Genomic DNA, 168009 nt, shown 5'->3' on the forward strand with positions numbered 1-168009 from the left:
TGCGTTTCAGGAGGGGCCGCTCCGCGAACTCGTGCGCGAATACAACGCAACACACGCGCACGCCATGCCGTGGCTGGCCGCGCTGGTGTGTTGTTCCGCCTTCGATATCGCTGTTCACGACGCGTACGGCAACGCACTGAACCTGCCTGTATACGCGACGTACAACGCGGATTTCATGAATCGCAGTCTGGGCGCGTTTCTGGAAGGCGACGGGCCGGTGTCGTTTACGGGCCGGTATCCGCAGGACTACTTCGCGGATGTCGACGCGCCCTGTCTGCCAGCGTGGCACCTGGTCGGGGGAAAGGACCCGATCGATGCGACTGAGTTGGACGGGTCGGAGCCAAACGACGGGTATCCGGTATTGTTGCAGGACTGGATTCTGCGCGACGGGCTAACGTGTTTGAAAGTGAAATTGCGCGGCAATGACGCCGCGTGGGACTACGCGCGCCTGACCGGCGTCGGGAAGATCGCGGGCGAGTGCGGCGCGCAATGGTTGTCCGCGGACTTCAATTGCACGGTGACCGATGTGTCGTATGTGAACGAGATTCTCGATCGGTTGAAATCGGATGCGCCGCGCGTTTTCGACATGCTGCTGTATGTCGAGCAACCGTTTCCGTATGAAATCGAAGAGCACCGCATCGACGTGCACAGTGTGTCCCTGCGGAAGCCGCTGTTCATGGACGAATCGGCGCACGATTGGCGGCTGGTGCGGTTGGGGCGCGAATTGGGTTGGACGGGCGTTGCGTTGAAGACATGCAAGACGCAGACGGGCGCGCTGCTCAGTTTGTGCTGGGCAAAAGCGCACGGCATGGCGCTGATGGTGCAGGACCTGACGAACCCCATGCTTGCGCAGATACCCCACGTGCTGCTCGCCGCGCATGCCGGAACAATCATGGGCGTCGAGACCAACGCGATGCAGTTTTATCCCGACGCTTCGGCAGCGGAAGCGAAGGTGCATCCGGGCCTCTACGTGCGGCGTGACGGGCGTGTCGATTTTTCCACCGTGAGCGGCCCAGGTTTCGGATACCGACTTGACCGTATCGAACGGGAGTTGCCTGCGCCGGCGGTTGCGGTATAAACGAAGCGGGGGGCGGACTCGCGTCCACCCCCCGCGCGTTCCATATTCGATGCGCGCCGGTTGCGCGATCGAACTGTCCGATTGGGTCTAGCCCTGGAACCAGTACACGGCGTTTGCCCAGAATTCGTTAATCGGCCCTTGGCCGTTTCTCTCATACTTCGCGAACGCGACGTGGCCATCCATGAAGAGGACGTTCGAACCGCCCGGGACGTGGTTGAATTCTCCGCCGCCCGTCGGATTCAAATTGATGTGGTCCCACATGATCGCCACTTCGCTCTGTGCCTGGGCCGAGCCGCCGGGGTTGTTGATGTCGGTGATCAGGAAGCGCTCGACACCTTCGCGAAGCCGGAAGATGGTGCTGCCATAGGCATTGCCGTCGGGTGCGCCAACGTTCGCGTCGTTATCTAGCGTCTGCACGATTGACGCGGCAACCGCCGGGGTGACGGCGGCCTGGGTCGTGAGCCCCGCGGCAAGCGCGATGATGATCTCGGAAATCTGCCTGCTGATGGTCGGAGTTCCGTTGCCCAAATCGATTGGCGCCGTAATGACCGGATCGTCGCCATCCCACAGATCGAGAATGAAACCGGTGTACACGTAGCTTTCCTGGTGGTCGGACGCCAAGCCCGTGTATTGTCCGCAAATGACGCCGGGGTCGGGCGAAATATCGTCGTCGAAGTCACCAACGATACCCATGGTGTTATCCGGGTCGGACGGACAGATCATGACCTTCCAGTCGGTGAGGTATTCCGGATAGACAGCGCGAACGTCCGGCGCGACTTCCGGAATGTCGTTCTCGTCGCACGAGCCGTCCGATGCGCCCGGGAAATTGAGGCCATCGAGGAACCAGGGCTGTGGTCCCTGGATGCGCGGGAACTTCTGGCCCGCGCTCTCGTTCGAGTACATCTTGAAGATGATACCCATCTGCTTGAGGTTGTTTTGGCAACTCGCGCGGCGCGCCGCTTCGCGCGCACGGGCGAGCGCAGGCAACAGGATTGCCGCGAGGATCGCGATGATGGCGATAACCACCAACAACTCGATCAATGTGAAACCACGTTTCCGCATGATGCACTCCTTCAATTCATTCGCGGTGTGAAACCATTCGCAGGCGATCGGATCGCCCGCTCCCCTCTCACACCTCAACTTCGGTAGCGTTACTACCAAACTTGTCACCTATACGAAACACCGGTCTGACGAACTGCGCCAGACGGATACATCAAAAGAACTAAGTGGCCACCGCCCCCCTTTCTGCGTTCTTAAACGGTCGAATCCCCCGTCCAAGATGATGCTACACACCGAGACACCGACGGATCAGGCATGCAACGACGCCCAACCGGCGTTTTACGCAACGAGGGTGAGGATGGCACCGAGACTGCCATTTTCCCGAAATGGCAAACCCCTCACTCCGGCGTTAGTCTAAACGAGCGAATCCCAATTGTCTAGTGCCCTTGTGCGTGGTATGAGGCGACATTGGGGCCGGCAGCGGATTCGCAACGGAGCCGACTGAGCCGGTACGTTTGCTCCAGAATCCGGAAATGATTAGTCTCAGCCAGCCGCATTAGCGAGGCGGACCATCAACCGTGCGGGGAAGCACTATGCCAGCGAGACTTACTAAAGCCGGGATTTCGCCCGGGAGCACCGAGTGTCCGCTGACTGGCGCCCGGATGGGCCGCAGGCGGTTTCTCCGGGCGGCCGCCGCGTCGTTCGTCCTGCCCAATATCATTACAGGCCGGGCGCTGGGAGCTGATGCGACGACCCCCGCGAGCGAGCGCCTGACCATCGGGTTCATTGGCATGGGCAAACAGATGGGCGGGCACATAGGCACCTTTCTGGGCCGCGATCAGTGCCAGGTGGTGGCGGTCTGCGACGTGGAATCACTCCGGCTCGAGAAGTCGAAGGCGCGCGTCGAGGAACATTACGGCAAGAAGTCCGGTGAGGCCTACTCGGGTTGTGCGGCGTACGGCGACTACCGGGAACTGCTGGCGCGGAATGACATCGACGCGGTCGTTATTGCGACGCCGGAGCATTGGCATGCGCTCAATGTGATTGACGCGGCGAACGCGGGCAAGGACATCTATTGCGAGAAGCCGCTATCGCACACGATTCACGAGGCGCGCGCGATGGCGAACGCGGTGCGGCGGAATGGCGTTGTTTTTCAGACGGGGAGCCAGCAGCGCTCCGAGCGCGTGTTTCGCGTCGCGTGCGAGTTGGTGCGCAACGGCCGAATCGGAAAACTGAACACAGTCCACGTAAACGTCGGCGGCCCGCCTGTGGACTGCTATCTGCCCGCGCAGGCGGCGCCGGAGACGCTGAACTGGGACATGTGGCTGGGGCCCGCGCCGTACCGGCCATACAACGAGGACATCGCGCCGCCGATGGAGTATGAGGGTTGGCCAAATTGGCGATCGTATCGCGATTACGCGGGCGGGATGATGACGGACTGGGGCGCGCACCATTTCGATATCGCGCAGTGGGGCCTCGGCATGGACGAATCGGGACCGGTTGAGGTCTATCCACCAGACGACACGCACGAACGGTTAACGTACGTGTACGCCAACGGCGTTATCGTGCAACACGGGGGAGGCAGCGGTGGAAAGGCCGGTGTCGAATTCATCGGCGATGCGGGGCGCGTGATGGTCAACCGCGGGTACCTTGAAACGGACCCGGCGCACCTGATCAATGAACTGGCGGGGCCGAACGAGATTCGGTTGTATGAGAGCAACAGCCACGCGGACAACTGGCTGGAGTGCATTCGCACGCGCCGCAAGCCCATCTGCGACGTGGAGGTCGGCGCACGGACGATTACGGTCTGCCATCTCGGTAATATTGCGTATCACCTCGAGCGGCCGCTGAAGTGGGACCCTGTAGTGGAACGGTTCGTGGGGGATGAGGAGGCAAACCGCAATCTCGCGAAGGCCATGCGGAGTCCCTGGACACTGCACGCATAGGGGGACCACATGGGTAAGAAGATTGGTGGGGGCATCCTGATCGTATGGGGCCTCTTCATTGTATTTCGTTGGTTGTTTACCGGCATGCCATTGCCGACCGAAGGCGGTTATCAAGCGGGCAGCTTCTTCGCCTTCCTGGTCGGATGCGTGTTTCTTGCGGGCGGGTGGAGCCTGCTGACAAGGGGCGATTGATGACCGGCAACAGTACCTATTGGCGCGTTGCGCACTTGCGGCGGTACGCGTCGTTTCTCTTGGTTTGGTTTTTTTTGGCAATAGCGCTGCAATCGGCCAATGGACAACCGCCCGAAGAAGTGGCGAGAGTGGAAGCGGCGTTACCCGCGCTCGCGCGCGTTGCGCCGGCAGCGCCGCGGAAGCTGCTCGTGTTCACATTGTGCAAGGGGTTTGTCCATAGCTCGATTCCGCTGGGAGCGAAGGCGGTCGAGTCCATGGGCGCAAAGACGGGCGCGTACGCAGCGACGATATCCGACGATCCGAGTGTGTTTACGCCGGAGAGCCTCGCACAGTTCGATGCCGTGTGCATGCTGAACACGACGGGCGAGTTGTTCGACGACGACGCGCTGAAGAAGTCGTTCGCGGACTTTGTGAGGGGTGGCAAGGGTCTTGTCGGCATTCACGCCGCGACGGACTGCTTCTACAAATGGTCCGAGTACGGCGAGATGATGGGCGGTTACTTCGACGGGCACCCGTGGGGGGCCGGGGATACCGTCACATGCGCGTTGGACGATCCCGCGCATGGGTTGAACGCGGCGTTCAAGGGCCGCGGTTTCGACATCACCGACGAGATTTACCAGTTCCAGTCGAAACCGTATTCGCGCGAAAAACTGCGCGTGCTGGTTTCGCTCGATATCGCCAAGACGAACATGAACAAGGACGGGCTAAAGCGCGCGGACAACGACTATGCGATTTCGTGGGCGCGCGCGTACGGGCAGGGGCGCGTTTTCTATTGTTCGCTCGGGCACAACGAGAGTACGTACTGGAACCCGGCGGTACTGCAGCATTATCTCGACGGGATTCAGTTTGCGTTGGGCGATCTCGCCGTGGACGTGACACCGAGCGCGGCGCTCACGCCGGAGCAGGTGGAGCAGTCCAAGTCGGCGGGCGCACAGATTATGTTGGACGAGGGATTCAAGGACCTGGCGCGGTACGAGCTGGGACGGGATGCGGCACTACCGAAGCAATTCTCCGAACTCATCATCGCGGGCCTGGGCGACGAACCGAAGCGCGCGGATTTTGAGAAGCGATTGACCGGGCTGCTGGAAAGTAACCCGACAAACGATGGACGCCAGTTCGCGGTGAAGCATCTACGGCTTGTCGCGGGCGAGGCGTCGATCCCGGTATTGGCGACAATGTTGCGTCAGGCGGAGACCGCGAATGACGCGCGATACGCTTTGGAGGCCATGCCCGCGGCCGGTGCGAGCGCCGCGCTACGAGAGGCGCTGCGCGCCGATGGAGTGGTCGACGCGATTGGACTCATCAACTCGCTGGGCGAACGCCGCGACCTTGAATGCGTCACGCTGGTCGCGCCATACCTGAAGTCGGTGGACGCATCCGAGACGGCGGCGGCCGCAGTTGCATTGGGAAAGATTGGCGGCGAGGACGCGGAAAAGGCGTTGTTTACATCGCTGCTGACCGCGAGACCGGAGCGAGCGGGGCCTTATCTCGACGCATTGTTGACTGCGGCCGACATGCGTATGGCAAAGGGCGAACCTGAGCGGGCCGCGGAAATCTACGAGAAACTTGCCGCACCGGACCATTCGGTCCGCGCCCGCGTTGCCGGTGTGCAAGGACTCGCGCGGACCCATTCGCCCAAGACGGTCTCGGCAATCCTGCGCACGTTGACGGAATCGGACGAAGCGTTGCAACGCGGCGCCGCGCTGGCCGCGCGTTACGTCGCCGGACCGGATGCGACGCGCGAGTTTGCGACGCAACTCGACAAACTCCCCGTGAGCGCGCAGGCCCTGCTCATCGAAGCGTTGGCGGACCGTGGCGACGCGGTCGCGCTGGGCGCGGTGACAAACGCGATCTCCAGTTCCGATGCCGGCGTATCGCTTGCGGCAGTGTCCGCATTGGCGGCGTTGGGTAACGCGGCCAGTGTTGTTCAACTCGCCGAACTGGCGGGCAAGACGGAAGGCTGTACGCAGACCGCTGCGCGCGCGAGTCTTGTGCGGCTTCGCGGCCCGGATGTCAATAACGCGATAGTCGCGGCGGTCGAGAAGGCCGAGCCCGCAGTGCGGCGCGAGTTGTTGCGCGCATTGGGCGATCGCGGCGCAAAGGAGAGCGTGCCCGCGCTGCTGCTGGCTGCGAAGGATTCCGATGAAACCGTGCGCGCGCAGGCGTACGCGGCGCTGGGCCAACTCGCGCCCGCGGACCAGCTAAAGGCGGTGGTCGAGTTGCTTGCGGTCGAACAAAGCGAAACCGCGCGCGCGGAAAGCGAGAAGGCGGCGCTCGCGGTGCTCGCGCGCAACAGCGATCCGGCTGCGTCGGCCGCTACGGTTCTATCCGCCTTGCCGGACGTGAAGCAGGGCATTCCGGCGTACTGCTCGATTCTTCGCGTGCTGGGAAAGATAAACGATCCGACCGCTATGGAAGCGCTGCTCTCCGCGACGGAACTGAAGAACGCCGACGTGCGGATGACGGCAGTCCGCGCATTGGCGGAATGGCCAACCGCCGGGCCGAAGGAAAACCTGTTGGCGTTGGCCCAGTCGGCGGAAGAGGCCCCGCTGCGCGACGCCTCGCTGCGCGGGTATCTGCGCATGGTGGAATTGCCGGATAACGTAGAGGAGTTGTCGCCTCAGTATGACGCGGCGTTCAAGGCGTCGCGCTCGGCGGAGGACCGCAAACTCGTGCTGGCGAGCATAGGAAGACAACACGATCCGAAATTGATGGAACTCGTCGCGCCCCTGCAAGAAGACGCGGAGGTAAAGCAGGAAGCGGCGCTGGCGCTGGAGCAATTGAAGAAGGTTTCGTACGCGTTGAATGCATCACGCGGCAACGGGGATTTGTACAAGGCGATTGACGGGGACCCGGCGACACGGTGGTCTACCGGCGAACCTCAACAGCCGGGACAGTGGTTTCAGATCGATATGGGGTATATCGCCAATGTGCGCAAGGTGGCGTTGGATACGACGGGGTCGGCGGGCGATTATCCGCGGGAGTATTCGGTGTTCGTTTCAAACGACGGGAAGTCTTGGGGAGATGCTGTTTTGAAAGGTACGGGAAATGGGCCCGTGACGGAGATTCCGCTTCCGCATCAACGGGCCCGGTTCGTGAAGATCGAGCAAACGGGCAAAGCGGACGGCATGTTTTGGTCGATTCATGAGCTGAAGGTAGAGGTCGAGTAGGGAAGATTGGGAGCAATTGCAGGGAGGACAACGTGGGAGCGGCAATGAACCGGTTGCTGGAAGGGCAGGTCGCGATCGTTACGGGCGCGGGACGCGGCATTGGCGCGGCTACGGCGAAGTTGTTCGCCGCTCATGGCGCGCACCTTGTCGTGTCGGACTTAGACCAGGGGCCTTCGGAGAATACCGCGGCGGAAATCCGGCGCGATGGCGGCGACGCGATTTCGGTGCACGGCGATGTCACCGATCCGGCGTTTCCCGGCGCAATCATGAAGGCGGCGATCGAGAAGTATGAAAAGCTGCATATTCTCGTGAACAACGCGGGCTACACATGGGATGGCGTGATCCAGAAGACCAGCGACGAGCAGTGGAACGCGATCGTCGATGTTCATCTCGGCGCCCCGTTTCGGATGATTCGCGCGGCAGTGCCGTACATGCGCGAAGCGGCGAAGGCGGAAATGGCCGCGGGTGCGGCGCCGGAGCCGCGATGCATTATCAATGTGTCGTCAACCTCGGGACTGCACGGAAACGCGGGCCAGATCAATTACGCTTCCGCGAAGATGGGCGTCGTGGGCATGACCAAGACGGTGGCGAAGGAGTGGGGACAGTTCAACATCCGGTGCAATGCGGTCGCGTTCGGGACCATCGAGACGCGCCTCATCAAGGCGAAGGAGGAGGCTGAACAGATCAACGTGAAGGGGCAGGTGATCCAACTGGGGATACCGCAGCACATGCGCGACATGATGACCATGATGATCCCCTTGGGGCGCACGGGCACGCCGGAGGAGGCGGCTGGCGGCATCTTGCTGCTGGCGTCGCCGTTCGCATCCTACATCACGGGCCATGTGCTCGAAGTGACGGGGGGATTCGGCATTTAGCGAAAGTGCGTGGTACCATACATGGGGCGGATCTCTAACCAAGAGAGGATGTGGCGGCCATGGATATGGACGAGGTACGCACCAAGATCAAGGGGCTGCGCATTATGCACGGCCTGGACGACGCCCTTCAGGAAAAGCTCACCGACCTGCTTCAATCGATCAGTGCGCCGCGCGTGGTGCCCGCGGGCGGAGTGTTCATCCACGAACACGAGCACGTCGACAACAAGGGATATATCTTGCTCGAAGGCCGGGTACTGGTGCGCAAGGAAGGGTTTCCGGACGTCGTCTGCAAGGCGCCGGAACTCATCGGGGAGATCATGCAGTTCAATCCCGCGGGTGTGCGGACGGCTACGTGCGCGGGGGCGGTCGAGAGCATCGTATTGCGGTTTATGTGGGACGAGTTCTGGACCCGCGCAGAGAAGATTCTCTCCGAGGAGGAGTTGAAGCAGGTCAAAGAGACACTCGAAACGCAGGCATGGGAACACTTCCTGCGCTAGGCGGCGGCCGCGGAGAGGGGACCACGATGGGCCCGCAAGAAATTCACAATACGATTGTGCAGGTGCCGATCCTCGAGGAATTTGCGCCGGCGGAGCGCGAGACGTTGTCGGCCTTGTTGCAGGAGGTATCGGAGGTGCGGCGCCTGCGCAAGGGGCACCGCATGACGCGGGAAGGCAGCCGCGGGCGCAACCGCGGATTCATACTGCTTTCCGGTTCGGTGCGCGTTCAGAAGTCGGACATGCCGGATACGAAAGTGACCGCGCCGGAACTGCTCGGCGAAGTAATGCAGTTCAATCCGAAAAGGATGCGCGTTGCGACGGTCTTGGCGCATGAGGACTGTCTCGTGTTGCGGTTTATGTGGGACGACTTTTGGGACGCGGTCACGCGCTACTTCGAGCCTGACGAACAAAAGAAGGTGCGCGAGGTGCTCGAGCGGCGCGCGTGGGAACATTTCACGGCGTAGCTGGCGGAATGCCCGCGCGCGGTGCAGAGGGGGAAGTCATGGAACGACGTCAATTCTTGAAAACCGCCGCGGCTGGGGCCGTGGCTGCGCAGGCCACGGTGTTCAACGTGTCCGCGGCGGAGGCATCGAAGCCAGCATTGCTGGGCGGAACACCCGTACGCGCCGAACCGTTCCCGTCGTGGCCGGTACATGACCCGGCAGAGGAAGAGCGGTGGTTGGACGTAGCGCGCAAGAAAGGGTGGTACCGGTTCGCGGGGCAGACGACATACGTCGCCGAGTTCGAGAAGATGTTCGCCGAGATGATGGGCGCGCCATATTGCCTCGCCGTGAACAGCGGCACGAGTTCGCTCATTGCGTCCATGAACATGCTCGACGTCGGGCCGGGCGACGAGGTGATCGTGCCGCCGTACACGTTCAGCGCGACGATTAACGTCGTGCTGCTGCAACATGCACTGCCGGTGTTTGTCGACACGGACATCGACACCTTCCAGATCGACGCGACGAAGATCGAGGCGGCGATCACGGAGAACACGCGCTGCATCTTGCCGGTGCATTTGGGCGGCGCGGCGTATGACGTGGATGCGGTTACGAAGATTGCGGACGCGAAAGCGATTGCCGTCGTGGAGGATGCTTGCCAGTCGCATCTTGCGGAGTGGCGCGGGAAGAAAGTCGGCACTCTGGGCAAGACGGGCTGTTTCAGTTTTCAGGTGACGAAGAACATCAGTGCGGGCGATGGCGGCGCGATGTTGACGAACGACGAGGAACTGTACCATCAGGCGTACGCGTTCCACTCGAACGGCCGCGCCTTTCCGGGCAAGCCGTCGCCGGGCGTATATTTCCGCAACGGCGCGAACCTGCGTATGACGGAATTCCAGGGCGCGATTCTGTTGGGGCAACTGGAGCGCGTCGAGGCGCAGAGTAAGGTACGTGAGACGAACGCGCAACGCCTTACCGCGCGGCTGGAAAGAGTGCCCGGGCTGGCGCCCGCGAAGATGTACGGGGGATGCACGAGGAACGCTTACCACCTGTACATGTTCCGCTACGATGGCGAAAAGTTCGGCGGACTTTCCCGGGAAGGATTCATCAAGGCGCTTCGCGCGGAAGGGATTCCCTGTTCGGGCGGATATTCAAAGCTGAACAAGGAACAGTATATCCGCGACCGCGTCACGTCGCGCACGTACATCAAGACTTACGGCCAGCAGCGCATCGACGATTACCTCGCGCGCATCGAGTGTCCGCAAAATGACAAGCTGACGGAACAGGCGGTGTGGTTCACGCAGAACATGCTGCTCGGGCCGGAATCGGACATGGACCAAATCGCCGACGCGATCGAGAAAATTCACGCGAATGCGAAGGAATTGGCGAGCGCGTAGGGACACATTCATGCTCACGGTGCTGTCGCTGCTGTTGCTATCCGCGCTCGATGACAGCACGATTTGCTGTTCGTGTCAGGCAGGCACAAATTCGGAGAGGTGTGCGATCGTTGTGTTGGTCGCCGAGAGCTTGCGGACCAGTCTGGCATCCGCAGTGACGAGTGTGCCGTCGAATTGGTGGGCAACCACGGCGTAGCTTGCGTCGTACACGGATGTGCCCGTCGCAAGGGCGAGTTTAAGCGCTGGCGTTGCGGTCTCATCTGACGGAACTGTTTGAAAGTCAAGTTCCACAATCTCTCTTACATATTGTTCCGCGCCCTTGCTCTCCAAATTTCTAAGACGGACATATTTCCATGCGACGTTCGCACACTCCACGTAAAGGAGGTCAGGGACGACTACCTGCTTGTCCAATTCGACCAACGATATCAAGACGTGACGCGCTGCATCCGAGAGGTCCATGTCGATAAACGCCCGCATCAATGCGCTAGCGTCAAGGACGCACACATCGGGAATGTCTCTCACCGGTCCCGGTCTTTTCGCAGAATAGCCTCTGGCGTCGGCGCGCCTTTAGGCAGCCTCACGCGCCGGTGCACGATTCGATGTACGAGCGCTTTGCGTTTCGCGTTACGCTTTTCCTGCTCCAGTGCGCGTTCGATCATCGACACGACTTCTGCGCCGATGGAGATACTCTTTTGGGCCGCGACGGATTTCAATCCGTCATATAATTCTTCGGGGACATTGCGTACGTGTAAGGTTGGCATCTGGGAACTCTCCGATTGACGACATTGTGTGCGATTTGGTTGCAGTATGCAACCACCCGGTAACTGCCTCATTCTGGGTTGTGGACAAGCTCCGGGCGGTATTCGAAGTGCATGATGTCGTAGTGGTACCACTTGCCGCCCCAGATGAAGCCGTGGCGTTCGAAGGTTTCGACGATTTGGCGGAGGGCAGGGTCGGCGAGGATGGCTATGGGGTACTGCGGTTCGGAAGCACGGTTCTTCGTCTCGTCCCAGCGCCAGTATCGAGCGGCGAGGTCGGGGAATTCGAAGTCGATGGCGATGCCGTAGCTGTGGGGGCTGAGGCGCTCGGTACCTTCGATGGCGCGCCAATTGAAGGTTCCATTGGGGCGCACGACGTAGCGTTGAACATCCTTCGGTAGTTTCGCGATTTCCGCGCCGACGGCTTCCAGCGCTTTGTTTGCGCCGTTCACCGAGGTGAAGGACACGGATTTCGTTGCTCCGGCGTGCGGCCACGGCACGCGGACGAGAGTGGCTTCAACCGCTTCCTTCGTCCCGCCATAGAGCTTCTTGAAGAAAGCGTCGCACCGGAGCCGTCCGGGATCGCTATCAACCGACGGTGGCGCGGTGGGCCATTCGCGCGGGTAGGGAATGGAGAGTTGATCGAAGAGCGTGGCGGATTCAAGGCGTTGATCGAAGGTCAACCCGGGACGGTCAGCTCCGAACGACATGCGTCCTCCATCCCTCCAGACGATCTCCATGTTGACTACGTCAAGAGTGAGATACCCTGGGTACGCGTCGAGCAGTTGTCGCGCCGGTGTGGGCGGACCTTCCGTAATGGCTGATGCGGCGCAAAAGAGGATCAAGGCGATTGCGCGCGCGGGTGTCGAGTGCATTCGTATGATCATCATGGAATTATCGCGATCGGGGGAAGTGTAGTGCATTTGGCGTGACGGACGAAACGGACGCGATGGATCCAATGGACAGGAATTGGGTCCGGAAGGAATTGGGGTTGCCCCGTGCGCGTGGGAGCTGCGCACGGGGCGGGGTTGGGGTTTGGGTTTGAGGGAAGACTCTTATGTCCACGCCCGAACGGCCGGGCGGATAGGCTTGTTTAGTTCACGTTGATCTTGCGCGGCTTCACGCGGTCGGTCTTGTGCAACGTCACCGTGAGCAGGCCGTCCTTCATCTCGGCCTCGATACGAGTGGGGTCGATGGCATTGCTCAGCGCAAAGACGCGGCGGTAGTCCGCGAACGCGCGTTCGCGCATGATGTAGTGGCCTTCGCGCGTGGCATTCGCACGCTTGCCGACCAGCGTGAGCTCGCCATCTTTCACTTCCAGCGACAGGTCGGCCTTCGCAACGCCCGGCAACTCGGCTTCGATGACGACGCGTTCGGCTTCGTCAACAACGTTGACGCGGGGGATCAGGTAACGCGTCGCGACTTGGGGGGCACATGCTGTCATGATTCGATTCTCCTCCATAAGCGGGGGGGCAAGTGCGCCCCCCGCGATGGGTTTCGGTTTAGCTGACCTTGACTTCGATCTGCTTCGGCTTGGACTCTTCGCGCTTCGGCAGCGTGACCTTGAGCACACCGTTATCGAAGTGCGCCGCGATCTTGTCGGCGTCGAACCCGCCGGGGATTTCGAAGGTGCGCTCGAACGCGCCGTAGCGGCGTTCGACGCGGTGGTAGTCCTTCTCCTTCGTTTCGGATTCGTGTTTGCGCTCACCCTTGAGCGTGACCACGTTGTCGACTACCGTAATGTCGATCTCTTCTTTCTTCATCCCGGGAAGGTCGGCTTCGATGGTGTACTCCTGCTCGTTTTCCTTGACGTCGACGGCCGGCGCCCAACCTCTATCGAAGAGGTCGTAGTCGCGGGCCAGCTCGCCGAACAGCCGGTTGAATTGGCCTTCGATGTCCCGCAACGGGGCCCACGGGCTCAGTTCACCGCGATCTCTCCAACGTACTAGCGACATAACCACTCACTCCTTTCGTTGAGATTTCCAGTTGCGTGCGTACTTCCGCCGCACATACGAAAGGAGAGCAATGTCGATGCCAATTCTTTCTACTCCCGCAAACCGTTTGAGGAGAGAGGCTTAAGGAACTACATTTCGGGATTCGCTCGCCACTTCGTTCCGTAATGAAGTTTTGTTGTTTCAAAATGAATCGGTGCATCGAGGCGAGAGACCGCTTGACAGACACCCAAAGTGCGCGTACGCTATAGGAAGCATTGTCTTGAGCAGTATTCTCACTGTTGATTTCGGGCTGTCCAATGGGGAGGGTTCGGCGATGCGTTTCCCAATTCCTCGCGCTGTCTTTTCGGTCACCTTCTTCGTCTTCGGAAGCCTTTCGCCGCTCGATGCCGTTGCCGGGACGGTGTTCGACGGTGGAAACCCCAAAATCATTATCGTCACGAAGGATGGCAGCCCATTGGGTGGGGCAAGCGTCGCGTTGCCCATCGAGGAAAATCTCGGCGCGCCCGCGGAGTTCGACGTATTCATCGACGTGAATCGTGACGGCACTTTCGACCCGGACGAGCAAGCAGTGGACAGCGAGCTGTCGTTCTCGGAGGGAAGCGTACTGACGGTGTTCCCGGTGTTGTTCGAGGACAAGCGCAAACTGAAGAAACTGCTTCGGGATACGCACAAGCGCATTGGGGTGCGTGTCATTGTGTCGAACTTCGGCGGCATGAAAGTCGGTGACGAGAATGACTACCGCGGCAGGCGCATCGAGTGGGACATTACGGATGCATACAGCTTCGAGCCGGGATTCATAGGCGGGGCGCCCTTGGAGTTTGTGGCGGCGGAATTGTGCCTTGCTTCGACAGGACAGAAGGGCGACGAGAAAGTATTCAACGACAAAGTACCGGACCTTGGGCCACGGGCGGGCAAGAAGAACGAGTGCGTTCCAATCGCGTCTGCCAATTCACTGCTCTGGCTGGCGGAAAAACACGGCTTTACCGACGATATGCCCGACACAACAACGGACCTGCTGAACGAACTCGATCAGGACATGCAGCATACCGCCGCGGGCGTTGCGCCGGACAATTTCCTCCCTGGAAAAATTGCATTCACGAACCGCCACATGCTGTACCTGGACAACAAAAAGATCGATGCGGTTGTGACGGAAGGACGAAGCGACATGTGGGACAAGATCGTCGCCGAGCTCAAAGCGGGGGAGGACGTCGAGCTCGTGATCGATTTCAAGGACAGCCCGAGCGGGGCCGTCAAAGCGAGTCATGCCGTGACCGTGGTAGGCGCGCATAGCAAAGGGACAAAGCAGTGGATCACGGTCCACGATCCCTTGACGCCAAAGGGGAACGACACCTACAGGGTCGAACGCAACGGGCAGGTTACGGGACATCCACTTGGAAAGGGCTTCTGCAAGTTCATCATCTCGGAGTCGTACGTGCGTACATAACGAGGGCGCCTAACAGCGCGTGGCAAAAGTCCTGTAGCGCCCGGTCTCCGCGCCGGGCGAAACGCGGAGAGGCCAAGTTCGACCCAAATTCGCACCCGCCACAGAGAGCGGGACGCTACAAATTGCGGTATTTGGACTTTTGCCACGGGCTGCTAGCGCAAGAGCTTGCGCGCCGCTTCGAGATCCTTGCGCTGGGCCGCGCCAACCTCGGGAAACGAGAGATTCAGAGTCTCCAGCGCCTCGATGATCACCTGAGAAACTACGACGCGGCTGAACCACTTGTGGTCGGCGGGCACGACGTACCACGGGGCGTGTTTTGTCGCGGTGTGTTGAATCATTTCTTCGTACGCGCGCATGTAGCCGTTCCAATGATCGCGCTCCTGGACGTCCTTCATGGAGAATTTCCAGTTCTTCGTGGGGTCGTTCAAGCGATCAAGGAATCGCCGCTTCTGTTCGTCCTTGGAAACATGCAGGAAAAACTTGCGGATGACCGTGCCGTTGCGCGAGAGGTAGCGCTCCATCGCGTTGATGTCCGCGAAGCGTTCCTTCCAAATATGTTTGGTGACGACTTCGGGCGGCAGGCGCTGTGCCTTCAGGAAATCCTGGTGGACACGAACGACGAGCACCTCCTCGTAGTACGAGCGGTTGAAGATGCCAATGCGGCCGCGCTCCGGAAGCGCCTTGTTCGTGCGCCAGAGGAAGTCGTGATCGAGTTCTTCCGCTGACGGCGCTTTGAACGAGTGCACCTGGCAGCCTTGCGGATTGACGCCGGACATGACGTGCTTGATCGTGCCGTCCTTCCCGGCGGCGTCCATGGCTTGGAAGATGAGGAGCAGAGACCAGCGGTCTTGGGCATAGAGCTTCTCCTGAAGCGCGGCGAGCTTCTCGGCGCCCTTCGCAAGCAATTCGGCGCTGGCATCTTTGTCGTCGGACTCGAAGGGGCCGGTATCGTCCGGGTCAACATCGCTCAGTTTGAAGCGTTTGCCGTTCGACACGCGGAACTTTGCGATTAGTTTGCGGAGAACCTTGCTCTTACCCATCGTACTTTCCTTGCGAGCCACACGAATGAATTAACTGTATCGTTCCACGACGGAAAGTGCGAATCGGCCGGCTCGCGTCCACCTGCTTTTGGGCCTTGCAAATGAGGAATGGGCCTGCAAGGATAGAGCGTCAACCTCCACTGCAAGGGAGCCATGTCATGGAACACGCACAGGACACTTTTGATCGGCGGGGATTCATCACGACAACGCTGGGCGCGGCGACGGTTTCGGCGCTGGCTGCGAAATCCGCGGGTGCTGTGCCGGTAACAAAGAAATCGATCTCCTACAGCGGCCCCATTCCCGTGCGCAAGTTCGGCAAGACGGGCTACTCGTTTCCAATCATCGGGCACGGCGGTTCGGCGATGATGGCGAAGGAATACGGGTACTACGGGCTGGACAATCCGCCGTCGCCCGAGGACCGCATCAAGATGGTGCGCGATGCCTACGATCTCGGTGTTCGTTACTTCGATACGGCACGCATCTATCAAGAGAGCGAAGAGTTGATGGGCAAGGCGCTGAAAGACATCCGCGACAAGGTCTTCATCGCGTCGAAGGTGATGGTGCCATCGCCAGACAAAGTGCGCGCGAGCGTCGAGGAGTCGCTGAAACAGTTGCAGACCGGCCACATCGACCTGATGCAGATTCACGGGCCGATGATCGAGCGGTTCGGATACGAGGGGTGCATGCCGCAGTACGACGAACTCGCGAAGTTGCGCGACGAGGGCCTGATTCATTTCATCGGAATCACGGGCCACAACAAGTTCGAAGAAATGTACAAGATGATCGCCACCGGCAATTTCGATTCGGTGCTGATCGAGTACGGTTACTTCAAAAAGGGATACAACACGCGGCATTCGGAGACGATGTTGGAATGGCGGGAGAGCTGTGTCGCCAAGGCGCACGAACTTGACATGGCCATCGTGGCGATGAAAATCCTCGGCGCGTGGATTTTCAATCACAATGCGAAAAACGTGCTGCCGGACTACGACAAGGAAGCCGTCAAGCGCTTGCCCGCGGCGGCGATTCGGTGGGTAATTAACGATCCGCGCATCAGCATGTTGAATATTGGCGTGTCGTATCCCGGTGACGTGGCGGAAAACATTCGCATCGCGACGGGCGATCTGGCATTGACCAATGAAGACCGGGTCTTGCTCGCGGATTTCTCCGCGAAGGCATACATGACGGAGCGCGTGCAGGGCTTTCCCGTTGTGTGATGGGGCGCTCTGTCGTGGACCAAAGGGAGTGAGTGGACGGCGCGTTAGGCAATAGGCGAGAATGCGACGGGGAGCGGCGGTCAGCACAACACTTTTTAGAGTGCTGTGACTCATTGGGGGACAAATGAGCGATCGCACGAAACGAATCTTGGGTGGGGCTGGAATTGCGGTTGTCGTGTATTTTGTCGTTTTGCCCATGTTGTGGCCGGAACCTACGGTCAGCGCAGTCATCCCTCCCGAAGTAGGCATGCACGAATCGTTGCCGATTCGAGTTTCGTTGAACGCATGGCACCGGAACATCGACGTGGGGAACGTCCGCTTCTATGTCGACTACACGGCGACGACGGCAGTCGGCCCGAAGGGCACATTCTATCCGGAACTGATTGTCGAGCGCAGACCGCGCTCGTTTGCGGGCGCATTTGTGCGCAATCCGATCACGTGGCCATACGCACAGCGTTTCGACGCCGAAGTGAACTTGGGAAAATATGTCGAACAGGGTTTGATCGGGCCGGGGAATTTGATCGGCAAAATCGACGTAACGTTCAATTACTGCTCGGGACGCGGCGGGAAACGAATTGGCCGCGACGTAACACGCACGACGACGAAGAGTGTGCCGTTTCGGATTGCGATCCATGAATGATGCTATTTGACCGATTGGGGGCTGAGCGTTACCCTTCCATCATGCTGTTTCAGGTTTGCGCTGCATGTTGCAGGCGGTTTCGCCCCGACAAGGCTTGGCGGTTGTTGGTGATTCGGGACGCCCCGGGGCACACATCCCAGGCTGGAAACCGGGCCGCGACTTCCACGCTAAACACACGTATTACTCCTCGAATATCGGCTGGCCTTCCGTCAATCGTCGCGTGTCTGCAGTCGACTCTTGCCGGCGTTTTCTCCTGGCGCTCCGCCGCGATCGCGCGCGACTTGCCCGCGAATCAGTTGAACGAGATCGAACCCGCGCCGCCGGCATCAGACCGCTGCCGTATTCAATCCAAAATCCAAAATCCAAAATCCAGAATCACGTTTCGCGTATTGCGCCTGCTTGCTCTTGTTGCTTTCGCTATTTCTCCCGCAGTTTACGCGCACGCCGAATCCATGCCGGTGTGCCGCGTGCTCTCCGGCCCCAAGGGCGGGCCGGGATTAGTGATCAATGGCGACGTCGTATCGCCCCTGTTTTTCTGCGCGAACAATCAGTTTGGACGAGACGATGTGCTGCTCGATGAGTTGAAACTCGCGGCGGACGCGGGCCTCCCGTTGTTTGCGTTTAACGTGCCACTGGCGTGGGATGGCGATACGAATATCGAGTCGGTGCTGGATACTTTCTGTCCTGCGCATCCCACCGGATACTTCTATGTTCGCGTGTGGATCGGCGGAAGTGGCGCGTGGCTCGCAGCGCACCCTGACGAGGCGATCCGTCGACCGGACGGAACGGCCCTTTCATGGGTGTCGCCGGCAAGCGCGGTGTGGCGCGCCGACGCGTCACGCTTGCTCGCGGACTGCCTGCGCCGCATTCAGGAGAGCCCGTATGCGAATCGGTTCGTCGGGGTCCATATCACATCCCAAATGTGCGGCGAGTGGTTCTATCCCGATACAAACGAGTTCATCGACTACAGCAATGCCAATGCGGTCGCGTTTCGCGCGTGGCTGAAGGGGAAATACATCAACGACAAAGGCCTCAGGCGCGCGTGGGGAGACGAACACGCGTCGCTGAGCGGCGCAACAATCCCAATGCCGGAACAGCGCGATGCGGCGGCGTGGGGACCGTTTCGCGACGCGTTGAAACACCGGCCCGCGATGGATTATCAGCAGTATTCAAACGAACTGATCGCCGACTGCATCGCGGATTTCGCGGGCGTCGCGAAAAAAGCTATGAAAGGGCGGGGGCTGGTCGGCGCGTTTTACGGATATACGATGGAAGTGGGGGGGATCGCACCACGATCGCTCGCGCACTCTGGTCATCTCGCCCTCACGAAGCTGTTGGATTGCCGCGACATCGATCTGATTCACGCGCCCTATTCCTACCTCGATCGACAATTGGGAAACCCGGCCCATATGCATCTGCCCCTGGATTCGGTGGCGTTGCATGGCAAACTGGTGGTCATCGAGGAAGATTCCCGCACGCATACCGCGAAACCCGTGCCGGAGGAGGCGCTCGCAACGGGAAACGTCTCGCTCTCGACAAACGCGGATGAATTGCTTTCAGTTAACCGCAGAAATATCGCGAATGCGCTCACGCACCGCGCAGGCATGTGGTACTTCGACGTGCTCGCGGATGGACGGTGGATCGACAAGGAGTTTTGGACGACGGCGCCGTTGACGCGGCGGTTGTTCGCCGAGGCCCGCACGCCGGTCCTCTTTCAACCGCAGATCGCGTTCGTTGCCGACGAGGACAGTATCCATACCATGCGCGCGACGACCTACCCGTATCTGATGGAGTCGTTGTCGTTTTGGCGGAGGGAATTGGATCGTCTCGGGACCCCCGTGGGCTATTACCTGCAGTCGGACCTGCCTCGATTACCGGATTCAATCCATGTCCTGATCCTCGCGAACGCGTATTCGATATCAACCGAGGAACGCCGCGCTATCGACAAATTCCTGAGCAAAGGCGGGACTGTCGTGTGGACGTTTGCGCCGGACGTCTCGGGTGAGAACGGGGTGGACGTGGCGCGAATCCGCGCCGCAACGGGATTCAACGTTTCCGCGCGCGACGCAGCGGGCCCTATTCACGTGCAATCAGAGGTTACGCAGGAAACCTGGACACTCGAAGGAAACTGGAATCTCAAATTTGAAATCTCAAATAGGGACGATATGCACGTCATCGCACGTTTCAAAGACAGTAATGCGATTGCGGTCGCTGCAACTCCGCTAAAGGGCGGCGTAAGCGTCTATGCAGCCGTACCCCGCTTGCCAGTCGGAGTGCTGCGCTGGATTGGCGCGAATACCTTCGTTCATTTCTGCCGCGATACGCCGGGAATGGTCGGATTGTTCGGACCCTATTTTGTCGTGCACACGAGCGACGCGCGGCGACACACGTTCGCACTGCCGGACAAAGTCCGCGCGGTCGAGCGCTTGGTGCCGTTCCAGTCGATCCCCTGCGCAACCGACACGAACACCTGGCAGGATGACTTACCTGCGAATACGACGGCGATTTACCGAATCACGAGATAATGCGCTTCCGCGGCACTGCAGATGAAATGGACTGCCCAAACCAATCAGATGTTGAACACGTCAGGGTTAAGTCGCACGTACTTTCGTGCTCGTGCTCGTAATCGTGCTCGTAATCGTAATCGATCCTATCGATCTTCCTGTCCATCCCGTCCAGCTCCAAAGCTCAAATCGTCCACGGCGCCCGCATCGCGCGCTGCAAATATGTGTTCGCCTCGGCGTCGTTCACAAACTGCTCCTTCACGTGGTCCCACTGCAGTTTGCGCTTCGTCCAGCGCGCGATATTTCCCAAATGACAGATCGTCGCCGCGAAATGTCCCGTCTCCACATCAGCGCGCGGTTTCTCGCGCGACCGGATGCAGTCTACCCAATTCTGGATGTGTTCCTTCGTCGCGTCGGGACCGCGCAGTTTCTCGTCCTGCTCCCCGGGTGTTGGATTCAGCGAGTGAAGTCCCCGATCAACGACAATTGATCCGCCATCGCCTTCGAATACCGCGCCTCCGCCGGGACCCTTGCCGTCGAGGTGCAGCACCGCGCCGCCCGCGAACTTGAACGACACCGGACAGAGAAGGTCTTTGCCTTCCGGCCACGCATTCGCCTCCGTGAACTTCAGCGGCTTGCCAAAAAAGATCGGCGGACCCGACGCCGCGTCCGGTTCGATCCACACCTCGACCGGCCCATTCTCTTTCGATGCCCATAGCACCACGTCGAGACCATGCGCGCCCCAACCGGTCATCTCCCCGCCGGAATACGGCGTGTACGAAATCCAACCCAGCGGCCGGCCATCCGGATACTCGCCCGCCCGAGGAATGTACAAATTCTTGTGATATCCCCGCGGCTGCGTCTGCCCGCACCACATGTCCCAATCGATTTCCGCGGGCGCCGGCTCCTCCGGCAAGTCGCAATCCCAAGGGCTGGGATAATTCGCCCCGTGGATGGTATGCACCTTGCCAATCTTTCCCTCGTGGAGTAGTTCGATACCGTCCTGCGTGTTCTTCATCGACCGTTGCTGACTGCCCGTCTGCACCACGCGCCCGTGCGTGCGCGCGGCATCCACCATCGCGCGGCCCTCGCGCACCGTCAGCGACAACGGTTTCTCGCAGTACGCGTCCTTGCCTGCCGCGCACGCATGAATCACGTGCAACGCGTGCCAATGGTCCGGTGACGCGACGATTACTCCGTCGATATCCGGCGACGCAAGCATTTCGCGGTAGTCTTGGTAGACCTTTGCTTCCTTGTTGCGCTGCTTCATCTCGTCCAACCGCGCCCGATTGACGTCCGCGTACGCGACAACCCGCGAATCCTCCGGCACCTGCATCAACTGCCGCGCGCGCCGCCCCACGGCGATATACGCGATGTTCACCCGATCGTTCGCCCCCTTGCGCCCCGCCCCCGCCAGCGCGCCAGTGGTGATAATGTTCGGCGCGGCAATGGCGCCCAAGGCCGCGGTCGATCGTTTTAGAAATGATCGACGAGACGCTTTTCTGCTGTTCATTGTAGTCTCCCCCAAGTGAAAGCTTTAACGTCCCACCATCATAACAGGTCGAAAGTGTGAGAGAACCCCCTCTGCATTCGATAGGTCCCTGGCGTAACGCAGAAAGGCGGTCGCTGGCATTCCGGCACAATGGGCGCCCGGTGGGGAGATACTCTACGGCGCCGGGGATTGGTTCCTCTCCGTACCAAGGATGATCGGCTATTCCTAAGCGCCGATGAGGTCTCCTCTGCCAATCTACGATTTGCCCAAGTAGGTTCAGAGGTTTCCAACAGCTATCCGCCAGGGGGAATTGATGCGATTAGGTGTTCGTTCAAAAATGCTAGAACATGGTCAAACAAAGTCTTGCCGTTGAATGTAGTTTCGAGCGGAGGTACGTGATCGGAACCGGGTAGCGCAAGAAACCGGCAAGTACCGCCAGCTTTAGTAATTCGATCGCGAAGGTGTTCGGCACAAGAAAACGGTGATTTGGAGTCCCCGATTGCGTGCATGATAAGTATGGGGGGGTCCTCTGAATCGGCAGTTCCGCTGGCGGCGCACCCACCAGAATGATCGATACACGCTTGAATGGAAGAATCCACGCTAGGGTTGTTTTCAGGAACATCTAGATCGGGTCTGTATTCGCTCGCTTCGGATAACGCCAATGTGTCCGCGATCGAAGCACCGGCGGACGAGCCCATTGCAGCGATGCGCTTCGGGTCTACTCCGTATTTCGTTTGGTGTGCACGAATCCAGCGTACAGCCGTCTTCGCGTCCTCAAATGTACTGGCAATTCCATTTGGGGGTTTATTCCCTGTCAACCTGTAATTGATTGAAAAGCAGACGAATCCCTGTGCCGCGAACTGACGCGCGACTTTCTCGTAATTGCTTTTGTCTCCTCCGCTGAATCCTCCCCCGTGTATTAGGATTAGAGTTGGTTTCAACTCCGCACCCTGTCCGACGCGATAGATATCCAAGAACAAGGGTTGTCTCGAAGCACCGTTTTCAATAAGCCCAACGCCGTACTGAACGTCTTTCGTCACTACGACATTCGCATTCGACTCCGCATGACCGTTGTCGATGAAGACAAGTAACACAAACAAGGTCGCCGTCCCCATCGCATGGGGCACCACTTCGCTTTTCTTCACCATGTGGCATCGACCGGTAGACCGGCTGCGTAGTTTACGCTCCGACCGTAGAATTCAAACGGTTGTATAGTGCCGTTGGTCACCGTGATTTGTTGCCACTGCACGTTAACAACCCTGCCATTGCCAACCTCGTGCACATACAATGGGCAAAACGATGGCGACGCGCCATCCGGCGGCCCAAGCAAACGCGTACCCCGAACCGACCCTTGGCAACCATTTCGCCATTTGATGGTAAAAACGTCACCCCTCATGAGACCTGCAAGAATCGGATGTTCTTCCAACACAGAACACGTCAGGTATCGAAACTCGAAACTGTAACTCGGGTTGTCGATGCCCGTTAGTTCCGCAAGTGCCGCAGTATTACCGGGAACGCGGTTGCCGAACACCGACGTGTTAACAAAGCCTGTGCCCTCCTTCACCGCGGCCAAGATCGCCTCGATGACAGCGTCCTGCAGCATGGGGCTATGCCCACTGACGATTACGTCCAATTGCGAAAGCGCTCCGGAGTCAGTGTCATCGACGATCCGATCTTCTACTCCCAGCCACTCGATTACACTTGGCATATACCCTTCGGTTGTCGTGCCCGGATCGACTACTGCGTATAGGTCGTACCCAAGGTCGATCAAAATCTGTGCAATTCCGATTACGTGACGCTGCGTATATTCGTACGGCATCGAGTGCTTGTGCGCCCCGCTGAATTCTGTAAGAAGTATTCCAACTCTTGGTTTGGAGACAATGCCATACTTTTCGGCACCCGTGGCGTGACCGATGCGCATCTCTGTTTCAGGGGACATTGCCGTGTGCCATGCGTGAAACGTTCGTAGAGACTCGATTGTACGCAATGGGCCGGCACCCTCGTTCGTCACCAACGAGAAGTTTACTGACAACCTGCGGAGGTTCTTGAGATTTGCGAGGTATCTCACGCCCACGTCCGTTACCGCGGTACGGTCCAGCGTCAAGTCTTCGAGTGAGGTAACAGACGATAGCCGGGCGACGCCCGCGTCGGTTATCGCTGTGTTCGTTAAGTCCAGCCGTCGGATTCCCGGCATCTCGGAAATGTAGCCGAGCGCCACATCGGAAATCTCCGTTCCAACGAGGCTCAAGACCTCTAGCCCGTCAAGTTGCGCAAGTTGACGAATACCCTCGTCGCCCAAGTGGGAGTGGTCCAGATAGAGTTCGCGCAGGCCGGTGAAATGAACCATATGCTTGACGTGGTCATCGTACAACGGCATCCGCGTGCGTTTCTCGGTCTGCAGCGCGTCCGCGTATGCCCTCTCCGGCGGTTCGTTTCCAGCGCGGTAGACATAGAAACTGCCCAACAACAGCGCGCTGATGTCGTCGCTCGGCGCCGATGCAAGCGAGGCCAAATCGAATTGCGCATCAGGCCGCATCATAAGTGCGAAGTCATACTCGGCAGGGACCTGGATTGTTCCCGCTGCAGGAACGGTCTCGACCCAATCGAAGAAGGTCGTTGTGCCTTGGGGGCGCTGGCACAAAACACCAGCAGGCCGCAAAAATGTGAGTACTTTCAGACCCGGGGCCGCCTCGGCCGGTCCACGCAGGAACGGGGTCGTTGCGCACGCCGCAATCAGCAGAGCAAGAAGTCCCAATGGCAGCATGCCACCGTAGATGCGTTCGGCCTTGGATGCGCTGTTCGAGCCGGCGAGTAAGCGGCGAACTCGTCGGTAGAGCGAACCGCCGGTTGCGCCCAATGCATAGGCAGGCTCCTTACGATGGGTCTCGGCCAGCAATAACAAGGCGCGGACGTAGACATCGTTGTTGTGGAAAAGACGGGATACACAATCGTCGCAGCAATGCTCGCGTTCTTCCCGCAGCATCTTGGAGACCCACCATACTGCGGGATGGTAAAAGTAGACCGCTTCGACGAACGACTGGATTAGAATGATAAATTGGTCGCGCCGCGCAAGGTGCGCCAGTTCATGTGCGATGATCATTTCGAGCTGCTGCGGAGTCAGGCCGGTTATAGCACTCGGCGGAATGAGGATCAGTGGACGCAGCCAACCGAGCACAGTAGGCACCTCGACGAGCAACGATATCGCAACCCGAACCGGGTAACTCACCCCGAGTTCCTTGCGAATACGATCTGTGGTTTGCATCAGTTCTGCGCAATACCGTGCGGTTTGCGTCGTGGTTATCCGCAGGACCCAAACGCTTCCCATTGCGAGCCGGAGCACGCATACGGAAGCGCCTAGGGCCCATATCAGGACTAGCCAGGGCAACATCGGCTCACACGCGCGAATCGCGCGACGGTACGCGTCCGGGACTGGCCAGGCGAGCGCAGTCGCGTCGACGCCGGTTTCCACTGAAGCGGCCGACGTATCCGTCGTGAGTGATTCCTCGCACTCTGGACATGGCGAATTCGCCGAGTCATTGACGTTGCGCGAAGATTTCGTCGAACTGATCGTTGACCCCTGTGGGGCGACGAAAGATGCCCACACATCCGAAAAAGCGTTCGCGGGTGTCAGTGAAAGGAAAGTGACCGCGGGCGATGCCGCCATAAGGATTAGCACCGCGAATAAGATTCCGTGTCTCAGACCGGCGCGCTCCCGTTTCACCAAGGTCAATAGCAACGCCGCCAAGCCGCCAAGTATGGCGAGTTGCCAAATACTGTGTATGAGGGCCCAGCCCCAGTTCTGCAACAAAGCGAGAAATGGCGAATAAGTGTCCATCATGATGCCTTTCCTCCGCGATTGTTCAGCAGCTTCTTAATCGCCTCGATTTCCTCGTCCGACACGGACTGGACCGAAAGCGCTTGCATCACCAGCTTATGTGCGGAACCGCGAAATGCGCGCCGGACCAAGTCCGAGGCAAGGTGCCGCTGCATCTCCTGTTCGCTGAAGGTGGGGGAGTAAATCTGAGGTCGTACGTCGTCTCGCTTAGTTACGAGGCCTTTGGCAGTCATAATCTGAATCAGCTTGAGGACAGTCGTGTAGCCCACGCTTTTGGTCCGCGCGAGTACCCTGTGCAACTCGCGAACCGACGCTTCGCGCAGTTCCCAAAGCACGCCAAGAATCTCAAGTTCGGCGTCGGTTGGCCGCACGATGGCGCGTCGTTTCATTTGTCCCCCTTTTCAATCTAAACAAAAGTATACACGAAGACCTTCGTCAAGTCAACGAAGAGTTTCGTCAAATAGACCGATGCGGGCGTGTACGCATAATGTGGCATAATACGTGTTGGACATAGCCACGGTCTGTGGCTCCCGGAGTAATTGCCCGGCCCACCCTACGCAGTGGGGGCGACCAGGTTTCGACGGGGGTGAAGAATCGTGGGTTGCGTGCCGAGGTTGATCGGTTGGCCTCGTTAAAAGCCGATCATGTTTCAACTGCCAATCAACCATTGGCCCTCGCCGCTTAATTAACGGCGACGTCGTACCTCTGACCGCCTGCTAGGGGGATACGGCGCCGACAGCGGGCCTCGAAGCGGAAGTCCGGCGGGGACTTCCGCGGAGAGTACCGACCCCGCCTAGCGGCCTTGGGCAGCGCGCCTGACGCGGCCCCGGGTGGCGAATCCTAATCGATAGGCTACGCACGTAGACGCCCACGTGGACGCACTTTCGGACGCGGGTTCGATTCCCGCCGCCTCCACCAACCTTCGCTCGACCCGAACGGGACGACGAAGGGTTTCGCCCATATTTCCATTCTTCCCATAGGTCCCATTGCTCTCATTGCTCCCATTTCTCCCAACTGCACTTTCTTGTCTGCGGCTCCGCGTTGTATAGTCCATCGACAGGTATTGAATCTCGGGCATTCAACACATCGAGCAGTGGGAGGGAAAAGACATGTACAAATCTCGATACGCAATTGGCATCGCCGCCATAACCGTCATCTTCGCTGCACATCAGACCACCCTAACTTCCGCCGCGGCGGCGAAGGACAAGGGCTGGGCCCCACTGATAACGGGAAACACACTCGACGGGTGGACGGTCCGCGGCAGCGCCAAGTGGCACATCGAGGAGGGCGTTATCATCGGAGAATCGCCGGGAGGACAAGGACACATCTACGCCGCGCCCGAACTCACGGACCTCGAAGTCAAAGGCACCTTTCGCGTCACCAGCCAGGGAAAGACCGCGAACAGCGGTCTCTACTTCCGCGCCAATCCGCCCGAAGGCAAGCCGGACGACTACCCCCGCGGCTACGAAGCGCAAATCTGCAACAGTGGCGACGCATTCACCGGCTGGCTATGGAAGCCCGGCACGCCAACGGGCAAGGCTTCCAAACTCCTCACCAAAGACGGCGAATGGTTCACCATGCGCATCAAGGCCGTTGGTAGCGATATTTCGATTTGGGTGAACGACGTCGAGGTGACCCATTACCACGACGACGAATACAAGAAGGGCCGCTTCGCCATCCAATGCCACAACGACAAGATGACCGTCGAAGCCAAGGAACTCTACTATCGCGATTTGAGCAAGTCATAATTCAGATATTGGCGATCGCATAAAGTAGATCGATTAGAGTGAACACTATGCCCGCCAGTACCCCTAAGAAGTCGGCGAAGACAGACAAGCCGCGCAAGACTGCACCAAAAAAGCATTCTGGCAAACCGAAGCTGCTCTCCGGCGGTAACCCCCAGATCGCCAAGGCCGATGGCGACGCTCCCGTGCAGGCCTACATCGCAGCGATGCCCGGGTGGAAACGCGACATCGGACGCCGTCTCGACGCGCTCATTACGCGCACCGTCCCCGGCGTGAAGAAGGCTGTCAAATGGAACTCGCCCTTCTACGGCATCGAAGGCCAAGGCTGGTTCCTCAGCTACCACTGCTTCACGAAATATGTCAAAGTGACATTCTTCCGCGGCACCTCGCTGCGCCCCGTCCCTCCCGGCGAGTCCAAACACAAAGAAGTGCGCTACCTCGACATCCACGAGCACGACCCACTCGACGAGGCGCAATTCATTTCGTGGGTGAAGCAGGCCAGTGACCTGCCCGGCTGGGGCGCGGCGTGAAATCCTACCGTTTTACCCGATCTTTACATCGCGACTTTGGGCAAAAGCCACATACAGAGTAATCATGTCTGTCAGCATCTTGGAGCTTCAGCGAAGGATTGTAACGTTGCATTTCATCGTTCGATCAGCCGACAATTTCTTCGCTATGGAACTGTCGTTAGTCTAACGCGGGAGCCCAAGTATGACGTTCTCACGAATCACCGTGAATCCGAAACAAATGGATGGGATGCCGTGCATCCGGGGGCTGCGTATCCCGGTAGCTACCGTCGTCGCCATGATTGCAGACCAGATGACAGAGTCCGAGATCCTCGAAGCCTACCCGGACCTCGATGCTGACGATATCCATGAGGCCCTCAGATATGCCGCTGAAGCCGTCCGCGCGCGAGAACTTCCGCTGGCGATTCCGTGAAGTTTCTTGTAGACAATGCGCTCTCGCCCGCCGTGGCAGTCGGACTGCGAGACTTGGGCCATGACGCAATTCATGTACGCGACTTGGGTCTGGCCGCAGCGGAAGACGAGGTTATTTTCGCGGAAGCAGCGAAGACGGATCGAATTCTACTATCCGCCGACACGGATTTTGGTACGTTGCTAGCGCTAAGGGGTGAGAGAAAACCGTCGGTAATTTTGTTTCGCCGAGGTCCGAATCGCAGACCGGCGCAACAAGTCGCGTTGCTACAAGTGAACCTCCCCACAATCGAGGAATCGTTAGTACTTGGATGTGTTGTCGTATTTAACGAAGCACGAGTGCGTATACGCATGTTGCCTATCGCCGAAAGAGCAGGGTAATGTTGGCCGCTGCCTGGACGCGCTCATTACGCGCACCGTCCCCGGCGTGAAGAAGGCTGTCAAATGGAACTCGCCCTTCTACGGCATCGAAGGCCAAGGCTGGTTCCTCAGTTACCACTGCTTCACGAAATACGTCAAAGTGACGTTCTTCCAGGGCGCGTCACTGCACCCCATTCCGCCCGGCGAGTCCAAACACAAGGACGTGCGCTACCTAGACATTCGCGAGCACGACCCACTCGACGAAGCCCAATTCATTTCGTGGGTGAAGCAGGCCAGTGACCTGCCCGGCTGGGACAAGGCTTGACAAATGTGAATCTCAAGTGGCCAAAGATCAAAGGCCAGAAGAGGGCAGGGGAAGATCGCCTTCTCAATTGATCGATCCAAGAATCAGGGAGCCAAGCGATTGCTGGGGGAGACGCTTGCGCGCATCCGAAGGCTCGTCAAGCAGGCTGACCCGGATGTAATCGAGGAGGCGGCGAGTTGTGGTATCCTTGTCTCACCATGGTCAAGTTGAACGCACATTTTGACGGCAAGGTGATTGTGCCGGATGAGCCCCTGGCGCTGAAGCCCAACCAGCGGGTGCGCATTCAGGTCGAGCCAATCGACCAGCCGACTCCGCCATCCGAGTCGAAACGGCGCCTCGGACTTCAGCGCGGCGCGGTTGTCTACATCGCCCCCGACTTCGACGCAGAGCTTGTTGACGATTTCTGGTTGGGCGAAGGCCAATGAAGCTTCTGCCCGACACCCACAGCTTCATATTCTATGTGGACCGCCCGGACGCGCTTCCGTCAGCCGCTCGCGCCGCAATGGAAGACCCATCCAACGATCTTTTCCTGAGCCTAGTCTCGCCTTGGGAAATGCAGATCAAGGCAACGCTTGGCAAGGTGCAACTCAGCAAGCCCGCCGCCGAACTCGTCCAATCGGAGCTGGACCGCGCCGCGATTCAACTTCTTCCCATTACGCTCCATCACATCGCTGCGCTCTCGCGGTTGCCTAACCACCATCGCGATCCGTTCGACCGCCTGCTAGTCGCCCAAGCGATCTACGAAGGCCTGACAATTGTCAGTTCAGATCAGATCATCGCGACATACGCCGCGCCAGTATTGTGGGAAGAGCTGCCCACGACAGAGTGATTTCGCCAACGGCTCAAGGAGATTGGAGGTGGCATATGAGCGATCCCACCTTCAGTTCATCGGGCAACGTTTTTGCGGACCTTGGTTATTCACCCGAAGAAGCCGCGATACTTCAAATGCGCGTGATGCTCAGGACAGCGGCATAGAAAGGGGTGTAACAACCTGTCGGCTGAAGGATGCGAGAATGAAGGAACCAATCGATTGGCGCGTCGAGATGCTTGCGCGGATTCGAGCTCTCATCAAGCAGGCCGACCCCGATGCGATCGAAGAGGTGAAATGGAGGAAGCCATCGAACCCGGCGGGGGTTCCGGTGTGGTCGCACGATGGAATCATTTGCACGGGCGAGACGTACAAGGACAAGGTGAAACTCACGTTCGCCAGGGGTGCGTCGCTTCCGGACCCTGAAGGCCTCTTTAATTCCAGCCTCGAGGGCAACACTCGGCGCGCCATCGATATTCACGAGGGCGACACGATCGATGAGAAGGCCTTCAAGGAACTCATTCGCGCGGCAGTAGTGCTGAACACCGCGGTACGAATGGCCGCTCGTCCTGCCCGCTCTCGCAAGAAACTTTGATCGGAAGGACCTGCCCGGAGGCCACTCCGAGCAGGTCCGTTATCTCACTTATCAAGATCGACGACTCGTGTCCGCTTCATCGGAAACGGGCGCTGCGACTACGCATGCAGATCGAAACGATCAAGGTTCATGACCTTGTCCCACGCGGCGACGAAGTCGCGCACGAACTTATCTTTCGCGTCGTCGCATGCATACACTTCCGCGACTGCGCGAAGTTCGGAGTTCGAACCGAAGACGAGATCAACGGCCGTGCCGGTCCACTTGACCGCGCCTGTGCCGATGTCGCGACCCTCGAAGAAATGCTCGCATTGGCTGGACTTCTGCCACGCGAGGTTCATATCGAGCAGATTCACAAAGAAATCGTTGGTCAACGTCTCGGGCCGGTCGGTGAACACGCCAAGTTTGGACTGGCCGGTGTTCGCGTTGAGCACGCGCATGCCGCCAACGAGGACCGTCATTTCCGGCGCGGTGAGCGTCAGCAGGTGCGCGCGATCCACGAGCAACTCTTCGGCCGATCGTGTGTTTGCGTTTCCGTAGTAGTTGCGGAACCCGTCGGCCTTCGGTTCAAGCACGGCGAACGACTCTACGTCGGTCTGATCCTGCGACGCGTCCGTTCGGCCCGGCGAGAAGGGAACCTGCACGTCGTATCCCGCCTTTTTCGCGGCCTGCTCGACGGCGGCGCACCCGCCCAGAACGATTACGTCCGCGAGCGAAACTTTCTTTCCGCCGGACAGCGAGCTGTTGAAGTCCTTCTGTACCTTCTCCAGCGTCTGCAGCACCTTCGCCAGTTCGGCGGGGTTGTTGACTGCCCAGTCCTTCTGCGGCGCGAGGCGAATGCGCGCGCCGTTCGCGCCACCGCGCTTGTCGGTACCGCGGAACGTCGCTGCCGCCGCCCACGCTGTCGAAACGAGCTGCGATATCGACAGTCCCGACCCGAGGATTTTCGCTTTGAGCGCCGCGATGTCCTGCGCATCGATCAGTTTGTGATCGACCGCGGGGATGGGGTCCTGCCACAACTGCGCCTCGGGTACCCAAGGTCCAAGCAATCGTGTAACCGGCCCCATATCACGATGCGTCAGCTTGTACCATGCCTTCGCGAAGGCCTCCGCAAACTCGTCCGGGTTCTTGTGGAAACGCCGGGAAATCGGTTCATAGATCGGATCCAACCGGAGCGCGAGGTCCGTCGTGAACATCATGGGCGCATGCCGCTTTGATGGATCGTGCGCATCTACGACCGCAGTCGCCGCCTTTGGATCGGTCGGCGTCCACTGCGAGGCGCCGGCGGGGCTCTTTGTCAGGTCCCACTCGTAACCGAACAGGGTGTCGAAATAGCCGTTGTCCCACTTTGTTGGGTTCGGGGTCCATGCGCCTTCCAACCCGCTGGTGATAGTGTCTCCGGCGTTACCTTTTCCAAACGTGTTCTTCCATCCGAGACCTTGCTCCTCGATGCTGGCGCCCTCGGGTTCCGGGCCAACGTACTTGACCGGATCGGCGGCGCCGTGCGCCTTGCCGAACGTGTGCCCGCCGGCGATAAGCGCAACCGTCTCCTCGTCATTCATGGCCATGCGGCCGAAGGTTTCGCGAATATCTCTGGCTGCGGCAAGTGCGCTCGGCTGACCGTTTGGCCCCTCCGGATTTACGTAGATCAGGCCCATCTGAACGGCCGCGAGCGGATTCTCGAGGTCCCTGTCGCCGCTGTAGCGCTCGTCCGCAAGCCACTCGCCCTCAGGCCCCCAATAAATGTCCTCTTCGGGTTCCCAGACGTCCTCGCGCCCGCCGGCAAAACCGAAGGTCTTGAACCCCATCGACTCGAGCGCGCAGTTGCCCGCGAAGACCATCAGATCGGCCCACGAGATTTGCTTGCCGTACTTCTTCTTGATCGGCCAGAGCAACCGGCGCGCCTTGTCGAGGTTGGCGTTGTCCGGCCAACTGTTGAGCGGCGCGAAGCGTTGGGTACCCGATGATGCGCCGCCGCGGCCATCGCTAATGCGATAGGTGCCCGCGCTGTGCCACGCCATGCGAATGAACAGCGGACCGTAATGGCCGTAGTCGGCGGGCCACCACGCCTGCGACGATGTCATGAGCTCCATCATGTCTTTTTTCAGGGCGTCCAGGTCGAGTTTCTTGAACTCCTCGGCGTAGTTGAACGATTTGTCCATCGGATTGGACTCGGGCGAGTTCTGGCGGAGCATCTTCAGGTTCAACTGATTCGGCCACCAGTGTTGGTTCGCCAGAGACCCAGTCAACGCGTGCTTGTGCGCTCCCCCCGTCACGGGGCACTTGTTTCCATTACCGTTGCCTGACATATGCGTTCTCCTTATCTTTAGAATTGAAAGTTGTTCGTTCTGACTTCAGCACCGTGCACCTAATTCCCGCTGTCGTCGCGCGCGATCACCGGCGCGTTCGACAGGCCCAGTTCAGCTTCCTTTGACAGCCGCATCCGCAGTTGCGGCCAGACATTCGGGACAAATGCCCCAGTAGATCACTTCGGCTTCATCGATCAGATAACCCGAATCGTCGGCTGCGGTCAGGCACGGCGTGTCGCCGACAGCGCAGTCAACGTCGACCGTCTTTCCACAGGAACGACAGATCAAATGATGGTGATTGTCACCGACGCGATCCTCGTATCGGGCCGGCGACCCGGAGGGCTGAATACGACGGATAAGTCCCTTTTCGGTCAGGAGGCCGAGCGCGTCGTACACCGCTTGCCGCGAGATGGCCCCAATCTCGGCGCGAACGTCCTCGGCGATGTCGTCCGCCGTACCGTGGGGCCTGGCAGATACCGCGCGAATCACGGCCAAGCGCTGGGCCGTGACGTGTACTCCATGTTCGCGAAGGAGGCTGGTTGGATTCGGCATGGAGAGAGGATACATGAAATTGTGGACTTTGTCAAGAAGTTGATTGAGTCTATTTTTTGAGCGTCCGGCGAGGATTTGGATTTGGGGTACTGGGTGCCGATGATCGGGTCTACTGACGGCATAGCAACGGGAATTGGTTATCGGAATACGGGTATCGGGCGGCACGAATAGATCACGAGCAAGAGGCTTGGTGGCGTGCGGCATTTATGAGTACTCCTTGGATTGCTTTTTCTCCGCGGGTTGCTCGGAGTGGGACGGACACGGTGTTTCGCTTCGCGGAGCCTGCGCGAAAGTCGGTGTCGGTCCCCCGGTGTAGATGCTTTCGGCGTAGGCGCGGATGGGATTCGACGATGGCGAGGGCGTCGGTGAGGACGGTGTTGTATTCGGCGAGTTGGTAAGGGCAGGTGGGCCGGGTTTCGGGTTCCGGGTGCCGGGTTCCGCAAACAATCCGGGCCGGGTCTGTCGGGTCTATCCGGTGGATGGACGATATGGACGGGATGGACGGGATGGACGGGTGGGAAGTATGGGAAGTATGGGACGAATGGGACGGATAGGACGGATGGGACGGATAGGACGGATAGGACGGATGGGGCGGTCGGGTGGAAGTCGTGCGGGTGTTGGGTTCCGTGGAGGGGTGGGGGTAAATGGGAGCTATGCGAGCAATGGGAGCTATGGGAGGTGGCGGCAGCTATGGGAGGTGGCGGGAGCTATGAGAGGGGTGGCAGTTGGACGGGACGTTCCCCCGGGGTCGGATGCGGTCGGGTTGGAAGGACGGATGGCCGGGGATGGATGCAGGTGAGTTCGAGGGAGGTGGCCGGGGATGGATGCAGTTGGATTGGAAGATGAGGTGGCCGGGGGGCTTTTCAAGTGTGCGTTACCAAACTTGGTAACGTGAGCCATGTCTCAGGTTGGACAAACAAAGGCAGGACTGGGAAGTTGAACTTGGCGATTGGTCTGAGTTTGGATGGATGGCAACGATGCGGGGGTGCGTGTGGTTTTTTTGAAGCAACGGTGGGTCCGGCCTTTCTTGACGCTGGCCGCGGTGGTGGCGTTGGCGACGGTGTTTTCGCCGACGCGAGACGGGTTTCCGGTGTTTTGGAACCTGGATAACCAGTTGAACGTTTTGCGGCAGGTGTCGGAGACGGGGATTCTCGCGACGGCGATGACGCTGGTAATCATCAGCGGGGGGATCGATCTTTCGGTGGGTTCGTTGTTGGCGCTGTCGGGGACGGTGTTCGCGTACACGTTCGCGCGCAAGGATTGGCCGCTGGCGATGGCGGTCTCGGCGGCGTTATTCGCGACGACGTCGTTTGGGCTGGCGAGCGGCGCGATTGTCGCGCGAATGCGCATGCAGCCGTTCATCGTAACGCTTGCTGCGATGATCGGGAGCCGCGGGTTTGCGCGGTGGGTGGTGGATAATGCGACGATTGACATCGGGTTCGGCAGCGGGTACGTGGACCGGGTAATCGCTTTTCTCGCGTTGAAGCGGGTCGTTGTGCCAACGTTTTTGGCGGTAGCGTTCGCCGGTTACGTGTTGCTGCGATTCACGCGCTTTGGACGATACCTGGTTGCCGTCGGCGGCAGCGAAGTGGCCGCGCGCTTGTCGGGCATGAATGTGGGTTGGGTCAAGGTGCGCGTGTATGCGCTGTCGGGGTTTCTCGCCGGGATTGCGGGAATTATCCATGCGTGCCAGAACCATCAGGGTAGCCCGAACGCGGGTGTGGCGTATGAACTGGATGCGATCGCGGCGGCGGTGATCGGCGGCACGAGCCTGGCCGGTGGCAAGGGCGGGATTGCCGGGACCGTTGTGGGGACGCTTGCGCTGGGCGTTCTGTCGAATCTTCTCGGGCTGAACAACGTGGACGAGAACATGCAGTGGATGTTGAAAGCGGCGATTATCGTCGGGGCGGTGTGGTTGCAATCGGTGGGTGCGAGGAAGGAAACTCTGGCGTGACGCAGGGGAAAAGGACCTGAAGGACGTAAGGGACCTAAGGGACACGAAAAGTGCTGGTGCGACTATCCTGTAATTTGCGTCGGCGCAGGTAAGTACGGGTAGCGCCTACTTGTGGCACGGTTTGAAATCACCGTTGGAGTCGAGGGGAGAACAATGAAAAAGACGGCTGTAGTTCTGCTGTTTGCGTTTGTGCTGATTTTGGGATGCGGACCGGAGCAGTCGAGCGCGCCGGTGACGGCCACCGAGAAAGCGGGTAGTGGCGAAGCGCCGACTGCGAAGAAGGTTTTCAAGATCGCGTTTTCGCAGTGTAACAGCGCGGAGCCGTACCGGACGGTGCAGAACAACATATTCAAACAGAACGTGAAGAAATATGAGGGGGAGATTGAGTTCGCGATTCACGATGCGCAGCAGGACAATGCCCGGCAGGTGAGCCAGATCGAGAATATCATTCAGCAGGGCGTGGATTTGCTGATCGTTGCGCCAAACGAGGCGGCGCCACTCACGCCCGTTGTGAAGAAGGCGCATGACGCGGGCATCAAGGTGATCTGTCTCGAACGCGATTTGGTTGAGCCGGTGTACGACCAATTTGTCGGCGCGGACAATGTGAAGATAGGGGAGATGGCAGGTCAGTTCGTGAAGGAATATTTGGAATCCAAGAAGGTTGAAGCGCCGGTCGTGGTTGAGATCAAGGGACTGCTTGGAACGAAACCGCAGGAGGAGCGTCATGACGGCGCGCGGAAATTCATTGATACCGTACCCAACGTCAAGGTGATTGAAGAAGTGGGCAACTGGTTGCAGGACGAGGGCCGCAAGCGCATGGAGACGCTGCTGCAGGCCAATTCGAAGATCGACGTGGTGTACGCGCACAACGATCCGATGGCGATTGGCGCGTATATCGCGGCGCGCGATGCCGGGCGCGATAAGGAGATGATCTTCGTCGGTGTGGATGGCCTTGGCGGGCCGGACGGGGGGATCAAGAAAGTCATGGATGGCGTGCTGGCGTGCACGTTCATCTATCCGCCGTGCGCGGCGGAGGCGCTGGATTTTGCCGTGAAGCTGTTGCGGGGAGAAGAGGCGCCCGCGCGCGTGATTCTCGATCCTACGAAAGTCGCGCCGGAGAATGCCGGTGAACTGTACGAGAAGGCGACGGTTGAGTAGGTGCGACCGTGCGAAGGAGTGAAGGTGGGGAAGACGGAGATTCGCTGTGGCGTGGTGCGGCCGGGTTGCGAGGCGGATTCGTAACGGCACTGCTAGCGATTTGGCTTTCGGGATGCCAGCAGTCCATTCATGATGCGGGGCTGAAGGGTGACGTTGCGCTGGCGCGACGAATGCTCGATGCGAAGCCCGAGTTGCTCCACGCGCGCAATACGTTGGGCAAGACCGCACTCCACCAATCGCTCACCGGCGGGAATGACGAGATTGTCACACTGCTAGTTGAGCGCGGCGCTGACGTGAACTCGAAGGACAATACGGGACTCACCCCGCTTCACGTCGCGGCGTGGTGGTCGGTTACCGGACGAGCGGGCATTCTGCTGGACCACGGCGCGGACCTCGCCGCGACGGACGCGTTTGGTGACACGCCGCTGCACCTTGCCGCGATGCACGGCCGCGGGCTGATGTGCAAATTCCTTATTGAACGCGGCGCGGCTATCGATGCCAAGAACCTCGATGGCCGCACGCCGCTCGACCTGGCCAAACTCCATCGTCAGGAAGAACCGATCCGCGTAATCGAGTATTTTCTGGCCCATCCGCCTACCCGCTAAGTTTCTACCGCGCTGTACCGGCGCCGCCGCGGTTATTGATATGCTTAGGCTCGAAAGGCAAACAATGCGTGCAAAGGTCGAAATCTATACCGACGGCGGTTGCCAGCCTAACCCGGGGACGGGCGGTTGGGGAGCTATCCTGCGATATCGCGACAAGGAGCGCGAGTTGTCCGGCGCGGAACCGAATACGACGAACAATCGAATGGAACTGACGGCGGCGGTGCGGGCGCTCGAGGCGTTGACGCGTCCGTGCGAGGTCATCATGCACACGGATTCCGAATACTTGCGAAACGGTATCACGTCGTGGCTGCCGTCGTGGAAACGCAACGGTTGGAAGCGCAAGGAGGGCGCGTTGAAAAACGTGGACCTTTGGCAGCGGCTCGATGAACTTGCATCGCAGCACCATATCGACTGGCGCTGGGTGAAGGGCCACGCGGGTCACGAGTTCAACGAACGTTGCGACGAATTGGCTACGGCGGCAATTGCTACGCTTCGGGGATAGTGTCATGAATCCGCGATTCGTTCGAAGAGTCGAACGCCTATAGAACTTGTGCAGGAGTTCGAAAGCGGTGCGCTTTCAGCGCGCGGTGATAGGGGCTTGGACGATTTCCAGGGGCGATGCCCCTGGCTAGGGTTGCGTTGCGCCTTTGGCGCGCGGGACGACTTGCGCATTTTCGGAGTCGCACGATTTAGAGCACGATTACGAGTACGAGCACGATTACGAGCTAGAACAACGATTACGAGTACGAGCACGATTTAGAGCACGATTACGAGCACGAACGCGATTACGAGCACGAGCACGATTTAGAGCAAGAACACGATTACGAGCAAGAACACGATTACGAGTACGAGCACGAGCACGAGCACGAGCACGATTTCGAACAAGAACACGATTACGAGCACGAGCACGATTTAGAGCACGATTACGAGCACGAACGCGATTACGAGTAAGAACACGATTACGAGTACGAGCACGATTACGAGCACGGGCACGATTTCAAACACAAGCAGATTTTCGAGCACGATTACGAGCACGGGCACGATTTCAAACACAAGGCAGGTTTTCGAGCACGATTACGAGCACGAGAAACGGTGCGAATTTCAAACTCATGACAAGAGGAGGGCATCATGTCGACACGCCACCGAATTCGTCTACCGCTCTATCTCGTCCCGATCATGTTCGGACTGTGCGGGATTTTGATTTCGTCGCAATTCGTGGATGATCCCGTAGTCCGGAGTCTGGTTATCTTGTTTTCGGTGAGTGTGCCGTTATTCGCGGTCGGCATGCTTGTCGCGCGGCTGAATGTATCGGGGGCGCAGCGCGCGGCGCTGTTCGTGGGGGTCCTTCTGCTCGCGGTGGGCGCGCTGGTCTCCGTCGCGTTGTTGGGCGATCAGGTGATTCAGCCCCCGCTCGATTCGCCGATGCCGCCGTGGGCCAAACAGGTGGGGCGGTGGCTTGGTATTTCCAGCCTCATCGTGGGTTTGTTCGCGATCGTGTTCATACTCTCGCGCCGCGAAGAGCAGATCGAGGTGATCGGCGAACAGTTCCGATACCTCGCCGATCACATGACGGAAGGTTTCATCCTCACCGGGGCCGACGGCACGATCACGTTGGTAAACGACGCGCTGCTGAAGATGACCGGGTTGCCGGCGGACGAGTTGATCGGCAAGAGCGAGGGGGAGTTGGCGGAGCGCTATAAGCTCGATCCGTTGCTTTCGCGGGTTGCCCACCGCTCGCAGGGAGTGGCGTCGGAATACCGTCTCCCGTGGGTGCGCGACGGAAAGGAGTTGCAGTTGTGGATCAACGGGACTCCGTTGTTCGATTCGCGGGGCCGATTCGCGGGCAGTCTCGCGACGATCCGTGACGTAACGGAACAGCACCAGATGTCCAAGCGGCTTGAGCGTTATGCGCAAGGGTTGCAGGACCTCGTGGAGGACCGCACGGAAAAGCTGTATCAGTCAAGGCAACGGTTACAGGACCTTCTCTTTCACATGAACGAGGCGTTCGTTACGCTTGATCGCGAATATCGAATAACGTTCGCGAACGAACGTTTTTGCGATCTTGTCGGGATCGCCGACGCGGATTCGGTCCTGCGCCGGGACTTGTTTGAGTTTGTGGAATCTTCGGATCGGGGCCGGATGCTCGAACTTTTTCCGCCGCGCGGATCGAGCGAAGTGAAACGTCCCCCGCACGAATTGACATTACGCACGGTGGCGGGCGCGCCGCTTCACGTAGTAGCGTCGACAGCCGCGGTCGAACCGGCGCCGGACGCGGAGGACCGTTATTCGCTGGTGATGACGGACATTGGGGAGTTGAAGCGTATGCAGCGGCAACTCGAGGCGCGCGCGGCGGAGTTGGAGGAAGCGAACGCCGAGTTGCGCATGCTCGATCGCGCGAAGGACAACTTCCTGAGCACGGTCAGCCATGAGTTGCGAACTCCCTTGAGCACGGTCCGCGGATATACGGAGATGCTGGAAAGCGGCACGCTTGGGGAGTTGCAGGCGCAACAGGCGAATTCGCTGAAGGTGATGTCGCGCAATCTCGAGCGGCTGGGCGGACTGATCGACGAAATCATCGAGTTCAGCCGGATGCAGGTCCGGGGCGTCGTTCTCCATCAGACGCTTTTCTCCGGCGAGAAGTTCCTGGCGGAGTGTGCCGCGTCGCTTGCGCCTCAGGCGCAGCTCCGCGATCTGCACATTCGCGTGCATGCGTCGCCCGACGCGGCGCTGCTTTGGGGGGATCGTCACCGCCTGATCCAGGCGATGACGATCCTGCTCTCGAACTCCGTCAAGTTCTGCAATCCCGGCGACATTATTACGCTGACTTCCGAACGCAGGGCGGGGGGCATTATCGCAATTGGGGTGTCGGATACCGGGATCGGGATCGATCCGTCGGTCCAACGCCGGGTCTTCGACAAGTTCTACCAGGCGGACAACTCGCGATCGCGGCGGTACGAGGGCGCGGGTATTGGCTTGGCGATCGCCAAGGCCATCGCCGAGGCGCACGGCGGTCACATCGACCTCCAGAGCGCGCCGGGAAAGGGGAGCACCTTCACCATCATTCTGACGCAGGCGAGTTTCGCCGCGGCCGATCCGGGAGATTTGCCGACTGTCGCTTCGGAAAAACGGATTCTGCTGGCGGTCGCGGACGGCGAGTTTGCTGCTGGTCTGCGTGGCGTCCTTGAGTCGGCCGGCTTGTCAGTGAGCGTGGTGACAACGGGCATGGCGTGTATTCGCGCGGCAAACCAGGATGCGCCGGGGATCATCCTGATGGACGATCTTCTGCCGGATATCGGTGGCGTCGAGGCGATCGCGCGGCTGCAAGACGGAGGCAGCCTGGAGAATGTATCGGTGCTGCTGATGGCAGGTGACGACCTGTTGCCTGGGCGGGACGATCCGAATATACAGAGCGTTGCGTCATACTTAATGAAGCCGTTTACGGCCGAAGAACTGTTGGTTGCGCTGTCGCACACGCTGAACATTCCGGTTCAGCAGCCGTCGCGGACCCTTCGGAAGAAGCTCCGCAAGGCGTCGACCCCGACCGCGCTGGTATTGAGCACGGATCGTGAACTCCTGGATTGGGCGGGCTCGGCGCTGCGTGCGCGGCAGATGCGCTGCGTGGCGGTCCAGTCGCCTGAGGAGGCGCGCGACGCTGCGACGAAACATAATATACAAGCCGTTGCTGTTGAAGCGGATACGGCGGAGTCGGCCACCCTGGATTTCCTGCATTGTGCGCGGGAGATTGCGTCGGAGCATGGCGCGCAGTTGACGATCTTGAAGTCCGACGAGGACTCGGGTAGCCGGGTGGACGGGGAGCGGGTCATCGGGTTACCTTGCACGGCGCGAGAGTTGGCGGAGGCCCTTTCCATTTCGGGAGAAGTTGTGGCATAATCCGCGGCATTGACCACAACCTGTAGAGGCTAGGCCATGCGAAGAATACAAGTTGTTGCGTGTCTGTCACTAATTTTCTGTTCTACTGCGGCGTTTTCGCAGGACGGCGCCCTGTCGTGCACCAATTACATTACGGTTATCGCGGAGAACGGATTGGTCGTCGATGAATTAAACCCCGACGAACGCCGCGCGCCGGCCAGCATGGTCAAGCTCATGCTGATCTTGATGGTCGCGGAGGGTCTCGATCAGGGGTTGTGGACATTGGAAACTCCGATCAATGTCAGCTTGAACGCGCAGGGGATGGGCGGAACACAAGTTCAAGTCAAGGCGGGCGATGTATTCACGTTGGAGGCGATGATGCGGGCGGTTTGCGTGGCCTCCGCCAACGATGCGGCGTACGCGATCGCAGAGGAATTGTGGGGCAGCGAGGCGAACTATTTGCTTGCGGCGAACGCGCGCGCGAAGGAATTGGGCATGAAAGACACGACCGTCCGAAGCGTGCATGGTTTGCCGCCGTCGGATGGCGAGTTGCCGGACGAGACGACGGCGCGCGACCTTGCCATTTTGTCGTGTGCATGCGTCTCACATCCGCAGATCATGACGTGGGTCGGAATGAAGGAGCTTGTGTTTCGTCCGGGAGAGAGCCCGAAGGCGAACACGAACAAGCTGCTGTTGCGCACGGCCGGGTGCGACGGATTGAAGACGGGGTACACGCGGGCGGCGGGATTCTGCCTTACGGCCACGGCGGTGCGGAATGACGTCCGGCTGATTACGGTCGTGATGGGATGCCCGCGGCTGAAGGACCGATTCGACGTTGCGAGCAAGTTGATGGAAGACGGGTTCAGCAAAGTTCGGCGCGTCAGGCTGCTTGCGGCGGACACGCTCGTCGACCCGGCGATAACGGTCCGAAACGCCAAACAAACTACGCTTCGGCTTGCGCCGGATCATGACGTGTGGATTACGGCGAAGGAGACGGATTTCCCGCAGATGACGTTTGAGACGACCACGCCGAAGCTGTTGCAGGCGCCGCTCACGGAAGGACAGCATGCGGGATCGGTTAAGGTCAAACTCGCGGGCCAGGTGCTGGGCGAGACGCCCCTGCGGGTGCCGATGGCGATCGAGGAGCCGTCGTTGCTTTGGAAATTGACCCATCGCGTGCAGGAGAAGGCGGAAGAAATCCAGCCCGCGATCGGCGGCTGAGCGGAACGCTACGCGCCGGCGTTGCGAAGCGTATCAATTGCATTCATGTATGAGGCGCTTCGATAGACGTAGGAGCCGGCGACCAACACGTTTGCGCCGGCATCGATGACCGTCTTCGCGGTTTTGTCGTCGATTCCGCCGTCCACTTCGAGATCGCGGTCGCCGATCATCGCGCGGACGTATTGAATCTTGCGCACCATTTCGGGGATGAACTTCTGTCCGCCAAACCCCGGGTTGACGGTCATCACGAGGACCATGTCCACGGCATTGACGACAAACTCGATGTCGTCGTGCGGCGTTCCTGGGTTGAGCACGATCCCGGCTTTGCAGCCTGCGTCCTTGATTTGCGTGATGACGCGATGGGGATGTTTTGCCGCTTCGATATGAAACGAGATGATGTCGGCTCCGGCATCGGCGAACGCGCCAATGTATTCCTCCGGATTTGCGATCATTAGGTGGACATCCATCGGCACGGAACAGTGCGCGCGGAGCGCAGCGACCACCGGCGGACCGATGGTGATGTTCGGCGTGAAATGTCCGTCCATAACATCGATATGGATCATGTCCGCGCCGCCGGCGACGACGGACTTTATTTCTTCGCCGAGGCGGCTGAAGTCCGATGCGAGAATCGAGGGGGCAATCTTTATCGTGGGTTGCAGGGTGCTGGCCCTTTCTAAAAATCGGTGATGGACGGCGGTTTGTTGCCATCGTACACGTATCGCCTGACGAGGGTGCCGTCGACGAAAACTTCCGCCGTCACGGTATTGGCGTAGACGAGGTCTACCAGCGCGCTGTACTGAGCAGGGACCTTCCCTTCGAAGGCGAGCCGGACTTCGCCGAATTCGTCCTTTGTCGTGATACGCACGTTCTGCGTTCCGGCATCCTTTGGCACGGTGTATCTCAATTTGATGCGGTACCCGGTGTTTGGTTCTTCTTTCTCCTGACGTACGTCGACGACGACGGTGCCGCCTTCCGGGATTTCCTTGCCATATTCGGGGTTTTGCTTGAGGACGACACCAAACTCGGCATTGGTGTCGGTGCTGTTCACGGGCACCATCTTGAGCCCGAGCTCCGTCAGGCGCGTTCGTGCGTCTTCAATTTTGAGACCGACGAGGTTCGGAGCGAACAGGCCCGGCGCGGCGGCCGCTGTCTGGGTCTCGCTGAGCATTAGCGACACGGGTGAGCTTCGCGCGACTTTCTTTCCGGGGATGGGGTCCTGCCCGATGACGGTTCCGGGCGCACCTGCGCTGGGGACGTGCGCGACGATCGGCGCGAGGGTCAGCGTGGCACCCTCGATTGCGGCGCGGGCCTGCTCTTCCGTCTTGCCGCGTACATCGGGGACCACTACCGAATCCTGTCCCTCGCTGAGAGTCACAAAGACGCGGCGTCCCGCGCGGACGACGCTGCCGGGTTCCGGGCGTTGCAGCATGACGTAGTCGCGTTGAATCTTGTTGCTCGGCATCGGCTTGGATTCGCCGTAGGAAAGGCCGGCTTCGTCAATCTTTCGGCGGGCTGTGTCCTTGTGGTTGCCTTGAACTTCGGGAACGGTGACGTATTCCTGGCCGACACGTTCCGCCGCGTCGTTTGCGACGGCTTCATTGAAAACGTAGAAGCCCGCGACGCCCATGATCGCGAGGAAGATGATGACGGCGACGCTCCATTTCAGGCTCCACCACGCGAAGCCGAAAATGAAGGTGGTCAGGCGGAGGACGATTTCCGCAATCGCATCAAGAAGAACCCGTCCATACTGCCGCTTTCGGGTAGGGTCCGATACGTTCCCGGACTTATTTTCCATTCGTTCAGCCATTTGGCTCCATCTTCAAACGCGAACCCGCGGAGGGATTCGGCGAATTCGCGCATGCCCAGCGTTTCTTCGCGCGTGAGCGTACACACGGAATACACAATACGGCCGCCATTTTCGCAGAGTTGGGCGGCGGCCCGCAATAACTCGCGCTGAACGGCGGCAAGGCGAGTTGCGTCGTCCGGCCTGGCGCGCCACTTCAAATCGGGGTGGCGGCGCAATGTGCCGAGACCCGTGCAGGGGGCGTCCAGCAGTACGGCATCGAACCTGCGTCGAAAGCACGGGCGCGAGCCGTCCGCACAGATGGCGCGAACGCTTGAGGCGCCGAGGCGTTCGACGTTCTCGACAATGTGCGTAATTCGGTCAAGCTGCGCATCCGCGGCGACGATTGTCGCTTTGTTCTCCGCAATCTGTGCGAGGTGCGTGCTCTTACCGCCGGGCGCCGCGCACATGTCCAATACCCATTCGCCGGGCCGGGGTTCCACGAGATGGGCCGGTAGCATGGAAGCGGGGTCTTGAAGCATATACAGACCTTGATGAAAGAGCTTGGAGCGTAGGACGGGCCCTTCCAGAACGGTAAGTTCATCCGGGATCGGCGTTGTTTTGGTTAGAAGGCATTGGGCCTGCTCGAGGCGGGTCTTCAAATCTTCCGGCGAGGTATTGAGAGTATTTGCACGGATTGTGGTAGGCGCCTGTTCGGTCGAGGCCGCGCACATGGCGGTGGCCGTTTCGATGCCGACGAGATCGATCCATTGTTGCACGAGCCAATCCGGCAAGGAATAGCGCACACCGAGATGCCGCACGATGTTGTTCGCCGCATCCGGGAGCGGCACATCTTCGACGCGTTGCGGAACACGCTTCAAGACGGCGTTGGTCAGGCGTGCGGTGCCGGGGTGTCCACGTTTCTTTGCGAGGTCGACGCTGGTGTGGACCATGGCGGGGAATGTGACCTGGCTGCAGAAGAGCGCCTGAAACACGCCCATGCGCAAGATGAGGTGGATAGGACGGGGTAGTTCCGTGATCGGTTGTTGAAGCAGCCGGCCGAGAATGTGATCGGCCAGGCGCTGGTGACGGACCGTGCCGTAGACCAGTTGTGTCAGGAAGCGATTGCCGCGGTCGCCGAGCGATTTGCGGCGCAGCGTCTTGTCGAGCGCGTCGGTGAGGAATGCGTTCTTTTCGGAAACGCGCAGCAGTACTTCGATGGCGGCGTCGCGAACGGGATCGACGCTCACGTAATCGTCTCGAAGCGTTGGCCGGGTTGAACGGGATGGCCGCGCAGGAAGTCGGCTACTGGCATCGCGCGTTTGCCGGGCGCCTGGATGGTGAGTATCGCAATAACGCCGCTGCCGGTGGATACGTGGACGCGATCCTTCAGAACTTCCAGGACCGTCCCGGGGGCATTGCTTGACGAATCGGACGAATCGGACGCAATAGCGGTCCGCAGGATTTTTACGGTCTCGTTTTCGAGCACACAGTGCGCCGTTGGCCAGGGTTGCGCGGCGCGGACGAGGCTGTGAATTTCGCGCGCGGATTTCGACCAATCGATCTGGCCGTCGCGCTTTTCAATCAGACGGCAGTAGGTTGCGCGCGAATGATCTTGCGGCGTGAATGTTGCGGTGCCTGCCGCGACGCGATCGACGGCTTCGCGCAGCATTCGGCCACCGAGTTCCGCGAGACGGTTTGTAAGAGTCTCGCCGGTATCCGCGGGATCGATTGCGACGCGCTGTTGGAGCACGATATCGCCAGCGTCCATGTCCATGGTAAGGCGCATGATCGTTACGCCGGTTTCGACTTCAGCATTCATGAGCGCGGACTGAATGGGAGAGGGCCCGCGATAGAGCGGCAGCAGACTTGGGTGCATATTCAGAATGCCGTGCGGCGGGACGTCGATAATGGGTTGTTTGAGGATGCGCCCGTAAGCCGTTAATGCGCAGATGTCCGGGCGCTGGCCGCGCAACCATGCCTCGAAAGAGCCGTCGTTTAACTTTACCGGTTGATTCACGGCGATGCCGCGATCGACGGCCCAGACTTTCGTTGGGGGCGGAGTAAGGCCCTTGCCGCGTCCCGAGGGACGGTCGGGTTGGCAGACGACCGCAGCGATATCGTGCTCCTCCGCAAGCGCCGCGAGGGAGGGTACTGCGAGTTCGGGTGTACCGAAGAATACGATGCGCACGGGCGCTCCGATTCAAGGGCGGGTGCTAGGACGTGATGCCGGGAATGTCGATGCCCTTGGTCAATTCGCTCATCCGCTCGCGGATGAGTTCCTGCACGCGGTCAACGCCTTCATTCACGGCGGCGCGAATCAATGTCTCGAGCATTTCGGCTTCTTCGCGGTTCACGATCTCGGGATCGATGGTAATGGACTCGACCTTGCACTTGCCGTTGATTACGACTTTCACCATGCCGCCGCCCGCGGACGCTTCGACGGTCTCGTTGGCAAGGGAGTCCTTCATTTCCTCCATCTTGTTTTTCATTTCCATGGCCTGCTTCATCATGCCGGCCAGGTTTCCCAGGTTGCCCAGTCCTTTGGGTAGCACGTTCAACATCTCCGAATGGTTAGAGAAAAATCCGTTTGAATGAGGCAGATCATATACTTTCGCCGATGGCGACGGCAACGCGACGCCGGCGCTAATCGAGCGGCGCGTGGTCTTGTGTCCAGATTGTGAGGTTGGTCAGGTTGCGCTTGCGCGCTGGCAGGATGCGGGCGAGCAGGTAGCCGACGGTGAACATGACGACATTGCCGACGATACCGGTGTAGTAGCCGTCGAAGTTGCGGTTTATTGACGCTGAGAGGCCTGCCGGTAGCCAGCCGAGGCCGTTGAGTGAAATGAGGAGCGAAAAGGCGACGGCGAAGGCAATTCCAATTCCAACGGCGCGACCGTCGCCGCGCGTGGTGAAGAAGCCGAGCATGTAGAGTCCGAGCAGGCCGCCGGCGGCGATGGACTGGAGTTCGGTCCAGACGTCCTGCAATGTCTTTTGTTCCGATGCGAGCAGCCAGAATGCGCCGGAAACCATGATGAGTGAACTTGCCAAGGTGACCCATTTTGCCGCGAGCACGTAGTGTTTGTCGTCTCTGTCACGCGCCCAGAGGCGTTTGTAGAAGTCGGTGATTGCGACGGCGGAGATCGAATTCATTGCGCTGGACATGCTGGACATGGCGGCGGCGAGCACGGCGGCGACGACAATTCCCGAGAACCCGGCGGGCAGTTGGGTGGTGATGAAGTAGGGTAGGATTTCCTCTCCCTTGCGTGCGCCGGTTAGCATCTCGCTGGCCGCGTCGTCGGGGAACACGTGGTAGAAGGCAAAGAGACCCGTCCCGACGAACATGAAGTACAGCCAGGTCGGCACACACATCCAGCAGCAGACCCACATCGCGTGGCGCGCGTCTTTGGCCGTTTTTGAGGCGCAGTACTTCTGAATGCTCTCTTGGTTTGTACTGTATTCCGCGAGCCATTGGAAGAGGCCGACGAGCAGGAGCATGAGGATGGTCTTGTGACTCAAGGCGAATCCCCAGTCAATGGGGTGCAGCGTCTGCGTGTCCGCGCGGTATTCGCTGAGGCCGAACTTGCCGTGTTCCGCGCCGATGGAGAAGATCTGGCCGACGCCGTCGGGCAGCCTCCAAATAATTGTGACGAGAATGAGCAGGCCGCCGACGGTAAGAATGACGGACTGGACGAAATCGGTCCAGATTACGGCCTCGATTCCGCCGACGACGGTGTAATACGCGGTGACGGCGCTGCCGACGAGAATGCACGTAGCCGGCGACCAGCCGGTCACCTTGTTCATCAGCAGCGCGGTCAAGTACTGGATCATCGCGAGGCGGATGCACTGGGCGAGGACGAATACGGTTGCGCCATAGGTGCGCGTGCGCGGGCCGAAGCGCCCTTCGAGATATTCGAAGACGGAGGTGATCTTGCCGCGGCGGAAGAAGGGAACGAACCATCGCGTGGCGATGAACACGCCCACGGGCAGCATGATGCAGATGAGGTAGCGGAGATAGGCCGTTTTGTACGCATCCGCGGGATAGGCCACGAACGTAATTGAGCTGATGGTCGCGCCAAACAGCGATACGCCGATCAGCCAGCCCGGGTAGGAGCGGCCGCCGACGAAGTAGTTCTCCGTTGTGATCGCACGACGGGAAAAGTAGGCGCCCATGAGGGTCATCGCGGCGAAGTACGCGACGATTACGGCGAGATCGATGAAGTTCATCCGAGGGCGTCCAGCATCCGCGCCCGGCTGAGTGGACGCACTTCGCGGACGATCCACTCGCGCATGGCTTTGCCTTGTTCGGTTTGCTGCGGGTAGGACATGAACTGCAGGTCGAGTTTCAATTTGTCCGCAACGCGCGCCGCGATGAGCGGCCACACCACGCCGAGATCGGCGATGATCGCGGTGCTGCCTTCATGCCGCGCAAATCCGGACATTTCCATACGGAAGGGCACCTTGAACATTTTTGTTTTGGGCAGGCCGTCGGCGATTGCGTCCTGCACGGCGCCGCCTTCTTTCTCGATGCGGCAGATTTCGGCGAGCGCGGGATCGAGATCGATGCGTACCAGTTTCTTCCCTTCGAGGCTGTAGGCGAAGTGCCCCTGCCACGCGGACCAGAGTCCGTGGCCGGTGTAGAGTTCGAATGGCCCGTCGTGAATTTCCTGTGTGAGCGCGACGGCGGACTCGATAATGATGTCGGCGGAATCAAGCACGCGGGCGAGGCGCGCGGCGCGCTGCGACAGGGGCACGCTGTCGCCGATGCATAGGCCGGTCATTCCACCGCCGACGAGTTGCGGAATGGTCACAATCACCGGCAATCCCTTGCGCGCGCCGATCCCAATCATGGTCCTTTCGTCCGCACCAAGCCCGGCGACTTCTTCGAACGTTTTGCCGTGAGACCGCGCCAGGGCGAGAATCTCGACGGAGAGCTTTTCCATCCACAGGCCCATCGGGTAGCCGAGATTTCCGGCGGCTTTTATGATGGTTTTTCCCGTGGCCTGTTCGAGTTTCGCTATAAGGTCCGTGTCGACCGGGATGTTTTCCAGAATCTCGGCGAAGGTTTCCGGCGCCATTTCCGTCAGTTCGAATTCGCCGCCGCGCGGCAACCAGGCAGGGTCCACACCGAGCGGTACGCCCGCGCAGCGCTTCACTTTATCCAACGTGCCGCCCATTTCGTGTGCTATGACCGCACTGCTTGTGGACACGCCGTCGATCACGCCAAGGCGCATCAACTCTGCGATGAGGGTCGTGACGCCTTCGTGGACGTTTGGCCCGCTGCCCGTGACGACGGCGACCTTTCCTCCCCGCTCCTTTGTGGAGACGATCGCATCCGCGGTGAAATGGACGCGTTCGCGGGTTACCGGGTCGAGACCGCTCTCGAGCGCGGCGAGGGCGTTGCGGTCAAGCGCGATGCTCATTCGAGACCCCGTTCGCGCAGCATGGTTTCGGCGCGCAAGAGGTCGTCCTCCGTATCCACGCTGAACCCGCTGAAGGCATTGTCGTGGACCTTTGTCTGGATGACCCTGATCACGTAGCCGTGTTCCAGCACGCGCAGTTGTTCGAGCGATTCGATTCGTTCAAGCAGTGTGGGGGGGAGCAGGGAGAGTTTGAGCAGGAAGTCTTTACGATAGACGTAGAGACCGACGTGTTCGAAGACGTTGTGATCGACGTTTTGCCGCGGGTACGGAATGAGCGAGCGCGAGAAGTACAGCGCGTCGCCCTTGCGGTTGGTAACGACTTTTACCACCGCGGGATCGTTCAGGTCTTCTTCCCGCGCGATTGGGTGCATGAGCGTGGACATCTGTAGTTCCGGCTCATCGAGCAGGGGCTGCACGGCTTCGTCAATCATCAGGGGATCGAGGAAGGGCTGATCGCCCTGTACGTTTACGACGATATCGGCGTCGATGTCGAGCACCGCCTCCGCGAGGCGGTCAGTGCCGCTGGGGTGATCCGGCGACGTCATGACGTAACGCCCTCCGAACGCTTCGACCACGCGCGCGATGCGCTCGTCGTCGGTCGCAACGGTCAATGAGGCGAGATGTTTCGCCAACTTCGCGCGCTCGTACACACGCTGAATCATCGGTTTAGCGCCGATGGGCTTGAGCGCTTTTCCTGGCAGGCGCGTTGATCCGTAGCGTGATGGAATTATCGCCGCCACTTTGGGTACGGTCATGGACAGATTCCTTCGGTCAAGGTAATGGGCACGGATGCCGCAAGATACTGGGTGGTAATTGCTCCCCACAAGGACCCGAGCGATTCGGCGTCCCCTCATCCACAGGAATCGTATAACGCAAGGCGCTGCGAGATCGAATGATTGATATACTGGGATTTCCATTAACCTACCGTGCATAAGGGCTTGGCAAGAATATGAGTGCAGTTCGTTTCGCGTCGTTAGTGGCGCTCCTGGTCTTCACAATTGTGAGCGGTCCTGCCTTGGCACAGGATATGTATCAGAAAACGAAGCCCGATATTGTCATTTATGATGGGAGCTATCCGGGGTGGCCATGGATTACGGCTGGGGCCAGCGGCACGCTGTACTGCGTGTGGCGCGAGGGAACGGTTCACGACTACTCCGCCGAAGGGCGGATCATGCTGGCACAAAGCTCAGACAAGGGCCGCACGTGGACGGAGGCGAAGGTCATCATCGATGAGCCGAACGTTGACGATCGCAATGTCGCGATTGTCGAGCTTCCCAATGGCGAGTTGCTGGTGACGTACAACACGTACACCGAAGCGAGAGAGTCGTTGGCGATGATGTCCAGGTCGAGCGACGGCGGCAAGACATGGGCGAAGGCGGAGTCGATTGGAGTTCCAAACTCGCGCACGCGCGCGGCGGCAGTCGTCCTTTCGAACGGCGATTTGTTGCTGCCGCTTTACACTGCGCCGGGTAACGGCGCGATCGCGGCGCTATCGTACAACAACGGCAGGAACTGGGAATCGATCGCGATTCCAAATGCGGACGGCTTCCTGGGCGACGAATGGACGGCACTCGAGGTCGAGCCGAAACGAATCATCGGAATTTCTCGAAATAACGTTCCGCAGTCCGACGGCTTTTTCTGGTTGGCGGAGAGCAAGGACCGGGGAAAAACCTGGTCCGCGCCGGTGAAAACGAATGTGCAGAGCGAGCGCCACCCGTCGCCGGCGCAGCTTTGCATGCACAATTCGACGCCGACGCTCGTATTCAGCGACCGGCGTATGGTCTCGGTAGCGGCCGTGAAGTCGAGCGATCCCGGGTTCGCGGCCTGGGATGTTGGGCAACGGTTCAAGGCGTACCAGTACAAACCCGATGCCGCCCCAATTCCGGACGGAAGCTATCCGTGTTCGGTACAGGTGACCAGCAAGATTCGTCTAATTGTCGACTACGAGATAGGGGAATCCGGCGGGAAGATTACGGGGTATTACTGCACCTTTCCGGAGAATTGGTGATAGCTGGTGTCCCGTGGCAACAGTCCAAATTCGGCAATTTGTAGCGTCCCGCTCTCTGTGGCGGGCGCGATTTTGGGCCGAACTTCGCCTCTTTGCGTTTCGCCCGGCGCGGAGACCGGGCGCTACAGAACTTTCGCCACCGGCTGATAGCCAACTGCTTGCTGTTTAATCGCCTCTCCGCGTTTCGCCCGGCGCGGAGACCGGGCGCTACAGAACTTTCGCCACGGGCTGATAGCCAACTGCTTGCTGTTTAGTCGCCTCTCCGCGTGTCGCCCGGCGCGGAGACCGGGCGCTACAGAACTTTCGCCACGGGCTGATAGCCAACTGCTTGCTGTTTAGTCGCCTCTCCGCGTTTCGCCCGGCGCGGAGACCGGGCGCTACAGGACTTTCGCCACGGGCTGATAGCCAACTGCTTGCTGTTTGGCCATTTATAATGATTCGAGCCTTTCGTGATTTGTAATAGGACCGCGATCATCCGGTACACTATGTAGAGCGATGCAAGCGAGGAATGGTACCCTGTTTGCGCTCGTCGCACCGACGACCGGGAAGGGCCAAGGGCAGTCCATATGCCGCGGCCGGAGGATGGAAGTAATGCGTCTCTATCTCGTGGCGGCATGCGCCATTCTGGCCGTAATTTCCGCCGCGAACGCTGCTGACGAATGTTCCGGTTGTTCCAAGGAGCCCCAGTTTCCCGAAGCGCAATCCCTTCTCGAATCTCATGGCTATTCGCGTTCGGAGTATTCCGTTCTCATGTCGTGGAGCGAGCGCACGCACGACGGCAGCGACCGCTTTGTTACAGGATTTCACGTCAAGGGGCCGGATGGGGCGACCTTCGATTTATACAGCGACGGCGACGACAGGGTCTTTTCGAAAGAGGACGTTAAGGCGCTCGGTATCCGGGAAAAGAAGTGGGACCTGCCGCCCGTAGAAAAATTTGGGGAGGCGCCGCCTGCGGTGGCGCGGCTACTACCTGAGAAGCCTGTCCCGACCGGTGTCAGCAAATCGATTGAGCCGCGTGGAGGCGCGGTCCTGCCGGAAATCGATTGGGCGCGTGTATCGCGTGAGGACGCGGAGAGCGAAAGCTTGGGGAAACCGACGCGCATCGGCGTACTGCTTGATCTGGCCGCGCCCGCAGTCGTGCTTGGGGACAATGTCTCGACAGGCGAGTGGTCCCCGGTTGACGGCGGCGGCTCGTTGTGGTCTATCGAGATACTGTCGCCCGACGCGCTCGGCATGCGGGTGCATTTCTCCGAGATCGAGTTGCCGTTGGGAGCGCGCGTGGTGGTCTACAACGGGTACGACGCGAACGAAGCGTACGGCCCGTATTTCGGCCCGCCACCCGGCGAGACCGACCTGTGGAGCGCAACCGTATTCACGGAACTGGTCGTTGTGGAATGCTTTGTGCCGGCAAGCGCGGATCGCAACGCGGTGCGACTCACGATAGATCGCGCGACGCACAACTACGTCCCGTTCGGCAAACTGGCGATGGCGAAAGGCGCGGGTGCGTGCGAGTTGGACGTTTCGTGTTATTCGTCGTGGGCGTCTACTTCCGCGGGAGTGGGAGGAATCGGGAGCGTCGGCCAATCCGGCAGCCTATGGTGTACCGGAAGCCTTCTTGCCGACACCGATTCGTCGACGACAATTCCTTATTTCCTCACTGCGAACCACTGCGTTGGTTCGCAGAGTTCCGCTTCCAGCATAGAAGTGTATTGGCTTTACCAGACGAGTTCGTGCAACGGGTCGGCGCCCAATCCATCGAGCGTGCCACGTACGACCGGCGGCGCGCAATTGCTCGCGACGACAAATGTTAATAGCGGTACCGACTTTGTGTTGCTCCGCCTGAACAACAATGCATCGAGCGGCGCAAGTTATCTGGGTTGGGCGAGCGCGGAGGCGGGGATTGGAACACCGACGGTGTGCATTCATCATCCGAGCGGCGACTATAAGCGGATTTCGTTTGGGGACATTACGAATGTGGCCGAATCGCTCCTGGACTCGCACCCGCGAAGCAGGTTCCACCAAAGTACGTGGCGCGTCAACCTGGGCGTGACGGAGCCCGGGTCGTCGGGTAGCCCGCTCTTCATCGAGAGCACGCAACAAGTGATTGGCCAACTGTGGGGCGGGCCGTCGTACTGCGGCGTCCCAGCAAGCGGGCGGCTCGACTACTACGGACGGTTCGACGTCAGCTTCCCGTTGATCGAGCAGTATCTCGATCCGGATACCACCATCAGCGGCGGCATCGAGGTCACTCGGCCGGAAGCGGGCATCTCGTGGGCGAAAGGACGGGAACGAAAGATCAAGTGGACGTCGACGGGCAATATCGGGGCGAAGGTGCGTATCGACCTCTATCAGGGCGGCGCGTTCGTTATGAACCTGAAAGGCCAGACCAATAACGACGGGCGTTGGAAATGGGCCATACCGCTCTCACTGTCGCCCGCAGCGAATTACTTCGTGCGCGTGTCGTCGGTGGCAGACGATACGATTTTCGACAATAGCGACAACTTTGAGATTCGGAATTAGGGGTGCTTGACGGGCGGGGGCCAAGGGACCTAAGGGACGCAAGTGCCGGGGGGGGCGCGATCGGTTGTTTTGAGAGCAGGACGATCACGAATACGATCGAGAGTCCGAGATTATGGCCTCGTAGTTGCTGTAATTGCCCTGACACCGGTATCGATTTTTGAATATGGAAACGGGTAGGTCGTCACGTCGAATGAGATGAAATCGCCTACTTACGCGACGCAGAATGAGTCCGGTCGACCCATCACGCTGCTGGTGCGTGGGAAAGCGCAGCCTGCCAAGACGTTCGCAATCCTTTTGATTCTTGCGGTGGGCGTTTTGGGTTGCCCACCGGGAACGCTTCCAGGCAACACGGTTGCGGTGACCCATGACGTGGAGTACGGATTGGGTTATGTCGATGAGGCGGGCAAGGGTTCCCCGTCGCTCGAGCCGCTTCTTATGGATGTATATACGCCGGAGAATGCTGAAGGACTGCGGCCGGCCGCAATCATCATGCACGGCGGCGGGTTCGTCGAGGGTGACAAAGCGGACGAGCGCATCGTCGATTTCGCGACGTACTTTGCGGCGCGCGGCTTTGTTTGTTTCGCAATCAATTACCGGCTCATTCAAGACAACCCACCGGCCTCGGACCTTTGGGGTGCGCTGTTGTTTCCCTCGGCGGTGCACGCCGCGATTGTAGACGCCAAGGCGGCGGTACGGCATGTGCGCAAGCATGCGGGCGAGTACGGTGTGGATGCGAACCGGATCGCGTTCATCGGCGAATCGGCGGGGGCGATTGCCGGCGCGGCCGTGGCAGTGACGGATGCCGGCGATTACGCGGCGGATGGAGAGGGCTATCCTATTCCATCGGAGAATGCGCCGAACGCATCGCCGCGCGTGCAGGCGTATGTGCACTTGTGGGGCAATGCGGATCACGTGTTGGGCGAAATTACGCGTGACGATCCGCCAACCATGATTGTGCATGGGGAAGAGGACGATGTGTTTTTGACGCCGTTTGCAGTAGCGGAGCGGTTTCACCTTTTCCTCGAATTGCAGGGGGTGCCGCACGAGTTTTACGCGGCGGAGAATTTTGGGCACGCGGCGTGGAACTATCGGCTGCGTGGAAAGTCGCTCGAGCGGCTGACGCTGGATTTCTTGAACGAACACCTATTTGGAGTCAAGACATCTCACTTGATGGAAAGCAGTCCGAATACCGGGAAGTGGTCCGACGGATAACGCCCCTTTTGATTGAACGTGACCGTTTCGCATCGCGTCACGTCAATTGGCCCTCGCGCCAGAATCCAGTCGATCCGGCGGTCTTGACCCTCCTCGGGCGCCTTGAATCCGCTCCACGTAATTGCGGGGCCGGCGCGTTCCACGGCGGAAGTCCACGCGTCGTTGAGACCGGCTGCAGTCAGAATTGTATATGCCTCGCTGTTACCGGCCACCGAATTGAAGTCGCCGGTTAGAATGATCGGCGCATCGGCGGGGAGGGCCGCGATCCAGTCGCGGAGGACCTTTGCGCCGCCCTGACGGGCGGGTTCGCTCTTGTGATCAAGGTGCGTGTTGAGGAAGTAGAACGACTGCTTCGATTCCAGGTGCTGAAACTTCGCCCAGGTCACCATGCGGCGGCAGGCCGAATCCCACGAAACGCTACCGACGACGCCGGGAGTATCCGATAGCCAAAAATTGCCGGACTCGATCGGCGCCAGCGATTTGTGTTTGTACAGCACTGCCATGTGCTCGCCGCCGCAGTTGATTTCGCGACCCACGCCGAACCATCGATACTCGGGCAGTTCATCGACGATGTATTCCGCCTGGAAATCGAGGCATTCCTGCGTGCCGACTACGTCGGGGTCGTATGCCTTAATTGCGCCGGTCACGATTCCTTTGCGTTTGTCCCAGTGGTTCGGCCCGTCGTTCGCAGTGCCGTAGCGCACATTGAAACTCATGATTTTGAGCGGTGTCGCCGCGCCGGCGAGGATGGGGAGGAGGAGGAACGAGAGTAGTAGGCGGAGCATTGCGTCACCTTTTTTGCATCATAGTGAGGTCCGACCGCCGCGGCGTACGCAGCAGACCACTTCCGGCGTTGAAAACAATTCGTTCGCGGCGGCGCGCGCGGACTTGTCGAGCAACTGCGGTGCGCGTTTCGCGAAATCATCCAGGTGCTGCTTGGCGGTTTCGTCGCAGCGGGCCTCGATGTTAGCGAATTCCGCGGCCATGCCCGGATTGGCTTTCGCGCAGGCCACAAGGTAGTCGCGGAGTACCCGAACGTCATTCCAATCGCCCAGTGTTTCCTGGGCGCCCTTTATTTTTTCGATGAGTGCATCCATGCGCTCGCCGTACAGGTCACGGGCGATCTCGCAACTGTACCGAAGTTTCTTGAACGCAATCCGGACCTGGTGCAGCGAGTCATCCGAGGGACTGGCTATCCACTCGCGATAGGCCGAGGCCAGGCGAGTGTATCGTTTGCGTAACGTCAACGCGGTTTCCTTCCGGTAGCAGGTCTCGGACCTTCTGTCCGCGTCGATCAAGTCTCCGATCTCGGTGCGGAAGGCATGATCGCGCACGAACGCGCAGCTTGCATCGACGGAACTCGACTGTTCGTCCCGCATGGCGCGCAGCATTCGCGACGCGCGGGCGATTGCCGGGTGCAGTTCCTTGGGCGCGTCGCGGCGCATGGCGCGCAGAAGGCCCAGCGTGACGTCGAGTTCGCGCGCCTTGCCCAAACCGCGGGTGACGTCGCGCGCGCGCTTGCGCAACGGTTTCAGGGCGCGCTTCTTGAAACGGCCGGCGAAATCGCCCAACGCCGCGCGCAGTCGCCGCGACGCGACACGCAGATCGTGAATGCCGTCGACATCGTGCGCGGCGGCGGCCTTGACGTGACCGCGCAGCACGTGCACACGCTGTTTCAGGGCGTGGCGCGCGGACTTTTGCGCCAGTACGCAGGGGCCCTTCATGGCGCTGGACTTCCGGGCCACCCCGCTGGTTGGCCGTAAGCGTGCACAATGCGCACGAAAGCCGCGCGCGACATGCCGCCGGGGTTCAGCCCCGGTTTCCCTTCGGGAATGGCGATACCCAATTCCGCGTAGTACGACGTCCAGGCGGGAAACGTCGCGGATGTCGCCGGGTCCTTAAAAGTCATTGGGGCCAACTCGAAGATTGGCGTTCCATTGTTGGCTTCCCGAAACGACTCGTAAATGAGTTCGGAGCAGTAAAACGAAGAATTGTCCATGACGAAGATCGAGTCGTAAGGGCGGCCAAGGTAGCTTCGCGACACGTCGATCGCCCGGGGAACAAGCCGCGCGGGTTCGCCGACGATGCGTCCGACGAGGACTTTTGGACGGCCTGCTTCATCGTTGCTTCGTGACAGGAAGTCTTCAAGGGGCGTTTCGACGACGCCCGCGCCGACGGCTTCGATGACGAAAGGCTGGCCATTTTCGACGCGCGCGACCATGCCGACGTGACTGAACTTCGCGCCGTCGACGCCGTGGGTAACCGTTTCGATTGCGTCGCACAGCGGCCCTGCGTCGAGGTCTTGAAACAGCAAGTCGCCGGGCTCGAGCGCAAAGGGGACCGGCGCGCGCGTGCTTGCGCACCCTGCGCACAAGAGAAGGATAAGTACAACCGTTGATTGTTTCATGCCGAGGCTTTCGTCTTTGGCACTGACTGCCGTTTGTCCGGGATCGCTTGAATAATGACGCGCACCTTGAACACTTCCTCGAAGAGCGACTGCTTCCGTTGCGCTCCCCAGATATCGGTTGGCGTGGGGCGGCGCTGTTCGATATTAATCGTCACCGAGTCTTTCGCGGCTTCGACGGCAATTCGCTTGCACGACGCCACGTGACTCCGGTCCAATCCGTCGGCGATGCGCAGGATAGCGGCGAGCTTCTGGACGCGGCGCCGATCCGGCTTATCGAGATCGCAGAATACTGCGTGGGTCCCAGCGGGGTGCGCCTTACGATGATACCGTGCGACGCATGCGACGATACGTTTTCTGCGCGCCGAAAGGCCCGGGAGGCGCATGTCCATAATGATGTCGCGGGAATGTTTGTGATGCGCGACAACGTCAATCGTATGCCCAATGTCGTGGAGCAGCGCCGCCGCCTCGAGCAGCCTGCGGTCGGGCGCGCCAAGTTTGTGAATGCGCCGGGTCGCATCGAAGAGGGCCAGGGCATTCTTGCAGACTTGGAAGACGTGACCGGGTTCCGGATCGAGCTTGCGCGCCATGCGGCGAATCTCGATGAGACCCTTTTTCGAGTGCTTCACGCGTGGCATCGGGACGGCCTCCGGGCGCGGACGGGCGCACTAGTCCCCAAGGGTTGACAGGCCGAAATCGACATACTGGCCGCCGCCCGTCTGGTGGCAGTGTATCGCAACCGCGTTCTTCTTGCCGGGTTCGAAGAGGGATAGCTGACCCGAGGAGAGCGCGATTCGCTGGTATTCCGTGACGTGGTCCTTGCGGTTCAGCAGGATTTTACCGTTCACGAAGACTTCGACACCTTCATCGTGATGGAGGTCAACCCACGCGCCGCCGCGCCCGAAATCCTTGGGAAGGTTGATTGATGTGCGGAGCCAGATGTCGGAACTGTTCCATTCAGTACTCAGCCGTTCTCCTGGCGTTCCTTTCGAGCCAAATCCAGCTTTTCCCTTCTTCCATGCGGAGTCTTTGAAGTCCGATTCCATCCAATTATCGCCCGGGTCCTCAGTGGTGTACCGCCACGGGTGTCCGTCACGCCCAGTTTGTATAACGGTCACCAGACGCTCGGTGACGGCATCTATCGGCTCTATGGCGCCCGTTGGCTTGGCGGCACCGTCCGCAAGTTCGACGAGGAAGAGCGGGTCGGATGGCCAGGCGCCCATAGTCTTCCCGTAGATTGCCAGACCGCCTTTGGCCTTGGCGTCGGGCTTGACCTCGAACCGGACCCGTACGGGCTTTCCCGTCTTGGCGGCCAGCTTGAAGAGCGCGAGGGCATCGTCCTTTAACGGCAGGTCATATGCGCCGCCGTACGAGCCGTGATGGTACTGGGCGACGTGGGAGAGCACGCCGCGCGCGTCTGCGGTGTCCATCGGATAGCGGATGGCGCCGAGCTCGATTCCCTCGAGGGAGACTGTAACCACGGTTGGCCATTGCTTGCCGTCCGACTGCGGGTAGTCCTGCGGATTCTTTCGTGCAGGCCAATCGAGGCGCTCCTGGTCCGCCTTGCCGCCGACTTCCGCGTACAGCTTAACGCCCTTCACGGAGCCGGGATCGAGGTCCTTCGGAAGTTTCAGGCGATACTCGATATAGCCCGCGCCATGCCGGTACACCTTGCCTTCGCGTGGGAAGATAGTTGGCGCGGTTTCGGAGGGGCTCGCTTCCGCGAACGCCTCGACGGGGAACGATAACGCGACCTGATTTGGCGCGCTCCACGCGGCGCCGCCGGTGACGTGGACGACGCAATAGTTCGCGCCAATGCGTTTGCCGTCCTTACGGACTTCCGCGATCACGTTCACCAGACCCTCGGCGTCGGGCGCGGCGAAGGAGAATGGGGCTTGCGGTGTGACGCGATACGCAGGGCACTCGATGGCGCGCTCCTCGGGCTGTATCCACGTCGACCACGGTTTACTATCGACTGTGTTCCCGTCGACGGACAGGCGCAGGGTGAGTCCGGTTTGCTCCGACCAACGGCTTATCGAGACCGGAATCGTCACCGTTTCGCCTGCTTTGACCACCTGATATGGAGGGCAATCGAGCACAGGGAAATCCGGCGACTGCAATTGCGCGACGGTGATATTTGCGGGATAGTTGTACATCTTGTCGGAACGGTCGTAGTTCATGAACCCATTGTGTTCCCACTCGATGTCGCTCAGTTCGGTGTACACGTATCCGACGCACTTGTCGTATTTCCGAAGCAGGTTGGTCAGGAACAGGAAGACCCACGAGATGTCTCGGTCGCCGGAACCCGCGCTGACGCCGCCGTATTCGGAATTGATGAGGGGTGCGGCGCCCTGCTTCCATCCTTCGGCGCAATTGAATGTGCTTCCGGGTTGGGTCTTGTCGATGACTTCCTGAATGTGATCGCGGGCGCGCGCGAAATCGTCGATATAGAAGTGCCATGAATTGATGTCGGTTACGGTGTGGTCGTAGTAGCAGGGGGAGTTGTCTTCGACCAGGCGTGTTGGGTCGAGCGACTTGGCCTTGAGGTACATGTCGCGCACCCATTCCTGGGTGTTTCGGTCATAGCCCTGATCGCCGATGCCCCATGTCTCGTTGAACAGCACCCAAGCGAAGATGCTGGGATGATTGAAATCGCGCGCGATCTGCGCGGTCATCGTGTCCTCCCACGCCTTGCGCGACCGGTCCGATTTTTTCCACCAGTTCGGTGTGTCGGTCATCAAGAGCACGCCCAACTTGTCCGCCCAATACAGCGCGCGCGGTTCCTCGACCTTGATGTGGATGCGCAGCATGTTCAGGCCGTAGGCTTTCGCCTTCTCGTAATCGCGGCGGATGTAGTCGTCGTCGGGGTGCGTGTGGATTCCGTCGGGGTTGAATGACTGATGCAAGGCGCCGCGCAGGTAAATGGGTTTGTTGTTGAGCAGGATGTACTCGTAGTCGCTGCCCATATACTTCCCGCGCGAAATCTTTCGCATGCCGAAATACGTCTTCACGGAATCGACTGTCATGCCATCCTGCAAAAGTTCGATCGTCGCGTCGTACAGGTTCGGATCGTCTGGCGACCATAATTCAGGATTTGGAATGGGCAGCGTCACCGAGAGTTCGTTATAGCCCTTGCCCCCAAGATTCGAATCCTTGACAGCGAAAGTTTGGCTGGCGTGGGCCGCCTTCACCTTAATCGTGTATTCGCCGTCCTTTGCCAACCAGAGCGCAATGTCGAACTGTGCAGTTCCATTGTCGATGTTTGGATAGATGCGCGCGCTGCGAATCTCGGACTTGGGACGCGATTCGAGGTAGACGGTTTGCCAGATGCCGCCGGTTTGTGTGTACCAGCCGATTTGTTTACCCGTCGGGAGGTCGGGGTCCGTGTTGTCAACTGCGCGTACCGTGAGGCGGACTGTTTCGCCGGGCTTCGCAACATCCGTGATATCAACGGAGAATGGAACATAGCCGCCCTCGTGGGCGCCTACCTGTGTGCCATTCGCCCATACGGTCGCCGACCAATCAATCGCGCCGAACGTTACGACGATGCGCGGGCCTGCATCCGCGGGAATCGCGACATCGCGTTCGTACCACGCCACGCCGTTGTACTGCGTGTCCTGGATCCCCGACAGTTTGCTCTGCCATGGAAACGGGACGTTGATCTTTTTTGAGTAGGTGTGCTGTTTATACCACTCCTCTTTGATCCCGACGTCCTGCGGATCAAAGTCGAAACGCCACTCACCGTTCAAATTCATCCATGGCCGCGCCCAGTCGGGCCGCGGATGGGCTTCGATGGGTTGCCATTCGCTGCCGACTGCAGCAAGAGAGGAGACTAATCCGAAAACGAGAAGACGAGCGGTCATGCGAGTGCTCCGGCTGTTGCGGGAAGACAAGGATCGTTATCCTAGTGCGCGTATGGCAAACATTCAACCGAGCGTGCAGGCGAAGAAAACGGACGATGGACGCGTCCGGACCCTGATAGTCACAGCCACGGTCGCGTCGACGGCGTTGCTGTACTCGACGCAATTGGCCTCGTTCCTCCACATCAAGCTATTCGCCCTGACCTTTGGCCTGGCGTTGCTTGGCGTTGTCAGCGCGTTCTCGCGCACGTATCCAGCACGGAGCGCTTCGAGCGTTGTCGGCATCACCTTGACCACGTTTTTTGTGGCTGGATTCGTCAGTCAACTTACCGATCAACAGAATTCCGGGCCAACCCAGGGCGATAGCGGTTTCGTTGCGATGATTGGACTCGTGTTGCCGCTGTTCGGTCTTTTCGCATCCGTACCACTAACGAATGAGAGACACCGCCGCACGGTACTGAACGCGATAATCGCAACTGCGACCGTAGCCGCCGTTTTGGGGATTGGACAATTCGCAGGGCTCGCGCCGTTCCTCTTCCCGGCGTACCCGGGTTCATCACCCATTTACTCTGTGTTCGGCAATTCTGGACTGCTTGGTGGCTACATTGCCGCCGCGATGCCGCTTCTCCTGGGAAAGTATCTGCAGGGACGATCCTGGCAACCGTTGACGCTCGCGGTGTTAGGCGTGCTCGGTTGCGCTCTGCTGCTGACCGGTGCGCGAACTGCGTGGCTTGCGTGCGCGATTGGCTGCGCCGTCGCCGTGTGGAAATTTCCAAACGTGCGCGGGGCGGGGGGGGCGGCGCTGATCCTAACGAGTGTCGCGACTCTATGCGTCCTATTTGCACCAGCCGCGACCGTATCGCGCGTGGCGATGACGTTTTCGTCCGTCGATGATGGAGCGAACCTACGGTGGTGGTTTTGGGCGGGTGCGTGGGAAATGGTCAAAGCCCACCCGATCGCGGGAATTGGCATGGGGCGGTTTGCCGTGGAGAGTCCGCTGGCACTCGGCAGCGTACTTTGGGCGCCGGGGGGCGAGCGGTTCATGCACAACACGTTACTGACTGAGCATCCGCACAATGACCTGTTGCTGCTCTGGGCCGAGCTTGGAGTGTTTGGCGTCGCGCTGGCAGTGTTTCTGTTTCTCAAGGTGATACGGTGTAGCGGGCCGGAGTGGGGCGGTCTCGCCGCGCTGTTCGTGTTTGCATTGTTCAATTCGCCGCTTCACAGCCCACCGCATGCGCTTGCAGGCGTATTGCTTGCCGTCAGCTTGTTGTCTCGCGTACCGCCGGGCATCGAAAAACGAACGCTCCTCGACGCCGCAGGGTTTCGTTTCATTGGACTGTTGGTCGTATTTGCGCCTGTCCTGTATTGGAATGCTCTAATGCTTCCGAGTCACGCGTTACAGAAGGCCCAGACTGCGCACATTCGGGGTGATTCTGTGATCGCCCTGTACAAGGAAGCGGCACGATCGCCCGGGATTCTCGCTGCGGAAATTGACGAGAAATACGCCATTGCGTTGCTCGACGCGGGGGACTACACGAATGCGCGGGACCATTTTGCGAAGGCCTTGCAGAACGGCGACAGCGGCGCGCTGTATTTGGGTCTCGGCACTGCTGAGTACCTCTTGAACAACCGTCTACCTGCGTACGTCGCCCTTGAACAAGCGATCCGCCGTTGGCCGTCGCACGTTGACGCGTGGCGATTGTTGCTGCGCGTATCTCCGGACGGTCAGCGGGGCGAGTGGCTCGCGCAGTCAAAGCGTTTCCTGCGCGCGGAAGAGTTTTCCTCGCTCGAGTCCGAGTCCCAGCGCCTCGCAGGCAGCGCAGGCCCTCGAGCTATTCTTTTAACAGGTCTGCCTGGAACGGAACTGCCTGCAGGACGCTACGGCTGCGGACAGTGAACCCCTCATTCTCGCCGGCGACGACATTTAACTGATAGTAGGTGTCCGTGTTGACGGTTGCGACGATCGCGTTGGGTATAGGGGCCGGTTGGCTGACTGAGACACCTTCGATTTGCAGGTCGAGCGCGATCGCGAGATCGGGCTTTTCGGATTGGGCTTCGATGATTACGTTCCTGCCGTGCCGGTCCAGCCAGCTTGATCCGGTCGTCAGCCAGCGGACAGAACACGTACCCTCCTTTACGCCGGACATAACCGGAATTCTGTACCGGTCGGGAAGGGACCTCATAACCGCGCTGTGGCTCACGATCGCCTGCAGTTCGACGATGGGCTGCAAACCCGAGACAGCGCCAAACGAGCCGAGGCCGACAGCGGCGACGAACGCACCCTGCACAATCCACGCCTCGATGGATTGAGGAATGCGCGCGGCGCCGAACGATAGAATGACAATGAGCGAGAGGACGGCAGGTATTAAGGGCGCGTAGGGCAGCCACGGCGCCAGCATCCACATCGCGAGGTAGGTGAAGGAGGACAGGAGAACGCCCGGGCCGATCAGTCGGGACCATGAAACGTTACGCACGCCGGCGGCGCGGAACCCTATCCAGAGGCCGATTGGCCACGCCAGCAACAGACTGCCGGCACATACGAGGCGCGCGGCGAAAAGTTGGCGCGCAAGCAGATCGTAAACCGGACCGAAGCCCGTGGGAACGTCGCGGCCTACTTGCCGCATCACCATCAGGGAAATATACATTCCCGCGGTCGCTGCGGCGACGGTGGCCATTCCTCCGACCAGCGTCAGCAGCCACGCCCGGCTTTTTGGGCTACGCACCGCGTGCATGCTGTCAATTGCCGGTTCGTCGTCGCGCAGGACGGCATGGCATTGCCAACATCGGTCGAACTCGTCACTATTCTGCGCGCCGCACGACTTGCAGATGCGATACGGGCTGAGATCGATTCCGCTGTCGCTGTCTCGAAGCCGCAAATCCTCCCGTTTCACATCCGTCGACGGCGAGCGCAGGCGCTGGACGGAGCGCGCCGCGGTGGGGTGCGCGGGATTGATTCGGACCACCTGCTCCCAGGTATGGGCGGCTTCCGCGGCGCGGCCGGCCACCTCGTACACGCGGGCAAGCTGTTCCCAGACCGCGATTTCATTCGGCCACACGAGCGTAATCGCATGAAGTTCCGCGATCGCTTCATCGTACAGGCCGAGCCGGTAGTAGGTCGCGGCGAGATAGCGCAATACGTTGAGTTTTTTGTTCCAGTTCTTTTTGAGAATGAGCAGGTGTTTGAGCGCGTCGTTGTATTCCCACGCCATGTAAAGTTTCTTGGCGAGGCTCCAACGCCGCCCGTTGTCGTCCGGGTTAACGGCAACGTATTGGGACAACTGTTCGAGGTCCGATTTGCTTTCGGTTTTCATGCGCCGGCCCGGCCCCGTAGTTAGCGCTTCTTCTGCTTCTTCGCTTGCTTGGCTTCGGCGGAACGCCGCCGCTCGTTGTTGCGTTGGATGATCAGGTTTGCGATATAGGTGACGAAAGCCGACACAAAAGCGGCGACGACGATGCCCATTGCGAATGGGATTTCGCGTGACAGGTGCTCTTGCGTCACCTGGTACGCAATGTAGACGCTCGGCCCGGCGAGGACAAGCGACGTGACGAGCCAGAATCCCCAACCCGCGGCCTCGAGTCGAAACGATTTCGGATTACCCATGCCTCACTCCTGCCCATCCACTTCTTGCGGTATTACGACGCGGAACAGCGCGCCGCCGTCCGGCGCGCGCGATACGGTGATTTGGCCGCCGTGCTCGACCACGATCTTCTGGGTTACCGCAAGCCCCAGCCCGGTGCCACGCGACCCCTTGGTGGAGAAGAAGGGATCGAAAATCTGCCGCGCGATTTCGTCGGGTACGCCGGGGCCGTTGTCCGCGACTTCAATGATCAGCGCGCCCGAATCCGCGGTTTCCGCGTGGAGGCGAATCACACCGTTCGTTCGCGGCACGGCGTCCGCCGCGTTCGACACGAGATTCAACAAGACACGGTATAGGCCGCGTTGATCGGCGCGCACCGTGGGCGCCGCACGGGCACAATCGATGTGCAGCCCGATTTCCTTCTTTGCCACTGTGCCGGAGACGGTGTCGCTCACGTCTTTCACGACGGTGCGAACGTCGAAGGGTTCGATGAGCGGTTTTCGCGGCTTCGAGAACGACAGCATGTCCTCGACGAAGTCGGAAATCTTTTGCGTGCTTCGCTTGAAAATTGGCCAACTTCGCAGGATGAATTCCGAGTTGTTCTGGCTCAATCCCTGATCGATAAGATCGACGCTCCCGCTGAGGCCGGTGATGATGTTCTTGGTATAGTGCGAAAGACCGGCGACGGCCTGGCCGATTGCGGCCAGGCGTTCCGCGCGTAAGTTCTGTTCGATCAGCCGCGCATTCGCGATTGACGTAGCGACCAGACTCCCGAACATCTCCATTACGTGCAGGTCAGCGTTGGTGAACGGTCCGCCGCCGACTTTATTCACGACCTCGAGTACGCCGATCAGGGCGTCACGGTCCACGAGTGGTACAGCCAGAAGCGAACGTGTTTCAAAGCCGCTTGTCTCGTCGGCCTGTTTGAAGAAGCGGTCGTCCGTGCGCGCGTCTGCCACGCTAACGGACTGGCGGGTGAGTGCCGCGCTGCCCGCAATGCCCTGGCCCAGCTTGAGTCGCACTTCGCGCTTCAGGGCGCTTTGGTCTCCCGATTCTCCCAAGGCCACCTCGAAGTAGAGGTCCTCGGTGATCGCGTCGTACAGCATGAGCGCACACGCTTCAGCCTGTGCGACCTGTTTGCTTTCTTCCATGATGGAGAGGAGGAGAGTCGGGAGGTCGGTGACGAGGACTACGAGGCGGTGGACGCGGTACAGCACGTCGACCGTGCGTCGCAGGTCGTCGGGCGCGATTTCGTGCAGCCAGGCGGCCGTGTCGAGAGTGTGCTGTGTCACGTTAATCCAGGCGCGCCTGCGCGTCCAGAAACGACTCTATCGCAGGCAATGCATGGTAGATCACGTCTCCGACAGCCTGCAAACTTGCGGGGCAAACGCGATCGATTGTATCGCGCTCGGTATGCCAATTCGCGCCGTGCTCGAGCGGCGAGCCGCCGTACTCGTAGTCGATTAGATTCATGCAGGGCACGCCGGCGAGTCGAAACGGCATATGGTCGTCTTCAATCACGCGTGGATCGGCGAGAAAGTGGCGCTCGTGGCCGTGTTCCGCCGCCGTTTTCCACACTGCGTTTTGCAGCCACGATGGGGCGCCCGCGTCGCGGAAGACTCCCAGATAACAATCGCCGATCATATCGAGGTTGATGAGGACTTTCAGGTGGGCCAGTTCCTTCGTGCGCCGTAGCCGCCGAACCATATCGCGGCTGCCGTAGAGGCTGTCGGCACTGGACCATTCTTTCAGCGCTTCTTCGCCGTCGAACCAAACCAGCCAGATTGTGCGGCCGTCGCGCGTGGGGCCTAGTGCGCGCGCCATCTCAATCATCCAGGCGGTGGTCGAGCCGCCGTCGTTCGCGCCGACAAAGCGAATATCTTCAAAATACTTGGTATCGTAATGATTGCTCAGGGCGATGACGCCGTCCCTATTGCCTTTCACGACGGCTACGAGGTTCACCATCGCCCGTTTACCCAAGGGAGTGTCAGCGTCGAATGGGAAGGTCCTGAACTCAAGACCGGCAGCTTCAACCTCAGTCCGGATCAATTGACGTACGGTTTCGGCCTCGGGAGAACCGGGAGGGCGCGGCCCGATGGCCACGATCCGTTTCAGCGTATCGTATGCTCGCTCGCCCTGAAAGGTGCCCGTGCCGGTTGCCGCGGAGGCGCGTTGGTTCTCGTCCTTGTATGCGACGCGTTTTATGCCGAACGCAACGAGCAGCAAGAGCGCGAACGCGCCAATACCAGCGATGGCGATGAAACGCATGGGGCCACGGCCAATTTTTTTGTCAGACGACATCAGTCCTTACGCCAAGGCCGCCGCTATGTTCGAGTCTGCTTCCGCAATGCCGCACGAACGCGGACAAGAGCCAATCGGGTTGTAGTGGATCGCGTTCGGGGTGCCACTGGACACCAATGACGAAATTCTTGTCCGGACGCTCGATTGCTTCGATCAGACCATCTGGGCTCGTCGCCGCGAGGTTATAGTTGGCGGGAACATCCCGGATTGCCTGGTGGTGTGAGGACGTAATTTCGAGCGTCATTGCCGGAGCGACCTCGGCCAGCCGTGTACCCGCCACGAAGTTGACCTGATGCCGGTGGAGCCGGCTGGGGGTGCCGTGAACGAGTGATCCGGGCCGTTGATCGGGTATGTCCTGAATCATTCTTCCTCCGGATGCGACGTTCATAATCTGCATGCCGAGGCAGATACCGAGCAGGGGCTTATCTACTTCCAAGGCCGTTGTTAACCAAAGTAGTTCGCTCTCCCAACGCGGCATGGGGAGCGGCGAGACTTTGGGGTGCGGGGGCTCGCCCAAGACTTCGGGGGGAATATCGTCGCCACCGGACAGGATGATGCCATCGATCCGCTCGAGCATGGACTCGCAGATCGCGGCCGACGCCAGCGGTAGAATCACAGGTAGGGCACCGGCGGCAGTGATGGCGTCGCCGTAGCTTGTCAAGAGTCTACTGCTGTTCCAGGGGCGACCGTCATTCGTGTTTACGACGAGTTCGCTTGTCACGCCGATCAAAGGTTTCATCGAACAACCTCTAACACATTGGATGCTCTTGCTTTGCGAATGCCGCCCCAGACGCCGCGGCGACCGGTTCGCGAGTGCGCCTCCGAACTTGTCCATGACGACGCAACTCGAAGCGGGAGTATAGCATCACCTTCGTGTGAGCCGTAAAGGCGCAACACACGGTGTGCGGCGAATGGTGCGAAACCTGAGCAAGCCAAGGCGAGTCAAACCCATGAGTTGGAGTGTATCCGTGCGCCTGCCATACGGTATGCGCGGTACAGTTCGGCGAACGTAAAGTGCGCGGGTATGGAGGACATATGGCAACGTGGTCTCGAATCATCGGGCTGGCGGCGGTGATAGGCGTGTTGGTGGGCTGCACCGGCGCTGCGCCGACGCCAAATAAGAACGAGGCCCTGGCCAAGCGTGCGGAACAAAAGCCGGCGCCGATTCCCGTCGAGGCGCAACTGCCCACGCGCGGCTCGCTCTCCGAGTTTTTCGAAACGACCACCCGTGTCGAAGCCGATCGCAGTGTCCAGGTGACCTCCGAGGGCGTCGGGAAGTGCTTGCGAATACTTGTCGATGAAGGCGATTCCGTCAGCAAGGGCGACGTGCTTGCCGAACTGGATACATCGGAGCTCAACACACAACTTGCATCCGCGAGGACCCAGCTCGCGAAGGCCAAGGCCGATTATAACCGCGCCCGGGAGAGTGTGAAGGAGGGTCTGGTTGCGCCGCTCGAGTTCGAGAACGCCAAGTACGCGCTCGAACAGCAGCAGGCGAGCGTGGATCAGCTCAACGTCCAGTTGGGCAATATGACAGTGCGCGCGCCATTGTCGGGAATCGTAACGCAGAAGATGGCGCAAGTCGGCCAAATCATATCGTCCGGTTCGCCGTGCTTCGAGATCATCGACCCGCAATCGTATGTTCTGAACATAAACGTGCCGGAAAAGGGCTATCTGTCGCGCATCGAGGTGGGTCAGGCGGCCGCGGTGAAGCTCGATTCGCTGGATGAAGAGGTCACGGCGAAGGTGAGGAGAATCAACCCGGCCGTGGACCCGACGAGCGGCACGGTCAAGGTCACGCTCGGCGTGGAGAAATCGGCGCTGTCCAAATTGCGCAATCACGCATTTGCGCGGGTGAACGTTGTTCTCGCCACGCATGAGAATGCGCTGCTGGTGCCGAAGAATGCCGTGGTGGAGGAGAACACCCGGAAGTATATTTACGTGGTGGAACTGCCGGCGGTAGAGGATGCCGAGACCGCTGCCGACGAGGCAACGAAGGCAGATGAAACGATTCTGATCGCGTCGCGCCGCGAAGTCATGACGGGGCTCGAGGACAGCACGAACGTCGAAATCCTTGAAGGCATAGCTGACAGCGATCGCGTCGTTACGGTTGGTCAGCAGACGCTGAAGTCCGGCGCGGAGGTGAAGCTTACTTCGGTGCAGGGCGAGTTGCTTGCCAATGCCCGCCTGAGCGCCGAGGAGGCGCTCCAGGCCGCGAAGGACGAGCACGCAGAAGACAAGTCCGAATCGCCGGCTCCATAAGCCTGCGTAAACCATAAAGCGCATTGCATGGGCCACCCAATCCCCGATCTGCCGGAGAAACATTACAGCCTGCCTGTACGCCGTCCAGTGACCATTGCGATGGTGTTCGTCACATTGTGCGTGTTCGGTTGGAAGTCGTATCAAGAGCTTCCGATCAATTTGATGCCGGACATTTCGTACCCGACGCTGACTGTGCGGACCGAATACGAGGCCGCAGCGCCCGAGGACGTCGAGAAGCTGGTTACGCGCCCGCTTGAAGAGCAACTCAGCATCGTAAGCGGCTTGATCCAGTGCAGCAGTACGTCGTCCGCCGGTCTTTCGGAAATCGTTCTTGAATTCACGTGGGGCACGGACATGGGCGCGGCGCAGCAGGACGTTCGTGACCGGCTCGATCTTTTCGAGCCGCCCAAGGAAGTCACCGAGAAGCCGGTGATACTGCGCTTCGATCCGACGTTGGATCCGGTATTCCGAATTGCGATCACCGGCAAGGACCTCTCGAATATCGAGGATCCCAAGCGACGCGCGGAGGAGAACGAGCGCCAGTTGACGGAACTGCGCGAGGCATGCGAACGCTTCATCAAGGGCGACCTTGAGTCCGAGCAGGGCATCGCGCAAGCGGACGTTCGTGGAGGCCGTGAAGCCGAGGTGCAGGTGCTCGTCGACTCCGAGCGCATTAAGACGCTTGGGTTGACGCTCGAAAACGTCGTGCAGGCCCTGGCGCAGCAGAATATCAATCTCAGCGGCGGCAGCCTGCGCGAAGGCAAGACCGAGTATCTTGTCCGTACGGTGAACGAGTGGGAACGCGTTGAGGAAATCGAGGACTCGATAATCTCGAAGGGAACGCGGTTGCGCGACGTCGCGGATGTGACGCTCGGCGAGAAGGACCGCGAATCGGTTGTCCGCGTGAACGGGCGCGAGGCGGTCGAGCTTCAGATTTACAAGTGGGGTGACGCGAACACCGTGCAGGTCTGCAATACGGTCCGCGACCTGTTTGGTCTGGAGCGCGAGAAGTCCAGTCTCGAAAAACTGACGGCTTGGCTGGGCGCGAACTCGACGCCCCCGGCGGACGCACGCGTTCCCGCCGTGGTGGCGTTGTATCAGCTTCAGAAGGAACTGGAAGAGGGGCTTACCCTGCGCAATCGCCTGCCGGACGGCGTGGAACTTCACGTCGTCGCCGATCAATCGCGGTTCATCAAAGCGGCGATCGCGGAAGTGCAGAGTGCGGCAATTTGGGGTGGCGTGCTCGCGGTGCTTGTTCTATACGTTTTCTTGCAGGAAATTCGCGCGACGATCATCATGAACATCGCGCTGCCGATCTCGATTCTTACCACATTCATCCCGATGTTCCTGCAAGACCTCAGCCTCAATATCATGTCGCTGGGCGGTCTCGCGGTGGGCGTTGGCATGCTGACAGACAACTCGATTGTCGTTATGGAAAGCATTCAGCGGTGCCGCGACGAAGGCGACGACACGAAGGACGCGGTGGAGCGTGGAACGAGCGAAGTGTACGGCCCCGTCATGGCGTCTACGCTTACGACGACATGCGTATTCCTGCCGATGGCGTTTGTGCAGGGCGTCGCGGGTCAACTCTTCAAGGACCATGCGCTGGTTGTCACTTACTCGTTGCTGGCGTCTTTGCTCGTTGCGCTATACCTGAATCCGATGATTGCCGCGCGCGAGAAGATGAAGTTCACCGCGGGCAGCGACGCAATATGGGTGATATCCGCGTACCGCCGCGGACGGAAGGAGGGGGGCGGCAGGCTCACTTCGCTGTTGCTGATTCCGGTGAACGCGCTGTTTTTGACGGCCGAATGGCTGCTTGACGAGTTCTGGCAAGATGTTCATCCCATCGTGCAATGGGTCAAGAACGCCGCGGCAAACGTCGGAGCGAAAGGCGCGGGAGCCGTTCCCGCATTGATACTTGCCGTGGTTTTCGCGCCGATAGCGTTGTTGTGCATGCTTCTTCTGTTTTGCACGCACTGCCTTCTTCGATCGGTCATTCAATTCCTTGTAACGGTATTCTTCTTCTTAAGCCTCGTAATCGGCGCGGTCTTTGGCCTGATCGGATGGGTGTTCAACTTCATTTTTTACGTTCCGCTCAAGATGTTTGACAGAGGGTTCGAGTGGTTTCGCAGCACCTATGCGATCGTGCTCGCGAAGTCACTCAAATTCAGCCCCGCGGTTTTGGCGCTCACAATTGTGTTCTTCATTCACTCGATTACGTTGATTCCCAATCTTGGCGGCGAACTCATTCCGCCTATGAACCAGGGTGAATTCACGATCCGCATGGAAGCGCCTCCGGGTACGCGTCTCGAAGAAACGGAACGGCGCGCGTCCGCGTTGGAGCGTATTGCGCTCGGGGACCCGGAGGTTGGTTCCGTTGCCGTGGAAATCGGCCAGGAGAGAGAGCAAGCCAATACCGAGCGTGGGGAAAACGTCGCCGAGTTCGTGGTCCAATTGAAGAACCCGAACGAACAAGTCGCGCGCCAGACGGAAATCATGGACTCGTTGCGCCGGAAAATCGCCGCGTTGAGTTCGGACCAGGTTACGTTCTCCGTGCCGTCCCTGTTCAGCTTCAAGACGGCCGTGGAGCTCCATATTAAGGGAGACGATTACGCGGTGTTGCGGGATGTCGGCAATCGCACGATAGACGCAATTCGCGACGTCCCGGGAATCAAGGACCCGGAACTGAACATGCGGCAGGGCTATCCGGAAATCATTGTCGAACTCGACCGCGACTTGCTTGCCGCGAAGGGGATCGCGCCGGAGCAGGTTGCGCAACGCCTGCGCACGGAAGTGCAGGGCGAACTGCCGACGACGCTGAGCCGGCAGGGGGACAAGGTGGACATCCGCGTGCGGGCGGATCGATCAGTGTTGAACAGTGTGGCTGACTTGCGGCGGCTGTCGGTGACGGATTCGAACCCGCCGATTCCGCTCGAGTCGGTTGCGAAGATTACCATTCAGGACGGACCGAGCGAAGTGCGCCGTATTGATCAACGTCAGGTCGCCGTAGTTTCCGCGAACGTCGAAGGCCGCGATCTCGCCGCCGTCATGGATGACATTACTGCGCTCCTGCCGAACGTGGAACGTCCGACGGGGTGTACGATTGAACCGGGCGGCCAGGACCGCGAATTCCGGGCTGCGTATTCGAGTCTGAAATTCGCGCTGCTGTTAGCCGTGTTTCTGGTCTACGTTGTGATGGCGTGCCAATTCGAGTCGCTGCTGCATCCCGCGCTGGTGATGACCACGATTCCCATGGCGGCTATCGGCGTTGTGTATACGCTGGACGCCCTGAACATTCCGCTCAGCATTCTCGTCTACATCGGCGTTATCTCGTTGGCCGGTATCGTGACGAACAACGCGATCGTGTTGGTGGACTACACCAATCTGCTGATAGATCGCGGTATGCGTCGCGCGCAGGCGGTGGTGGAGGCGGGCCGCGTACGTATGCGTCCGGTGTTTATGACGACCATCACAACGATTCTTGGTTTATTGCCGATGTCGTTGGCTTCGGGCGAGGGTGACGAGATTCGCCGGCCGATGGCAATCACGCTGATCGCGGGGCTTTGCTCGTCCACGGTCTTAACCCTCGTTGTGATTCCCATGGTCTACTACCTCTTCGGAGGCCGTGATGCGAAGCCGCAAGAGGATTAGCCCTCCGGGAATCGCGCTGGCACGGCCCGTGACCATCTTCATGCTGCTTGTGACGGCGTTGTGCCTCGGCGTGATTTCGATCAATCGTCTCCCGATCGAGTTTCTGCCGCCGATGGACCTGCCGTTCATCATCTGCCAAATCCCGTACATCGGCGCGACGCCGGAGCAGGTCGAAAAAGAGGTGGCGATTCCCGCGGAAGGCGAGTTCCGCACGTTATCGAGTCTTGAACGGGTCTTGACAACGTGCGACTCGAATGGCGCCACGATACGGCTGATTTTCGAAATGGGTACGGACATGGCGAACGCGACGGCCGACGTGCGCGATCGCATGGAGCGGCTCAAGCTGCAACTGCCGGACGAGATCGAGAACATCTTCCTTCGGCGCTTCAATTTGAACTCGATGCCGGTCATGGCGTTCAGCATCTATGGGCCCGGCGACGAAGAAGAGCTGGCGTATCTGGTGCGGACCATTCTAAAGCCGCGCATCATGCGCCTTGACGGCGTCGCGGACATCACGATATTCGGCAAGCCCGAGAAGGAAGTGTTGATCGAGTTCGACCAGGACGCCCTGCGCAACCGGGGCGCCGGACTGTTCCAAGTGGTATCCGCGCTCCGTCAGAGCAGCATTAACGTCTCGGCCGGCGACATTGCGGACGGCGGTAGAAAATTCTACGTCCGCACGCTTGGCGAGTTTACAACTCCTGAAGACATCGGCCGCCTCATCGTTGGAAGCAATGCGCTGCGGCTGCGAGACGTGGCGACAGTGGGGTACCGCACGCGCGAGGTTTCAACCGATTTTTCCATCGATGGGCGCTCCGGCACGTTTATGCTGGTCCGCAAGGAGGCCGAGGCGAATGCGATCCAGACGTGCAGGAACGTTCACGCGGAACTTGAGAAGTTGGCTTCGGACCCGATCTTTCGCGACACCAAGACGTTCATGTTCTTCGATCAGTCCGATCTGATCCTTTCCACCCTGGGAAGCCTCAAGAGTTCCGCGGGAATGGGCGCGGTCCTCGCCGTGATCGTCCTGTTTCTGTTTCTGTTGCGCATGCGCCCGACGATCGTCGTAGCGACCGCGATTCCGACGTCCGCGGTATTCGCCTTTATTTATATGTACTTTTTCGGGATCACCCTGAACCTGATCACGATGATCTCGTTTATTCTTGCGATCGGCATGCTCATTGACGACTCGATCGTGGTGATCGAGAATATTTACCGTCACCGGCAACTCGGCCTCGACCGGAAGCAAAGCGCGCTGATTGGCACCGAGGAAGTCATTCTGCCGAATTTTGCATCGGCGCTGACCACGCTTGCGCCGTTCGTCCCGGTGTTCTACCTGGACGCGGGGATTTTTTCGACGTACCTGCGCCAGTTTGCCGTGCCTATCGTGATTTGTCAGTTCTCCAGTTTGTTAATCGGAATTACCTTCATTCCGCTGGCAGTGAGCCGAATTAAGCCGCGCCGCGAAATGCAGATTATGCAATTCCTCCGGCGTCATGGCTTTGCCCGACTCCTTTCGACCGACGACGTAATCGGCGGGCAAGGAGGCACGCGCCGGTGGAACCCGTTCCGCCGATTGGCATGGTGGTACCTTGTTGTGCTCGGTTGGTCGCTGCGCAACCGGATGCTGGTGCTGGGCATCATCATCGTCGTGCTCGGACTTACCTGGTTTGTCCCATACAGCAACATGCAGATGCAGAACGAACCCGCGGTAGATACGCGGCAAGTCGAGATCAACGTTCGCCTCGATCAAGGGTACGACCTCGACAAGGCCCGGGCGCTGTTCGCGGACATTCGTGGACTGGTGGACGAGCAACGTGCCGAGTTGGGTATCAAAAACGTGTTTACACGCTGCGATCAGTATGGCGGCGACATCAACATCTACCTTTACACGGATGACGACAAAGACGAAGCCAATGGCCTTCCCGAACGCCCGGAGGGTATGGATTCCCCGTATTCGACCGAGGAAGCGATGGACATTCTGTGGCAGCGGCTTCCGAGAAAGATTCCCGGCGGCGAGCTTCGCTTTCGCGTCGCCGAAGCAACGGAGCAGTCTACGCGATCGTTTGCGTTGCAGCTTCGCGGTGACGACGCGGCGATGCTGCGGGTGTATGCCGATCAACTCGAAAAACGCATGGTCGAAACGATACCGGACATCACCGAAGTCACGACAGATGTTGAGCGCAGGCGCAGCGAGATTCAGCTTGGCGTTCGGGAGAACATGGCGGACCTACACGGATTGACGCCGTTGGGCATCGCGCAAACCGTCGATTTTGCCCTGCGCGGCGTGCGTCTTTCGTATCTCAAGCAGGGCGGGCGCGAGATTCCGGTGTGGGCGCAATTTCAGGAGGAAGACCGCAAGTCGAAGGCGAACCTCGAGAACGTGGCGCTAATCGGTCAGGGCGGCGGCCAGGTCTCGCTGAATCAGCTCGTCGAATTCGGAAAGGCCGACAGCCCCCAGGTCATCAACCGCGTGAACGGCAAGAATGTCATCTCGGTCACGTCCAAATTCAAAGGTCAGGATCTGGGCGGAATCATGGCGAAGCTCAAGGAAATCCTGACGACATTTGGCATGGCGCCGGGTTACACCGTCGAGTTTGGCGACGAGCTGATGAATCTGGAAGAGAACAGCGCGAACTTTACGGCGATGATGGTGCTCGCGGTCATACTAATTTACGTAGTACTCGGCGCAACGTTCGAGTCGTTTATTCTTCCCGTCTCGATACTCGCGACGTTGCCCCTTGCCGCTATCGGGTCGTTTTGGTATCTGTATATCAGCGATACGCCGTTTGACGTGCTGTGCATGATCGGGTTTCTGTTGCTTGTGGGCATTATTGTCAAGAATGGTATCGTTCTCATCGACTTTATCAAGATGGAGCGCGAGAGGGGCGTCGATCGGTATACGGCGGTGCTCTGCGCGGGCCGAGACCGCCTGCGCCCCGTGCTCATGACCGCTTCGACGACGATTCTCGGCTCGCTGCCCATTGGCATTGGCAGCGAGCTTGGCGGTGAGGTTTCGTTTGACGGGGTCGGCAAGATTCTCATCGGCGGTATGGTGACGGGCACGCTACTTACGATGGTGATTGTCCCGGTCGTCTACACGGTCATCGACGATCTCCGAGTCTGGTTTTCAAGTTACTTCGCCAACCTCGGGAACCTGCTGCGCATTCGCCGCGCGTATGGCGCCCGGCCCAAGGAATCGCTGCACCCGACGATTCACTAATCCCTCTGGCATTTTTTTGAATTCGCTGATATACTCCGTTCGTTCCGTGCCAAGTCAGGACACTGGGGAGTTGGCCCTGACACCTTGTCGCTAAGGGGACGCCGATTGCGTCTAGGTCTGAGGCACGGAGTTTCTTTATGCGGTACCTTCGAGCGCTCCCCGCCCGGTTTAGATTTCCCTCCTCGTCCAGACTGCAAAATCACGCACGGCGGCGCGCGATGACGTGTCGCGTTCTGTCTTCCCTTGTCGTGGTCTCTGTAATTGGGACGTTGCAGGTGAGCGCTATGACGCTGTACGTCGCCCCGGACGGCAACGATGCGTGGTCCGGCACGTTAGACGCACCGAACGCGGGTAACACGGACGGGCCACTGGCGACACTTACGGGCGCGAGGGACACGCTGCGCGTGTTGCGGGGGCTGGGCATGCTCACGGGACCGGCCGAAGTGCAAATTCGCGGCGGCGAGTATCCACTGACCGCTCCCGTGGATTTCGCGCCGCAGGACAGCGGGACTTCCGCCGCGCCCATTACGTTTATGGCGTACCCGAACGAGAAGCCTGTTTTCGTCGGCGGTGTCAGAATCACCAACTGGACGCAGTCCGGTCCGATATGGACGGCGCAAGCGCCGGCGGCGTGGGGCGCAAGCTATGATTTTATGTCGCTGTGGGTGAATGGGAAGCGCGCCATTCCCGCGCGCACTCCCAACGCGACGAACGAGGCGGGTGACTATCCGACAGACAACGATTTCTACTTTCAAGCGGGGCAACTGTTCGAAGACGACGGGATGGGTGGCCAGGTCCCGAGTGCAACGAGATTTCAGTATCGCAACGGCGACTTGCAGAATTGGGCGACGCTGAATGACGCGCACGTGGTCGTTTTTCATGCGTGGGCGACGTCGCTTCTTCGCGTGGCGAACTTGGACCAGGCAAATCACATCGTCGAGTTTACCGGCCCTGCGGGGTGGGAATTCGGACGCTGGCGCTCGGACCAGTGGTATTACGTCGAGCACTTACTCGAGGGTCTCGACCAACCCGGAGAATGGCACGTCGACCGCGCCAACGGGCTTGTGTCCTACATGCCACGCGACGGGGAAGACATGACTACGGCGGAGGTCATTGCGCCTGTCGCCAGTCAACTCCTGCGATTGCAGGGTAATCCCGCCGCGGGACAGTTCGTGTCGTGGCTCACGTTTCGCGGCATCGCCTTCAAATACACGCACCTGGCTCTGCCAGCGGGTGGCATGACGGACGGGCAGGCGGCGTCCGGAACGAATGCAGCCATAGAAGCGATGGGCGCGCGAAACTGCACCATCGATCGCTGCGAAGTCATGCACACCGGCGGTTACGGCGTGTGGTGGCGGCGCGGAAGCCAGGACAACACGCTGTCGCACAGCGAGATTTACGACCTCGGAGCGGGCGGCGTGCGCGTGGGGGAGACCACGACAGCCCCCACGGCAGACGATGAAGTACTGCGCAATGTCGTCGACAACAACTATATTCATGATGGCGGGCGCATACTGCGGTCGGGGGTTGGCGTTTGGATCGGGCGCAGTTCATACAATACGGTTTCTCACAACGACATCTCCGATTTTAGATTTACCGGCGTTTCTGCTGGATGGCAGTGGAACTATCTGGCTTCTTCGGCGCACGATAACATTGTGGAATACAACCACATTTACGAATGCGGAAAGCAGCAGTTGAACGACGTTGGCGGCGTGTACACACTTGGTGTGTCGCCGGGCACGATTGTACGCAACAACCGCATTCACGACATCTTCAGCAATCCGAAGCTGTACGGAGGATGGGGCCTCTATACGGACGAAGGAAGTTCGGACATTACGTTCGAGAACAATGTTGTTTACAACACGGAAACCGGCGGGTTCCATCAGCACTACGGCCAGTACAACATTGTTCGCAACAACATTCTCGCGTTCTCGCGAAACGCGCAGGTGATGCGCACGGTTGCCGAACCGGGATTGTCGTTCACATTTGAGCGCAATATCGTCTACTTCAACGGCGGCACGCTCCTGGGCGACGAGTGGAGCGACGATCATTTCGCGTTTGACTACAACGTGTACTGGGACGCGGCGGGGCGTCCGCTCGATTTTGGCGGCCGCGATTGGACGCAGTGGCGCACTGCAGGAATGGACCTGCATTCCATGATCGCCAATCCGTTATTCGCAGACCCGGATACGGCCGACTTTGACGTTGGCTCGGGTTCGCCCGCGATTTCGCTAGGATTTGTCCCGATCGACGATTCGACCGTAGGACTCTACGGCGAGCAGGCGTGGGTCGATAAGCCGAAGGACATTGTTCGCGATCCGTTTGAACCGCCTGACCTGTCGCAAATCCACGAAGACTTCGAGACCACGGCGCTCGACAGTGTGGCGCTGAATGCGGGCACGCACGGCGAAACGGAAACTGCGCGCGTACGGGTCACCGACGAACTGGCGCATGCCGGCGTGCGGTCGCTGAAGTTCGTGGACGAGCCGGGGCTGCCGCAGACTTTCTATCCCTATGTGGATTACACGCCCATCACGACTGAAGGGATCGCGCACGGGACCTTCGCATTGCGATTTAGTCCGGGCACATTGATGTACCACGAGTGGCGCGACAACCATGTGCCGTATCGCCTAGGCCCCAACGTCTGGATCGACGCGGCGGGTAACGTCAAAGTAAATGGCGTCGCGATCATGTCCGTACCGGCGGACACTTGGATCGTCTTCGAGATAACGTGCGGACTCGGCTACGACGCCGATGGCACGTTTGACCTCGATATTACCGTGGAAGGCCAAGAGGCGGTGCACTTCGATGGCCTCGCCTGCGGTACGCCGGACTTCAATCGGATCAACTGGTTCGGATTTGTCTCCGACGCCACGTGGGCCCAAACGTTTTACATTGACGACATCCATCTTCAAGCCACGACAACCGGGTCCGGCCCGAGCTTGCCGATCGGTTGGGAGGCATCGGCCGCGCTAAGCGCGATCGTATGCGCCATAAGCGTGTGGCGCATCGTACGGCACTAGCGGTGTGTTTAGCGATCATACAGCATCGCGCGATTCTCCTTCCACGCGGATACGCTCATCGTGTTGCAATGATTTAGGCGGTGCCGCAACAATGACACGCGCAGTTGCGCATTGTCGCAAGCAAGGGGACGTGACGCATGAGGCCATTTCGATTCGAATTCGTGGTGCTTTGTGCTTTTGCGGTAAGCGCTTTCCCGGGTCCGTTTTCCGCGCTTTGGGGAGAAGCGGGGGAGAATTGGACGCCGGACAGCCGCCTGCCGGATTTTTCATTCGCGGGATATCACCGTGGCGAGGCGCCGTTGCCGGCGCGGGCCGTTACACACAATGTTCGCGATTTCGGCGCCGTAGGCGATGGGATTCAGGACGACAGCGACGCGTTTCTCAAGGCAATCGTGGAAGTAGAAGGGGGTGTCATCGTCGTCCCGGCGGGACGATATCTCGTCACGAAGATTCTCGAGATCGACAAGCCGAATCTCGTAATCCGCGGCGAGGACCCTGCGAAGTCAGTACTCTATTTTCCAAAGCCATTGAATGACATCAAACCGAACATGGGCGAGACCACCAGCGGTCGGCCGACATCGAACTATTCGTGGTCGGGCGGCTTCATCTGGATCAAAGGGAAGTTGCAGCGAAATCGGTTGGCGAACGTGGCCACGCCAGCGAAGCGTGGGGAGAGGACCGTCGCGGTGGACGACACGTCCCAGTTCGCAGTGGGACAGGAAGTGGAATTGCGCCAGACCGATCTGGAAGACAACAGTCTGGCCGATCACCTGTACTCGGGCGATCCGCGCATCAGCATGGAGGAGATCAAGGGGCGGACACAGGCTTGGATCGTCGCACGGATCACGAAGGTAGAGGGGAATAACGTCACTCTTGACCGCGCGCTGCGGTGGGACATCGAGTTACGGTGGAAACCGGTGATTCATCAGTTCGCGCCGACCGTGACTGAAAGCGGCATCGAGAACTTGCGCTTTGAGTTTCCGAATACACCCTACGCGGGGCACTTCACCGAACTGGGCTTTAACGCGTTCGCGATGTCCGAGACGGCGCACTGCTGGGTCAAGAACATTCAAGTGCACAATTCGGACAGCGGCGGATTTGTCTCGGGATGCTTTAACACGATTGACGGCGTCGTGTTCACATCGGAGCGCGAGGTGGACAAGAGCCGGAAGTCCACGGGACACCACGGCGTGACGCTCGGTGGGACGGACAATCTTTTCACCCGATTCGATTTTCAGACGCCATTCATTCACGACCTGACCGTGAGCAATTGCGGGGGTAACGTCTTTTCGAACGGGCGCGGTGTGGATATGTCGTTCGATCATCACCGCCGCGCGCCGCACGAGAACCTGTTCACCAACGTCGACGTAGGGAAGGGGACGCGTGTGTGGTTGTGCGGCGGTGGCGCGGACTTGGGCGCGCACTGCGGCGCGCGGGGCACGTTCTGGAACATTCGCGCGGCGAAAAGCATCGAAGCGCCGAACGATAAATTCGGCCCGTGGTCGATGAACTTCGTCGGGGTCGCGATGGGTAGGAAACTCGAAACCAATCCGGAAGGCCGCTGGTTCGAGCACACCGACACGGGCGCTGTCCTGCCTGCGAACCTGCACGAAGCACAACTGGCTCGGCGGTTGGGTGCAGCGCGCCGTCCTTAAGGGCACGGCCTTGAATGAATCGTAGCGCCGATGACCAAACCGAACATAACGTTTCGCTACTTCTTCGATCTGGGCGCGGGCACGTGCCTGTGGAGCGCAGACGACGAGACCCGCAATCGGTTTGGGTATGCGGTCGATATCGACATGCTGCCGGTATCGGCGGAAACCAAAGAACAGTATGCGCGCCTGCTGGCATGGCACGATCGTGCGTTCAATTGGAGCGACCCCACGGGCGATCCGGTTCTCGGGCAGGAGGAACGCGCGCGCTTCAACGACGCTGCCAATCGATTGTTTCTCCAGCTTCGCCACGAATTGCCTGAACAGTTCGGGCTTTTGGACGAACATGACCCCTTGTAGGTCCATTTACGCGGTCCGGTGAGCGATCCGATCAAAGCGGCTGCAATTCCCAGGTGAAGGTGTACTCGTGTTCAAATGTCGTGGTCGAGGATGTACCCGTACCCAGACTGGACGTGAAACTGCCATCCGACGCGAGAATGACCTTTCCATGGGCGGCGCCCATCCATTCTCCCATGAGCTCGATCCCCTCGTTCGATTGCAGACTCATGCGGCGCGTGCGCGCACGGTCGCCCGCCGGGACGACTCGCACGCCGGTCTGGAACGCCCTTTCCGGATCGACCGCCTTGTTCATGATTTGCTCGTCCGTCAACACCAAGACGTAGTAGGGTTTGATGTTCGCAATCAGATCGGAAATCCCCAGTTTTCCGAGCGCGGTTTCCTCGGTAACCTGAACGGGATAACACGATCCTTTTGCCTTGCTACTTTGCGTCTCGGGCGCGCGCCTGCCTCCGCCTGTTCTTGTGACGGTTACGTCCCAATCGAGCGGCATCCAATTGAAGGGGCGCGGGTTGATTGTGATCGCATACATCCCCCCGGCGATACCGATGGCGGTTGCGGCGCGCGACGCGTCGCTGGAAATAGACGCGATGAGATTTCGCATTTGGTCTTGCGCTGCTCCGATCTGGAGTTTGAAGTCGCGATCGGCGTCATCGCGATCGAATTCGATATGCTCGATATCGGCGCCAAGCCGCTCGATTTCCCGCTGGTCGCGGTCCGAGGTCTGCACCAGAATAATGTATGGGGCGTATTGCGATTCGGGCCATTCCGAGGCCGACGTCTCGTACGTGAACGCGGACGCGCGGATGCGCGCCGCGATGCGCGTCGGCGGGACATCCTTCTCCGCGCTGGGTTCGACGGCGGACCAAGACGTCAGGTCGGTCCCTTCAAATCTTGCACTTGGGGGAACACTATCGTCTCTGCGGATCATTAGTGCGCTCTCGGCGACGCGTCGCATGGCTTCCAGAACTTGGACGGCCTTTTCGTAGTACTCGATGAGGTACTTGCCCGCGCCGTTTGCCGACTTGGCGGTCTCCAATCGCTTGCGCGCTGTGCTTTCGAGATAAAGGATTCCGCCTTTTCCATCCAATACCGTCCCCATTTCCGGCCATCGGAACGCTCGCATCGTCCAGGTTATCGTGGCGGGCCGGTACCGCACCTCGATAGCGGATTGCTGTTTGTTCGTCGTCTCATGAAAGATGTCCGCGGCGGCTGACACCTGGAGACGGAACCGTGTGCCAGCGGGCAGCGGCGAGGCGGAATCGAGCCCGGCCAAAAATGCTTCGCCATCCAAAGTGCGCGCCTCGTCACGCAGCAAATCGGCGCGCATCCGCTGTATTGCCTCGACGGAATCACGGCGCTCGTCAATCAGTTGCTGGGCGTCTTCCGGCTTCAGATCGTTGCGCTTCGCCAGGGCCTCACGCAGCGGCGCGATTTCCGCCTCGATAGTCGATTCCGCGAGGGCCGATTCGGCTTGCTTGCGCAACGCTTCCGCGCGCGCGCGCAGTTCCTCGATTCTGGTTTTCGCGTCTCCGCCGAACTCGACGGCAGGCGGCGCCGGCGGTGGAGCGGGCGGGAGCGGAGGTTCGGTGTCCGGATCGAAGGCCACTGTCTCGCCGGCTTCGATGCGACGCTTGAGTTCCTCGGTGGCCTTAATCTGATCGCGCAACGCAGCTTGGCGTGCGGCGCGTTCGTCCGGGGTCAGGCGCGGACCCGCGGCGATTTCGTCCTCGATGCGCTTGGCCTGTTCGCGCAGCGCCGACAACTCCGTGTTGCGCTCGGCGTGTTCCTCCGCCCGGCGCTTCTCCAACTCGTAGATTTCGCGGCGCAGCTTGCTCTCCGCCTCTTTGCTGTCCAACGGTGTTCGCGACAGGACTTCAAGGTGTTCGTCGATTGCCGCGTCGCGCCGGGCGGACTTCTCCTCGGCTTCGCGGATGCGCGACCGCGTTTGCTCGAGGTCCGGCGTCCGGTCCGGGCGGCTGACAAAGTCGAGTTCCTCTTGGAGCCGCCGCTGACGCTCCTCGAGCGCGCGTATTTGTCGTAATTGGCGCTGAAGTTCCGGCGGAAGTCCCGCGCCTTCCACAGGTTTTTCAGCCGGCCGCTTCGGCATCGGGGGCAGTCCGGTCGGCGGTGGCGCGGGAGGGGGGGTGTCCTCCTTGTCGTCAACGTCGTCCGCCTCCAGAAGGCTCTTTCCCAGCCCTGCGCCGGATTCGGCCGCGACCACGAGGAACGCGATCGCGAGTACAAGACCGATAATTGTGGCGAGGCGCGTACGCGACAGTGCGTCGATCATGGCGATCCTCCAAAGACAGGTTGACACGGTGTGCGCGTGTGGAGCATGGCGCGCCACTCTACGCGTGGAAAAGTATGGCGTGCCGCGCGGGACGCGTGGAACATCGTTGCTGCATCGTGTCGTACGGTCATGAGGGTAACCCCCGTGAGTAGACAGTTGCCGGGTGAAGCTTGCAGCCGATTGGCGCCTACGGTTGTAGCACGGGGGCGACGGGGTTGTCTACGTGAAAACCGCGACCGCGGATCAAAGCTTCGGGGTCCGCGCACATCTGCGAACTCCACCCCGCGGCGTCCGTTCCGAAGCGTACTGGATGTGAGAAATGGTCAATTGCTACTCTGGTGCAATAGCTCCATTGGGGCCACCGAGGGATCGAAGAATGGCGGCGAAGAAATCAAAGCCTGCGCCTTTCGTAAAATACCACCGCGACGGCACTGTCTGGGCCAAAGGGCAGACGGTCGATGGTGCGCCTGTCGGCTACTGGGAATGGTTCCGCAAAGACGGCGTCATCATGCGTTCGGGATACTTCGATGAAAACGGGGCGCAAACCGGCGAGTGGACCACGTACAACAGAAATGGCGACGTGTATAAGGTTACTTCAGTGAAATCCAAGCCGCCGAGGCCGAAGAGGAAGTAGTCAATATCGGGAGACAATCGGCGGCATGATCATCTGGCGGTGGAACGCATGAGAATTCGGCGAGGATTTACACTGGTCGAGGTCATCGTAGTAATTGCCATCATCGTAATCCTTGCCGCCCTGATTCTGCCCGTGCTGGCGCGTGCACGAGAGAGCGCCCGCCGTTCGGTGTGTGTCAATAACCTCCGCCAACTCGGGCTCACCTTTCAGATGTTCTCCTCCGAATCGGACGGATTGCTGCCGCCGCGGCATGTACCTTACCGCCGGCCCTATGAACCCGACCGTGGATGCTTCAGCAGTTTTGATGGGACATTCCTGTACCCCGAGTATCTGACTGACTTGATGATCATTAAGTGCCCGTCGGATTCGGGCGACGACGCGGCGGAGGAGTACGTGGACACGGCCTCGTTCATGAAGCCTGTGCACCCGTCATGGCAGACCTCCGGGCTGGACTTGCCGATTATCGGACAGGACACGTATGTAACGACCCCGGACCTCGCCTACGTATATTGGGGCTATCTCATCAAACCGGAATGGGTGGCGGCCCCTGCCGATTCGCGGCATCTTGGCAACGTGCTGGACAGCCTCGACGGTCCTCCTCGCACTCTTAATGTCGTGTCCCGGTTTAACGACTTGGAGACGACCCTGCCCGTCTTGGGCGAAACGATTCGATTGATTCGGACACGCGAAGGCGCCGAACGGTTCCTGATAACCGACATCAATAATCCTGCGGCGGCCACGGCTTCCGCGTCGACACTTCCAGTGTTGTGGGATACGTTCCGCACCGATAACGGGAGGCCGATGATCGGCAACCTGAATCACACCGATGGTGCAAATGTGCTGTTTCTGGATGGACACGTAGAGTTCGGGAAGTACCCGCAACCGCTGTCGGGCAAATTCTGGATGCTGTCGGAATCCGCGGCAAACGACGGTATGGAGAATTGGCCGTAGCGGCGGGTGGGTTGACGGATTTTACTGGCGCATTTTCGACGTTTGGAGCAGAATAGCATTCGCAGTCGTTACTCCGGCATGCCAACTTTGGAGCGAGCAGGAGGGCGTCAACTATGCATCGAATAGGCGCTTTACCTTTCACCGCGTGGGTCGCGTTGGTTGCGCTTGCTGTTACGGGGTGTCCGCGCCCTAGGACCATCGAGGGAGAATGGGTGAACGACGACCCGGATTCAATCAGCGTCACGCGGCTTATCGTCGACCAGGTGGCCGAGGATCAAACCACGCTCCACGCGTACGCGGCCTGCAAGGGCAATGAGTGCGATTGGGGCACCCAATTCGCGGTTTCCGACGCGAATCCGAACACGTGGTGGGTAATGTACACCATCTACCATCTCGACGACGTTACAGTAACACTGCAAATTGACCTGGATCGCGACACACTCTGGGTCTTGGCGGATTACAGGTACACGTCGACGGAGGACCAGGATTTCTTCACGCTGGAATCGTTTCACCGCGAAGACTAGCGCAATTCAAGTTTGAGCACACCATCTGTTTCGTGCTGGTGCTCGTGAGTCGTACTCGCACTCGATATTCGAAAAGATCGAGTACGATGACGAGCAGGGGCACGAGCACGCGGTGCAGGCGATCCTTAAACGCTCTAATTCCCTCGAAGACGCAGACCAGCGTGTCACGTGGCCGCTTCGACGATGTAGCCCCAGAGGTTGAGGTAGGCGTAGGGGAATAGAAAGCGGGAGAATGCGATGCGGGGGAATCCGGCGTCGGTGAATGCGGCGCGGAGCTCGCCGGCGGTGTAGAGGTTCGATTGCCACCAATGCCCGATGAGCGGGCGTGTGAGGGCGTTGCGGCGGGTGATGAAAAGGACGAGGGCGCCGTTCTGACGCAGACGCGCGCGTAGAGTGCGTAGCACGCCGCTGAACGCGTCGCGGGGAAGATACTCCATCATCGATGCGGAAATGATGAGGTCGTAGTCGAGCCACGTTTCGGGCAGGCCTTCCAAATGAAGCGCGTCGCACTGCGCCAACTCGATTCCGTCGATGCCGCGCTGCTTCATGATTTCCGTGAACCGATCGAGCATCGCGGGGGTGAGGTCAAATGCGTTGATCGCAGCGGGGGAGAGGTCGCGTCGCAATGACGCTTCCCGGAAGGCGACGCTGAGAACTCCCGTGCCGCATCCCGCATCGAGAACGCGCATCGCAGGCCGCAATAGGTGTGAGCGGGTGAAGTATGCGCGAAGTCCGTGCTGATACCCTACGGTGCGAATGAATCGCTCGTAGGCGCCGGTTTTTTCGGAGAACAAGCGATGGGGATCGGATGTGACGGTCATGGTGGTACAACTGTATTGCGTGCGACAGCGTTTTCACAACGGTCGCCGAGGTGGTTCCCGCTGCGGCAATTAACAGGTCGTTGTGCCTGTTTATCCAAATGGCGCTCGTGTTCGGGGCCGCGCTCGTAATCGAGAATTCAAGACTCTGGTGTCGTGCGGAGTCAAGCGCAAAGCAGAGCTTTTCAAGAGTGCGTTCCCAAGCCGGAGCTTGGGAACGAGGTGCTAATCGCGGTGACCTGCGCGCGCACCTTCCTGCACAGGGGCGAGGGGAACCCAATGAAGTCGGCGCTGCAAATGGCGACGCGGGTGCCGCCGTTTTCGAGCACGAGCGCGCGCACGGTCAGGTCGCCGCGCGTTTCGTTCGCGGGGCTGGCGGGTCCCACACCGCCGACCATTGGAAGAAGCGGCTTGGGCGTGACGACGCGGTACGCAATCGCAGCGTGAAATTCGGCAATGGCGGCTTGCGGTATGATGAGTATGGCGAGGAAAACTGCGGCGTGTTTCATGGTGCGGTGGCCTTTCCGGTGGGTGTATGGTTTTCTGGGCGGCTGACGAATCGAGTTTTCTTGGGGCGGGACGGCGATTAGAAACGTTCATGCACCTCTTACCTGTTGGCTATCGTAATATAAATACTTGCCGCAGCGCATCGCGACGGTTCATACGCGTGAGGGGTAAACGTGCCTGATTGAGTCCGAGGAGGATATGCGAATGGATCGTGTAAAGGTCGCCACGAAAAGCTGGTGATGTCCCTTTTCGACTCATATTTATCGCGCTCGCTTGTTTGACTGGCGACTCAAACGGCCACGATGTGTTATATTATTAGCCTTGCGCTACAACTAAAATGGGTAGGGGAATTCTGTACGGGGCATGTCACGCAACGTCAGTAACATATATCAACGAGCGATCCAAAGAACATTTTCTGTACTTGAGGGAGATCCAGCTGCGTCTCGTCTCGCACGTGCGGTCAATGCGCTATTCCTTATACTCATTTTCGCAAACCTCGCAGGTATCGTGATTGGTTCTGTCAAGTCAATTCAGACTTCATATGGGCCTTGGTTTGACAGGTTCGAGTTAGTGTCCGTCGTGATTTTCACGGTTGAATACGGAGCGCGTTTGTGGTGCTGCGTTGTTTCGCGGCGTTATTGGCACCCAATCACGGGTCGCGCCAGATTCGCGCTAACGCCGATGCTGGTTGTTGACCTCGCTGCTATTGCGCCGTTCTATCTTTCGTTTGTTTCTGTGGACCTGATCTTCCTTCGTGTCCTACGAGTATTGCGCCTTCTCAGGATCGCGCGACTTCATCGATACGCTTCGGCCTTCAAACTACTGGTGCGGGTAATTCGGACGAAACGCGAAGAACTAGTATTGACCATGAGTATTACGATTGTACTGCTGCTTGTTTCTTCATGCGTAATGTACGAAGTGGAAACCGCTGTGCAGCCGGAGAAGTTTGCTGACATCCCAACGACAATGTGGTGGGCGATATGCACCCTCACAACGGTCGGCTATGGTGACGTTTACCCCATCACTGGCCTCGGGCGCCTTGTAGGTGCCATTGTTTCCGTTCTCGGTATAGGCATTTTTGCACTACCTACTGGCATCATTGGAGCGGGTTTGGTAGAGCAACTTGACAAGCGCAGTCGATCACTGACTTGTCCGCATTGCGGGGCAAGGATTGAAAATCTGCATAAAGTGACCGATGGAACAAAGGAAGGAAGCGAATATGGCTAAGAAGCGAGGCTATCTGCAGACGCTCGAAATCAATCGCTTACTGAAACGTGATCACACGCTTTACGGTGGAGTGTTGATAGGACTTGAGGGGAGGACCATCGAGCTGCAGTCGCGTGCTTTGGAAGCGTTTCGAGAGCCTCAGTCTTGGGTAAGTGCTGTAAGTGTGACAGGTATGGCGAATCGTGCCGTTGAGGAGTCTATCGATCGCATTAGCGGTGCATTTGCGAAGTATGAAATCCCGAAACCCGAGGTACGGGTCGTCGTGAACCTCGCGCCCGCTGATCTTCCGAAAGATGGCACGCTTCTCGATTTGCCTCTGGCCATTGTCATGTTGCAAGCGGCCGGGTATCTGCCGGATCTTCATGAAACGCACGAGGGCAACTATGTGTTGCTCGGCGAAGTCGGCCTGCATGGCGAAATTCGTCGAGTTCCTGGTGTTCTATCTATGGCATACATTTCAAAACCAGGACAAACTCTGATTGTGCCAGCCGGGAACGAAAAGGAGTGTGCCCTGATTATGACGGCACCCGGACATGAAGGGTGCAAGATTTCGGCTGTTAGTTCGCTTTCTGACGTGATCGAGTTCTTTAAGGGAAAAGCTAAACTGAAAAATGCGTTAAGCGATGGAGTCAAGTTCGAGGAATTTGTACCGGAGTGCATTGATTTCGGCAGGATAAAGGGTCAGGAGCGGGCGAAAGAGGCAGCGCTTATCGCTGCTGCAGGCGGACACAATTTGCTGCTTATCGGCCCACCCGGGGAAGGTAAATCCCTGATTGCGAGTGCAATTCCAGGCATCCAGCCACGACTGGCGCGCGAAGAGATGATAGAGCTCACCAGAATCTATTCGTGTTGTGGTTTGTTGGAGCGAGACGGGCAGGTTATTACGAGGCGGCCGATGAGACAGGTGCACCACACGACGTCAAAGCAGGCACTTGTCGGTGGAGGAAGTAAGGTTGCAAGTCCAGGAGAGATCACGCTGTCGCACTTGGGAATACTGTTTCTCGACGAGCTCCCAGAATTCAGCCGCTCGACGTTGGAAGCGCTTAGACAGCCTATGGAGCAAGGTGTGGTGAACATCTCCAGAGTTGGCGTTTCGGTGGAGTATCCTTCACGCTTTACTCTGGTGGCCGCGATGAACCCGTGTCCGTGTGGATATTTTGGCAGCGACCGATGCCGGTGCAAGGAATCGGAAGTTAAGAAGTATCAAGGAAAGATAAGCGGTCCGATATTGGACCGCATAGATTTGCACGTGGAAGTTGGAACCTTGAGTGCTGATGAGAGGTTTCAAGAAGCGGCGACCCCTCTCACGCCCGACTATCGCAAAAGAGTTGCGCATGCGCGGGGTAGGCAAGACAAGAGATTCTCCGGTTCAAAGGTTCCGTTCAATGCGGCGATTCCGGGTGGACACGTGAAGGAGCTGTGTGCATTTTCTGAGGAGGGTTTCGTGGCGTACAGGTCTTGCATCGAAGGCAATGCATTATCCACGCGCTCAATGGATAGACTTGCAAAGGTTTCCCGCACCGTTGCGGATTTGTACAACGAGGAACGGGTACAGCCGCCGCATGTGGCGAAGGCGGCAGAGTACGTGGTGGGCGGGATGCTGCGCACAAACTTCTAATCCCGCGACATACTCCGCGATGCCTGGTCCATTATCGAGGTCAGGCGAAGTGATGAGCAACGTCGTCTTGCGTGCCCCAGTGCAAAGGAGTGTCTTCTTGATTTCGATAGCCTTGGTGCAACGTGTTTGGTTGGCGAAAGTGTTGGCGGAAGTGCGGGGAGTTGGGAATTGAACCATTTGACGGCGCAGGCGGGGGGAGGCGATTGCCGGGCGGGCGAATGAGTTGAAAAGCGGCGGGTTGGAAGAAACACGACCTCCGGGGTATTTACAATCCAGCGCGCTGGACGGCGTCGGATAGCGTGTGAGTGATGAATGAATTGACGCTGGTGCCTTGCATTTTTGCGGCGAGGGCGACTTTTCGGTGTATGTCCGGTTCGAGGCGCAGGCTTAGTTTGCCGGAGTAAGGCTTTTCGGGTTCTTCGCCACGTTTTTTGCAGAACGCGAGATAGTAATCGACGGCTTCTTTGAAGGCGCGTTTGAGTTCATTCACCGATTTGCCTTCAAAGTGCACGGAGTCCGAGACGTTGATCACGGTGCCGTGAAACACGTCGTCGTCTGGCCGAAAGCGGATGACGGCAGTATAGCCCTTGTATTCCATTGCGCTGTTCATGGTTTTATCCCCATCGAGTCGAGGAACCCGCGCACTTCCTCGACGACGTATTTTTTCGCGGTCGATTGCGGGTGAGGTCGCGGCAGAACCATGCGCCGGTTGTTCATCGCGATACCGACGTGCGATCCGCCGCCGCTGTCTACAACCGCACCGAGCGCGATCAGCAACGAAACGATCTCATTCCAGCGAACGTCGGCGCGGGTAGGTTTTTCAAATATGGCCCGAAGTGTTTTTCGTTGCCTTGAATTCACTGTCTAATGGTATCGTAAAACGATACCAAACCACAAGCCGCGGGTTTCCCATTACGGCAATAGGTTTGTGCGGTGGCCGGTACGTGTGCTATCTTTTCGTGATTTTTGGCTCTTTTCAAAATTGGCCTTTTTATGAATTCGTAACGCGGAAGTGCGGGGAATTATGGCTCGTAAACCTTTGATAGCGGGGAACTGGAAGCTGAACCATTTGATGGCGGCGGCGGTGGATACCGCCTCGGCGTTGAAGGGGTTGGTTGCGGGGGTGGATGGCGCGGAAATCGTGATTTGCCCGGTGTTTACGGTGTTGCAAGCGGTGGGGAAGGCGATTGCCGGGTCGAACGTGGAGTTGGGCGGGCAAAATTGTTATACGAAGGAGTCGGGGGCGTTCACGGGCGAGGTGAGCCCGCAGATGTTGAAGGACGTGGGCTGTGCGTGGGTGATTATCGGGCACAGCGAGCGTCGGCAGTATTTTGGCGAGACTGACGCGCTGCTGAACGAGAAGGTGAAGTTTGCGCGGGCGTCGGGGTTGAAGGTGATGTTTTGCATCGGGGAGACGCTCGAGGAGCGGAACGGCGGGAGCATGAACGCGGTGCTGGAGCGGCAGGTGTCGAAGGGGCTGGACGGGCTCTTGGAGGCGGATTTTGCCGGGTTGGCGATTGCGTATGAGCCGGTGTGGGCCATCGGGACGGGGGTGGTGGCGTCGCCGGAGCAGGCGCAGGAGGCGCACGCGTTTGTACGGGGGCTGGTGAGGAAGCAGTTTTCAGCGGCCATCGCGGACGCGGTGCGGATTCAGTACGGTGGCAGTGTGAAGCCGGACAATGCGGCGGAGTTGATGGCGAAGCCGGATGTGGATGGTTTTTTGGTGGGCGGAGCGGCGTTGAAGGCGGATAGTTTTGCGGCGATTGTGAAGGCGGCGGTGTGAAGACAGGGTGTAGGGTATGGGGTATAGGTTTTAGCAGAGAGTAGGGCGGGTTGGTTTTGGGTTGGAAGGGATCAAAGCGGAGCTTTTCAAGACTGCGTTGCCAAGCGGAGCTTGGTAACGAGCTACCCATGTCTCAGGTTGGGCATTGGATACCGTCAAGACGAGACGGGAAGACGAGAACTGTACTCGGGTCGTTTATTTTTAGTACTATAGGCTGTCTGCATTTGGCGGGCGTGTGAGGTAGGTATCGAGATGTTTGACGTCATTTTTTCGCTGAACACGTTTTGGTGGATTTGCACCTTAATCTGGTTCCCGGCGTGTGTGAGTTTGATTGTGATCGTGCTGTTGCAGAAGGGCAAGGGCGCGGGGTTCGCAGGCGCGTTCGGCATGGGCGGCGGGTCGGACGCGGTGTTTGGTCCGAGGTCGCGCAAGAGCCTGCCCGTGCGGTTGACGTATATCATGGCGGGGACATTTATGGTCCTGTCGCTGTTGTTGTCGCTGATTGTCGGGCGGATCAGCGCGGGTGTCGCGCCGGCAGAGGTCGATGAAGATGCGGCCAAGGCGGCGGTGAACAGCGCGATGGACGACCTGTTCGGCGCGGAATCGCCCGCTTCCACGACGGCGCCGGGCGTGACGATTGCGACACCGGAGGCCGAGCCGGCCACGGCGGAAGCGCCTGCAGCCGCGACTACGGAAGCGGCGCCGGCGCCCGTAGAGTCGGCGCCGGCAGCGGATGCGGCGAAACCGGCGGAGCCTGCGCCTGCCGCGCAGTAAGTGCGGCGCATTTGACGCGGACGAGATATTGCTTCGGCCCAGGGCTGTGATAGGCTTTGGGCCGTTTTTACATCCCCCGTCCGCCGTAGCGGACACCCCCTTCAAAGGGGGACGGGGCGGTGGGTGACGCGTGGGGAAGTGGAGCAAAGCAGAGCTTTTCCAGAGTGCGTTAAGAAGACCAAAGCAGAGCTTTTCAAGAGCGCGTTACCAAGCGGGAGCTTGGTAACGAGGAGCGGGGCAAGCGCGTGGTAACGAGGCACAAAGAGGGCTACCAGGCGGAGCTTGGTAACGAGGGGTTAGGCGGCGCTTGGTAACGAGGGGCCGACGGGCCGGGCTCGCGGGTGAGGATTGGCGACGCAACTTTGCTTCCCCGGTGTCGATTAAGAGTGCGTGGACGATTACGATGTGATGGCGGTGGGCTAACGGCGAGGGAATTGGGTTGGACAAGATTCTGATTCGAGGCGGGAAACCGTTGCATGGGTCGGTGCAGGTGCGGGGGGCGAAAAATGCCGCGTTGCCGTTGATGGCGGCGACGATTCTCGCGGAGCAGGCGTGCACGCTGCACAACATTCCCTGCCTGCACGACGTGTTCACGATGGACAAGCTGCTGTCGTCGTTCGGGGCTAAGGTGGAGTTCACCGGGCGTTACATGACGATCGATCCGTCGTCGATCGACAACCACGTGGCGTCCTACGACCTCGTGCGGAAGATGCGCGCGTCGTTCTTCGTGCTGGGGCCGATGCTGGCGCGGTTCGGCAAGGCGAAGGTGTCGCTGCCGGGCGGTTGCGCGATTGGCACGCGTCCGGTCGATATCCACCTGAAAGGGCTGGAGGCGCTCGGCGCGAAGATCGCGATCGAGGACGGGTATGTTCTCGCGAGCGGCGAGCTGACGGGCGCGAATTATTCGCTGGATTTTCCGAGCGTGGGCGCAACGGAAAACATCATGATGGCGGCGACTCGCGCGAAGGGCCTGACACGGATCAGCAACGCCGCGCGCGAACCGGAGATCGTGGACCTCGCGCAGTTCCTGAACGCGATGGGCGCGCAGATTTCGGGCGCGGGCACGGACATGATCACGGTGCTGGGCGTGGACGCGCTCGCGGGCACGGAGCACACGGTGATGCCGGACCGCATTGAGGCGGGGACATTTTTGGTGGCAGCGTTGGCCACGTGCGGCGACGTGACGGCGCTGGACGCGAATCCCGACCATTTGCCGAATTTTTTGGACAAGCTGCGCGATGCGGGCGCGGAAGTCGAGATTCTTAGTTCCGGCATTCGTGTGAAGGCGAAGAACGGGATCAAGGCGGTGGATTTCACGACACAACCGTTCCCTGGGTTCCCGACGGACCTTCAGGCGCAGATGATGTCGATGTTGTGCGTGGCGGAAGGGACCAGCGTGATTCGCGAGTCGGTGTTCGAGAACCGGTTCATGCAGGTGGCGGAGTTGGTGCGCATGGGCGCGAGTATCGCGTTGGATGGGAATTCGGCGATCGTGAAGGGCGTGCCCGTGATGTCCGGCGCACCGGTGATGGCGTCGGACCTGCGGGCGAGCGCGGCGCTTGTCGTTGCGGGGTTGGCGGCCACGAAGGGCGAGACGTCGATCGCGCGCGTGTACCACATCGACCGCGGCTATGAGCGTATCGAGGAGCGGTTGGCGAGCCTGGGCGCGGATATCGAGCGCGTGCGGGAGTAGGCGGCGGAGATGCGCATGAGCGTGGGAAAGAGGGGCTGGAATAGCCACGAAAGAGCACAAAGAACGCAAAGAGAATCTCAGATTTGAGATTTGAGATTTCAGGATTTTAAGGTGGAATCGGCGGGCCTGGGACGTTAGGAATTAGGCTTCTACAACACGGAATGGCCACGAAAGAACACAAAGAACGCAAAGAGAATCTCGGATGCGAAATTTGAGATTTCAGAATTTTAGGGTGAAATCGGCGGGCCTGGGACGTTAGGAATTAGGCTTCTACAACACGGAATGGCCACGAAGGAACACAAAGTACGCAAAGAGAATCTCAGATTTGAGATTTGAGATTTCAGAATTTTAGGGTGGAATCGGCGGGCCTGGGACGTTAGGAATTAGGCTTCTACAACACGGAATGGCCACGAAGGAACACAAAGAACGCAAAGAGAATCTCAGATTTGAGATTTGAGATTTGAGATTTCTGAGGTCGAGATCGGAATGCACACATCCTGAAAGTTAGATTCTAGTTTCTTGCGACACTTGGCTGACTTCATTCTTTCTGTAGAGCGCAACAAAAAAATCACATCACATACCCATGAAAAAGTATCTAATTGCATCTGACTCCGACTTCAACGCTGTCTCGCGGCGCATTACGGGAATGGCAGACGATTCTGCGGGCGAGGCTGGAATGGCCGACAAACTTGCGGCGACGCGCGCGGTGGTCGACGCGGTGCGCGATCGGGGCGATGTGGCGGTGGCGGAATTCACCGAAAAGTTTGACAGGGTGAAGTTCGCGCCCGATCGGTTTGAAGTTACAGCATCCGAGATTGACGCCGCCATCGGGCGCGTGGATCGGGGGCTGTTGCAGGCCCTCGAACGCGCGCACGCAAACATCTCGGAATTTCATCAAAAGAACCTGCGCCAATCGTGGGAAGAAACAACTCCGGACGGTTCCGTCCTGGGGCAGCGCTTGACGCCGATCGAGAGCGTGGGGCTCTATGTGCCCGGCGGTACGGCGTTCTATCCGTCGTCGGTGCTGATGAATATCGTGCCGGCGCGCGTGGCGGGGGTGCGCGATATCGTGATGGTCTCGCCGCCGTCGTTCGAGGGAAGCATTCATCCGCTGGTGTTGGCGGGGGCGAAGATTGCGGGGGCTTCGCGCGTGTTTCGCGTGGGCGGCGCGCAGGCAATTGCGGCGTTAGCGTACGGGACCGCCACGATTCCGGGCGTGCTGAAAATCGCGGGGCCGGGCAATATCTATGTCACGCTGGCCAAGCGCCTTGTGTCCGGCATCTGCGACATCGACAAGGAGGCCGGGCCGTCGGAGGTGGTCGTCATCGCAGATGACAATGCGAATCCGCGCGAAGTGGCACTCGAACTCATGGCGCAGGCGGAACACGACGAAGACGCGCGCGCGATGCTGGTCGTTCTTTCAGAGTCGTTCGCAAAACGCGTCTTGGATACCATTGAAGAAGAGGCACGACAGTTGCCGCGCGCCACGATTATTCGCAAGGCGTTGGACAGCCAGGGCGAGATGTATGTCGTCCGTACTATCGATGAGGCGGCGCGCCTGACCAACCTTATCGCTCCGGAGCATCTGAGCATTCAGACGGAAAATCCGAGAGCGGTATTCGATCAAATCCCAAACGCCGGTTGCGCGGTGTTGGGTGGTGGAACGTCGGTGGCTGTGGGCGATTATTACGCGGGCCCGAACCACATCTTGCCGACCGGCCGCCGCGCGCGGTTTTCATCGCCATTGACGGCCGAAGATTTTCGCAAAGTGACGAGCGTCATTTCGTTCTCGAAAGAGCGCATGGCAGACGTCGCGGATGACATCATGGCGCTGGCGAACGCAGAGCAACTGCAGGCGCACGCGCGCGCCATCGAGATTCGCCGATGAAGTACGGCCGCGAAATCCTCCGGAACGTCGAGGGCTATGTGCCCGGTGAACAGCCGAAGATGAAGAACATCGTCAAGCTGAACACCAACGAGAACCCGTATCCGCCGTCGCCGCGCGTGCTTCAGGCGATACAGGAAATTTCGACGGAGATGGTGCGCAAATACCCCGATCCGGTATCGCTGCGTTTGCGGGAAGTCATCGCCGAGACGTATGGCGTCGATGGGCCAGAATGGGTCATCGCCGGGAACGGCATGGACGACATACTCGCGATGGCGGTTCGCGCATTCGTCGATCCGGGCGATGCGATACTTTCGCCGTATCCGACGTACACGTTGTACGAAACGCTCGCGTTGTTGCACGGTGCGCGGATGCAGTACGTCGAACTCGACGGCGAGTTCCAACTCACCGAGCAGTTCTACGAGACGAAAGCGCGCGTATGTTTCATTCCGCGGCCGAATGCGCCGAGCGGCGTTTCGGCAGGTCAGAAGGCTATGGAGCGGCTGTGCAAAGAATTCGACGGGCTTGTTTTTATCGACGAGGCATACGCCGATTTCGCGGAAGACAACTGCCTGAGTTTTCCAAAGACTTTCGAGAACGCGATTGTAGGACGGACTTTTTCGAAGTCCTATGCATTGTGCGGCTTGCGCCTGGGATTTGCGATCGCGCGTCCCGAGATTGTCCGTGAGTTGATGAAGGTCAAGGACTCATACAACGTAAATGTGGTTGCCCAGTTGGCCGGCGTTGCGGCGCTGGGCGATACGGAGCACTTTCGCGGTTGCACATCCAAGATTCGACGGAACCGCGATTGGCTGACCCAAGCGCTCACGGATATGGGGTTCCGCGTGCCGCCGTCGCAGGCGAACTTCGTGCTCGCAGAATGGACGGGCACGCCGTCAGCCCGGGAGATTTTCGAGGCGTTGCGGGCGCGCGCCATTATTGTTCGCTACTTCGATGCGCCGCGCCTGCGGGATGCGCTGCGCATCACGATTGGCAGCGAGCGTGAGATCGAGGCCCTTATCGACGCGCTGCGGGCGATACTGGCGGGCGAGCCGGCCCCGCCGCCTGCTGGTATAATCGCCTGAGAACGTCTTGACTGCACCGGTACGGACCCTTCGTGCCTCCGAAGAAGGTTAATGGTTGTATGAAACGATATCTTGTCCTCAGTGCAGCCGTCTTGCCCGTCATAGTCCTCTCCCTGGCATCGGGCTGCGTGACACCGGACCCCGAGCATCGCCTCAATCTGCTTTCGACGGAAGAAGAAATCCAACTCGGCGAAAAGATGTCGGCCGAGGTTGAGAAATCGGAGAAGACGCTCAATAACGCGGCGATTCAGACGTACGTCAGAAAGATCGGCGAGCGGCTTGCGGACCAATCGCCGCGCCAGGATGTCCCCTACGCTTTCACCGTCATCGACAATCCGGAGGTTGTGAACGCGTTCGCACTGCCGGGCGGACACATGTACATTTACACGGGCCTCATGAAAATCTGCGACAACGAGGCGCAATTGGCGTCCGTCATGGCGCACGAGATTGGCCACGTCGCCGCAAAGCACCACGGTGAGACGCTGACCCGGCAGATGGGGTATCAGGTGCTCGCAGACCTAATTCTCGGTCCGAGTTCGCCGCAACGGCAACGGGCGCTTGCACAATTGGCTACCAACGCCGTCGCCATGCACTTCAGCCGGGACCAGGAACATGAATCCGATCGGATTGGAATGGATATCCTGTTTCGCGCGGGGTACAAACCGGAGGCGATGGTCGATTTCATGCGCAAGATGGCGCAGTACGAGCAGGAGAACGGGGGCGGGCGGCAACCCCGCTTCCTACAGTTCTTCGCCTCGCACCCCGCCACGACCGATCGGATCGCCAATTTGGACGCGCTGGTCCAACGCTACCCGCTCGACCTGCGCAACCAAAGCCCGACGTATTTCGATCGGTACAAGGCGAATGTGCTGGACGTTTTGAGATAGAAGTCAGAATTCAGGAGTCAGAATCCAGAATTCAGGAGTCAGAATGTGGAACCGGGCCACGGGTTGAAGCCCGGCGTCTCATCGCGGGTTTCTGGCTACTGAATTCTGACTTCTGTATTCTCATTTCATGCCCCGGGAACGGCTATCACCGCTGGATGCGTCCTTTCTGTATCTGGATGGGGAAGTCGCGTGCAATCAGGGCGTCGGATACAACCTCGTCGATGGTCCGATCAGTTTTGACCGTGTCATCGAAGACATGCGGCGCAAGGTGCGCTACGTCGACCGGCTGCGGCAGTGCGCCGTGTTTTCGCCATTCAATCTTTTTCATCCCACGTGGGAATTCGATCCCGAGTTCGATATCCGCAATCACGTGACGCATACGGTCATTGAGCCGGCAGGGGACGCGGCGCAGTTCCGGGACACGATCGCGCGGATTTTCCGAACGAAGCTGGATCGCGCACACCCGTTGTGGGCCGTACACGTTATCAACGGCGCACCAGGCGGGCGGGCGGCGTATATCGTCGTAATCCATCATTGCGTATCCGACGGCATTGGATTCGCGAAATTGGCGATGGCGTTCTATGACGCGGACAGGGAGCTTCGCCTGGCCCCCTATGATCCACCGAGGGAGAAGCATTGGCCAACCCCGGTAATGCGCATCGCGCATGGCCTCATCGATGCGATAAAAGCCGCGCCTGCTGCGATTGTGGAATTGTGCCGGGGCGTATCGATGTTGTTGCATGGCCTCCTGCGCGAGCAGGGCGCGGCGGCGCGGACGATGCTGCGTCAATACAGGGAAGCGTCGAGTATTCGCTTCGCGTTCAATGCCCCGCTCTCCGGCGAAGCCGGGTTCTCATTTGCGAAATTCCGGCTCGAAGATATTTCATGCATTCGAGCGATGCTGGGCGGGACCTTGAATGACGTGCTGCTGGCCGTGGTTGGCGCGGCGCTGCACCGGTACGCCGTTCGGCACGCGATCAATTGCGAGGGCCGCTATCTGCGCGTCCTGGTTCCGAGCAACGTTCGCACGCCGGAGACGCAGAACAATTTCGGCAACTTCGTGTCGATGGCGCCGGTGCTCGTCCCGCTGGGCAGTATGCCGGCGCGCGAGCGTCTTGCAGCGGTGAGTGCGTACACCAAGGACATGAAGGACTGTGGACTTGCGCGACAGGTGAGCCTGGGCATTGCCTTGTCGCAACGCCTTCTCACACCGCCCGTTTCGTACCTCGCCCACCGATTATTTTCGTCGCTCTGGATGCAGCGGCGGCGGGCGAAGTCAACGCGCATGCCGCGGTTTAATTTGGTGGTGACTAACGTCCCGGGATCGCCGGAACCCAGCTATGTCGCCGGGCACGAGTTACGGGACGTCTTTGTCTTGGTGCCCTTGTTGGCGTCAGTCGGACTGTGCTGCGGGGCGTTGTCGCACAATGGCACGCTGTACGTTTCGTTTTCGGGCGACAAGTCGACCGCGCCGGATGTCGACGTGCTCTCCGAATATATGGTAGAGGCCTTTGCCGAGCTGATGGCGGAGGGGCCTGTGGCTGGCGCGGAGAAGATTGTTATCGCGCAAGCGCGGTGAGGGGGATTTGCCAAACGCGGACGCGTTCGCGCTTCCAGGTGTACGAGACCGCGATACCATTCTTGGTGCGGACAACGGCGGGGTACGAAAACTCCATTTCCGGCTCGTCCTCGAGGGCGGCGAGGTCGGTCCAAGTCGCGCCATTGTCCGACGACAGTGCGAGGTTCAGTGGCGAGCGGCTACCCCAGCTCTTACCGACGGGATTGTAGATGAGCACCAGTTTCCCGTCGTCCAGCTTCAGGACGTCGATTCCGCTATTATTGTTCGGAAGATCGGTCTTGTGAACCGGCGACCATGTGCGGCCGCCATCCGCCGAATCGACTCGCCCGATAAACCCTGCCGCTGTGCGCACGAATGCATGCACGTGGCCCGGCGAAGATTCCCACAGCGTCGGCTGTATCGCGCCGTCGCCGGCGATAACGGTTTTGTCTATCTGCCAATCGGCGCTGCGCACCCACGTGCGCCCGCCGTCCTGCGACCGGTCGGCGAACGCGTTCCAACCCTTGTACTCGGTCGAGGCGCCGGCAAGCCAACTCTTATCGTGCAGAATGATCGGCTTGCTGCGTACCGGCCCGCGCCCGCCTTGGTCATGCGCGACGAGTTCCCGGGCCTCGCTCCACGTGTGGCCGTCGTCTTTCGTTTGCATCCAGTTGGTTTCCCAGAACGGAATCTCACGGCCAACCTTGAAGAACAGGTACGTGCCGTTCGCCGGGTCGCGAAAAAGGACCGGGTTCCAATGGGCGGTTTCGTTCACCTTGGCAACCTTGACCGGCATAGCCCACGTCTTGTTCTTGAAGCGCGACATCCAGATTGCCACGTTGTCGGCTTTTTCCTTGTCCCCACCGAACCACGCGCAAAGCAACGCGCCGTCGCCCGCTTCCACCAAGGTCGACGCATGACATTCCTTGAACGGGCGTTCATCGGCAAAGACGAAGTCCACACGTCCGCCGGCGGCCTCTACCGTGCGTAGAAACTCCCCGGGTGAACGGTCCGCCCGGCGGGTGGGGATATTCTCCGGTTTGGCCGGTTTAACGTCGGTTTCCCGCGACTTGGCGTCCTCTTTCCCCGCTGATTCGGCCTGTTTCTGAACCGGTGCGACGACTACCGTCGGGCGGCCCTTGGATCTGCCAACAGGTTTGGGAGATGTGGACGACTGCTGGGCTGACGCCGCGAGAACAGTCACAGAAAAGACGGCGAGAAGCCGGAGGTAAGACCCGGACACTGTTGCCTCCCAGACCCCGCGAGACAAGGGGAATGATAGCGCATAAAACTCGAAAAACGCAACTGGGCATGGAGAATCGAGTAGCGGAAGGGAAGGATGGGTGGTAGAATTCCTTGCGGAGTATTCGGGTTGACGAAACAATTAAGTCGAACGAGTTCTCGGGTGATTCTTGTGGACGATGGACACAAGATGCAGTATAATTCGCGCGAGAGGCTCCCGTATATAGGGTAGTCCTGCAAGGGGTACGAGCCTGTCCTAACGAATGCTAGTGGCCGAAGATAGCAAACTGATTGACATCCAACGACCGCCTGTCTCCGAGGCGGCGGTTTTGGTGCGCCTTGTGCTGCCGGGTGATGACCCCGCGGAGGTGGACGAATCGCTGGAGGAGATGCGCCGGTTGGCGTGGACGGCCGGCGCGGAAGTCGCATGCACCATCGTACAGCGGCGGGCGGTTCCCTGTCCGGCCACGCTGATTGGCGCGGGAAAAGTAGAGCAGATTCGCGCGGCCGTGGGCGAGCTGGAAGCGGACTTGGTGATATTCGATTCGGAGCTGTCGCCAACGCAGGGTTCAAAGCTACAGAAGTCCTTGGGCGTGAAGGTGGTGGACCGCACTCAACTCATCCTCGACATCTTCGCGCAGCGCGCGCGTACGAACGAAGGCAAGCACCAAGTCGAACTTGCGCAGCTTCAATACATCCTGCCGCGGCTGACCGGGCGCGGCGTCGAAATGGCACGGCTCGGCGGCGGTATTGGAACGCGGGGTCCCGGTGAACAGAAGTTGGAAGTGGATCGCCGCGTCATTCGCAAGCGGATAGATCGGCTTCGTGCCGAACTGGGCGAGATCCGCAAGCACCGGCAGGTGCAGCGCAAACGTCGAACCGAGGGGGCCATCGGCACGGTCGCGTTGGTTGGTTACACGAATGCCGGAAAGTCGTCGCTCCTCAACGCGCTGACGCAGGCGGGCGTATTCGTCGAAGACAAGTTGTTCGCTACGCTCGACCCGACGAGCAGGCGCTGTTCGTTGCCTGGCGGCGGGCAGATAGTCATTACCGATACTGTCGGGTTTATTCGAAAACTGCCGCACGGACTCGTAGCAGCGTTTCGCGCGACATTGGAAGAAGTGAACGAAGCCGATCTGATTCTGCTGGTCGCGGACGTATCCCACGAAGGTGTTGACGATCAGGTCAGCGCGGTGAGGAGTGTGCTGGAAGAAATCGATGCGCACGGCAAGCCCATGATTCGGGTCTACAACAAGGTTGACGCGGCGGGCGAAGACACTGTTCGCGAGAAGCTGAACCTGCCGGGCGAATCGTGCGCAGTTTCTGCGTTGACGCGCGAGGGGCTGGGCGACCTGCTCAATCGGATCGAGCGCTACTTTGCCACCGCGCGGACGCGAGTTACTTTGCGCATCCCACAGAACGAGGCTAACGTGGCCGCGCGGGTGTACGAATGGGGACGGGTATTCGAGCGCTCGTACGAGGAAAACTTCATCTTGATCGATGCCGAGCTTGGAGCGCCGCAGTTGGGCGCGTTGAAGGCCTACGTGGTCGATGACGACCCGGAACGCGGGAATTGAGCGCATGCTGGCGCGGAAGGTGGCATTAATGGAGAACGCGCAGCCCGCGCAGGCGAGTCCGAAGCCGCGCATCCGCGTTGCGGCGATTATCCTGCGCGGTGACGAACTGTTGCTCGTGCGCCACGTGAAGGGTGGCAGGTCCTACTGGCTGCTGCCGGGCGGCGGCATCGAATTTGGCGAACCGCTGGCGGAAGCGCTCAAACGCGAATTGCGGGAAGAGGCGACGATTGAGATTGCAGTGGGGGACCTGGTGATAGTGAACGATACAATTCCGCCGGATCGTTCGCGTCACACGATAAATCTTTGTTTTACGGCGCACGTGACGCGCGGGGAAATAGCGTGCGGGGTCGATCCGCGCGTCGTGGAAGTGCGCTACGTGCCGGTCGATGAACTGTCGTCGCTGACGTTCTATCCCGACATTCGCGCCGAACTCATTCCCGCGATTCGCGCGGGATTTCCGCGCAAGGCGATGTACCTGGGCAATTTCTGGAAGGACTGAGGAAGAGACACACAATGCGGGTCGCATTCCTGAATCCGATGTTCGGCAAGGACTTCACGAAGTCCGCGCGGTGGTTCGCGCGGTCGCGCGGGCGCGTGCAGCGCCATCCTGACTATTTCTGTACGGCCGCGGGCGTCGTCGAAGCAGCGGGACACGACATCCATTTTCTCGATGCGCAGGCTAAGAACATGCCGACGGACACCGCAATCCAGAGGTTGAAATCGTTCGCCCCGGACATGGTTGTGTACCAGGCGACGACGCCTTCGATCGACGCAGACATCGAGTCCGCACGGGCGTGCAAGGAAGCGCTGGGCGGACTGCACGTGATGATCGGCCCGCACGTAACCGCCGAACCGGAAGACACGTTGCGGCTCGCGAACGGGGCGTTGGACGCGGTGGCCATCGCCGAGTATGACTATACGATTCGCGATCTGGCCGACGGGGCCGCGATAAGGGACTGCGCGGGCCTCGCGTGGATGGACGGCTCGCAGTACATCTGTAACCCAAGCCGGCCGTATATCGAGAACTTGGATGAACTCGCGTTTCCGGCGTGGAAGCACATCGACATCCATGACTACCGCGACTTCGGCAAGCTCTTCCCGTTTCTGACGCTTATCAGCGGGCGCGGGTGCCGCGCGAAGTGCACATTCTGCCAATTGCCGCAGGTAATGAACGGGCACAGCTATCGTACGCGAAGCGTTGACAATGTGTGCGACGAGATCGAGTACGACATGAAACTGTTCCCGAACCTGAAGGAGATCATGTTCGAGGACGATACGTTGACGATGCGCAGTTCGCAGGACCGTCTGGTGGAGTTGTGCGAGGCGATGATTCGGCGCAATCTCGGCATCTCGTGGAGCGCGAACGCGCGCGTGGACGTAAACGACCTTGAAGTCTTGAAGTTGATGAAACGATCCGGTTGCCGCTGGCTGTGCGTCGGTTTCGAGTTCGGCGATCAGCAGGTCCTGAACAACGTGAAGAAAGGCGCGACCATCGCGCAGATGCACCGGTTCGCGCACAACGCGCACAAGGCGGGCATTCGCGTGCACGGCTGCTTCATGTTCGGCGGGCCGGGCGAGACCATCGAGACCGCGCGCAAGACGCTCGATTTGTCGCGGCAGTTGCCGATCGATACGGCGCAATTCACCGCGGTCGTCGCGTATCCCGGGACCACGTATTACAGATGGGCGCAGGAAAACGGATACCTCAAGCAGACGCGCTGGCGCGACTGGGTGGACGACAACTTCGAGCAGCGCTCGACGCAGGAACTGCCGGGACTGACCGCCGAACAAATCAATGCGTTCATTGACGAGGGATTGCGCAGCTTCTATTTACGGCCCGGGCAAATGTGGCGAATGCTGCGCAACATTCAGAACATGGCCGATCTCCGTGCGAAACTGCACGGTGTGAGGAGTTTTGTGGACTATTTTGGGAACAAGGAAAAAGCCTACGTGGGGTTTGTGGGGAACAACTGATGAAGAAACTAGCTGCAACAATCGTAATTATGAGTGTCCTTGGTTTGGCCGGATGCGCGAACATGCCCATCACCGATCCGGCGCCGTTCGAGGACCCGAACGGAAATTTCCATTTGCGAATCTACGCGGACCAGATGGGGTTCGATGGCGTGCCGTTGGATATTAAAGTCTGGATTGACGGGGACCTCGCGGTAAACAAGACGTTCAGTAGCCAGCGTGGAAACTACGACGACCGTTTCCGTTTTAATCTGCCGCAGGGCACGCACGAAATCCGGGCAAAGTCGGTCAAGGCGAACAGCGAGATTGCGCGCACATTCGAGATCAGCGGCACCTTGTTCGGAGCGCTCTACTTCTCCCCGAAACAGAAGGGCTTGCCGCCGGAGTTCAGTTTCCGCGTGTCGAACGAGCCGATATACGTTGCGCCGGGACAGGGAGGCGTGTAGTGTGCGCTGCTTACTGCGCACAACCTTGCTGGCTTTTGCAGCACTCGCGATTGGTTGTCAGTCCAACGGCGATTCGCGCGGCGGCGCGAAGATTCGCCTGCCGGAGAGTGGGACGCTTTTCATGAAAGTGTTCAACGAAGACCCGGGCGCAACCGGCCCAACGCAGGTCGCCGTTACGGTTGACGGCCAGAAGGTACTGGATCGGAACTTTTCCATGGACGAGAAAAGTTATGACGGCCAGTATCAGATTCGCTTGCCGCAAGGTAAGCACGTGATTGAAGCCGCGACGGCGGAGGGCAAGGCGTTTACGAGCCGCGCAATCAATTTGAAGGACGAAGCGTTCCTCCAAATCTACGTCACCGAAGACCGGAAGTTCGGACTGACGCACGGGTCGCGCCGAAGCCTGGCGCGGCTCGTCATCAAGCGCACACGCGCGGCGGCCGGCGTCAATTCGAACCCGGCATTGTGGATGATCATCCCCGCGCCGCAGCCATCGCCGTCGACGCGAGAGTACGTAAAGAACGATTTCAAGGCCAAAGCCGCCGAAAAGCTCGGCGTCGAACCCGGCACAACCAGACAGAAGGGCAAACCATGACGCCACGCGCAGGTCTCGCTCCCCAGGACGAAGCAGCGCCTCCGCTGCCCGTGCACGACAAGGGCGGCGCGCCGATTGTGCAACCGCGCTTCGGGACGAGTCCGGCCCAGGAGGCCGGCATTTTCGATACGCTCCAGACGCGCATTATGACGCACTGGACGGAGGCGCGCATGATTCTCGAGCGCAAAATGCCCGCGCCTCGCACTGCTATTGTCTACCCGACCTACGTGTGCAACCAAGATTGTCTGTGGTGCGAGTACAACGCCGAAAACACGAACAAAGACCTGACGCGCGTGATGTCGAAGGACCAGTTATTCACGCTGTGTGACGACCTGCGCGCTCTGGGCGTGCGCGGCGTCGAATTCTGCGGCGGAGGCGAGCCGACACTGCACCCGCACCTCGCGGAACTCGTGCGCAAGATGAAATCAGAAGGCACCAGCATTGGGCTGCTTACGAACGGCACCAAGCTGAAGGGCGAGTTGGCGTCCGCGCTCGTGGATTGCGCGAGTTACGTGCGCGTGGGGTTTGACGGCGCGACCCCGGAAACAGCGAACCGTGTGAAGCGCCCGAAAACGCCGGAGGCCCGTTTCGAGGCGGTCTGCGAAAATATCGTCGGCATGCTGGCGCTGCGGCGCGAACGCAGCACGGGAGTACGCATCAGCGTCAAGGTTGTGCTCGACTCCAATAACTATCACGAAGTCGAGGAGTGCGTGCGGCTGGCGATTCGACTCGGTGTCGATTCGGTTCAGTTCAAGGCCGCGCGTCTGGTCGCGTCCGAATTGAATCAAGAACAAAGCGAATCGGTGAACAGTCAAATGGCCGAATTGCGCCGGAAATACCCTCAGATGCCCATCGTCGGTGGAACCGATAAGATCAACATGACGACCAAGTGCTGGCTAACGCCCTTGCAGCTTACCGTCGATCCCATGGGCGAGGTATACCTGTGCTGCTACTACCGGCACCGTAAGGAGAAGCACTCGATCGGCAATTGTTTCACGACGCCGCTGGACGAGCTTTGGTACAGCCAGGATCATTGGGATGCGATTGACGGAATCGAGCCGCACGAGTGCAACAATCTCGATTGCCGATTTGTGAAATACAATCAAATCCTGGACGAGGCAATGCTGCACAACGACATGCAGTACGAATTCATTTGAGGATTGGCGCGTGCGCGTACTACTGCTAAATCCGCCCGGGCCATTCTGCCGCGCTGGTTCACGCTGGCCGCATGGGCGCAAGCCGAAGAAGACGGGGATTGATTATCACCCGTTTCCGTTCCAGCTTGCATACGCAACGTCGCACTTGACCGCGGACGGCCACGAAGCGCGCCTGATCGACTGCATCGCGCTCGGCATGTCGCTCGATGAGTTGTCCGCCGAGGCGCATTCCTTCCAGCCGGACATTGTATTCATGGAGACGAGTGCGCCGAGCTGGCAATTCGACCTTGAAACAATGCGGCGTATAGGCCGGCCGACAATCGCGGGCGGCGCACATGCAACAGCGACGCCATCGGATCACCTCGATGCAGGCTTCGCGGCAGTTATTCGCGGAGAATACGACCAGGTAGTCTCGGATGCGCTGTTGATCGAACCGCGCCCCTGGTTGGCGACCGTGACTCAGCCCAACGCCGAATACGCGCCGTTGATCCGCGATCTCGACGACATCCCGCTTCCGCCGTGGGAATCGATGGCAATGGAAAAATACAACGACCCATTTTGCATGGGCCGCTCGGTGACGGTGCTTACGTCGCGCGGCTGCCCACTCGAGTGCGGGTTCTGCACCATCGCACCCTTCGAAGGCAAGCGCAATTACCGCCGCCGCGACCCGAAACGCGTGTGCGACGAGATTCAACTGCTGATCGAGCGCTACCGGCCGGACGAAGTCTACTTTGACGACGATACAATTACGATAAATCGCAGGCATATCCTGGCTTTGTGCGAGGAGTATGCATCCCGCAAGTTTGGCATTCCCTTTAGTTGCATGGGGAATGCGGTCATCGAGCGCGACGTAATCGAAGCGATGGCGCGCGCCGGATGCCGCGCAATCAAGTTCGGCGTGGAAAGCGGCGACCCGGAGGTACTTCGTCAAATCCCCAAGGACCAGAAACCGGAAGACGTTGCGCGCACTGTGCGCGACTGCCGGACATTCGGTATACAGACACACGCCAATTTCTTGGTAGGTCTACCCGGGGAAACGCGTGAAAGCGCCGTGCGAAGCATCGAATTTGCGCTGCGCCTCAACACGCACACACTGCAATTCGCCATCGCCACTCCGTATCCCGGCACGGCGTTCTACGATAATGCCAAGCGCAATGGATGGTTGACCAAAGATAGCTGGATGCAGTTCGACCCCTCCGGCGAAGCCGTGGTGTCGTATCCCGGATACTCGGCCGACGACATCGCCGCGATGTACGACTTCGCGTGGCGGCGGTGGCAGTGGCACATGATGACGCGGCGCCCGCGCACCTTGCTGCACCATTTTGGCAATGCGTTCCGCCGCGAGGGTTTGGGAGGCATGTTGCGGCTGGGCCGCTACAGCGCGGAGCGGTTTCTCAAAGTGGTAGGTTCGCACTGATGAAGATCGCGCTCATCAACCCAAGTGTGCCGAAATCGCTCAAGAAGGAGAACTTGGGCCTCGCCTACCTTTCCGCAACGCTCCAGGCCGACGGACATCAGACACGCATCATAGACGAAATCGCGGGCGACGACGTGTGGCAGGGTCTCGACGAATTTCGGCCTGACATTGCCGGCATATCGTTCATGACCATGTATGCGCTGCGCGCGTATGAGATCGCTGATCGCATCAAAAAGGAACGCGGGCTGACGGTCGTCATGGGCGGCGCGCACCCGACGGCGATGCCCGAGGAGGCGATTCAGCACGGCGACTGTGTGATCCGCGGCGAGGCGGAATGGACATTTCCACGGGCGATCACCAGCGGCAAGCTCGAGGGAATCATCGAGCCTGAGGTGCCGGCGGAACTCGACACGCTACCCGAACCGCGCCGCGATCAACTCAACCTCGATTTGTACGCGGCAGCGGGGGAGGAGATAGCGGGATTTTCCTATCGTACGCTGGGCATTATCACGAGCCGCGGGTGTCCGTTCGTCTGCAATTACTGCATCAACTCGAAGCGCGAAACGCAATTGCGCTTTCACAGCGCGGACCGCGTGGTGGAAGAAATCAAATACCTCGTCGATCGTCACCACATTGAGAGCATCGCGTTCTACGATGAGTTAATGGCCACCGACATCGACCGCTTCCGCGACATTTGCGAGGCGATGATCGCTCACAATCTGCACAACCTCAAATGGGAGTGCCAAATCCACGCCCGGCGCATTCGCCCGGACGTACTTCGCCTGATGAAGCGCGCGGGGTGCATTCAAATCACGATCGGCTTCGAGAGCGGCAGCCAGCGCATGCTCGACCGGATGGTGAAGCACGCGACCGTCGAACAAAACCTGCAGGCGGCCCGATATATTCACGAGGCGGGATTGCGCGTGCGCGGGTGCTTCATCATCGGCACACCGGGCGAAACGGAGGAAGACGTCGAACTGACGCGCCAGTTCATCAAGCAGGCCGAAATCGATTTTGCATCGATTCACTACCTGACGCCGTACCCGGGGACCGCCCTATTCGACGAGTTCAAGGACCGGATCATGGGCTCTGGCGTAACGTGGGACAAGTTTACGGCCGGCGATCCCGATACGTTCAACTGCAACGAAAACATGCCGCCCGCGCTTCAAAAGCGATTGTTCTTGCAACTCAGCGCGCGCCAGGCGTTCCGCAATTACAGTTGGTCGGAGATGGCGAAACGCGCGATCAAGAATCCGCGTCACGCCCTCCATGTGGTCTCGAATATGATCTGAGGGTCCGGCCGCCGGCGTTTCGAAACAATTCGGCCCGCTCATTCATTCACATGAGCGGGCCGATAGAATTCCAGGCAGAATCTATAGCGAGTCGAACTTCTTCTGAAGGTCCGTCTTGTCGTCAACGACCAACTGCTGCTTCGCAAGCAGTTCGAGCTTCTCTTCATAGCCCGGGGTGCGCGCCGCAAAGATTTCGGCCTCGAGCTGCTGAGCGGACGCCGACTCCCCCTTCATGTCGGAGAACTCGTATTTTGCGGGTCCTTCGGACGCCGTGTTGTGATATACGCCGATGTGCTGGCCGTCCAGCGTACGGTAATAGACGCCGTGGTTGCCGTTCATCACGCATTCCGCCCAGCTATTGGACCTCGTACCGAATCGGTCGACCACCGGCAGTTTCGCGAAGAAATACTCGCGCGACTGCGAGATTTCGAGTTCAGCGAGGTACAACGATGTGTACTCGTCGAGCAGGGCCGGGTCAACCCAATTCGCCGCGCTTGCCTTTTCCTTGAGCGCCTGGACGCGCGCGATGCGCTCCGACCGTGAATACTTGTCCGGAGTAAGCGGCGAACCCTCCTGGACCGTAATCATTAAGCGGCTGATGTTGCTCTCCAAGGTCTCTTTCGTCATCATCCGCCGCGTATCGGCATCCTCAAGCTTGCCGACCATGCCCTCGAGGCGCTCCGTTTCAGCAGCCAGACCGTCGCGCCGCGCCTGCATCACTGCTGTCTGGTTTTGCAGCGAATCGAAATCCGCCTGCGCCTTCACGAACTCGGCGTTCTTTTGCTCAAGTTCCGCCGACACTGTATCGCGCTGCGCGCTCGCCGTCTGGATTTCGGTATCAAGCGTGGTCTTCTGCGTCGTCAGCTCCTGGACCGAAGTCTGCAGGACTTTCTGTTGCTCGGCAAGCCTCGCAATCTCCTCCGTAGATACCGGTGTGCCGGTTGGTCCGCCTGCCGCCTTAAGGTCGCTAATTACCTTGTTCAGTTGTGTCTTTTCCTGCTCAAGCGATGCGACTTGAGATTTCAGCGGATTCGGTACTCCAGGGATGTACGGATTCGCGAGCAGCCCGACTACGAACAACACAGCAGCCGCAATCCAACCGATCATTCCGCCGATTCCTTTCTTCGCCGGCGCTGCGCCACCCATGGCGACACCGGCCATGGACGGCGGCGGAGTCATCGCAGTGGGTGCTGTTGTATCCGGACCAAAATCGGGAACGGGAGTACCCTCGAACCCGCCGCGGCTCTGCGCGGAAGGCCGCGAACTCGGCGCGAACGCGTCGGCGTCGAAGCCGCCTGCGTCCGCAGTGAACATCGGCGTCTGCATCGCCTGTGTGGGAGCGGACGTATCGGCCGCGCTGAACGCCGCGGAACCGCCGCCGAAGGCGCTGTCGAAGAGCGGCGTATCGATATCCGACTCCGGTCCGGGCGGCGCCACTTCCGGCGTCTCCGGCGTGAAGTCGCTGTCCGCGGACAAATCCTGGAACCCGGAACCGGACGGCGTATCCAGCCCACTGTCGGATGACGGGGTACCGAAAACCGGTGTGCTGCCGTAGCCTGCGGGTGCAGGCTTTACCGCGCCACCCGTGGGAATCGGCGTCTCGACCGGGATGTCGCTGATAGGGGGGAGTCCGCCTATCGAAATGCGATCCTTGTCACTCGATGGATCGATTGCGCTAAGCGGCGGGAGCCCGCTATCGAATCCGCCGCCACCGGCAGAAGACTCGAAGTCGCTTAACGGCGGCAGGTTACCTAGTCCGCTATCACCACCGGTCAGCGCGCCGAAATCGCTGTCTTCGGAACCGCGTGTTCCGAACCCATCGCTCGCGCCCGACCCCTTGTTTTCATTCGCCATGGAACCCACCTCCGTTAATGGGAAGATCGATCACCGCTGCTTACATTTCGATTCTAGCACGGCCCCTACAGGGTGTCAACAATACCCCACAAATTCCCCGCGCGTAAGACTACGCCACAATGCGCCTTACGTCAACACTTAAAATGGCCATCGTGAACCGTTACCTTGGGCCGGGCCCGACTGATCATCATGCGAATTCTGCGAAAGGAAAACCAACCGAAAAGCGATTTATCCCGCGACGACTCCGATAGTCAGGAGAAGGTTCGCGTAGAGGCGCTGGTCTCCAGTCACAATTTGCAGGCACGTATCAGGGCCCGAGGCCTCCTCGTAGAATTCAAAACGCCCGAATCGGGTCAGTTCCAAGCCGGGGAGCATGTGGGCGAACTCCCGAAAAATAGGGGGCTCCGGTCCGTCTTCCGGTTCCATAACGGCCGCGTCCTCGATTGGAATCGAGGAAACGAGCACCGACAACACATCGGTCACGCGCAATATCCCCGGCGCGAGGTTCAAATAGACCAGCGAGGCATTCTCGCCCAGGCGGGTGCTCGCGGGGTAGTTGCCGTCCGTGATAAGTACGCGCGCGCCGTGGCCTGCGGCGGCCAGCGCCTCGACAATGTCCGGGTGCAGTAAACGTTGCATCAGCATGGGGTGCGCAAATTCTCCTGTGAGTACTTCACGCTACGACGGGGGCCCCGCCGGCGCGGGTCCGGTCTGCGTGGCTGCCTGGCGCGCGCGTTCCAGTTGTTCCTGTTGTTGCTTCAGCGCGGGAATGCGGCCGGCGCCTTCCTCGAACAGTTGTTGGGCTTCCGTGAGCTGGCCGACTGCTGCCAGCAACTTCACGTATTCGATGTACGCACTCGCAATGATCATCGAATTGGAGTCGTTCACGGCGACACGACGCAACGTTTCAAAGTGCGACGCGGCCTGCGCCGGAAGTTCCTTTGCAGCGAAGATTCGCCCGAGCGACAGGTGGGCTTCCAATTCGTCGTCGTAATAGCGCGCCTTGTCGCCAACTTCGCCGGTTGCTTCTTTGCGCGCTTGATACAGTTCCAGGACGCGCTCGAAATGCCGCCGCGCGCCGCTCGAGTTTTCGATCAAATCTTCGTACGTGACGCCGAGGTTGTAGTTGACGCGAATCGAATTCGGGTTTTCCTTCAAGGTCGCAACGTAAAGCGACTCGTTGCTTCGCCAGTCGTAGTTCCGTTGCGCGGTGGCGGTAATCAGCGCGATAACGGCGATGTAGGCCGCGGCGTACACGGGATAGCGAAGGGGAGTTGCGCCGCAGAACATCCACGCTACTTCCACCAGCGCCCATGCGAAGCCCATAAGCGGGAGGTACATCCAGTGTTCCGCCATCGGCGCATTGAGCGGAAATATCCCTGAAATGGGGAGCCAGGCGATCAGAAAAAAGCCGAGCGCAAACGCGAGCCGATGGCGCTTGCCGGCGTGGGCCCAAACCGTGGCCAAGACAAAAACGGGTATAAGCAGCCAGCCCGCAACCGCCGTCCAACCGGGAACGCCCTCGAGCGTCCGTTCCATGTGCAGGCCGGCCGGCGCAAATATCAATTTCACATACATGGCAAAGGCCTGGCCCGCTTCCGCGATCCGTTGGGTGAGCGGGGGACTGACGCTCTCCTGCGCATCGGCGAACTTGAGCACCGTAAACCGGAGCGCCGCATACACGCCCAGCACCACACCGGCGACCGCGAGTGGGGCGAGCAACGGCCTCCTCTCCGGGGCGGCATCGTCTTTCGGCTTCGGGACTCGCCCTACTACAAGCGCCGCGAGCAGGAGGAGGAACGGAAATATTGTCGCGGACTCCTTGCACAGCAAGGCCGCCGCAAAGAGTAGTCCGGACCATATGGCGTTCTTGCCCTTTGGGAGCGAAAGGGCACACGCCAGCGCGAGGGCGACAAACGCGCCCGCCATCGGATCGGCGCGTCCGCTGATGTAAGTGACCGCTTCGGTGTGCAGCGGGTGTACAACATAGAGCAGGGAGGCAAGCAGGCGAACGGGCCGTGGCGTACCCAAAGCCGTCATCAGCGCGAAGACGCCGATGCCCGCAAGCGCGTGCCACAGGGCATTGCCAATATGGAACACGAACGGACTCAAGACTTGCTGGGTTTGCCCGGCGGCCGGAGCCGGGGCGGCGGCTCGAGCGAGAATCGATTCCGCCATGAACGACAGCGATACGAAGGGGCGATAGAAGTTGCCCTGGCCACGACCATACGCGTGCTGATCCTTCGTGAAGAGTTGCAGCACATGTGACGGCTGCTGGACGTCCTCGTGAAGCAAGATCGATGAGGCATCGTCCCACACGAACTCGTTCGGGTACGTGTTGGCGTAGGCGAGCAGCGTGACGAAGACGATGAAGGCGGCGGCCAGAATGCGGAACTGCTTTTCGGTCATTGTTTTTGCAGCCAGGATTTGCTGAACACTTTGAACCGGTCCCGTGTCTTTAAGTACTCGAACAAAATGCCGCTCTTGTTTCCGATCATCTCGACGAACCGCAAACCGAAAAACTCCTCGCCCTCGCGGACCTGCAGGTGGTGCGTCTGACCGTCCTCGGGGGTATACACTTCAATAAACGCGTAGATGGTGCGTACGGGGGCGTCCCGCGGCTCGTACCATCCATTTATCGTTGCGACAGGCCGGTTCTTGACGGTCTCCCCCCACTTTTCGTAACGGACGACGCGCGAGTTTTCAGGATCGAAGAACCGAATCAGCGTGCACAGATAGAGCGCCAGGACGCCGTTCTGTTTGTCGCGAACGACACGCAACTTGTTTTCGAGCGTATCGATCACGCCGCCGATCGCCTCTTTGTAGGCAGGCTCCGCTGCGTATTTACTTTTGCGCTCGGCCAATTGTGTCTGTACCTGCGCGGCAAGCTCTTCCGGCACGCGCGTGTCCGCGGTGGAATCGTCGACGATATCGAATATTGGCTGAAGCACGCTCTCGAACTGCCGGCGGATGTCCGCGGCCGAAGGCGGGCGTTCGCCGGGAGGCGTTGGTTTGGGGGGCGGCTCGGATTCGCATCCGAGAAGGAGCGCCGCAACGACACACGGCACCAGCGCGCACCTTGTCCAATGCATGCGCATCACTTCCGTATACCTGTTATCGGCATCCCGGGACCCGGCGATCCGGCGCCGCTATTGCTGCGCCACACCTTTCACGGTAAAGCTCTGTTCGGTTTTCAGATATTTGAGCTGCGCGCCTTCCTTGTCGCCGAGAATCTTCTCGAGAATCAACCCGTGAAATTCCTCGCCTTCGCGGACCTTCGCGTCGGTCGTGACGCCGGTTTCGGGTAGATACACATCGAAGAACACGGTCGGCGTGCCTTCGATTTGGAAGATACCTTTCATCGTCACCTGGGGCTTATTCTTTTCGGCGATCGCGCGCTCACGGTAACGGACAACACGAACGTTGCCGGGGTCCATCGCATCGACCCCTTCACACACGTTCAACACTTCCTGCCAGCGCTCGCCGTCATACGCCGCTTTCAACGCGTCTTTCACCTCGGTTTCCACGAGCGAGCGCGCCGCTTCGCCATTGACTTCCGTCCGGAGCTTTCCCAACTCCGATGTCAACGACGACTTTAGCAGCGCTCCGCTTTCGGGTGCGCCGTTAATGAGCGGGCGCACGGCGCTCATGACCTGGCCGTGCAGTTGCTGCGCCGTCTTGGGAGGCGGAGGCGGCGGCGTAGGTGGGGGAGGAGGCTCCCTCTCACACGAAGAAAGAAAGACCAACCCGATCCAGCACAATGCAAGCAACGCGCGTTTCATCGATGAAGTCCTTATGGGATTCGGCACCCCCCGGCGCATGTTCCGCGCCGGGCCTGTCTAGCGACAATCAAAGTATACGCAGCACACGCTATCACACACAACTGTTTTGTTGACAACTTGCCGATCCGGCGAACTTCCGACTATGATATAGGTGTGGGCGCGCAATGCGGCCGCGGGTTGGGCCGGTGGCGGACCCGACACCAATATCGTTTGGGGGTTTGATGAGCAAAATTCTCCTTGTGGACGACGATGCTGATCTGGCGGAGCTGATAAAGACCAAACTCAGCGCCGAGGGCCACGAAGTCCATACCATTCACACCGGGGACGGGGCCTTCGAGAAGGCCAAAGACGTGCGCCCGGACTTGGCGATTCTCGATATCATGCTGCCGGGTGTCACGGGGTACCAAATTTGCCGAAGGCTCCGCAAGGACCCCGAACTGTATCGAATTGGTATCCTCATCCTCACCGCGCTCGGCGAGGAACCCGAGGTCATGCACGGCCTCGAGCAGGGTGCGGACGATTTTCTGGCCAAGCCGTTCAAGCTGGACCATTTAACCGAGAAGCTCGGCGCGCTCACGACGCTGCAGGAATCCATATCCAAACACAATCCGCTGACCAACCTTCCGGGTACTGAGGCCATCAAACGCGAGATCAACCACCGGCTCGCGCGCGGAATGGCGATCGCCTGTTGCTATATCGACATCGTCGGGTTCAAGGCGTACTGCGCGGCTTACGGGCAGCAGGGCCAGAAGCGCGCCCTCGAATTCACGTCCCAACTGCTGACCAAACTCTCGCATAACATTGGGTTATACGAAAGCTTCATCGCGCACTTGGGGGGCGAACATTTTGTGGTGTTGGTGAATTTGGAGGATTACGAACGGTTCTGCAGTTCGTTGATGCAGATGTTTGACCAGAGCATCACCCAGATTTATTCGCCCCAGGAAGTCCAGCGCGGCTACATCGTCGCGACCGACAAGCACAACCGTGAAGTGAAGTATCCGCTTATGGCCTTGTCGATCGGCGTGGCCCATACGCAATACCGACACTACAAAAGCGCAAAGAAGCTGTTCGAGGTACTGGCCCAGACGCGGCAGATGGCCCAGCCCAAGGGCAAAAGTTCCGTCTTCGTCGACCGCCGTCAGACGGATCGCTAGTCCGGAGCGGCGCTTTTAGCGGCCCTGCGTTAACCAGGCCCGTTCAACAGCGGCGAGTATTTCTTTCAGCGCGGATTCTTCCTTGACGGAATCGAGAGCGTTGGGCGCTTCGACGAACATCAATCCGTATTTTCCGGGGCGTGTGTGCCGCACTTCCGCGAGATAGTTCGCGATTTGTTCGTCGAGCTGCAACTGGACCTTTAGCGCCGACTTGACGTCGAGTCGCGGATCGGCTTTCACCGGAAACTCGATCAACATGCCGCCGACGCTGATGTCGACCAGTTGCGGCTCGTAGACGGCGTACCCCTGGTCTTCCATTCGCACCTGGACCCTGCCGGGGTCAATCAGGGGTACACGGAAGAAGCGGCGCATGTCCGGCTGAATCACAAACGGCGGAAGGGTCATCGTAAGATAGCCCGTGCTCGTGGAAGGAACGAATCCCGTTACCGATCCAACAAAGACGTGTAACGTGCCTTCCAGCAGATACGACACGACCGCGGGCGCCAGGTCTTTGAACACCGCGCCGGCCTGCCCGCGGACCTCGAAGCGCACCGCGTTATCCTGAAGCAGCGAGAACGCGGCCTTCACGGAAGTTTCGGTTTCCGGTTGCGCCACGATGGCCGGCAGGTGGCGTGCACAGCATTCCTTCAATTCAACGATGACTTCAGCGCGCACAATTTTCGATTCGCTTGCCCCGAGATTCATGGATTGACCCCGCTCCATAGCAGTAACGCGGCCCCACCGCGCCCCTGCGTCCAAGCCTAGCCAAAAAACGCATGAAGGATATGCGGCTTTCCATTTCAATTCAATGTTATTGACCCCGCAATTGCGTACAGCCCGAGGGCGAACGCGCTCCGCCGAATTGCGGGGTTGGCCATTGCGATTACGAAGCAGTGCGAGTATAGTCGTCGCACCATGCCGCTCCCGCCATTGCGCTTCCTCGACGCCGCTCACATCGAACTCGATGGCGCGCCCGCCGTCGTCTTGCGCGATATCGAGGGTTTCGTCGAGGACCCGCTTGTACTAACCCCGCTTGCGTTCTTCATCGCCGCGCACCTGAATGGGGAGAACGAAATCTCGGACATTCAATACCTATTCAGTAACGCATCCGGTGGGCGGATCATTCGGGGCGAAGACATCGAACGCGTCGTCGAGACCTTGGACGAGCACGGGTTCCTGCTCACGGAAAAGTATCTTGGGCTTCGAAACAGCCTCATCGAATCGTTTCAAAACGCGCCCGCGCGGGCGGCCTATCTTGCGGGCAAATCGTATCCCGGCGATGGAGCGGAATTGCGCGCGTACCTCGACGCAATGTATTCGCGCGAAGGCGCTCCCGGCATATTGCCCGGTTCGGGCCCGGCGTCCGGCGATCACCTGCCGTGCCTGATTGTCCCGCATATCGATTTCGAGCGCGGCGGGCATTCGTATGCACACGGTTATTTGCGCATGGCCGAGTCGGAAAAACCAGACACCGTATTCGTGTTTGGCGTGGCGCACGCGGGCGCGCCGACGCCGTTCGCCATGACGCGCAAACATTTCGAAACGCCGCTCGGAACGGTCGAATCTGACCTGGACCTTGTCGATCAGATTGCGGCGCAATGCGATTGGGACCCCTACGAAGCGGAGATTGTGCATCGCACAGAGCATTCGATCGAGTTCCAGGCGGTGATGCTTGCGCATCTCTACGGGAGCGGCGTGAAGATTGTCCCCGTACTCTGCGGGCCTTTTATGTCCGAGGAGGGGCTTGCGACTGGCACGCTCGCGCGCGAGGTGGACGAGTACCTTCGCGTGTGCCGTGAGGTCGCGTGCCGGTCGGGGCGGCGCGTTACTATTATCGCAGGCGCGGACCTTGCGCACGTGGGCAAGAGGTTCGGCGATCCCTTCGATATCGACGACGCCGTGCTCGCCGATGTGCGCAAGCGCGACAATGAGGACATCGCCCACCTGGTCGCGCCCAATCCGGAATCCTGGTACGCGTCGGTCACGAAGGACGAGAACGCGCGCAGGGTCTGCGGGCTCAATTGCATCTATGCGGCGTTGAAGTGTGTGGATGGCGATGTGTCTACCGGAAAACTACTTCACTACGACTACGCGCACGATCCCGCCGGCGGTATCGTCTCGTTCGCAAACGTCGCTTTCACGCGATAACCCGTGTTGAATCCTCTGAATCGGCCTTACATACTGGGTATGGGGGTGGGAGCGTCGTTACGCTCGCGAAGACGAGCCGGAGCGGTCCATGCCGGGAGAACCAAACCCAAATACGATTCCGACACATTCGGAAGTTGCGGAGTTGCGCGCACGAGTCGCCGAACTCGAGGCGCGCATACAGGTGCTCGAACGCAAGGAGCAGGTGTTGCACGCGACGCTGAATTCCGCCGATGACGGAATTCTCGCGGTCGGCGAGTGCGGACAGGTCATCTTCGCCAACCGCCGATTCGAGAAGATGTGGCATATCCCGCCCGATTTGATGGAAGCCGCCGACGATAACGAACTGCTCAGTTTTGTGCTCGATCAATTGGAGCAGCCCGACGACTTCATCGCGAAGGTGCGTGAACTGTACAAGTCGTTCCGGACATCGACGGATACGCTTCGGTTTCGCGACGGCCGTATCTTCGTCCGGACTTCGCAACCACTCGTCGTAAACGACGCGCTATGCGGACGCGTCTGGACCTTCCGCGACGAAACACCCGCTGATGCCATAAAGCATGGCGCACATGCCTGACAGGCCTACGCCTATCTACTCGTAGCCCGGGGGTGGCGTGAAGCCACCGAACACTTCGCCCAAATGTCCCGCCAATGCGATCGGGGTCGCGTCTTCCATGTATGGGCCCATAATTTGAATGCCAACCGGCAGGCTGTTTCCTGCCACGCCCAGCGGTGCGACCGTTGCGGGACACCCCGTCATCGTCGCGAAGGAAATGTAATACAGAAGGTCCGTATATGCGCGCCTGCCCAACGAGGTGTCGATCGCGCGCATTTCCAACGGTTCGGTCTGGACGTGTTCGAATGCAGTGGTGAACGCAGTCGGCAATAGAAACGCATCGTGCGTCTTGAAATAGTGGTGCCAGGCCGCACGATGAATGAGCTGGTCGCGGCACGCGTTGACGAATTCAACGTGCGGGTCCGTGAATGCCTTCGCGCGCATGACAAGCAGGTTGGGGTTGTTGCTCTTGGCCAACGGACGCATCTTTTGAAAATCTTCCTCCGGCAACCGTTCCGCGTAGCTGCACAACAACAAATACGCGTAGGTGACATACTGCGCCTGCGGATCGATGCCCTCCGGCCATCCCTCCTCGAGTTGAACGCCCGCGCCGCGCAGGGCGTCAATCGCCTCTTGCAGTTTCACAACTACTTCAGGGCAAACGGGGCAACGCGGGTCGTCGAGCACATACCCTACGCGGTAGTCTTTCAAGCGTGCGCCGCGCGGCGCCGCCAACTTCCACGAATAGGCCGTGGAATCCGGCCCGTCCGGTCCACCCATTACCTGCATCATCGCCATCAGGTCTGCCGCACTTCGCGCCAATGGCCCCGCTACCGAAAGTTGATCCGGTGGATACGGCTGCCCGCCCGGTAACGACGCCAATTCGCCGCGCGTGGGCACGACGCCATACGTCGGCTTATGGCCGTATACACCGCAGAAGTTGGCGGGATTGCGTATCGAACCGCCGATGTCGCTGCCCAATGCGGCGTAACACAAACCCGCGGCTAACGCCGCGGCGCCACCGCCCGTTGATCCCCCGGGTGAGCGCGATGTGTCCCAAGGATTGTTCGTCGTTCCGAAGACTTTGTTGAACGTTTGCATGTCCGCCGCGTACAACGGCACATTCGACTTTCCGAGGCACACCGCGCCGGCGTGGTGCATTCGCGTGACGGTGACCGCGTCGATGGCGGAGATGTAGTTCGCGAGTTCGACCGCGCCCGCCGTGGTTTTCAGACCCTTCACTTCGAATGTGTCCTTTACCAACCACGGCACGCCGTGAAACGGGCCCCACCATTCGCCCCGCGCAACTGCTTCATCGGCGGCTTTGGCCATTGTGCGCGCCATGTCCCCCGATACCGTCACGACAGCGTTGATCGTTCCATTCAGCGTTTCGATGCGCTCGAGCATATGGTCGGTAAGTTCAAGGGAAGATACGTCTCCCCTACGAATGGCTCGTGCCGCGTCCAACGCCGAGGCAAACGTAAGATCGCCCATTGTTTGCTTCGGGACAGGCTCCGCACCGGCCATCGTGGCAAATGCGGACTCCATAGCCGCCGCTGCGCCCACTCCAAGAAACTGCCTGCGATTGAGATTGAATGGCATTTCGTCACCCCACGTCAGAAATTATGCAGCCGAAGACCCTCGGCTGCGGATAATATCCCCATACATAGAAGCCTTCAAGCGCGTGTTGACGCTTCGATTCTTGTGTATACTGGCGAAACTGCCTGTAACGTCCTAGAGTCAAATTCGTATAGTTCCTGGAGTAACTCCATGCTGCCGCTAGCTGTCCTTGGCATGGCACTGTTCGCAGCCGATGCCCCCAAGATTTATGCGCTCGATGCGGGCGCGAGCGTCTGGGACGTCGTGGCCCTCGATGTGAACAACGACGGCAAGGGCGATATCGTCGCCGTGTGCTGCGATGAGAATTCCGAGCCGCTGAATAAATACCTCGCGCTCTTTTTCGCGGACGAGAATGGGGCCTATCCGAGCGCACCGTCGAGCATCGTCCCGATCGATTCCTCGCTCAGCGTGTTGTTTCCGGTCGAGATCGACGGTAAACCTCCCAAGGAAATCGCGGCCGCAAGCGCGGAAGGCCTTGTCGCGTTCGGGTTCGTCGATGGGACTCTCGCGCCGGTGTTCGAGGCCGCGTTCATGTCATTGTTTCCCAGTGGCGCCCGCGAACCCAACTTCATCAAGGACACGGCGCAGGACATCGACGGCGACGGCATTGACGAATGGTTTGTGCCAATGCCCACCGGATTCGCGTTGCGCAATCCGCAAGGCGAACTTGCGCAGATTCGCTGCGACGTATCGAGCGGCGTTCGCACCGGCAGCGGAATGTACGTAAGCAACAAGTTTCCCGCGTATCACCCGTTCACAATTGAAGGCGAGAAATCGAAGGCGATCGCATTCCTCAGCGACGAATACGCGGATTTCGCATACGGTGCGAACTGGAAGCAGAAGGAGCGATTCAAAATTCCGGTGAAACTGGGCGACAAGTGGGACACGAGCTCCAGCATGGAAGATTTCAACGGCGACGGCCTGCCTGACCTCATTGTCACGCAGACGCAGGGCACCATCAACATGAAGGCGCTGACGCAGGTCTATTTCGCGCAGGGGCCGATGAAATACGGTGACCAACCGACTGCCAAGTTCGAATCGAACGGTTCCTTCGCCGCGCCCGTCGTCAAGGACGTGAACGGCGACAAGAAGCTCGACATCATTTTCGTGAACATTCCGCTTGGCGTGCGATCGATCGTCAATTTCTTCATGTGGCGCAAGTTGGGCGTGGACCTGCAAATCTACGTGAACAACGGCGCCGGCTTCGGAACACAACCGGACTTCACCACCAGTGTGACCATCGAAGCGCCCGACGGTAAGGAACAATCCGCTTATTGCATGGGGGACTTCACCGGCGACGGCAAGACGGACGCGGCGTTCGGCGCGGGCAAACAGAAGCTCATGCTGCACGCGGGCGGCGACGCGAAGTTCATTTCATCGAAGCCCTATCTCACGCTCGATGTTCCCGCCTTCGGCATCGCGCGCGCGTACAAGCTGAACGATAACGCCGCCGAAGATATCGTCATCCATCATCCCGGCATTTCGCGCAAGGAAATGATCGAAGTCTTGGTCTTCTGATTCAGCCGCTGGCAACGCCGGCCTGCGCGCGGGTATAGTGCCTGTTATCCAGAGGAGTGTTGCCGAATCGCGCGGATCACGATCGCCCTAGCGCGAGAGCGCAATGCAGGTATCGTTACTTCGGACATTACTCCGCAGAAACCCATGCCCATGTGGGGCTACGGCGCGGACGCGACCGCTCCAACGCGCGCCCTTTGGGTCGGTCGAGGAAACCGACATCAAGGCGTTGATTAATAGCGGCTGAACTCGGGGAAGACTTGATGAAATCTGCACGCGTGTTTCTGGGTATGCTGTGCGCCATCTCGGCTGGCGCCGATGAGTATCGCGACGCCGCAATCAAGAAAGCGACCGAAAGCGTCCAGGCCGCAACCGAAAAGGCGTCCAAGGACCGCTCGCGGCCCGTTTACCATTTCCGCCCGCCCGCGCAGTGGATGAACGATCCGAACGGCACCATATTCCACAACGGCTATTACCACGTCTTCTATCAACACAACCCGTTCGCGGACACGTGGGGGCATATGCACTGGGGCCACGCGCGCAGCAAGGACCTCGTCCATTGGGAACATTTGCCCATCGCACTATGGCCGTCAGAGGACAAGGGGGAGGCGCACGTCTTCTCCGGGTGCGCGGCGATCAACGGAGACGGCGTGCCGATGCTCTTCTATACCAGCGTCGCAGGCGGCGAGAACAAGCGCCCCAACGAGCAGTGGGCCGCTGTCGGTGACGCAGACCTTATTAAATGGGAGAAACACCCGAAGAACCCAATTCTGGATGTAAAATCGATCCCCTTCGAAATCGGCCCGGACTGGCGCGATCCCTTCGTCTTCAAGTCCAACAACCGCACCTTCATGGTCCTCGGCGCGGACACAAAGGACGAAGCGATTATCCCGATTTTCGAAGCCGAAACGCCGCAACTCGATAAGTGGTCGTACAAAGGAATCCTCTACCGCAAACCCAAATCCGAACAACAGTTCTTCGAGTGCCCGAACTTCTTCCCGCTCGACGGCAAATGGGTGCTGATTTATTCGCCGTACAAGCCGTTGCAGTACATCGTCGGTTCGTTCGATATCGATAAGTTCGCGTTCACACCGGAGAAAGAGTCCACGCTCGATTATGGCTCGTTCTACGCTTCCAACATCTACTTCGGGACGGACGGCCCGCGCGACGCGAAGGACTACCGCCCCACGGTGCTTGTGGGTTGGATGCGCGGCTTCAAGGAAGGCCTCGGCTGGAACGGCTGCATGTCGCTGCCGCGCACACTGGCAATCGGATCTGACGGCTACCTGCGCCAGAAACCGATCAAAGGGTTGGAAGCAATCAAAGATAGCAGCAGTCCGCGAATGGGCAAATCATTGGACCACGTCACCGAAATCGCGACGATATCGATGTCGACACAAGTGATGGCCCTTCGCATACCGAGTGGAGGCTCGGTTGTCGTCACAATGACGCCCCGCACGCCGGGCGTGGCACCGGTGCAATACAGAATCCGGTACGACGGGATACAGGTGGACGATATCGAAGCGAAATGGAACGACCCGTCGAACGCCAAGAGCGTTGCGACAACATGCTATATCGACAAAACCGTATTCGAGTTGGCGTGCTCGACATATACCGATGACGCGGCGAACATGAGCGGGACGCTCAACATCTCGAAGGTCATCGAATTTTCGCCTGAAGGTTACGATGTGCGCGTCGAGGATTTCGGCGAGAGTGTGATCGCGCACGCGGCCTTCGGCCACATGAAACCGATCTGGAACGACTAGCGCGACGGCCTGTCCAGCGTATATGTGATCGGCTCTGCAGTGTCCGATGCCCACTGGCCGCCGGGGGCGAGTTCGCCGCTGGCTTCGAGGGAGAACGACACGCGAATCGTCTTGCCGAGTTTCATGATCTTGCTGCCGTTTGCCTTGGCCATAAACCCGCGAAACGGGGCCTTCATCTCCGCCTCATGTCCGTCCTCCGAAAGCGCGATTTCGATGATGCCCTGGTAAACAGGCCCCCTGTCCGCGACCCAGATGATGGTGCTATGGCCGTCCGGCAGGACAATTTCGCCCGAGTTCCCCTGCGGTTCGTCCCACCAGACCCATTGCGAATAGTAGTCGTAGCTGCCCTTGCGCGGCATCACGATGCCGAACGACTGTTCGAGCATCGCCTGGTCGAGTTCTTCCTGGTTCCGGCAGCCGTGGTTTAGGTAGTGGCCGGTGTTAAACGCGCCGTTGTAATACTCGACCTCCATGTTCATGTCATAACCCTTGGAGGTCGGGAAATAGCCGCCCTCGTGCAGCCAGTAGCCGGTCTTCAACTTGTTGTCCACGTCGATGGTGATAATCACGTAATACCGGCCCGCCGTACCCTGACTGTCGTTCTGCGTCCGGCCGATAATGCCCTTCGCGCGCCAATAGCCGTAGAGGTTCTTTTTGTCGTGGGTAAACTTGTATTCGAGAATGTCTACATCCGGATGGTCCACCAGCATCGGAGTATCGTCCTGCTGATCATGATCGGTGTCATGCGGATCGCCTTCGGGATCGAAGTGGGAGGGAACATCCTTCCAATCGCCGAACTTCCCGTTGATAGTGATCTTGCTAATCGGGTCGGCCATCGCGCAAACCGCGGCCGTCAGAAACAGCGCACACACCCGCACGCACATGGCGATTCCCTCCCAAAAAGCGAAGGCCGCGCACGGTCGCGCGGCCTTCAACTCGAAAATACTTGGTGCCGGAGAAGGGATTTGAACCCCCACGGACTTGCGCCCACACGGACCTGAACCGTGCGTGTCTGCCAATTTCACCACTCCGGCACGAAATTGCACCCGTAGGCAAGGCGGTATTTTAATCGATAACGGGCGAACAAGGCAAAATCGCCCGCGCCCGCGTGTCCACCTTGCACCGTCAATGACGGCAAATCAACGGAGTACAACCGCGTCGCCGGAGCTAGTGGCGGTGAATGTTCGCGGCCTTGCCATGGCGGCCAATGCGGTCCTCGGGATTACTCGCCTGTCGATCTATCTCCTCCTCGACAAGCGTCAAGATGGCAAGTCTCTCTTCATCCGTGATGTCGAGGTCTTCCTTGAACGCGACAACGGTAACGAGGGGCCGCTCCTTGTGATTTCGGCACTGTTGCGGGCAAAGCTTCCACAATTTTGGGTAACAGTGACATTGGATGCCGCCAACGGTGTATGGACCATAGTGCAGGTCCCAAATCGCCACGGCTTCGGAAAAATGCTCGCAGAACCGCTCGAGCACCGGCACCATATGCATGCACTCGGTCACGTGCGTGCGCGCCCGCTTGTGGCCCTTAAGGTAGGACGTAACGAGCACCTTGTCGTCCGCGCCTTGATGGCGCATCGCTTCGCACAGGTACGCGATTGCCCGAGTGGGATCGTGGAAACGCTCGATCATGATGAGGTCCCCGTCTCAAAATGATCCCCGCTGTGCGCCGTAAGTTCCCGGCTCGGAAACTCACACTTTCCGCGATTAGTCTAACATCTGCATAAGCTGTTGTCAGTGCAAATTTGCCTCAATGCTATATCGATTCCGCATCAATTGGGTACGCCGCGAGACGGAACCTACTCCCGGGTGCTACTTCTCCACGATAAATCCGTGGTATAGGCCCATGTAGTACGGCAAGAGAAACGATTGCGGGTCCATCAACGTGCCGCCGCCGCCGGAGTAGTCCAAGGCCCAGGGATCGACGTTCCAGTGCTCGACTTCACGCTCGTCTATAGGTAGCACGTATCCCGAAAGGCGATGTCCGCGGCCGCGCGCCTCTTTTCCTTCGCGCGTGTGGGTCCGCAGCGGTACGATGTCCTTTCGATGACTGTTCTTCACGCCCCACTCGATGCGGTCAAGCGGATACCGTTTCAGCGTGTCGATCGAATGCTCCAACCAGGGACCTTCCGGAGTCAGTTCCGTCGTGCCGAAGGGGTTGACGTGGCGCAGGCCCCAGCACTGCGCCGCGTACATGAAATTAAACAGCGGATTCAATTCCGGTTCCTCGATCATCCAATAGTTGAAGAACGCGAATGCGAAGTCCTGTTTCCGTTGCGGGTCCGTCTCGTATTTCATGAGGTTGTAAAAACTCATGAAACCCATTTCGTCGTCGGACTGGTTGCCGCAACCCGGGCACAACTGCCACTTCGGGACCATGATATTCGTCGCATACTGGTGTTCGTTCACGAGGTATTCGTATGCATCGGCATATTTTCTGTCACCGCCGCTGATATGTTGCGCCACCCGCAAATAGGAAATGATGCTCAACGAATTCAGGCCGCGGCCCGCCCACCACGATGCAACGTCGTCCCAATTCTTCGGACTGTACCGCGCCCAGCGCGTGGGTTTTCCGTCGTAGTCGACGAGATCGAAATCGTGCTCGATCAAATGGTCCGTCAGCGCGAGGACGTGTTCGCGCACGCGCGCTTTCTCTTCCGCGGTATCGGCCACAAGATCGTAATAAGCCGCATAGAAGAAATAATGTCCGTCGAGTTCGTCCGAACTGGTGTCGGACTTCCAATACCACTTCCCGTCCTTGCTCTTCGGCCACCACGGCGCGTGCGTCTTCCAGAGTTTGTCTTGTTCGCGCTGTTTCTTAACGTCGTCGCGCCCGGCATTCGGATCCGGTCCGTCCGTGGGCATGATGCTGCGCGCCACGAACCCCTTGGGTGGAGATAGTTCCCCGCCTTGCGTGACTTGACCAAGGAAGTGCATGGCGTCAAAGGCCTTTTTCGCGCGCGCTTTAGCCTTGGGATCGCCGGTCGCAGCGTACGCGAAGCATTCGCCCGCGCCGTACATGCTGGTCCACAAACCGTCGTTGTCGCTGTCGTGTTGTTTGAATCCGCCTTCGAGATCGCCCGGCTTGTCGAGGGACACTGACAACACGAATTCGTACGGCGTTCGCCGGTGGTACTTGTCGATCTGGTCCTCGAACCGCTTTGCCTTGTCTTTCAAGGTCATCGGCACGCGTTCGATCACACCGACGCCTTTGTCCGTCGCGAACCATGCCGCGCCTTTCGCGTCAACGGCGATCGCGCGAACGTCGTTCCCAGGCAACCAGCGACCGGCCTGGCGGTAGCCCCAGGTATGTCCGTCAAACGATATCGCGCCCATCTTCGTACCGAACCACACTACGTCGCCCACCCGCGGGGCGACACACGTAAAGTCGTCATAAGGCAATCCATCGCAAATCGTGAACAAACGGGAACCGCTGCCGGATGTCACTCCGATGCCTTGGGGCGAGGCAAACCACAACGCGTTGTCGCGTCCGCCACCTGCGCCTCGCACGTCTACCAGGTCCCAACTCTTGACGCCGTCGCGCGGTACGACGCGTGCCCAACTCCTACCCAAATTCGCGCCGATAAACAATCCGCCGTCTGTTGCGACGGCCAGGTCCATCGCGGGCGCTGTCACCGCGATCGATCGGATCGCCGGGCGATCGCCGATAAGCGGGGACAGGTTCTCGATCGGTTCGCACACTGAATTCTCGAATCGCAAGAGGCCAGTCGTCGTTCCAACGAAACCAGTGCCGACTTCTGGCCCGCCCAAGAGGCAGGTGATCTTTCCGACATCGGCCGGGACGCTTAGCAGCTTCGTGACTCCGTCCGCGGATATCCGATAAATCGTCGCTTCCGTCGCTGCGAGCGAGTGAGAAGCGGCTACAAACGCGAGTCCTTCAACTTCTTTCGCCGGTTTCCAGACGTCATTTTCGGTGTCGAAGAGCGCCATTCCGCGCGAGGTCCCTGCGACGATACGCCCGTCCGGTGTAACAGCCAGGCAGCGCACATCTGCATCCGGTAAGCCGTGTTCGGTGCCGTATCTGCGGCTGACTTCTTGATCGTATGCACCAACTTCCAAGAATGGCAGCGGTGGGCCTTCGGCGCGCGCGGCGCACACGAGTATGGACACAGCGATACCGGCAACAATCTTCCTAAACATGGATGCACCCTCCCAAGCCCTGAGTGTAGCAGAATCGCGGGATGCTGGAGGTGCTGCGTGCAAATGGGAACACTGGCTGCATATCGCCGCAACGCGGCCCGCTCAGTCCAGCAAGCTAATCAGATACTTTCCATATCCGCTCTTCAGCAGCGGCTCCGCCAAGCCGCGCAGTTCGAGGTCGGAAATGAACCCCATCCGGTAAGCGGCTTCTTCGATACACCCGATTTTTTGGCCCTGCCGTTCCTCGATCACTTGCACGAACTGCGCCGCCTGCATCAAGGACGCAAATGTCCCCGTGTCAAGCCACGCCGTGCCCCGATCGAGGATTGCAACGCTCAACTTTCCGCGCTTCAAATATTCCTTGTTTACGTCGGTGATTTCATACTCGCCGCGCGCGCTCGGCTTCAACGCCTTGGCAATCTCGACGACCGTATTGTCATAGAAATACAGGCCCGGCACGGCATAGCTCGACTTCGGCTGCTGGGGCTTTTCCTCGATGGAAATCGCCCGGTTCTGCGCATCGAACTCGACCACGCCGTACCGCTCCGGATCAGAAACGTGGTACGCGTACACTACGCCGCCTTCGGGGTCGTTGTTCGCTTGCAGCAGCGTATCCAGGCCCGTGCCGTAGAAAATATTGTCGCCGAGAATCAGCGCCGCCTTGTCGCCGCCCACGAACTTCTCGCCGATGACAAACGCCTGCGCCAGTCCGTTCGGTACGTCCTGCACCGCATAGCTCAAGTTAATGCCAATCCGGCTTCCGTCGCCCAGGAGGTTGCGAAAGAGGGGCAAGTCGTGCGGGGTCGAAATGATCAAGATGTCTCGAATCCCCGCCATGATCAAAGTGGACAGCGGGTAATAAATCATCGGCTTGTCGTATATCGGCATGAGTTGTTTGCTCACCGCCAACGTAATCGGGTGCAGCCGCGTACCCGAACCGCCCGCCAATATGATGCCCTTCATCGAAAGTCCCTCGTTCCCCGCAAGCGCCCAAGGACTTTAACAGGGCCGCGCGACAGTTGCAACGCGCTGTCAACCAAGAAGTTGGAAATAATGCCGGGGAATGCGCATGCTTATTGGATAGTTTGGGAGTTTCTGCCATTCCTTCCGAGTGGACTCCCATACATGGGTCGAGTGATTGGCAAACCGTGATTAACGTCGTCAATCTCGTTCAGCACTATGGCGTTCGCCCCGTACTCCGTGGAGTTAGTTTGGAGGTCAAAAAGGGCGAACTTGTCGTCCTCATGGGCCCGAACGGCATGGGGAAGAGTACCCTGCTTGCCTCGATTGCCGCGATGCTTACACCGCAAGAGGGGTATGTCGAAATTGACGGCAAGCGACGCAAAAGCAGCGTCGAAGCCGAACGGGCCATCCGCAAACAAGTGTTTTACTTGCCGAATAATCCCTGGCTGCCGAGAATCCGGACAGGTCGCGAATACCTCCTCGCAATTGGCGAGCTTTACGAAATCGATTTCAACCGCCGTTTTGAGCACATCGACCAACTGCTCGGCGTTTTCGACCTGACCGCGCAGGGCGATAGCCCAATGGCGTCATACTCGACCGGACAACAGAAGAAAATTGCGATCTGTGGCGCGCTTATCAGTGAGGCCCCGATCTTGGTCATGGACGAACCCTTCTCCGGCGGACTCGACCCCGCCGCGCTGCTTGCATTGAAGCAAATACTTCTGAAACTCCGCGAAGGAGATGATTACACGATCCTCCTCGCTACACCTGTGCCGGAACTTGTCGATGAAATAGCCGACCGTATCGCAGTTTTGCGCGACGGAGCAATTGTCGCGTACGACACCCCGAAGGCGCTGTTGCAGCAAATTGGCGGACAGTCGCTCGAGCAAGTCCTCCAACAACTCTTGAATCCGGAAAGCGTCGCCCGTCTCGACGATTACTTACGGAGCCGCAAACCATGATTCGCGCGTTCTTTCTCCTGCTACCAAGAGGCTCAATCTCGCGGCTGCTCTGCTGCATGCTGCTCATTGCATCCATACTGATCGAGGGTTACACGCGCTACCAAGCTTGGGCGCTAAACCTTTCGTACACGCTGGAGGAGACCCGCGCTCTTCGACAATTCGCCGGTCTTGCATGGGCCGTCGCTGCATGTGTGCTCGCGTTACTCTACGCGTGGAATCGCGTGGCCGCTTTTCACCCCCTCTGGGATCCCGAGCATTTGGCGTGGCTCCGTGCCACGCCATGGGACGGTCGAGTAGATTCACCTACCGGCCCGGTCCGCTTGACAAGTCTGGATGCCATCTGGGTCGCACTGATCTCCGCGCTCGCGATCCAGTCTCCATTTGCGAGTCCCCTGTATCCAGTAGCCTTGTTCTTTTGCACCTATACGTTGCTGTCCGCCGTAACGCTGAACGGGGCGGGCGACCATAATGCCGCGACTTGGGCACTCATGGCGCTGAGCGGCCCGATTGTCTACCTGTCGCAACCAGTGTTCTGTTGCCTGATGTCGATTCTCGCGTACTTGACAGTACATTGGCCCAACGCGAAGTGCCTTCGAGAAGTCCCTTTCAATGACACCCAGGCATTTGACCTTCGCCGTTATTTGAACCAGAGTTTCACGCCTCAGGACAGAGCTACAGGCGGCTTATTCGACGGTCCCGGCTTAAATATGTTGGGTTGGCCATTGACTATACTGGCTCCAAGAACTTCCTGGCGAACATTCGTACGGCAGTCTCCCTGGATAGCTTCCGCTTCGGTGGCACTCTACACCTTCGCGATACTACACGCGTACAACTCAGTTCATTCCTTCTCGCAGGAGGACGCCGCGCCCACGCATGTCTATACCGCACGATTCGCCGCCATTCCCTTTGCTTTCACTTTCATATTCTCACTCTTCTACTTTCACACTTGTGCGCCTCCTATTTCCTTGTTGGGAAGAATTGCGACGCGCAGGTTCGTGATCTTGAGCTATGATCGAATCTGGCTCGTGCCGTTCGTGGTCGGTTCGGTCGCGTGGGGAACGGTAACGCTCGGTTTGAAGCTCACTGGGCTTGTGCCGATCGCGGTTGCCCTCGGCTATGGAGTGTGCACGGCGTTGGTACTTAAGTTGAATCCCCAATATGAGAGATGGTTTCTCACCAGCGATTACCGGCTTCGGGAGCGGCCCTTTAGCGCTGTTGAAATCGCAAGAATCCAGTGATATTTCCCCATGCTTCGCGACGACGAAATTGAAATCACCTTCTACCGCAGCAGCGGTCCCGGAGGGCAGCACAAGAACACCACGGAATCTGCCGTTCGCGTGCGGCATATTCCGACGGGCATCGTTGTCGTTGCGACTGCCGAACGCTCCCAACTGCGGAACAAGGAAGCCGCCCTGGAAGAACTCCAACGCCGGCTGGCGGCGCGCCGCCGCAAACCCAAACCGCGCATACCCGTCAAGGTGACGAAGGCCGCAAAGAAGCGCCGCGTTGAAGCCAAACGCCAACGCGGCGAAACCAAAGCAATGCGGCGCAAACCGGACACCGAATGAACGCCCACATTGACTCGTCCGCTACCACAGTTTAGTTTTTGAATCAAAAGGAGCCTGACATTGGAGAAACGGAAACTTGGCAACACGGATATGTTGGTCAGCGTGCTCGGATTTGGCGGGGCGGAGATCGGCTTTGAAGGCGCGACCGAGAATGACGTGGCCGATCTGCTCAATCAAGCGCTCGACGCGGGTCTGAACGTCATCGACACCGCGGCGGGCTACATGAATAGCGAGGAGATGATCGGCAAGGCCGTTTCGGGCCGCCGCGACGACTACTACTTGTTCTCGAAATGCGGTTGGTCGGGGAACTCCAGCGAGGAGGAGTGGACGCCGGGGACGATCCTCTCACATATTGAAAACAGCCTGAAGCGCCTGCGCACGGACCGGCTCGACTTGATCCAATTGCATTCTTGTTCCGAACCCATTTTGCGTCAAGGCGACGTGATCGCCGCCGTGCAACATGCGCGCGACCGAGGTTATGCAAGGTACATCGGCTACAGCGGCGACGGTGCAGCCGCCAAGTACGCAATCGGCACGGGAGCGTTTGACACGCTGCAAACTTCGATCAACATCGCCGACCAACAGGTATTGCGCGAGAACCTGCCAATGGCGCACGAAAAGAACATGGGGGTCATCGCGAAGCGGCCCATCGCCAACGCGGCATGGAAAACCGGAGCGAAACCGGAGAACGCGTACCATCACGTGTATTGGGAGCGGTTGCAGGTCCTTCAGTACGATTTCCTGCGCTTGGATATCGATACCGCCGTGAGCGTTGCCTTGCGCTTTTCATTGAGCCAGCCCGGCGTTCACACGGCCATCGTCGGGACAAAACAGCCCGGACGTTGGAAGCAAAACGCCGGCTTGCTTGAAGCGGGACCTCTCTCACCATCGGAAATCGACGCGATCCGCGCCCGATGGGACGAAGTCGCAGATCCAGATTGGGTAGGTCAGGTGTAGGCGTGCGGCTTACCCGAGCGTCTTGCGGAAGCGGCCGGCGCTTACAGTAAGCAGGACACTCGCAATGACGATGAGCCCAATTCCCTGCGGCCACAACTGCATGAACCCCGCGTCGCGCAAAATGATGCCCCGAAGGATTCTGATGAAGTACGTAACCGGCAAGGCCTGGCCGATTGCCCAGATCGGCGCAGGCATGGACTCCTGCGGAAACATAAAGCCAGACAACAGAACGGAAGGCAGCATAACCAGGAAGGCAATCTGAATCGCCTGCACCTGATTGCTTGCGATGGTTGAAATCATCAGGCCCAGTCCCAGTGAGGTTACGAGGAACAAGACCGAAAAACCGGCGAGCAGCGCCAGACTCCCTGCAATGGGTACTTGAAAGAGAAAGCGCATCAGCAGGACCACCATGCACACTTCAAACGCGCCAATACATGCATACGGCATCAGCTTGCCGCCAAGCAGCCCCAGCCGCGACACCGGCGTCACCATAAGCTGCTCGAGGGTCCCGTTCTCCTTCTCGCGCACCACGGCGAACGCGGTAAGAAACATCGTCACCACCTGCATCACGATTCCAATTAGCCCGGGGACCATAAAGTTTGCCGTCTTCATGTCCGGATTGAACAGCACTCGCGGACGCGACTCGATCGGTTGCGACCTTCCGGGAAAACGTTCCTGAATCGCCGTGAACGACTTTCGCAGCGCGATCGCGTTCGACACGTTTAGCGCCTGCATCGCCACCGTCGAATCGCTGCCGTCGATCAGCACCTGCACTTCGGCACGCCGGCCCAGTGCGACGGAATCCGAGTAATCCGGCGGGATTTTCACCCCGACCTTGGCGTGGCCATCGACGATCATTCCGGTTAGCTCGTCATCGGAAAAGGCTTGGCCCACGAAATCGAAGTAACCGGTATTCTCGAAACTATCGAGCAGCTCGCGGCTCGCCTCGCGGCCATCGAGGTTGTAGTACGCCGTCGGGATGTGCTTCACATCCATCTGGATCGCGTAGCCAAAGATGGTCAATTGAATGCCGGGGATCACCAACATGAGCAGCAGCGTTTTCGGATCGCGCAGAATGTGAATCGTCTCCTTGTAGACGATTGCATTGAATCCCCTAAACACTGCGGGCCTCATCCATGGTGCGCGTCAGCGTGACGAAGACGTCCTCCAGCGACGGCGGGATCGTGTCCACGTGAACGTGGCCGAATCCCCGGTCGATGAGGGCCGCGCGCAACCGTTCGCCCGATCCCTCCTCCGCGAGCACGTGCAGCGAATCGCCGAAGATCGTCGCGTCGCGCACGTACTCGAGCGCATTGATGTAGCCCATGGCCTGCGGTTGGCGGTCGCACATCACGCGCATGCGTTCAAGACCGGCGGGTGTCACGGCCGGCATCTCCTTCAAGTCGCCGGGCGTGCCGTTCGCGATCATGCGCGAGAAATAGATGTAGCCGACGTGCGTGCACCGTTCCGCCTCATCCATGTAGTGAGTCGTTACGAAGAACGTATGCCCTCGATTGCTCAGCTCGAACAGCAAGTTCCACAGCGCCCGCCGCGCGACCGGATCGATGCCCGCCGTGGGCTCGTCGAGAAAAAGCAGTTTCGGCTCGTGCACCAGCGCGCACGCTAGCGCAAGCCGCTGGCGCCACCCGCCCGAGAGCTGCCGCGCGAGCCGATTGCGGTAATTGTGAATCCCGGTTAGTTCAACAACATCTTCGATCCGTTGCGCGGCGCGCGACCGCGGGACCGAGTAGACGCGCGTGTAGAACCGAAGGTTCTCCATCACGGAAAGATCGCCGTACAAGCTGAATTGCTGCGACATGTACCCAATTTCGTGCTTGATCCGATCGGTGTCGTGCGCGAGGTCGAACCCCATCACGGTCGCGTTGCCGGAGGTCGGGCGAAGTAATCCGCACAACATGCGGATAAGCGTCGTCTTGCCGGAACCGTTCGGCCCGAGCAGGCCGTAGATGCTGCCGCGCTCAACCTCGACGTTTGCGGAATCCACGGCGGTGAAGCTGCCGAAGCGCCGCGTCAGGTCGCGCGTGGATATCGCCAGATTGGGTTCCAAGGCGCCTCACTCATGGGCCAATGGCATTCGGACCATCGCCGCCATGCCGGGCCGAAGTTTCCCGCCGTGCGAATCGAACGCCACCTTCACCCCAAACACCTGCTGCACGCGTTCCTCTTCGGTCTGAAGATTTCTCGGAGTGAACTCGCCTTCGGTCGCAATGAAGCTGATCTTGCCCTTGAAGGTTTCGCTGCCGTGCGCGTCGGTGGTAAACGTCACTTCCTCGCCGAGTCCCAGGTGTCCCAATGCCAGCGCGCTGACATATACCACGAGTTTCAGGTCTTCCGGGTCTGTCAACTGAAGCACCGGCCCGGGCTGCACAAGATCGCCCGGGTGGACATCAAACGACTGCACAACGGCCGCGCGCGGGGACTTCACAGTCATCTCGTTCAACAGCGTTTCCGCGCGAAGAATTTCGGCCTGGGCCGCGTCGCACGCCGCGCGTGCCGCGTCGATATCTTCCTTGCGGGTGCCATTCTTCAGCAGGTCGAACGCGGCGGCGGCGCGGTCGCGTTCGGCCTTCGCCATTTCGATCTGCTCGTTGCGCGTACCGTTAGCCAACAGGTCCAACTGCTCTTTCGCGGCTTTATGCTGGCTCTGCGCCGCCTCCAATTGGTGGAATGCCTGGTCGTACGCCTGCTGCGAAACGGCACTGCCTTCCCGCAGTTTCTTTATGCGCGTGAAGTCGGACTGCGCCGTATCCAGTTGGGCTTTCGCTGCGCCCGCCATGGCGCGGGCCGCTTCGATCTCCTCGGAGCGCGCGCCATTCAGCGCCATCATGTACGCCGCTTCCGTGGCAGCCGCGGCGGCTTCCGCCTGTGCGAGTTCCTCGGGTCGCGCGCCGGTCTCCAGACGTTGCAGCGTGGCCTGCGCCTGCGCCAGCTTGGCCTTTGCGGCGGAAAGAGCCGCTTCCTGCTCACCACACTCGAGCTTTAACAGCACCTGACCGGCCGTTACCGAATCGCCTTCCTTTACTGCGATGTCCGCGACCCGGCCGCCTACGCGCGAGCCAACTCCAATTGTCGTGCCTTCTATCGTTCCAGTGACGCGCAGCGCCCCTCCGTGATCGCGCGAACAGCCCGCGGTCACGACAAAACTGGCAGACGCGACCGCAATCCAGAAGGTGGTGTTGACCGTCTCGAGTCGAATCCCCAATCGTGCTCCTGTCCAGCCCGCGGTAAACCGCGCCAACCACGGACTACGGTGAAGTTAGGCAATCAAAATGTGAGACGAAATATGCGTCTCGCAGACGTTGCACTTTGCCAACGCACTTCAGCCGGAAAAGTTGTCGTGCGGTCAGGCTTGAAGGTCTTCCACTCGCGCCGCATACTACCCGTCTTTGCCGCGAGGGAGTACGCGGCCTCATCCGAGGGGAACACCGTCATGCAGATACCCGCAAAGGGCCTGCCCAAGTCTGAAATCCTACAGATGCTCGAGTCGTTCAAGCAAAACGATCTCGCGTGGCGCTCCGGGCGTGTACTGGCCTACACGTACGATCCCGGCGCCGAGGTTGACGACGTAGCCAAAGCCGCGTACCTCATGTACCTCACTGAGAATGCGCTCGATCCGACGAGTTTTCCGAGCGTCGTTAAGCTGGAATCCGATGTCGTCCGCATGGTCATCGACCTCTTGCGCGGCGACAAGAACGTAGTCGGTTCCTTTACATCAGGCGGCACCGAGAGCATTTTGCTTGCGGTGAAAGCCGCGCGCGACTGGGCGCGGGTGCACAAGCCGCACATCAAGCAACCCGAATTCGTCGTGCCGCGCACCGCCCACGCCGCGTTTCACAAAGCTGCCGCGTACTTCGGCCTGACGATCAATGTGGCGCCCGTGAACGCGTCGTCTTACTTGGCCGACGTAGACGCCATGCGCGCGCGAATTACGGATAACACGATTCTCCTTGTCGGCTCCGCGCCAGGCTACGCGCATGGCGCGATCGACCCTATCGAAGACATCGCCGCGCTCGCACAGGAGAAAGGGCTGCTTTGTCACGTGGACGGTTGCGTCGGCGGAATCCACCTCAGCCTCATGCGCCGCATGGGCTATGCGCTTCCCGCGTTCGATTTTACTGTACCGGGCGTAACGTCCATATCTGCGGACATGCACAAGTACGGGTACAGCCCCAAGGGCGCGAGCATCGTCATGTACCGCAACAAGGAGTTGCGCCGTCACCAACTTTTCGCGTGCGCGGCCTCGACCACATACGCCCTTATCAACCCGACGATCCTCAGCACAAAGTCCGGCGGTCCGATGGCGGGCGCCTGGGCAGTGCTTCATTACCTCGGCGAGGAGGGGTATGCGCGTGTTGTCCGCGGAGTTATGGACACGACCGCACGCATGATCGACGGAATCAGTCAAATCGACGGGTTGCGCGTCCTCGGCAAGCCGGACATGTGCATGTTCTCGATCGCCTCCGGCGAGTTCAACATCTTCCAACTCGCGGACGAAATGAAACTGCGCGGCTGGTATCTGCAACCACAATTCTCAATCGAGGGCCTGCCGGCAAACCTGCATATTACCGTCACCCAGAACTCCGCCACGGTGGTTGACGAATTCCTCGCGGCGCTGAGGGACGCCGTTGCCGCCGTCAAGAAGGACCCAAACCCCATCGATGCGAATGAGATTCGCACCAATATCGACGCGCTACTTGCGCAACCCGGCGAAGCCCCGCTGAAGGAACTTGCCGCAATGCTCGGCATTGACGGCACCAGACTCCCGGAAAGGATGGCGCTGCTGAATACGGTGCTGGATGCCATCCCGGATGATCTTGCCGAGGAAGTGCTCACCGATTTTCTAAATGATCTGTACGCATGATCCGAACCGCCGTTCCGGTCGATACCAACCGATTACCGTGATACACTTACGCCGATCAAAGTGGACGAAATGCCGGATGCTATCACGATGAAACGTATCTGGACTCAATTTGTCTTGGCGTTGCCGATCCTGGCGGCGAGCGGCGCCGAGTCTCCTCCATTGCCCGATGCCGACGCATTCGCGCAATGCGTGCTGACGGTCTCGGCTTCCTATCCAACGGACGGAACAAACGCCTATTATTGGCCGAAGCAGGGCGAGTGGAAGGGCGTGACGCGTGACGTGTTCTATAACGGCGAACTCGTCGCGAAGGGCGACGAACAAGGCCGGTGCCATTGCAGCGGCATTACCTGGGAAGTGTTCATGCGCGCCATTGAGGAATACAACCGCACGCACAACCCGAAGGCGCTCCACACGTGGACCGTTGAAGACATCAAGCAGTTCCAATTCCTCTGGTTCGGCAGCGACGGGAACAAACGCTGCATCCACAATGCGGTCCTGACGTACGGGATCGGCACGGAAATTAAGGAACCCGCCGATGCGCGCCCGGGCGATTTCGTGCAGTTCTGGCGCGGCAACGGTTCCGGACACTCCTGCATCTTTCAGGAATGGGTGCGTGATGACGCGGGGAATATCACACACCTGAAATACTGGTCCGCGCAAAAGAAGACGAACGGCATTTCGTTCAATATGGAAACGGTCGGCGACCCGAAGGGTATCATCTTGGACCAGGTTTACATCGTCCGCATTGGAAAACCGTCGTCCGCCGAATCGTCGAAGAACTAATCGGAATGCGAAAGAAGGAGGCACGCGCATGGCGGCGCGATTCTCCGGAAAAGCGGTCTTCATCACCGGCGCATCCTCGGGCATTGGGGCCGCCCTCGCGAAGCGGTTTGCCGCGGAGGGCGCACGAGTGGCGCTTGCCGCGCGCAGAACGGGCCTGCTCCGCAAGGTACAACGTGAAATTGCAGCAGAGGGCGGAGATGCGATTGCGGTCACCTGCGACGTGACCAGCCCCGTATCGATCAAACGCGCGGTGGCCCGTGTTGTGAAAACGTACCGCCGCCTCGATGTCGTCGTGGCGAACGCAGGCATGCCCGTGAATGGTCGATTTACGACGCTGGACACCGCGGATTTTCGGCGCCAGTTCGACACCAACTTCTTCGGAGTGGTCGACACCATTTACGCGACGCTCCCACATCTGCGCAAAACGCGGGGCCGGCTTGCGATTGTGACGAGTATCGCCGGCCGCCTGCCCCTTCCGGGAGGTAGCGCATACTGCGCGAGCAAGTTCGCCGCGTGTGGACTTGCCGAGTGCCTCTATCATGAGTTCTCGGAGTTTGGCGTGTCGGTAACAAACGTACTCCCCGGGTTCGTCAACACCGAAATCGGTTACGTGAAGCGAAACGGCTCGATCGACCGCGCCAAGCCCAACACGATTCCGGAATGGCTTGCAGCGGGAGCCGACCAGGCGGCGGCGGAAATGCTCGACGCGATTCATGCGCGCAAGGCGGAAGTGGTCCTCACCGCGCACGGCAAGTTAATCGAAGCGGTCGGTCGCTACTTTCCGCGATTGACCCGCCTTGGCCAGCGTCTTGCCGCGAAGGAAGTAATGCACATCCTCGAGCGCGGCGCGCGATGAGACCGCCTGGCGATTGGATAAACGCGTCGCCGGGGAATCTACTCGATGCATCTTGGCCTACTGGTCTCCTCAACACTCAATATGCAAGGTCGGTGAAACTCCTCGTTCTTTGCGTCGTAATCGTCCATTGCGCCACGAGTTGTCCCGTGCGCGTGTCTCCCATACAGCGCGCGCTGTTGTATCTCGACGCCGCACAAACGAAACGCGACAGCATGACGCCGGGCGAAATCGATTACCGCGGGAATTGGCCGCAGATATTTCACTTCAGAAACGTTCCCGGATACCGCATTAAGGACGTAAGCCCGTTTGTCGTCGTGTTCGCGCACCACGCGTTGGCGGGTATTTCCCCGGCAACCCAGGACGCACTCGGACTCGGCGCCGACGACATCAAGTTGGCGCACAAGATGCGCGTCCGCGCCGTCGATTGCTTGAACCGATTCAAAGCGGACGATGCGGCGTTCGACGCGGAAACGTTTGGGTTTTGGCCGTACGAAATGGACTCCGGTTCGAGCACACCGCTGCTCGAAGACCTGCTGTTCGATCTCCTGGAAGGGCCGGTCCTCGGCGGGACCCGCGCTCCGGTCAATTTGTCCTACTTCCCGACCGAAATGGCCGTCCCCACCGATGCGGACGTTACCGCGACGGTATACGCGGCCCTGTTGGACCACCGCACGCTTGATGGCGGAGAGGCTGTGACAGCAAATCTCGACGACTTGTTCGGCGGGAACCGGCATATCGATGCCGTGCCGCTTCGGTTCGATCCGGCCTGGTTGCCGGACGATTCCGGCGCATTTCTGACCTGGTTCATGGAGAACGCTTCGGCTACGCCGCAATACGGCAACGATATCGATTTGGTTGTGAACGCGAACGTTCTGTTCGCGCTGGCGCGGTTCGGTCTGGTCAAAACACCCGGCTTTTCCGAATCGGTGGCCGTGATCGACGACGCAGTGCGTAACGGATTGCATCGCGTGCAATGGGACAACATCAGTCTCTACTATCCCGACAGCTACGTCTTTCATTACTGTGTATCGCGCGCGTACGCGGAAGGACCGATACCGGAACTGGACGCCGCCGTACAGCAGCTGGCGTCGGAAATAATCGACGAAGCCCGGACCTGCGCGGATGGAACTTCGTATTGGGACAAGGGCAGCCCTGAGTTGAACACAGCGTTCGCCGTGCTCTCGTTGATTCATTCTGGCGTAGATACGCCATTGATCGACGAAGGCATCGCTTTCCTGGAGCGCAGGCAAAACTCGATTACCGGCGCATGGGGAGCAGCGCCTTTCTTCATCGCGCGCGCGGACAGCGGAATAGTCATCGAGTGGGAGTCCGCGCCGTTGACCACGGCCATCGCGCTCGAGGCATTGTGTAAAGCAAAACTGCGCGCGCGACGATAGCCCGGATTTCTCATCGCTCCACATCGTCGCAGTGGAGGCAAAATCCTTCGGGGCGGCAAAAAAATCCGGGATAGCACCGAGGCAGAATCGCCGCATTCATTCGTGCTATAAATTCACTTCGGGGGAATTCGACAACCACACCCTTTAGATTGGCGACGACATGCATCACAATTCGATCCCTGTCCGTTTAGTGCTCTTCGCCACTGCCGCGCTCCTCTTGGCCGCGCGCGCGGAGGAGACTCAGCCGAGCGGCGCCGTTCCCGAAAACTTATACACGGCGCAAGCAGTGAGCTTTCCCGGGCCGTGGGCGTTTCAACTTGGCAAATCCGGAATCATCTACGTCGAGGATCAACAACTGGATGACTTGACCGACCCGGACAAGCAGGTCGACCTCGGCATCACCGGCACGCCGAACGTAACCACCTTGCGTACCATCTGCGAAAACGCAAAAGCGGCAGGACATCGCACGCTGATCCTCGCGTTCGATCACTTCTTCAGTCAATACAAGAAGGACCGACCTGAAGGGGTGCGCCAATACGTGCCTGACGAGGACGCCTGCATCGCGCGAATCGCGAAAATCAGCGCGTTCGCCAAAGAGTACGGCCTCAGACTCGAAATCAGCCTGCTCAGTCCGCTCGAAATCGGGCGCGGGTATCGCGCCGCCACCGGTGAATCGGGTTTATGGCTCCATTACCGCAAAGGCATTCGCGACGCAACAACCGGCGAATACAGCGTGCAACTTTGGCGCCACACGAAGTGGTCAAACAACAAAGGCACAATCAGCGTCGAAGATGCCGGGGTCCGCGTATTCGCGTTCAGCGAGCGCTCCATCGGCGGCACGCCATACCTCGTGGTCGATCAAGACGCCATCGTCGAAATCACGGACACCGCAAAGGTCGAGGTGTGGCCCGGCGCGGTCGTTCAGCAGGGCGACTTCAGCGCGGTTCGCGTGCGCATCCACGGCGAGGGCAGGGCGGACATCGGGCGCCTGGACCGCATTCTCGTCGTGCAGCAGTACCGCACACCCGAAATGGACTACTTCAGTCCACAATCGTTTCCATTCCTCAAGCAACTCATCGACAAGTACCTCGATGCCGGTGTCAAGTTGAACGCGCTGTATTCGGATGAAATGCACATCCAACAGGACTGGCACTACTTTTCCCACCACGACAACGGCGAATTCGCGATGCGCTACGTCACGCCAAACTTGTCGCGCGTGTACTCAGAAAGATTCGGCCCAGAGTTCGGCGATTTCGCCAAGTACATGGTCTACTTCACGCGCGGCCAGGAGGACACGTCGAGCACGCTGAGCGCGAAAGAAGGGCGCATGCATGTGTTCGGCGATTCCCCCGAAGCCGTGCGCCGAACGGCGCTGTTTCGTGCGCGGTATTATCGCCTCCTTCAGGACACCGTCGTGGACCTGTTCGCCGACGCCAAACGGTACACCGAACAACGTATCGGTTATCGCCTCGAAGCGCGCGCGCACGCTACATGGGCGCAAAGCCCGACCATCGACAAATGGAACACGGGCCGCCAAAACCAATTCCGTAGTTACTACGAATACACGTCGAACTTCGTCTGGTCGAATACCGTACAGCAGGCGTCGTCCGCGTGCTACGACTACTTCAAGTGGGGCGATTTTCTCACCGGCAACGGGAACGACCACGCGGAAGGCGGCTGGCTTGACCGAAATTACTACGGCCTGATGCTTGCCTGCTCGACAGGCGTTATCAACGACGTTCCGTACTCCTACGGCGCGCATTGGGGCATGCCGCGCGAACTGGGCCTGCGCAGGCACGCGTTGGTCGATGTTTTCGGCGCGTCGGCGTCGCCGCCGTTCATGCTTGTAGAAGATGCGCAGCACCGGGATGTAGACGTGTTGATGCTGTACCCGGCCAATCTCGTCGCAGTCGACGAACGTTTCGGCAGTTGGATGACACAATACGCGTACGCAAATCTTATTACCCCGGACAAACTTCTCGAACTCGGCCAACTCGACGGCAAAGACATTGTGGTGCGTGGGCGGCGCTACTCGACTCTTGTCACGCTCTTCGAACCATTTCCTTCCAATGATCTGCTCGCCTTAATGAATCGCTTCGTCGAGAGTGGGGGAAGACTCGTATGGTCGGGTCCGCCACCCGTGCTGACCGCGGAAGGCGGCGACGCCTTGGAGATCTGGAGGCAGTTGACTGGTGTCGAGTACGCGCCGGGTGTTGATGAAGGAATCATCGCGCCCGGCAAGGTCGTCGCATTCGAGGGCCCACTCGCGAATGCTGCGCCACAGACAATCCTCACGGACTTTCTTGTCGATCGTATCTATCCGGTTACCCCGCGCGAGGGCGTAACAAGCGCGGCGCGCGTCGGCTCGGACATCGTCGGTACGCACCGCGCCACCGCCGCCGGTGGCTCCGTCACGTTTCTGGGGTTTCGTCCGCGAGACGATCAATCCGCGAGTCTCGGTTACGAATCGCGCACGTGGTTCTCTGTGCTCGAGGCGCTCGGAGCCTATCCGGCCTCCGGCAAGTTCGCTGATATCAACGACAACACGGAACACGTTTCCCGCTCGACACCGTATCTCGCGTGCCGCTTTCCCAACGGAACGACCGCCGTCGCGCCCCATTTCAAAGATACGCTGGAAGACTGGCCGGGCGGATTCGCGCGCAACGAGGAGCAAGACCGCGCGTATCTTGAACGCGTGCCGCCGCCCTCCGACGCGATCGAGCTTGCCGAATTTCGCGTGAACGGCCGTACCGTCACATACACGGGTACGGGCGCCGTTGCGTTCCGAACGAACGACGCCGGTCACTTGATCGCGTTCGCTGGGAGCAATGCCGCCGCGATCGCCGTCGATGGGGTGACAACTACGTTCGCGTCGCAGCCGATAGCGTCGATCTGTTGGGCGCCGGTACCCGCGGAGCGGCGTGTGCCCAACGGGGCGGTGCTTGTCGTTCAGGTGGTTGGCGCCGCGGACATTCGGATTCCCGCGCCGGAGTTAACGGGACCCGCCAAACTCTACGCACAAGGCACAACTCCGGGAAGTTTGGGCACGCTTGTCCCCTGCGCAATCGAAAACGGCGTACTATGTTTTACTGCAACGCCGGAGGTTTCGCACCGATGGCTTTACGCTGTGCCGAATTAGTGCGCGCTACGGATCGGAACCGTCGTCGAAAACCCCGTGTTCAACCAGGGGAACGGGAATAATTGCGCCATGTCCAAGGGACTCATTGCTGTCATTGCTGCGCTTGCGTTACTCCTCATCGTGCAGACTTGGCGGGTGCACGCAATCAAACAGCAGTTGAGTCAAACCCAAGCCAGCGTCCACAAGTTGGAGCAACGGGCGCAAGACGAGCGCACCGAAACATTATCATCTGGACCGGTCAGTGCATTCGATCCGGTCGGTGACGTCAACCTGGATCGCACCGACAAGAACGTAGCCACGACCCAAGCCGATTCGGCCACCGCGGAAGCTCGCGGGGCCGATGGCGCCGTCGCATCCGAGACGCAGCGGGGCGCCGGCACAACCGCGCTCGCCCAGACTCAATCCCACGACAAGCGCGCTGCGCCGACGAATCAGCTTCCGGCCAAACTGCGAAAGAGCATCTCGCAGGCGGCAAGCGCATTCAGCGACGGTGACTACGAAACCGCGTTGAAACTGTTGGAGAACGCCGTCAAAGAATTTCCCCAGGAAGCGCAGGCCTACGCGACGCTGGCGAAAATGTACAACGACCTTGGCATGATCGACGAGGCGATCAAAGCGTATCAAGATTGGACCGCCGCACGCCCCGACGACGCAAAAGCGTTTCTCGGTGCGGCGGGATTGTACGAATCACTGGGAATGAACGACGAAGCCCTCGAAAACCTGGCGCAGTACGAGCGCCTCAAAGAAGGATCGCCAGACAGCTTTGCCGCTGCCGCGTCGATGTATCGCCGGCTGGGTATGCCGGAGCAGGAATTGAACGCGCTGGCGAACTGGGTCGATACCGCACCGGCCTCGCCGCAAGCGCATCTTGCGTTGGGCGAGTACTACCGGCGTAACGCAGACCCGGCGAGTGCCCTTACGCAGTATCAACTGGCCTCCACGCTCGCCCCCGGAAACGTCACCGCGCACTCGAGCATGGCGACCGCGTACCAACTACTCGGCCAATACGACAACGCCGCCGCTGCACTGACCACCGCGATTGCGCTTCACCCCGGCGACATGGCGTTGCAGATGCGCCTCGCGGACGTGTATCGGCGTGGGGGAGACCTAAACGCCGCAATCGCGACCTACCAGGGCGTGATCCACCTCGAGCCGAATACACCGTTGGCGCTGCGCGCTTCCCAACAGATCACGCGCCTCCAACAGCAGCTTACCGCGCGTGCCCCGAAGGCAGGCTAGCACCCGCCGCGCTTGCTTACGGTGGACTTACTCGGCCGCCGAGACAGTCTGCGGATACGACCGCCCGGCGGCAAAGGGGTTCGCGAGAGCCTGGTCGATCATTCCCTTCGCCAGCACCAGCCATTTGCTCGCACCAAGATTTGGGTTCAACCCACGCCCCATGCGCTTCATCTGATGATTGTGCCAATAGCTCTGTAGCATGTCGTCGAACAACTTGACGCGCGATCGCGGTACTACGTCCGTTGCCGCCGACGTCTGCCCGCTCAGGACGCGCGCGCAGAACTCAGGGTCGGTGCACAACGGCCTCGCTAATCCGACAACGTCTATCGCCCCGCTCGATAGGGCATTGTTCATTGCGGCCACCGAGCGAAACCCGCCCGTCAGCATCAGCGGCGTCTTCGTGATGCCGCGTACTTTCTCCGCATAGTCGAGGAAGTACGCTTCGCGCCGCCGCGTACTTTCGCGTTGACTCACCATCGCCGCGTTCTCGTAATTTCCGCCGCTGATTTCCAACAGGTCGATTCGCTCCGTTTCGAGCGCGCGGACCACGTTCATCGATTCGTCCTCGGAGAACCCTCCCCGTTGAAAGTCCGACGAGTTCAGTTTCACGCCAATGGGAAATTGCGCGCCAACGGCCGCGCGCGTCGCGCGCAACACTTCGATCAGATACCGCATGCGTTTCTCGGGCGATCCGCCCCAGTCGTCGGTGCGTTGGTTCACCAGCGGCGAAAGAAACTCGCTAATGAGATAGCCGTGCGCCGCGTGTATTTGGACGCCTTTGAATCCAGCCTTCTTCGCGACTGCCGCCGTTTGCGCGTACGCGTCGATAAGCCGGGAAATCTCGTCAGATCGCAGCGCGCGTGGTGCGGCGAATAGCGGCTTGAACGACGCGCGTAGAAGAGGAACGGCCGAAGGTGCGACCGGCTGCTTCGTAACCTTTCGCGGAGACTGACGTCCCGCGTGGCTGATCTGCATCCACAGGTGCGCGCCGCGGGATTGCGCCGTATCCGCCCAACGCGCAAGCAGGGCGATATCCCGCTCGTCCTCGACGACAACATTTCCCGGGTGCTCCATGCACACCCGGTCCACCATCACGTTCCCAGTCAGCAAGATTCCCGCGCCGCTCGACGCCCAGCGCTCGTACAGGCGAATGATCGCGTCGTTCGGCGCGTTGGTTGCCGGATCCGCCATCTGCTCCGTCATCGCCGCCTTGGCGAACCGGTTCGGCACTGATACCCCGCACGGCAATGCGAGCGAAGCGGAAAGCGCGGTCGTACCCTGTAGCGACGAAATCTCGGCGGCATCCACGGGTGTTCTCCCCCAAGTTTTGATACGACCGTTCACGATAGCTAAAATTACCCGTTTGCGCCAGTTGCGATGAACGCAGCGCTAGTCGATAAGCTGGGTATTCGGGCGCGCCGCGTCTCCCTGGCGCTTCGACAGGGCCAGGTTTAGAGGATTGTTCGATTGATGTACGTACAGGAAGTTTTGCAGACCCTGAACCGCTTTTGGAGCGAACGCGGGTGTTTGTTGTGGCAGCCGTATCACACCGAAGTGGGCGCCGGCACCTCGAACCCCGCGACCTTTCTGCGCGTCTTGGGGCCGGAGCCGTGGTGGGTCGCGTATACCGAGCCGAGTACCCGCCCAACGGACGGGCGCTACGGCGAGAACCCGAACCGACTGCAACACTACTACCAGTATCAGGTAATCCTGAAACCGTCGCCGCCTGACGTACAGGAACTTTTCCTTCAGTCCCTGGAGGCGCTCGGCCTAGACCTCACCAAGCACGACTTCCGGTTCGTCGAGGACAACTGGCAAAGCCCTTCGCTTGGCGCGTGGGGCCTCGGGTGGGAGGCCTGGCTCGACGGAATGGAAGTCCTCCAGTTCACCTATTTCCAGGAATGCGGCGGCGTCAAACTCGACGTGCGTGCGTGCGAATTGACGTACGGCATCGAACGCATTTGTATGTACCTGCAAGGCGTCGAAAACGTCTACGACCTCAAGTGGGCGCCGAACGGGACCACCTACGGCGACATCTTCCATCGTCAAGAAGTCGAGTGGTGCCACTACAATTTCGAGCACGCTGACACCGCGAAGTTGCTGCAGGTTTTCGATATATGGGAGAGCGAAGCCCAGCGCCTCCTCGAGCTTGAATTGATTCTCCCCGCGTACGACCACTGCCTGCGCATGTCGCATCTCTTCAACGTGCTCGATGCGCGCGGCGCCTTTTCCGTGTCCGAGCGCGGACGCTTCCTACTCCGGTGCCGTGCCGTCGCCGAACGCTGCGCCAAAGGCTTCCTCGCACAACGCGAATCGATGGGTTTTCCGCTGCTGCGCCACCCCAGCCCCGTAACCTACGAGCAAACAGAACCCGCCGCGTACGATCCCGCGGTATTTAAGCCGAAAGACGATCTCCTCATCGAGATTGGCGTCGAGGAACTGCCGCACAAAGACATTCGCGCGATCGAGCAGCAAGTACCCGCGCTTATCCGCAAAGAGCTTGCTGCACTCGCTCTACCCCACGGCCACGTCAAGGTGTGGGTCAGCCCGCGCCGCATCGGTATCCTCGTGGGTGACGTGCCCTCGCGCCAGCAGGACGTCACGAAGGAAATGCGCGGGCCAAAGCGCCAGGCCGCGCAGAACGACAAAGGCGAATGGAGCATGGCCGCGAAGAAATTCGCGGAAGCCAATGGCGTCTCGGTCGACGACATCTATTTCCGCGAAGAAGGCAAGGCCGAGTACAGCTACGTTCAGGCGCACCAGAAAGGCCGTCACATCGCGAAACTGCTTTCGGGCGTCATCGAGAACGTGCTCCACGGCATCCACCTCACCAAGATGATGGGATGGGAAGACACCACTACCGTGTTTTCGCGCCCCATCCGCTGGCTCGTCGCCCTTCACGGCGAGACCGTGGTGCCGGCATCGTTGTCGCTGCGCGACGTACCCGGCAGTCCGCGGACCATCCAATCCGGCCGCGTGTCGTATGGCCATCGTCGCCTCGCGCCCGGACCGATTACGATTGCCGGCGCGCGCGATTACCGCGATGCGCTGCGCGGCCGCCAGGTCATCGTCGATCAGGTCGAGCGCCGCAACACGCTCACCGAGCGCGTTCGCAAGCTTGCGAAGGAATTGGACCTCGTTCCGGAGGAGGACGACGAACTCTACGACGAAATTGCCAACCTTTCCGCGTGGCCGGAGCCGATTGCCGGGGCCATTCCGGAAGACGCCTTGACACTGCCCGAGGACATCATCATTACCCCGATGAAGGTGCACCAGCGGTACATTCCGCTGCGCGCACACGACGGAAAACTCAGCCGCCACTTCGTGTGCGTCGCCAATGGAGAGTACGGCCCGGACGGCGTTGCGATTATTCGCCAGGGAAACGAACGTGTGTTAAACGCGCGCCTGCGCGACGCGCGCTACTTCTGGGACACCGACACGCAATCGCCCTTGCGCGCGTTCGCCGACAAACTGAATTCGATCCTGTTCCACCAAAAGCTCGGAACTGTGGCCGACAAGATCGCGCGCCTCCGCGATCTGTACTTCACCCTGAAGGGTTCGCTGCCGCCGGTCGACGACCGTAAGATGGGCGAACTGCTAACGCTCATGAAGGCCGACCTCACGACGCAGATGGTCTTCGAGTTCGATTCGCTCGAAGGCGTCGTGGGCATGTTGTATGCCCGGAACGAGGGCATCAACGACGAGATCGCGCGCGCAATCTACGAGCACCGCCTGCCGCGGCGCGCAGGTGACGAATTGCCGAAGGGCCCCCTCGGGACCGTCGCGGGAATTCTCGACCGTTTTGACACGCTCGCGGGCTATTTCGGGATCGGCGTGCGCGTGAAAGGCACCAGCGACCCGTTTGGACTGCGCCGTACCGCGCTCGCGCTCCTGACGATCTGTGAATCCGCCGGCCTCGACATCGATCTCGAAGCGTTCGCGCGCGCGGCCATCGCGAACTACGGCGCACTGATTCAACATCCCGAGAATGTACTCGCGGACATCTTGTCGTTCTTCAACGATCGTCTCGACGTCATGCTGCGCGAGCAGGGGTTTGCGTACGACCACGTCGCCGCTGCACTCGCCGTTCACGGCAGGCGCCCCCAACTCCTGCTACAGTGCCTGAATGCCATGAAGCAACTCGATAACGGAAAGGTCCAGGACCTCGCCGAGCAGGCCAAGCGCATGCAACGGATCGTCAAAGAGCCCGCCAATAGCGTGGACGCTTCACTCCTTCAGGACAACGAAAAGGCCTTTCTGCGCATCGCGGAAGACTCCTCAGCCACGTTGCGGGAATGCGTTGCACGGCAGGCATTTGACGAAGCGATGGGCGAGGTCCTCGGGTGGCTGCCGACGATTGCTTCATATTTCGAAGCGGTGCTGGTAAATGACAACGACACAAAAATCCGTCAGAATCGACACGCACTCGTAAAGTCCGTGCTCGACTCCATGCAGCTCGTCGCGGACTTCACCCGGATCGAGAAGAAGTAATGCGCGGCTCCGGGCGAATCCCCGCGAGCGCAGCGCCAGAATCTCCGGCTTATGTCAACACGTCTGTGGTGGGCCGCCGCAATTCGCAGTTCACCACGCCCTAGCCATGTCCAAGCCGTTCAAAAGAAATAAGCCCGTTCGCAAGCGAAACTGGGACGCGAACGACTGGGACACCGCATCGCGCCAAGGCCGATCGAAGCGGCCGGACAGCGCGCCAGAATCCGTTCGTCCCGCGGACGATTATTTTTCCGATGGCCGGACGAACGGTGTCGTGGTGTCGCCCTATGGTGTTTTGGCGTTCGCCCTGTGCGACGGGTCGGAATGTCTGTGCCGCGTTGATGAATCCCTGGTGGACGGCAAGTCGTCAGTCCTCGCATCTGGCGACCGGGTATTCATCGAGGTCGATGATCGCGGCCCTGTGGTCCGTGCGGTTCGGCCGCGCGCGAACAAGCTGAGCCGGCCCGCGATCGGATCCGACCGCGAACAGGTGTTTGCGGCGAATATCAATCACGCCGTGATCGTGGCCTCCGTTGCCCGCCCGGCATTTAATCCCGGCCTGATCGACAGGTACCTCGTGGCGGCGCAGGCGGGAGGGGTCGAGCCAATCGTCTGTGTGAACAAGGTAGATTTGGCCGGACCGCTGCCGGACGGCGTCGGCATGTACCGCGAACTCGCCCTGAAGGTCGTGCTGACAAGCTGTGAAACCGGCGAAGGAATCGACGAGCTTCGATCCATCCTCCAGGCGGGCACGAGCGTTCTCGTCGGTCACAGCGGCGTAGGGAAATCCTCTCTGATTAACGCGCTCGACCCGAATGTCACCGTGCACACACAGGAAATCAGCGACAGCACGAACAAGGGCCGTCACACGACAAGCGCATCCCGATTATACGAACTAACCGGCGGCATACGGATCATCGACACGCCCGGGATAAAACAATTGGGCCTTTGGGGCGTTTCGCCCGCCGAACTCAATTACTACTTCGACGAAATCGCCGAAACGTCGGGACTCTGCAAGTTCCGCGACTGCACGCACACCCACGAACCCCGCTGCGCCGTACGTGACGCGGTCGAATCCGGCCGCATCGCCCGCGCCCGGTACGAATCATATCTCCGCATTCGCGCTTCGCTCGAAGAAGGTGAGAGGTCAAACCCCCAATCCCCGTAGGGCCGAACCGGAAACCCGCCCCGCGACTTTCCAATTCCGCTCATGCATCTGATATGCTCTGGCACTAATTCTCAATTCGTGCATGAGGTTCTTCTATGCCTGAAACAAGCACAAAAGACGCTTGGCAGGAAATCGTTCGCATCGTCGAGGCCAATAACCGCGAAGCGCTGGCCGACTACCTGGCGTCACTGCCTCAGGCGGAACTCCCACGCACCTTGTTCAAGCTCGATGAATCGATGCGCGGCAAAGTGTTCGCGCTCCTCGATCCCGAAGACGCGGCCGACCTGATCGAGGAACTGCACGAGTCCCAAGGCGCCGATCTGATCGAGGAGCTGGCGCCTGCTCAGGCCGCCGCCATTCTGGACGAAATCGACAGCGACCAGCGCGTCGACATCCTCGCCGAGATGAACAAGCAGGATGTCGAAGCAATCCTCAAGGAAATGTCTCCGGAGGAAGCGCAAGATGCGCGGGCGCTTCTTGCCTACGGCAAAGATACCGCCGGCGGTCTGATGATCACCGAGTATCTCGCCTATCACGCGAAAATGACTATCGACGATGTGCTTACGGACCTGCGTGAGAACGCGGAAAAGTACTCGGACTACGCCGTCCAATACGTTTACGTAATATCGGATACCGGCCTTCTCGAAGGATGCGTGCGCCTGCGTGACCTCGTACTGTCGCCCGGACACACACCGCTCGAAGAAATACAGATACGAAATCCGTTTCACGTAAAAGCGACCGACTCCCTCGACGAACTCGAACGCTTCTTTAATCGATATGTGTTTTTCGGCGTTCCCGTGGTCGACAACTTCGGCCGTTTGGTGGGCGTTGTTCAGCGCGCGGACGTCCAGAAAGCACACGGCGACGCGACCCTGAAGGCGTTTCAACGCTTCGCGGGTATCATCGGCGGTGACGAGCTGCGGACAATGCCGCTCAAGTCACGCTCGTCGCGGCGCTTGGCGTTCCTCTCCGTGAACATCTTCCTCAACATCATTTCCGCCAGCGTCGTTGCGCTTTACGAAGACACGCTGCAAAAGGTCATCGCGCTCGCCGTTTTCCTGCCGATCCTCTCCGACATGAGCGGCTGCTCCGGCAATCAGGCGGTTGCCGTCAGCATCCGCGAATTGTCCCTCGGCCTTGTGCAGCCTCGCGATTTCATCCGCGTTTGGTGGAAGGAGAGCCAGGTCGGCATTATCAACGGAATAATGCTCGGAATCCTGCTGTGCATCGTTGCCATTGTTTGGAAAGGCGATTACGTGCTCGCCGCCGTTGTCGGTATGGCCCTTGCCGTGAACACGCTGCTCTCCGTTTGCCTTGGTGGACTCATTCCTCTGGCGATTCGGCGCCTCGGAATCGATCCCGCGCTCGCCGCATCGCCCATACTCACGACTTTTACCGACATGCTCGGGTTCTTTTTGGCCCTCTCATTAGCCGCGATTGGCCTCAAGGCCGGTTACCTGACGCCGAGCTAGCACGGCCATGATCACCGAAGCGTTACAGCTACTCTGCGATCGGACGGACCTCACGCGCGATCAGGCGGCGTCCTCCATGCATGCGCTAATGGCCGGCGAAGCGACCCATGCGCAGACGGCCGCTTTTCTCGTCGCACTGCGTATGAAGGGGGAAACCGTCGAGGAAATCGCCGGGCTGGCGCAGACCATGCGCGATATGGCGACGAAAGTGAACACGTCGCGCAAGCCCTTGGTTGACACCTGCGGCACGGGCGGAGACCGTTCCGGCACCTTTAACATCTCGACAACGGCGGCATTTGTAGTCGCAGGTGCGGGCGTTGCCGTCGCCAAGCACGGCAACCGCAGCGCTTCAAGCCTGTGCGGCAGTGCCGACGTCCTCGAGGCGCTCGGCGTCAACGTCAACGCGACCCCGGAACAGGTGGGCCGCTGCATCGATGAAATCGGCGTCGGCTTCCTCTTTGCCCGCACGCTGCACTCCGCGATGAAAAATGTCGCGCCCGTGCGGCAGGAATTGAAAATCCGCACCGTATTCAATTTCCTCGGCCCGCTGACCAACCCCGCGGGCGCCGACGGCCAGGTCATCGGCGTGCCCGACCCCGCGCTGGCGGACAAATTGGCGGACGTGCTAACGCTCTTCGGCACGCGCCGTGCGTTCGTCGTCTGCGGTTCGGACGGCCTCGACGAAATCACGCTGACGGGCGCAACGCACGTAGCCGAGACGCACCACGGCAGTGTATCGCGCTACAAGGTCTCTCCAGACACCGCCGGCCTGAAACCCGCGGCGCGGGAGACGTTACTGGGCGGCGACGCGAACGCAAACGCGCGCATCCTGCGCGACGTGCTGCGTGGAAACCCCGGTCCGCACCGGGACATCGTGTTGTTCAACGCCGCCGCGGGTATTCTCGCCGCCGAAGACGGGGCGGCGAACTGGCGCGCGGCCGTCGAAAAAGCCGCGCAAAGCATCGATTCCGGCGCGGCACTTGCGAAGTTGGACGCGTTAGTAGATTATTCTCATCGAGCCATTTAGGCAGCGGTGGGACCACAGGCCAGTCATGATCCTCGACGAGATTTGCGCGAACAAGCGCACGGAAGTTGAAGCCGCCAAGCAGCAGGTGCCCTTCCACGACCTCGAAGAACGCATCGAACAGCGCCGCAAGGCGCGCGACTTCCGCGGCGCGCTGCGGCTCTCCGGAATCAGCCTTATCGCCGAAGTTAAACGCGCCTCGCCCACGCTCGGCACCTTCCTCGAAAACGTCGACCCCGCCGAATTGGCTGGCGTCTACAAACAGGCCGGCGCCCGCGCCATTTCTGTCCTCACGGACGAGAAATACTTCAAAGGCACCCTCGCCGACCTGACCGCCGTGCACGCGGCAGTGCCGATCCCCTGCCTGCGCAAAGAATTCATCGTGGACGAATACCAAATCTTCGAGGCGCGTGCCGCCGAAGCGGATGCAATTCTTCTCATTGTCAAATGCCTCTCCGACACGCAATTGCGGGATTATTTGAAGACTGCGGAATCGCTCGGCATGGCCGCCCTCGTTGAGACCCACACCGCGGAAGAAATCGAGCGCGCAATAGACGCCGGTGCCCACATCATCGGCATCAACAACCGCGACCTCACAACCTTCACGGTCGACATCAACATTACGCTAAACCTCAAGAAACACGTACCCGGCGGCTACGTCCTCGTCAGCGAAAGCGGCATCCACACCCGCGAACACGTCCGCCGCCTCGAAGACGGCGGCGTCGACGCCATCCTCGTCGGCGAAGCCCTCGTCAAAAGCGGGGACATCGGCGGCAAAATCCGCGAACTATTGGGCCTTGACGAGATTTAGAATCTCTTTTGCTTTGTTGAAATCCCAGACCCAGAAGTGGTCAACCGCCGCGCGCTCTCCAATTCCTTTTTGGTCCTTTCGATCCTATCGGTCCCATTGGCCCTATCGGTCCCATTGGCCCTATCGGTCCCTTTGGTCCTATCGGTAAATGGGGTAAATGGGGGTAAATGGGTGGTAAATGGGGTAAATGGGGACAGCCACCTGTTATTTTTTGGGGAAACGGTGGCGAACGGGTCGGACCAGCTAGTTCTCTGCAATGCAGTAGAGGTTTTTCCGGCCCTTCAGGTACAGTTCGTTGCCGGCGAAAATGGGAGACGCATCGAAGCCGTCATCGAGGACATTGACGGCCAGAAGTTCGAATGTGTCCGACTTCTTGACGACCGCCACTTTTCCGTCGCGATCGGCGATATATATCTTGTTTCCCGCGCCCGCGGGCGAAGCATAAATCTGCCCCAACTCAGCGATCGCTTGCGCGGTGAAGAGGGGATTGCCAGATTTTGCGTCATAGCAGGACAACACCGCGTTGCGGTCGGCGGTGACGTAAAGACGGTCGTCATAGAGCAATGGTGAGGCCACATACGGTGTTCCCTGCGTGACTTCCCAGGCGATGGCGGGCGTGCCGGTCAAATCGCCGGTATGCGCCAAATCAATGGACTTCAAGGAGTACCCGCGAAATCCACTGGTGCAGTAGACGCGCCCAAATCCGGAGACGGGGGTTGGGATGGTATTGGTGGTGAGACCCGCGCACTCCCAGACAATGTCGCCCGTCTTCGCGTCATAACTGCGAATCCGGTTGGTGGCGGACGTGACGATTTGCAGCGCGCCGTTCACCGCGACAGTCAGCGGCGAACTCCACGCGGTGGCTTCGTCACGCACCTTTTCCCAAAGCGGCGCTCCCGTGTCTTTGTTGAACGCCAGAATTCTCGAGCCGGCTTCGTGGTCCATCAGCACCACAATGGCGTCACCGGCCAAGGCGGGAGAACTTCCTTCGCCGAAGCTGTTTTTCATCTGCATCTTTCCCAAGTCCCGGCCCCACTTCTGGTTGCCCTCCAGGTCGTAGCAGTACAATCCCCGAGACCCGAAGTTGACCCACACCAACGTGCCGTCCGTCACCGGTGAGTTCGAGGCATAGCTGCCTGTGGGATGCCTCCCCTCGTGGGGAACTTCTTCACGGGCGGTCCGCTCCCAGAGCAGTTTGCCCGTCTGTCGGTCAAAGCACACGACGTTGAATTTGTAAGGAAAAGTCGGCGGCGGGGTGCGCATGCCGCCGCCACGAGACCTGCCCTCTCGGGATCTACCGTCACGCGGGCCGCCGGGTTGCGGCGTGGCGGCTTGAGGCCCGGCCGGATTGGGCCCTCCAGGTTGCACCGCGCCTTGCTGCGGCCCAGCGGGCGGCGCCGTTTCTTCCTTGGTGGGCACGGCAGTCTGAATGAAAATCTTGTCGTCCCAGATGATCGGTGTCGAGTTACCGTGGCCGGGCAGCGCAGTCTTCCATTTTATGTTCTGGCTCTCACTCCAGGTGGAAGGAGGGTTGGCCTTGGCGGCCACCCCGTTGCTGTTTGGCCCCCGCCAAGCTGGCCAATTGTCCTCGGGGGTTGCGCCATGACTGGCCAGCGCAGGAACTACAGCACACACTAAGCACCAGATCCGTCGTAAACGCATGGCTCCGTCTCTTTCCCATTGACCAAGACCTGAGGCTTCGAGGCAGCATTTCGCCTGTGATCGTGTGCGCGACCGTCACGCGCACGATAGCCGCTACTATATGTCCGCTAACGGTCGCTTTCAATACCATTTTTGGCGTGATTTCTGCCATCACGGCTTATGGATAACTAATAAATGGTGACAGGAGTGGAAGCGTCCTTGCCGGAGGTGTCCGCTGCGGCCGTGGAGCCGGTTGATCTACTGCGTAAAGATGAAATGGGTGCGTCCGATGGCCAGGGTGAGCGATTCATCGCGTGCCGTGGCATGGGACAAGGGTATTGGAGTCACCGGGGGAAGTTAACAAATAGGCGGTTGCCCTGCATTTTGCTCTCTATTTTGCCGTCCCATAAATTCGCCCCTGTTTTGCCGACCTATTTCCGTGCCCAATTGGCGCATACTTGGGCGTAATCAGTAGCGGGGAATTTTGCGGCATTCGTACGCCGCCGATATACTCTTGTCCCCGTTCGGAACTGAATGAAGGCCAAAACCTTGCACGATTCAGCTACAAAGGTTAAGATTTGCGGGATTACGTCGCTGGAGGATGCGTTGGCCGCGTGCGAAGCGGGCGCCGACGCGATAGGCTTCAATTTCGCGGAAGAGGCGAAGAAGCGTTGCCGGTACATCGAACCGGACGAGGCAAGGGCGATTGCCGCGCAATTGCCGCCGCTTGTGATGGTTACGGCGGTCTGCGTGAACGAGCCGTCCAATCGGTTGCGCTACTTTTTGTCGTTTTGCGATCGGGTTCAACTTCACGGTGAAGAGCCCGCCGAGCAGTGCAACAATTTCGGCGCGCGAGCGATCAAGGTCTTTCGCGCCGGGCCGGGCTTCCAGATCGAATCGATGCGCGACTACCGGGTTGGCGCGTACCTTTTGGACGCGTGGGCACCTGACGCGCGGGGCGGCACGGGCAAGACGCTCGACTGGGACATCGCCGAGAAAGCCGTGTCGCTTGGAAAGCCGATTATTCTTGCCGGTGGACTGACGCCCGACAACGTCGCCGAGGCCGTTCGCAGGGTGCGGCCGTATGCAGTGGATACCGCGGGCGGGGTCGAATCCGCCCCGGGAAAGAAGGACCATGCCAAGCTCAGAAGCTTTGTTGAGAACGCCAAGCGGGCCTTACTCGCTGCCGGATAGCCGCGGGCGCTATGGCCGTTTCGGCGGACGATACGTCCCCGAAACGCTCATGCACCCGCTGATCGAGCTTGAAGAAGCCTACGCCGGCGCGCAGACCGATTCGGCGTTTCAGGCCGAACTCGAGCGCTTGCGCAAGCACTATATCGGCCGCCCGACACCGCTCTATTTCGCGCGCCGTTTCACCGAGCACCTTGCCGGCGCGAAGGTCTATTTCAAACGCGAGGACCTCGCCCACACGGGCGCGCACAAGATCAACAACGCACTTGGGCAGACCCTGCTCGCCAAGCGTATGGGCAAGCGCCGCGTTATCGCCGAGACCGGGGCGGGTCAGCACGGTGTCGCGACGGCCACGGCGTGCGCGCTGCTAGGTCTCGACTGCGAAGTCTACATGGGCACCGAGGACATGGAGCGTCAGAAGCTCAACGTCTTCCGGATGCGCCTGCTCGGCAGCAAAGTGACGCCCGTCGATTCGGGCACGAAGACGCTCAAGGACGCCATCAACGAGGCCATGCGTGACTGGGTAACCAACGTCGGGGATACGCACTACGTTCTCGGTACGGTTGAAGGTCCCCATCCCTATCCGCTGATTTGCCGCGATTTTCAGAAGATCATCGGCGAGGAAACTCGCGCGCAAATCATGGAACAGGAAGGCCGCCTGCCGGACGTTCTCATCGCGTGCGTCGGCGGCGGCAGCAATTCCATCGGACTGTTCTTCGAGTTCATCAAGGACGAATCCGTAAAGATGATCGGCGTGGAAGCGGGCGGCCACGGCCCCGAAACAGGGCGCCATGCGGCGCGTTTCGCGGGCGGCGTCGTCGGAATGCTGCACGGCGCAATGAGCTACGTATTGCAGGACGCGCATGGCCAAATCATGGGCACGCACAGCATTTCCGCGGGCCTCGATTATCCCAGCATCGGACCCGAGCACGCCCACTGGCACGACATCGGCCGCGTCGACTACACCTACGCGAACGATGATGAAGCGCTGGATGCGTTCAAACTGACCAGCCGCCTCGAGGGCATCATTCCCGCGCTCGAAAGCGCGCACGCCATCGCGCACGCGGTCAAGATCGTACCGAAACTCGGCAAGGACCAGATTGTGATCGTGAACATGTCCGGCCGCGGCGACAAGGACGTACAGCAGGCCGCGCGGTTTCTGCTCAGCGGGGAGGACTCGCTGTGAACCGCATTGACGCACGTTTTGCCGCGCTCGCCGAAACCGGCGACACCGCCTTCATTCCATACATCACCGCCGGCGATCCCACGCTCGCGATGACAGCGAAGATCGTGTTCGAGCTCGATCGCGCTGGCTGCGATATCGTCGAACTGGGCGTGCCCTTCTCCGACCCGATTGCAGATGGCGTCGTGAACCAGGAAGCCGCGCAGCGCGCCCTCAAACATCATGTCACCCTTCACGATGTCGTGCACGATGTCGTGAATTTGGTTCGCGACATCCGGAAACAAACTGAAGTCCCGATAGTCCTCTTCACGTACTACAATCCCGTCCTTGCCTACGGAATTGAATCGTTTGCGCGTGATTGCGCCAACGCCGGCGTCGATGGCGTGTTGTGCGTCGATCTGCCGCCGGACGAGGACGACGATTATAAGACGACCTTGGACAGGCACGGCGTTGCGACCATATTTCTCGCCGCGCCCACGAGCACGCCCGAACGCATCGCGCTGATCGCGCGGCACTCGACAGGGTTCGTCTACTACGTTTCGCGCACCGGCGTCACGGGCGAACGCGCGGACATCGCTTCGACCGTTCAAGGCATGGTCGCCTCGATCAAGCAACACACGGCAACCCCGGTCGCGGTTGGATTTGGCATATCCAGCCCGGCGCAAGCCGCGGAAGTCGCCGGTTACGCGGACGGCGTGATCGTTGGCAGCGCAATTGTTCGCCTCATCGGAAAGTCGGGTGATTCACCGGATACTCCGAAGAATGTGTATACCTTCGTAAAACCGCTCGTGGACGCCGCGAAATCTGGTGCGGCGGCCTCCAGAGCATGATCGATGTGGCAAATCTCTAGACCCTAAACCCAAACACCATACCCGAGAATTACACGCATGCCCGGTTACGACATACAAACGCTCGATGCCCTAATGACGGCGATCTCGTTCATCGTCGGCGCAATGGTGGGCAGCTTCCTCAACGTCTGCGTGTACCGGCTTCCGAAGGGCGAGTCGATCGTGCATCCGCGATCGCGGTGCCCGAAGTGCGAGAAGCCCATACTTTGGTACGACAACATTCCCATGCTGAGTTGGCTGATGCTCGGCGCAAAGTGCCGCAACTGCAAGACGCCGATCAGTTGGCAGTATCCGCTCGTCGAGGCAATCACCGCGGCGCTGTTCGCGGGCGTCTACGTCCGCTTCGGATTCACGCCGGCGTCGCCCATCTATATGCTGCTGGCTGCATCGTTGGTTCTCGTAACGTTCGTCGATCTGACGGACTGGACCATTCCAAACGAAGTAACGTTTCCGGGCATTCCGCTTGGGCTGGTTTGCGCGCTGGTCGCCATGTTCGTACCCGATACGAACCTGATGATTCTGAGCCCACCGAGCGTTCCCATTTTCAGCGCGCTCCTGGGCGCGCTTGTCGGCGGCGGCATCCTGTACCTGCTCGACAAGGGCGCGCTGCTCTTTCTCGGCAAGCGCGGCATGGGATTCGGCGACGTAAAACTGATCGCGATGCTCGGCGCATTTTTCGGCTTCCCGGCGGTGTTCATGATTATCGCGGTCGCCGCGTTTGGCGGCGCGATACTCGGCTACAGCCTCATCCTCCTCCAACGTTCGAAGGGGGAAGAGGAAAGCGCGCACTACATTCCGTTCGGCCCGTACCTGTCGTTCGCGGGAATCGTCGTCATGTTTTTCGGCGAGTACTTTTATAAGTGGTGGACGACTTCGGTCGGCCTCGACATTCCGCAACTGCCGTACTAAGAGGACCAATTCGTGTTACGTTATCTCACCGCCGGGGAATCGCACGGGCGGGGCTGCTTCTGCATCCTCGACGGGTTCCCCGCGGGGCTTCGCCTCAAACCCGAGGACATCAACTTCTGGCTCGCCGAACGCCAGAAGGGCTACGGCCGCGGCGGTCGCCAGCGTATCGAGAAGGACGAAGTCGACGTGCTTGCCGGCATGCGCGGCGGCGTGACCCTCGGCGGACCAATCCTGATGGTGGTGTGGAACCGCGACTTCAAGAACTGGGCCGACGCAATGGACCCGTGGAAACCGTCCACCGGCCCGCGCGCCGTGAAGGTCGTGCAACCGCGCCCCGGCCACGCGGACCTCGTCGGCGCGATGAAGTACGAGCAAGACGATTGCCGCAACATCCTCGAACGCGCGTCGGCGCGTGAAACAGCCGCGCGCGTCGCCGCGGGCGCCATGTGCCGCAGACTGCTGGCCGAGTTCGGCGTCGATCTCGCGGGACACGTCGTTCAAATCGGGCCGGTTGCCGCAAAGACGGACAAGGTCAATTCGAGCGACATCCGAAAACTTTCGATGAAATCGCCGGTCCGGTGCTGCGACAAACAAGCGGCATCTGCTATGGTCGACGTTATCAAGAAGTGCAAACGCGACAAGGATTCCGTCGGCGGTATCGTCGAAGTTCGCGCGTGGGGTCTTCCGGCCGGCATCGGCACATTTACGCAGTGGGACCGCAAGGTGGACGCGCGCATCGCGCAGGCAATGATGAGCATTCAGGCCGTGAAGGGTGTCGAAATTGGAATCGGCTTTCGCGGCGCGGGCAGGCTGGGCAGCAAGTATCACGACGAGATCGTTCGCGAAGACAAGCCGCGCGTGGGGGGGAAGTACCGCCGCCTGACGAACAACCTCGGCGGTACCGAAGGAAGCATGACAACGGGCGAAGAGCTGATTGTCCGCGTGGCCAAGAAGCCCATCTCGACGCTGATGAAACCGTTGCGCACGGTGAACATCGAAACGCTCGAACCCGCGCTGGCCGTCCTCGAACGAAGCGATACCTGCGCGGTCCCGGCGCTCGCGATCATCGTCGAGTCTGCGCTCGCGATAGTCCTCGCCGAGTTTTTCATCGAAAAATTCGGCGGTGACACCGTCGCGGAAATGAAGCGCAACTTCGACCGCTACGTCGCCGAAATCAACAAGCGCTAATACACGAAGCGGGTTGGAAGGCCGAGTGACGCGAGGCTCCGTCCGGGCCGCAAGCAACAAGCGTAAATGACAAACATTCCAGACGACATCGTTCCGATCCCACTCCCGACTCCGTTCATCGTTGGTCCGGTCAACACGTTTGTCATAAAGCGCGAGCCGATCACGCTCGTCGACACCGGCGTCAGTACGGAGGACTCCTACGCGGCCCTCGATGCGGGGCTGAACGCCCACGGCCTTGCGATTCGCGACATCAAGGCCATTCTCCTCACGCACGGACACGTCGATCACATTGGCCAACTGTCGCGGCTGGTCGAAGAGTCCGGCGCGGAGACGTACGCGCATATCTCTGTCGTGCCGCGCCACGATGACCCGCGGGAAGCAGAGCGCAAGTCGCGCGAGTTCATCTACAAGACATTTCACGAATTCGGGGTACCCGGCGAGATAATCGAAGCGGCAAAGAAAGCGAGAGAGAGTTTTCAGGGAATGAGCGGGCCGCCTCGTATTGACCACACGCTGGCGGATGGCGAACGTGTTTTCGAGTTCGATGTATTGCATGTCCCCGGTCATTCGTCCTCCGATACCTTGTTCGTCGATCGCGATCGTAGCCTTGCATTCACCGGCGACCACGTACTGAAAGGGGTCAATCCCACGCCGCTTATTCGCCGCGACCCCGCAACGGGCGAGCGCGTGAAGAGCCTGCTGCAATTCGAGCAATCGCTCGAACGCACGCGCGCGCTCGGACTGGCAATCATGTATCCCGGCCATGGCGCCGTGATAACCACGCCCGACGAAGTCATCGGCCGAATTCTCCAACGTCACGAACGGCGCACGGAAAAAGTCCTCACATTGGTCCGCGAACGCGTCGCGACGCCATTTGAGGTGTCCCGAGTACTCTTCCCGGAACTCGACAACGAGCACATCTACCTTGCGCTGTCCACCGCGATAGGGCACCTCGATATACTCGAGGCGCGCCGGCAGGTCCTTGCGCAGTCAGACAACGGGGTCACTTACTACGCACGCCTCCACTAACTTGCCCAACGTGTTGCACTGTTCATCGCGTACGTTCACAGGCCGAAGCGAGATTCCGGTCGGCGTGAGACCGTCGCCACCCGGGCGGTGGCTGTGCTCGCCTCAATTGCGGTAACCTTGCTCATATGACCACCAAATTCGGCATTCTCCGCTTCCACGAACAGTACTTTGAACGCATCTGGGGCGGTCAACGCCTGCGATCTCGTTATGGCAAACCGATTCCTGCGGACAAGTCGATTGGGGAGGCTTGGCTCATTTCGGATCACCCGTCCGCGGTCAGCGTTGTCAGCGACGGTCCGCACGCCGGCCGCACCCTGCACGAACTACTCGAGATGGACGCGGACGCGTTGCTCGGTTCGCGAACGAAACTCACCCCGCACGGACGCTTTCCGCTTCTCCTCAAGCTGTTGGACTCGACCGATGTCCTTTCAGTCCAAGTGCATCCGGACGACGCAACGGCGGCTGCCCTCGGGGAGCCGGACGTGGGCAAGACGGAGATGTGGCACATTCTCCATGCTGAGCCAGGCGCGGAGCTTTTCTGCGGACTAACGCCCGGAACTACGCCCGAACAGGTGCGCGCATCGATTGAGGCAGGTTCGCTTGAGGGCCATCTGCTGCGATTCAAAGTGAAGCAGGGGGACTCGATATTCGTGCCAGCGGGCACAGTGCACGCCATAGGCGCGGGAATCGTGCTGGCGGAGATCCAGCAGAACAGCGACCTGACCTACCGCCTGTACGACTGGAACCGGGTCGATGCTTCGGGACGGCCGCGCGACTTGCACATCGACAAGGCGCTGAAAGCGATACATTTTGACTACAAAAACTCAGCGGAAAATATAATAGATGCGAATGCGCGAGCGCAGGCCCGGCATGTTACTGACCTTGTTTCATCGGCCTATTTCTCAGCCCGACTCTGCACGCCAGGTAACCCTGTCGCGTTTCAGTGTAAAGGGCTGTTTTTCATCATATTATGCATATCTAGCTGCATCAGTGTTTCTACTGAAACACTATCGGTAGGCCTTGAATCAGGGCAGGCCTGTCTGCTCCCTGCCTGTGCCGATAATTTTACGCTGTCTGGCGGCGGCCAAGCGCTGGTGTATTCTGCGTGAGAACGTACGGCGCGTGAAGTCAGTGCGCCATGAGGTTGTCGATTCCGGGAGGCGGCACAAACTTGGGCGCCGTTCCGTCCGTGATCGCGCCCATTCGCATGTGGATCGCGGGGGTCAGTTCCGGGTGTGTCAGAATGTAAAACCGATCCGCCAAGACGGCGTCGACGACGTGGTCCGCGATGACGTCCGGCGGCAAACCGTTGTCAACCACGTGGCGGGTATGTTCCCGCATCAGTTCGCCGACGGAGCTCAAGTTGGGGTTTTCGTTTAGAAGTTCCGAGGGCCGGTTTCTGTCGGAGTCGACGATTTTCGTGCTGACCCACGCTGGGCACAAGACCGATACCCCGACTTTCGTTTGCAGAATCTGCATTTCGTGGTAAAGCGCTTCCGACAACGCGACGACGGCATGCTTCGTCGTGCAGTAGATGCCCATGCCGGGGCCGGTAATCAGTCCCGCGATGGAGGCTGTGTTCACGATATGGCAGTCTTCACCCTGTTCGAGCAGGATGGGCAGGAACGCGTGCACGCCGTGTATCACACCCCAGAGGTTCACACCGACGACCCATTCCCAGTCGCGGATGGTGCTCTCCGTGAGGAGGCCCGCGGTCGCGACGCCGGCGTTGTTGCAGACGACGTGAACGCTGCCGAAATGTTCGCGGGATTTTGCAGCGAGCGACTGGACGTCCGGCAACTTCGCAACGTCGCACCGGAGCGTGAAAACTTCCGCCCCCGAAGAGCGTAGTGTAGCGGCCGCGGATTCGAGCGCGCCGGTCTCGATGTCCGCGAGGGCAAGCTTCATCCCTTCGGCGGCGAAGCGCTTCGCCATGGCAAACCCGATTCCGCTGGCCGCGCCCGTAACGACGGCGACCTTTCCTTCAAGCGATTGCATATGCCCCCTGTTGCGCGCGCTGGTTTAACTGGCGCGGCGTGTCATGCGATAGCGGATATGCCGAGCACGGCATCACGCACCGCACGGTCCCATTCGATTACCGGTCTGCGACTTTGCCGTCCCTTCCGGATCGAGATGTCCGATTATCGGACAGCCCCGGCACGACGGGTTCGACTCGCACCAGTCCTGATACACCTGCAGCAGCCCTTGTTGCAGGCGGAAGTTTACTTTGCCGGGCTTCGCGTCTCCAAATACGCGCGGAAGCATGCGCTTCACCACGTGGTTCTCACTTTCCTTGGGCATTGCCGCGAAGAATTCGAGCGCGCGTTCTTCGAGTGAACGGTCGCGTTCGCGTCGCGCGACGGCCAGCGCCGCGGGAAGGAACACGTTGCCGATGATCGCGCGCACGCGCGCCGCGCCCAGCGTGGCCACGGGCTTTGCGAGCCGCTTACCGGTCCACGTGCAGTGTTCCGCCCAAAACCCCATCGCGTCGGGGAACAAGTTCTCGAGCGCGCGCCGCCGCGCGGCCACGGTGTTTTCGGCGCGCCATATTGTGTTTAAGGACTCCCAAAGTCCCGCGCGCGACGTTCGCGCGAGGAACCGCGCGGCGCCGCTGAGCCTACGCTCGGGATAATTGTTGGGCCGCACGCCGACGCGTTTCCACGTCAGCGGTATCGAACGCAGCCCCGACAAGTGATCGCGGCGCAGCGCGCGCAACCGCGCAAAGTGGGGGACCGCTGTTGTTCCCTCCGGCAACGCATCCGGCAGCAGGCCCGCGAGTTGGAAGAACGCGGCCTCGACGAGAAATGCGTCGTGCTTTGCGAGCTGCACGACGCGCTCGTGGGGCAATTGCTGTGCGATTGCGCGGAAGTGGTGCTTGTACCGGCTGTATCCGCACGCGGTCAAGAAGGCCTCGTACACCGCCTGATCGACGCCAACGCGATCCATGCGCTCGCGGATTGCGCGGGCCTTGTTCAGCATGCGCCACTCCCCGGCAAGCATGACGAAGTCGCGAACGCGACCGGCGCCGTGCGCCTGCGCAATCCCCGCGCAGTATCCGCGCCCGAGCGAGACATCAACCTCGCCGTTCCCCGCCTCCGCGAGATCGGGCAGGTTGTAGATCGATTCATCGACGTAGTTGCCCAACAACAAACACGGGACCGCGCGGCCCGTCGATGTCAGCGGGAGGGCGGCGGGGGGCTTGGGTTCGAGCACGACGACAAGCAATACGTTGTCGTAGCGCGGGTCGAGGTGGTGTCCGTGTGCACGCCACGCGGCGTGATCGAGATGAATCTCGATATCACCGGTCCGCGTCGTTCCGCCAAATTCGATCTGCGCGCCGCGGAAATCCGGCCCCTCGGAGTGGTTCCACCACCCCGGGGAAACGATGCGCACACGCTGGCCCTCGGTCGTCACCAGCGCGTCCGCATCGAAAAGCTGGTCATACCAAATGGCCTGGATGATCTGCTCGGATACGGCGCGCTTCCCCTCGCGCGCAACGGTCACGAGCCGCGCGTACGCGTCCCGGAATACGCGCGCGTCATCAACAGAATTCGTTGCAGCCCCAGCCGTCATCGGTTTCGTCACCCTCGCGCGCATGATAACACCGGTACGCGCATCGGGGAAGTCGTCCCCGCTGTCCGCGACGCGCTTCTACTTCTTATGTCCAGTGTGTTGCACCGTTCTTCGATGAAGACATTGTTTTGTTGAAGCTGTTGCGACAGATTGCGTTTCAAGGATTGTGGCGGGATCGAAAGGACCAAAAGGATGAAACGCGAATTGGAGATCGCGGCGGTTGATGACTTCCGAGCGCCGGAATTCGACACGGCGTTACGGCCCCAGAGGACGGGTCCCTCCTCGAGGCCGCGGCCAAGGACAGATATGTCCTGCGTACTCGCGGGCTTTGGTGGACAAGCCGGGGGTGCGGCGAATTTTTTTTGACGGAGGGGGGTGTCGCGAAGCATTTTGACGATTCAAGGGGGGGCGGGGCGCCAAAATCGTCGTAACTCCAGGTTTCATGGTCCCCCCGCGTTCGACACCCCTGGGGTGTCGCCTAACCACAGACCGCACCGATTCCGTGTTTTGTCCGCAGTTGAACGCTGCTCTTGCCGACCACGGATCGCGCGGGTCGCGAAGTGAGCGCGGGCGTCCTGCGGTTGGAGCATCGGATTGCAGCGACGAGTCCACGCCGGGCCGCAGCGTTCGACACCGTCCGTGCTCCCGTCTCAAGCTGGCGACTCGCTACCGCGTCATTCGCATTCTCGCTCTACTTCTTTGCCCATGGCGTTGCACTGGCGCGGCGCGGTTTCTTCAAGGCGCACGCAACAACGAGAGGTTGGGCGCGCCGTCGCAGAGATTGAATGTGGCGCCAGTTCGAAATGGGTACGGTTTCCCCTGACGGTCGCTCTCGATGTTGAAAAGGTGGCCACCGACGCAGTGCACTTCGGACGTGATTTCGAGGCCGTCAATTGCAGTCGCAGCCAGGGCGATGTGGAACTCGCTATCGGCCGTGAAACGAGGCACTCCGTCCCAGGAGACCGCGCCGTTTCGCACCACGTAGAAATCGATCTCCGTACATCCGAGAATGCACTGAATTTTGTTGATTGCGTCGATTTGCGCGAGCAGTACGGGACGGTACTCGTCCGCCAGTGGGTCGGCCAATTATCGCAGGACAAGCGACTCCCAGGGCGTCCATTCGCAGAACCGCGCGCGCAAGCCTTCGAGCATTGAACACGCTCCACAGCGACGTTTGGGGCTTCTGAGGGATTCTACCACGTTTGTCTCGAAAGATAAGGAGTGACGCGGCGCGTCATATGTGGCGGCCGCGAATCATCACCCACAAATTGGACAGATGAATGCGCGGCAAGGAACTCTCATTACGTTACCCAGTGCAGGACGTACCACCGATGCTGGCTAGTTGGGGTTGTGTTCAGGGCGATTGCATTAAAATGCCATCCTGCTGAGTACCTTCGAGGTAGTCATTGTTCCATGCAGATTTCCCACGTCATATCTATTGGCAACTCTCGCAGTGTCATGGACTTTCAATGAGATACCCCTAGGGTTGTGTTCAAGACACTCATTTCATCTATGATACATTTAGTTTGATTGTTTGTGCTCTGAAGCTTTCCCTTGTCGCGCCTTGACGTGCGAATGCGTCCAAACATCGGGAATCTACTAGCTATGAACGACGAGACTTCAGGTCTGAATGCAAATCAAGACTCCGCACCTGCAACGCCTAGGCCGCCCACCTCGTCATCACCTGACGACAGTTCCAGAACATTAAACTCCGAGATGCGCCTTCAGATTGCCGAAGAGGTACGCCAGCAAATAGATCGCGAACGAACGCTCTTCGAAACTTATGTCGGTAAGTGGATAAAGCTAATAGGCTCGGTGCTTGTCATTGCTGGAGTGCTCCTCACCGTTCTAGCTGTGAGAACGTTGCAGGACGTTAAAACGATAGCTGTAGAGCATGTAATGAAGAAGACGGAAGAGTTGATAACTTCGGAAGACTCTAGGACAGGAATCCGTCACAGCCTACAAGATGCTCTAAACCGCGCCTGGGTCGCGTCCGTGCTTGTCTCGGACACTAATCAAGATGCTCCGCGTAGACTTTCCCAGAATCAGTATGAACAGATACGTTTGTGGCTTGCGGATCAAGAATTAGACTACGCGCAATTTGCAGATGCGCTTGCTGTCCTCAATGAGCAAGATGAGAAGGACAAGAAGCGAGACGCGCTGCGATTGCTGTCAGAAATGCTAAATCCTGCGCCGGATTCAACCTACAACTGGATTCTCAACGAACCAGAGAAAAGACAAGCGATTCTTGAAATATTCCTGCATCCAGCAATGGCCCCGACGGCTTTGCAGATTTTGTTGTCACAAGACTCGTCTGCAACTTTGAAAAAATCTGCATCTGAGTATATACGTCGTGTTCAATTCGGAGAAGCGAACGATCAACTGCGTGAATTGCTTGCAAAAACCGACAACGGTCCTGTTCGCGAAAGTTTGTTTGTAACATGTGCCGCATTTGAACCGGCACACGACGAATTCTTGAAGGAAATCGATGGCTTGATCGCTTCAACAGATAAAACGTTTGCTGTTCGAACGGGCTTTGAGATACTGGTCCAGTTGTGGGGCGATAGGCGAAACGGTCTGTCAATTGCAGACAGCGACAGGGAGAAAGTGACAAATCGACTGCTGCCATTTGTATTGGCAAATGGTGGACGTTTTATGATATTGGAGGCTAAGCTCGGGAGTCGTGTGCGTGATTTCTATGGAAATTTCGTGACACCGCCTCGGGAAGTTTATCGCGTATATTACGACGTCAAGAGTGGTACTCATTCAACCGAAACTAGTGATTTTGGATCCGTAGAAACCTTCAAGATGTTTACTCCATACTGGTCCTATCTGCACGCAATTGTTAATTCAAATGACCTTGCGAAACTACAACAGGTTTTGCCAGGAATAGGCAGTTCGATTTATAGTCGTGGATACCCTATAGGTAGTATGATATTGACTGTAGGAGAAGAATGTGACGTAACTGTTAGAACCGTTGGGCGGCCCCCGTTTTGTAGACCAAGTGAAATGTTAGGGAACCGGGGTTGGTTGATTGCATGTTAGCCGATTCCTGGTGCGTGTGCTACTGTAGGT

General features: G+C 59.5%; 141 protein-coding genes, 1 tRNA gene and 1 other RNA gene (1 of these 143 only partly in view). 85 read left to right on the forward strand and 58 right to left on the reverse strand.

The genetic code is table 11. The features are described 5' to 3' along the window. Positions 1-1078, forward strand: the 3' portion of a protein-coding gene (locus tag HUU46_06305) for a mandelate racemase/muconate lactonizing enzyme family protein (GenBank protein NUM53236.1). It extends 314 nt beyond the left edge of the window; only the last 1078 of its 1392 coding nucleotides appear in the window; the start codon falls outside the window, past its left edge; it ends in the stop codon at positions 1076-1078. Between the two features lie 87 nt (positions 1079-1165). Here the strand turns inward: HUU46_06305 and HUU46_06310 are convergent, their stop codons facing one another. Beyond that, positions 1166-2143, reverse strand: coding sequence for a DUF1559 domain-containing protein (locus HUU46_06310; GenBank protein NUM53237.1), 978 nt, complete (start codon positions 2141-2143; stop codon positions 1166-1168). A 596-nt stretch (positions 2144-2739) separates the two neighbouring features. Here HUU46_06310 and HUU46_06315 point away from each other — a divergent pair. Genes HUU46_06315 through HUU46_06345 form a run of 7 tightly spaced genes read left to right on the forward strand, consistent with a single transcriptional unit; the run spans position 2740 to position 10594 of the window. Further along, positions 2740-4023: a Gfo/Idh/MocA family oxidoreductase gene (locus HUU46_06315; GenBank protein NUM53238.1), complete on the forward strand. Its 1284-nt coding sequence runs from the start codon at positions 2740-2742 to the stop codon at positions 4021-4023. A gap of 9 nt (positions 4024-4032) precedes the next feature. Continuing rightward, positions 4033-4215: a hypothetical protein gene (locus HUU46_06320; GenBank protein ID NUM53239.1), complete on the forward strand. Its 183-nt coding sequence runs from the start codon at positions 4033-4035 to the stop codon at positions 4213-4215. Then, complete coding sequence (locus HUU46_06325) at positions 4215-7385, forward strand: ThuA domain-containing protein (GenBank protein ID NUM53240.1); 3171 nt, start codon at positions 4215-4217, stop codon at positions 7383-7385. Before HUU46_06320 ends, HUU46_06325 begins: the two co-directional genes overlap by 1 nt. 44 nt (positions 7386-7429) lie before the next feature. Next, on the forward strand, positions 7430-8260 hold the full coding sequence (locus HUU46_06330) for an SDR family oxidoreductase (GenBank protein ID NUM53241.1): 831 nt from the start codon (positions 7430-7432) through the stop codon (positions 8258-8260). 59 nt (positions 8261-8319) lie between these two features. After that, the gene (locus HUU46_06335; protein ID NUM53242.1) at positions 8320-8757 is read left to right on the forward strand and encodes a hypothetical protein; all 438 of its coding nucleotides are present in this window, start codon (positions 8320-8322) and stop codon (positions 8755-8757) included. Positions 8758-8783: 26 nt separating this feature from the next. After that, a complete protein-coding gene (locus tag HUU46_06340; GenBank protein NUM53243.1) occupies positions 8784-9221 on the forward strand; it encodes a cyclic nucleotide-binding domain-containing protein in 438 nt (145 codons plus the stop codon). A gap of 38 nt (positions 9222-9259) precedes the next feature. Continuing rightward, entirely contained in the window at positions 9260-10594 is a 1335-nt protein-coding gene (locus HUU46_06345; protein ID NUM53244.1) for a DegT/DnrJ/EryC1/StrS family aminotransferase, read from the forward strand. A 75-nt stretch (positions 10595-10669) separates the two neighbouring features. On the opposite strand, the gene HUU46_06350 is transcribed toward HUU46_06345, so the two are convergent. The 5 genes from HUU46_06350 to HUU46_06370 all read right to left on the reverse strand — a co-directional run bounded on the left by HUU46_06350 (position 10670) and on the right by HUU46_06370 (position 13307). Next, positions 10670-11116, reverse strand: coding sequence for a type II toxin-antitoxin system VapC family toxin (locus tag HUU46_06350; GenBank protein NUM53245.1), 447 nt, complete (start codon positions 11114-11116; stop codon positions 10670-10672). Further along, a complete protein-coding gene (locus tag HUU46_06355) occupies positions 11113-11355 on the reverse strand; it encodes a hypothetical protein (protein NUM53246.1) in 243 nt (80 codons plus the stop codon). The genes HUU46_06350 and HUU46_06355 overlap by 4 nt, the downstream gene beginning before the upstream one ends. A gap of 68 nt (positions 11356-11423) precedes the next feature. Continuing rightward, on the reverse strand, positions 11424-12242 hold the full coding sequence (locus HUU46_06360; GenBank protein ID NUM53247.1) for a M15 family metallopeptidase: 819 nt from the start codon (positions 12240-12242) through the stop codon (positions 11424-11426). Between the two features lie 203 nt (positions 12243-12445). Beyond that, complete coding sequence (locus HUU46_06365) at positions 12446-12796, reverse strand: Hsp20/alpha crystallin family protein (protein ID NUM53248.1); 351 nt, start codon at positions 12794-12796, stop codon at positions 12446-12448. Positions 12797-12854: 58 nt separating this feature from the next. After that, on the reverse strand, positions 12855-13307 hold the full coding sequence (locus HUU46_06370; protein NUM53249.1) for an Hsp20/alpha crystallin family protein: 453 nt from the start codon (positions 13305-13307) through the stop codon (positions 12855-12857). A 313-nt stretch (positions 13308-13620) separates the two neighbouring features. Between HUU46_06370 and HUU46_06375 the strand changes: the two genes are divergently transcribed. Beyond that, on the forward strand, positions 13621-14751 hold the full coding sequence (locus HUU46_06375; protein NUM53250.1) for a hypothetical protein: 1131 nt from the start codon (positions 13621-13623) through the stop codon (positions 14749-14751). 152 nt (positions 14752-14903) lie between these two features. Here HUU46_06375 and HUU46_06380 read toward each other — a convergent pair whose 3' ends face one another. Next, positions 14904-15791 (reverse strand): polyphosphate kinase 2 family protein, encoded by an 888-nt coding sequence (locus HUU46_06380; GenBank protein ID NUM53251.1) that lies wholly within the window; start codon positions 15789-15791, stop codon positions 14904-14906. Positions 15792-15949: 158 nt separating this feature from the next. Between HUU46_06380 and HUU46_06385 the strand changes: the two genes are divergently transcribed. The 3 genes from HUU46_06385 to HUU46_06395 all read left to right on the forward strand — a co-directional run bounded on the left by HUU46_06385 (position 15950) and on the right by HUU46_06395 (position 20170). After that, positions 15950-17005: an aldo/keto reductase gene (locus tag HUU46_06385; protein ID NUM53252.1), complete on the forward strand. Its 1056-nt coding sequence runs from the start codon at positions 15950-15952 to the stop codon at positions 17003-17005. A 124-nt stretch (positions 17006-17129) separates the two neighbouring features. Further along, entirely contained in the window at positions 17130-17645 is a 516-nt protein-coding gene (locus tag HUU46_06390; protein NUM53253.1) for a hypothetical protein, read from the forward strand. Between the two features lie 281 nt (positions 17646-17926). Continuing rightward, positions 17927-20170 (forward strand): hypothetical protein, encoded by a 2244-nt coding sequence (locus tag HUU46_06395; GenBank protein NUM53254.1) that lies wholly within the window; start codon positions 17927-17929, stop codon positions 20168-20170. 163 nt (positions 20171-20333) lie between these two features. Here HUU46_06395 and HUU46_06400 read toward each other — a convergent pair whose 3' ends face one another. The 4 genes from HUU46_06400 to HUU46_06415 all read right to left on the reverse strand — a co-directional run bounded on the left by HUU46_06400 (position 20334) and on the right by HUU46_06415 (position 25865). Beyond that, complete coding sequence (locus HUU46_06400; GenBank protein ID NUM53255.1) at positions 20334-21662, reverse strand: Gfo/Idh/MocA family oxidoreductase; 1329 nt, start codon at positions 21660-21662, stop codon at positions 20334-20336. A gap of 272 nt (positions 21663-21934) precedes the next feature. Further along, complete coding sequence (locus HUU46_06405; GenBank protein ID NUM53256.1) at positions 21935-22789, reverse strand: alpha/beta hydrolase; 855 nt, start codon at positions 22787-22789, stop codon at positions 21935-21937. After that, positions 22783-25479 carry a hypothetical protein gene (locus HUU46_06410; protein NUM53257.1) on the reverse strand — a complete coding sequence of 899 codons (2697 nt, stop codon included), beginning with the start codon at positions 25477-25479 and terminating at the stop codon, positions 22783-22785. Before HUU46_06410 ends, HUU46_06405 begins: the two co-directional genes overlap by 7 nt. Next, positions 25476-25865 carry a BlaI/MecI/CopY family transcriptional regulator gene (locus tag HUU46_06415; protein NUM53258.1) on the reverse strand — a complete coding sequence of 130 codons (390 nt, stop codon included), beginning with the start codon at positions 25863-25865 and terminating at the stop codon, positions 25476-25478. The genes HUU46_06410 and HUU46_06415 overlap by 4 nt, the downstream gene beginning before the upstream one ends. A gap of 173 nt (positions 25866-26038) precedes the next feature. Here HUU46_06415 and ssrA point away from each other — a divergent pair. The 9 genes from ssrA to HUU46_06460 all read left to right on the forward strand — a co-directional run bounded on the left by ssrA (position 26039) and on the right by HUU46_06460 (position 30244). Beyond that, positions 26039-26394, forward strand: a transfer-messenger RNA (tmRNA) gene (gene ssrA / locus HUU46_06420). 191 nt (positions 26395-26585) lie between these two features. Further along, the gene (locus HUU46_06425) at positions 26586-27224 is read left to right on the forward strand and encodes a DUF1080 domain-containing protein (protein NUM53259.1); all 639 of its coding nucleotides are present in this window, start codon (positions 26586-26588) and stop codon (positions 27222-27224) included. Positions 27225-27271: 47 nt separating this feature from the next. Beyond that, positions 27272-27751, forward strand: coding sequence for a DUF1801 domain-containing protein (locus tag HUU46_06430; GenBank protein NUM53260.1), 480 nt, complete (start codon positions 27272-27274; stop codon positions 27749-27751). Positions 27752-27932: 181 nt separating this feature from the next. Beyond that, positions 27933-28160, forward strand: a complete 228-nt coding sequence (locus HUU46_06435; protein ID NUM53261.1) for a DUF433 domain-containing protein — start codon at positions 27933-27935, stop codon at positions 28158-28160. Next, positions 28157-28537, forward strand: coding sequence for a DUF5615 family PIN-like protein (locus HUU46_06440; GenBank protein ID NUM53262.1), 381 nt, complete (start codon positions 28157-28159; stop codon positions 28535-28537). Before HUU46_06435 ends, HUU46_06440 begins: the two co-directional genes overlap by 4 nt. Continuing rightward, on the forward strand, positions 28464-28841 hold the full coding sequence (locus HUU46_06445) for a DUF1801 domain-containing protein (GenBank protein ID NUM53263.1): 378 nt from the start codon (positions 28464-28466) through the stop codon (positions 28839-28841). The genes HUU46_06440 and HUU46_06445 overlap by 74 nt, the downstream gene beginning before the upstream one ends. Before the next feature lie 176 nt (positions 28842-29017). Then, positions 29018-29266, forward strand: a complete 249-nt coding sequence (locus tag HUU46_06450; protein ID NUM53264.1) for a hypothetical protein — start codon at positions 29018-29020, stop codon at positions 29264-29266. Beyond that, on the forward strand, positions 29263-29670 hold the full coding sequence (locus tag HUU46_06455) for a type II toxin-antitoxin system VapC family toxin (GenBank protein ID NUM53265.1): 408 nt from the start codon (positions 29263-29265) through the stop codon (positions 29668-29670). The genes HUU46_06450 and HUU46_06455 overlap by 4 nt, the downstream gene beginning before the upstream one ends. A 184-nt stretch (positions 29671-29854) precedes the next feature. Then, on the forward strand, positions 29855-30244 hold the full coding sequence (locus HUU46_06460; GenBank protein NUM53266.1) for a DUF1801 domain-containing protein: 390 nt from the start codon (positions 29855-29857) through the stop codon (positions 30242-30244). Between the two features lie 98 nt (positions 30245-30342). On the opposite strand, the gene katG is transcribed toward HUU46_06460, so the two are convergent. Next, positions 30343-32550, reverse strand: a complete 2208-nt coding sequence (gene katG / locus HUU46_06465; protein NUM53267.1) for a catalase/peroxidase HPI — start codon at positions 32548-32550, stop codon at positions 30343-30345. Positions 32551-32661: 111 nt separating this feature from the next. Beyond that, positions 32662-33102: a transcriptional repressor gene (locus HUU46_06470; protein NUM53268.1), complete on the reverse strand. Its 441-nt coding sequence runs from the start codon at positions 33100-33102 to the stop codon at positions 32662-32664. A gap of 991 nt (positions 33103-34093) precedes the next feature. On the opposite strand from HUU46_06470, the gene HUU46_06475 reads away from it, so the two are divergent. From HUU46_06475 to rnhA, 4 genes are all read left to right on the forward strand, one after another. Continuing rightward, positions 34094-35056 (forward strand): ABC transporter permease, encoded by a 963-nt coding sequence (locus tag HUU46_06475; protein ID NUM53269.1) that lies wholly within the window; start codon positions 34094-34096, stop codon positions 35054-35056. A 153-nt stretch (positions 35057-35209) separates the two neighbouring features. Beyond that, complete coding sequence (locus tag HUU46_06480) at positions 35210-36214, forward strand: substrate-binding domain-containing protein (GenBank protein ID NUM53270.1); 1005 nt, start codon at positions 35210-35212, stop codon at positions 36212-36214. An 8-nt stretch (positions 36215-36222) separates the two neighbouring features. After that, entirely contained in the window at positions 36223-36819 is a 597-nt protein-coding gene (locus tag HUU46_06485; GenBank protein NUM53271.1) for an ankyrin repeat domain-containing protein, read from the forward strand. A 64-nt stretch (positions 36820-36883) separates the two neighbouring features. After that, positions 36884-37321: a ribonuclease HI gene (rnhA, locus tag HUU46_06490; GenBank protein ID NUM53272.1), complete on the forward strand. Its 438-nt coding sequence runs from the start codon at positions 36884-36886 to the stop codon at positions 37319-37321. Between the two features lie 410 nt (positions 37322-37731). Here rnhA and HUU46_06495 read toward each other — a convergent pair whose 3' ends face one another. Next, entirely contained in the window at positions 37732-37872 is a 141-nt protein-coding gene (locus tag HUU46_06495; GenBank protein NUM53273.1) for a hypothetical protein, read from the reverse strand. Positions 37873-37947: 75 nt separating this feature from the next. On the opposite strand from HUU46_06495, the gene HUU46_06500 reads away from it, so the two are divergent. Together HUU46_06500 and HUU46_06505 are read left to right on the forward strand one after the other, a co-directional pair. Next, positions 37948-40710, forward strand: coding sequence for a PAS domain S-box protein (locus HUU46_06500; GenBank protein NUM53274.1), 2763 nt, complete (start codon positions 37948-37950; stop codon positions 40708-40710). A gap of 36 nt (positions 40711-40746) precedes the next feature. After that, positions 40747-41910 (forward strand): D-alanyl-D-alanine carboxypeptidase, encoded by a 1164-nt coding sequence (locus tag HUU46_06505; protein ID NUM53275.1) that lies wholly within the window; start codon positions 40747-40749, stop codon positions 41908-41910. 8 nt (positions 41911-41918) lie between these two features. On the opposite strand, the gene HUU46_06510 is transcribed toward HUU46_06505, so the two are convergent. From HUU46_06510 to kdsB, 8 genes are all read right to left on the reverse strand, one after another. Continuing rightward, entirely contained in the window at positions 41919-42557 is a 639-nt protein-coding gene (locus HUU46_06510) for a ribulose-phosphate 3-epimerase (GenBank protein ID NUM53276.1), read from the reverse strand. A gap of 26 nt (positions 42558-42583) precedes the next feature. Continuing rightward, a complete protein-coding gene (locus HUU46_06515; GenBank protein ID NUM53277.1) occupies positions 42584-43717 on the reverse strand; it encodes a PASTA domain-containing protein in 1134 nt (377 codons plus the stop codon). Further along, positions 43609-44943 carry a 16S rRNA (cytosine(967)-C(5))-methyltransferase RsmB gene (gene rsmB / locus HUU46_06520; GenBank protein NUM53278.1) on the reverse strand — a complete coding sequence of 445 codons (1335 nt, stop codon included), beginning with the start codon at positions 44941-44943 and terminating at the stop codon, positions 43609-43611. Before rsmB ends, HUU46_06515 begins: the two co-directional genes overlap by 109 nt. Next, the gene (locus HUU46_06525) at positions 44940-45884 is read right to left on the reverse strand and encodes a methionyl-tRNA formyltransferase (protein NUM53279.1); all 945 of its coding nucleotides are present in this window, start codon (positions 45882-45884) and stop codon (positions 44940-44942) included. Before HUU46_06525 ends, rsmB begins: the two co-directional genes overlap by 4 nt. Before the next feature lie 25 nt (positions 45885-45909). Then, positions 45910-46257: a YbaB/EbfC family nucleoid-associated protein gene (locus HUU46_06530; protein NUM53280.1), complete on the reverse strand. Its 348-nt coding sequence runs from the start codon at positions 46255-46257 to the stop codon at positions 45910-45912. Positions 46258-46339: 82 nt separating this feature from the next. Next, positions 46340-47920 (reverse strand): sodium/solute symporter, encoded by a 1581-nt coding sequence (locus tag HUU46_06535; GenBank protein ID NUM53281.1) that lies wholly within the window; start codon positions 47918-47920, stop codon positions 46340-46342. Beyond that, entirely contained in the window at positions 47917-49116 is a 1200-nt protein-coding gene (locus HUU46_06540; GenBank protein ID NUM53282.1) for a hypothetical protein, read from the reverse strand. The genes HUU46_06535 and HUU46_06540 overlap by 4 nt, the downstream gene beginning before the upstream one ends. Further along, positions 49113-49871, reverse strand: coding sequence for a 3-deoxy-manno-octulosonate cytidylyltransferase (gene kdsB / locus HUU46_06545; protein NUM53283.1), 759 nt, complete (start codon positions 49869-49871; stop codon positions 49113-49115). Before kdsB ends, HUU46_06540 begins: the two co-directional genes overlap by 4 nt. Before the next feature lie 194 nt (positions 49872-50065). On the opposite strand from kdsB, the gene HUU46_06550 reads away from it, so the two are divergent. The 3 genes from HUU46_06550 (at position 50066) to HUU46_06560 (ending at position 54856) form a co-directional block, all read left to right on the forward strand. Then, complete coding sequence (locus HUU46_06550; GenBank protein NUM53284.1) at positions 50066-51124, forward strand: exo-alpha-sialidase; 1059 nt, start codon at positions 50066-50068, stop codon at positions 51122-51124. Between the two features lie 591 nt (positions 51125-51715). After that, a complete protein-coding gene (locus HUU46_06555; GenBank protein ID NUM53285.1) occupies positions 51716-53644 on the forward strand; it encodes a trypsin-like peptidase domain-containing protein in 1929 nt (642 codons plus the stop codon). Between the two features lie 195 nt (positions 53645-53839). Beyond that, positions 53840-54856, forward strand: a complete 1017-nt coding sequence (locus tag HUU46_06560) for an alpha/beta hydrolase (GenBank protein NUM53286.1) — start codon at positions 53840-53842, stop codon at positions 54854-54856. Here the strand turns inward: HUU46_06560 and HUU46_06565 are convergent. Genes HUU46_06565 through HUU46_06585 form a run of 5 tightly spaced genes read right to left on the reverse strand, consistent with a single transcriptional unit; the run spans position 54808 to position 61123 of the window. Continuing rightward, complete coding sequence (locus HUU46_06565; GenBank protein NUM53287.1) at positions 54808-55641, reverse strand: endonuclease/exonuclease/phosphatase family protein; 834 nt, start codon at positions 55639-55641, stop codon at positions 54808-54810. The genes HUU46_06560 and HUU46_06565 overlap by 49 nt on opposite strands. Before the next feature lie 18 nt (positions 55642-55659). Continuing rightward, entirely contained in the window at positions 55660-56580 is a 921-nt protein-coding gene (locus HUU46_06570; protein ID NUM53288.1) for a CHAD domain-containing protein, read from the reverse strand. Next, entirely contained in the window at positions 56577-57263 is a 687-nt protein-coding gene (locus HUU46_06575; protein NUM53289.1) for a hypothetical protein, read from the reverse strand. The genes HUU46_06570 and HUU46_06575 overlap by 4 nt, the downstream gene beginning before the upstream one ends. Then, positions 57260-57898: an HD domain-containing protein gene (locus tag HUU46_06580; GenBank protein NUM53290.1), complete on the reverse strand. Its 639-nt coding sequence runs from the start codon at positions 57896-57898 to the stop codon at positions 57260-57262. The genes HUU46_06575 and HUU46_06580 overlap by 4 nt, the downstream gene beginning before the upstream one ends. A 30-nt stretch (positions 57899-57928) precedes the next feature. Beyond that, on the reverse strand, positions 57929-61123 hold the full coding sequence (locus HUU46_06585) for a hypothetical protein (protein NUM53291.1): 3195 nt from the start codon (positions 61121-61123) through the stop codon (positions 57929-57931). 52 nt (positions 61124-61175) lie between these two features. Between HUU46_06585 and HUU46_06590 the strand changes: the two genes are divergently transcribed. Then, positions 61176-63020, forward strand: coding sequence for an O-antigen ligase family protein (locus HUU46_06590; protein NUM53292.1), 1845 nt, complete (start codon positions 61176-61178; stop codon positions 63018-63020). Here the strand turns inward: HUU46_06590 and HUU46_06595 are convergent. Genes HUU46_06595 through HUU46_06615 form a run of 5 tightly spaced genes read right to left on the reverse strand, consistent with a single transcriptional unit; the run spans position 62956 to position 67741 of the window. Next, positions 62956-64434: a tetratricopeptide repeat protein gene (locus tag HUU46_06595; GenBank protein ID NUM53293.1), complete on the reverse strand. Its 1479-nt coding sequence runs from the start codon at positions 64432-64434 to the stop codon at positions 62956-62958. The genes HUU46_06590 and HUU46_06595 overlap by 65 nt on opposite strands. A gap of 20 nt (positions 64435-64454) precedes the next feature. Next, a complete protein-coding gene (locus HUU46_06600; GenBank protein ID NUM53294.1) occupies positions 64455-64724 on the reverse strand; it encodes a hypothetical protein in 270 nt (89 codons plus the stop codon). Between the two features lie 3 nt (positions 64725-64727). After that, the gene (locus tag HUU46_06605) at positions 64728-65993 is read right to left on the reverse strand and encodes a GAF domain-containing protein (protein ID NUM53295.1); all 1266 of its coding nucleotides are present in this window, start codon (positions 65991-65993) and stop codon (positions 64728-64730) included. Position 65994: 1 nt separating this feature from the next. Continuing rightward, positions 65995-67002 carry a M28 family peptidase gene (locus HUU46_06610; protein ID NUM53296.1) on the reverse strand — a complete coding sequence of 336 codons (1008 nt, stop codon included), beginning with the start codon at positions 67000-67002 and terminating at the stop codon, positions 65995-65997. Further along, entirely contained in the window at positions 66992-67741 is a 750-nt protein-coding gene (locus tag HUU46_06615; GenBank protein NUM53297.1) for a gamma-glutamyl-gamma-aminobutyrate hydrolase family protein, read from the reverse strand. Before HUU46_06615 ends, HUU46_06610 begins: the two co-directional genes overlap by 11 nt. Before the next feature lie 296 nt (positions 67742-68037). Here HUU46_06615 and HUU46_06620 point away from each other — a divergent pair, with 296 nt between their 5' ends. The 6 genes from HUU46_06620 (at position 68038) to HUU46_06645 (ending at position 81176) form a co-directional block, all read left to right on the forward strand. Beyond that, on the forward strand, positions 68038-69264 hold the full coding sequence (locus HUU46_06620) for an efflux RND transporter periplasmic adaptor subunit (protein NUM53298.1): 1227 nt from the start codon (positions 68038-68040) through the stop codon (positions 69262-69264). Between the two features lie 27 nt (positions 69265-69291). Continuing rightward, complete coding sequence (locus tag HUU46_06625; GenBank protein ID NUM53299.1) at positions 69292-72918, forward strand: efflux RND transporter permease subunit; 3627 nt, start codon at positions 69292-69294, stop codon at positions 72916-72918. Then, a complete protein-coding gene (locus HUU46_06630; GenBank protein ID NUM53300.1) occupies positions 72896-76141 on the forward strand; it encodes an efflux RND transporter permease subunit in 3246 nt (1081 codons plus the stop codon). Before HUU46_06625 ends, HUU46_06630 begins: the two co-directional genes overlap by 23 nt. 284 nt (positions 76142-76425) lie before the next feature. Next, positions 76426-79164, forward strand: coding sequence for a right-handed parallel beta-helix repeat-containing protein (locus HUU46_06635; protein NUM53301.1), 2739 nt, complete (start codon positions 76426-76428; stop codon positions 79162-79164). A gap of 137 nt (positions 79165-79301) precedes the next feature. After that, complete coding sequence (locus HUU46_06640) at positions 79302-80819, forward strand: hypothetical protein (protein ID NUM53302.1); 1518 nt, start codon at positions 79302-79304, stop codon at positions 80817-80819. A 30-nt stretch (positions 80820-80849) separates the two neighbouring features. After that, positions 80850-81176 (forward strand): hypothetical protein, encoded by a 327-nt coding sequence (locus HUU46_06645; protein ID NUM53303.1) that lies wholly within the window; start codon positions 80850-80852, stop codon positions 81174-81176. 31 nt (positions 81177-81207) lie between these two features. Here the strand turns inward: HUU46_06645 and HUU46_06650 are convergent, their stop codons facing one another. Further along, a complete protein-coding gene (locus HUU46_06650; GenBank protein ID NUM53304.1) occupies positions 81208-83466 on the reverse strand; it encodes a hypothetical protein in 2259 nt (752 codons plus the stop codon). Between the two features lie 376 nt (positions 83467-83842). Here HUU46_06650 and HUU46_06655 point away from each other — a divergent pair, with 376 nt between their 5' ends. From HUU46_06655 to HUU46_06665, 3 genes are all read left to right on the forward strand, one after another. Continuing rightward, complete coding sequence (locus tag HUU46_06655; GenBank protein ID NUM53305.1) at positions 83843-84100, forward strand: hypothetical protein; 258 nt, start codon at positions 83843-83845, stop codon at positions 84098-84100. A gap of 48 nt (positions 84101-84148) precedes the next feature. Continuing rightward, complete coding sequence (locus tag HUU46_06660; GenBank protein NUM53306.1) at positions 84149-85051, forward strand: DUF1559 domain-containing protein; 903 nt, start codon at positions 84149-84151, stop codon at positions 85049-85051. Between the two features lie 113 nt (positions 85052-85164). Further along, positions 85165-85575 (forward strand): hypothetical protein, encoded by a 411-nt coding sequence (locus HUU46_06665; GenBank protein NUM53307.1) that lies wholly within the window; start codon positions 85165-85167, stop codon positions 85573-85575. 164 nt (positions 85576-85739) lie between these two features. Here the strand turns inward: HUU46_06665 and HUU46_06670 are convergent, their stop codons facing one another. Together HUU46_06670 and HUU46_06675 are read right to left on the reverse strand one after the other, a co-directional pair. Continuing rightward, positions 85740-86396, reverse strand: coding sequence for a class I SAM-dependent methyltransferase (locus HUU46_06670; GenBank protein ID NUM53308.1), 657 nt, complete (start codon positions 86394-86396; stop codon positions 85740-85742). A 182-nt stretch (positions 86397-86578) separates the two neighbouring features. Further along, on the reverse strand, positions 86579-86902 hold the full coding sequence (locus HUU46_06675) for a hypothetical protein (GenBank protein NUM53309.1): 324 nt from the start codon (positions 86900-86902) through the stop codon (positions 86579-86581). Between the two features lie 361 nt (positions 86903-87263). Here HUU46_06675 and HUU46_06680 point away from each other — a divergent pair, with 361 nt between their 5' ends. Further along, positions 87264-88127, forward strand: coding sequence for an ion transporter (locus HUU46_06680; protein ID NUM53310.1), 864 nt, complete (start codon positions 87264-87266; stop codon positions 88125-88127). Further along, the gene (locus HUU46_06685) at positions 88120-89745 is read left to right on the forward strand and encodes a YifB family Mg chelatase-like AAA ATPase (GenBank protein ID NUM53311.1); all 1626 of its coding nucleotides are present in this window, start codon (positions 88120-88122) and stop codon (positions 89743-89745) included. The genes HUU46_06680 and HUU46_06685 overlap by 8 nt, the downstream gene beginning before the upstream one ends. 265 nt (positions 89746-90010) lie before the next feature. Here the strand turns inward: HUU46_06685 and HUU46_06690 are convergent, their stop codons facing one another. Continuing rightward, complete coding sequence (locus HUU46_06690; protein NUM53312.1) at positions 90011-90355, reverse strand: type II toxin-antitoxin system HicB family antitoxin; 345 nt, start codon at positions 90353-90355, stop codon at positions 90011-90013. Continuing rightward, complete coding sequence (locus HUU46_06695; protein NUM53313.1) at positions 90352-90522, reverse strand: hypothetical protein; 171 nt, start codon at positions 90520-90522, stop codon at positions 90352-90354. Before HUU46_06695 ends, HUU46_06690 begins: the two co-directional genes overlap by 4 nt. A 247-nt stretch (positions 90523-90769) precedes the next feature. On the opposite strand from HUU46_06695, the gene HUU46_06700 reads away from it, so the two are divergent. From HUU46_06700 to HUU46_06730, 7 genes are all read left to right on the forward strand, one after another. Continuing rightward, positions 90770-91528: a triose-phosphate isomerase gene (locus HUU46_06700; protein NUM53314.1), complete on the forward strand. Its 759-nt coding sequence runs from the start codon at positions 90770-90772 to the stop codon at positions 91526-91528. A gap of 252 nt (positions 91529-91780) precedes the next feature. Continuing rightward, entirely contained in the window at positions 91781-92302 is a 522-nt protein-coding gene (gene secG / locus HUU46_06705) for a preprotein translocase subunit SecG (protein NUM53315.1), read from the forward strand. 439 nt (positions 92303-92741) lie between these two features. Next, positions 92742-93995, forward strand: coding sequence for a UDP-N-acetylglucosamine 1-carboxyvinyltransferase (murA, locus tag HUU46_06710; GenBank protein NUM53316.1), 1254 nt, complete (start codon positions 92742-92744; stop codon positions 93993-93995). A gap of 583 nt (positions 93996-94578) precedes the next feature. Next, complete coding sequence (gene hisD / locus HUU46_06715) at positions 94579-95883, forward strand: histidinol dehydrogenase (GenBank protein NUM53317.1); 1305 nt, start codon at positions 94579-94581, stop codon at positions 95881-95883. Continuing rightward, positions 95880-96965, forward strand: coding sequence for a histidinol-phosphate transaminase (hisC, locus tag HUU46_06720; GenBank protein NUM53318.1), 1086 nt, complete (start codon positions 95880-95882; stop codon positions 96963-96965). The genes hisD and hisC overlap by 4 nt, the downstream gene beginning before the upstream one ends. A 59-nt stretch (positions 96966-97024) precedes the next feature. Further along, complete coding sequence (locus HUU46_06725) at positions 97025-97852, forward strand: M48 family metalloprotease (protein ID NUM53319.1); 828 nt, start codon at positions 97025-97027, stop codon at positions 97850-97852. 127 nt (positions 97853-97979) lie between these two features. Then, positions 97980-99431, forward strand: coding sequence for a DUF1298 domain-containing protein (locus tag HUU46_06730; protein ID NUM53320.1), 1452 nt, complete (start codon positions 97980-97982; stop codon positions 99429-99431). On the opposite strand, the gene HUU46_06735 is transcribed toward HUU46_06730, so the two are convergent. Next, positions 99412-100440, reverse strand: coding sequence for an exo-alpha-sialidase (locus HUU46_06735; GenBank protein NUM53321.1), 1029 nt, complete (start codon positions 100438-100440; stop codon positions 99412-99414). The genes HUU46_06730 and HUU46_06735 overlap by 20 nt on opposite strands. Before the next feature lie 508 nt (positions 100441-100948). Between HUU46_06735 and hflX the strand changes: the two genes are divergently transcribed. From hflX to HUU46_06775, 8 genes are read left to right on the forward strand one after another with little or no spacing between them, the layout of a single operon-like run. Continuing rightward, a complete protein-coding gene (gene hflX, locus HUU46_06740) occupies positions 100949-102229 on the forward strand; it encodes a GTPase HflX (protein ID NUM53322.1) in 1281 nt (426 codons plus the stop codon). 4 nt (positions 102230-102233) lie between these two features. Beyond that, positions 102234-102728 carry an NUDIX hydrolase gene (locus HUU46_06745; protein ID NUM53323.1) on the forward strand — a complete coding sequence of 165 codons (495 nt, stop codon included), beginning with the start codon at positions 102234-102236 and terminating at the stop codon, positions 102726-102728. A gap of 14 nt (positions 102729-102742) precedes the next feature. Beyond that, positions 102743-104203, forward strand: coding sequence for a radical SAM protein (locus tag HUU46_06750; protein NUM53324.1), 1461 nt, complete (start codon positions 102743-102745; stop codon positions 104201-104203). Beyond that, entirely contained in the window at positions 104203-104646 is a 444-nt protein-coding gene (locus HUU46_06755) for a hypothetical protein (protein ID NUM53325.1), read from the forward strand. The genes HUU46_06750 and HUU46_06755 overlap by 1 nt, the downstream gene beginning before the upstream one ends. A gap of 1 nt (position 104647) precedes the next feature. Then, a complete protein-coding gene (locus HUU46_06760) occupies positions 104648-105241 on the forward strand; it encodes a hypothetical protein (GenBank protein ID NUM53326.1) in 594 nt (197 codons plus the stop codon). After that, positions 105238-106398, forward strand: coding sequence for a radical SAM protein (locus HUU46_06765; GenBank protein ID NUM53327.1), 1161 nt, complete (start codon positions 105238-105240; stop codon positions 106396-106398). The genes HUU46_06760 and HUU46_06765 overlap by 4 nt, the downstream gene beginning before the upstream one ends. A gap of 10 nt (positions 106399-106408) precedes the next feature. Further along, the gene (locus HUU46_06770; protein NUM53328.1) at positions 106409-107815 is read left to right on the forward strand and encodes a radical SAM protein; all 1407 of its coding nucleotides are present in this window, start codon (positions 106409-106411) and stop codon (positions 107813-107815) included. Then, entirely contained in the window at positions 107815-109107 is a 1293-nt protein-coding gene (locus HUU46_06775) for a B12-binding domain-containing radical SAM protein (protein ID NUM53329.1), read from the forward strand. Before HUU46_06770 ends, HUU46_06775 begins: the two co-directional genes overlap by 1 nt. Before the next feature lie 81 nt (positions 109108-109188). Here the strand turns inward: HUU46_06775 and HUU46_06780 are convergent, their stop codons facing one another. From HUU46_06780 to HUU46_06800, 5 genes are all read right to left on the reverse strand, one after another. Continuing rightward, entirely contained in the window at positions 109189-110961 is a 1773-nt protein-coding gene (locus HUU46_06780) for a hypothetical protein (protein ID NUM53330.1), read from the reverse strand. Positions 110962-111189: 228 nt separating this feature from the next. Continuing rightward, positions 111190-111606 carry an RbsD or FucU transport gene (locus tag HUU46_06785; protein ID NUM53331.1) on the reverse strand — a complete coding sequence of 139 codons (417 nt, stop codon included), beginning with the start codon at positions 111604-111606 and terminating at the stop codon, positions 111190-111192. A gap of 33 nt (positions 111607-111639) precedes the next feature. After that, positions 111640-113370 (reverse strand): hypothetical protein, encoded by a 1731-nt coding sequence (locus HUU46_06790; GenBank protein ID NUM53332.1) that lies wholly within the window; start codon positions 113368-113370, stop codon positions 111640-111642. After that, a complete protein-coding gene (locus HUU46_06795; protein ID NUM53333.1) occupies positions 113367-114053 on the reverse strand; it encodes a hypothetical protein in 687 nt (228 codons plus the stop codon). The genes HUU46_06790 and HUU46_06795 overlap by 4 nt, the downstream gene beginning before the upstream one ends. Positions 114054-114110: 57 nt before the next feature. Beyond that, a complete protein-coding gene (locus HUU46_06800; protein NUM53334.1) occupies positions 114111-114743 on the reverse strand; it encodes a hypothetical protein in 633 nt (210 codons plus the stop codon). 221 nt (positions 114744-114964) lie between these two features. Between HUU46_06800 and HUU46_06805 the strand changes: the two genes are divergently transcribed. Further along, positions 114965-115897 (forward strand): response regulator, encoded by a 933-nt coding sequence (locus HUU46_06805; protein ID NUM53335.1) that lies wholly within the window; start codon positions 114965-114967, stop codon positions 115895-115897. Positions 115898-115912: 15 nt separating this feature from the next. Here the strand turns inward: HUU46_06805 and HUU46_06810 are convergent, their stop codons facing one another. Further along, positions 115913-116602, reverse strand: coding sequence for a PilZ domain-containing protein (locus HUU46_06810; GenBank protein NUM53336.1), 690 nt, complete (start codon positions 116600-116602; stop codon positions 115913-115915). Positions 116603-116812: 210 nt separating this feature from the next. Here HUU46_06810 and amrB point away from each other — a divergent pair, with 210 nt between their 5' ends. Next, a complete protein-coding gene (gene amrB, locus HUU46_06815; GenBank protein NUM53337.1) occupies positions 116813-118045 on the forward strand; it encodes an AmmeMemoRadiSam system protein B in 1233 nt (410 codons plus the stop codon). Between the two features lie 88 nt (positions 118046-118133). Further along, the gene (locus HUU46_06820) at positions 118134-118619 is read left to right on the forward strand and encodes a PAS domain-containing protein (GenBank protein NUM53338.1); all 486 of its coding nucleotides are present in this window, start codon (positions 118134-118136) and stop codon (positions 118617-118619) included. 15 nt (positions 118620-118634) lie between these two features. Here the strand turns inward: HUU46_06820 and HUU46_06825 are convergent, their stop codons facing one another. Further along, positions 118635-120200, reverse strand: a complete 1566-nt coding sequence (locus HUU46_06825) for an amidase (GenBank protein ID NUM53339.1) — start codon at positions 120198-120200, stop codon at positions 118635-118637. A gap of 168 nt (positions 120201-120368) precedes the next feature. Between HUU46_06825 and HUU46_06830 the strand changes: the two genes are divergently transcribed. Next, the gene (locus HUU46_06830) at positions 120369-121736 is read left to right on the forward strand and encodes a VCBS repeat-containing protein (protein NUM53340.1); all 1368 of its coding nucleotides are present in this window, start codon (positions 120369-120371) and stop codon (positions 121734-121736) included. 260 nt (positions 121737-121996) lie between these two features. Beyond that, entirely contained in the window at positions 121997-123499 is a 1503-nt protein-coding gene (locus tag HUU46_06835) for a glycoside hydrolase family 32 protein (GenBank protein ID NUM53341.1), read from the forward strand. On the opposite strand, the gene HUU46_06840 is transcribed toward HUU46_06835, so the two are convergent. The 5 genes from HUU46_06840 to rfbA all read right to left on the reverse strand — a co-directional run bounded on the left by HUU46_06840 (position 123496) and on the right by rfbA (position 128626). Continuing rightward, positions 123496-124383: a hypothetical protein gene (locus tag HUU46_06840; GenBank protein ID NUM53342.1), complete on the reverse strand. Its 888-nt coding sequence runs from the start codon at positions 124381-124383 to the stop codon at positions 123496-123498. The two genes, HUU46_06835 and HUU46_06840, sit on opposite strands and share 4 nt — an antisense overlap. Positions 124384-124446: 63 nt before the next feature. Further along, positions 124447-124533 (reverse strand) — tRNA-Leu (locus HUU46_06845). Positions 124534-124666: 133 nt separating this feature from the next. Continuing rightward, a complete protein-coding gene (locus HUU46_06850; protein NUM53343.1) occupies positions 124667-125134 on the reverse strand; it encodes a hypothetical protein in 468 nt (155 codons plus the stop codon). 180 nt (positions 125135-125314) lie between these two features. After that, positions 125315-127663 (reverse strand): hypothetical protein, encoded by a 2349-nt coding sequence (locus HUU46_06855; GenBank protein ID NUM53344.1) that lies wholly within the window; start codon positions 127661-127663, stop codon positions 125315-125317. A 102-nt stretch (positions 127664-127765) separates the two neighbouring features. After that, positions 127766-128626 carry a glucose-1-phosphate thymidylyltransferase RfbA gene (rfbA, locus tag HUU46_06860; GenBank protein ID NUM53345.1) on the reverse strand — a complete coding sequence of 287 codons (861 nt, stop codon included), beginning with the start codon at positions 128624-128626 and terminating at the stop codon, positions 127766-127768. A gap of 248 nt (positions 128627-128874) precedes the next feature. Here rfbA and HUU46_06865 point away from each other — a divergent pair, with 248 nt between their 5' ends. From HUU46_06865 to HUU46_06880, 4 genes are read left to right on the forward strand one after another with little or no spacing between them, the layout of a single operon-like run. Continuing rightward, positions 128875-129588 carry an ABC transporter ATP-binding protein gene (locus HUU46_06865; GenBank protein ID NUM53346.1) on the forward strand — a complete coding sequence of 238 codons (714 nt, stop codon included), beginning with the start codon at positions 128875-128877 and terminating at the stop codon, positions 129586-129588. Beyond that, positions 129585-130826: a hypothetical protein gene (locus tag HUU46_06870; protein ID NUM53347.1), complete on the forward strand. Its 1242-nt coding sequence runs from the start codon at positions 129585-129587 to the stop codon at positions 130824-130826. The genes HUU46_06865 and HUU46_06870 overlap by 4 nt, the downstream gene beginning before the upstream one ends. 9 nt (positions 130827-130835) lie before the next feature. After that, positions 130836-131156 carry a peptide chain release factor-like protein gene (locus HUU46_06875; protein ID NUM53348.1) on the forward strand — a complete coding sequence of 107 codons (321 nt, stop codon included), beginning with the start codon at positions 130836-130838 and terminating at the stop codon, positions 131154-131156. 60 nt (positions 131157-131216) lie between these two features. After that, positions 131217-132113 (forward strand): aldo/keto reductase, encoded by an 897-nt coding sequence (locus tag HUU46_06880; GenBank protein NUM53349.1) that lies wholly within the window; start codon positions 131217-131219, stop codon positions 132111-132113. Between the two features lie 9 nt (positions 132114-132122). Here HUU46_06880 and HUU46_06885 read toward each other — a convergent pair whose 3' ends face one another. The 3 genes from HUU46_06885 to HUU46_06895 are packed head-to-tail and all read right to left on the reverse strand — an operon-like array spanning position 132123 to position 135336. After that, positions 132123-133235 (reverse strand): ABC transporter permease, encoded by a 1113-nt coding sequence (locus HUU46_06885; GenBank protein NUM53350.1) that lies wholly within the window; start codon positions 133233-133235, stop codon positions 132123-132125. Continuing rightward, positions 133228-134169 (reverse strand): ABC transporter ATP-binding protein, encoded by a 942-nt coding sequence (locus HUU46_06890; GenBank protein ID NUM53351.1) that lies wholly within the window; start codon positions 134167-134169, stop codon positions 133228-133230. Before HUU46_06890 ends, HUU46_06885 begins: the two co-directional genes overlap by 8 nt. Before the next feature lie 18 nt (positions 134170-134187). Further along, the gene (locus tag HUU46_06895; protein ID NUM53352.1) at positions 134188-135336 is read right to left on the reverse strand and encodes an HlyD family efflux transporter periplasmic adaptor subunit; all 1149 of its coding nucleotides are present in this window, start codon (positions 135334-135336) and stop codon (positions 134188-134190) included. A gap of 228 nt (positions 135337-135564) precedes the next feature. On the opposite strand from HUU46_06895, the gene HUU46_06900 reads away from it, so the two are divergent. From HUU46_06900 to HUU46_06925, 6 genes are all read left to right on the forward strand, one after another. Then, a complete protein-coding gene (locus HUU46_06900) occupies positions 135565-136995 on the forward strand; it encodes an aspartate aminotransferase family protein (protein NUM53353.1) in 1431 nt (476 codons plus the stop codon). An 87-nt stretch (positions 136996-137082) separates the two neighbouring features. After that, the gene (locus HUU46_06905) at positions 137083-137778 is read left to right on the forward strand and encodes a hypothetical protein (protein NUM53354.1); all 696 of its coding nucleotides are present in this window, start codon (positions 137083-137085) and stop codon (positions 137776-137778) included. 28 nt (positions 137779-137806) lie between these two features. After that, a complete protein-coding gene (locus tag HUU46_06910) occupies positions 137807-138634 on the forward strand; it encodes an SDR family NAD(P)-dependent oxidoreductase (GenBank protein ID NUM53355.1) in 828 nt (275 codons plus the stop codon). Between the two features lie 146 nt (positions 138635-138780). Then, complete coding sequence (locus HUU46_06915) at positions 138781-140031, forward strand: hypothetical protein (GenBank protein NUM53356.1); 1251 nt, start codon at positions 138781-138783, stop codon at positions 140029-140031. A gap of 286 nt (positions 140032-140317) precedes the next feature. Continuing rightward, positions 140318-143170: a hypothetical protein gene (locus HUU46_06920; GenBank protein ID NUM53357.1), complete on the forward strand. Its 2853-nt coding sequence runs from the start codon at positions 140318-140320 to the stop codon at positions 143168-143170. A 69-nt stretch (positions 143171-143239) separates the two neighbouring features. Further along, on the forward strand, positions 143240-144409 hold the full coding sequence (locus HUU46_06925; GenBank protein ID NUM53358.1) for a tetratricopeptide repeat protein: 1170 nt from the start codon (positions 143240-143242) through the stop codon (positions 144407-144409). 27 nt (positions 144410-144436) lie between these two features. Here the strand turns inward: HUU46_06925 and HUU46_06930 are convergent, their stop codons facing one another. Next, a complete protein-coding gene (locus tag HUU46_06930) occupies positions 144437-145717 on the reverse strand; it encodes an NADH:flavin oxidoreductase/NADH oxidase family protein (GenBank protein NUM53359.1) in 1281 nt (426 codons plus the stop codon). Between the two features lie 162 nt (positions 145718-145879). Here HUU46_06930 and HUU46_06935 point away from each other — a divergent pair, with 162 nt between their 5' ends. From HUU46_06935 to trpC, 5 genes are all read left to right on the forward strand, one after another. After that, entirely contained in the window at positions 145880-148900 is a 3021-nt protein-coding gene (locus HUU46_06935; protein ID NUM53360.1) for a glycine--tRNA ligase subunit beta, read from the forward strand. Positions 148901-149006: 106 nt separating this feature from the next. Next, complete coding sequence (gene rsgA, locus HUU46_06940; protein NUM53361.1) at positions 149007-150065, forward strand: ribosome small subunit-dependent GTPase A; 1059 nt, start codon at positions 149007-149009, stop codon at positions 150063-150065. Between the two features lie 95 nt (positions 150066-150160). Next, positions 150161-151537 carry a magnesium transporter gene (mgtE, locus tag HUU46_06945; protein NUM53362.1) on the forward strand — a complete coding sequence of 459 codons (1377 nt, stop codon included), beginning with the start codon at positions 150161-150163 and terminating at the stop codon, positions 151535-151537. Positions 151538-151544: 7 nt separating this feature from the next. Continuing rightward, the gene (gene trpD, locus HUU46_06950) at positions 151545-152564 is read left to right on the forward strand and encodes an anthranilate phosphoribosyltransferase (protein NUM53363.1); all 1020 of its coding nucleotides are present in this window, start codon (positions 151545-151547) and stop codon (positions 152562-152564) included. Positions 152565-152589: 25 nt separating this feature from the next. Next, entirely contained in the window at positions 152590-153372 is a 783-nt protein-coding gene (gene trpC, locus HUU46_06955; protein NUM53364.1) for an indole-3-glycerol phosphate synthase TrpC, read from the forward strand. Between the two features lie 243 nt (positions 153373-153615). Here the strand turns inward: trpC and HUU46_06960 are convergent, their stop codons facing one another. After that, entirely contained in the window at positions 153616-154920 is a 1305-nt protein-coding gene (locus tag HUU46_06960; GenBank protein ID NUM53365.1) for a PQQ-binding-like beta-propeller repeat protein, read from the reverse strand. Between the two features lie 627 nt (positions 154921-155547). Here HUU46_06960 and HUU46_06965 point away from each other — a divergent pair. The 7 genes from HUU46_06965 to HUU46_06995 all read left to right on the forward strand — a co-directional run bounded on the left by HUU46_06965 (position 155548) and on the right by HUU46_06995 (position 162470). Beyond that, positions 155548-156207 carry a phosphoribosylanthranilate isomerase gene (locus tag HUU46_06965; protein ID NUM53366.1) on the forward strand — a complete coding sequence of 220 codons (660 nt, stop codon included), beginning with the start codon at positions 155548-155550 and terminating at the stop codon, positions 156205-156207. Further along, positions 156149-157390 (forward strand): tryptophan synthase subunit beta, encoded by a 1242-nt coding sequence (gene trpB / locus HUU46_06970; protein ID NUM53367.1) that lies wholly within the window; start codon positions 156149-156151, stop codon positions 157388-157390. Before HUU46_06965 ends, trpB begins: the two co-directional genes overlap by 59 nt. Beyond that, positions 157387-158217: a tryptophan synthase subunit alpha gene (locus HUU46_06975; protein ID NUM53368.1), complete on the forward strand. Its 831-nt coding sequence runs from the start codon at positions 157387-157389 to the stop codon at positions 158215-158217. The genes trpB and HUU46_06975 overlap by 4 nt, the downstream gene beginning before the upstream one ends. A 93-nt stretch (positions 158218-158310) precedes the next feature. After that, complete coding sequence (locus HUU46_06980) at positions 158311-159144, forward strand: prepilin peptidase (protein ID NUM53369.1); 834 nt, start codon at positions 158311-158313, stop codon at positions 159142-159144. A 12-nt stretch (positions 159145-159156) separates the two neighbouring features. Continuing rightward, positions 159157-160332: a chorismate synthase gene (gene aroC, locus HUU46_06985; protein NUM53370.1), complete on the forward strand. Its 1176-nt coding sequence runs from the start codon at positions 159157-159159 to the stop codon at positions 160330-160332. A 66-nt stretch (positions 160333-160398) separates the two neighbouring features. After that, a complete protein-coding gene (locus HUU46_06990; GenBank protein ID NUM53371.1) occupies positions 160399-161361 on the forward strand; it encodes an MBL fold metallo-hydrolase in 963 nt (320 codons plus the stop codon). Positions 161362-161486: 125 nt separating this feature from the next. Next, positions 161487-162470, forward strand: a complete 984-nt coding sequence (locus tag HUU46_06995; protein ID NUM53372.1) for a class I mannose-6-phosphate isomerase — start codon at positions 161487-161489, stop codon at positions 162468-162470. A 19-nt stretch (positions 162471-162489) separates the two neighbouring features. Here HUU46_06995 and HUU46_07000 read toward each other — a convergent pair whose 3' ends face one another. From HUU46_07000 to HUU46_07010, 3 genes are all read right to left on the reverse strand, one after another. Further along, positions 162490-163359: an SDR family NAD(P)-dependent oxidoreductase gene (locus HUU46_07000; GenBank protein ID NUM53373.1), complete on the reverse strand. Its 870-nt coding sequence runs from the start codon at positions 163357-163359 to the stop codon at positions 162490-162492. Positions 163360-163431: 72 nt separating this feature from the next. Beyond that, positions 163432-164958: a DUF2851 family protein gene (locus HUU46_07005; protein NUM53374.1), complete on the reverse strand. Its 1527-nt coding sequence runs from the start codon at positions 164956-164958 to the stop codon at positions 163432-163434. A 711-nt stretch (positions 164959-165669) separates the two neighbouring features. Continuing rightward, positions 165670-166020 (reverse strand): hypothetical protein, encoded by a 351-nt coding sequence (locus tag HUU46_07010; GenBank protein NUM53375.1) that lies wholly within the window; start codon positions 166018-166020, stop codon positions 165670-165672. 519 nt (positions 166021-166539) lie between these two features. Between HUU46_07010 and HUU46_07015 the strand changes: the two genes are divergently transcribed. Beyond that, entirely contained in the window at positions 166540-167979 is a 1440-nt protein-coding gene (locus HUU46_07015; GenBank protein ID NUM53376.1) for a hypothetical protein, read from the forward strand. Positions 167980-168009 lie beyond the last annotated feature (30 nt).

The organism is Candidatus Hydrogenedentota bacterium, from assembly GCA_013359265.1.
In the GTDB taxonomy this organism is placed as follows: Bacteria; Hydrogenedentota; Hydrogenedentia; order Hydrogenedentales; family SLHB01; genus JABWCD01.

What these genes read in the sequence shown, in the direction of transcription:
- HUU46_06315 (NUM53238.1), top strand. Translation starts at nt 2,740, where the DNA reads ATGGGCCGCAGGCGGTTTCTCCGGGCGGCCGCCGCGTCGTTCGTCCTG.
- HUU46_06320 (NUM53239.1), top strand. Translation starts at nt 4,033, where the DNA reads ATGGGTAAGAAGATTGGTGGGGGCATCCTGATCGTATGGGGCCTCTTC.
- HUU46_06325 (NUM53240.1), top strand. Translation starts at nt 4,215, where the DNA reads ATGACCGGCAACAGTACCTATTGGCGCGTTGCGCACTTGCGGCGGTAC.
- HUU46_06330 (NUM53241.1), top strand. Translation starts at nt 7,430, where the DNA reads ATGAACCGGTTGCTGGAAGGGCAGGTCGCGATCGTTACGGGCGCGGGA.
- HUU46_06335 (NUM53242.1), top strand. Translation starts at nt 8,320, where the DNA reads ATGGATATGGACGAGGTACGCACCAAGATCAAGGGGCTGCGCATTATG.
- HUU46_06340 (NUM53243.1), top strand. Translation starts at nt 8,784, where the DNA reads ATGGGCCCGCAAGAAATTCACAATACGATTGTGCAGGTGCCGATCCTC.
- HUU46_06345 (NUM53244.1), top strand. Translation starts at nt 9,260, where the DNA reads ATGGAACGACGTCAATTCTTGAAAACCGCCGCGGCTGGGGCCGTGGCT.
- HUU46_06355 (NUM53246.1), bottom strand. Translation starts at nt 11,355, where the DNA reads ATGCCAACCTTACACGTACGCAATGTCCCCGAAGAATTATATGACGGA.
- HUU46_06360 (NUM53247.1), bottom strand. Translation starts at nt 12,242, where the DNA reads ATGATGATCATACGAATGCACTCGACACCCGCGCGCGCAATCGCCTTG.
- HUU46_06365 (NUM53248.1), bottom strand. Translation starts at nt 12,796, where the DNA reads ATGACAGCATGTGCCCCCCAAGTCGCGACGCGTTACCTGATCCCCCGC.
- HUU46_06370 (NUM53249.1), bottom strand. Translation starts at nt 13,307, where the DNA reads ATGTCGCTAGTACGTTGGAGAGATCGCGGTGAACTGAGCCCGTGGGCC.
- HUU46_06375 (NUM53250.1), top strand. Translation starts at nt 13,621, where the DNA reads ATGCGTTTCCCAATTCCTCGCGCTGTCTTTTCGGTCACCTTCTTCGTC.
- HUU46_06380 (NUM53251.1), bottom strand. Translation starts at nt 15,791, where the DNA reads ATGGGTAAGAGCAAGGTTCTCCGCAAACTAATCGCAAAGTTCCGCGTG.
- HUU46_06385 (NUM53252.1), top strand. Translation starts at nt 15,950, where the DNA reads ATGGAACACGCACAGGACACTTTTGATCGGCGGGGATTCATCACGACA.
- HUU46_06390 (NUM53253.1), top strand. Translation starts at nt 17,130, where the DNA reads ATGAGCGATCGCACGAAACGAATCTTGGGTGGGGCTGGAATTGCGGTT.
- HUU46_06400 (NUM53255.1), bottom strand. Translation starts at nt 21,662, where the DNA reads ATGAACAGCAGAAAAGCGTCTCGTCGATCATTTCTAAAACGATCGACC.
- HUU46_06405 (NUM53256.1), bottom strand. Translation starts at nt 22,789, where the DNA reads ATGGTGAAGAAAAGCGAAGTGGTGCCCCATGCGATGGGGACGGCGACC.
- HUU46_06410 (NUM53257.1), bottom strand. Translation starts at nt 25,479, where the DNA reads ATGATGGACACTTATTCGCCATTTCTCGCTTTGTTGCAGAACTGGGGC.
- HUU46_06415 (NUM53258.1), bottom strand. Translation starts at nt 25,865, where the DNA reads ATGAAACGACGCGCCATCGTGCGGCCAACCGACGCCGAACTTGAGATT.
- HUU46_06425 (NUM53259.1), top strand. Translation starts at nt 26,586, where the DNA reads ATGTACAAATCTCGATACGCAATTGGCATCGCCGCCATAACCGTCATC.
- HUU46_06430 (NUM53260.1), top strand. Translation starts at nt 27,272, where the DNA reads ATGCCCGCCAGTACCCCTAAGAAGTCGGCGAAGACAGACAAGCCGCGC.
- HUU46_06435 (NUM53261.1), top strand. Translation starts at nt 27,933, where the DNA reads ATGACGTTCTCACGAATCACCGTGAATCCGAAACAAATGGATGGGATG.
- HUU46_06455 (NUM53265.1), top strand. Translation starts at nt 29,263, where the DNA reads ATGAAGCTTCTGCCCGACACCCACAGCTTCATATTCTATGTGGACCGC.
- HUU46_06460 (NUM53266.1), top strand. Translation starts at nt 29,855, where the DNA reads ATGAAGGAACCAATCGATTGGCGCGTCGAGATGCTTGCGCGGATTCGA.
- katG (NUM53267.1), bottom strand. Translation starts at nt 32,550, where the DNA reads ATGTCAGGCAACGGTAATGGAAACAAGTGCCCCGTGACGGGGGGAGCG.
- HUU46_06470 (NUM53268.1), bottom strand. Translation starts at nt 33,102, where the DNA reads ATGCCGAATCCAACCAGCCTCCTTCGCGAACATGGAGTACACGTCACG.
- HUU46_06480 (NUM53270.1), top strand. Translation starts at nt 35,210, where the DNA reads ATGAAAAAGACGGCTGTAGTTCTGCTGTTTGCGTTTGTGCTGATTTTG.
- rnhA (NUM53272.1), top strand. Translation starts at nt 36,884, where the DNA reads ATGCGTGCAAAGGTCGAAATCTATACCGACGGCGGTTGCCAGCCTAAC.
- HUU46_06500 (NUM53274.1), top strand. Translation starts at nt 37,948, where the DNA reads ATGTCGACACGCCACCGAATTCGTCTACCGCTCTATCTCGTCCCGATC.
- HUU46_06505 (NUM53275.1), top strand. Translation starts at nt 40,747, where the DNA reads ATGCGAAGAATACAAGTTGTTGCGTGTCTGTCACTAATTTTCTGTTCT.
- HUU46_06515 (NUM53277.1), bottom strand. Translation starts at nt 43,717, where the DNA reads ATGGCTGAACGAATGGAAAATAAGTCCGGGAACGTATCGGACCCTACC.
- HUU46_06530 (NUM53280.1), bottom strand. Translation starts at nt 46,257, where the DNA reads ATGTTGAACGTGCTACCCAAAGGACTGGGCAACCTGGGAAACCTGGCC.
- HUU46_06535 (NUM53281.1), bottom strand. Translation starts at nt 47,920, where the DNA reads ATGAACTTCATCGATCTCGCCGTAATCGTCGCGTACTTCGCCGCGATG.
- HUU46_06540 (NUM53282.1), bottom strand. Translation starts at nt 49,116, where the DNA reads ATGAGCATCGCGCTTGACCGCAACGCCCTCGCCGCGCTCGAGAGCGGT.
- kdsB (NUM53283.1), bottom strand. Translation starts at nt 49,871, where the DNA reads ATGACCGTACCCAAAGTGGCGGCGATAATTCCATCACGCTACGGATCA.
- HUU46_06550 (NUM53284.1), top strand. Translation starts at nt 50,066, where the DNA reads ATGAGTGCAGTTCGTTTCGCGTCGTTAGTGGCGCTCCTGGTCTTCACA.
- HUU46_06555 (NUM53285.1), top strand. Translation starts at nt 51,716, where the DNA reads ATGCGTCTCTATCTCGTGGCGGCATGCGCCATTCTGGCCGTAATTTCC.
- HUU46_06560 (NUM53286.1), top strand. Translation starts at nt 53,840, where the DNA reads ATGAAATCGCCTACTTACGCGACGCAGAATGAGTCCGGTCGACCCATC.
- HUU46_06565 (NUM53287.1), bottom strand. Translation starts at nt 55,641, where the DNA reads ATGCTCCGCCTACTACTCTCGTTCCTCCTCCTCCCCATCCTCGCCGGC.
- HUU46_06570 (NUM53288.1), bottom strand. Translation starts at nt 56,580, where the DNA reads ATGAAGGGCCCCTGCGTACTGGCGCAAAAGTCCGCGCGCCACGCCCTG.
- HUU46_06575 (NUM53289.1), bottom strand. Translation starts at nt 57,263, where the DNA reads ATGAAACAATCAACGGTTGTACTTATCCTTCTCTTGTGCGCAGGGTGC.
- HUU46_06580 (NUM53290.1), bottom strand. Translation starts at nt 57,898, where the DNA reads ATGCCACGCGTGAAGCACTCGAAAAAGGGTCTCATCGAGATTCGCCGC.
- HUU46_06585 (NUM53291.1), bottom strand. Translation starts at nt 61,123, where the DNA reads ATGACCGCTCGTCTTCTCGTTTTCGGATTAGTCTCCTCTCTTGCTGCA.
- HUU46_06590 (NUM53292.1), top strand. Translation starts at nt 61,176, where the DNA reads ATGGCAAACATTCAACCGAGCGTGCAGGCGAAGAAAACGGACGATGGA.
- HUU46_06595 (NUM53293.1), bottom strand. Translation starts at nt 64,434, where the DNA reads ATGAAAACCGAAAGCAAATCGGACCTCGAACAGTTGTCCCAATACGTT.
- HUU46_06600 (NUM53294.1), bottom strand. Translation starts at nt 64,724, where the DNA reads ATGGGTAATCCGAAATCGTTTCGACTCGAGGCCGCGGGTTGGGGATTC.
- HUU46_06610 (NUM53296.1), bottom strand. Translation starts at nt 67,002, where the DNA reads ATGTCGTCTGACAAAAAAATTGGCCGTGGCCCCATGCGTTTCATCGCC.
- HUU46_06615 (NUM53297.1), bottom strand. Translation starts at nt 67,741, where the DNA reads ATGAAACCTTTGATCGGCGTGACAAGCGAACTCGTCGTAAACACGAAT.
- HUU46_06620 (NUM53298.1), top strand. Translation starts at nt 68,038, where the DNA reads ATGGCAACGTGGTCTCGAATCATCGGGCTGGCGGCGGTGATAGGCGTG.
- HUU46_06625 (NUM53299.1), top strand. Translation starts at nt 69,292, where the DNA reads ATGGGCCACCCAATCCCCGATCTGCCGGAGAAACATTACAGCCTGCCT.
- HUU46_06630 (NUM53300.1), top strand. Translation starts at nt 72,896, where the DNA reads ATGCGAAGCCGCAAGAGGATTAGCCCTCCGGGAATCGCGCTGGCACGG.
- HUU46_06635 (NUM53301.1), top strand. Translation starts at nt 76,426, where the DNA reads ATGACGCTGTACGTCGCCCCGGACGGCAACGATGCGTGGTCCGGCACG.
- HUU46_06640 (NUM53302.1), top strand. Translation starts at nt 79,302, where the DNA reads ATGAGGCCATTTCGATTCGAATTCGTGGTGCTTTGTGCTTTTGCGGTA.
- HUU46_06645 (NUM53303.1), top strand. Translation starts at nt 80,850, where the DNA reads ATGACCAAACCGAACATAACGTTTCGCTACTTCTTCGATCTGGGCGCG.
- HUU46_06650 (NUM53304.1), bottom strand. Translation starts at nt 83,466, where the DNA reads ATGATCGACGCACTGTCGCGTACGCGCCTCGCCACAATTATCGGTCTT.
- HUU46_06655 (NUM53305.1), top strand. Translation starts at nt 83,843, where the DNA reads ATGGCGGCGAAGAAATCAAAGCCTGCGCCTTTCGTAAAATACCACCGC.
- HUU46_06660 (NUM53306.1), top strand. Translation starts at nt 84,149, where the DNA reads ATGAGAATTCGGCGAGGATTTACACTGGTCGAGGTCATCGTAGTAATT.
- HUU46_06665 (NUM53307.1), top strand. Translation starts at nt 85,165, where the DNA reads ATGCATCGAATAGGCGCTTTACCTTTCACCGCGTGGGTCGCGTTGGTT.
- HUU46_06670 (NUM53308.1), bottom strand. Translation starts at nt 86,396, where the DNA reads ATGACCGTCACATCCGATCCCCATCGCTTGTTCTCCGAAAAAACCGGC.
- HUU46_06675 (NUM53309.1), bottom strand. Translation starts at nt 86,902, where the DNA reads ATGAAACACGCCGCAGTTTTCCTCGCCATACTCATCATACCGCAAGCC.
- HUU46_06680 (NUM53310.1), top strand. Translation starts at nt 87,264, where the DNA reads ATGTCACGCAACGTCAGTAACATATATCAACGAGCGATCCAAAGAACA.
- HUU46_06685 (NUM53311.1), top strand. Translation starts at nt 88,120, where the DNA reads ATGGCTAAGAAGCGAGGCTATCTGCAGACGCTCGAAATCAATCGCTTA.
- HUU46_06690 (NUM53312.1), bottom strand. Translation starts at nt 90,355, where the DNA reads ATGAACAGCGCAATGGAATACAAGGGCTATACTGCCGTCATCCGCTTT.
- HUU46_06700 (NUM53314.1), top strand. Translation starts at nt 90,770, where the DNA reads ATGGCTCGTAAACCTTTGATAGCGGGGAACTGGAAGCTGAACCATTTG.
- secG (NUM53315.1), top strand. Translation starts at nt 91,781, where the DNA reads ATGTTTGACGTCATTTTTTCGCTGAACACGTTTTGGTGGATTTGCACC.
- hisD (NUM53317.1), top strand. Translation starts at nt 94,579, where the DNA reads ATGAAAAAGTATCTAATTGCATCTGACTCCGACTTCAACGCTGTCTCG.
- hisC (NUM53318.1), top strand. Translation starts at nt 95,880, where the DNA reads ATGAAGTACGGCCGCGAAATCCTCCGGAACGTCGAGGGCTATGTGCCC.
- HUU46_06725 (NUM53319.1), top strand. Translation starts at nt 97,025, where the DNA reads ATGAAACGATATCTTGTCCTCAGTGCAGCCGTCTTGCCCGTCATAGTC.
- HUU46_06730 (NUM53320.1), top strand. Translation starts at nt 97,980, where the DNA reads ATGCCCCGGGAACGGCTATCACCGCTGGATGCGTCCTTTCTGTATCTG.
- HUU46_06745 (NUM53323.1), top strand. Translation starts at nt 102,234, where the DNA reads ATGCTGGCGCGGAAGGTGGCATTAATGGAGAACGCGCAGCCCGCGCAG.
- HUU46_06750 (NUM53324.1), top strand. Translation starts at nt 102,743, where the DNA reads ATGCGGGTCGCATTCCTGAATCCGATGTTCGGCAAGGACTTCACGAAG.
- HUU46_06755 (NUM53325.1), top strand. Translation starts at nt 104,203, where the DNA reads ATGAAGAAACTAGCTGCAACAATCGTAATTATGAGTGTCCTTGGTTTG.
- HUU46_06765 (NUM53327.1), top strand. Translation starts at nt 105,238, where the DNA reads ATGACGCCACGCGCAGGTCTCGCTCCCCAGGACGAAGCAGCGCCTCCG.
- HUU46_06775 (NUM53329.1), top strand. Translation starts at nt 107,815, where the DNA reads ATGAAGATCGCGCTCATCAACCCAAGTGTGCCGAAATCGCTCAAGAAG.
- HUU46_06780 (NUM53330.1), bottom strand. Translation starts at nt 110,961, where the DNA reads ATGGCGAATGAAAACAAGGGGTCGGGCGCGAGCGATGGGTTCGGAACA.
- HUU46_06785 (NUM53331.1), bottom strand. Translation starts at nt 111,606, where the DNA reads ATGCTGATGCAACGTTTACTGCACCCGGACATTGTCGAGGCGCTGGCC.
- HUU46_06790 (NUM53332.1), bottom strand. Translation starts at nt 113,370, where the DNA reads ATGACCGAAAAGCAGTTCCGCATTCTGGCCGCCGCCTTCATCGTCTTC.
- HUU46_06795 (NUM53333.1), bottom strand. Translation starts at nt 114,053, where the DNA reads ATGCATTGGACAAGGTGCGCGCTGGTGCCGTGTGTCGTTGCGGCGCTC.
- HUU46_06800 (NUM53334.1), bottom strand. Translation starts at nt 114,743, where the DNA reads ATGAAACGCGCGTTGCTTGCATTGTGCTGGATCGGGTTGGTCTTTCTT.
- HUU46_06805 (NUM53335.1), top strand. Translation starts at nt 114,965, where the DNA reads ATGAGCAAAATTCTCCTTGTGGACGACGATGCTGATCTGGCGGAGCTG.
- HUU46_06810 (NUM53336.1), bottom strand. Translation starts at nt 116,602, where the DNA reads ATGAATCTCGGGGCAAGCGAATCGAAAATTGTGCGCGCTGAAGTCATC.
- amrB (NUM53337.1), top strand. Translation starts at nt 116,813, where the DNA reads ATGCCGCTCCCGCCATTGCGCTTCCTCGACGCCGCTCACATCGAACTC.
- HUU46_06820 (NUM53338.1), top strand. Translation starts at nt 118,134, where the DNA reads ATGCCGGGAGAACCAAACCCAAATACGATTCCGACACATTCGGAAGTT.
- HUU46_06825 (NUM53339.1), bottom strand. Translation starts at nt 120,200, where the DNA reads ATGCCATTCAATCTCAATCGCAGGCAGTTTCTTGGAGTGGGCGCAGCG.
- HUU46_06830 (NUM53340.1), top strand. Translation starts at nt 120,369, where the DNA reads ATGCTGCCGCTAGCTGTCCTTGGCATGGCACTGTTCGCAGCCGATGCC.
- HUU46_06835 (NUM53341.1), top strand. Translation starts at nt 121,997, where the DNA reads ATGAAATCTGCACGCGTGTTTCTGGGTATGCTGTGCGCCATCTCGGCT.
- HUU46_06840 (NUM53342.1), bottom strand. Translation starts at nt 124,383, where the DNA reads ATGTGCGTGCGGGTGTGTGCGCTGTTTCTGACGGCCGCGGTTTGCGCG.
- HUU46_06850 (NUM53343.1), bottom strand. Translation starts at nt 125,134, where the DNA reads ATGATCGAGCGTTTCCACGATCCCACTCGGGCAATCGCGTACCTGTGC.
- HUU46_06855 (NUM53344.1), bottom strand. Translation starts at nt 127,663, where the DNA reads ATGTTTAGGAAGATTGTTGCCGGTATCGCTGTGTCCATACTCGTGTGC.
- rfbA (NUM53345.1), bottom strand. Translation starts at nt 128,626, where the DNA reads ATGAAGGGCATCATATTGGCGGGCGGTTCGGGTACGCGGCTGCACCCG.
- HUU46_06870 (NUM53347.1), top strand. Translation starts at nt 129,585, where the DNA reads ATGATTCGCGCGTTCTTTCTCCTGCTACCAAGAGGCTCAATCTCGCGG.
- HUU46_06875 (NUM53348.1), top strand. Translation starts at nt 130,836, where the DNA reads ATGCTTCGCGACGACGAAATTGAAATCACCTTCTACCGCAGCAGCGGT.
- HUU46_06900 (NUM53353.1), top strand. Translation starts at nt 135,565, where the DNA reads ATGCAGATACCCGCAAAGGGCCTGCCCAAGTCTGAAATCCTACAGATG.
- HUU46_06905 (NUM53354.1), top strand. Translation starts at nt 137,083, where the DNA reads ATGAAACGTATCTGGACTCAATTTGTCTTGGCGTTGCCGATCCTGGCG.
- HUU46_06910 (NUM53355.1), top strand. Translation starts at nt 137,807, where the DNA reads ATGGCGGCGCGATTCTCCGGAAAAGCGGTCTTCATCACCGGCGCATCC.
- HUU46_06925 (NUM53358.1), top strand. Translation starts at nt 143,240, where the DNA reads ATGTCCAAGGGACTCATTGCTGTCATTGCTGCGCTTGCGTTACTCCTC.
- HUU46_06935 (NUM53360.1), top strand. Translation starts at nt 145,880, where the DNA reads ATGTACGTACAGGAAGTTTTGCAGACCCTGAACCGCTTTTGGAGCGAA.
- rsgA (NUM53361.1), top strand. Translation starts at nt 149,007, where the DNA reads ATGTCCAAGCCGTTCAAAAGAAATAAGCCCGTTCGCAAGCGAAACTGG.
- mgtE (NUM53362.1), top strand. Translation starts at nt 150,161, where the DNA reads ATGCCTGAAACAAGCACAAAAGACGCTTGGCAGGAAATCGTTCGCATC.
- trpD (NUM53363.1), top strand. Translation starts at nt 151,545, where the DNA reads ATGATCACCGAAGCGTTACAGCTACTCTGCGATCGGACGGACCTCACG.
- trpC (NUM53364.1), top strand. Translation starts at nt 152,590, where the DNA reads ATGATCCTCGACGAGATTTGCGCGAACAAGCGCACGGAAGTTGAAGCC.
- HUU46_06965 (NUM53366.1), top strand. Translation starts at nt 155,548, where the DNA reads ATGAAGGCCAAAACCTTGCACGATTCAGCTACAAAGGTTAAGATTTGC.
- trpB (NUM53367.1), top strand. Translation starts at nt 156,149, where the DNA reads ATGCCAAGCTCAGAAGCTTTGTTGAGAACGCCAAGCGGGCCTTACTCG.
- HUU46_06980 (NUM53369.1), top strand. Translation starts at nt 158,311, where the DNA reads ATGACGGCGATCTCGTTCATCGTCGGCGCAATGGTGGGCAGCTTCCTC.
- HUU46_06990 (NUM53371.1), top strand. Translation starts at nt 160,399, where the DNA reads ATGACAAACATTCCAGACGACATCGTTCCGATCCCACTCCCGACTCCG.
- HUU46_06995 (NUM53372.1), top strand. Translation starts at nt 161,487, where the DNA reads ATGACCACCAAATTCGGCATTCTCCGCTTCCACGAACAGTACTTTGAA.
- HUU46_07000 (NUM53373.1), bottom strand. Translation starts at nt 163,359, where the DNA reads ATGCAATCGCTTGAAGGAAAGGTCGCCGTCGTTACGGGCGCGGCCAGC.
- HUU46_07005 (NUM53374.1), bottom strand. Translation starts at nt 164,958, where the DNA reads ATGCGCGCGAGGGTGACGAAACCGATGACGGCTGGGGCTGCAACGAAT.
- HUU46_07015 (NUM53376.1), top strand. Translation starts at nt 166,540, where the DNA reads ATGAACGACGAGACTTCAGGTCTGAATGCAAATCAAGACTCCGCACCT.